Source organism: Microbacterium saperdae, from assembly GCF_006716345.1.
Lineage (GTDB): Bacteria > Actinomycetota > Actinomycetes > Actinomycetales > Microbacteriaceae > Microbacterium > Microbacterium saperdae.
On record NZ_VFOX01000001.1, the window covers coordinates 564,248 to 787,658 of the forward strand.

At 68.3% G+C, this 223,411-nt stretch carries 235 protein-coding genes, 6 tRNA genes, 1 other RNA gene and 2 pseudogenes (2 of these 244 cut by a window edge); 173 read left to right on the forward strand and 71 right to left on the reverse strand.

Going from position 1 to position 223,411, the window contains the following annotated elements; genetic code table 11:
* Both FB560_RS02565 and arfB read left to right on the forward strand, forming a co-directional pair.
* Window positions 1–36: the 3' end of an MFS transporter gene (locus FB560_RS02565; RefSeq protein WP_229673312.1), read on the forward strand. Its footprint begins 1,236 nt before the window's first position; only the last 36 of its 1,272 coding nucleotides appear in the window; the start codon falls outside the window, past its left edge; it ends in the stop codon at window positions 34–36.
* Window positions 37–79: 43 nt separating this feature from the next.
* Entirely contained in the window at window positions 80–520 is a 441-nt protein-coding gene (arfB, locus tag FB560_RS02570) for an alternative ribosome rescue aminoacyl-tRNA hydrolase ArfB (protein WP_141870930.1), read from the forward strand.
* Here arfB and FB560_RS02575 read toward each other — a convergent pair.
* Together FB560_RS02575 and FB560_RS02580 are read right to left on the reverse strand one after the other, a co-directional pair.
* Window positions 517–2,595: a bifunctional lysylphosphatidylglycerol flippase/synthetase MprF gene (locus tag FB560_RS02575; protein ID WP_141870931.1), complete on the reverse strand. Its 2,079-nt coding sequence runs from the start codon at window positions 2,593–2,595 to the stop codon at window positions 517–519. The two genes, arfB and FB560_RS02575, sit on opposite strands and share 4 nt — an antisense overlap.
* 4 nt (window positions 2,596–2,599) lie before the next feature.
* On the reverse strand, window positions 2,600–3,352 hold the full coding sequence (locus tag FB560_RS02580; RefSeq protein ID WP_141870932.1) for a hypothetical protein: 753 nt from the start codon (window positions 3,350–3,352) through the stop codon (window positions 2,600–2,602).
* Between the two features lie 123 nt (window positions 3,353–3,475).
* On the opposite strand from FB560_RS02580, the gene FB560_RS02585 reads away from it, so the two are divergent.
* Window positions 3,476–4,531, forward strand: coding sequence for a PQQ-dependent sugar dehydrogenase (locus FB560_RS02585; RefSeq protein WP_211349940.1), 1,056 nt, complete (start codon window positions 3,476–3,478; stop codon window positions 4,529–4,531).
* Window positions 4,532–4,549: 18 nt separating this feature from the next.
* Here FB560_RS02585 and FB560_RS02590 read toward each other — a convergent pair whose 3' ends face one another.
* The 3 genes from FB560_RS02590 to FB560_RS02600 form a co-directional block, all read right to left on the reverse strand.
* Window positions 4,550–5,356 (reverse strand): tyrosine-protein phosphatase, encoded by an 807-nt coding sequence (locus tag FB560_RS02590; protein ID WP_141870934.1) that lies wholly within the window; start codon window positions 5,354–5,356, stop codon window positions 4,550–4,552.
* Between the two features lie 104 nt (window positions 5,357–5,460).
* The gene (locus tag FB560_RS02595) at window positions 5,461–6,114 is read right to left on the reverse strand and encodes a DsbA family protein (protein ID WP_141870935.1); all 654 of its coding nucleotides are present in this window, start codon (window positions 6,112–6,114) and stop codon (window positions 5,461–5,463) included.
* A 73-nt stretch (window positions 6,115–6,187) separates the two neighbouring features.
* A complete protein-coding gene (locus FB560_RS02600; RefSeq protein ID WP_229673309.1) occupies window positions 6,188–6,613 on the reverse strand; it encodes a hypothetical protein in 426 nt (141 codons plus the stop codon).
* Window positions 6,614–6,694: 81 nt separating this feature from the next.
* Here FB560_RS02600 and FB560_RS02605 point away from each other — a divergent pair, with 81 nt between their 5' ends.
* The 3 genes from FB560_RS02605 to FB560_RS02615 are packed head-to-tail and all read left to right on the forward strand — an operon-like array spanning window position 6,695 to window position 9,599.
* Window positions 6,695–7,045, forward strand: a complete 351-nt coding sequence (locus FB560_RS02605; protein WP_141870936.1) for a PLD nuclease N-terminal domain-containing protein — start codon at window positions 6,695–6,697, stop codon at window positions 7,043–7,045.
* Window positions 7,042–8,709: a 2-succinyl-5-enolpyruvyl-6-hydroxy-3-cyclohexene-1-carboxylic-acid synthase gene (gene menD, locus FB560_RS02610; protein ID WP_141870937.1), complete on the forward strand. Its 1,668-nt coding sequence runs from the start codon at window positions 7,042–7,044 to the stop codon at window positions 8,707–8,709. Before FB560_RS02605 ends, menD begins: the two co-directional genes overlap by 4 nt.
* Before the next feature lie 44 nt (window positions 8,710–8,753).
* A complete protein-coding gene (locus FB560_RS02615; protein WP_141870938.1) occupies window positions 8,754–9,599 on the forward strand; it encodes a PPK2 family polyphosphate kinase in 846 nt (281 codons plus the stop codon).
* 103 nt (window positions 9,600–9,702) lie between these two features.
* Here the strand turns inward: FB560_RS02615 and FB560_RS02620 are convergent, their stop codons facing one another.
* Window positions 9,703–10,950: an isochorismate synthase gene (locus FB560_RS02620; protein WP_141870939.1), complete on the reverse strand. Its 1,248-nt coding sequence runs from the start codon at window positions 10,948–10,950 to the stop codon at window positions 9,703–9,705.
* Window positions 10,951–11,021: 71 nt separating this feature from the next.
* On the opposite strand from FB560_RS02620, the gene FB560_RS02625 reads away from it, so the two are divergent.
* From FB560_RS02625 to FB560_RS02645, 5 genes are all read left to right on the forward strand, one after another.
* The gene (locus FB560_RS02625; protein WP_141870940.1) at window positions 11,022–11,579 is read left to right on the forward strand and encodes a hypothetical protein; all 558 of its coding nucleotides are present in this window, start codon (window positions 11,022–11,024) and stop codon (window positions 11,577–11,579) included.
* A 17-nt stretch (window positions 11,580–11,596) separates the two neighbouring features.
* On the forward strand, window positions 11,597–12,316 hold the full coding sequence (locus FB560_RS02630; protein ID WP_141870941.1) for a class I SAM-dependent methyltransferase: 720 nt from the start codon (window positions 11,597–11,599) through the stop codon (window positions 12,314–12,316).
* Between the two features lie 45 nt (window positions 12,317–12,361).
* The gene (locus tag FB560_RS02635; protein ID WP_141870942.1) at window positions 12,362–13,423 is read left to right on the forward strand and encodes a polyprenyl synthetase family protein; all 1,062 of its coding nucleotides are present in this window, start codon (window positions 12,362–12,364) and stop codon (window positions 13,421–13,423) included.
* A gap of 60 nt (window positions 13,424–13,483) precedes the next feature.
* On the forward strand, window positions 13,484–14,857 hold the full coding sequence (locus FB560_RS02640) for an FAD-dependent oxidoreductase (RefSeq protein WP_141870943.1): 1,374 nt from the start codon (window positions 13,484–13,486) through the stop codon (window positions 14,855–14,857).
* A gap of 62 nt (window positions 14,858–14,919) precedes the next feature.
* On the forward strand, window positions 14,920–15,927 hold the full coding sequence (locus FB560_RS02645; protein WP_141870944.1) for an alpha/beta hydrolase: 1,008 nt from the start codon (window positions 14,920–14,922) through the stop codon (window positions 15,925–15,927).
* A 7-nt stretch (window positions 15,928–15,934) separates the two neighbouring features.
* Here FB560_RS02645 and FB560_RS02650 read toward each other — a convergent pair whose 3' ends face one another.
* Complete coding sequence (locus FB560_RS02650) at window positions 15,935–16,567, reverse strand: GntR family transcriptional regulator (protein WP_141870945.1); 633 nt, start codon at window positions 16,565–16,567, stop codon at window positions 15,935–15,937.
* 526 nt (window positions 16,568–17,093) lie between these two features.
* Here FB560_RS02650 and FB560_RS02655 point away from each other — a divergent pair.
* On the forward strand, window positions 17,094–17,714 hold the full coding sequence (locus tag FB560_RS02655) for a hypothetical protein (protein ID WP_141870946.1): 621 nt from the start codon (window positions 17,094–17,096) through the stop codon (window positions 17,712–17,714).
* A 33-nt stretch (window positions 17,715–17,747) separates the two neighbouring features.
* On the opposite strand, the gene FB560_RS02660 is transcribed toward FB560_RS02655, so the two are convergent.
* Window positions 17,748–18,275, reverse strand: a complete 528-nt coding sequence (locus tag FB560_RS02660; RefSeq protein WP_141870947.1) for a hypothetical protein — start codon at window positions 18,273–18,275, stop codon at window positions 17,748–17,750.
* 29 nt (window positions 18,276–18,304) lie between these two features.
* The gene (locus FB560_RS02665; RefSeq protein ID WP_141870948.1) at window positions 18,305–18,793 is read right to left on the reverse strand and encodes a YajQ family cyclic di-GMP-binding protein; all 489 of its coding nucleotides are present in this window, start codon (window positions 18,791–18,793) and stop codon (window positions 18,305–18,307) included.
* Between the two features lie 187 nt (window positions 18,794–18,980).
* On the opposite strand from FB560_RS02665, the gene FB560_RS02670 reads away from it, so the two are divergent.
* The 3 genes from FB560_RS02670 (at window position 18,981) to FB560_RS02680 (ending at window position 22,751) form a co-directional block, all read left to right on the forward strand.
* Window positions 18,981–20,189 (forward strand): sugar ABC transporter substrate-binding protein, encoded by a 1,209-nt coding sequence (locus tag FB560_RS02670; protein WP_141870949.1) that lies wholly within the window; start codon window positions 18,981–18,983, stop codon window positions 20,187–20,189.
* 70 nt (window positions 20,190–20,259) lie between these two features.
* Complete coding sequence (gene malF, locus FB560_RS02675) at window positions 20,260–21,864, forward strand: maltose ABC transporter permease MalF (protein WP_141870950.1); 1,605 nt, start codon at window positions 20,260–20,262, stop codon at window positions 21,862–21,864.
* Window positions 21,864–22,751, forward strand: coding sequence for a sugar ABC transporter permease (locus tag FB560_RS02680; protein WP_141870951.1), 888 nt, complete (start codon window positions 21,864–21,866; stop codon window positions 22,749–22,751). The genes malF and FB560_RS02680 overlap by 1 nt, the downstream gene beginning before the upstream one ends.
* 10 nt (window positions 22,752–22,761) lie before the next feature.
* Here FB560_RS02680 and FB560_RS02685 read toward each other — a convergent pair whose 3' ends face one another.
* Window positions 22,762–23,964, reverse strand: a complete 1,203-nt coding sequence (locus FB560_RS02685) for an ROK family transcriptional regulator (protein WP_141870952.1) — start codon at window positions 23,962–23,964, stop codon at window positions 22,762–22,764.
* Between the two features lie 276 nt (window positions 23,965–24,240).
* On the opposite strand from FB560_RS02685, the pseudogene FB560_RS21135 reads away from it, so the two are divergent.
* From FB560_RS21135 to rplQ, 44 genes and pseudogenes are all read left to right on the forward strand, one after another.
* Window positions 24,241–24,291: pseudogene (locus FB560_RS21135) on the forward strand (hypothetical protein); the annotation flags it as partial.
* A 22-nt stretch (window positions 24,292–24,313) separates the two neighbouring features.
* The gene (locus FB560_RS02690; protein ID WP_325058538.1) at window positions 24,314–24,922 is read left to right on the forward strand and encodes a chitosanase; all 609 of its coding nucleotides are present in this window, start codon (window positions 24,314–24,316) and stop codon (window positions 24,920–24,922) included.
* A 42-nt stretch (window positions 24,923–24,964) separates the two neighbouring features.
* Window positions 24,965–25,291, forward strand: a complete 327-nt coding sequence (locus FB560_RS02695) for a PadR family transcriptional regulator (RefSeq protein ID WP_170198028.1) — start codon at window positions 24,965–24,967, stop codon at window positions 25,289–25,291.
* A 2-nt stretch (window positions 25,292–25,293) separates the two neighbouring features.
* The gene (locus FB560_RS02700) at window positions 25,294–25,950 is read left to right on the forward strand and encodes an HAAS signaling domain-containing protein (RefSeq protein ID WP_141870953.1); all 657 of its coding nucleotides are present in this window, start codon (window positions 25,294–25,296) and stop codon (window positions 25,948–25,950) included.
* A gap of 69 nt (window positions 25,951–26,019) precedes the next feature.
* The gene (locus FB560_RS20640) at window positions 26,020–26,172 is read left to right on the forward strand and encodes a hypothetical protein (protein WP_170197990.1); all 153 of its coding nucleotides are present in this window, start codon (window positions 26,020–26,022) and stop codon (window positions 26,170–26,172) included.
* Between the two features lie 114 nt (window positions 26,173–26,286).
* Window positions 26,287–27,258 carry an ABC transporter gene (locus FB560_RS02705; protein ID WP_141870954.1) on the forward strand — a complete coding sequence of 324 codons (972 nt, stop codon included), beginning with the start codon at window positions 26,287–26,289 and terminating at the stop codon, window positions 27,256–27,258.
* Between the two features lie 125 nt (window positions 27,259–27,383).
* Entirely contained in the window at window positions 27,384–27,758 is a 375-nt protein-coding gene (locus tag FB560_RS02710) for a hypothetical protein (protein ID WP_229673307.1), read from the forward strand.
* 60 nt (window positions 27,759–27,818) lie between these two features.
* Window positions 27,819–28,466, forward strand: coding sequence for a spermidine/putrescine ABC transporter substrate-binding protein (locus tag FB560_RS02715; RefSeq protein ID WP_170198029.1), 648 nt, complete (start codon window positions 27,819–27,821; stop codon window positions 28,464–28,466).
* Between the two features lie 246 nt (window positions 28,467–28,712).
* Complete coding sequence (rpsL, locus tag FB560_RS02720; protein ID WP_017201609.1) at window positions 28,713–29,081, forward strand: 30S ribosomal protein S12; 369 nt, start codon at window positions 28,713–28,715, stop codon at window positions 29,079–29,081.
* 5 nt (window positions 29,082–29,086) lie between these two features.
* Window positions 29,087–29,557 (forward strand): 30S ribosomal protein S7, encoded by a 471-nt coding sequence (gene rpsG / locus FB560_RS02725; protein ID WP_017201608.1) that lies wholly within the window; start codon window positions 29,087–29,089, stop codon window positions 29,555–29,557.
* 84 nt (window positions 29,558–29,641) lie between these two features.
* The gene (fusA, locus tag FB560_RS02730; protein ID WP_141870956.1) at window positions 29,642–31,756 is read left to right on the forward strand and encodes an elongation factor G; all 2,115 of its coding nucleotides are present in this window, start codon (window positions 29,642–29,644) and stop codon (window positions 31,754–31,756) included.
* A 149-nt stretch (window positions 31,757–31,905) separates the two neighbouring features.
* Window positions 31,906–33,096: an elongation factor Tu gene (gene tuf, locus FB560_RS02735; protein ID WP_045278755.1), complete on the forward strand. Its 1,191-nt coding sequence runs from the start codon at window positions 31,906–31,908 to the stop codon at window positions 33,094–33,096.
* A 218-nt stretch (window positions 33,097–33,314) separates the two neighbouring features.
* A complete protein-coding gene (locus FB560_RS02740; RefSeq protein ID WP_141870957.1) occupies window positions 33,315–35,150 on the forward strand; it encodes a cell wall-binding repeat-containing protein in 1,836 nt (611 codons plus the stop codon).
* Window positions 35,151–35,259: 109 nt separating this feature from the next.
* On the forward strand, window positions 35,260–35,472 hold the full coding sequence (locus FB560_RS02745) for a hypothetical protein (RefSeq protein ID WP_141870958.1): 213 nt from the start codon (window positions 35,260–35,262) through the stop codon (window positions 35,470–35,472).
* 839 nt (window positions 35,473–36,311) lie between these two features.
* Window positions 36,312–36,620 (forward strand): 30S ribosomal protein S10, encoded by a 309-nt coding sequence (gene rpsJ / locus FB560_RS02750; RefSeq protein WP_030147986.1) that lies wholly within the window; start codon window positions 36,312–36,314, stop codon window positions 36,618–36,620.
* A gap of 8 nt (window positions 36,621–36,628) precedes the next feature.
* Window positions 36,629–37,288: a 50S ribosomal protein L3 gene (gene rplC, locus FB560_RS02755; protein ID WP_141870959.1), complete on the forward strand. Its 660-nt coding sequence runs from the start codon at window positions 36,629–36,631 to the stop codon at window positions 37,286–37,288.
* 2 nt (window positions 37,289–37,290) lie between these two features.
* On the forward strand, window positions 37,291–37,953 hold the full coding sequence (rplD, locus tag FB560_RS02760) for a 50S ribosomal protein L4 (protein WP_141870960.1): 663 nt from the start codon (window positions 37,291–37,293) through the stop codon (window positions 37,951–37,953).
* A complete protein-coding gene (rplW, locus tag FB560_RS02765) occupies window positions 37,950–38,273 on the forward strand; it encodes a 50S ribosomal protein L23 (RefSeq protein ID WP_017829206.1) in 324 nt (107 codons plus the stop codon). The genes rplD and rplW overlap by 4 nt, the downstream gene beginning before the upstream one ends.
* 20 nt (window positions 38,274–38,293) lie before the next feature.
* Entirely contained in the window at window positions 38,294–39,133 is an 840-nt protein-coding gene (gene rplB / locus FB560_RS02770) for a 50S ribosomal protein L2 (protein WP_141870961.1), read from the forward strand.
* A 12-nt stretch (window positions 39,134–39,145) separates the two neighbouring features.
* Entirely contained in the window at window positions 39,146–39,427 is a 282-nt protein-coding gene (gene rpsS / locus FB560_RS02775) for a 30S ribosomal protein S19 (RefSeq protein WP_045278750.1), read from the forward strand.
* A complete protein-coding gene (gene rplV / locus FB560_RS02780) occupies window positions 39,427–39,825 on the forward strand; it encodes a 50S ribosomal protein L22 (RefSeq protein WP_141870962.1) in 399 nt (132 codons plus the stop codon). Before rpsS ends, rplV begins: the two co-directional genes overlap by 1 nt.
* Window positions 39,825–40,580 (forward strand): 30S ribosomal protein S3, encoded by a 756-nt coding sequence (rpsC, locus tag FB560_RS02785; protein WP_017201587.1) that lies wholly within the window; start codon window positions 39,825–39,827, stop codon window positions 40,578–40,580. Before rplV ends, rpsC begins: the two co-directional genes overlap by 1 nt.
* Complete coding sequence (gene rplP, locus FB560_RS02790) at window positions 40,580–40,999, forward strand: 50S ribosomal protein L16 (RefSeq protein WP_136055200.1); 420 nt, start codon at window positions 40,580–40,582, stop codon at window positions 40,997–40,999. The genes rpsC and rplP overlap by 1 nt, the downstream gene beginning before the upstream one ends.
* A complete protein-coding gene (gene rpmC / locus FB560_RS20845) occupies window positions 40,999–41,316 on the forward strand; it encodes a 50S ribosomal protein L29 (protein WP_105526205.1) in 318 nt (105 codons plus the stop codon). Before rplP ends, rpmC begins: the two co-directional genes overlap by 1 nt.
* Window positions 41,316–41,633: a 30S ribosomal protein S17 gene (rpsQ, locus tag FB560_RS02800; RefSeq protein ID WP_141870963.1), complete on the forward strand. Its 318-nt coding sequence runs from the start codon at window positions 41,316–41,318 to the stop codon at window positions 41,631–41,633. The genes rpmC and rpsQ overlap by 1 nt, the downstream gene beginning before the upstream one ends.
* Window positions 41,630–41,998 carry a 50S ribosomal protein L14 gene (gene rplN, locus FB560_RS02805; RefSeq protein ID WP_017201583.1) on the forward strand — a complete coding sequence of 123 codons (369 nt, stop codon included), beginning with the start codon at window positions 41,630–41,632 and terminating at the stop codon, window positions 41,996–41,998. The genes rpsQ and rplN overlap by 4 nt, the downstream gene beginning before the upstream one ends.
* 2 nt (window positions 41,999–42,000) lie before the next feature.
* On the forward strand, window positions 42,001–42,360 hold the full coding sequence (gene rplX, locus FB560_RS02810; protein ID WP_141870964.1) for a 50S ribosomal protein L24: 360 nt from the start codon (window positions 42,001–42,003) through the stop codon (window positions 42,358–42,360).
* Complete coding sequence (rplE, locus tag FB560_RS02815; protein WP_141870965.1) at window positions 42,360–42,950, forward strand: 50S ribosomal protein L5; 591 nt, start codon at window positions 42,360–42,362, stop codon at window positions 42,948–42,950. Before rplX ends, rplE begins: the two co-directional genes overlap by 1 nt.
* A gap of 145 nt (window positions 42,951–43,095) precedes the next feature.
* Window positions 43,096–43,494 carry a 30S ribosomal protein S8 gene (gene rpsH / locus FB560_RS02820; protein ID WP_141870966.1) on the forward strand — a complete coding sequence of 133 codons (399 nt, stop codon included), beginning with the start codon at window positions 43,096–43,098 and terminating at the stop codon, window positions 43,492–43,494.
* A 6-nt stretch (window positions 43,495–43,500) separates the two neighbouring features.
* Window positions 43,501–44,037 (forward strand): 50S ribosomal protein L6, encoded by a 537-nt coding sequence (gene rplF / locus FB560_RS02825; RefSeq protein WP_141870967.1) that lies wholly within the window; start codon window positions 43,501–43,503, stop codon window positions 44,035–44,037.
* Between the two features lie 2 nt (window positions 44,038–44,039).
* Window positions 44,040–44,399, forward strand: coding sequence for a 50S ribosomal protein L18 (rplR, locus tag FB560_RS02830; protein WP_029260926.1), 360 nt, complete (start codon window positions 44,040–44,042; stop codon window positions 44,397–44,399).
* Entirely contained in the window at window positions 44,396–45,112 is a 717-nt protein-coding gene (rpsE, locus tag FB560_RS02835; protein WP_141870968.1) for a 30S ribosomal protein S5, read from the forward strand. Before rplR ends, rpsE begins: the two co-directional genes overlap by 4 nt.
* Window positions 45,112–45,297 (forward strand): 50S ribosomal protein L30, encoded by a 186-nt coding sequence (rpmD, locus tag FB560_RS02840; RefSeq protein ID WP_046013417.1) that lies wholly within the window; start codon window positions 45,112–45,114, stop codon window positions 45,295–45,297. Before rpsE ends, rpmD begins: the two co-directional genes overlap by 1 nt.
* Window positions 45,297–45,932, forward strand: a complete 636-nt coding sequence (gene rplO, locus FB560_RS02845) for a 50S ribosomal protein L15 (protein ID WP_141870969.1) — start codon at window positions 45,297–45,299, stop codon at window positions 45,930–45,932. Before rpmD ends, rplO begins: the two co-directional genes overlap by 1 nt.
* Before the next feature lie 129 nt (window positions 45,933–46,061).
* Window positions 46,062–47,384: a preprotein translocase subunit SecY gene (gene secY / locus FB560_RS02850; protein ID WP_141870970.1), complete on the forward strand. Its 1,323-nt coding sequence runs from the start codon at window positions 46,062–46,064 to the stop codon at window positions 47,382–47,384.
* Complete coding sequence (locus FB560_RS02855; protein WP_141870971.1) at window positions 47,381–47,977, forward strand: adenylate kinase; 597 nt, start codon at window positions 47,381–47,383, stop codon at window positions 47,975–47,977. The genes secY and FB560_RS02855 overlap by 4 nt, the downstream gene beginning before the upstream one ends.
* A gap of 11 nt (window positions 47,978–47,988) precedes the next feature.
* Window positions 47,989–48,837, forward strand: a complete 849-nt coding sequence (gene map / locus FB560_RS02860; protein WP_141870972.1) for a type I methionyl aminopeptidase — start codon at window positions 47,989–47,991, stop codon at window positions 48,835–48,837.
* A gap of 103 nt (window positions 48,838–48,940) precedes the next feature.
* Window positions 48,941–49,603, forward strand: a complete 663-nt coding sequence (locus FB560_RS02865; protein WP_141870973.1) for a DsbA family protein — start codon at window positions 48,941–48,943, stop codon at window positions 49,601–49,603.
* Between the two features lie 164 nt (window positions 49,604–49,767).
* A complete protein-coding gene (gene infA / locus FB560_RS02870) occupies window positions 49,768–49,989 on the forward strand; it encodes a translation initiation factor IF-1 (RefSeq protein WP_017201569.1) in 222 nt (73 codons plus the stop codon).
* A 65-nt stretch (window positions 49,990–50,054) separates the two neighbouring features.
* Window positions 50,055–50,171: a 50S ribosomal protein L36 gene (gene rpmJ, locus FB560_RS02875; protein WP_005050492.1), complete on the forward strand. Its 117-nt coding sequence runs from the start codon at window positions 50,055–50,057 to the stop codon at window positions 50,169–50,171.
* A 148-nt stretch (window positions 50,172–50,319) separates the two neighbouring features.
* Window positions 50,320–50,694, forward strand: a complete 375-nt coding sequence (gene rpsM / locus FB560_RS02880; protein ID WP_047524098.1) for a 30S ribosomal protein S13 — start codon at window positions 50,320–50,322, stop codon at window positions 50,692–50,694.
* A 32-nt stretch (window positions 50,695–50,726) separates the two neighbouring features.
* The gene (gene rpsK, locus FB560_RS02885) at window positions 50,727–51,125 is read left to right on the forward strand and encodes a 30S ribosomal protein S11 (protein ID WP_017829189.1); all 399 of its coding nucleotides are present in this window, start codon (window positions 50,727–50,729) and stop codon (window positions 51,123–51,125) included.
* Window positions 51,126–51,267: 142 nt separating this feature from the next.
* Entirely contained in the window at window positions 51,268–52,257 is a 990-nt protein-coding gene (locus FB560_RS02890) for a DNA-directed RNA polymerase subunit alpha (protein ID WP_141870974.1), read from the forward strand.
* Window positions 52,258–52,290: 33 nt separating this feature from the next.
* On the forward strand, window positions 52,291–52,809 hold the full coding sequence (gene rplQ / locus FB560_RS02895) for a 50S ribosomal protein L17 (protein WP_141870975.1): 519 nt from the start codon (window positions 52,291–52,293) through the stop codon (window positions 52,807–52,809).
* A gap of 76 nt (window positions 52,810–52,885) precedes the next feature.
* On the opposite strand, the gene FB560_RS02900 is transcribed toward rplQ, so the two are convergent.
* Window positions 52,886–54,460, reverse strand: a complete 1,575-nt coding sequence (locus FB560_RS02900) for an AMP-binding protein (protein ID WP_141870976.1) — start codon at window positions 54,458–54,460, stop codon at window positions 52,886–52,888.
* 420 nt (window positions 54,461–54,880) lie between these two features.
* Between FB560_RS02900 and FB560_RS02905 the strand changes: the two genes are divergently transcribed.
* Genes FB560_RS02905 through FB560_RS02925 form a run of 5 tightly spaced genes read left to right on the forward strand, consistent with a single transcriptional unit; the run spans window position 54,881 to window position 58,141 of the window.
* Entirely contained in the window at window positions 54,881–55,681 is an 801-nt protein-coding gene (locus FB560_RS02905; RefSeq protein ID WP_141870977.1) for a sulfite exporter TauE/SafE family protein, read from the forward strand.
* Window positions 55,682–55,722: 41 nt separating this feature from the next.
* Window positions 55,723–56,169, forward strand: coding sequence for an FAS1-like dehydratase domain-containing protein (locus FB560_RS02910; protein WP_141870978.1), 447 nt, complete (start codon window positions 55,723–55,725; stop codon window positions 56,167–56,169).
* Window positions 56,169–56,567 carry a MaoC/PaaZ C-terminal domain-containing protein gene (locus FB560_RS02915; RefSeq protein WP_188895268.1) on the forward strand — a complete coding sequence of 133 codons (399 nt, stop codon included), beginning with the start codon at window positions 56,169–56,171 and terminating at the stop codon, window positions 56,565–56,567. The genes FB560_RS02910 and FB560_RS02915 overlap by 1 nt, the downstream gene beginning before the upstream one ends.
* Window position 56,568: 1 nt before the next feature.
* On the forward strand, window positions 56,569–57,699 hold the full coding sequence (locus FB560_RS02920; RefSeq protein WP_141870980.1) for a UDP-N-acetylmuramate dehydrogenase: 1,131 nt from the start codon (window positions 56,569–56,571) through the stop codon (window positions 57,697–57,699).
* 40 nt (window positions 57,700–57,739) lie between these two features.
* Window positions 57,740–58,141: a VOC family protein gene (locus tag FB560_RS02925; protein ID WP_141870981.1), complete on the forward strand. Its 402-nt coding sequence runs from the start codon at window positions 57,740–57,742 to the stop codon at window positions 58,139–58,141.
* Between the two features lie 120 nt (window positions 58,142–58,261).
* On the opposite strand, the gene FB560_RS02930 is transcribed toward FB560_RS02925, so the two are convergent.
* Window positions 58,262–59,461: a pyridoxal phosphate-dependent aminotransferase gene (locus FB560_RS02930; protein WP_141870982.1), complete on the reverse strand. Its 1,200-nt coding sequence runs from the start codon at window positions 59,459–59,461 to the stop codon at window positions 58,262–58,264.
* 91 nt (window positions 59,462–59,552) lie between these two features.
* A complete protein-coding gene (gene ald / locus FB560_RS02935; RefSeq protein WP_141870983.1) occupies window positions 59,553–60,638 on the reverse strand; it encodes an alanine dehydrogenase in 1,086 nt (361 codons plus the stop codon).
* A 102-nt stretch (window positions 60,639–60,740) separates the two neighbouring features.
* On the opposite strand from ald, the gene FB560_RS02940 reads away from it, so the two are divergent.
* Together FB560_RS02940 and FB560_RS02945 are read left to right on the forward strand one after the other, a co-directional pair.
* Window positions 60,741–61,259, forward strand: a complete 519-nt coding sequence (locus FB560_RS02940) for an Lrp/AsnC family transcriptional regulator (protein ID WP_141870984.1) — start codon at window positions 60,741–60,743, stop codon at window positions 61,257–61,259.
* Between the two features lie 238 nt (window positions 61,260–61,497).
* Complete coding sequence (locus FB560_RS02945; protein ID WP_170198030.1) at window positions 61,498–62,574, forward strand: helix-turn-helix domain-containing protein; 1,077 nt, start codon at window positions 61,498–61,500, stop codon at window positions 62,572–62,574.
* A 253-nt stretch (window positions 62,575–62,827) separates the two neighbouring features.
* Here the strand turns inward: FB560_RS02945 and FB560_RS02950 are convergent, their stop codons facing one another.
* The 3 genes from FB560_RS02950 to aceA all read right to left on the reverse strand — a co-directional run bounded on the left by FB560_RS02950 (window position 62,828) and on the right by aceA (window position 66,393).
* The gene (locus FB560_RS02950) at window positions 62,828–63,262 is read right to left on the reverse strand and encodes a hypothetical protein (protein WP_141870986.1); all 435 of its coding nucleotides are present in this window, start codon (window positions 63,260–63,262) and stop codon (window positions 62,828–62,830) included.
* Between the two features lie 92 nt (window positions 63,263–63,354).
* On the reverse strand, window positions 63,355–65,010 hold the full coding sequence (aceB, locus tag FB560_RS02955; RefSeq protein WP_141870987.1) for a malate synthase A: 1,656 nt from the start codon (window positions 65,008–65,010) through the stop codon (window positions 63,355–63,357).
* A gap of 60 nt (window positions 65,011–65,070) precedes the next feature.
* Window positions 65,071–66,393: an isocitrate lyase gene (gene aceA / locus FB560_RS02960; RefSeq protein ID WP_141870988.1), complete on the reverse strand. Its 1,323-nt coding sequence runs from the start codon at window positions 66,391–66,393 to the stop codon at window positions 65,071–65,073.
* Between the two features lie 133 nt (window positions 66,394–66,526).
* On the opposite strand from aceA, the gene FB560_RS02965 reads away from it, so the two are divergent.
* The 6 genes from FB560_RS02965 (at window position 66,527) to FB560_RS02990 (ending at window position 73,207) form a co-directional block, all read left to right on the forward strand.
* Entirely contained in the window at window positions 66,527–67,981 is a 1,455-nt protein-coding gene (locus FB560_RS02965; RefSeq protein WP_141870989.1) for a helix-turn-helix domain-containing protein, read from the forward strand.
* 119 nt (window positions 67,982–68,100) lie between these two features.
* Complete coding sequence (locus FB560_RS02970) at window positions 68,101–69,201, forward strand: ABC transporter substrate-binding protein (RefSeq protein WP_141870990.1); 1,101 nt, start codon at window positions 68,101–68,103, stop codon at window positions 69,199–69,201.
* On the forward strand, window positions 69,201–69,998 hold the full coding sequence (locus FB560_RS02975; protein ID WP_141870991.1) for an ABC transporter ATP-binding protein: 798 nt from the start codon (window positions 69,201–69,203) through the stop codon (window positions 69,996–69,998). The genes FB560_RS02970 and FB560_RS02975 overlap by 1 nt, the downstream gene beginning before the upstream one ends.
* The gene (locus FB560_RS02980) at window positions 69,991–70,842 is read left to right on the forward strand and encodes an ABC transporter permease (protein ID WP_141870992.1); all 852 of its coding nucleotides are present in this window, start codon (window positions 69,991–69,993) and stop codon (window positions 70,840–70,842) included. The genes FB560_RS02975 and FB560_RS02980 overlap by 8 nt, the downstream gene beginning before the upstream one ends.
* Window positions 70,843–70,950: 108 nt before the next feature.
* Window positions 70,951–72,330, forward strand: coding sequence for an NtaA/DmoA family FMN-dependent monooxygenase (locus FB560_RS02985; RefSeq protein ID WP_141870993.1), 1,380 nt, complete (start codon window positions 70,951–70,953; stop codon window positions 72,328–72,330).
* Window positions 72,323–73,207 (forward strand): PfkB family carbohydrate kinase, encoded by an 885-nt coding sequence (locus FB560_RS02990; RefSeq protein WP_141870994.1) that lies wholly within the window; start codon window positions 72,323–72,325, stop codon window positions 73,205–73,207. The genes FB560_RS02985 and FB560_RS02990 overlap by 8 nt, the downstream gene beginning before the upstream one ends.
* A 24-nt stretch (window positions 73,208–73,231) precedes the next feature.
* On the opposite strand, the gene FB560_RS02995 is transcribed toward FB560_RS02990, so the two are convergent.
* The gene (locus FB560_RS02995; protein WP_141870995.1) at window positions 73,232–73,825 is read right to left on the reverse strand and encodes a PadR family transcriptional regulator; all 594 of its coding nucleotides are present in this window, start codon (window positions 73,823–73,825) and stop codon (window positions 73,232–73,234) included.
* Window positions 73,826–73,927: 102 nt separating this feature from the next.
* Here FB560_RS02995 and FB560_RS03000 point away from each other — a divergent pair, with 102 nt between their 5' ends.
* Window positions 73,928–74,440 carry a flavin reductase family protein gene (locus FB560_RS03000; protein ID WP_141870996.1) on the forward strand — a complete coding sequence of 171 codons (513 nt, stop codon included), beginning with the start codon at window positions 73,928–73,930 and terminating at the stop codon, window positions 74,438–74,440.
* Window positions 74,437–74,826, forward strand: a complete 390-nt coding sequence (locus FB560_RS03005; RefSeq protein ID WP_141870997.1) for a riboflavin kinase — start codon at window positions 74,437–74,439, stop codon at window positions 74,824–74,826. Before FB560_RS03000 ends, FB560_RS03005 begins: the two co-directional genes overlap by 4 nt.
* 9 nt (window positions 74,827–74,835) lie before the next feature.
* Here the strand turns inward: FB560_RS03005 and FB560_RS03010 are convergent, their stop codons facing one another.
* Window positions 74,836–76,344 (reverse strand): PucR family transcriptional regulator, encoded by a 1,509-nt coding sequence (locus tag FB560_RS03010; protein WP_141870998.1) that lies wholly within the window; start codon window positions 76,342–76,344, stop codon window positions 74,836–74,838.
* Between the two features lie 107 nt (window positions 76,345–76,451).
* Between FB560_RS03010 and gabT the strand changes: the two genes are divergently transcribed.
* The 7 genes from gabT to poxB all read left to right on the forward strand — a co-directional run bounded on the left by gabT (window position 76,452) and on the right by poxB (window position 86,540).
* Window positions 76,452–77,813, forward strand: coding sequence for a 4-aminobutyrate--2-oxoglutarate transaminase (gene gabT, locus FB560_RS03015; RefSeq protein ID WP_141870999.1), 1,362 nt, complete (start codon window positions 76,452–76,454; stop codon window positions 77,811–77,813).
* Between the two features lie 109 nt (window positions 77,814–77,922).
* Window positions 77,923–79,305 (forward strand): flavin monoamine oxidase family protein, encoded by a 1,383-nt coding sequence (locus FB560_RS03020; protein ID WP_141871000.1) that lies wholly within the window; start codon window positions 77,923–77,925, stop codon window positions 79,303–79,305.
* Entirely contained in the window at window positions 79,305–80,192 is an 888-nt protein-coding gene (locus FB560_RS03025; protein WP_141871001.1) for a universal stress protein, read from the forward strand. The genes FB560_RS03020 and FB560_RS03025 overlap by 1 nt, the downstream gene beginning before the upstream one ends.
* On the forward strand, window positions 80,192–81,754 hold the full coding sequence (locus tag FB560_RS03030) for an APC family permease (RefSeq protein WP_141871002.1): 1,563 nt from the start codon (window positions 80,192–80,194) through the stop codon (window positions 81,752–81,754). Before FB560_RS03025 ends, FB560_RS03030 begins: the two co-directional genes overlap by 1 nt.
* 27 nt (window positions 81,755–81,781) lie before the next feature.
* Complete coding sequence (locus FB560_RS03035; RefSeq protein WP_141871003.1) at window positions 81,782–83,257, forward strand: NAD-dependent succinate-semialdehyde dehydrogenase; 1,476 nt, start codon at window positions 81,782–81,784, stop codon at window positions 83,255–83,257.
* 23 nt (window positions 83,258–83,280) lie between these two features.
* Window positions 83,281–84,645, forward strand: coding sequence for an NAD-dependent succinate-semialdehyde dehydrogenase (locus tag FB560_RS03040; protein ID WP_141871004.1), 1,365 nt, complete (start codon window positions 83,281–83,283; stop codon window positions 84,643–84,645).
* 170 nt (window positions 84,646–84,815) lie between these two features.
* On the forward strand, window positions 84,816–86,540 hold the full coding sequence (poxB, locus tag FB560_RS03045) for a ubiquinone-dependent pyruvate dehydrogenase (RefSeq protein ID WP_141871005.1): 1,725 nt from the start codon (window positions 84,816–84,818) through the stop codon (window positions 86,538–86,540).
* 119 nt (window positions 86,541–86,659) lie between these two features.
* Here the strand turns inward: poxB and FB560_RS03050 are convergent, their stop codons facing one another.
* The gene (locus FB560_RS03050) at window positions 86,660–89,458 is read right to left on the reverse strand and encodes a tetratricopeptide repeat protein (RefSeq protein ID WP_141871006.1); all 2,799 of its coding nucleotides are present in this window, start codon (window positions 89,456–89,458) and stop codon (window positions 86,660–86,662) included.
* Between the two features lie 35 nt (window positions 89,459–89,493).
* Window positions 89,494–91,338, reverse strand: coding sequence for an HSP90 family protein (locus FB560_RS03055; protein WP_141871007.1), 1,845 nt, complete (start codon window positions 91,336–91,338; stop codon window positions 89,494–89,496).
* Between the two features lie 172 nt (window positions 91,339–91,510).
* Here FB560_RS03055 and FB560_RS03060 point away from each other — a divergent pair.
* The 9 genes from FB560_RS03060 (at window position 91,511) to FB560_RS03100 (ending at window position 97,235) form a co-directional block, all read left to right on the forward strand.
* Window positions 91,511–91,583 (forward strand) — tRNA-Trp (locus FB560_RS03060).
* Between the two features lie 40 nt (window positions 91,584–91,623).
* Window positions 91,624–91,896, forward strand: a complete 273-nt coding sequence (gene secE / locus FB560_RS03065) for a preprotein translocase subunit SecE (protein WP_141871008.1) — start codon at window positions 91,624–91,626, stop codon at window positions 91,894–91,896.
* 42 nt (window positions 91,897–91,938) lie between these two features.
* Window positions 91,939–92,976 carry a transcription termination/antitermination protein NusG gene (gene nusG, locus FB560_RS03070; RefSeq protein WP_141871009.1) on the forward strand — a complete coding sequence of 346 codons (1,038 nt, stop codon included), beginning with the start codon at window positions 91,939–91,941 and terminating at the stop codon, window positions 92,974–92,976.
* A gap of 284 nt (window positions 92,977–93,260) precedes the next feature.
* Window positions 93,261–93,692, forward strand: a complete 432-nt coding sequence (gene rplK, locus FB560_RS03075) for a 50S ribosomal protein L11 (RefSeq protein WP_091027467.1) — start codon at window positions 93,261–93,263, stop codon at window positions 93,690–93,692.
* An 11-nt stretch (window positions 93,693–93,703) separates the two neighbouring features.
* Window positions 93,704–94,393 carry a 50S ribosomal protein L1 gene (rplA, locus tag FB560_RS03080; protein WP_141871010.1) on the forward strand — a complete coding sequence of 230 codons (690 nt, stop codon included), beginning with the start codon at window positions 93,704–93,706 and terminating at the stop codon, window positions 94,391–94,393.
* Window positions 94,394–94,576: 183 nt separating this feature from the next.
* Complete coding sequence (locus tag FB560_RS03085; protein WP_141871011.1) at window positions 94,577–95,398, forward strand: amino acid ABC transporter substrate-binding protein; 822 nt, start codon at window positions 94,577–94,579, stop codon at window positions 95,396–95,398.
* A gap of 3 nt (window positions 95,399–95,401) precedes the next feature.
* The gene (locus tag FB560_RS03090; protein WP_141871012.1) at window positions 95,402–96,064 is read left to right on the forward strand and encodes an amino acid ABC transporter permease; all 663 of its coding nucleotides are present in this window, start codon (window positions 95,402–95,404) and stop codon (window positions 96,062–96,064) included.
* A complete protein-coding gene (locus FB560_RS03095) occupies window positions 96,051–96,833 on the forward strand; it encodes an amino acid ABC transporter ATP-binding protein (RefSeq protein WP_141871013.1) in 783 nt (260 codons plus the stop codon). The genes FB560_RS03090 and FB560_RS03095 overlap by 14 nt, the downstream gene beginning before the upstream one ends.
* 48 nt (window positions 96,834–96,881) lie before the next feature.
* The gene (locus tag FB560_RS03100; RefSeq protein ID WP_141871014.1) at window positions 96,882–97,235 is read left to right on the forward strand and encodes an iron chaperone; all 354 of its coding nucleotides are present in this window, start codon (window positions 96,882–96,884) and stop codon (window positions 97,233–97,235) included.
* A gap of 8 nt (window positions 97,236–97,243) precedes the next feature.
* On the opposite strand, the gene lysE is transcribed toward FB560_RS03100, so the two are convergent.
* Window positions 97,244–97,900: an L-lysine exporter gene (gene lysE, locus FB560_RS03105; RefSeq protein ID WP_141871015.1), complete on the reverse strand. Its 657-nt coding sequence runs from the start codon at window positions 97,898–97,900 to the stop codon at window positions 97,244–97,246.
* 70 nt (window positions 97,901–97,970) lie between these two features.
* Here lysE and FB560_RS03110 point away from each other — a divergent pair, with 70 nt between their 5' ends.
* Entirely contained in the window at window positions 97,971–98,855 is an 885-nt protein-coding gene (locus FB560_RS03110) for a LysR family transcriptional regulator ArgP (RefSeq protein ID WP_141871016.1), read from the forward strand.
* 17 nt (window positions 98,856–98,872) lie between these two features.
* Here FB560_RS03110 and FB560_RS03115 read toward each other — a convergent pair whose 3' ends face one another.
* A complete protein-coding gene (locus FB560_RS03115) occupies window positions 98,873–99,349 on the reverse strand; it encodes a MarR family winged helix-turn-helix transcriptional regulator (RefSeq protein ID WP_141871017.1) in 477 nt (158 codons plus the stop codon).
* A complete protein-coding gene (locus tag FB560_RS03120) occupies window positions 99,336–101,045 on the reverse strand; it encodes an MDR family MFS transporter (RefSeq protein ID WP_141871018.1) in 1,710 nt (569 codons plus the stop codon). Before FB560_RS03120 ends, FB560_RS03115 begins: the two co-directional genes overlap by 14 nt.
* Before the next feature lie 283 nt (window positions 101,046–101,328).
* Here FB560_RS03120 and FB560_RS03125 point away from each other — a divergent pair, with 283 nt between their 5' ends.
* The 5 genes from FB560_RS03125 to FB560_RS03145 are packed head-to-tail and all read left to right on the forward strand — an operon-like array spanning window position 101,329 to window position 104,445.
* The gene (locus FB560_RS03125; RefSeq protein WP_141871019.1) at window positions 101,329–101,958 is read left to right on the forward strand and encodes a SipW-dependent-type signal peptide-containing protein; all 630 of its coding nucleotides are present in this window, start codon (window positions 101,329–101,331) and stop codon (window positions 101,956–101,958) included.
* Window positions 101,959–101,965: 7 nt separating this feature from the next.
* Entirely contained in the window at window positions 101,966–102,589 is a 624-nt protein-coding gene (locus FB560_RS03130) for a SipW-dependent-type signal peptide-containing protein (RefSeq protein ID WP_141871020.1), read from the forward strand.
* Window positions 102,590–102,638: 49 nt separating this feature from the next.
* The gene (locus tag FB560_RS03135; RefSeq protein ID WP_229673305.1) at window positions 102,639–103,232 is read left to right on the forward strand and encodes a signal peptidase I; all 594 of its coding nucleotides are present in this window, start codon (window positions 102,639–102,641) and stop codon (window positions 103,230–103,232) included.
* Complete coding sequence (locus FB560_RS03140; protein ID WP_141871022.1) at window positions 103,229–103,873, forward strand: hypothetical protein; 645 nt, start codon at window positions 103,229–103,231, stop codon at window positions 103,871–103,873. Before FB560_RS03135 ends, FB560_RS03140 begins: the two co-directional genes overlap by 4 nt.
* Window positions 103,870–104,445 (forward strand): hypothetical protein, encoded by a 576-nt coding sequence (locus tag FB560_RS03145; RefSeq protein ID WP_141871023.1) that lies wholly within the window; start codon window positions 103,870–103,872, stop codon window positions 104,443–104,445. Before FB560_RS03140 ends, FB560_RS03145 begins: the two co-directional genes overlap by 4 nt.
* A 33-nt stretch (window positions 104,446–104,478) precedes the next feature.
* On the opposite strand, the gene FB560_RS03150 is transcribed toward FB560_RS03145, so the two are convergent.
* Window positions 104,479–105,171 carry a YqaJ viral recombinase family protein gene (locus FB560_RS03150; RefSeq protein ID WP_141871024.1) on the reverse strand — a complete coding sequence of 231 codons (693 nt, stop codon included), beginning with the start codon at window positions 105,169–105,171 and terminating at the stop codon, window positions 104,479–104,481.
* 300 nt (window positions 105,172–105,471) lie between these two features.
* Between FB560_RS03150 and FB560_RS03155 the strand changes: the two genes are divergently transcribed.
* The 3 genes from FB560_RS03155 (at window position 105,472) to rplL (ending at window position 107,739) form a co-directional block, all read left to right on the forward strand.
* Window positions 105,472–106,449 (forward strand): hypothetical protein, encoded by a 978-nt coding sequence (locus tag FB560_RS03155; protein ID WP_141871025.1) that lies wholly within the window; start codon window positions 105,472–105,474, stop codon window positions 106,447–106,449.
* A 375-nt stretch (window positions 106,450–106,824) separates the two neighbouring features.
* A complete protein-coding gene (rplJ, locus tag FB560_RS03160; RefSeq protein ID WP_141871026.1) occupies window positions 106,825–107,313 on the forward strand; it encodes a 50S ribosomal protein L10 in 489 nt (162 codons plus the stop codon).
* Between the two features lie 48 nt (window positions 107,314–107,361).
* Window positions 107,362–107,739, forward strand: coding sequence for a 50S ribosomal protein L7/L12 (gene rplL, locus FB560_RS03165; RefSeq protein WP_141871027.1), 378 nt, complete (start codon window positions 107,362–107,364; stop codon window positions 107,737–107,739).
* A gap of 108 nt (window positions 107,740–107,847) precedes the next feature.
* Here the strand turns inward: rplL and FB560_RS03170 are convergent, their stop codons facing one another.
* The gene (locus FB560_RS03170) at window positions 107,848–108,852 is read right to left on the reverse strand and encodes a LacI family DNA-binding transcriptional regulator (protein WP_141871028.1); all 1,005 of its coding nucleotides are present in this window, start codon (window positions 108,850–108,852) and stop codon (window positions 107,848–107,850) included.
* Between the two features lie 289 nt (window positions 108,853–109,141).
* Between FB560_RS03170 and FB560_RS03175 the strand changes: the two genes are divergently transcribed.
* From FB560_RS03175 to FB560_RS03210, 8 genes are all read left to right on the forward strand, one after another.
* The gene (locus FB560_RS03175) at window positions 109,142–110,461 is read left to right on the forward strand and encodes an ABC transporter substrate-binding protein (protein ID WP_141871029.1); all 1,320 of its coding nucleotides are present in this window, start codon (window positions 109,142–109,144) and stop codon (window positions 110,459–110,461) included.
* Window positions 110,462–110,565: 104 nt separating this feature from the next.
* Window positions 110,566–111,705, forward strand: coding sequence for a carbohydrate ABC transporter permease (locus tag FB560_RS03180; RefSeq protein WP_141871030.1), 1,140 nt, complete (start codon window positions 110,566–110,568; stop codon window positions 111,703–111,705).
* Complete coding sequence (locus tag FB560_RS03185; protein WP_141871031.1) at window positions 111,702–112,661, forward strand: carbohydrate ABC transporter permease; 960 nt, start codon at window positions 111,702–111,704, stop codon at window positions 112,659–112,661. The genes FB560_RS03180 and FB560_RS03185 overlap by 4 nt, the downstream gene beginning before the upstream one ends.
* A gap of 93 nt (window positions 112,662–112,754) precedes the next feature.
* Entirely contained in the window at window positions 112,755–114,131 is a 1,377-nt protein-coding gene (locus FB560_RS03190) for a cystathionine beta-synthase (RefSeq protein ID WP_141871032.1), read from the forward strand.
* 76 nt (window positions 114,132–114,207) lie between these two features.
* The gene (locus FB560_RS03195) at window positions 114,208–115,362 is read left to right on the forward strand and encodes a cystathionine gamma-synthase (protein ID WP_141871033.1); all 1,155 of its coding nucleotides are present in this window, start codon (window positions 114,208–114,210) and stop codon (window positions 115,360–115,362) included.
* A 172-nt stretch (window positions 115,363–115,534) separates the two neighbouring features.
* On the forward strand, window positions 115,535–116,920 hold the full coding sequence (locus FB560_RS03200; RefSeq protein ID WP_407662541.1) for a multidrug effflux MFS transporter: 1,386 nt from the start codon (window positions 115,535–115,537) through the stop codon (window positions 116,918–116,920).
* A 31-nt stretch (window positions 116,921–116,951) separates the two neighbouring features.
* Entirely contained in the window at window positions 116,952–117,581 is a 630-nt protein-coding gene (locus FB560_RS03205; RefSeq protein ID WP_229673303.1) for a phosphatase PAP2 family protein, read from the forward strand.
* A gap of 29 nt (window positions 117,582–117,610) precedes the next feature.
* On the forward strand, window positions 117,611–118,213 hold the full coding sequence (locus tag FB560_RS03210) for a GNAT family N-acetyltransferase (protein ID WP_141871034.1): 603 nt from the start codon (window positions 117,611–117,613) through the stop codon (window positions 118,211–118,213).
* 115 nt (window positions 118,214–118,328) lie between these two features.
* Here the strand turns inward: FB560_RS03210 and FB560_RS03215 are convergent.
* Window positions 118,329–118,413 (reverse strand) — tRNA-Ser (locus tag FB560_RS03215).
* An 81-nt stretch (window positions 118,414–118,494) separates the two neighbouring features.
* Window positions 118,495–118,857, reverse strand: coding sequence for a DUF4406 domain-containing protein (locus FB560_RS03220; RefSeq protein WP_141871035.1), 363 nt, complete (start codon window positions 118,855–118,857; stop codon window positions 118,495–118,497).
* A 56-nt stretch (window positions 118,858–118,913) separates the two neighbouring features.
* Here FB560_RS03220 and FB560_RS03225 point away from each other — a divergent pair, with 56 nt between their 5' ends.
* Together FB560_RS03225 and trhO are read left to right on the forward strand one after the other, a co-directional pair.
* The gene (locus tag FB560_RS03225) at window positions 118,914–119,657 is read left to right on the forward strand and encodes a DeoR/GlpR family DNA-binding transcription regulator (RefSeq protein WP_141871036.1); all 744 of its coding nucleotides are present in this window, start codon (window positions 118,914–118,916) and stop codon (window positions 119,655–119,657) included.
* Window positions 119,658–119,666: 9 nt separating this feature from the next.
* Window positions 119,667–120,560, forward strand: coding sequence for an oxygen-dependent tRNA uridine(34) hydroxylase TrhO (trhO, locus tag FB560_RS03230; RefSeq protein WP_141871037.1), 894 nt, complete (start codon window positions 119,667–119,669; stop codon window positions 120,558–120,560).
* A gap of 19 nt (window positions 120,561–120,579) precedes the next feature.
* On the opposite strand, the gene FB560_RS03235 is transcribed toward trhO, so the two are convergent.
* The 3 genes from FB560_RS03235 to FB560_RS03245 are packed head-to-tail and all read right to left on the reverse strand — an operon-like array spanning window position 120,580 to window position 125,012.
* The gene (locus FB560_RS03235; protein ID WP_229673302.1) at window positions 120,580–122,847 is read right to left on the reverse strand and encodes a transglutaminase TgpA family protein; all 2,268 of its coding nucleotides are present in this window, start codon (window positions 122,845–122,847) and stop codon (window positions 120,580–120,582) included.
* Window positions 122,834–124,024 (reverse strand): DUF58 domain-containing protein, encoded by a 1,191-nt coding sequence (locus FB560_RS03240; protein ID WP_141871039.1) that lies wholly within the window; start codon window positions 124,022–124,024, stop codon window positions 122,834–122,836. Before FB560_RS03240 ends, FB560_RS03235 begins: the two co-directional genes overlap by 14 nt.
* A gap of 10 nt (window positions 124,025–124,034) precedes the next feature.
* Entirely contained in the window at window positions 124,035–125,012 is a 978-nt protein-coding gene (locus FB560_RS03245; RefSeq protein WP_141871040.1) for an AAA family ATPase, read from the reverse strand.
* Between the two features lie 152 nt (window positions 125,013–125,164).
* On the opposite strand from FB560_RS03245, the gene ffs reads away from it, so the two are divergent.
* The 16 genes from ffs to FB560_RS03325 all read left to right on the forward strand — a co-directional run bounded on the left by ffs (window position 125,165) and on the right by FB560_RS03325 (window position 144,350).
* Window positions 125,165–125,261: signal recognition particle sRNA small type (ffs, locus tag FB560_RS03250), an RNA gene on the forward strand.
* Window positions 125,262–125,302: 41 nt separating this feature from the next.
* Window positions 125,303–125,917 carry a rhomboid family intramembrane serine protease gene (locus tag FB560_RS03255; RefSeq protein WP_229673300.1) on the forward strand — a complete coding sequence of 205 codons (615 nt, stop codon included), beginning with the start codon at window positions 125,303–125,305 and terminating at the stop codon, window positions 125,915–125,917.
* Window positions 125,914–126,576: a hypothetical protein gene (locus FB560_RS03260; RefSeq protein ID WP_141871041.1), complete on the forward strand. Its 663-nt coding sequence runs from the start codon at window positions 125,914–125,916 to the stop codon at window positions 126,574–126,576. The genes FB560_RS03255 and FB560_RS03260 overlap by 4 nt, the downstream gene beginning before the upstream one ends.
* 38 nt (window positions 126,577–126,614) lie before the next feature.
* Window positions 126,615–128,732, forward strand: coding sequence for a phosphate acetyltransferase (pta, locus tag FB560_RS03265; protein ID WP_141871042.1), 2,118 nt, complete (start codon window positions 126,615–126,617; stop codon window positions 128,730–128,732).
* Complete coding sequence (locus FB560_RS03270; protein ID WP_141871043.1) at window positions 128,729–129,949, forward strand: acetate/propionate family kinase; 1,221 nt, start codon at window positions 128,729–128,731, stop codon at window positions 129,947–129,949. The genes pta and FB560_RS03270 overlap by 4 nt, the downstream gene beginning before the upstream one ends.
* Before the next feature lie 104 nt (window positions 129,950–130,053).
* Window positions 130,054–130,812, forward strand: coding sequence for an HAD family hydrolase (locus FB560_RS03275; RefSeq protein ID WP_141871044.1), 759 nt, complete (start codon window positions 130,054–130,056; stop codon window positions 130,810–130,812).
* Window positions 130,809–133,319 carry a glycoside hydrolase family 65 protein gene (locus FB560_RS03280; RefSeq protein ID WP_141871045.1) on the forward strand — a complete coding sequence of 837 codons (2,511 nt, stop codon included), beginning with the start codon at window positions 130,809–130,811 and terminating at the stop codon, window positions 133,317–133,319. Before FB560_RS03275 ends, FB560_RS03280 begins: the two co-directional genes overlap by 4 nt.
* A gap of 53 nt (window positions 133,320–133,372) precedes the next feature.
* Window positions 133,373–135,748, forward strand: a complete 2,376-nt coding sequence (locus tag FB560_RS03285) for a DNA polymerase III subunit gamma and tau (RefSeq protein WP_141871046.1) — start codon at window positions 133,373–133,375, stop codon at window positions 135,746–135,748.
* Window positions 135,748–136,341 (forward strand): recombination mediator RecR, encoded by a 594-nt coding sequence (recR, locus tag FB560_RS03290; RefSeq protein WP_141871047.1) that lies wholly within the window; start codon window positions 135,748–135,750, stop codon window positions 136,339–136,341. The genes FB560_RS03285 and recR overlap by 1 nt, the downstream gene beginning before the upstream one ends.
* Before the next feature lie 34 nt (window positions 136,342–136,375).
* A complete protein-coding gene (locus FB560_RS03295; protein WP_141871048.1) occupies window positions 136,376–137,299 on the forward strand; it encodes a DMT family transporter in 924 nt (307 codons plus the stop codon).
* 102 nt (window positions 137,300–137,401) lie between these two features.
* A complete protein-coding gene (locus tag FB560_RS03300) occupies window positions 137,402–138,682 on the forward strand; it encodes an aspartate kinase (protein ID WP_141871049.1) in 1,281 nt (426 codons plus the stop codon).
* Between the two features lie 133 nt (window positions 138,683–138,815).
* Window positions 138,816–139,886, forward strand: a complete 1,071-nt coding sequence (locus tag FB560_RS03305) for an aspartate-semialdehyde dehydrogenase (protein ID WP_141871050.1) — start codon at window positions 138,816–138,818, stop codon at window positions 139,884–139,886.
* A 197-nt stretch (window positions 139,887–140,083) separates the two neighbouring features.
* Complete coding sequence (gene mqo / locus FB560_RS03310; protein ID WP_407662559.1) at window positions 140,084–141,511, forward strand: malate dehydrogenase (quinone); 1,428 nt, start codon at window positions 140,084–140,086, stop codon at window positions 141,509–141,511.
* A 6-nt stretch (window positions 141,512–141,517) separates the two neighbouring features.
* Window positions 141,518–142,171 (forward strand): thymidine kinase, encoded by a 654-nt coding sequence (locus FB560_RS03315; RefSeq protein ID WP_141871052.1) that lies wholly within the window; start codon window positions 141,518–141,520, stop codon window positions 142,169–142,171.
* 123 nt (window positions 142,172–142,294) lie between these two features.
* On the forward strand, window positions 142,295–143,020 hold the full coding sequence (locus tag FB560_RS03320) for a FadR/GntR family transcriptional regulator (RefSeq protein ID WP_141871053.1): 726 nt from the start codon (window positions 142,295–142,297) through the stop codon (window positions 143,018–143,020).
* Between the two features lie 70 nt (window positions 143,021–143,090).
* A complete protein-coding gene (locus tag FB560_RS03325) occupies window positions 143,091–144,350 on the forward strand; it encodes an alpha-hydroxy acid oxidase (protein ID WP_141871054.1) in 1,260 nt (419 codons plus the stop codon).
* Between the two features lie 37 nt (window positions 144,351–144,387).
* Here the strand turns inward: FB560_RS03325 and FB560_RS03330 are convergent, their stop codons facing one another.
* The 6 genes from FB560_RS03330 to FB560_RS03355 form a co-directional block, all read right to left on the reverse strand.
* Window positions 144,388–145,230, reverse strand: a complete 843-nt coding sequence (locus FB560_RS03330; protein WP_141871055.1) for a DUF1295 domain-containing protein — start codon at window positions 145,228–145,230, stop codon at window positions 144,388–144,390.
* Between the two features lie 38 nt (window positions 145,231–145,268).
* Complete coding sequence (locus tag FB560_RS03335; RefSeq protein ID WP_141871056.1) at window positions 145,269–146,024, reverse strand: HAD-IIB family hydrolase; 756 nt, start codon at window positions 146,022–146,024, stop codon at window positions 145,269–145,271.
* Entirely contained in the window at window positions 146,021–146,512 is a 492-nt protein-coding gene (locus FB560_RS03340) for a VanZ family protein (protein ID WP_141871057.1), read from the reverse strand. The genes FB560_RS03335 and FB560_RS03340 overlap by 4 nt, the downstream gene beginning before the upstream one ends.
* A gap of 66 nt (window positions 146,513–146,578) precedes the next feature.
* Window positions 146,579–146,655 (reverse strand) — tRNA-Pro (locus FB560_RS03345).
* A gap of 56 nt (window positions 146,656–146,711) precedes the next feature.
* On the reverse strand, window positions 146,712–147,653 hold the full coding sequence (locus FB560_RS03350) for a metallophosphoesterase (protein ID WP_229673298.1): 942 nt from the start codon (window positions 147,651–147,653) through the stop codon (window positions 146,712–146,714).
* Entirely contained in the window at window positions 147,647–150,220 is a 2,574-nt protein-coding gene (locus FB560_RS03355) for a transglycosylase domain-containing protein (RefSeq protein ID WP_229673296.1), read from the reverse strand. The genes FB560_RS03350 and FB560_RS03355 overlap by 7 nt, the downstream gene beginning before the upstream one ends.
* 89 nt (window positions 150,221–150,309) lie before the next feature.
* Between FB560_RS03355 and FB560_RS03360 the strand changes: the two genes are divergently transcribed.
* Both FB560_RS03360 and FB560_RS03365 read left to right on the forward strand, forming a co-directional pair.
* Window positions 150,310–150,534 (forward strand): hypothetical protein, encoded by a 225-nt coding sequence (locus FB560_RS03360; RefSeq protein ID WP_141871058.1) that lies wholly within the window; start codon window positions 150,310–150,312, stop codon window positions 150,532–150,534.
* A complete protein-coding gene (locus FB560_RS03365; RefSeq protein ID WP_141871059.1) occupies window positions 150,531–150,989 on the forward strand; it encodes a RidA family protein in 459 nt (152 codons plus the stop codon). Before FB560_RS03360 ends, FB560_RS03365 begins: the two co-directional genes overlap by 4 nt.
* A 63-nt stretch (window positions 150,990–151,052) precedes the next feature.
* Here the strand turns inward: FB560_RS03365 and acs are convergent, their stop codons facing one another.
* Window positions 151,053–153,020, reverse strand: coding sequence for an acetate--CoA ligase (gene acs / locus FB560_RS03370; protein WP_141871060.1), 1,968 nt, complete (start codon window positions 153,018–153,020; stop codon window positions 151,053–151,055).
* Between the two features lie 388 nt (window positions 153,021–153,408).
* On the opposite strand from acs, the gene FB560_RS03375 reads away from it, so the two are divergent.
* From FB560_RS03375 to FB560_RS03430, 12 genes are all read left to right on the forward strand, one after another.
* Window positions 153,409–154,422, forward strand: coding sequence for a TadA family conjugal transfer-associated ATPase (locus FB560_RS03375; RefSeq protein ID WP_141871061.1), 1,014 nt, complete (start codon window positions 153,409–153,411; stop codon window positions 154,420–154,422).
* Window positions 154,416–155,345, forward strand: coding sequence for a type II secretion system F family protein (locus tag FB560_RS03380; protein ID WP_229673295.1), 930 nt, complete (start codon window positions 154,416–154,418; stop codon window positions 155,343–155,345). The genes FB560_RS03375 and FB560_RS03380 overlap by 7 nt, the downstream gene beginning before the upstream one ends.
* Window positions 155,346–155,390: 45 nt before the next feature.
* Window positions 155,391–155,588, forward strand: a complete 198-nt coding sequence (locus FB560_RS03385) for a DUF4244 domain-containing protein (protein ID WP_141871062.1) — start codon at window positions 155,391–155,393, stop codon at window positions 155,586–155,588.
* Window positions 155,585–155,971, forward strand: a complete 387-nt coding sequence (locus FB560_RS03390) for a TadE family type IV pilus minor pilin (protein ID WP_229673294.1) — start codon at window positions 155,585–155,587, stop codon at window positions 155,969–155,971. Before FB560_RS03385 ends, FB560_RS03390 begins: the two co-directional genes overlap by 4 nt.
* Window positions 155,971–156,300 carry a helicase gene (locus FB560_RS03395; protein ID WP_141871063.1) on the forward strand — a complete coding sequence of 110 codons (330 nt, stop codon included), beginning with the start codon at window positions 155,971–155,973 and terminating at the stop codon, window positions 156,298–156,300. Before FB560_RS03390 ends, FB560_RS03395 begins: the two co-directional genes overlap by 1 nt.
* A gap of 99 nt (window positions 156,301–156,399) precedes the next feature.
* Entirely contained in the window at window positions 156,400–159,261 is a 2,862-nt protein-coding gene (topA, locus tag FB560_RS03400) for a type I DNA topoisomerase (RefSeq protein WP_141871064.1), read from the forward strand.
* A complete protein-coding gene (tmk, locus tag FB560_RS03405; protein ID WP_141871065.1) occupies window positions 159,258–159,893 on the forward strand; it encodes a dTMP kinase in 636 nt (211 codons plus the stop codon). Before topA ends, tmk begins: the two co-directional genes overlap by 4 nt.
* 69 nt (window positions 159,894–159,962) lie before the next feature.
* Entirely contained in the window at window positions 159,963–161,120 is a 1,158-nt protein-coding gene (locus FB560_RS03410) for a DNA polymerase III subunit delta' (protein WP_141871066.1), read from the forward strand.
* Complete coding sequence (locus FB560_RS03415) at window positions 161,117–162,673, forward strand: alpha/beta hydrolase (RefSeq protein ID WP_141871067.1); 1,557 nt, start codon at window positions 161,117–161,119, stop codon at window positions 162,671–162,673. Before FB560_RS03410 ends, FB560_RS03415 begins: the two co-directional genes overlap by 4 nt.
* Before the next feature lie 70 nt (window positions 162,674–162,743).
* Window positions 162,744–162,816 (forward strand) — tRNA-Thr (locus FB560_RS03420).
* A gap of 68 nt (window positions 162,817–162,884) precedes the next feature.
* The gene (locus FB560_RS03425; RefSeq protein WP_141871068.1) at window positions 162,885–163,466 is read left to right on the forward strand and encodes an isochorismatase family protein; all 582 of its coding nucleotides are present in this window, start codon (window positions 162,885–162,887) and stop codon (window positions 163,464–163,466) included.
* Window positions 163,463–163,996: a DUF1697 domain-containing protein gene (locus FB560_RS03430; protein ID WP_141871069.1), complete on the forward strand. Its 534-nt coding sequence runs from the start codon at window positions 163,463–163,465 to the stop codon at window positions 163,994–163,996. Before FB560_RS03425 ends, FB560_RS03430 begins: the two co-directional genes overlap by 4 nt.
* Here FB560_RS03430 and FB560_RS03435 read toward each other — a convergent pair.
* Window positions 163,993–164,226, reverse strand: coding sequence for a hypothetical protein (locus FB560_RS03435; RefSeq protein ID WP_141871070.1), 234 nt, complete (start codon window positions 164,224–164,226; stop codon window positions 163,993–163,995). The two genes, FB560_RS03430 and FB560_RS03435, sit on opposite strands and share 4 nt — an antisense overlap.
* A 25-nt stretch (window positions 164,227–164,251) precedes the next feature.
* Here FB560_RS03435 and FB560_RS03440 point away from each other — a divergent pair, with 25 nt between their 5' ends.
* Window positions 164,252–164,770: a CGNR zinc finger domain-containing protein gene (locus FB560_RS03440; protein WP_141871071.1), complete on the forward strand. Its 519-nt coding sequence runs from the start codon at window positions 164,252–164,254 to the stop codon at window positions 164,768–164,770.
* Between the two features lie 78 nt (window positions 164,771–164,848).
* Here the strand turns inward: FB560_RS03440 and FB560_RS03445 are convergent, their stop codons facing one another.
* The 3 genes from FB560_RS03445 to FB560_RS03455 form a co-directional block, all read right to left on the reverse strand.
* Window positions 164,849–165,394 (reverse strand): type 1 glutamine amidotransferase domain-containing protein, encoded by a 546-nt coding sequence (locus FB560_RS03445; protein ID WP_141871072.1) that lies wholly within the window; start codon window positions 165,392–165,394, stop codon window positions 164,849–164,851.
* Window positions 165,395–165,529: 135 nt separating this feature from the next.
* Window positions 165,530–165,602 (reverse strand) — tRNA-Lys (locus FB560_RS03450).
* A 156-nt stretch (window positions 165,603–165,758) separates the two neighbouring features.
* On the reverse strand, window positions 165,759–166,415 hold the full coding sequence (locus FB560_RS03455; RefSeq protein WP_141871073.1) for a fasciclin domain-containing protein: 657 nt from the start codon (window positions 166,413–166,415) through the stop codon (window positions 165,759–165,761).
* A 173-nt stretch (window positions 166,416–166,588) separates the two neighbouring features.
* Here FB560_RS03455 and FB560_RS03460 point away from each other — a divergent pair, with 173 nt between their 5' ends.
* From FB560_RS03460 to FB560_RS03480, 5 genes are all read left to right on the forward strand, one after another.
* Window positions 166,589–168,301 carry a cytochrome c biogenesis protein CcdA gene (locus FB560_RS03460; protein WP_141871074.1) on the forward strand — a complete coding sequence of 571 codons (1,713 nt, stop codon included), beginning with the start codon at window positions 166,589–166,591 and terminating at the stop codon, window positions 168,299–168,301.
* A gap of 32 nt (window positions 168,302–168,333) precedes the next feature.
* On the forward strand, window positions 168,334–168,933 hold the full coding sequence (gene sigK / locus FB560_RS03465) for an ECF RNA polymerase sigma factor SigK (protein ID WP_188895256.1): 600 nt from the start codon (window positions 168,334–168,336) through the stop codon (window positions 168,931–168,933).
* Complete coding sequence (locus FB560_RS03470) at window positions 168,930–169,730, forward strand: anti-sigma factor (RefSeq protein WP_141871075.1); 801 nt, start codon at window positions 168,930–168,932, stop codon at window positions 169,728–169,730. Before sigK ends, FB560_RS03470 begins: the two co-directional genes overlap by 4 nt.
* Before the next feature lie 29 nt (window positions 169,731–169,759).
* The gene (locus FB560_RS03475; protein WP_141871076.1) at window positions 169,760–170,389 is read left to right on the forward strand and encodes a DNA-directed RNA polymerase subunit beta; all 630 of its coding nucleotides are present in this window, start codon (window positions 169,760–169,762) and stop codon (window positions 170,387–170,389) included.
* Between the two features lie 171 nt (window positions 170,390–170,560).
* Complete coding sequence (locus FB560_RS03480) at window positions 170,561–171,445, forward strand: aminodeoxychorismate lyase (protein WP_141871077.1); 885 nt, start codon at window positions 170,561–170,563, stop codon at window positions 171,443–171,445.
* An 80-nt stretch (window positions 171,446–171,525) separates the two neighbouring features.
* Here FB560_RS03480 and FB560_RS20850 read toward each other — a convergent pair whose 3' ends face one another.
* The 9 genes and pseudogenes from FB560_RS20850 to FB560_RS03520 form a co-directional block, all read right to left on the reverse strand.
* A complete protein-coding gene (locus FB560_RS20850; RefSeq protein ID WP_229673293.1) occupies window positions 171,526–172,026 on the reverse strand; it encodes an endonuclease domain-containing protein in 501 nt (166 codons plus the stop codon).
* A gap of 219 nt (window positions 172,027–172,245) precedes the next feature.
* Window positions 172,246–172,389: pseudogene (locus FB560_RS21140) on the reverse strand (type IV toxin-antitoxin system AbiEi family antitoxin domain-containing protein); the annotation flags it as partial.
* A 249-nt stretch (window positions 172,390–172,638) separates the two neighbouring features.
* Window positions 172,639–173,418: a phosphate ABC transporter ATP-binding protein PstB gene (pstB, locus tag FB560_RS03490; RefSeq protein WP_141871079.1), complete on the reverse strand. Its 780-nt coding sequence runs from the start codon at window positions 173,416–173,418 to the stop codon at window positions 172,639–172,641.
* 30 nt (window positions 173,419–173,448) lie between these two features.
* Window positions 173,449–174,552 (reverse strand): phosphate ABC transporter permease PstA, encoded by a 1,104-nt coding sequence (pstA, locus tag FB560_RS03495; RefSeq protein ID WP_141871080.1) that lies wholly within the window; start codon window positions 174,550–174,552, stop codon window positions 173,449–173,451.
* 1 nt (window position 174,553) lies between these two features.
* Entirely contained in the window at window positions 174,554–175,504 is a 951-nt protein-coding gene (gene pstC, locus FB560_RS03500) for a phosphate ABC transporter permease subunit PstC (RefSeq protein ID WP_141871081.1), read from the reverse strand.
* A 90-nt stretch (window positions 175,505–175,594) separates the two neighbouring features.
* Window positions 175,595–176,701 carry a phosphate ABC transporter substrate-binding protein PstS gene (gene pstS, locus FB560_RS03505; protein ID WP_141871082.1) on the reverse strand — a complete coding sequence of 369 codons (1,107 nt, stop codon included), beginning with the start codon at window positions 176,699–176,701 and terminating at the stop codon, window positions 175,595–175,597.
* A gap of 202 nt (window positions 176,702–176,903) precedes the next feature.
* Window positions 176,904–177,881, reverse strand: a complete 978-nt coding sequence (locus tag FB560_RS03510; RefSeq protein WP_141871083.1) for an NUDIX hydrolase — start codon at window positions 177,879–177,881, stop codon at window positions 176,904–176,906.
* On the reverse strand, window positions 177,878–180,043 hold the full coding sequence (locus tag FB560_RS03515) for an RNA degradosome polyphosphate kinase (protein WP_141871084.1): 2,166 nt from the start codon (window positions 180,041–180,043) through the stop codon (window positions 177,878–177,880). Before FB560_RS03515 ends, FB560_RS03510 begins: the two co-directional genes overlap by 4 nt.
* A gap of 52 nt (window positions 180,044–180,095) precedes the next feature.
* Complete coding sequence (locus FB560_RS03520; RefSeq protein ID WP_141871085.1) at window positions 180,096–180,779, reverse strand: winged helix-turn-helix transcriptional regulator; 684 nt, start codon at window positions 180,777–180,779, stop codon at window positions 180,096–180,098.
* A gap of 73 nt (window positions 180,780–180,852) precedes the next feature.
* On the opposite strand from FB560_RS03520, the gene FB560_RS03525 reads away from it, so the two are divergent.
* The 3 genes from FB560_RS03525 to ygfZ all read left to right on the forward strand — a co-directional run bounded on the left by FB560_RS03525 (window position 180,853) and on the right by ygfZ (window position 183,049).
* On the forward strand, window positions 180,853–181,143 hold the full coding sequence (locus tag FB560_RS03525; RefSeq protein ID WP_141871086.1) for a hypothetical protein: 291 nt from the start codon (window positions 180,853–180,855) through the stop codon (window positions 181,141–181,143).
* Window positions 181,144–181,313: 170 nt separating this feature from the next.
* Window positions 181,314–181,916: an FABP family protein gene (locus tag FB560_RS03530; RefSeq protein ID WP_141871087.1), complete on the forward strand. Its 603-nt coding sequence runs from the start codon at window positions 181,314–181,316 to the stop codon at window positions 181,914–181,916.
* 2 nt (window positions 181,917–181,918) lie between these two features.
* Window positions 181,919–183,049 (forward strand): CAF17-like 4Fe-4S cluster assembly/insertion protein YgfZ, encoded by a 1,131-nt coding sequence (gene ygfZ / locus FB560_RS03535; RefSeq protein ID WP_141871088.1) that lies wholly within the window; start codon window positions 181,919–181,921, stop codon window positions 183,047–183,049.
* A 15-nt stretch (window positions 183,050–183,064) separates the two neighbouring features.
* On the opposite strand, the gene FB560_RS03540 is transcribed toward ygfZ, so the two are convergent.
* Window positions 183,065–183,889, reverse strand: a complete 825-nt coding sequence (locus tag FB560_RS03540; RefSeq protein ID WP_141871089.1) for a methyltransferase domain-containing protein — start codon at window positions 183,887–183,889, stop codon at window positions 183,065–183,067.
* A gap of 57 nt (window positions 183,890–183,946) precedes the next feature.
* Between FB560_RS03540 and FB560_RS03545 the strand changes: the two genes are divergently transcribed.
* A complete protein-coding gene (locus FB560_RS03545; protein ID WP_141871090.1) occupies window positions 183,947–184,696 on the forward strand; it encodes a phosphoglyceromutase in 750 nt (249 codons plus the stop codon).
* Window positions 184,697–184,809: 113 nt separating this feature from the next.
* Here the strand turns inward: FB560_RS03545 and phoU are convergent, their stop codons facing one another.
* Window positions 184,810–185,508, reverse strand: coding sequence for a phosphate signaling complex protein PhoU (gene phoU, locus FB560_RS03550; protein WP_141871091.1), 699 nt, complete (start codon window positions 185,506–185,508; stop codon window positions 184,810–184,812).
* Between the two features lie 218 nt (window positions 185,509–185,726).
* On the opposite strand from phoU, the gene FB560_RS03555 reads away from it, so the two are divergent.
* Both FB560_RS03555 and FB560_RS03560 read left to right on the forward strand, forming a co-directional pair.
* A complete protein-coding gene (locus FB560_RS03555; protein ID WP_141871092.1) occupies window positions 185,727–186,947 on the forward strand; it encodes a sensor histidine kinase in 1,221 nt (406 codons plus the stop codon).
* On the forward strand, window positions 186,944–187,627 hold the full coding sequence (locus tag FB560_RS03560) for a response regulator transcription factor (RefSeq protein ID WP_141871093.1): 684 nt from the start codon (window positions 186,944–186,946) through the stop codon (window positions 187,625–187,627). The genes FB560_RS03555 and FB560_RS03560 overlap by 4 nt, the downstream gene beginning before the upstream one ends.
* Window positions 187,628–187,703: 76 nt before the next feature.
* Here FB560_RS03560 and FB560_RS03565 read toward each other — a convergent pair whose 3' ends face one another.
* The gene (locus tag FB560_RS03565; protein WP_141871094.1) at window positions 187,704–188,174 is read right to left on the reverse strand and encodes a DNA modification methylase; all 471 of its coding nucleotides are present in this window, start codon (window positions 188,172–188,174) and stop codon (window positions 187,704–187,706) included.
* A 135-nt stretch (window positions 188,175–188,309) separates the two neighbouring features.
* Between FB560_RS03565 and FB560_RS03570 the strand changes: the two genes are divergently transcribed.
* From FB560_RS03570 to FB560_RS03590, 5 genes are all read left to right on the forward strand, one after another.
* A complete protein-coding gene (locus FB560_RS03570; protein WP_017201416.1) occupies window positions 188,310–188,792 on the forward strand; it encodes a CarD family transcriptional regulator in 483 nt (160 codons plus the stop codon).
* A gap of 111 nt (window positions 188,793–188,903) precedes the next feature.
* Window positions 188,904–190,124: a 2-C-methyl-D-erythritol 4-phosphate cytidylyltransferase gene (gene ispD / locus FB560_RS03575; RefSeq protein ID WP_407662560.1), complete on the forward strand. Its 1,221-nt coding sequence runs from the start codon at window positions 188,904–188,906 to the stop codon at window positions 190,122–190,124.
* A gap of 103 nt (window positions 190,125–190,227) precedes the next feature.
* Window positions 190,228–191,631 (forward strand): cysteine--tRNA ligase, encoded by a 1,404-nt coding sequence (gene cysS, locus FB560_RS03580; RefSeq protein ID WP_141871096.1) that lies wholly within the window; start codon window positions 190,228–190,230, stop codon window positions 191,629–191,631.
* Entirely contained in the window at window positions 191,624–192,628 is a 1,005-nt protein-coding gene (gene rlmB / locus FB560_RS03585) for a 23S rRNA (guanosine(2251)-2'-O)-methyltransferase RlmB (RefSeq protein WP_141871097.1), read from the forward strand. Before cysS ends, rlmB begins: the two co-directional genes overlap by 8 nt.
* 53 nt (window positions 192,629–192,681) lie before the next feature.
* On the forward strand, window positions 192,682–193,323 hold the full coding sequence (locus tag FB560_RS03590) for an NAD(P)-dependent oxidoreductase (protein WP_141871098.1): 642 nt from the start codon (window positions 192,682–192,684) through the stop codon (window positions 193,321–193,323).
* A 30-nt stretch (window positions 193,324–193,353) separates the two neighbouring features.
* On the opposite strand, the gene FB560_RS03595 is transcribed toward FB560_RS03590, so the two are convergent.
* Together FB560_RS03595 and FB560_RS03600 are read right to left on the reverse strand one after the other, a co-directional pair.
* Window positions 193,354–194,661 (reverse strand): DUF4032 domain-containing protein, encoded by a 1,308-nt coding sequence (locus FB560_RS03595; protein ID WP_141871099.1) that lies wholly within the window; start codon window positions 194,659–194,661, stop codon window positions 193,354–193,356.
* Between the two features lie 83 nt (window positions 194,662–194,744).
* Entirely contained in the window at window positions 194,745–195,848 is a 1,104-nt protein-coding gene (locus FB560_RS03600) for an ABC transporter ATP-binding protein (protein WP_141871100.1), read from the reverse strand.
* A gap of 228 nt (window positions 195,849–196,076) precedes the next feature.
* On the opposite strand from FB560_RS03600, the gene FB560_RS03605 reads away from it, so the two are divergent.
* The 5 genes from FB560_RS03605 to FB560_RS03625 all read left to right on the forward strand — a co-directional run bounded on the left by FB560_RS03605 (window position 196,077) and on the right by FB560_RS03625 (window position 198,710).
* Entirely contained in the window at window positions 196,077–197,033 is a 957-nt protein-coding gene (locus FB560_RS03605) for a DsbA family protein (RefSeq protein WP_141871101.1), read from the forward strand.
* A gap of 44 nt (window positions 197,034–197,077) precedes the next feature.
* A tRNA-Thr gene (locus tag FB560_RS03610) sits at window positions 197,078–197,150 on the forward strand.
* A 72-nt stretch (window positions 197,151–197,222) separates the two neighbouring features.
* The gene (locus FB560_RS03615) at window positions 197,223–197,495 is read left to right on the forward strand and encodes a hypothetical protein (protein WP_141871102.1); all 273 of its coding nucleotides are present in this window, start codon (window positions 197,223–197,225) and stop codon (window positions 197,493–197,495) included.
* Between the two features lie 10 nt (window positions 197,496–197,505).
* Window positions 197,506–197,694 (forward strand): hypothetical protein, encoded by a 189-nt coding sequence (locus tag FB560_RS03620; RefSeq protein WP_141871103.1) that lies wholly within the window; start codon window positions 197,506–197,508, stop codon window positions 197,692–197,694.
* Window positions 197,695–197,756: 62 nt separating this feature from the next.
* Window positions 197,757–198,710 (forward strand): aldo/keto reductase, encoded by a 954-nt coding sequence (locus FB560_RS03625; RefSeq protein ID WP_141871104.1) that lies wholly within the window; start codon window positions 197,757–197,759, stop codon window positions 198,708–198,710.
* A gap of 46 nt (window positions 198,711–198,756) precedes the next feature.
* Here FB560_RS03625 and FB560_RS03630 read toward each other — a convergent pair whose 3' ends face one another.
* The 5 genes from FB560_RS03630 to FB560_RS03650 all read right to left on the reverse strand — a co-directional run bounded on the left by FB560_RS03630 (window position 198,757) and on the right by FB560_RS03650 (window position 203,588).
* Window positions 198,757–199,752: a DUF4190 domain-containing protein gene (locus FB560_RS03630; RefSeq protein WP_141871105.1), complete on the reverse strand. Its 996-nt coding sequence runs from the start codon at window positions 199,750–199,752 to the stop codon at window positions 198,757–198,759.
* 171 nt (window positions 199,753–199,923) lie between these two features.
* Window positions 199,924–200,616, reverse strand: a complete 693-nt coding sequence (locus FB560_RS03635; RefSeq protein ID WP_141871106.1) for a response regulator — start codon at window positions 200,614–200,616, stop codon at window positions 199,924–199,926.
* On the reverse strand, window positions 200,613–201,857 hold the full coding sequence (locus FB560_RS03640) for a sensor histidine kinase (protein WP_141871107.1): 1,245 nt from the start codon (window positions 201,855–201,857) through the stop codon (window positions 200,613–200,615). The genes FB560_RS03635 and FB560_RS03640 overlap by 4 nt, the downstream gene beginning before the upstream one ends.
* Window positions 201,858–201,867: 10 nt before the next feature.
* Entirely contained in the window at window positions 201,868–202,680 is an 813-nt protein-coding gene (locus FB560_RS03645) for an ABC transporter permease subunit (RefSeq protein WP_141871108.1), read from the reverse strand.
* Complete coding sequence (locus FB560_RS03650; protein WP_141871109.1) at window positions 202,677–203,588, reverse strand: ABC transporter ATP-binding protein; 912 nt, start codon at window positions 203,586–203,588, stop codon at window positions 202,677–202,679. Before FB560_RS03650 ends, FB560_RS03645 begins: the two co-directional genes overlap by 4 nt.
* A 181-nt stretch (window positions 203,589–203,769) precedes the next feature.
* Here FB560_RS03650 and FB560_RS03655 point away from each other — a divergent pair, with 181 nt between their 5' ends.
* From FB560_RS03655 to FB560_RS03670, 4 genes are read left to right on the forward strand one after another with little or no spacing between them, the layout of a single operon-like run.
* Window positions 203,770–204,684, forward strand: a complete 915-nt coding sequence (locus FB560_RS03655) for an ABC transporter ATP-binding protein (RefSeq protein WP_141871110.1) — start codon at window positions 203,770–203,772, stop codon at window positions 204,682–204,684.
* A complete protein-coding gene (locus FB560_RS03660; RefSeq protein WP_141871111.1) occupies window positions 204,681–205,442 on the forward strand; it encodes an ABC transporter permease in 762 nt (253 codons plus the stop codon). The genes FB560_RS03655 and FB560_RS03660 overlap by 4 nt, the downstream gene beginning before the upstream one ends.
* A gap of 9 nt (window positions 205,443–205,451) precedes the next feature.
* Window positions 205,452–206,543 (forward strand): sensor histidine kinase, encoded by a 1,092-nt coding sequence (locus FB560_RS20855; RefSeq protein ID WP_141871112.1) that lies wholly within the window; start codon window positions 205,452–205,454, stop codon window positions 206,541–206,543.
* A complete protein-coding gene (locus tag FB560_RS03670) occupies window positions 206,540–207,154 on the forward strand; it encodes a response regulator transcription factor (protein WP_229673292.1) in 615 nt (204 codons plus the stop codon). Before FB560_RS20855 ends, FB560_RS03670 begins: the two co-directional genes overlap by 4 nt.
* A gap of 36 nt (window positions 207,155–207,190) precedes the next feature.
* Here FB560_RS03670 and FB560_RS03675 read toward each other — a convergent pair whose 3' ends face one another.
* Window positions 207,191–207,574 carry an MmcQ/YjbR family DNA-binding protein gene (locus FB560_RS03675; protein WP_141871114.1) on the reverse strand — a complete coding sequence of 128 codons (384 nt, stop codon included), beginning with the start codon at window positions 207,572–207,574 and terminating at the stop codon, window positions 207,191–207,193.
* 3 nt (window positions 207,575–207,577) lie between these two features.
* Complete coding sequence (locus tag FB560_RS03680; protein WP_141871115.1) at window positions 207,578–208,231, reverse strand: SOS response-associated peptidase family protein; 654 nt, start codon at window positions 208,229–208,231, stop codon at window positions 207,578–207,580.
* Window positions 208,232–208,304: 73 nt separating this feature from the next.
* Between FB560_RS03680 and FB560_RS03685 the strand changes: the two genes are divergently transcribed.
* Complete coding sequence (locus FB560_RS03685) at window positions 208,305–209,249, forward strand: DMT family transporter (protein WP_229673291.1); 945 nt, start codon at window positions 208,305–208,307, stop codon at window positions 209,247–209,249.
* 4 nt (window positions 209,250–209,253) lie between these two features.
* Here FB560_RS03685 and FB560_RS03690 read toward each other — a convergent pair whose 3' ends face one another.
* A complete protein-coding gene (locus tag FB560_RS03690) occupies window positions 209,254–209,805 on the reverse strand; it encodes a nitroreductase family protein (RefSeq protein WP_141871116.1) in 552 nt (183 codons plus the stop codon).
* The gene (gene msrB / locus FB560_RS03695) at window positions 209,802–210,206 is read right to left on the reverse strand and encodes a peptide-methionine (R)-S-oxide reductase MsrB (RefSeq protein ID WP_141871117.1); all 405 of its coding nucleotides are present in this window, start codon (window positions 210,204–210,206) and stop codon (window positions 209,802–209,804) included. Before msrB ends, FB560_RS03690 begins: the two co-directional genes overlap by 4 nt.
* 71 nt (window positions 210,207–210,277) lie before the next feature.
* On the opposite strand from msrB, the gene FB560_RS03700 reads away from it, so the two are divergent.
* From FB560_RS03700 to groL, 4 genes are all read left to right on the forward strand, one after another.
* Complete coding sequence (locus tag FB560_RS03700; protein WP_141871118.1) at window positions 210,278–211,270, forward strand: DUF2332 domain-containing protein; 993 nt, start codon at window positions 210,278–210,280, stop codon at window positions 211,268–211,270.
* Window positions 211,271–211,279: 9 nt separating this feature from the next.
* Window positions 211,280–211,537 carry a DUF3263 domain-containing protein gene (locus FB560_RS03705; RefSeq protein WP_141871119.1) on the forward strand — a complete coding sequence of 86 codons (258 nt, stop codon included), beginning with the start codon at window positions 211,280–211,282 and terminating at the stop codon, window positions 211,535–211,537.
* Window positions 211,538–211,605: 68 nt separating this feature from the next.
* Window positions 211,606–212,184 (forward strand): LytR C-terminal domain-containing protein, encoded by a 579-nt coding sequence (locus FB560_RS03710; RefSeq protein WP_229673289.1) that lies wholly within the window; start codon window positions 211,606–211,608, stop codon window positions 212,182–212,184.
* A gap of 124 nt (window positions 212,185–212,308) precedes the next feature.
* Entirely contained in the window at window positions 212,309–213,928 is a 1,620-nt protein-coding gene (gene groL / locus FB560_RS03715) for a chaperonin GroEL (RefSeq protein ID WP_141871120.1), read from the forward strand.
* A 117-nt stretch (window positions 213,929–214,045) separates the two neighbouring features.
* Here groL and FB560_RS03720 read toward each other — a convergent pair whose 3' ends face one another.
* The 6 genes from FB560_RS03720 to FB560_RS03745 form a co-directional block, all read right to left on the reverse strand.
* The gene (locus FB560_RS03720; protein ID WP_141871121.1) at window positions 214,046–214,333 is read right to left on the reverse strand and encodes a WXG100 family type VII secretion target; all 288 of its coding nucleotides are present in this window, start codon (window positions 214,331–214,333) and stop codon (window positions 214,046–214,048) included.
* Between the two features lie 127 nt (window positions 214,334–214,460).
* Window positions 214,461–216,149, reverse strand: a complete 1,689-nt coding sequence (locus FB560_RS03725; RefSeq protein ID WP_141871122.1) for a sensor histidine kinase — start codon at window positions 216,147–216,149, stop codon at window positions 214,461–214,463.
* 40 nt (window positions 216,150–216,189) lie between these two features.
* Window positions 216,190–216,882, reverse strand: a complete 693-nt coding sequence (locus tag FB560_RS03730) for a response regulator transcription factor (protein WP_141871123.1) — start codon at window positions 216,880–216,882, stop codon at window positions 216,190–216,192.
* An 86-nt stretch (window positions 216,883–216,968) separates the two neighbouring features.
* Window positions 216,969–218,609, reverse strand: a complete 1,641-nt coding sequence (locus FB560_RS03735; protein ID WP_141871124.1) for a DNA repair helicase XPB — start codon at window positions 218,607–218,609, stop codon at window positions 216,969–216,971.
* A gap of 37 nt (window positions 218,610–218,646) precedes the next feature.
* Window positions 218,647–220,356 (reverse strand): helicase-associated domain-containing protein, encoded by a 1,710-nt coding sequence (locus FB560_RS03740; protein WP_141871125.1) that lies wholly within the window; start codon window positions 220,354–220,356, stop codon window positions 218,647–218,649.
* 10 nt (window positions 220,357–220,366) lie between these two features.
* Window positions 220,367–220,642 (reverse strand): multidrug ABC transporter ATPase, encoded by a 276-nt coding sequence (locus FB560_RS03745; protein ID WP_141871126.1) that lies wholly within the window; start codon window positions 220,640–220,642, stop codon window positions 220,367–220,369.
* Window positions 220,643–220,758: 116 nt separating this feature from the next.
* Between FB560_RS03745 and FB560_RS03750 the strand changes: the two genes are divergently transcribed.
* Together FB560_RS03750 and FB560_RS03755 are read left to right on the forward strand one after the other, a co-directional pair.
* Window positions 220,759–221,139 (forward strand): cold-shock protein, encoded by a 381-nt coding sequence (locus FB560_RS03750; protein ID WP_141871127.1) that lies wholly within the window; start codon window positions 220,759–220,761, stop codon window positions 221,137–221,139.
* Window positions 221,123–221,722, forward strand: coding sequence for a DUF3027 domain-containing protein (locus tag FB560_RS03755; protein WP_141871128.1), 600 nt, complete (start codon window positions 221,123–221,125; stop codon window positions 221,720–221,722). Before FB560_RS03750 ends, FB560_RS03755 begins: the two co-directional genes overlap by 17 nt.
* Window positions 221,723–221,732: 10 nt before the next feature.
* On the opposite strand, the gene serC is transcribed toward FB560_RS03755, so the two are convergent.
* Window positions 221,733–222,845: a phosphoserine transaminase gene (gene serC, locus FB560_RS03760; RefSeq protein WP_141871129.1), complete on the reverse strand. Its 1,113-nt coding sequence runs from the start codon at window positions 222,843–222,845 to the stop codon at window positions 221,733–221,735.
* 100 nt (window positions 222,846–222,945) lie between these two features.
* Here serC and FB560_RS03765 point away from each other — a divergent pair, with 100 nt between their 5' ends.
* A protein-coding gene (locus tag FB560_RS03765) for a metal-dependent transcriptional regulator (RefSeq protein ID WP_141871130.1) crosses the window boundary here: on the forward strand, window positions 222,946–223,411 show its 5' portion. Its footprint extends 236 nt past the window's final position; only the first 466 of its 702 coding nucleotides appear in the window; it begins with the start codon at window positions 222,946–222,948; the stop codon falls past the right edge of the window.

A 223,411-nucleotide genomic window follows, 5' to 3' on the forward strand; every position in this document is an offset into this window, starting at 1 on the left:
GGGACACCTGCCGAGCAGGTGGAAGCCCTCGCCTGACGCCGCGGTCGCCCCGGGGCCGTGGGCGGAGGATGATGGATGCATGCCCTCCGCCCACCGCCCCGGTCTGCGCGTCTCGGCCGGGGTCACGATCCCCGAGTCCGAGCTGTCGTGGCGGTTCTCGCGGTCATCCGGCCCCGGCGGACAGGGGGTGAACACCGCCGACTCCCGCGTCGAACTCGTGTGGGATGCCGCCGCCTCGACCGTGCTGTCACCGGTGCAGCGCGAGCGACTGCGGGAACGCCTCGGCGGTCGCCTGGTCGACGGCGTCCTGACGATCGCCGCCTCCGAGCACCGCGCACAGCTCCGCAATCGCGATGCGGCGCGGGAGCGCCTTGCTGCGCTGGTCGCCGAGGCCCTGCGTCCGCCGGCACCGCCGCGCAGGCCCACGAAGCCGAGCCGTGGTTCGAAGGAGCGCCGGCTCAAGGCGAAGCAGCGACGCACCGACGTCAAGCAGCTGCGTCAGCGCCCCCGCGACTCCTAGTCCTTGTCGCCGCCGCGCACCAGCTCCAGCCCGGCACCGGCGAACTGCCGCAGCGTCGCATCCGGCAGGAACGCCCGTGTCAGGGCTCCGCCGATCCGGGTGAGGTCGCTCTCGTCGCGGAACAGCAGGTACATGGTCTCGTAGCGCGGGTGGAACTTCTGCTTGAACCGGTGCAGTGACCCGAAACCGTACACGGGCTCGAGGGCCTCGGCGAGCCGATCGCTCAGCGCGGCGATCACTCCGGCATCCGGCGGATAGTCGTGCGCGAGCGGGGCGCCCGACAGCGACATGATCGCGGCACCCTCCTCCGAGAACTGCTGCGCCGACGACCCGATCAGATACTCCATCACCGGACCGAAGCCGCCCTCGCGGCGCCGCATCAGATCGAGCGTCCAGCCCTGCACCGTGCCGCCCTCGCCGTACACCGGGAGCCAGGAGAGGAAGCCGTCGACGTCTCCGTTCGGCGCCAGGGCGAGCGCGAGCCGCACTTCCGGGTCTTCGGCTTCCTCCAGCGTGCCCAGCGTGAAGCGCATCTCGGGGAGGTCCTTGTCGCCGACCCAGGCCTCGGAGATCGCCCGCAGCTGCTGCTGCACACCCCACGATTCAGACTTCAACTGCGTCATCCGGAAGGTCATGTCCTCGCGACCCGCCTTGTTGAGCGAGGTGCGCACCGAGTTCCATCGCTTCCCGGTGAAGGTGAGGCCCGGCAGGTCGACGATCGTGTCGTCCGCGACCACGATGCTGCGCCAGGTCGGGGGCACCGCGGCGCGAGTGGCCTCGTCCGCGCTGAAGAAGCAGGGGACCAGGCCGGCGAGCTCGGCATCGCGGATGAACTCCTCGACGGCGGTGACCCGCAGCGGGGCGGGACCGATCGGATCGGCGAGCGCCAGTGCCACGCCGTTGCGCCGCTGATAGGCGACGATGCCCCCGTTGGTGCGCGCGTAGCTGTTGCCGTCCCACGTGGTCATCCACGACAGGGTGCCGCCGCCATGCGTGCGCAGCTCGGTCTTCACATCATCGATCGCGGGCGGCGGTTGGATGCCGAGCGTGGAGCGACGCTTGGCCCGGAACGCGCGGCGCACCCACACGAGGTAGACGAGCATGATCAGCCAGAGGAACCCGTTGGCGATCACGAGCTCGGTGTCGCCGTCCCAATGCACATCGAGCTCGGCCTGGCTGGTCAGGATGATGAGCGCCAGCACCAAAGCGGCGCTGAGCAGGTTGAACAGACCGAGCAGGATCGCGAGCACCCAGGCGAAGCGTCGTCCGCGACGCAGACCGTTCACCAGCACGAGGATCACGACGAGGTCGATCGCGAGATCGATGAATCCGCCGGAAGCGGGACTGGTCGGTCCGAACGGGCCGTCGGTCGCCATCAAGGTCGTGATGATCTCCACCGCCCCCAGCACGAGGATCGCCACCACGGCGATGAGCCTTTGCTCGCGCACGGTGGTGTGGCGCACGCGCAGCGACCGGTCGACGACCAGGATCAGCAGCACCGCGAGCAGGTGTTCGAGGTCGGCGACCTTGCCCCAGAACAGCATCGCGATGAAGACGAATCCGAGCAGGATCAGCCAGCCGCGCACCCGCCACGGCGGGCGGAAGAGGCCGACCGCTGCCGCGATGCAGGCCATGGTGCCGCCGGATGCTCCGACGTCGAGCGCCTGCGCCTGAGTCGTGGCCCATGCCCACGGGAACTGCGAGAGCGCGAGCAGCAGGAGCGCGGTGGCGAAGATCGCGAAGAGCTGACCGACCCAGTAGTAGGCGAGGGCCACGCGCGATCCGCGCCGGAACTCCAGATACGCCATGCCCCAGAAGCCGGTGATCGTGAAGACGTACACCCAGGGCTGGTTGACGAAGAACGTGCCGGTCAGCGGGGTCCACCACCTGCCCTCGGCGAGGTTCGGCAACCCGTACGCCACCGTGCGGAACAGCGCCGTGTCTTCGAACGGGGTCCACAGTCCGTGCCAGACCACGCCCACCACGAGGATCAGCAGCACCATCGACAGCGTCGCCGGGATGCGCTTCACCACGGAGAGCACGTGATTCGGCGTGTGCGTTCGCGCCTCGGTCATGCGCTCAGCGTAGCGAGGGCGGCGGAGGCGCGGGGGTGGCGCGGCGCGGTACGTAGTGCGCCCACGCCCAACGGAAACCGAACCCGCCGTATGTCATGAAGCCTGCGCAGCAGATCGCCCCGACGGCGATGCCGACCCCCACCGCCCAGGAGAAGGAACCGCCTCCGACGATCACCGCGGCACCGCACAGCAGACCGCTGACGCACGCGTTGACGACGATCAGCAGCATGACCGAGCTTCCGAGCAGGATGCTGACGCTGCGCGGTCGCAGGAACGAGTAGGTCCTCTTCATGCCCGCTTCATCGTCGAAGGGGGACGCCAGGAAGACGTCAGCGACCGCCGGATCGAGGTCGACGTACGCGCCGCGCAGGCGGTTCATCGCGACGACGTACATCATGTCCTCCTCCGACACGTTCATCACACGGATCTGGGTCATGACGCCGATCAGCGCGAGGAAGCCGAGGATCGCGAGCGACGCACCGCCGAACCACTCGCGGAAATCCGAGGCCTGCCCGAGGAGCCCGATCGTCACGAGTCCCGCCGAGACCAGCGTGAGGAAGATCGTGATGCGGGTGAGCACTTCGCTCTGCGCCGTGCTGCGGGCCGCGAGCAGTCCCCAGTGCTCGGTCGCCAGGATCTGCGCGCGTCGACCGAGCATCGCGTCCGACTCCGGCGTCGGACGGACGCTCGATCCCGCGGATTCCGGGCCCGTGGTCCTCTGCGGCGGAGGACTCTCGGGCAGCGAGCTCTCGCTCATAGCGACATTGTGCACCCGTATGTGCTCGGCCGACAGCGGCTTCTGCGTCGGAGCATCCCCTCTTCCCTCCCGCTGCTCTTCCCTCCCGCTGCCGTTCGGTGTGGGATGGAGGAGGAGGGACGCATGAAGATCAGACGGGGCGAGATGCTCGCGGTGATGACTGCCGCGATGCTGGTGCTCGCCGCGTGCACGCCGTCGCCCGGATCCGCTCCGGTCGGAACCGATCCCGAGCCGTCGCCCGAGGTCATCGCCGAAGAACTCGACGTGCCGTGGTCGATCGCGTTCCACGAGGGGATCGCGCTCGTGAGCGAACGCGACAGCGGACGTGTGGCGGAGCTCGGCGATGACGGCGCGGTCCGTGAGGTCGCCGTCATCGACGACGTGACCGCCGCCGGCGAGGGTGGGCTGCTCGGCCTCGCGGTGCTCGACGGCGACGTGTACACGTACTTCACCGCGGCCGACGGGAACCGCATCGAGCGCCGCGCGATCCTCGGCGCAGCCGGAGCGCTCGCACTAGGCCCTCCCACGACCGTGATCGACGGCATCCCGGCTGCCGGGAACCACAACGGCGGCCGCATCGCGTTCGGACCGGACGGCATGCTGTACGTCGCGGTCGGCGATGCGGGGGATCGCGACAGCGCGCAGGATCTCGATGCTCTCTCCGGCAAGATCCTCCGGCTGACCCCCGACGGCGCGGTGCCGGACGACAATCCGTTCGAGGGGTCGCCGGTGTACAGCTACGGCCACCGCAATCCGCAGGGCATCGCCTGGGATGACGAGGGGACGATGTACGCGAGCGAGTTCGGGCAGGACACCTGGGATGAGCTCAACGTGATCGAGGCGGGCGGCAACTACGGATGGCCGGTCGTCGAGGGCGTCGCGGACGACGGCGATCACATCGACCCCGTGCAGCAGTGGGCGCCGTCGGACGCCAGCCCCAGCGGCATCGCGGTGGTGGACGGCCGGATCGTGATCGCGAACCTGCGCGGGGAGCGGCTGCGGGTCGTGCCGCTCGATGACCTGGCGACGGCATCCGAATGGTTCCGTGGAGGGTACGGACGCCTGCGAGACGCGGTGGTCGCGCCTGACGGGTCGCTCTGGGTCCTCACGAACAACACCGACGGCCGCGGCGATCCGGCAGACGGCGACGACCGGATCCTGCGACTCGGCGTCGGCTGATCCGGGCGGAGGGAAGGGCTACTCGCCGCGCAGCGCCCGGCGCAGCTGGGTGACCTCGTCGGCGGTCAGGCCTCCGCTGCGCAGGTACGCGGCCGCATCACCGTGCTCGGTCTCGATCCAGTCGAGCGCGGCCTCGATGGCCGAGGCCGGCGATTCGGTCGCGAGCGTCTTCAGGCGGGGGGTGAGCGGCACGCCGATCGCGGTGATCAACCCGGTCAGCGCCTCTGCGAAACCGCGCGCGAGGTTCTCACCCGTCTGCGTGTAGTCCTCGACGATGACCTCGCGCGGCACGCCGGCGACCTGCAACAGCAGGGCCGCCGCGAGACCGGTGCGGTCCTTGCCGGCGGTGCAGTGGAAGAGCACTCCGGGCCGATCGGTGCCGGACGCGGTGATCACGGCACGAGCGAGCGTCGCGAACTGCGCGGCGCTGCCTCCGAGGATCGCGGTGTACAGATCCTCCAGCGTCGGCACCTGGTCGAGGACCTCGGCGAGCTGCGAGGCGGAGAGCGGGGTGCCGTCGGCGGCGGGCAGCAGCTTCTGCACCATCTCGTCCATGGCCCCGCCCTGCACCGACAGCGGGACGAACGTGACGCTGCCATCCGCCGGCAACCGATCGGCGGACCGGGATCGCTCGCCGTCCGTGCGCAGATCGATCACCGTACCGATCCGCAGATCGACCAGCGCCTGCAGGCCGTCGTCGGTCAGAGCGCCCAGCGCATCCGAGCGGAAGAGGATGCCGGAGGCCAGCGTCCCGCCATCCGACGTCGGCAATCCCGACAGCTCACGGGAGTTGTGCGTCACGGCCAGAACAGAGGTCAGATCCATCGTCGTCGGGTCCCTTCCACGGTGTGGCCCCAGCGTATCGGGGACATCGGGAGGGGGGACTAGCCCTGTCGGCTCCGTTCCTGGGGCCGACAGGGAGCCCGGCGTCAGCCGTTCACCGCCTTCTCGATCGCCTGCTCGAGGTCGTCCCACTCCTGCAGCACCACGGCTTCGCCGTCGATGAAGAACGACGGCGTGCTGCTCACGCCGAGTTTCTCGCCGTCGGCCTTGTCCGACTCGACGCGCTGCAGCGTGGCGGGGTCGGCGATCGCCGCATCGTAGGCATCCATGTCGAGTCCGAGGTCCTCGGCGAAGGCGCGGAACACCTCCGGCGTCTCCTCGGACCCCTCGCCCCACTGCGCCTGGGTCTCGAACAGCCGGTGGTACATGTCCTCGAAGCGGTCCTGCTGGGCTGCGGCCTCGGCGGCGAGTGCGGCCTGGGTCGAGTTGATGTGTCCGGGGAGCGGGAAGTACCGCACCACATAGGTGATATCGCCCGCGTAGGTCTCGCGCAGCTCCTCCACGATCGGGTAGAACGCGCCGCACGCCTCGCACTCGAAGTCGAGGAACTCGACGACCGTGACGGCATCCGCCCCGCCCTGGTCGAGCACGTGCGAGTCGGTGCGGACGGTCTGCAGCTTCTCTCCGGCTTGCGGCTCCGGCGCGGCAGCGCGCTGGTTGATGGCGAAGACGATGCCGACGATCAGCAGGACGATGGCGACGGCGATGGCGATCAGGGTCGCCTTGACAGAGGTTTTCATGGGGGTCTCCAGGTACAGGTGCAACGACAGGGGAAGGGCGCCGCGCGCGGCGGCTCGTTCGACGCGCTGTCGTTCAGGTGCGGGAGATGGAGAGCTGGATGAGGCTGAGAGCGGACGGGATCCGCTGCGGGCCGGCGCGCACGGGCGGTGCCGTCCGAGGTGTGCGCCCGACCGGCTCGGAGCTCCCGCCCGCGATCACGCGGCGCACCAGGAGCACCAGCGCGACGCCGCAGAGCACGGCGATCACGCAGAGAGCGGCATCCGACGACAGCACGTCCACTGCGGCGACCTCGTCATGGTGCTCGGCACCCGCTGCGGCAGCAGGAGCCGAGACGCCGGGTGCCAGGCAGAGGGCGGCATGCACGTCGGCATCGCCGCGGGAGGTCGACCAGGCACCCACGACGAGCAGCAGCGCGAGACCGAGAGCCGTGACGATCTTCGCCGGCAGCAGTTGCTCGGTCCGCGCTCGCTGCGGAAGGCGGGGCATCGAGGGCGGCATCTCCCGCGCAGTCTAGCAACGGCACTTCGGTGCGGAGCGGGAGGAGGACCCGGCTCCCGCCGACCCGCTTACACTGGAAGGGTGGCGAGACTACTGATCGTCGGCGGCTTCCTCGCCGCCGTGTTCTGGGTGTTCAGCATCGTCGACTGCGCTGTGCAGCCGGCGACGCGGCATCGTGGCGTGCGAAAGCCCGTGTGGCTGGCCATCGTGATCCTGATCCCGGTCATCGGCGGCATCCTCTGGTTCGTGATCGGACGCCGTCGTGCCAACGACCAGGGTGTCACCCGGACGCTCGCTCCCGATGATGACCCCGCATTCCTGCGCAGCATCAGCAAGACCGAGCAGGATGCGCGCATCCGTCGCCTCGAAGAGGAACTCGCCCGCCTGGACGACGAGACCGACGAAGGTCCGTCGCCGGAACCTCGCGCGTGACCTCGTCGCCCGCCTCCGATGCTGCGGCATCGCTGATCGCCGAGCTCATCGCGCACGGTGTGCGCGACCTCGTGCTCTCGCCGGGATCACGTTCTCAGGCGCTCGCGCTCGCCGCGGTCCGTCGCGCGGATGACGGCCTGCTGCGGGTCCACGTGCGCATCGATGAGCGCGTCGCCGGGTTCACCGCGCTCGGTATCGGGCGCGAGACCGGTGTCCCGGCCGCGGTGTTGTGCACCTCGGGCACGGCCGCGGCGAACCTCCTGCCCGCCGCCATGGAAGCCTTCCACTCCGGTGTCCCGCTCCTGCTGCTGACCGCCGACCGCCCTCCGGAGCTGCGCGGCGTCGGCGCGAACCAGGCCACCGTCCAACCGGGGATGTTCGCCTCCTGGGCGCGCGAAGAGATCGATGCACCGGTGCCCGTGGACGGCGCCGAGTGGTCGGGACTGGCGGCTCGCGCCGTCGCCGTCGCACTCGGCGCTGACGCGGCGCACGGCCATGCCGGAGTGGCCGGCCCCGTGCATCTCAATCTGCCGTCCCGTGAGCCGCTGTCGGGCGGCTCCTCCGCGATCGACGTGGCCCCCGGCATTGCCCCTGTCATCGCGACGGGCGACGCTCTCGTGCTGGAACGAGGGCCTCGCACGGTCGTGATCGCCGGTGCGGATGCCGGGACCCGGGCCGAGGAGATCGCCCACGCCGGAGCCTGGCCCCTGATCGCCGAGATCGTCAGCGGAGCGCGGTTCGGGCGCCAGATCGTGCACGGCTACCGCGGGCTCCTGCGCCGCGACGACCTCGGCGGGCGCATCGAGCGTGCCGTCGTGCTCGGGCATCCGACGCTCAGCCGAGAGGTCACGGCGCTGCTGTCCCGCCCGGATGTCGATGTCGTGGCGGTGCGGCGAGGCGGCGAGCAGCTCGACCTGAACCACCGCACCCGCGCGGCCGCGTCCGTGGCCGTCGCCGACGGCGCCCCCGACCGGGAGTGGCTCGGCGCCTGGCTCGAAGCATCGGCCGAGCTGGCCGTCGACCTCAGCGAATCCGCACCCGACCAGGACGGGCTCTCCTCCACGCACTTCGCGGCGCGACGCGAGGCCGTGCGGGCCGAGCTGGACGCGGTGCGCCGACCGCTCGACCGCGAGCTGCTCGTCGACTCCGTGTGGCGGGCCACCTGGCCGCACGACCGGCTGGTGTTCGGGTCCTCGCGGCTGGTGCGCGTGGCGGATGCGGTGCTCGGCGGCAAGAAGGTGCCGGTGCACGCGAACCGCGGTCTCGCGGGCATCGACGGCACGATCGCCACAGCCACCGGCATCGCGCTCGCGAGTCAGGCGGGCGGCGCCCCCGGCGTCACACGGGTGCTGCTCGGCGACCTCACGTTCCTGCACGACGTCGGCGCCCTGCTCCTGCCTCCGGACGAGACGGAACCGCGGCTGCAGGTCATCGTCGGCAACGACGGCGGCGGCACGATCTTCGATTCGCTCGAAGTCGCCGGATCCGCTCCGCCGGCCGATCTGGATCGCGCCTTCTACACGCCGCACACCGTGCGCCTCGAGCACCTCGCCCTCGCCTACGGCTGGGAGTATCAGCGGGTGACCACCCGCACGGCTCTCGACCAGGTGCTCACGACGCCCGTCGGCGGGCGTCAACTGATCGAGGTCCCGCTGCCGCGGTGAACGTCGCACGTGCGGAACCGCCCGAGAGTGGGCAGGATGAGCACATGATGAACGCACACCGCTGGGCAGACATCCTCCGCGTCGACGAAGGGTTCCGTCTCGCCGACGTCGACCCGGGAAGCACGCCAGGGTACGAGCACGGCAAGTCGCACGGTGCGCGTGACCTCGAGAAGGGGCTGGCGTCGCTGAACACCCTCCAGGAACGCCTGTTCGCCGAGAGTCGCGCGGGCATCGCGAAGGACGCGGTGCTCCTGGTCCTGCAGGCGATGGACTCGGCGGGCAAGGGCGGCATCGTGCGTCATGTCGTCGGCGGTGTCGATCCGCAGGGGGTGGCCCTCGCGGCGTTCAAGGCGCCGACCGCCGAGGAGCGGGAGCATGATTTCCTCTGGCGCATCGAGAAGCGCCTTCCGGAGCCGGGGTTCATCGGCGTCTTCGATCGATCGCACTACGAAGATGTGCTGATCGGCAGGGTCCGTGCCCTCGCCGACCCGTCGGAGATCGAGCGGCGCTATGACGCCATCAACGCGTTCGAGGCGCAGGTCGCGGCATCCGGCGTGCGCATCATCAAGGTCATGCTGCACATCTCGCCCGACGAGCAGAAGGCACGCCTGCGCGAACGCCTCGAGCGTCCGGACAAGCACTGGAAGTACAACCCCGGTGATGTCGACGAGCGTCTGCTCTGGCCGCAGTACATGGAGGCGTACCAGACCGTCTTCGACCGCACGTCGACCGACGAGGCGCCGTGGCACGTGATCCCGGCGAACAGCAAGTGGTACGCGCGGCTCGCCGTGCAGGAGCTGCTGCTCGCGGCGCTGGAGGACATCGATCCGCAGTGGCCGGTGGCGGAGTTCGACGTCGAGGCCGAGAAGAAGCGTCTCGAAGCGAGCTGAGCGTCGGGTGGCCTCCGTAACTCCGGAGAATCGCGCCGGATTCGGGCCGCACCTCTGACGACGCCGCGCGGGCGGCCCGGATCTCCGGAGTTGTGGAGCGGCCTCAGGCCAGCGCGTCGACCAGCGGGCGGAACTTCACCCGCGTCTCGAGCAGCTCGGATTCCGGATCGGAGCCCGCGACGATCCCTGCTCCCGCATAGGCGGTGACGTGGATGTCGTCGTCGCCTGCGTCGAACTGCGCGCACCGCAGAGCGATCGCCCACTCGCCGTTGCCCGCCGCGTCGACCCAGCCGACCGGTCCGGCGTAGCGACCCCGGTCGAAGGGCTCGAGTTCGCGGATCACGCCGATCGCGATCGTGGTCGGGGTCCCGGCGACCGCAGCGGTCGGATGCAGGGCACCGATCAGGTCGAGTGCCGATTCGCCCTCCGCGAGCTCGCCCTCGACATCGGTCGCGAGGTGGAACAGGTTCGGCAGCTTGAGCAGGAACGGCTGCTCGCTCGCGGCGAGGGCACGGGTGTGCGGGCGGAGCGAGGCGAGCACGCTCTGCACGGCGTACTGATGCTCGTCGAGGTCCTTCGTGCTGGAGGCCAGGGCCGCCGAGGCGGCGGTGTCGGCATCCGCGTCCGCGCCGCGTCCGACCGTGCCGGCGAGCACGCGTGCGGTCACGGTGCGGTTCTGCACGGTCACCAGAGTCTCGGGGCTCGCGCCGATGAGTCCGTCGACCGCGAAGGCCCAGGTGTCGGGGTAGCCGGTCGAGAGTGCGCGCACCAGCCTCCGCAGATCGGAACCGGCCGGGATGGTGCCGGTGAGGTCGCGCGCGAGCACGACCTTGCTCAGCTCGCCCTGCGCGATGCGCCCCAGCGCCTGACGCACCGAGTCCTGGTATCCCTGCGGGCTCTGCGCACCGGGACCTACTGTGCCGGCCCAGTGCGGGCCGTACGGCTGGTCTTCTGTGACGACCGGGGCGTCTGCATCCGCGACGCGGATGGTCGTGCGCCAGAACGTGTGGCCGTGCCGTCCGATGACCTGCGAGGGGATCACGAGCACGCTGTCGGAGGCGGACTTCTCGTCGAAGGCGAGTGCGCCGAACGCGACGAGGCCGGTGCCGGGCAGGGCGACCGGGTCGTCGATCCGCGCTCCGGATGCCAGGTAGCGCCAGGCTGTCGCGAGGGCGGAACTGCGTAACCCCGTCGAGCCGGCGGACGCGCGCAGCTCTCGCAGCGGCGCGCCTACCGCGACGATGCCGTCACCGCGTCGCAGCCACGCCAGCGGGCGTGCGGGGTCTGCGGCGGCCAGAAGATCCTCGACCGGATCGATCTCTCGGGTCTCGACGACCAGCGTGCTGCTCACCGCTCCAGCCTAAGACGCGGCGCTGGGCACGAGACGCCATCGCGCACAGCGCGTCGTCCTAGGGTGGGCGCATGAGTGACGCACGTCCCGCAGCAGGTGCCGAGATGATCTTCCAGTGGCGCAAGTGGGACGGCTCCCCGCACTGGCGGCACGAGTGCGTGTACCTCGGCGCCGACGAGTGGGGAGACTGGCTCGGGCAGCCCGTGGGGTGGCGCAGCGCGCGTCCCGGTGCGGCCTTCGTCGCGGCGGGGCCCAACGTCACACTCGTGTCGCCCGAGGGTGACTTCGCCCTCACCGTCAATCGTGATCATCCCCACGGCATGCGCATCTACATCGATCTGGGGTGGGAGGTGCGGTGGTCGGATGACCCGCTGCTCGCGACCGGCATCGACATGGACCTCGACGTCGTGCGGGTGGAGGGGGAGCGCGGCACCTGGGTCGATGATCGTGACGAGTGGGCGGAGCACAGCGCCCGCTACGGCTATCCCGCCGACGTGATGTCGCGGCTGGAGGCTCTCGCCCTCGACCTCGAGGATCGGGTCCGCCGGCAGGTCGCTCCCTTCGACGACGCGACCGCCGATATCTGGCTCGATCGACTCGAGGCTCTGCGGCTCGCCCCCAGGTCGTGACACCTACACTGGGTCAGGTGACCCCGAACGAGCCCAATCGTGCCGATCTCGGCAAGGACCCCGCCCGCGTCAGCGGCATGTTCGACCAGGTCGCGGCCGGGTACGACCGCACCAACACGGCCATGACCTTCGGCAACGACGCGTTGTGGCGCGCCGCGACCACCCGTGCCGTCGCCCCGAAGCCGGGGGAGCGCATCCTCGATCTGGGGGCGGGAACGGCCTCCTCCTCCGCATCGCTCGCCCGCAGCGGCGCCCAGGTCGTCGCCGCCGACTTCTCGCCGGGCATGCTCGCCGAGGGACAGCGCCGGCACGGGGCGATGCGCAACCTCTCGTTCGTCGAGGCGGACGCCACGAACCTGCCCTTCGGCGACGCCGAGTTCGACGCTGTCACGATGTCCTACGCCCTGCGCAACGTGAGCGACCCCCGCAAGGCGCTGCGCGAGCTGTTCCGCGTGACCAAGCCCGGCGGACGCCTCGTGATCAACGAGTTCTCGACCCCTCCCGGCACGCTCTTCCGCGGCGCCTACCGGTTCTACAACGCGAAGGTCCTGCCGCGGGTGGCCCGCGTCGCCGGCACGAACGGCGACGCGTACGATTATCTGAACGAGTCGATCCGCGACTGGCCCGACCAGAAGAAGCTGTCGGCATGGATCCGCGATGCAGGGTGGACCGACGTCGCGTACCGCAACCTCACGTTCGGCATCGTCGCCCTGCACCGGGCCCGTAAGCCGGAGTAGTCGCGTGGGCGTATCACCTCTGCGCGACGACGGTAGGCTGGGGTCGTGACTTCGAGCCGCGTAGCCCCGGGTTCGCGACTGGCGAGCCGTCTCGGTTTCAGCGACCGTGTCTTCATCGGTCCTGCCGCACGGCGAATCGCCCAGTCCATCGAAGACGGACTGGAGCTCGTCGAGACGGGGCTGGCGGAAGACGTCCGTGTCGCCGATCCGCTGGCCGACGCTGCCAGCCGCTACCTCTACGAGGCCGGCGGCAAGCGCATCCGACCGGTGCTCACGCTCCTCGCCGCCCAGCTCGGCGACGGCAACACCGAGGCCGTGATCGATGTCGCCAAGGCGCTGGAGATCACGCATCTCGGCTCGCTGTACCACGATGACGTCATGGACGGCGCCGACCGCCGTCGTGGTGTGCCCGCCGCGCATGCGGTGTGGGGCAACAACATCGCCATCCTGACGGGCGACATCCTGTTCTCGCGCGCGAGCCAGTTGATGTCGCGGCTCGGCGAGCGGGCGATCCGCCTGCAGGCCGACACCTTCGAGCGTCTGGTCCTCGGACAGATGCACGAGACCCTCGGGGCACAGCCGGACGACGACCCGATCGAGTTCTACATCCAGGTGCTGGCCGACAAGACCGGTTCCCTGATCGCCGCGGCCACCCAGGGCGGCGTGATCTTCTCGAACGCGCCGGCCGAGTACGAAGAGCCGCTGCGCGTGTACGGCGAGAAGATCGGGGTCGCGTTCCAGCTCCTCGACGACGTCATCGACCTGTCGGCCAAGCCCGAGGACACGGGCAAGGTGCCGGGGACGGACCTGCGCGCCGGCGTGCCGACCATGCCTTATCTGCTGCTGAAGGCCGAGCCCGATGCGGCATCGGTCGAGCTCGCGGCGCGCATCGACGACGGCGTCGCCCGCATCGCCGAGGGCGCCGATCCCGCGATCCTGGACGGGCCGCTCACGGAGCTGCGCGACCACACCGGCACGCAGAAGACGCTCGCGCTCGCGCACACCTGGACCCAGGATGCGATCGACGCGCTCGCCCCGCTTCCGCGCGGCACCGTGCGCGACGCGCTCACCCGTTTCGCAGAGACCCTCGTCGAACGCTCCAGCTGACCGCGGCGCGGCCTCCTCGGCTGCGCGCATCGGATGCGACGGCACACGAAAGGACCCCCTATGACCAAGCTCAGACTGGCCATCGTCGGAGCAGGGCCCGCCGGCATCTATGCCGCCGACATCCTGCTGAAGGCCGAGCGCAAGTTCGACGTCTCCATCGATCTCTTCGAGCAGCTCCCCGCGCCCTACGGTCTGGTCCGCTATGGCGTCGCCCCCGACCACCCCCGCATCAAGGGCATCATCACGGCACTGCGCGATGTGCTCGACCGTGGTGACATCCGTCTGTTCGGCAACGTCCGCTTCGGCGAGGACATCACCCTCGAGGATCTCAAGCGGCACTACAACGCGGTGATCTTCGCGACGGGTGCGATCCAGGACACCTCGCTCGACATCCCCGGCATCGACGCGGTCGCCTCCTACGGGGCAGCCGACTACGTGAGCTGGTTCGACGGCCACCCCGACGTGCCGCGCGAGTGGCCGCTGGATGCCGCCTCCGTCGCCGTGCTCGGCAACGGCAACGTCGCGCTCGACGTCGCCCGCATGCTCGCGAAGCATGCGGAGGATCTGCTCGTGACGGAGGTCCCGGCCAACGTCTACGAGGGGCTCAAGGCCAGCGAGGTCACCGACGTCCACGTGTTCGGCCGCCGCGGGCCGGCGCAGGTGAAGTTCACCCCGCTCGAGCTGCGTGAGCTCGGCGAGCTGCGTGATGTCGACATGGTCGTCTACGACGAGGACTTCGATTACGACGAGGCCTCGAAGGATGCCGTCGCGAGCAACAAGCAGGTCATGGTCATCGACCGTGTGCTGCAGTCGTGGCGCAAACGCGACTCGGTCAACAACGCGGGCGGCACGGCCTCGCGCCGACTGCACCTGCACTTCTGGGCACGTCCGGTCGAGGTCCGCAAGGATGATGCCGGTCGCGTCGCGGCACTCGTGTACGAGCGCACCCAGCCCGACGGTCAGGGTGGAGCCGTCGGCACCGGCGAGCTGCGCGAGGTGCCGATCCAGGCGCTGTACCGCGCGATCGGATACTTCGGTTCGCCGCTGCCCGACGTGCCGTTCGACAAGAAGCACGGCGTCATCCCGAACCGCGAGGGTCAGGTGCTCGCGAAGGACTCGAACCAGCAGGTTCCCGGCATCTACGCGACCGGCTGGATCAAGCGTGGCCCGGTCGGGCTCATCGGACACACCAAGTCCGACGCGATGGAGACCGTTCGTCACATCATCAACGACCAGGGCTCCTGGTGGCACCCGGAGGACCCCTCCGAAGAGGCGATCCCCGCTCTTCTGAAGGAGCGCGACGTCAGGTGGACCGACCTCGACGGCTGGCACCGACTCGATGAGCACGAGATCGCACTCGGTGCTCCCGAGGAGCGTGCGCGCGTCAAGGTCGTGCCGCGCGACGAGATGGTGCGCGTCTCCCGCGGCGAGTGAAGGACGCTCCCCGGCGGGCACCCTGTCCCCGCCGGCGGGGCTCCCTCGGCTAGCCTGGCGGCATGGCCGATTGGACTCCGGATGTGCTCGGCGACGAGTTCGAGCAGTTGACGCTCGACCTCGGTGAAGACGATCAGGGTCCGGTGGTCGCGACGCTCGTGCGGGCGTTGCCGAAGCCGCGCAGTTGGTGGGAGCGCCTCACCGACACCTCGCGTCCTCTCGAGAACGTCGACGTGCTGTACGTGCACGGCTGGTCGGACTACTTCTTCCAGAAGCGCTTGGCGCGTTTCTGGACGTCGCGTGGAGCGCGGTTCTTCGCGCTCGATCTGCGCAAGTACGGCCGCAGCCTGCGCGAGGGACAGACGCCGGGGTACATCACCGACCTGCGCACCTACGACGAAGACATCGCCGCTGCCCTCGACGGCATGGGGCGCGGTGACGATGGCGAGGCGTCGACGCGGAAGCTCGTGCTCCTCGGACACTCGACCGGCGGATTGACGTTGAGCCTCTGGGCCTCGCGACACCCGGAGGCGGCGGACGCCGTGATCCTCAACAGCCCGTGGCTCGAGTTCCAGTTCGCATCTGTGCGCTCGGCGATCGCGCCGATGGTCGAGCTGACGGCGCGGCTGCGCCCGCTCGAGGTCGCGCCCCAGGTGGACCTCGGCTTCTACACGCGGGCCCAGCAGGAGGTCGTCGACCCCGACGATCCGATGGAGGTCAACCTGGACTGGCGTCCGGTGCAGACCATGGCCGTGTATGCCGGATGGCTCAGTGCGATCCTGTCCGGGCACAACACGGTCGCGGCCGGTCTCTCGATCGCCGCGCCGGTGTGCGTGCTGCTCTCCGCGCGTTCGGCGACTCCGACCCGGTGGTCCGACGATCTCACGAGGGCGGACTCGGTGCTCGTGGTGGACGACATCGCCCGGGCGTCTCTCAAACTCGGGTCGACCGTGACCGTGGAACGCATCGACGGCGCGCTCCACGACATCTTCCTCTCGCGGCATGAGGCTCGTGAGGACGCCTATCGGCGACTCGATACCTGGACGACGGGATGGCGAGCGACGTGGTGAGCGCGGTTCACAGGTAGTACATCGCGCGGGCGAGGCGCTCCGCCTCGTCGGCGTCGCCACGCAGGACGGCCGCGCGGAAGCTCGCGTACGTCGTGTGCATGCGCTCCAGGTGTTCGCGAGGCACGCGCCAGTCACGGAGATTGCGGAACAGGGCGACTTCGACATCGTTCATCAGGGAGACGTGCTGTGCGTTGCCGCTGTGATCGCTCAGAAACGAGAACACCGCCCATCTGCTCTCGGTGGTCGCCTCATCGGCGTCCAGGGCGGCGTGCATGTCGTCGACGAGCTTCGCGAGGTGCGTGCGCTGGGTCGCCGTGATCCGTGGCACGCCCATCCGGGCCGAGATCCCCGCCTGGTAGCCCGCGAACACGCGGGTCTGGTCGACGATCTCCGCCGTCACGGTCGTGACCTCGGTGTATCTGCTGGGGTACATCATGACCAGGCCGAGGCGTTCGAGACGCTGCAACGCCTCGCGCACCGGCGTGCGCGACACGTGGAACTCCTCGGCGACATCGACGTCGCGGATCCGATGCTGCGGCGGCAGGACGCCGTCGATGATCTGCTGTCCGATGTGGTGGAAGACCTCGTCAGCCAGCAGCTGCTTGCTCTCACCGATGTTCTTGGATTCCGTGATGCTCATGGAACTGCCCCCAGTTTTGTCCTTCTGTTCCCGAGCGCCCCATGATTCTTCGCCCGGGAGGGCAACTACATCATGAAGTCGTGTGCAGTGCCAATACCCGGACGGTGGGACGCGCGGGCGTGCGTGACCGCTCTGTGGCCGGTGGGCGCATGATGCACCCGCCGGCCACAGACGACGCGATGGCATGCAACTGCCGAGTACCCGTTCCCCACAGGGTCTTCCTCGTGGTCATGAGAGCACGAGGACGATGTACGGCAGCGGCGCATGCGTCGTCGGCCGCCTCCGGTTGCGGCCTCATACATTCTTGGTGATCTCAACCCATATATCGATATGCAATTCGTCGGAGAGGCAGGGTTCCGCGCTTCCTGCGGCGGAGAACCCCCAGTTCTGGGGAGTTTGCCGCCCGGGACCGCGCGTGCCCTGGCCGTCATCCCGCCGCACCGCGGACGGTCGCGCTGCTAGGCTCATCGCGTTCCGAAGCGCCTTGCTTTCGGCTCCGCTGAGATCATGTCGTGAAGGATGTTCCGTGTCTGAAGAATCCCTCGTCCCCGCTGCCTCCTCCCGCTCGTCGCTGTCGCGTCGCACGGTGCTCAGCGCCGGTGCGTGGTCGATTCCCGTGGTCGCGGCCGCTGTCGCCGTGCCTCTGCACGCGGCCAGCGCCGCCGCCGGAGCGATCGACGCGAGCGGAGTGGTGTGGAACTTCCCCGACGCGACCGGAGCCAACACGAGCGGCAGCTCGGAGCTGGTGCTGACCGGTCAGGTCGCCTTCTCGACGCCCACCACGTCTGACACGGACGTCACGGCGACGTTCACCTGGCAGGGCACCGGTGCCAATGCCGGTTCCGATGGGATCTGGGTGTACAGCGGCGACAACGGTGGTCTCGACGGGTGGACATTCGTGCAGGGCGCTCCGGACAACGGACTGCACGCGATCGTCTCGTTCCAGACCTCCGTCGTCGCCGGCACTGCGCAGGTGCCCGTGGTCTCGCGTTACGACGGCCTCACGACGAAGGCGATCATGTACGGCGAAGAGACCCCGGTCGGTGGCAACGCCGAGTACGACGGCGTGTACACCATCCGCTTCTCCGCACCCGGCTACACCGACGGCGTCCTCACGGTTCCGTACACCCGGCCCCCGGTCGACTGACCGAAAGGCTGTCCGGATGCCGGTGGGAGGGGCTCACCGCAGGCCGTCTGCGCAGTTGCTCCCCGCGCGTGCTTCCTGCCACAGTTCGTATTCGGGCCCGTTCCCCGCGTCGACGGTCCACGGTGGAAACCTGACGTACCGATCCATCGCGAGGCTCCATGAAGCATCCGCCCGCGTCGAACGGGGGTCGCTCGCCGGCAACTCGTCCTGCGTCGTCCAGGATTCGGCGGGGTGGCTCCGGGCCCATTCGTAGATGAGTTGACCGGTCTGCGACCAGTCTCGTTCGTTCATGTCCTCGGCGATGTCGGCCGGCATCGGCACGCGCTTCGACGTGCGGAAGTCGTACGTGCAGGAGTACGTGTGCCCGTCGTCGCCGACATAGCTCAGGGAGATCGTCACGTCGGTGGTCAACCACGACCTCTGACCCATGAAGAACATGGCGACGAGAGCGACGATGACGACGAAGGCGGTCGCGGCGCCGGCGATCAGCCAGCGCCGGAGTCGACGCCCTCGTTCCGGTGGGGAGGGCGGGCGCGCCGTCTCAGCGCCCGACGAGCTCATGAGCGCTCTCCGCGTCGCGTGGAGCAGCTCTACCGGTAGTTGATGAACTGCAGGTCGACCTCGAGATCGGAGCCCTTGAGCAGGGCGATCACGGCCTGGAGGTCGTCGCGGCTCTTGGACTGCACGCGCAGCTCGTCGCCCTGGATCTGGCTCTTCACGCCCTTGGGGCCCTCATCGCGGATGATCTTGTTGATCTTCTTCGCGTTCTCCGAGGAGATGCCGTCCTTGATGGTCGAGACGATGCGGAATTCCTTGCCGCTGGCGAAGGGGTCTCCCGATTCGAGGCTCTTCAGCGAGATGCTGCGCTTGATGAGCTTCGACTGGAAGACGTCGAGCACGGCCTTGGCGCGCTCTTCGGAGTTGGCGATGATCAGGATCTGCTCGCCGCTCCATGCGATGGATGCCCCGGTGCCCTTGAAGTCGTAGCGCTGCTCGATCTCCTTGCGGGCCTGGTTGAGGGCGTTCTCCGCCTCCTGGTGGTCGACTTTCGAGACGATGTCAAAGGAACTGTCAGCCATACAGGCAGTGTACCGAGCCTGGCCGAGCGCCGCCCATGTGGAAACGCTTTCATACGCGCTCTTCGCCTCGATCCCCATCACAGCTTGATATCGAAGGCATCCTCCGTTGCGATTCGTGCCGATCTCGATGCATACTGTAAGCGCTTGCAGTATCGCAGGCCATCAGCACTGAGAGAGGCACACACCAATGAAGGTGAACAAGAGGGGCATCGTCGCCGCAGGCGCCATCGCCATCGTTTCCACTCTGTCGCTTGCCGGCTGCTCCACCGGGACCAGCGGCGACGACACCTCCGACAGCGGCAGCGCCAGCACGCTGACCGTCTGGGTCGACGCCGAGCGCGTGGACGCGCTGCAGGGCGCAGCCGACTCTTACAAGGACAAGACCGGCGTCAAGGTCGAGCTCGTCGGCAAGTCGGTCGACGACATGAAGGATGACTTCATCCAGCAGGTTCCGACCGGCAAGGGCCCCGACGTGGTCATGGGCGCGCATGACTGGTTGGGCGAGCTGTCGACCAACGGTGTCGTCGCGCCGATCGAGCTCGGGGACAGCGCCGAGGACTACCTGCCGGTCGCGCTCCAGGCCGCCACCTACGACGGCACGGTCTACATGCTCCCCTACGCCGTCGAGAACATCGCGATCCTGCGCAATGCCGACCTCGTCCCGGCCGCGCCCACGAGCTTCGACGACATGGTGTCGAAGGGCACGTTCGTGGTCGAGCAGGGCGCAGAGGGCAACCCGTACCACCTGTACCCGTTCCAGACCGCTTTCGGTGCCCCCGTCTTCGGCACCGACGAGTCCGGCAGCTACGACCCGACCGACCTCCAGCTGGGCAGCGAGGGCGGCTTCGCCTTCGCCGACTGGCTCGCCGCGCAGGGCGCAGCGGGCACGCTGAACACCGACATCGACGGCGAGATCGCCAAGCAGCAGTTCCTCGACGGCACCGCCGCATTCTGGCTGACCGGTCCGTGGAACGTCGGCGCCGCCGTGGACGCCGGCATCAACGTCGCGATCGATCCCGTCCCGAGCCCGACAGGTGAGACGGCGTCGCCGTTCGCCGGTGTGAAGGGCTTCTTCGTCAGCGCCGAATCCAAGAACAAGGTCGCCGCGAACGACTTCCTCGTGAACTACCTCGGCACCGAAGAAGTCCAGCTCGAGCTCTTCAAGGCCGGCAACGTCCTCCCGGCGCTCACCGCGGCAGCGGACTCCGCAGCATCCAACCCGATCATCGCCGGCTTCCAGGCCGTCGGTGCCGACGCGGTGCCGATGCCGGCGATCCCCGCGATGGGAGCGGTCTGGCAGTACTGGGGCGTGGCAGAGGCCGCGATCATCAACGGCGAGGACCCGACGGCGACGTGGCAGAAGCTCGTCGACGACGTGACCGCCGCGATCAAGTAACACCTCACGTACCGACCCTGCCGGGGCGGGCCATCCGCGCCCGCCCCGGCAGAACCTTGACGAGGACGAGATGACAGACACCGTCGAGCCCACGGCTCCTCCGACCAAGCGCCAGCGACAGGCCGCGAAGATCGCCGAAGCGGCATCCGGCCCGATCGGCTGGCTGCTGCTGAAGATCCTGCTGCTGGCCGTCGTCGACGCGATCGCGGTCTACGCGGCGTTCGTGCTGTACATGCACCAGGAGTGGCTGATCCTCGCCCTGGTGGTCGCGGTCACGGTCTTCGTCAACTACATCTACTTCTCCCGTCGGCGCGTGCCGGCGAAGTACCTCACGCCGGGCATCATCTTCCTGGTCGTGTTCCAGGTCTTCACCCTGCTGTACACGGGGTACATCGGCTTCACGAACTACGGCACCGGACACAACGGTTCCAAGGACCAGGCCATCTCCTCGTTGCTCGCGTCCTCGCAGGAGCGTGTCGAGGACTCCCCGACCTACCCGGTGACGGTCGTCGAGCAGTTCGGCACGTACGGACTTCTCGTGACCGACCCCGATTCCGGCGATGCGCTGCTGGGGACCGCGGAACAGCCGCTGCAGGAGGTCCAGGCCGAGTTCGAGGGTGGCAAGGCCGTATCGGTCGACGGCTGGACGACGCTTCCGCTCGCCACGGTGTTCACGCTCTCAGAGCAGCTCGAGAACCTCGCCGTGCCGTTCAGCGACGATCCCAACGACGGCAGCCTCCGCGCACCGGACGGCCAGAGCGGGTACCTGTACGTCTCGACGCTCGAGTTCGACGCGGACGCGGATACGATCACCGACACCCGCACCGGGACCGTCTACTCCGACACCGGTGCCGGAGCCTTCACCGCCGAGAACGGCGAGGAGCTCCTGCCCGGCTGGCAGGTCACGGTCGGCTTCGACAACTTCGTGCGCGCCGTGACGGACGCCTCGATCCGCGGACCGCTGATCTCGGTGACGATCTGGACGTTCGTGTTCGCGATCATCTCGGTCGCGACGACGTTCTTCCTCGGTCTGCTCCTGGCGCTGGTCTTCAACAACACGCGGATGCGGTTCCGCAACGGCTACCGCATCATCCTGATCCTTCCCTACGCGTTCCCCGCCTTCCTCTCCGCTCTGGTCTGGGCGGGGATGATGAACGAGAGCTTCGGCTTCATCAACCAGGTCATCTTCGGCGGAGCGGACATCCCGTGGTTGACGGACCCGACTCTCGCGAAGGTCTCGATCCTCATCGTGAACCTGTGGCTCGGCTTCCCCTACATGTTCCTGGTCTGCATGGGCGCCCTGCAGGGCATCCCGGAAGACGTGAACGAGGCGGCAGTGATGGACGGCGCGAATCCCTGGCAGGTGTTCCGACGCATCAAGCTGCCGCTGCTCCTGGTCACGGTCGCGCCTCTGCTGATCTCGTCGTTCGCGTTCAACTTCAACAACTTCAACCTGATCTACATGCTGACCAACGGAGGCCCGCGCTTCAGCGACGTGTCGATCCCCGTCGGACACACCGACATCCTGATCTCGATGGTCTACAAGGTGGCCTTCACGGGCCAGACGCGCGACTACGGTCTCGCCTCCGCGTTCACGATCCTGATCTTCATCGTGGTGGCGACGATCTCGATCATCAGCTTCCGCAAGACCAAGGCCCTCGAGGAGCTGAACTGATGAGCACCATCGACACCCCCGTGCGCCGGCGCAGCTTCGGAGCCTGGTTCGCCGACACCGGATGGCGCCACCTCGTCGCCGTCGTGGTGAGCGCGTTCGCGCTGTTCCCGCTGCTCTACGTGGTCTCGGCGTCGCTGAACCCGAAGGGCACGCTGACCGGATCGAACCAGCTGTTCTCGGCGATCGGCATCGACAGCTACGTGCGCATCCTCACGGATCCGCAGAACCCCTACCTCCGCTGGTTCGGGAACACCCTCCTGATCGCGCTGGTGACCGGGGCGGTGACCGTGTTCATCGGCGCCTGCGCCGCGTATGCGTTCTCGCGCATGCGTTTCGCCGGGCGTCGGGTGGGACTGGTCACGATCGTGGTCGTGCAGATGTTCCCGCAGCTCCTCGCCGTCGTCGCGATCTTCCTGCTGCTGTCGACGTTGGGGGACTGGTTCCCCGCGATCGGGCTGAACACGCACACCGGCCTGATCCTGGTCTACCTCGGTGGAGCGCTGGGCGTGAACACCTACCTGATGTACGGCTTCTTCAACACGATCCCGAAGGAGCTCGACGAGGCCGCCCGCATCGACGGCGCCGGCCACGCCCGCATCTTCTTCACGATCATCCTGCGCCTGGTCGCGCCGATCCTCGCGGTCGTCGGGCTGCTGTCGTTCATCGGCACGGTCAACGAGTACGTGATCGCGAGCGTCATCCTGATCGAGCCGGAGCAGCAGACGCTGGTCGTCGGCCTCACCAAGCTGGTCGCCAATCCGCGCTATGCGGACTGGTCGGCCTTCTCCGCGGGAGCGGTGATGGCGGCGATCCCGGTGATGATCCTGTTCCTGTTCCTGCAGAAGTACATCGTCGGCGGTCTCACCGCCGGGGCCACCAAGGGCTGATCCGCGACGGTCAGTCGGCGGTTCTCTGGCCGCCGCTGACCGTCTCGAGCACCTGGTCCTGCACTCGGCCCAGGGCGAGGCGGAGGCCGCCGTCGAGCACGGCGTTCTCCTCGAGCGCGGTGAGCAGCACCAACGGGCGCGCGACGACGGCCGCCCGCAATCCGGCCTCGACGCGGGAGCGGAGGCGCTCTCCTCCGGCCAGGGCGAGATCCCCCGCGAGCACGATGAGCTCGGGGTCGACGATCGCGATCACCGCGGTGAGGCCGAGCACCAGGCGCCGCGCGATCTCGTCCAACGCGCGATCAGCGCTGCCGTCGTCGGATGCGGCGGCGGCGCGCAGCGCATCGAGTGGGGTGGCCTGGTCGAACCCGTGCTCCGCGAGCACGCGGCCGAGGGCGGGACCTCCGGCCAGCGCCTGCATGCCGCCGGTTCCGAATCCGGGCGATTCCTGCGGCGTGGGGGTTCCCGGCACGGGCAGGTCGGCGATCTCGCCTGCTCCGCCGGTGAGTCCCCGGTGGACGCGTCCGCCGAACATCAGACCCATTCCGATGCCGTCGGAGATCCAGAGCACGGCCACGCTGTCGTGCTCGGCGGCGACGCCATGCGCACGCTCGGCGATCGCGGCGAGGTTCACGTCGTTCTCGATCTCGACCGGCAGCCGGAGCCGTTCCGTGAGTGCGGCGGTGAGGGCGTCGCCCTGCCATCCGGGCAGGTGGGCGGCGAAGCGAAGGCGGTCGGATGCGGGGTCGATGGCGCCCTGGACGCCGATCACGACCAGATGCAGTGCGGAGAGTGGCACGCCGGCCTGCGCGCAGGCGCCCGCGAGAGCGTCGTGCACTCCGTCGGCGGCCTCGACATCGTGCCCCTCCGGCGTGGACAGCACGTATTCGCCGACGCGAGTGCCGATCAGGTCCACGACCGCGGCGGCGATGCGCTCCGGCGTCACATCGATCGCGGCGGCATGGGCGGCGCTCGCGTTCACGCGGAACATCTCCGCTGCCCGTCCGACCGCGCCGTCATCGCGATTCCCGTCGCTCAGCACGAGCCCGTCCTCACGAAGCTGCGCGAGCAGGTGCGAGGCCGTCGGCTTCGAGACGAGGAGCCGAGCGGCGATGTCGGGGCGGCTCTGCGGGCCGTCGTCGAGCAGCAGCCGCAGCGTCGCTCGCGCGTTGATGGCGCGGACGACGCTGGTACCGGTCGGGGGAGTGGCCACGGGGTCCTCACGGTCAGGGGCGGTGCTCCGAATGCTACCGAAGCGGCGGGCCCCGGCAGCACCGGTATTGCCGCGTGGCGTCGCGTTGTCTAGAGTTTGTAAATGACCGTTCCAAACTTGTCTCCGGCCGGGGTTCGCCGTCGACGCCCCCTCGTCGTGCTGGTTCTCGTCGCGGTGGTGGTGGCAGCGTCGGCCGGGGCGGCCGTCTGGATCGCGATGCGTGGCGCGTCGGCGGTGACGGTGACGCTGCGTGATCCGGTGAAGCGCGAGATCGCGATGGAGCTCGTGGGGTCCGCCGAGAACTCGACGCTCGAATGGTACGAGCGCTACGACTACATCGAGGACATCGGTGACGGGCGCGGCTACACCGGGGGGGCTGGTGGGGTTCACCTCGGGAACGCACGACATGCTGATGCTGATCGAGCGCTACACCGACGAGGTGGCGGGGAATCCGCTCGCGGAGTTCCTCCCCGCGCTGCGTGCGGTGGACGGCACCGATTCTCACGAGGGTCTCGGCGACCCGTTCGTGCAGGCATGGATCGCGGCCGCCGCCCTCCCCGAGTTCCAGAAGGCGCAGCGTGACGAAGTCGATCGGCTGTACTTCGAGCCGGCCGTCTCCCTGGCGATCGCTGACGGGCTGGGGGCTCTCGGACAGTTCGCCTACTTCGATGCGATGGTCATGCACGGAGATTCCGGATTCGCCGACGTGCGTGCGCAGGCGCGGGAGGTGGAGGCCGCGCCCGCGAACGGGGGTGATGAGCGCGACTATCTCTCCGCGTTCCTCGACGCCCGCGTCGTCGAGATGAAGAAGGAGGAGGCGCATGAGGACACGAGCCGCGTCGACACCGCGCAACGCGTGTTCCTCGATGCAGGCAACCTCTCCCTCGACCCGCCTCTGCGGTGGTCGGTCTACGGGGACCCCTTCGAGATCCTGAGTGATCCGCCCGCGCATTGGTGAGCGTGGTGGCACTAGCGTGCCACGCATGCTACCTTGTGATGCATGACAGCTGACATCGGGGCGCAGATGCGCAAAGGGGTGGTCGAGTACTGCGTGCTCGGACTGCTCTCGCGCGAGCCGATGTACGGCTGGCAGCTGGCGGACGCACTCACGCATGCGGGGCTGATCGCCAGCATCGGCACGCTCTACCCTTTGCTGGGGAGGTTGAGGGACAACGGCTGGGTCAGCACGTTCGACCTGCCTTCGGAGAGCGGTCCGGTGCGCAAGTACTACCGGCTCACGGATGCCGGGATCGAGCAGCTCGCCCGATTCCGCGCACAGTGGGCCCCGTTCGCCCGTGTCGTCACGGGCATCGTCGGAGAGGGATGAGCATGACCGAGACCACTGCTGAGGATCTGCGCGAGGACTACCTCGCCCGACTCGACGAGGCCATGCGCGGACTGCCGCACGGCGTCGCCGCCGACATCCGCGGTGGCATCGCCGAGGAGCTGCACGGTCTGGACGCCTCCTCCACAGCCGCGAGGATCGCACAGCTGGGCGACCCGGTCGCGATCGCCCGTGAGGCGCAGGACGAGACCCCTGCGGGTCCGACCTTCGTCGTCGCCGCACCGGTTCCCGCGCCGGACGCGCCCCGCCGGCCGACCACCTCGACCCGTGGTTTCGCGATCACGGCGGCGCTGACGCTGAGTTTCGGCGGCATCGTCGTCCCCGTCGTGGGCTGGTTCGTGGGCGCAGTGCTGGTCGTGTTGAGCTCACTGTGGAAGACAGGGGAGAAGGTCGTCGCGATCGTCGTTCCCTTCAGCGTGTTCCTCCTCTCGGTCATCCTCATCACGACGATGCAGGGCTTCTCGTCGTCGGTCGAGAGCGGCAGCTCCTCGGGAACAGGAACCCCGCCGCAGGTCGCGAACCCCCTGCTCCCCGCCTGGTACGACTTCATCTGGTTCGGCGTGATCGCGCTCGGGCTCGTGCTCATCCCGGCTTCCGGGCTCTGGTTGCTCTGGCGACTGCGCGGCCGCGCAGCGCGCTGAGACGAGCACGCACGCGAGGGATCGGCGTTGCGCGCTCGCCTCGCGCGCTCGCCGTCATACGGTGGAGGCATGGCACGGGTCGCGGGACGCAATCTGGCGATGAGCTGGATCGCCGGTGTGTTCTGCACCGGCGTGATCCTTGCATTGCTGTGGCTTTCGATCCCGATGCTCCCTCTGCTCGCCGAGTTCGCCGGGACGGCGCTGCGCAACGCAGTGCCCTGACCGTCCCGACAGCTCGTGCGCAGGCCGTCTGGCGACACGACGGCACGCCTCCCTGAGCGCCCGCGCACCCGGCGGTACCCTCACAATGCAGACATCCGATGAGAGGCGCACCCCATGAGTGACCCCGACGTTCCCCAGCCCGAGAAGCCGGCAGACGTCGACGACGTCGTCGGCAGCGCGAACGCCGGTCTGGACGCTGCCGCCGCAGCGGGCGCCGACGTCCCCGGCGCCGTTCCGGAAACCGTCGAAGAGAAGGCCGTCGACCCCGACCTCGCCGCGTTCGAAGAGGCCGAGAGGTCCTACCCCGGAACTTTCGCGCCGCCGGCAGCCGCAGCAGCTCCGCCCGCAGTCGTCAGCACGGACACCGATGCGGACGCGACCGCGGTCTTCGCCGCTCCTGCCTCATACGCCGAGGAGCCGTCGGTGGCCGACACCGCCTATGCACCCGCATACGGCGCCGCCGAGACCCAGATCGTCCCCTCCGAGCCTCTGCTCGTCGCTGCGGCATCCCCGCAGCTCCCGCAGCCGATCTTCGTGCAGGCTCCCGAGCCGCCGCGCGATCGCGGCAACCGGGGCACGGCCGGTGCGATCGGCCTGCTCGCGACCCTCGTCTTCGCGGTGCTCTACCTCGGAACGACGCTGGGCCTCGGCGCCCTCGCCGGGGATGTGACCGGAGAGAACATCGGTCAGTCCGCGCTGGCGCCGCTCGCGACCTGGGGATACTGGACGCCTGTCGTCGTCTTCTTCATCGGCTTCTGGCTGCTGGGCGCGATCATCAATCGTGGCCGCTGGGGCCTGTGGGTCGTCTTCGGCATCATCGTGGGCGCCATCGCCTACGGCGGGCACATCCTCGGCCAGATCTTCGAGGCGGGGATCCTGACGCTCACCCCCTCCGCCGCATCCGAACTCGTCGGTGAGCAGCTGCTCGCACCTCTCGCGATCGCGGCCTTCATCTTCGCCCGTGAGCTCACCATCTGGTTCGGTGCCTGGGTCGCCCGCAGCGGTGCTCGCAAGACCGAGCTGAACGCCGAAGCGCAGCGCGAGTACGAGCGCACGCTCGAGGCCGGCCCGACGCTGGCGAGGTAATCACGAACGCCACCACGCCGAACCCCCGCGGACCTGAGTCCGCGGGGGTTTCGGCTGTCCTGGCACTGGTTCTCGCCACCACCGGATTCTTCGCGCTCGCGGTGTTCGGGCTCGGTGCCGTGAGCGTGGCGACCGACACCGACATCATCTCCGTCCCCGGCCTCGGTCAGGGACCGGGGGTCACCGGGATGCTGGTCTCCCTCCTCGTGTTCGCGCTCATGCTGGGGCTCACGCTGCGCCGGTCGCACCCCTCGTACGTCGCCGCTCTCGCGATCTCGCTGGCCACGGCTCTCGGTCATCTGGTCGGTGTCTGGGCGGCGGTCCTGATCGGCACGGGCGGTGTGGTCACGGCGACGGCCGTGGCCGGCGACCTGGTTCGCGGCGGGCCGAGCGCGGTGCTGGTCGTGGCCGCCGCGATCGCGGCCTGGTCGGGTATCGCGCTGCGGCGCACCCGATCCGCGCGGCCGCGCTGGCCCTGGGAACGCGAAGAAGAGGAGTGACGCCCCGCCGTCACCGCAGAAATCGGCGCATCGGCGGCGTCAGCGCCGTACGCTGTCGGTGTGGAGCGTTCATTGGAGGCGCAGGTCGACCAGGCCGTCGAGTCCTGGTTGCGCTGGGTGCCGCGCTGGGAGCCGGCCACCCACCGTGGTCGTGTCGCTCCGTGCCGCCGCTGCCTGGGTTCGCCCATCCTCTCCGCCGCGGGGATCGGTGCCGACGTCCCGCACGGTGTGCAGCATGGGCTCTCGACCAGGATCAAGACGATCGTGGATCATGCGGTCGCCGAGTACACCGCGCGGAACCTGCCCACGCTGCAGCGCGAACTCGATCAGCAGTCTGCGCGCAACCGCGCCCGTGCCTACCGCCCGAACGAGGACCTCGACCCCGAGTTCGACGGTCTGCCGCTGGACCCGGAACCCGTGGCCGGCGCACCGTTCCTCTTCACGATCGCGGGACTCGCGGACGACGCCTCTGCGGAGCTGCCTCCGCTGCCTCCGCTGTCCGATGAGGCCAAGGCCGCCCTGCGCCAGGAGGTCGGGCTCGCCGACGAGTACGCGAACATGGTGGGCCGCGAGGTCTGCGGGCTGCTGCTGCGACACCGGCTCGCGATCCAGGAGGCGATCTCGCAGCACGTCGAACCTCAGATCGAAGCCCTCCTGGCTGAGCTGACACAGTCGCTCGACTCGCCGTTCGACCCCGACCTGCCCTGACCCGTTCCCGCGAGGCGAAGGGGAGCGAACGGCAACGACTCCGCTCCCATTTGACCGTCACGTTACGCGCCATTACACTTGATCAGGTGTGTGCACGTCTTGACGTGTGCGCTGGGCGTCGGCACCTTGCCGGTCCGCCTCCACGGCATACCCACCACACCACAAAGCGCGTCGATTCCGGCGTGCCGGTGGGTCATGATGTGAAACCCATCACGCTGTCACCGTGCAGCACTATGAGGAGAGAACGTGCCAACCATTCAGCAGTTGGTTCGCAAGGGTCGCTCGCCCAAGGTCACCAAGACCAAGGCGCCCGCCCTGAAGTCGAACCCGCAGCAGGCCGGGGTCTGCACCCGCGTCTACACCACCACCCCGAAGAAGCCGAACTCGGCGATGCGCAAGGTCGCTCGTGTGAAGCTCCGCAACGGTACCGAGGTCACCGCGTACATCCCCGGTGAGGGCCACAACCTGCAGGAGCACTCGCTCGTGCTCGTCCGCGGCGGTCGTGTCAAGGACCTCCCCGGTGTGCGTTACAAGATCGTCCGTGGCGCCCTGGACACCCAGGCTGTCAAGAACCGTAAGCAGGCTCGTTCCCGCTACGGCGCGAAGAAGGGTTGAGTTAGATGCCTCGTAAGGGTCCCGCCCCTAAGCGCCCCGTCGTCAACGACCCGGTATACGGCGCTCCGATCGTCACCTCGCTGGTGAACAAGATCCTCGTCGACGGCAAGAAGTCGCTGGCCGAGTCGATCGTCTACGGCGCCCTCCGCGGCGTCGAGGCGAAGAACGGTCAGGATGCCGTCGCCACCCTCAAGAAGGCGCTCGACAACGTGCGCCCGACCCTCGAGGTCCGCAGCCGCCGCGTCGGTGGCTCGACCTACCAGGTTCCGGTCGAGGTCAAGCCGCACCGCGCGAACACCCTCGCGCTGCGCTGGCTCGTGAGCTACGCCAAGGGTCGTCGTGAGAAGACGATGACCGAGCGTCTCCAGAACGAGATCCTGGACGCGTCGAACGGCCTGGGTGCCGCGGTCAAGCGCCGTGAAGACACTCACAAGATGGCCGAGTCGAACCGCGCGTTCGCTCACTACCGCTGGTAAACAGCTTCGCCCGCTCCCGGCCACTCGCCGGGAGCGGGCACCCACTCTTTGCAGTACGACTGCTCGACAGATAAGGACACTCCTGTGGCACAAGACGTGCTCACCGACCTGAGCAAGGTCCGCAACATCGGCATCATGGCGCACATCGATGCCGGCAAGACCACGACGACCGAGCGCATCCTGTTCTACACGGGCGTCAACCACAAGCTCGGCGAGACGCACGATGGCGCCTCGACCACCGACTGGATGGAACAGGAGAAGGAGCGCGGCATCACGATCACGTCTGCCGCCGTGACCTGCTACTGGAACAAGAACCAGATCAACATCATCGACACCCCCGGTCACGTGGACTTCACGGTCGAGGTGGAGCGCTCGCTCCGCGTCCTCGACGGTGCTGTCGCCGTGTTCGACGGCAAGGAGGGCGTCGAGCCCCAGTCCGAGACCGTGTGGCGTCAGGCCGACAAGTACAACGTCCCCCGCATCTGCTTCGTCAACAAGATGGACAAGCTCGGCGCGGACTTCTACTTCACGGTCGACACGATCATCAACCGCCTCGGCGCCAAGCCGCTGGTCATCCAGCTGCCGATCGGTGCGGAGAACGACTTCCTCGGAGTGATCGACCTCGTCGAGATGCGTGCACTCGTCTGGGCCGGAGACTCCAAGGGTGACGTCACCATGGGTGCCTCCTACGAGGTCCAGGAGATCCCGGCCGACCTCAAGGAGAAGGCTGACGAGTACCGTCAGGCTCTCCTCGAGACCGTCGCCGAGACCGACGACGCCCTGCTCGAGAAGTTCTTCGGTGGCGAGGAGCTCACCGTCGCCGAGATCAAGGGTGCGATCCGCAAGCTGACCGTCGCCTCCGAGATCTACCCGGTGCTGTGCGGCTCCGCGTTCAAGAACCGCGGCGTCCAGCCGATGCTCGACGCGGTCGTCGACTACCTGCCGAACCCGCTCGACGTGGGTTCCATCGAGGCGCACGACCCCAAGGACTACGACACGATCATCGAGCGTCACCCCGACGCCAATGACCCGTTCGCGGCTCTTGCCTTCAAGGTCGCTGTGCACCCGTTCTTCGGTCGCCTGACCTACGTGCGCGTCTACTCGGGTCACCTCGAGTCCGGCTCGGCGGTCGTCAACTCGACCAAGGGCAAGAAGGAGCGCATCGGGAAGATCTTCCAGATGCACGCCAACAAGGAGATCCCGGTCCCCTCGGTCACCGCCGGCAACATCTACGCGGTCATCGGTCTGAAGGACACCACCACGGGTGACACCCTCACCGACCCCGCAGCGCCGGTCGTCCTCGAGTCGATGACGTTCCCGGAGCCGGTCATCGAGGTCGCCATCGAGCCGAAGACCAAGGCCGACCAGGAGAAGCTGGGTGTCGCCATCCAGAAGCTCGCTGAGGAGGACCCGACCTTCCGCACGGAGCTCAACCCCGAGACCGGTCAGACGACCATCAAGGGCATGGGCGAGCTGCACCTCGACATCCTCGTCGACCGCATGAAGCGCGAGTTCAACGTCGAGGCCAACGTCGGAAAGCCCCAGGTCGCGTACCGCGAGACGATCAAGAAGGCCGTCGAGAAGTACGACTACACCCACAAGAAGCAGACCGGTGGATCGGGTCAGTTCGCAAAGATCCAGTTCAACATCGAGCCTCTCGACCTGGACGGCGACAAGACCTACGAGTTCGTGAACGCCGTCACCGGTGGCCGCATCCCTCGTGAGTACATCGGATCGATCGACGCTGGTTTCCAGGACGGGATGAACGTCGGCGTGCTCGCCGGCTACCCGATCGTCGGCGTGAAGGCCACCATCGTCGATGGTGCCGCTCACGACGTCGACTCCTCGGAGATGGCGTTCAAGATCGCCGGATCGATGGGCTTCAAGGAAGCGCTTCGTCGGGCGAACCCCGTGCTCCTCGAGCCGCTGATGGCGGTCGAGGTGCGTACTCCTGAGGAGTACATGGGTGACGTCATCGGTGACCTGAACTCGCGTCGCGGTCAGATCCAGTCGATGGAGGACGCCGCAGGCGTCAAGGTCGTCCGTGCGCACGTCCCGCTGTCCGAGATGTTCGGATACATCGGCGACCTGCGCTCGAAGACCTCGGGTCGCGCCGTCTACTCGATGGAGTTCCACAGCTATGCTGAGGTTCCCCGCGCGGTGGCCGACGAGATCGTCCAGAAGAACCAGGGCGAGTAATCGTCTTTCTGAGAGCCGGGTTCCGGCCCGGCTCTCAGGTCCCCTACAACTTCACATTCCCTCTCTACTAAACTGAGATTCACACCCGTAGAGAACCGGTCGCAAACCAGTGCCCGGCAACCTCTACATGACGTCCTGAGGAGGACCCAGTGGCTAAGGCCAAGTTCGAGCGGACCAAGCCGCACGTCAACATCGGAACCATCGGTCACGTTGACCACGGCAAGACCACGCTCTCCGCAGCGATCTCGAAGGTGCTTGCTGACAAGTTCCCGTCTGACACCAACGTGCAGCGCGACTTCGCTTCCATCGACTCGGCGCCGGAAGAGCGCCAGCGTGGTATCACCATCAACATCTCGCACATCGAGTACGAGACCCCGAAGCGCCACTACGCGCACGTTGACGCCCCCGGCCACGCCGACTACGTCAAGAACATGATCACCGGTGCGGCTCAGATGGACGGCGCGATCCTCGTGGTCGCCGCCACCGACGGCCCCATGGCTCAGACGCGTGAGCACGTGCTGCTCGCCAAGCAGGTCGGCGTGCCGTACCTGCTGGTCGCGCTGAACAAGTCCGACATGGTCGACGACGAGGAGATCCTGGAGCTCGTCGAGCTCGAGGTCTCCGAGCTGCTCGCCTCGCAGGGCTTCGCTGAGGACGCTCCGGTCGTCCGCGTCTCCGCTCTCAAGGCCCTCGAGGGTGACGAGAAGTGGACGCAGTCGATCCTCGACCTCATGGAGGCCGTGGACAACAACGTTCCGGACCCCGTGCGCGACAAGGACAAGCCGTTCCTGATGCCCGTCGAGGACGTCTTCACGATCACCGGTCGTGGAACCGTCGTCACCGGCCGCGCCGAGCGTGGCACGCTGGCCATCAACTCCGAGGTCGAGATCGTCGGACTGCGTCCGACCGTCAAGACCACGGTCACGGGTATCGAGATGTTCCACAAGCAGCTCGACGAGGCATGGGCCGGCGAGAACTGCGGTCTCCTGCTCCGTGGCACGAAGCGTGAGGACGTCGAGCGCGGTCAGGTCATCGTCAAGCCGGGTTCGGTCACGCCGCACACCGACTTCGCGGGCACCGCGTACATCCTGTCCAAGGATGAGGGTGGGCGTCACAACCCGTTCTACACGAACTACCGCCCGCAGTTCTACTTCCGCACCACCGACGTCACCGGCGTCATCACGCTGCCTGAGGGCACCGAGATGGTCATGCCTGGTGACACCACCGACGTGACGGTCGAGCTGATCCAGCCGATCGCCATGGAGGAGGGCCTCGGCTTCGCCATCCGTGAGGGTGGACGCACCGTCGGCGCCGGTACGGTCACGAAGATCATCAAGTAAGCATCTGCTTTCTCGCAGTGGGGTCGGACCTTCGGGTCCGGCCCCACTGTCGTTAAGGCCCGGCTCCTCGTTGCGGCTCCCTCCCGCAGCCCGGCTACAGGATCTTCGTTTCTCCCGCGTACACGCAGTGTTGTGCGCTGACTGCGGTTACCCATAGGATCCGGGTGAACGCCGTCGGCGGTTCGTGGGGATGGGCTGTTTCACAAGGGGATCGATCTATGTCGGCATCAATCGGCGCGGATTCGCGCGCGCACGCACTCACCGTCCGGATCGGCGGGGTTCCCCGCGCCGCGATCGCCATCGGCGTCTCCCTGGTCATGATCGTCGCCATGCTGCTGGTGCCGCAGAGGGCCAGCGCGGCGACAGTCGCCGAATCCGAGCCCAACGACACGGTCGCGACGGCTGACGCCGTCGCTCTGGGTGACACGATCACCGGAACGACGCACGCCCAGACCCGGATCCACAGCACCGACCCCGATTTCTTCGCGTTCGACGTGCCCGCAGCGGGCAGGATCAACCTGGACTTCCGTTTCCCGGCAGTGCTGAGCACGAGCGAGGTCTACTCCCTGCGCGTGTACGCGGCCTCTGGAGATGTCCTCTACGCATGGAACATCCGCGGCACCGACACGACAGGAACCCAGCTCGCGGCGCAGAGCGCGTACATCCCCGCCGGGCGGACCTACGTGGAGGTCCGTGCCTGGGAGGACGGCGTGGCGGGAGGGAAGAGCTACACGCTCAGGCCCACCGTGACGACGGGCGTCGTCGAGACCGAGTTCAACGACACGATCGCCACCGCCGACGTCGTACCCCTCGGCACGGCCATCTCGGGCTCCATGTTGAGCCCGAAGATCACCACGAACACGGCCGACAACGACTACTTCGCGGTCGACATCGCCAAGGCCGGGCTGACCACGATCGATTTCCGTTTCCCTGCCGGCCTCGGTAGCGGCGACGCGTACAAGATGACGGTGCTCGACACGAACGGCGACCCGATCAAGACCCTCTACCTCGCCGGGCGCGACAGTGAAGGCGCGACGCTGAGGCAGACTCCGCTCGCCTTGAACGCCGGTCGCGTCTACATCGTGCTGAGGGCCTTCCCCGGTTCCGTCGCCTGGGGCAAGACCTACACGCTGAAGCTCTCGCAGACGGAGCGCCTGTCCGGCGCAGATCGCTACGAGACCTCCGCGAGCGTCAGCCGCGGATCGTTCAGTCCCGGTGTGCCGGTGGCGTACGTGGCCAGCGGAGCAGGTTTCGCCGACGCGCTGTCCGGCGCTCCCGTCGCCGGTCTGCAGAAGGGGCCGGTGCTGCTGTCGACCGCGTCGTCGATTCCCGCCGTCATCTCGAAGGAGCTCACGCGCCTGAAGCCCGCCCGAATCGTCGTGCTCGGTGGTACCGGGGTGATCTCCGCCTCGGTGCTGACTCAGCTCAAGACATTCACCACGGGTGCGGTCACGCGGCTCGCCGGCGATGACCGTTACGCGACGTCGGCGGCGATCAGCGCGTCGGCCTTCTCGGCGGGAGTCCCTGTCGCGTACATCGCTGCGGGAGCCGACTTCCCGGACGCACTGGCCGGAGCACCTCTCGGAACAGTGGCGAAGGCTCCGGTCCTGCTGACCGCTGCGGGCAAGCTTCCCCCGGCGATCGCGGCCGAGCTCACGCGTCTGAAACCGAAGAAGATCGTCATCCTCGGGACCACCGCCTCGATCGGCGCCGCAGTCGCGACGTCGCTGAAGGCATACACGGCGGGCGCTGTGACCCGCGTCGCGGGAGCGGATCGGTATGCCACCCCCGCGGCGATCAGCGCCTCGGTGTTCACCCCAGGAGTGCCCGTCGTCTATGTGGCGAACGGTGCCCAGTTCCCCGACGCTCTCTCCGGCGCGCCTGTCGCGGGTATGCAGCGCGGCCCGATCCTGCTGGTCACCGCCACGGCGATCCCGGCAGCGGTGGCGACGGAGCTCACGCGTCTCAAGCCGAAGCGGATCGTGATCCTCGGGGGAGCGGGCGCGGTGAACGACAAGATCCTCGGTGAGCTGGGACGCTACATCATCCGTTGACATCCGCCGTATCAATCGCGCGCGAGGGTTCCCTTCCGCACGGCGGACATGCACAATGAGGGTGATCGACCTGATCGGTCGGCAGCACACACCTCTGAAGGGGAAGCACATGGGTATCGAGGACGCCGTCAACAAGGGCAAGGATCTCTTCGAGCAGAACAAGGACAAGATCGCCGAGGCAGTCAAGAGCGAGCAGGCCGAGGACATCAGCGACAAGGTGCTCGACGGCGTCGCCGACTTCGCCAAGAAGATCGCGCCGGGTGCTGCCGACAAGATCGACGAGATCCGCGATGGTGCGGACAAGGCCGTCGGCAACGAATAGGCACGACCGAGCTTCACGGAGGCGGCGATCCACTGCGGTGGATCGCCGCCTCTGTGTTCTCGCAGGAGACTCGTTGGTTCGGAAGCTCGCATCCGTGATCCTGAACCCGTAGACTGTCCTGAGTCGCCTGGGGATCTTGCGACCTGGTACTTCGAAGGGGTTCGAAGCACCGAAGCTGCACGGCTGAGGCCGTGCTCACAACTGGGGAACTGATTTTGGGGATCATCGTGCGTTGCGCGCCGTCTGTGCGCCGCCGTTCCGCCCCGCTCGCGCGGCGGGTCCTCCGCCGCGCCCTCGAACGAGGATCCTGGCGTCCCTTCACGCCGGATTCCTCGCGTTCGGTGTGCCCCCTCGCACTGAACGCCCTCCCCAAGCGGGGCGAGGCATGGGGATGCCTCGCCCCGCTATCTTCCACGGTCTGACACCGTTCGCGACCCCCTTCTCGCGTCCCGATCCGGAGCGCGACACGCCCGGGTTTGCGCAAGTGAAATCAGGCATGGCAGAATAGACAGGTTCGACATTTCGGCGCGCTGTGCGTGTGCCGGATCACTACCAGGGCAGTGCATAGGCGGCGTCTCCTCCGGGAGGCTGCAGGGTTCTAGGCCGCGGGTAGCAGGACACAACCCCCGACACCTTCATGATGAGGGCTCCGCCATGTGCGGCAGACGTCGGCATCCCGGACGCCGAGAGGCGTGCGGGCTGACAGAAGAACAGTGGTGCAGCAGATCGACTCGCGAGAGCCGTTCGAGTGCCGAGGCGCGAACAGCGCCGACGTGCGTCCAATGCCCCTGGGTCACCCGGCCCAGGTCGGTAAGACGCTTAAAGAGAGTGAGCAGACAATGGCGGGACAGAAAATCCGCATTCGCCTGAAGTCGTATGACCACGAGGTCATCGACTCGTCGGCACGCAAGATCGTCGACACCGTGACCCGTGCGGGCGCGACCGTCGTCGGCCCCGTGCCGCTTCCGACCGAGAAGAACGTCGTGTGCGTCATCCGGTCGCCCCACAAGTACAAGGACAGCCGCGAGCACTTCGAGATGCGCACCCACAAGCGTCTGATCGACATCGTCGACCCGACGCCCAAGGCCGTCGACTCGCTGATGCGTCTCGACCTGCCTGCCGATGTCAACATCGAGATCAAGCTCTGAGGTTCGACATGGCTGACATCAACGCAAAGATTTCCAAGGGAATGCTGGGCACGAAGCTCGGTATGACCCAGGTGTGGAACGAGAGCGGCAAGCTCATCCCCGTCACCGTCATCGAACTCGCATCCAACGTGGTGACTCAGGTTCGTACCCCCGAGAAGGACGGCTACAACGCCGTGCAGATCGCGTACGGCCAGATCGACCCGCGCAAGGTGAACAAGCCCCTCACGGCTCACTTCGAGGCAGCCGGCGTCACGCCGCGTCGCCACGTGACCGAGATCCGCACCGCGGATGCTGCTGACTACTCACTCGGTCAGGAGCTCACGGTCGACGGCACGTTCGAAGCCGGTCAGCTCGTCGACGTCGTCGGCACGAGCAAGGGCAAGGGCTTCGCCGGTGTCATGAAGCGTCACAACTTCAAGGGCGTCTCGGCATCGCACGGTTCGCACCGCAACCACCGCAAGCCCGGCTCCATCGGCGCATCGTCGACCCCGAGCCGCGTCTTCAAGGGCATGCGCATGGCCGGCCGTATGGGTGGCGAGCGCGTGACCGTCCTCAACCTCACGGTGCACGCCATCGACATCGAGAAGGGTCTGCTGCTCGTCAAGGGCGCCGTCCCCGGTGCTCGTGGCCGCATCGTCTATGTCCGCAACGCAGTGAAGGGTGCCTGAACATGGCTGACTCCACTCTCGCGCTCGACGTCCTCAAGGCAGACGGCAAGAAGGCAAGCTCCATCGAGCTTCCCGCCGCGCTGTTCGACGCCAAGACGAACATCCCGCTCATCCACCAGGTCGTCGTCGCGCAGCTCGCGGCGGCTCGCCAGGGAACGCACTCGACCAAGCGTCGCGGTGAGGTCTCCGGTGCCGGCCGCAAGCCCTTCAAGCAGAAGGGCACGGGTAACGCCCGTCAGGGTTCCATCCGCGCGCCGCACATGACCGGTGGTGGAATCGTCCACGGCCCGAAGCCGCGTGACTACTCGCAGCGCACCCCGAAGAAGATGATCGCCGCCGCCCTCCTGGGTGCGCTCAGCGACCGCTTCCGTGGTGACCGCATCCACGCCATCGAGTCCTTCGGCATCAACGGTGCGCCTTCGACCAAGACCGCGGTGAACTTCCTCACCAACGTCGTCTCGTCGAAGAACGTCCTCGTGGTGATCGAGCGCAACGACGACGTGACGCTGAAGAGCATCCGCAACCTGTCGAACCTGCACGTGCTGACGTTCGACCAGCTCAACGCCTACGACGTGCTCGTCTCTGACGACATCGTCTTCACCCAGGCCGCGCTCGAGGGCTTCATCGCCTCCAAGTCCGGCGCCAACCAGGAGGTCTCCGCATGAGCGAGCAGGCATCTGTTCTCCAGACGGCCCTGAACAAGGACCCGCGCGACATCATCCTGAAGCCGGTCGTGTCCGAGAAGAGCTACGGTCTCATCGATGAAGGCAAGTACACCTTCCTCGTCGACCCGCGCGCTTCGAAGACCGAGATCAAGCTCGCCATCGAGAAGATCTTCGGCGTCAAGGTCGCTGGGGTCAACACCCTCAACCGCGTCGGCAAGGCTCGTCGCACCCGCTTCGGCACCGGCAAGCGCAAGGACACCAAGCGCGCCATCGTCACCCTGAAGTCGGGCACCATCGACATCTTCACGGCAATCGGCTGATCCGGGGGATAAGGACAATAATGGCTATTCGCAAGTACAAGCCCACGACCCCGGGCCGTCGCGGCTCGTCGGTGGCTGACTTCGCCGAGATCACTCGATCGACGCCGGAGAAGTCGCTGCTGCGCCCGCTCTCGAAGACCGGTGGTCGTAACAACCAGGGCCGCATCACGACCCGTCACATCGGTGGTGGCCACAAGCGCCAGTACCGTGTCATCGACTTCCGTCGCAATGACAAGGACGGCGTCAACGCCAAGGTCGCTCACATCGAGTACGACCCCAACCGCACCGCACGCATCGCGCTGCTGCACTACTTCGACGGCGAGAAGCGCTACATCATCGCGCCGAACAAGCTGAAGCAGGGCGACATCGTCGAGTCGGGCGCCGGGGCTGACATCAAGCCGGGCAACAACCTCCCGCTGAAGAACATCCCGACGGGTACCGTCATCCACGCGATCGAGCTCCGCCCCGGTGGCGGCGCGAAGATGGCACGTTCGGCCGGAGTCTCGGTCCGTCTCGTCGCCAAGGATGGCCCCTACGCCCAGCTGCGTCTGCCCTCCGGCGAGATCCGCAACGTCGATGCGCGCTGCCGCGCGACCATCGGCGAGGTCGGCAACGCCGAGCAGTCGAACATCAACTGGGGTAAGGCCGGCCGCATGCGCTGGAAGGGCGTCCGCCCGACCGTCCGTGGTGTCGCCATGAACCCGGTCGACCACCCGCACGGTGGTGGTGAGGGTAAGACCTCCGGTGGTCGTCACCCCGTCTCCCCCTGGGGCCAGGCTGAGGGTCGCACCCGTCACGCCAACAAGGAAAGCGACAAGTACATCGTGCGTCGTCGTAACGCCGGCAAGAAGCGTAAGTAGGAGTAAGAGAAGATGCCTCGCAGTCTTAAGAAGGGCCCCTTCGTCGACGAGCACCTGCTTCGCAAGGTGATCGGTCAGAACGAAAAGGGCACGAAGAACGTCATCAAGACCTGGTCTCGCCGGTCCATGATCATCCCGGCCATGCTGGGTCACACGATCGCGGTCCACGACGGTCGCAAGCACATCCCTGTGTTTGTGTCCGAGACCATGGTCGGTCACAAGCTGGGCGAGTTCGCGCCCACCCGCACCTTCCGCGGCCACGAGAAGGACGACAAGAAGGGGCGGCGCCGCTAATGGTCGAATCGATCGCACGCGTGCGACACATCCGCGTGACCCCTCAGAAGGCTCGTCGTGTCGTCGCGCTCATCAAGGGCAAGCAGGCCCAGGAGGCTCTGGCGATCCTGAAGTTCGCGCAGCAGAGCGCCAGTGAGCCGATCTACAAGCTTGTCGCGTCGGCCATGGCCAACGCGCAGGTCAAGGCAGATCGCGACGGCGAGTACCTCGACGAGCAGGACCTGTACGTGGCCAACGCGTACGTGGACGAGGGCACGACGCTCAAGCGTTTCCAGCCCCGTGCACAGGGTCGCGCTTTCCAGATCAAGAAGCGCACGAGCCACATCACGGTCGTGCTCTCGACGCCTGCGGCTGCTCCGGCTGCCACGGGTGACAGCAACAAGAAGGCGAGCAAGTAATGGGACAGAAGGTAAACCCGTACGGCTTCCGTCTCGGCATCACCACGGACCACGTGTCGCGTTGGTTCTCGGACTCGACGAAGCCGGGTCAGCGCTACGCCGACTACGTCGCCGAGGACATCAAGATCCGCAACCTGCTGAAGACGCAGCTCGACCGCGCCGGTGTCTCGAACATCGAGATCGAGCGCACCCGTGACCGCGTCCGCGTCGACATCCACACCGCCCGTCCGGGCATCGTGATCGGTCGCCGTGGTGCAGAGGCAGAGCGTATCCGTGGCGACCTCGAGAAGCTCTCGGGCAAGCAGATCCAGCTGAACATCCTCGAGGTCAAGAACCCCGAGGCTGACGCTCAGCTCGTCGCGCAGGGCATCGCCGAGCAGCTCTCTGCTCGTGTGGCGTTCCGTCGTGCGATGCGCAAGGGTCTCCAGGGCGCGCAGCGCGCTGGCGCCAAGGGCATCCGCATCCAGGTCTCCGGCCGCCTCGGCGGCGCCGAGATGAGCCGTTCGGAGTTCTACCGCGAGGGTCGTGTGCCGCTGCACACGCTGCGCGCGAACATCGACTACGGCTTCTACGAGGCGAAGACCACCTTCGGCCGCATCGGCGTGAAGGTCTGGATCTACAAGGGCGACCTCACCGCGAAGGAGCTCGCTCGCGAGCAGGCCAACGCACCGAAGGCCCGTCGCGACGACCGTGGTGGCGACCGCCGCCGCGCGCCGCGCAACGAGGCACCTGTTGCAGAAGGAGCGTCGGCATAATGCTCATCCCCCGTAAGGTCAAGTTCCGCAAGCAGCACCACCCCGGTCGTTCGGGTCAGGCTACTGGTGGCACGAAGGTCTCCTTCGGAGATTTCGGCATCCAGGCGCTCACGCCCGCTTACGTGACGAACCGTCAGATCGAGTCCGCTCGTATCGCCATGACGCGTCACATCAAGCGTGGCGGCAAGGTGTGGATCAACATCTACCCGGACCGTCCGCTCACGAAGAAGCCTGCTGAGACCCGCATGGGTTCCGGTAAGGGTTCGCCGGAGTGGTGGGTCGCCAACGTCAAGCCGGGTCGCGTCCTCTTCGAGGTCGCCGGCGTGAGCGAGGAACTCGCTCGCGAGGCACTGACCCGTGCCATTCACAAGCTGCCTCTCAAGGCACGCATCATCAAGCGCGAGGAGGGCGACGCGTAATGGCGATCGGCACCAAGGAGCTCGCTCCTACAGAGCTCGACACGTTCGAAGACCAGCGCCTCGTTGAGGAGCTGCGTAAGGCCAAGGAGGAGCTGTTCAACCTCCGTTTCCAGTCGGCCACCGGCCAGCTGGAGAGCCACGGCCGCATCCGCGCCGTCAAGCGCGACATCGCGCGTCTCTACACCGTGATCCGCGAACGCGAGCTGGGCATCCGTGCGACGCCCGCTCCGGTCGAGGTCCCGGCGAAGAAGGCGACCAAGTCGAAGGCGAAGAAGGCGGACTCCGCCGACGACGCCGTGAAGGAAGAGGCTGAGTGATGGCCACCAAGAAGGAAGCAGCCGTCGAGGTTGAGCACGCCGCTCACGACGTCCGCGATGTGGATGCCCGTGGGTACCGCAAGGCGCGTCGCGGCTACGTCGTCAGCGACAAGATGGACAAGACCATCGTGGTCGAGGTCGAGGACCGCGTGAAGCACCCGCTTTACGGCAAGGTCATCCGCCGCACCTCGAAGGTCAAGGCGCACGATGAGACGAACTCCGCCGGCATCGGCGACCTGGTCCTCATCAACGAGACCCGCCCGCTGAGCGCCACGAAGCGCTGGCGCCTGGTGGAGATTCTGGAGAAGGCCAAGTGATTCAGCAGGAATCCCGACTCAAGGTCGCCGACAACACCGGTGCCAAGGAGCTGCTCACCATCCGCGTGCTCGGTGGCTCCAAGCGCCGTTACGCCGGCCTGGGCGACACCATCGTCGCGACCGTCAAGGACGCGATCCCCGGTGGAAACGTCAAGAAGGGTGATGTCGTCAAGGCGGTCATCGTCCGCACCAAGAAGGAGGTCCGTCGTCCGGACGGCTCCTACATCAAGTTCGACGAGAACGCCGCAGTGATCCTGAAGAACGACGGGGAGCCCCGCGGCACCCGCATCTTCGGCCCGGTCGGTCGTGAGCTTCGTGACAAGAAGTTCATGAAGATCGTGTCGCTGGCGCCGGAGGTCATCTAATCATGGCGAAGATCAAGAAGGGTGACCTGGTTCAGGTCATCACCGGAGCCAAGCAGGAGCGCGGCGGAGATCGTGGCAAGCAGGGCAAGGTCCTCGAGATCCTGTCCGAGCGCAACCGCATCATCGTCGAGGGCGTGAACTACGTCACCAAGCACACGCGTGTCGGTCAGACGCAGCGTGGCACCAAGACGGGTGGCCTCGAGACTGTCGAGGCTCCCATCCACATCTCGAACGTCGCACTCGTCGACCCTTCGACCAAGAAGCCGACCAAGGTCGGCCACCGGGTCGAGGAGCAGGTGAAGGACGGCGTCAAGCGCAACGTCCGCGTGCGTTTCGCGAAGAAGTCAGGTAAGGACCTCTGATGGCAAGCACCGATGCCGCGGTGGCTGGCAAGATCCAGCCCCGCCTGAAGGCGAAGTACAACGCCGAGATCAAGAAGGCGATGCAGGAAGAGTTCGGCTACGCGAACGTCATGCAGATCCCCGGACTGGTCAAGGTCGTCGTGAACACCGGTGTCGGCGAGGCAGCTCGCGACAGCAAGGTGATCGATGGTGCGGTCGACGACCTCACCAAGATCACCGGCCAGAAGCCGATCGTCACCAAGGCTCGCAAGTCCATCGCGCAGTTCAAGCTGCGTGAGGGTCAGGCCATCGGCGCGCACGTCACCCTCCGTGGTGACCGCGCGTGGGAGTTCGTCGACCGCCTCGTCTCGCTCGCTCTGCCCCGTATCCGCGACTTCCGCGGTCTCTCGGGCAAGCAGTTCGACGGCAACGGCAACTACACCTTCGGTCTCCAGGAGCAGAGCGTGTTCCACGAGATCGATCAGGACCGCATCGACCGGGTTCGCGGCTTCGACATCACTGTCGTCACCACCGCGAAGACGGATGACGAGGGTCGGGCACTGCTCCGTCACCTCGGCTTCCCGTTCCGCTCGGAAGACGCACAGGCGTGATCCTTCGACAGGCTCAGGAACCCTCGGGTTTCTGAGCCTGTCGAATTCATCGCCAATGTGCACGTACAATTGAAGATTGCGTGCTCATCGCAGGCCGTCTGTCGTGTAACGGCAGCCGGAACCTCATGAACAAAGGAACAAAACCATGACAATGACAGACCCGGTCGCAGATCTGCTGACCCGTCTGCGTAACGCGAACTCGGCGCACCACGATTCCGTGACCCTGCCGTCGAGCAAGCTGAAGACGAACATCGCCGCCATCCTCCAGCAGGAGGGCTACATCGCCGGCTGGGAGACCTCTGACGCTCGCGTCGGAAAGAACCTGACGCTGACGCTGAAGTACGGCCCGAACCGTGAGCGGTCGATCGCAGGCATCAAGCGTGTCTCGAAGCCCGGCCTCCGCGTCTACGCGAAGTCCACGGAGCTCCCCACGGTCCTCGGCGGCCTCGGCGTGGCCATCCTGTCCACCTCCTCCGGTCTCCTCACCGACCGTCAGGCAGAGCAGAAGGGCGTGGGCGGAGAAGTTCTCGCCTACGTGTGGTAATTCGAAATGTCGCGTATTGGACGACTTCCCATCGACGTGCCTGCGGGCGTCACCGTTTCGGTCGACGGCCGTGAGGTCGCGGTGAAGGGCCCCAAGGGTGAACTCACCCTCACGGTGGCCAGCCCCATCGAGGTCGCGGTCGAGGAGAACCAGGTTCTGGTCTCCCGTCCCGACGACGAGCGCGCGTCCCGGTCGCTTCACGGCCTGACCCGCACGCTCATCAACAACAACATCATCGGCGTGACCCAGGGCTACACCAAGGGTCTCGAGGTCGTCGGAACCGGTTACCGCGTCGCTCAGAAGGGCAGCTCGGTCGAGTTCGCCCTCGGCTTCTCGCACCCGGTCCTGATCGACCCGCCCGCCGGGATCACGCTCACGGTCGAGGGCAACAACAAGCTCACCGTCAGCGGAATCGACAAGCAGGCTGTCGGCGAGGCAGCTGCCAACATCCGCAAGATCCGCAAGCCCGAGCCGTACAAGGGCAAGGGTGTGCGCTACGCCGGCGAGAACGTGCGTCGCAAGGCCGGAAAGAGTGGTAAGTAACCATGGCTCTCAAGTCAAAGTCTGACGCCCGCGCGCGTCGTCACGCCCGCCTTCGCAAGAAGGTCGTCGGCACCGAGGTGCGTCCGCGCCTCGTCGTCAACCGCTCGGCTCGCCACGTCTTCGTGCAGCTCGTCGACGACAGCAAGGGTCACACCGTGGCGTCGGCTTCGACGCTCGAGACCGACCTGCGCTCGCTCGAGGGTGACAAGACCGCCAAGGCCCGCAAGGTCGGCGAGCTTCTCGCCGAGCGCGCGAAGGCTGCCGGCGTTTCCGAGGCAGTGTTCGACCGTGGTGGCAACCGCTACGCCGGTCGTGTCGCAGCCATCGCCGATGGCGCCCGTGAAGGGGGGCTGGCACTGTGAGTGACAACAAGGAGAACGAAGTGACCGAAACGGCTGCTGCCGCTCCTGAGACGGCCGCGGTCGTCTCTGAGACGGCCGCCGGTACGACCCAGGCCGAGCCTGCTCGTGAAGGCCGCCGTGGCGGCGGTCGCGATCGCAACCAGGGCGGCGGACGTGACCGCAACTCGCGCGACCGTGGCGACAACCAGTTCCTCGAGCGTGTGGTCACCATCAACCGCGTCTCGAAGGTCGTGAAGGGTGGACGTCGCTTCAGCTTCACCGCCCTCGTGGTCGTCGGTGACGGCAACGGTCTGGTCGGTGTCGGCTACGGCAAGGCTCGTGAGGTTCCCCTCGCGATCTCGAAGGGTGTCGAAGAGGCCAAGCGCAACTTCTTCCGCGTTCCGCGCGTCGGCAGCACCATCCCGCACCCGGTGCAGGGTGAAGCAGCCGCCGGTGTGGTTCTGCTGCGTCCGGCCGCGGGTGGTACCGGTGTTATCGCCGGTGGTCCCGTCCGCGCCGTGCTCGAGTGCGCCGGTATCCACGACGTCCTGTCGAAGTCCCTCGGCTCGTCGAACACGATCAACATCGTGCACGCGACCGTCGCTGCCCTGAAGCAGCTCGAGGAGCCCCGTGCGGTCGCCGCACGTCGTGGCCTCGAGTTCGACCAGGTGGCTCCGGCGCGTCTCGTCCGTGCGGAGGCCGAGGCCATCGCCGCACAGAAGGTAGGTGCCTGATGGCTTCGCGCCTCAAGGTCACGCAGGTCAAGTCCAAGGTGAGTGAGAAGCAGAACCAGCGTGACACGCTGCGCAGCCTCGGTCTCAAGCGAATCGGCGACAGCACCGTTCGCCCCGACGACGCGCAGACGCGCGGTTACGTCAAGACCGTCGCCCACCTCGTCAAGGTTGAGGAGATCGACTAATGGCTGAGAAGAACGACGCCGTCGAGGCCGAGAAGGCCCCGAAGAAGGCTGCCGCTCCCAAGGCTGCCGCCGAGAAGAAGCCCGCAGCGAAGAAGGCACCGGCCAAGGCCGCCGCCTCCGACGCCAAGGCTGACGCTCCGGCCAAGAAGCCCGCTGCCAAGAAGGCTGCGCCGAAGAAGGATGCTCCGGCATCCCGCCCCGGCGTGCTGAAGGTGCACCACCTGCGTCCGGTTCCCGGATCCAACACCGCGAAGACCCGTGTCGGTCGCGGTGAGGGCTCCAAGGGTAAGACCGCTGGTCGTGGTACCAAGGGCACCAAGGCTCGCAACACCGTTCGCGTCGGCTTCGAGGGTGGGCAGATGCCTCTGCACATGCGCACCCCGAAGCTGCGCGGGTTCAAGAACCCGTTCCGCGTGGAGTACCAGGTCGTGAACCTGGAGAAGCTCGCGGAGCTGTACCCGAAGGGTGGCGACGTCACCATCAGCGACCTCGTCGCCAAGGGTGCCGTTCGCAAGAACGAGAAGGTCAAGGTTCTCGGAAACGGCGACATCGCCGTGAAGCTCACTGTTTCGGTCGACAAGGTCTCGGGTTCTGCCGAGCAGAAGATCGTGGCCGCGGGCGGATCCGTCAAGTAACCACTACGCAAGAGGGGCCGGAGATTCTCCGGCCCCTCTTGTGGTTAGTCTCTCCGGCTCGTCCGGGTAGGTTACCCTGGTCTTTCAGCCGCCCTTCGGGATTCGGCAACCCTTTCAGGAGGAACGTCCTTGTTTAGCGCCATCGCGCGGATCTTCCGCACGCCCGACCTGCGTCGGAAGATCGGTTTCACTCTGGCGATCGTCGCCATCTACCGGCTCGGCTCCAACGTCCCGGCTCCGTTCGTGCATTTCCCGAACGTCGAGGAGTGCCTCGCGGAGAACGCGGGCACCGACGGACTGCTCGGTCTGGTCAACCTCTTCTCCGGCGGTGCGCTCCTGCAGCTGTCGATCTTCGCGCTCGGCGTCATGCCGTACATCACTGCGACGATCATCACGCAGCTCCTGCGCGTCGTCATCCCGCACTTCGAGGCGCTGCACAAGGAAGGACAGGCCGGTCAGGCCCGTCTGACCCAGTACACGCGGTACCTCACGATCGCGCTGGCGCTGCTGCAGTCGACCACGCTGATCACGGTCGCCCGCAGCGGCCAGCTCTTCGGCACGACCGATGTGGCCGCCTGCCAGAACCTGCTCACGAACGACGTGTGGTGGGCGCAGCTGCTCATCATCATGGCGATGACAGCCGGCACCGGACTCATCATGTGGTTCGCGGAGCTCGTCACCGAGCGCGGCATCGGCAACGGCATGTCCCTCCTGATCTTCACCTCGATCTCCGCCACCTTCCCCGGCGCGATGTGGATGATCTGGGAGAGCAAGGGCTTCGAGGTCTTCCTGCTCGTGCTCCTGGTCGGCATCATCGTGATGGGCCTCGTCGTCTTCGTCGAGCAGTCCCAGCGCCGTATCCCCGTGCAGTACGCCAAGCGGATGGTCGGACGCCGCACGTATGGCGGAACCAACACCTACATCCCGATCAAGGTGAACATGGCGGGTGTGATCCCCGTGATCTTCGCCTCGTCGCTGCTGTACATCCCGGCACTGATCGCCCAGTTCAACACCCCGCAGGACGGCTCCACGCCGCCGGCATGGGTCTCCTGGATCAGCGCCAACTTCACCACGGGCAACCACCCGGTCTACATGGCCGTGTACTTCCTGCTCATCATCGGCTTCACGTACTTCTACGTCGCGATCACGTTCAACCCGGTCGAGGTCGCCGACAACATGAAGAAGTACGGCGGCTTCATCCCGGGCATCCGTGCCGGACGCCCGACCGCTGAGTACCTCGACTACGTGCTCACGCGCATCACGCTCCCCGGTTCCATCTACCTGGGTCTCATCGCGCTGATTCCGCTCATCGCTCTCGCCACCGTCGGTGCCAACCAGAACTTCCCGTTCGGCGGCGCCTCGATCCTGATCATCGTGGGTGTGGGTCTCGAGACGGTCAAGCAGATCGACGCGCAGCTGCAGCAGCGCCACTACGAAGGGCTTCTTCGATGACAGCATCCGCACGCCTCCTGATCGTCGGCCCCCAGGGCTCCGGCAAGGGCACGCAGGGTGTGCGCATCGCCGAGTCGTACGGCATCCCCGTGGTGTCGACCGGAGACATCTTCCGCGCGAACATCAAGGAGGGGACGCCCCTCGGCCAGCAGGTCACGGCGATCCTCGACAAGGGCGACCTGGTGCCGGACGAGCTGACCAGCGAGATCGTGCGCGACCGCCTGTCACAGGAGGATGCCGCGAACGGCTTCCTGCTCGACGGATACCCGCGCAACACGGCGCAGGTGGCGCACCTCGAGGCGTTCCTGGCCGAGCGCGGCGAGGCTCTCGACGCCGTGATCCTGCTCGATGTTCCTCGGGAGGAGAGCCTGGCCCGCCTCACGCTGCGCGCGACGGAGCAGGGCCGTTCGGATGACACTCCTGAGGCCATCGGCCACCGGCTCGACATCTACGAGCGCGAGACCGCTCCGATCATCGAGGTCTACGGCGCCAAGGGCATCGTCGACCGCATCGACGGCGTCGGCTCGCTGGAGGAGATCACCTCCCGCGTCTTCGCAGCGCTGACCGCTCGCGGTCTGCGTCTCGCGGCCTGAGTCGGCCGACGATGTTCCGCCGGTCGATCTACAAGACCCCGGCTCAGCTGAGAGCCATGGTCGAGCCCGGTCTCATCACCGCGGCGGCCCTGGACGCTGTGCGCCCGCTCATCCGCCCCGGTGTCACGACCCTCGAGCTCGATGAGGCGGCGAACCGCGTGATCATCGAGCGGGGAGGGGAGTCCAACTTCCAGCTCGTGCGCGGCTACCAGCACACCATCTGCGTGTCGGTGAACGCGCAGGTCGTGCACGGGATCCCTGGCGAGCTGGTGCTGCAGGCCGGGGACATCGTGTCCGTCGACTGCGGCGCGCAGTTCGAGGGCTGGAACGGCGACAGTGCCGTGACGTTCGTGGTGCCCGACCCGGAGCGCCCGGAGCTCGTGGCCCGCCGCGAGGAGCTCTCGCGCGTCACCGAGGGCTCCCTGTGGGCTGGCGTGGCCGCGATGGCCACCGCTTCCCACATCGGTGAGATCGGCACGGCCATCCAGGCGTACATCGAGGCTCAGGGGCCGTCGGCCGTGTCGGGGGAGACCTACGGCATCCTCCGCGAGTATGTCGGTCACGGCATCGGACGCAAGATGCACGAGGCGCCGAGCGTCTTCAACTACCGCACGCCGGATCCGGGCCCCGAGATCAAGGCCGGCCTCGTCCTGGCGATCGAGCCGATGGTGACCGCAGGTGGCGAGGCGACCTACATCGAAGAGGACGACTGGACCGTCACGACCGTCGACGGTACCGATGGCTCGCACTGGGAGCACAGTGTCGCGCGCCATGAGGGTGGCATCTGGGTGCTGACCGCCGCAGACGGTGGTGCTGCCGGACTCGAGCCGTTCGGCATCGTTCCGGTTCCCGTGCCCTGATCCGTTCTGCGTCCCTCACACGAACTGCATAGGGTGATACGGCAAAATCAAAAGGTACATGCGCCTGCATGATGTGCGGCGATACCGAGAGAAACGGAACACAATGGCAGCGGCGAAGAGCAACACCAACTGGTTCGCGATCGGCGTCTCCGCCGCCGTGGTCGTGGTGCTGGTGGTCCTTGGTGGACTCGTGGTGTTCCTGAACAACCAGGCCACTGCTCCCGGTGTCGCGCCCGTCAGCGACTCGATCAACGAGGAGACCGGTGCGATCAGCTTCGGAACGGGAGAAGACCAGGTCGACACGTTCGTCGACTTCATGTGCCCGATCTGCGGTCAGTTCGAGGACAGCTACGGCGAGCAGCTGCAGGCCGCGGCCGCCGATGACAAGATCACGCTGAACATCCACCCCGTCTCGATCCTCGACCGCTATTCGCAGGGAACCGAGTTCTCGACTCGCGCGGCCAACGCGATGTACTGCGTCGCCGCCGAGGCGCCGGAATCGAGCATCGACTTCTTCAACCTCCTGTTCGAGAACCGCCCGGAGGAGAACTCCGCGGGCCTGACCGACGCCGAGCTCTCCGCGCTGGCTGAGCAGGTCGGCGCCGGTGCCGCCGCGGACTGCATCGCCGACGGCACTTACAAGGACTTCGTAGGCGACCAGACGAAGGCTCACGACATCAAGGGCACACCGACCGTGGAGGTCAACGGCAAGCGCCTCGACCTGCAGGCCGGCGAGATCACCGTGATGGAGAAGCTGCTCGGTTGATCCGAGGGTTTTCCGCCCCCGGCTCTCAAGTTGCCGGATGGCTCCGGAGCGTCTAACATAGATCTTTGGTGCTTTGTGCCTAGATTCGGCGTGTCCGGCGGCGCAGCACCACAATCCAATCACCCACCGCAGATCGACCGGTCTGCAGAAGCGTCAGCGAGGCTATGGCTAAGAAAGACGGTGTCATCGAGATCGAGGGCGTGATCTCCGAAGCACTGCCCAACGCGATGTTCCGCGTTGAGCTCAGCAACGGACACAAGGTCCTGGCAACGATCTCCGGCAAGATGCGGCAGAACTACATCCGCATCATCCCCGAGGACCGCGTGGTCGTGGAGCTCAGCCCCTACGACCTCACCCGCGGCCGTATCGTCTACCGCTACCGCTAGCCGGTCGAGAAGTAACGGCCTGCCTCGGTATCGGGGCGGTACGAAGACAGCGAACAGGAAACATCATGAAGGTCAACCCCAGCGTCAAGCCCATCTGCGATCACTGCAAGGTGATCCGCCGTCACGGCCGCGTCATGGTGATCTGCAAGAGCAACCCGCGTCACAAGCAGCGCCAGGGCTAAGCACCTGCGCTGTGCGGCACCGCTCGCGCACATCTCATAACTGAATACACATACGGCAGGATCAGAACCCGCGGAAGCGGGGGACACCTCGGGCGGAGGCCCGGGCACCGATCCTGTTCCACACCTCCACAACACCCAGGAGAACCGCATGGCACGTCTTGCCGGCGTTGACATCCCGCGCGATAAGCGCGTGGTGATCGCCCTTACCTACATCTACGGCGTCGGCCGTACCCGCTCGGTCGAGATCCTCAAGGCAACGGAGATCGACGAGAGCATCCGCGTGAAGGACCTCAGCGATGACCAGCTGATCGCCCTCCGCGACTACATCGAAGGCAACTACAAGGTGGAGGGTGACCTGCGCCGCGAGGTCGCCGCAGACATCCGCCGCAAGGTCGAGATCGGCTCCTACGAGGGCATCCGCCACCGTCGTGGTCTCCCGGTCCGTGGTCAGCGCACCAAGACCAACGCCCGTACCCGCAAGGGCCCGAAGCGCACCGTCGCAGGCAAGAAGAAGGCCCGCTAAGCAGCGGCCCCAGGGACTAGGAGAACACTTTCATGGCTGCACCCAAGGCCGCCGCGCGCAAGCCGCGCCGCAAGGAAAAGAAGAACATCGCGCTGGGCCAGGCCCACATCAAGTCGACGTTCAACAACACGATCGTCTCGATTACCGACCCGTCCGGCGCTGTCATCGCCTGGGCATCGTCGGGTGGCGTGGGCTTCAAGGGCTCCCGCAAGTCGACCCCGTACGCCGCCGGTATGGCTGCCGAGTCCGCCGCCCGTCAGGCTGCGGAGCACGGCGTCAAGAAGGTCGACGTCCTCGTGAAGGGTCCGGGCTCCGGCCGCGAGACCGCGATCCGTTCGCTCCAGGCCGCTGGCCTCGAGGTGGGCTCGATCCAGGACGTCACCCCGCAGGCGCACAACGGTTGCCGCCCGCCGAAGCGTCGCCGCGTCTGATCCGGCTGGTTGAGCCGCTCGTGCCTTCGACACACTGAAGCGCCGAGCGGCTCTCCGCCCGCGTGCGGGCATCGACTTCCACAACTCAAGACCTCACCCACCACATGTCATATAGCGGGCATGTGATCGAAAGGAACACAGAGTGCTTATTGCACAGCGTCCCACACTGACCGAGGAAAAGATCGTCGAGAACCGTAGCCGGTTCATCATCGAGCCTCTGGAGCCCGGCTTCGGTTACACGATCGGCAACGCGCTGCGCCGCAGCCTGCTGTCGTCGATCCCCGGCGCCGCAGTCACCAGCGTTCGCATCGACGGTGTGCTGCACGAGTTCAGCACCATCCCCGGCGTGAAGGAGGATGTCACCGAGATCATCCTCAACATCAAGCAGCTCGTCGTCTCCTCGGAGCGCGACGAGCCGATCACGGCGTACCTGCGTAAGACCGGTGCGGGCGAAGTGACCGCCGCCGACATCTCGGCTCCGGCCGGTGTCGAGGTCCACAACCCCGAGCTCGTCATCGCGACGCTGAACGACACCGCGAAGTTCGAGCTCGAGCTGACGATCGAGCGTGGCCGTGGCTACGTCTCGGCGACGCAGAACCGCAACGAGTACGCCGAGGCCGGCCAGGTGCCGATCGACTCGATCTACTCGCCCGTCCTGAAGGTCAGCTACCGCGTCGAGGCGACTCGTGCCGGTGAGCGTACCGACTTCGACAAGCTCGTCCTCGATGTCGAGACCAAGTCGTCGATCAGCCCCCGCGACGCCGTCGCTTCGGCTGCGAAGACGCTGACCGAGCTGTTCGGTCTCGCTCGCGAGCTGAACGTCGAGGCCGAGGGCATCGAGATCGGCCCGGCGCCGGTGGAGGCAGTGAACTCCAGCGAGCTGTCGATGCCGATCGAGGACCTCGACCTGTCGGTCCGCTCGTACAACTGCCTGAAGCGTGAGGGCATCAACACCGTTTCTGAGCTCGTCGCCCTGTCGGAGACGCAGCTCATGAACATCCGCAATTTCGGCCAGAAGTCGGTCGACGAGGTGCGCGACAAGCTCATCTCGCTCGGTCTGTCGCTCAAGGATTCGGTGCCCGGTTTCGACGGCGCCCACTTCTACGGCGGCAGCGAAGACGAGTCCTTCTGATACCCGACCTTTCTGACCAGGAGCTAGACGATTATGCCCAAGCCCACTAAGGGTCCCCGCCTCGGAGGCGGCCCCGCACACGAGCGCCTCATGCTTGCGAACCTCGCAGCGGCGCTCTACACCCACAAGTCGATCAAGACGACCGAGACGAAGGCCAAGCGCCTCCGTCCGCTCGCTGAGCGTCTGATCACCTTCGCCAAGCGTGGCGACCTGCACGCGCGTCGTCGCGTGCTCGCCGTCATCGGCGACAAGAGCGTCGTGCACACGCTCTTCGCCGAGATCGCTCCGCTCGTCGCGGACCGCGAGGGTGGCTACACCCGTATCACCAAGGTCGGGAACCGCAAGGGCGACAACGCCCCCATGGCCGTGATCGAGCTCGTCCTCGAGCCCGTGAACCCGAAGCCGAAGTCGGCCAAGAAGACCGCTGCCAAGGCTGAGAAGCCGGCTGAGGTCGTCGAGGAGGCTCCCGTCGAGGAGGCTCCCGAGGCTGCCGCAGAGGAGGCTCCCGCTGAGGAGACCACCGAGGCTCCCGCCGAGGAGAAGTCCGAGTAATCACTCGGTTTCACGACGAAGCCCGCTGCCCCTTCCCGGGGTGGCGGGCTTCGTCGTTTCCGGCGTCCTGGGCCGATCAGCGGGCGCGCAGGTCCTTGCGCAGGATCTTGCCGGAGCTGGACTTCGGGATGGCGTCGATGAACTCGACCTGGCGCACCTTCTCGTGCGGGGCCACGCGGCCCGCGACGTGCGCGATCACGGCATCCGCGTCGAGCTCCGCGCCCTGCTGCACGACGACGAAGGCCTTCGGCACCTCTTGGCCGTCTTCGTCGAGTGCGCCGATCACGGCGGCATCCGCGATCGACGGATGCTCCAGCAGCACCGCCTCCAGCACGGCCGGTGCGACCTGGTAGCCCTTGTACTTGATCAGTTCCTTGAGCCGGTCGACGATGCGGAAGATGCCGTCGTGCGTGACCGTGGCGACGTCGCCGGTGTGCAGCCAGCCGTCGGCGTCGAGCATCTCGGTCGTGGCATCCGGACGGTTCAAGTACCCGTTCATCACCTGCGGACCGCGGATGAGGAGCTCACCGGGCTCGCTCGAGCCTTCCGCGGGCACGTCGACGTCTGCGCCGGTCTCGGCGTCCAGCAGGCGCGCTTCCGTGCCGGCGAGGAGCAGTCCGACGGAGGAGCGGTCGATGTCGTCGCGGTCGTAGGGGATCGCGTGGGTCACCGGGCTCGTCTCGGTCATGCCGTACCCCTGGCAGACCGTGCACCCCAGGCGCGCGGCGACGGCCGAGGCGAGAGCGCCGTCCAGCGGTGCCGCGCCGGAGAAGATCACCTTGATCGCCGAGAGATCGTACTGATCGACGAGCGGATGCTTCGCGAGGGCCACGGCGATCGGCGGGGCGATGAACACCCAGCTCGTGCGATGGTCGGCGACCACGCGCAGGAACTCCACGAGGTCGAACTTCGGCATGGTCACGAGCGCAGCGCGCTGCCGGAGCGCGAAGTTGAGCAGCACCGTCATGCCGTAGATGTGGAAGAACGGCAGGACGGCGAGCACCCGGTCGTCGTCGCCGAGCGAGATCGTGGAGCGGCACTGCGTGACGTTCGCGACCAGGTTGCGGTGGGTCAGCATCACGCCCTTGGGGCGACCGGTCGTGCCGGAGGAGTAGGGGAGCACGGCGAGATGCGTCGCGGGGTCGAAGGAGATCTCGGGGGCCGTGCGGCCTTCACCGAGCAACGCGGGCAGGGAAGGGTGTCCCTCGGCGCCGTCGAGCACGATCAGATGGTCGGCGTCGATACCGACCTGTGCGGCCGCGGCCAGCGCGCCGGGGAGCAGGGGAGAGACGGTGACCAGCCACTCGGCACCGGCATCGGTGAGCTGGTTCGCGATCTCCTCGGCAGTGTAGAGGGAGTTGATGGTGGTCGCGGTCGCGCCGGCCCGCAGGATGCCGTGGAAGACCGTGGCGAACGCGGGGATGTTCGGGCACAGGACGCCGATGCGGGTGCCGACGCCGACACCCCGTGCCGCGAGAGCGCCGGCGAACAGGCCGATCTGCCCGACGAGCTGGCGATAGGTCGTGGTCGCGCCGCTCATGCCGTCGATCAGTGCGACGGAGTCCAGCCGTGCGTCGTCGAGGTCGCCGAACAGGAAGTCGTACACGGAGACGTCAGGGATCTCCAGGTCGGGGAACGTGCTGCGAACCATCAGATCTCCTTCGATCCGGTCGATGCCGGCATCATCGCCGGTGTTGCGATCCAGTCTCGCATAAGATGGCACTGCGTCCCAGGGGTTCGCGGATCACGGCCTCGCGTGTTCGGACGCCGCGGCGATCCCCGCAACTGGGGGATCGCGCCGAGGAGACGTGACGCGTGGGGGCGGTTGTGTTCTCCTGGGAGCGAGAGGCGCGCACATCTCCCCTTCCCCACAGTGCGCAGCCCCTCGTGAACTGATCGCGGATGTCGCGTGGGTCCCACTGCGCGACGATGCACAGGCACACCGGAAGACCCGGTCACGGCTCCCCCCGCGATCGGGTCTTCTGCTCGTCGCGGACGTCCGGCGAGGCGGAGGGGCGGGAGTAGGCTGGTCGCGGTGCGGCCGTCGTGCGTCGCGGGGGAGGAACACAGCGTGAACGACGTCGCGGCGGAGCTGCATCGAGGGCCGCGGGCATACGCCGCCTTCATCGGAATCGGCCTCCTCGCCGGATTGCTCTCCGGACTCTTCGGCGTCGGTGGCGGCACGGTCATCGTGCCGTTGCTCGTGCTGCTGCTCCAGTTCGACCAGCGCCTCGCGGCCGGTACCTCGCTCGCCGCGATCGTGCCCACGGCCAGCGTCGGAGTGATCTCCTATGCCGTCTCGGGGTCCGTGGCCTGGATCCCCGCGCTCATCCTGGCGGCCGGGGCCGTGGTCGGCGCGCAGATCGGTACGCGGCTTCTCCCGCGCATCTCGCAGACGGCCCTGCGCTGGGGCTTCGTCGGCTTCCTGGTGCTCGTCATCGTCACGCTCTTCCTCGTGATCCCTTCGCGTGATGCGACCTTCGATCTGACTCTGCTCTCCGGGCTCGCACTGGTGGGTGTGGGCCTCGGCACCGGCGTCCTCGCCGGTCTCATCGGTGTCGGCGGCGGCGTGATCGTGGTTCCCGTCCTGATGCTGGCGTTCGGCACGAGCGACCTGGTGGCCAAGGGCACCTCGCTGCTCATGATGATCCCCACCGCGGTCTCCGGCACGATCGGCAACCTGCGCACCCGCAACGTCGACCTGCGGGCGGCCGTGCTCATCGGCGTCTCCGCATGCACCACGACCGCACTCGGCGCATGGATCGCGACCCTGATCGACCCGACGGCCGGGAACATTCTCTTCGCGGCATATCTCGTGGTGATCGCCGTCCAGATGGCGCTGAAAGCCATTCGCGGCCGTCGCAAGGCGTGAGCGCGGAACCGCCCGACCGCCATGCTCGGTAGGATCGAGGGGTGGCAGTGAACACAGATCTGATCGGCCGGGAGTTCCCGCCGACCGCCCCGTACCTCGTCGGCCGGGAGAAGGTGCGCGAGTTCGCTCGCGCCGTCTTCGCCGATGCTCCTCAGCACACCGACGACGAGGCCGCTCGCGCAGCCGGCTATGCCGACGTCGTCGCGCCGCCGACCTTCGCGATGGTCATCCAGGACCTCACGCTGCAGCAGCTCCTCGCGCTGCCGGATTCCGGCATCGTCCTGGCACGCACGATCCACGCCGAGCAGCGATTCACCTACTCGCGTCCGATCGTGGCCGGCGACGAACTCGTCGGGCAGCTGCGCGTCACCGGCATCCGCACGATGGCGGGAAACGCGCTGATCACGAGCGAAGCCGAGATCACCGATGTCGACGGCGCCCACGTGGTGACCGCGACCAGCGTGCTGCTGGTCGGAGAGGGCGAATGATGTCGTATTCCGTCGGAGACGTCCTCGCGGAGCGCACCGTGCACCTGACTCGCGAGTCGCTCGTGCGTTACGCCGGAGCATCCGGGGACTTCAACCCCATCCACTACCGTGACGACATCGCGGCCTCCGTAGGGCTGCCGGGCGTTCTCGCGCACGGCATGCTCACGATGGGGATCGCCTCGTCGGTGCTCCTCTCCGCTCTCGAGCCCGACGTTCGCATCCTCGACTACGGGGTGCGTTTCACCAAGCCCGTCGTGGTCGACCCCGTGGACGGCGCTGATGTGCACATCACCGCCACCGTCGGGGCCGTCGACGACGATGCCGCGCGCGTCGACCTGAAGGTCACGTTCGGCGAGGCCACCGTGCTCGTCAAGGCGCAGCTGCGCATCGCGGCCTGACATGCGAGAGATCGATCCGATCCGCCTCGCCGACCTCACGACGCTCCGTACGGGGGCAGCCCCGGAGCGGATGCAGGAGGCGACGACGACCTCAGGACTCATCGAGGCCCTGCGCGACACCTGGGCGCGCGGAGACGAATGGTTCGTGCTGGGCGGCGGATCCAACCTCTTCGTCGGCGATGAGCCTTTCGAGGGGACGGTCATCCGCGTCCTCACGACCGGGATCGAAGAACTCCCTTCGCCTCATGCCGGTCGCATCCGTCTGCGGGCGCAGGCCGGACACGGCTGGGACGACCTCGTCGCGTATGCCGTGGAGCATGGCTATGCGGGGCTGGAGGCCATGTCGGGCATCCCCGGCACGGTCGGTGCAGCTCCGGTGCAGAACATCGGCGCCTACGGCCAGGAGGTCCAGGAGACGCTCGTCGAGGTCGAACTGATCGACGAGGGAACGGGTGAGATCTCCACCGTTCCCGCCGCGGCGCTGGGACTCGGCTTCCGTACCTCGGTGCTCAAGCATCACTACGGCAGCGTGCCGCAGCGCCGCGCCGTCATCCTGTCGGTGACCGTCGACCTGGTCGTGACGCCGGAGCGCATCGTGCGCGGAGAGCAGCTGCGCCGCGCGCTCGGCCTCGACGGCGATGCCCCGGTGTCGTTGACCTGGGTGCGGGAGCGCATCCTCGCGACGCGGGCGTCCAAGGGGATGCTGCTCGACGAGAACGATCCCGACACGCACGGCGTCGGCTCCTTCTTCCAGAACGCGATCGTGCCGGAGTCCGTGGCCCGCGCGCTGCCACCGGAGTGCCCGCGGTGGCCCGTCGCGCCGGACCTCGACGCGGTCACGGTGATCCCGCTCGCGAGCTACGACGGTCTGGTACCCGCTCCTCGACGCGGTCCCACCGATGTCAAGGTGAGCGCTGCCTGGCTCATCGAACAGGCCGGTATCCGCAAGGGGTTCAAGCTTCCGCGCTCGCGCGCCTCGGTCTCGACCAAGCACGCCCTCGCCCTCACGAACCGTGGGGGAGCCAACGCGGCAGAGGTCGCCGAGCTGGCGCGCTTCATCCAGAGCCGGGTGCACGCGGAGTTCGGCCTGGTGCTCCAGCCCGAACCGGTGCTGGTCGGCGTCGACCTCTGACCGTCGGACGCCTGTCCTCGACCGGGGCTACACTCGCCGCATGAGCGGACTGATCCCCTACCTCCTGTTCCCTGGCAATGCCGCCGAGGCGATGCGGTACTACCAGTCCGTGTTCGGCGGCGTGCTGCAGCTGTTCGACTACGACCAGCTCGACAGGCATGACGGTCCGAGCGATGCGATCGGGCACGCGATGCTGCAGGGCACGGTCGAGCTGTCGGGCGCGGATGCCGGGATCGACGATGACGCGGTGCAGATGAACGGGATGTTCCTGTCGCTCCTCGGCACGGCCGATGCGTCGACCCTCACGGGGTGGTTCGCAGATCTCTCGGTCGGCGGTCGCGTCATCGACCCGCTGCAGCGACGCGCCTGGGGCGACTGGGACGGAACGCTCGTCGACCGCTACGGCATCCGCTGGCTGATCGGGTATCACCCGGAGGAGTGAGCCGCACCGCCGCGGCGTCGAGATTCCCTCACCACGACAAGACCCCCTCCTGCACACGTCGGCAGGAGGGGGTCTCGGCGTCACGGCGGGGTCTCGGCGTGGTCTCCGAGCCCGAGCACCTCAGGAGAACAGGCGCTGCAGGCGCTGCACGCCGGCGAGGAGGGCCTCGTCGCCGAGGGCGTACGACATGCGGATGTAGCCGCTGGGGCCGAATGCCTCACCCGGGACGACAGCGACCTCCGCCTGTTCCAGGATCAGGTCGGCCAGCTCCAGCGAGGTCGTCGGGGTCACGCCGCCCCAGGTGCGGCCGAGCAGGCCCTGCACATCGGGGTACACGTAGAACGCGCCGAGCGGGTTGGGCACGACCAGCCCTTCGATCTTCGACAGCTCCGAGACGATGAGGCGGCGTCGGCGGTCGAAGGCCTCGCGCATCTGCTCCGCCTCTGTCTGAGGGCCGTTGAGCGCGGCGATCGCAGCCTTCTGGGCGACGTTGTTCACGTTGCTCGAGAGGTGCGACTGCAGATTGCCGGCGATCTTGATCGCATCGGCCGGTCCCACCATCCAGCCCACGCGCCATCCGGTCATGGCGTAGGTCTTCGCGACACCGTTGACCAGGATCGTCTGGCCGGCGACGGCGGGCACGGCCTCGACGATCGAGGTCGCCTTGACGCCCTCGTAGGTGAGGTTCTGGTAGATCTCGTCGCTGATGATCCAGATGCCGTGCTCGAGTGCCCACTCGCCGATGGCCGCCGTCTCTTCCGCGGTGTACACCGAGCCGGTCGGGTTCGAGGGGGACACGAACACGAGCACAGTGGTGCGTGCGGTCCGGGCGGCTTCGAGCTGCTCGACCGTCACCTTGTAGTCCTGGTCGGCGCCGGCGAAGACCTCGACGGGGATGCCGTCGGCGAGACGGATCGCCTCGGGATACGTGGTCCAGTACGGCGCCGGGAGCAGCACCTCGTCGCCCGGGTTCACCACGGCCTGGAACGCCTGGTAGACGGACTGCTTGCCGCCGTTGGTCACGATGACTTGGCTCGGGGCGACCTCGAGGCCGGAGTCGCGCAGGGTCTTGGCGGCGACCGCCTCGCGCAGCGCCGGGAGCCCTGCGGCGGGGGTGTACCGGTAGTTCGCGGGGTCGGCGAGAGCCTCGGCTGCGGCATCCACGATGAACTGCGGCGTCGCGAAGTCGGGCTCGCCGGCGGCATAGGAGATGATGTCCTTGCCTTCCGCCTTGAGGGCCTTCGCCTTGGCGTCGACCTTGAGGGTCGCAGACTCGGCGATCGCGGACAGTTTGCGGGAGAGGGGAGCGCGTTCAGTCACGGTTACGAGCGTACTCGGGTCGCCCGCACCGGCGAGGGGCGAGTCGTCATGAAGATCCTGTGTTCTTTCGGTTTCGGGTCGGCTGACGGCCTCAGAGACCGTGCGCCTGCGCGACCGCGTCCAGGACGATGCGGCCGCCCTGCACGTTCAGGCCCTTCGCCAACGCGGCATCCTCGGCGGCGGCCCGCTCCCAGCCCTTGCCGGCGATCGCCGAGACATAGGGGAGGGTCGCGTTGGTCAGTGCGCGGGTCGCGGTCTCGGGGACGGCTCCCGGCATGTTCGCGACGCAGTAGTAGATCGAATCGTGCACCGGGAAAGTGGGAGCGTCGTGCGTGGTCGGGCGCGAACCCTCGAAGCACCCGCCCTGGTCGATCGCGATGTCGACCAGCACCGAGCCGGGCTTCATGGTCGCGACCATGTCGTCGGTGACGAGCTTGGGGGCGGCCGCTCCGGGGATGAGCACGGATCCGATCACCAGGTCGGCGGTCGCGAGCTCCTCCGCGATGTCGTAGCGGCTGGACGCACGGGTCTCCAGTGCGCCGCCGTAGCGGTGCTCGAGTTCGCGCAGGCGCGGCAGCGAGATGTCGATCACGGTGACCTTGGAGCCGAGGCCGAGCGCATTGGCGGCGGCGTGCTCACCGGCGACACCGCCGCCGATCACGACGGTCTTGGCCCGCGGGGTTCCGGCGATGCCGCCGAGCAGGGTGCCGCGGCCGCCGTTGGAGCGCAGCAGGGCGTAGGACCCCATGGTCACGGACAGCCGCCCGGCGATCTCGCTCATCGGCACCAGCAACGGCAGACTGCGGTCCGGCAGCTGCACCGTCTCGTAGGCCACCGCGGTCGTCCCGGCGCCCACGAGAGCCGAGGTCAGCGCGCGATCGGCGGCGAGATGCAGGTACGTGAAGAGGGTGAGGTCGGGCCGCAGGAAGCCGTACTCCTGGGCGATCGGCTCCTTCACCTTGATGAGCAGGTCGGCATCGCCCCAGACCTCGGCGGCGGATCCGAGGATCTCGGCACCGGCCGCGCGGTAGGCGTCATCCGAGATGCTCGACCCGAGTCCCGCGCCCGACTGCACGAGCACACGGTGCCCTTCATGCACCAGGCGGTCGGTGCCGGCGGGCGTCAGTGCGACGCGGTTCTCGTTGTTCTTGACCTCAGTGGGTACGCCGATCTTCATCGATCCTCCAAGTGTGGGCGCGGATGAACACAGAATCGCAGAAACGGCGGCTTCTCAACAGATTTCTTTCATAACCTTCGGCAGATGAGGGAATCCTGAATAATGCTTCGTATGGAACAGTCAGATGCGGCAGCTTCACCGAACAGTCTTCGGGCGCCGGCCCTCGACGCGATCGATGCGCAGATCGTACGCCTGCTCGGTGCGGACGGCAGGATGACCAACGCCGAGCTCGCCGGCACGCTCGGCGTCGCGCCGTCCACGGCGCACGCGCGCCTGCGCTCGCTGATCGAGCGAGGGGTCATCACCGGCTTCCACGCGAGCGTCGACGAGCGGATGCTGGGCGCAGGGCTGCAGGCGATCATCGGGGTGAGCCTGCGACCGAGCGCCCGGCGCGAGAGCATCGTCGCGTTCGCGGACCGGGTGCGGGCTCTCCCGCAGGTGATCCAGGTGTTCTTCCTCGGAGGAGAGGATGACTTCCTGCTGCATATCGCCGTAGCCGACTCATCGCAGATGCGCGAGTTCGTGCTCGAGCATCTCTCGGCACAGAGCAGCGTCGCCTCGACGCGGACCAGCATCGTCTTCGACTACCACCGCAACTCGATCGCGGCCACCTTCAGCTAGTCCGCGCCGGGCGGTCCGGGGCTCCGATGGCCCGGTCGGGATGGGGCTGCGGAGTGCGCCGTATCGTATATTGCACGCGCAGGAAGCGGCTCGTTAGTGTGTGTCCGGGGATGGGGTGCGCGCGTCGCGGATGCGGCGCGTGCCTGACAGGCGGGACCGCGATGGTGCAATCTCTGGGGAATTCCGACGTGCTCGGCGCGCGCGCGTCACAGCGCTCCGCCGCGGCCGAGCGTCGCGCATGACGGCGATCACCGCCGGACAGGCTGCCGCCTGGGTGCACCGCCTGTCGGGCGCTCCCGGACGCGACGGAGGAGGCGACGACCGTGACCGCCGGCCGCCCGACTGGTACAGCTCCGCGGTCATCCGGCTCGACGGGCCCCTCGGCATGATGCAGCTGTCGAACTTCGGCACCATGTCCGCCGCAGATCCGCTCGCCTTCGAGGCCGCGCTGCTGCGGCGCTCCATTGGCGCGACGATGCTGTTCAGCACCCTCGAGACCGCGCACACCGTCACCTACGATCGTGGCGCTCCGCAGGATGAGGACATCATCATCGTCGGGCTCTCGAACTTCGGAGGGCAGCGACTGCACACCGCGCAGGGCATCCACCACCTGAGCGTCGGTCGCATGGGCTTCATGTCGAGCGTGGGGCACTCCGCCGTGGAGCATCTCAGCGTGAGCGAGACGACCGGCGTCGTGGTCCCGGTCGCAGCGGTCCCCGGATACCGGCACGTGCTGGCCGCAGGTGCCGGCCTGTTCCCGGACACCCCGCTGACGCGGGCGGCAGGGGTGGCGGTGGGTCGCATGCTCTACGAGTGGGTGCAGGATCCCGATCAGGGAGCGGGAGCGCTCGCCGGAGCGGAGGTGACGCTGGTGGCGCTCGTGCGAGGGCTGTTCCGCCAGTTCCCGGGCGACGGCGAGACCGATCGTGTCAGTCGGATCAGAGGGGAGGCGGCACAGATCATCGAACGCCGGCACCGCGAGGCGGACTTCGGGATCGATCAGCTCGCCGCCGAGCTGCACATGAGTCGTCGCCAGCTGTTCCGGTTCTTCGCCGGGGCGGACGAGAGCCTCTCGGCGCAGTTGCTGCGTCGACGGCTCACGACCGCGCGGGAGGAGCTCCTCGTGCTCCCGGCGCAGGAGCTCGCGGTGGTGGCGAGGCGGGCGGGATTCGTCGACGCGGCGGCTCTGCGCGCGCAGTTCTCGCGACACGTGGGCGGCAGTCCCAGCGCCTTCCGCCTCGCGGCGCGCTCCCAACCAGTGCAGCTCGCCGAGGCGATGCTGCTGCGCGACGAGCAGACCGATTCCGCACGGTGAGCGACGCGGTGATCTGCGACACGAGAACGCGCAAACGGTGCCAGGTGAGGGATTCCGTGCCCGGTTTCCGCGCACGGGGTGACAGACCTCTCCTGGCTCTTTCCGCGCCGGTGGGGCGTGCCTACGCTGAAGCTGCCCGAGCCCCCAGCCGGGCCTGACGGCAGGCTCCTGCGAGCCGCGGCTGCTTCCCGGCACCCCGTCACGACTTCCGGGTGCGGTTCGGCGCCCCGCCCGGAAGCTCGGGGCCCTCGCCTCAGGAGCCGAAGGACGCCGGCAGTGCACAGTAGTCCGCCGTGCGACGGCTGGGATGCGCGGGGTCGGTCATGTCGACGAGGGCGGAGGCCACGCTGTGCGGCGGTTCGTCTCCCGCGAGCTGCCACAGGGTGAAGTTCCACATGCCGCGGGCGGTCGGACCGAGCAGGGCGGCGGGGCCGGAGACGATCAGCACGCGGTCGGCCTTCGGGCCGTTCCGGAAGGGTGCGACGACGTCAGCGCGCAGCATCCGCTCGTCACCGTCCTCACTGTGCGTGCGTTCGACCTCGTGACCGGCCTCGACGAGTGCCGTACCCAGCAGGTCGGCGGCGGCGCGGGAACGCTCGGCGTCCTCGCCCACCACGGCGAGCAGACGTCGTCCTGCGGGGTAGAGGTGGAGGAACTCCTCGGCGATGCCGTTCCAGACGTCGGTCATGGATCCAGGCTACGCCCGCGGGAACACGGTGGCGCGGACACACGGAGCCCCTCGCCCGCGGGGGAACGGGCGAGGGGCTCCGCGGCGGCGACTCAGGCCTCGTCGACCAGGAATCGGCTGTAGGCGCCGAGCGTCAGGAACGTCGGGAACTCCTCCTGCAGGGCGACCTCGCGGAAGATCTCGGCGGCATCCTCGAATCGGTCTCCCGCGCTGCGCGTCGCCTGGGCGAGCACCTGGGTGATCAGTCCTTCGACGTACTCGGCCGTGATGGGCGTCCCCTCCTGGGTGCTGCGATCCTGGTGGATCCACTGCCACACCTGCGAGCGGCTGATCTCGGCCGTCGCGGCATCCTCCATCAGGTTGTCGATCGCCACGGCGCCGAGCCCGCGCAGCCACGCTTCGAGGTAGCGGATCGCGACGGACACGTTGTCGCGCACGCCCTGTGCGGTGATCGGGCGCCCGATGTGCAGATCGAGCAGGTCGCGCGCCTCCACGTGCACGTCGTCGCGCTGACGATCGACCTGGTTCGGGCGGTCGCCCAGCACGGCGTCGAATTCGGCCAGCGCCGTCGGGATCAGGTCGGGGTGGGCCACCCAGGTGCCGTCGAACCCGTCGCCGGCCTCGCGGTTCTTGTCGGCCGCGACCTTCTCGATCGCACGCGCCGTCGCCTCGGGATCACGCCGGTTCGGGATCGACGCGCTCATGCCGCCGATCGCGAAGGCGCCCCGCTTGTGGCAGGTCTGCACGAGCAGCTCGGTGTACGCCCGCATGAACGGCACCGTCATCGTCACCTCGCTGCGGTCGGGGAGCACGAAGCGTGCGCCGCGGCCGCGGTAGTTCTTGATGATCGAGAAGATGTAGTCCCAGCGCCCGGCGTTGAGCCCGGCGCAGTGATCGCGCAGCTCGAACAGGATCTCGTCCATCTCGAACGCGGCGGGAAGCGTCTCGATCAGCACGGTCGCGCGGATGGTGCCGTGCGGGATGCCGATGTACTCCTCGCTGAACGAGAAGACGTCATCCCACAGCTTCGCCTCCTCGCTCGACTCGATCTTGGCGATGTAGAAGTACGGGCCGCGACCGTTGTCGATCAGAGACTGCGCGTTGTGCAGGAAGTAGAGGCCGAAGTCGACCAGTGAACCGGAGGCCGAGGTGCGGCGCCCGGCCCGGTCGACGAAAGAGATGTGCTTCTCGGGCAGGTGCCAGCCGCGAGGGCGCATCACGATCGTGGGGGTGCGCTCCGCCGTGACGCGGTACTCCTTGCCCTCCGGAGACGTGAAGGACAGCTCTCCACGGATCGCATCGCGCAGCGAGAGCTGACCCTCGATCACGTTCTTCCAGGTGGGGCTCGTGGCATCCTCCTGGTCGGCGAGCCAGACGCGTGCGCCGGAGTTCAGCGCGTTGATCGTCATCTTCGGGTCGGTGGGGCCGGTGATCTCCACGCGGCGGTCCTCGAGACCGGGCCCGGCGCCGGCGACCTGCCACTCGGCATCCTCTCGGATGTGCGCGGTGTCCTCGCGGAAACGGGGGTCATGGCCGTTGCCGATCTCGAAGCGACGGCGCATGCGGTCGGCGAGCCGATCGTGGCGGCGCGAAGCGAAACGGTGGTGCAGCTCGGTGAGGAAGGCGATCGCCTCCGGCGTGAGGATCTCGTCGTAGCGGTCGCGCAGGGGGCCGGTGACCTCGATCGCCGGACCCTGCTGGGTCGTCTGGATCGGAGCCGTGGTCGGGGGAGCGGTGGGAGTGGTCATGATCGTGAGTCCTTTCGAAGGGGGTCCCTCGTCTGCGGTGCCGACAGGGGCGAGGGCGAATCAGTGGAACTGCGCGGCTTCGGTGGAGCCGGCGAGGGCGAGGGTCGCGCTGTCGGGGTTGAGCGCGGTGGAGATGACGTCGAAGTAGCCGGTGCCCGCCTCGCGCTGGTGCTTGGTGGCGGTGTAGCCGTCGGCCTCGGCGGCGAACTCGGCTTCCTGCAGCTCGACGTAGGCGCTCATGGCGCGATCGGCGTAGCCGCGGGCGAGGTCGAACATGGAGTAGTTCAGGGCGTGGAATCCGGCCAGCGTGATGAACTGGAACTTGTAGCCCAGGTCGGCCAGCTCCTGCTGGAACGTCGCGATCTCGGCGTCCGACAGGTGCTTCTTCCAGTTGAAGCTCGGCGAGCAGTTGTAGGCCAGGAGCTTGCCGGGGAACTGTGCGTGGATGGCTGCGGCGAAGGAACGGGCGAGCTCGATGTCGGGCTCTCCCGTCTCGACCCAGAGCAGATCGGCGTAGGGGGCGAAGGCGAGGCCGCGGCTGATGACCGATTCGATACCGGGCTGGATGCGGTAGAAGCCCTCGGTCGTGCGCTCGCCGGTGGTGAACGCCTGGTCGCGCTCGTCGACGTCGCTGGTGAGCAGGTCGGCGGCGAGGGCGTCCGTGCGGGCGATGATGACGGTCGGCACGCCGGCGACGTCCGCGGCGAGACGGGCCGCGTTCAGGGTGCGGATGTGCTGCTGGGTGGGCACGAGCACCTTGCCGCCGAGGTGGCCGCACTTCTTCTCGCTCGCGAGCTGGTCCTCCCAGTGGATGCCGGCGGCTCCCGACTGGATGAGGGACTGCGCGAGTTCGTAGGCGTTCAGCGGTCCGCCGAAGCCGGCCTCGGCGTCGGCGACGATCGGTGCGAGCCAGTCCTGGGTGGTCTCGCCCTCGGCGTGCTCGAGCTGGTCCTGGCGGATCAGCGCGTTGTTGATGCGGCGTACGACGGCCGGCACCGAGTTCGCGGGGTAGAGCGACTGGTCGGGGTATGTCTGGCCGGCGAGGTTGCCGTCGGCCGCGACCTGCCATCCCGACAGGTAGATCGCCTTGAGGCCGGCCCGGACCTGCTGCACGGCCTGGCCTCCGGTGTACGCGCCGAGTGCACGGACGTAGTCCTCGGTGTGCAGGAGGTTCCACAGGTTCTCGGCGCCGCGGTGGGCGAGCGTCGACTCCTCACGGACCGAACCACGGATGCGGATGACGTCCTCGGCCGAGTAGGTGCGCTCGACGCCGTCCCACCGAGGGTCGGTGTCCCAGATCTCCTGGAGCTCCGCGGCGGTCTGGACCTGGTCTCCGGCGCGCAGACCGGCGGGACGGGGCTGGGGGTGAGAGGTGTGCGTCATGGTGTCTCCTCGGTGGATCCGGCTGCGGTGCCGGAGTGGCGTGGTTCCACTGTGTGTGAAGTTCCGGCATCCAGATGACCGAATCCGGGGAGAAGTTCTGCTGAATTTCTGTTTCTGTGACAGAATCACCGCCATGAACACCATCGACGCGGCAGAAGAGACCGACGCTCTCACGATCGGGCGCCGCATCCGGCAGCTCCGGACGGCCAGGGGGATGACGCTCGAGGAGCTCGCGTCTGCTGTCGATCGCGCGCCGAGTCAGATGTCGATGATCGAGACCGGCAAGCGCGAGCCGAAGCTCACGCAGCTGCAGGCGATCGCGCGTGCCCTCGGCGTGACGATCGATGCGCTGCTGGAGGGGGAACCGTTGGATGAGCGCAGCGCCGTGGAGATCGCCCTCGAACGCGCGATGAAGGGGCAGACGTTCCAGGCGCTCGGCATCGAGCCGTTCCGCATCGCCAAGAGCCTGCCCACGGATGCGCTGAAGGCGCTGCTGGCCCTGCACGGAGAGATCGATCGCCTCAAGGACGAACGGGCCGCCACCCCCGAGGAGGCTCGGCGGGCGAACGTCGAGCTGCGCCACCTGATGCGCCGGCAGGACAACCACTTCGCCGATCTCGAGACCACGGCATCGGAGATCCTCACGGCGGTCGGACATTCGGGCGGACCGCTGACCCAGCGCGCGGCATCCGAGATCGCCGCCTACCTGGGATTCACCCTGCACTACGCCCCCGATCTGCCGCAGACCACGCGCAGTGTCGCCGACCTGGCGAACGGGCGGCTGTACCTGTCGAGCCAGGTGCAGGCCAAGGGCGACGCGCGCACGGCCGTGCTGCAGGCGCTGTCGAGCCGCATGCTCGGGCACTCCGAGCCGCGCAGCTACGCGGAGTTCCTGCGCCAGCGGGTCGAGACGAACTATCTCACCGGCGCGCTGCTGATCCCCGAGGCCCATGTCGTGCCGGCGCTGAAGGAGGCCAAGGCGCGGCGGGCGATCTCGATCGAAGACCTGCGTGACGCCTACTCGGTCTCCTACGAGACCGCAGCGCATCGGTTCACCAACCTCGCGACCAGGCACCTCGACATCCCGGTGCACTTCCTCAAGGTGCACGAGTCGGGCACGATCACGAAGGCGTACGAGAACGACGACGTGAACTTCCCCACGGACCGTCTGGGTGCGATCGAGGGGCAGATGTGCTGCCGCAAGTGGACCAGCCGTGTCGTGTTCGATGAGGACGACCGCTTCAACCCGTACTACCAGTACACCGACACCGGCAACGGCACGTACTGGTGCACCGCGCGCGTGGAGGCCTCGAGCGAAGGTCTGCACTCCCTCAGCGTGGGGGTGCGCTTCGATGACACGAAGTGGTTCGTGGGGCGGGACACCCCCAACCGCGGAGTCTCGAAGCACTCGGTCGAGGTGTGCTGCCGTCGTGCACCGGCCGAGCTCGAGGAGCGGTGGCGCGAGCACTCCTGGCCGAACGTGAAGACCCCGCGCACGCTGCTCGCGACCCTGCCGACCGGTGCGTTCCCCGGCGTGGACACGACCGATGTCTACGAGTTCCTGGAGGCGCACGCTCCGCAGTCCTGACGTCGACCTGTCGTCCCGTCGCCGCATTTCGTCAAAAAGTAGTTTGTTGTTGCTTAGTCAATCTTGACTATGTTACTTTCAACGAGCCATCAACGACGAACGGCCGAGAAGGGACCCCCATGGCTACTTCCTCTGCGGAAACCCGATTCCGCATCACTGCCACCCTGACGTGCGTTCTCGCTGCCACGCTGACGCTCGGAGCCTGCTCCGCGCAACCAGCCGGCAGCGATACCGCCCCCACGGATGCAGCATCCGACACCTGCCAGCGCAATCAGGATGCCGGCAAGATCACCTACATCTCCGGCTACGGCTACTCCGCCAGCGCCGGACAGCTCGATGTGTTCCTCGCCGAGGAGCTGGGCTACTTCGACGAGCTCTGCCTCGACGTCGAGATCAACGCATCGGGCGCGAACGGCCAGCAGCTCGTGGCCTCGGGTCAGGCGCAGTTCACCGCGCTGGGCTCGGCATCCGATGTGATGCTCGCGGCGGCGAACAGCAAGAACCTCACCGCGGTCGCCACCTACGGCACCACCCCGCCGTTCTCCATCTTCGGCAACGAGAAGCTGAAGAGCCTCAAGGGCCTCGAGGGCGGATCTCTCGGCTACTTCATCAACCTCACCCCGATCGCCTCCGCCATGCTCGACGAGGCCGGAGTCGACGTCTCGAAGGTCGAGATGGTGAAGATGACGAACTACGACCCGACCGTGGTCGTGCGCGAGCAGGTCGACGCGATCGTCGGCTACGCCTCCAACCAGCCGCAGTCGCTCAAGGCGCAGGATCTGCCGTTCAGCGAGTTCCTCCCGGCCGACCTCGGCGTGGAGGGCACGTACAACGTGATGGAGGTCAACTCCCGCTTCCTCGACGAGCACCGCGAGGTCGCCGCCGACTTCATGCGCGCGAGCTTGAAGGCGCTGCAGTACTGCCTCGACGAATCCGACGCCTGCATCGACACGCTCGCGCAGCTCGCGGAGGACAACAATCAGGGCGCGGCCTTCCCGCGCGACCAGCTCGCCCGCACGTGGGAGGTGGAATCCGCCTGGGTCCGCGAGAGCGCCGGAGGCAACCCCGGAGTGCAGACCGCCGAGATGTGGGAGCCCGAGTACGCCCTCGTCGAGAAGTACGGCGACGTCAAGGACCTCCCCGCGATCGAGGACATGATGGACGCCGATCTGGTCGCCGACCTGTACGACGGCGACGCGCTGATCTGGCCGGCGAAGTGATGTCGGCCGCACAGGGCGCCGGCGTCGAGGTCCGGAACGTCACCAAGACGTTCGGTGTCGACGGTGCACGGGTGACCGTGCTCGACGATGTGAGCCTGACGATCGGCATGGGTGAGTTCGTGTCGGTGATCGGACCGAGCGGATGCGGCAAGTCGACCCTGCTCAAGGTCGTCGCCGGACTCATCGACGCCGATTCGGGCAGCGTGACGATCGACGGCGAGAGCGTCGCCGCGGCGTCGAGGGACAAGAAGATCGGCCTGGTGCCGCAATCTCCTGCCCTCCTCCCGTGGAAGACGGTGCAGGAGAACGTCGAACTGCCCGTGCGGCTGAACCGCAGGGCGAACGGGGGCCGCGCCCTGCGCGATCCCCAGGAGCTGCTGTCGACTTTCGGGCTCGGCCAGGCGATGAAGAAGTACCCGGGGCAGCTGTCCGGCGGTATGCAGCAGCGTGCCGCGATCGCCAGGGCATTCGTGTTCGATCCGGCCATCATGCTGATGGACGAGCCGTTCTCGGCGCTGGACGAGATGAACCGCGATCTGCAGCGGATCGCGCTGCTGGAGTTCTGGCAGTCGAACCGCAAGGCGGTCATGTTCGTCACCCACTCGGTGCCGGAGGCGATCATGCTCTCGGACCGCATCGTCGTGATGGCCGCCCACCCCGGGCGCATCGCGGCGGTGATCGATGTGAACCTGCCGCGGCCGCGTACCGAGCAGGCGTACGCGACAGACGAGTTCCGCGAACTGGAAGCAGTCGTGCGCACCACCCTGCGCGCGCAGACGGAGAAGGCCCATGTCTGAGATGACGATCCGCGACACGACGGCGACCCTCGCCACCGCGCGACTGCGTGCGGGTGCGCGACGCGGCGGGATCCCGCCGTGGTTGCGCTGGGGCTCCTGGGTCCCGACCCTGATCACCTTCGTGATCGCCGCGACGCTGTGGCAGGTCGTGGCCTGGACCAACCCGTACGTGCTCCCGACGTTGGAGGCGATCGGCGGCAGCCTGGTCGACGATGCCGGCATGTACTGGTCGAACTTCCTGGTCACGCTGCTCGAGGTCGTGGTCGGCGCCTCCGCCGGCATCCTCGCCGGCTTCGTGCTCGCGGTCGTCATGGCGGAGTTCCAGATCATCGAGCGCGCGGTGATGCCGCTGGTCATCATCGTGATGGTGACGCCGATCGTGGCGATCGCCCCTGCACTCGTCGTGGCGTTCGGCTTCGGCATGGTACCGAAGTTCATCGTCACCGGTCTCGTGGTGTTCTTCCCGATGCTCGTGAACTCCCTGGCGGGACTCCGCGATGTCGACCAGCGCGCGCTCGACGTGTTCAAGACGCTGCACGCCTCGCGCTGGGAGATCTTCCGCGAGCTGCGCTTCCCCGGCAGCATGCCGTACGTCTTCGCGGGTCTCCGCATCGCGCTGCCGCTGGCCGTCGTCGGCGCCGCGGTCGCGGAGTTCGTGGCGGCCGGACAGCAGGCCGGACTCGGCTCGCTCGTGACGACCTCGGCCGCACAGGCCAACCTCCCCGTCACGTGGGCCAGCATCGCCCTGCTGTGCCTGCTCGGCGTGCTCCTGATCATCCTCCTCGCGATCGTGCGCAAGCGCGTGCTGTGGTGGAGCGACGGCGAGGTCACGGCGAAGGGCTGACGAACCCCTGTATCCCGGGGCGGGAACCCCCGCCCGCCCCGGGGTTCCTCCGGCGCGCCCTGCGCCCGTGGAAGACGACAAGATCCACCCACAAGGAAGGCACCGCACATGACCGATCAGAACAGCGTCAAGCAGCTGCGTCTCGGCCTCTTCGAGAACGCCCAGGCGAACGACTCCGGCACCGCGACCTGGCGTCACCCCGACAACAAGCGGTACCTCTTCGACAAGTTCGAGTACTGGCGCGACACCGCCCGCATGGTCGAGGACGCCGGTTTCGACTTCCTCTTCCTCGCGGACGCCTGGGGCTGGGCCGACGTCGCCGGCGAACGCCCCGACATCTGCTCGGTCGAGGGTCTGGATCTGCCACGCCTCGACCCCGCGATCATCCTCGGCGCGCTGATCCCCGAGACCAGCCGCCTCGGTCTGGTCGCGACCGGATCGACCCTGCTCGAGCCGCCGTACGCGTTCGCGCGTCGGATGGCGACCCTCGACATCCTCTCCGGCGGACGCATCGGCTGGAACGTCGTGACCACGGGGACGGCCGACACCGCGGTGCAGGGGTTCGGAGTCCCCATGGTGGGTCACGACGAGCGCTACCTCATGGCCGACGACTTCATGCAGGTCGTCTACAAGCTGTGGGAGCAGGCCTGGGAGGAGGGGGCGCTCGAACGGGACAAGTCCGGGCGCTTCGCGGATCCGTCCAAGGTGCACCGCATCGCCCACGACGGACCGTACTTCCGCTCCCACGGGTACGGCAACACCTCGCGCTCGCCGCAGGGTACCCCGGTGCTCTTCCAGGCCGGAGCGTCACCCGCGGGCCGCGAATTCGGTGGCAAGCACGGCGAGGCGATCTTCGTGGGCAGCGGCTCGGTGGAGCAGCTGCGTGCGCACTCGACCGCGATCCGCGAAGAGGCCGTGAAGAACGGTCGTGCCGCGTCCGACGTCAAGATCATGTCGGCGTTCGCCGCGATCGTCGGCAGCACGGAGGAGGAGGCGCAGCGCAAGTACGCTGAGGTCTCCGACGCGCAGAACCCCGACGTCACGGTCGCCTCCTACGCCTGGTTCACCGGGCTCGACCTGTCGGCGTACGCACCGAGCACCCCGATGGCCGAGCTGAGCACCGAGCTGTCGCAGACGCAGGTCGCCCGTTTCGCCGACAAGACGGTCGGCGACGTGCTCGGCGACTGGCACGCGCACGGTGTCGGCGCCCGGCCGATCGTCGGCACCCCCGAGCAGGTGGCGGACCGGATGATCGAGCTCGCCGATGGCGCCGACCTCGACGGATTCCTGTTCGCCCCCGTCATCCCGCCGGCATCCACGGTCGACTTCATCGAGCACGTGCTGCCGATCCTCAAGCAGCGCGGCGCGATCGTCGACCCGCCGGCCGAGCCGCAGAGCCTTCGGGAGCGGCTGATGGGCACTCCGACCCCGGCGCTGGCCGACACCCACACCGGATCGCAGTACCGCCGGACGATGTCGCGTGTCTGACACCCTCTCGGGCGTCGCCGTGGTGGGGAGCGCGAACCTCGACCTCGTCGTCGAGGTCTCGCGCCCTCCCCACGTCGGCGAGACCCTGCTCGGGCATGCGGGTGGCCGCTACGCCGGAGGCAAGGGTCTCAATCAGGCGGTCGCCGCCGCACGCAGCGGCGCTCCCACCCGGTTCTGCGCCGTGGTCGGTCAGGATGAGGCGGGCGACGAGCTCCAGCGCACGCTGACGGATGCCGGTGTCGCCGGAGTGCTGCGGCGCACCGAGGCCGCGCCCACCGGGATCGCCCACGTGCTGGCGTTGGACGACGGCGACAACAGCATCATCGTCGCCGCCGGAGCGAACGCCGAGCTCGGCGCCCGTGATGCCGTCGACGGTGTCGCGGGCGCCGCGGTCGTGCTGGCGCAGCTGGAGGTGCCGGTTCCCAGCGTCGCTGCGGCCCTGCGTGCCGCACGGGAGTGGGGCGCGCTCACGCTGCTGAATGCGGCACCGGCCGCGGCCGCGGCCCTGGACCTGCTTCCCGACGTCGACATCCTCATCGTGAACGAGACGGAGTGCGCGGAGCTCGGCGGTGTCGAACGCCTGCACGCGGCCGGCGCCGCGCAGATCGTACTGACCCGCGGAGCCGGGGGAGTGACCCTGCACCGCATCGGCGCTGAGCCGCTGTATGTCACGGCGTTCCGCATCGATCCTGTCGACACGACGGGCGCCGGCGATGCCTTCTGCGGGGCGTTCGCCGCGGCGCTCGCCGGCGGGGACGACATCGGCGATGCGCTCGATCGCGCCTGCGCGGCCGGTGCGATCGTCGCGCAGCATCGCGGCGCCAACACCGCAGCGCTCAGCGCTGCGGCGATCACGGAGCTGGTCGCGACGCGCTGACCGGGTGACCGGCGGACCCCATGCCTACTCGGACGATGCGGCGGTTTCCGCGACCGCCTCGCCGGCGAACACGTACTCGCCGTCGCGGAGGCGCCCGAGCAGGTCGAGCAGCCACTGCTTCTCGGCCGTGAGGCGTGCGGTGGAGAGGTCGAAGATCTCGCGGACGTACTTCGGCGTGGTCTCGGAGCGCAGCGTGTCCTGCACATCGAACCCGTTCTGGCTGATGATCGCGTCGCTCTTGATGAGGCGGTGCTCGAGGCCGGCGATCACCTCCTGACGGCTCAGCACGAACATGAACGAGGCCACCGTCATGATGGCCTGCGTGTCGAAGGCGGCGACGTTCCAGAGGTTCTCGCGCAGCATCCGCTGCAATTCGACCTCTCCCGCCGGCGTGATGCTGTAGGTCGTGCGGGCCGGGCGCTTGCCCTCTGTCTCGGTGCCGCTCTCGGCGATATAGCCGTCGACCTCGAGCGCGCGCAGGGCGTTGTAGATGGACCCGGGCTGGATGTGCGCCCACTCGTCGACGTGCCACGTCATCAGCTCGCGGCGGAGGAAGTACCCGTGCACGGGCTGGAACTGCTTCACGGCGCCGAGGACGACGAGGCGGGTGGTCGACATGCCCTCATGCTAACGGCTGGTGTCCTAAGTCGTGGTTGTTTGCATGGTCAAACTTGCCTATGATCAGAACTAGTCAAAGTTGACTAACGAAAGGATGCAGAAATGACGACTGCCGCGACTGAGACCCTGCCCAGGGATCGTGCCCTCCGCCGTGCCTTCTCGGTGTACCCGACCGGTGTCGTCGCCCTCGCCGCCGAGGTCGACGGGCGAGCGGTGGGGATGGCTGTCAACTCCTTCACCTCGATCTCGCTCGAGCCCGCGCTCGTGGCGATCAGCGCCGCGCGCACCTCGAAGACCTGGCCGGTCCTGCGTGCCGTGCCCGAACTGGGCATGAGCGTGCTCGCCGCGCATCACGAACCGCTCAGTCGACTGCTCTCCTCGCGGGAGGACGACCGCTTCGGCACCCACGGCTGGCACCGCAGCGAGCACGGCGCAGTGCTCGTGCAGGACGCGGCACTGTGGCTCACCTGCCGCCTGCACAGCACCTTCGACGGCGGAGACCATGAGGTCGCGCTCTACGAGATCGTCGACATCACGGTGTTCGACGACGTCGAGCCGTTGGTCTTCCAGCAGAGTCGCTACCGCGCGATCGCGGCATCCGAACTTCCGGGGTGAACGCTCCGGTTCCGCGGGTGCTGCGCGGCGAGGTCGTGCCCGGCGACGGTCGCGGCCGCGTCCTGGGCTTTCCGACCGCGAACCTCCGGTGCGGGGACAGCCCGTTGCCGGAGGACGGGATCTACGCCGCGTGGGTGCGGATCGACGATGAGCTGCCCGCCTATCGCGGCACGGTGAGCGTCGGCACGAACCCCACATTCGCCGGTGAGCGCGAGCGTCGTGTCGAGGTGCACCTGCACGCGGTCGACGTCGACCTGTACGGGCGCGCTCTCGAGGTGGAGCTCGTCGCCTATCTGCGTCCGACGCTCTGCTTCGCCGACGCGGATGCGCTCATCGCGCAGTCGGCGCTCGACGTCGCTGACAGCGATGCTGCTCTCGGGCGCTGACGACGACGGTCACTCCCTGGCGGTCTGCAGCAGAGTCCACAGCTCGGCTCGGGCGGGGAACGTCGACAGGTCCGTGCCGAGCAGGCCCCCGGCCTGGGCGATCCGGGCGCGGAGCGTGTGTCGGTGCACGCCGAGCACGGCAGCGGCGGACTCCGCGCGGGCGTCGTGTTCCAGCCAGCACCGCAGCGACCATTCGAGCTCGGCACCGGTGCGGGCATCGTGCTCACGCAGCGGAGCGAGGCGCGACTCGGCGACGAGGCGTGCCTCGTCGGTCGCGAGTGCGGTGAGGATGCTCGACCCCACCGTGTCGGAGTACCGGGCGACCCCGTGCGTGCCGTGCTGTCGAAGCACCGTGAGGGCCTGCGCATGCGCTCGGGCGAACGAGTCGTACGCGTCGGGGTCGGAGACGCCGATGCGCACGCCGAAGCGCGCGGCCACCTCGTCGAGCAGGGCGTCGTCGTCGGCGGAGAGGCACATCGTGACGCCGTCTTCGGATTCGGCGAGGAACACCGAGGTGCCGTGCTCAGCGCGATGCCGTTCCCACCACTCCGCCATCGGGCCGGCCGGAGCATCCGAGGCGACCGCCACGACCACCGGAGCGGGAGGCAGGCTGCCCAGCACCCGTCTGGCGAGGGTGGGGTCGTCGGTGAGCAACGACGCGAGCAGCTGCGTGTGCAGGCGTCGTCGACTGCGGGCGAGTTGCTCGCTCTGTTCCATCGCCAGCCCGGCCATCGCGATCACCGAGGTCACGACGGAGCGTGCCTCCTGATCGAGCGCGTCGATCGCGAGCGCGATCACTCCGCGCAGGTGTCCTCCGCGCCCGATCGTGAACAGCATGAAGGTGTGGTCGTCGATCGTGAGCGACTGGCCCGCTTCGAGTCCGCGGGTCAGGATCTCCATCACGCGCTCACCGAGCCTCTCGCGCACGTCCTGCGCGACTGCGTCCCGGGGGTGGGCGAGGGCGAGAGCTCCGGCGGCGTCGAACATCCCGACCCAGGCGTCGAGGCGGCGCCCGAGCTCGTCCAGGGTCGCGTCGAGCCCGCGGGGGCGGAGAGCAGCGAGCGCGAGGCCGCGTTGGGTGTCGAGGGCCCAGGAGCGGCGGGCATACGCCTGTGCAGCGATCGCCTCGGAGTGTGCGCGCGCCACGGCGATGAACGGCGTGCGGTAGGGGACCTCGAACAGGGGCAGGCCGTGCGAGACGCAGGCGGTCAGGAGCTCCTCGGGGATGCCGGCGCGATGCACCTCCGTGCCGAAGCCGAGACCGAGGACTCCGCGGTCGATCAGGCGGCTCACGTAGAGATCGGCCGTACCGGCTTCATCGAACTGCGTGCCCGTGGTGAGCAGGACGAGGTCCTCCGCCAGGAAGGGCGTGGGATCGGCGAGGTCGGAGCTGTGCACCCACCGCAGGGGGCGGTCGAGTGCGTCGAAGGCGAGCGAGTCATCGGGGGAGACCAGGTGCAGTCCCAGGTCGCGGCGCGACAGCAGGGCTCGCAGGGTCGGCTGATCCGGAATGGCCATGCGTCCTCCGTCACGGCGGCAACGATGTACAGCTCGTACATCAAGATATCCAGATTGTACAAGGCGGCGAATGCGGCTGGTCCCGAGGCCGCCGTACGCTCGCGAACATGGCACTCCTCGACACCGCAGCTGTTGCAGTTCCCCTCGGCGGACCCGAGCTCCCCCAGGAGCGTCGTCTGGTCACTGAACTTCCCGGGCCGCGCTCGGCCGAGATCCTGGCGCGCAAGGCGGATGCCGTCGCTGCCGGCGTCGGCCACACCGTGCCGGTCGCTACCGTCGCCGCCGGCGGCGGAGTCGTCGTCGACGCGGACGGGAACTCGCTCATCGACCTCGGATCCGGCATCGCCGTGACCACGGTGGGCAACGCGCACCCCAAGGTCGCTGCTGCCGTCGCCGCACAGGCCGCGCAGTTCACGCACACCTGTTTCATGATCTCGCCCTACGAGTCGTACATCGAGGTCGCCGAGGCTCTGAACCGCGTCACCCCCGGCGACTTCGCCAAGAAGAGCGCGCTGTTCAACTCGGGCGCAGAGGCCGTCGAGAACGCGATCAAGATCGCCCGCAAGTACACCGGCCGGCAGGCGGTCGTCGCGTTCGACCACGGCTACCACGGCCGCACGAACCTGACCATGGCCCTCACCGCCAAGTCGATGCCGTACAAGAGCGGATTCGGACCGTTCGCCCCCGAGGTGTACCGCGCGCCGATGTCGTACCCGTTCCGCGATGGACTCGAGGGCAACGAGGCCGCGGCTCGCGTCATCCTGCAGCTCGAGAAGCAGATCGGTGCCGACAACCTGGCCGCCGTCATCATCGAGCCGATCCAGGGCGAGGGAGGCTTCATCGTCCCGGCTGACGGCTTCCTGCCCGCGATCGTCGAGTGGTGCCGTGCGAACGGCGTCGTCTTCATCGCCGACGAGGTCCAGACCGGTTTCGCCCGCACGGGCCACATGTTCGCGAGCGAGATCTTCGGCATCGAGCCCGACCTGATCACCACGGCCAAGGGCATCGCCGGTGGGCTGCCGCTCGCCGCCGTCACCGGTCGCTCCGAGATCATGGACGCCTCGCACGCCGGCGGTCTCGGCGGCACCTACGGCGGAAACCCGATCGCCTGCGCCGCAGCGCTCGCCGCGATCGACGTCTTCGAGAACGACGGAGTGATCGAGCGCGCCCGCGAGATCGGCGCGATCCTCACCGAGCGTCTCACCGCGATCCAGCAGAACGACCCGCGCGTCGGCGACGTCCGCGGCCACGGTGCGATGATCGCGGCCGAGTTCGTCGACCCGGAGACCAACGCCCCCGACGCCGCACTCACCGCGGCCGTCGCAAAGGCGTGCATCGCCCAGGGCGTCATCGTCCTCACCTGCGGCACCTACGGCAACGTCATCCGCTTCCTTCCCCCGCTCGCGATCGGCGACGATCTGCTCAACGAGGGAATCGACGTCGTCGCCGCAGCACTCGCCGCGGCCTAGGAGTAGCTTGAGGTCGCGCTCCCGCGCGGCCTCCATCCCACGTCCGGTCGCGACCCCAATCGGGGGATTTCGGGTCGCGACCGGCATTTTCCCAACGAAGGAGTTGCAGATGGCTGAGATCACACGCGACGTGCTCATCGTCGGCGCCGGAGCCGCAGGGCTCACGGCGGCGAACGACCTGCGGAAGGCCGGCCTCTCGGTCGCCGTCCTCGAGGCGAGGGACCGGGTCGGAGGACGGCTGTGGACCGACGTCATCGACGGCGCCATGCTCGAGATCGGCGGACAGTGGGTCTCGCCCGATCAGGATGCGCTGATCGACACGGTCGAGGAGCTGGGGCTGGAGACCTTCAGCCGCTACCGCGAAGGCGACAGCGTCTACGTCGGACCCGACGGCCAGAGCCACCGTTTCACGGGCGAGATGTTCCCCGTCTCCGCCGAGACCGAGCGTGTGATCGCCGAGATCACGGATCGGCTCGACGCGATGGTCGCCGAGATCGACCCGGACCGGCCCTGGGAGCACCCGAACGCCGCCGAGTGGGACTCCGTCACCTGGGACGCCTGGCTGCGTGCCCAGACCGATGACGACGAAGCCGTGCGCAACCTCGCGTTCGCCACCGGATCCGCGATGCTCACCAAGCCGACGCACGCGTTCTCGCTGCTGCAGTCGCTGCTGATGGCTGCGTCCGCCGGCTCCTACTCGCACCTGGTCGATGCGGACTTCATCCTCGACAAGCGCGTCGTCGGCGGACTCCAGCAGGTGCCGATCCTGCTCGCCGAGCGCCTGGGCGACGACGTCTTCCTCAACCAGCCGGTGCGCAGCCTCGAATGGGGCGCCAACGGCGTCACCGCCACGACGGACGACCTCACGGTCAGCGCCCGCTTCGCGATCCTCGCGCACGCGCCCGTGCTGTACGACCGGATCTCGTTCGTCCCGCCGCTGCCGCGACGTCAGCACCAGCTGCACCAGCACCTGTCGATGGGCTTCGTCATCAAGGTGCACGCCGTCTACGACCGTCCCTTCTGGCGTGAACAGGGCCTGAGCGGCACCGCCTTCAGCCCGTACGAGCTCTCGCACGAGGCGTACGACAACACCAATCACGGCGACGAGCGCGGCACCCTGGTCGGCTTCGTCTCCGACCGGAACGCGGACGGCGTCTTCGAGCTCTCCGCGGAGGAGCGCAAGGAGCGCATCCTCGAGTCCCTGTCGCACTACTACGGCCCCGAGGCCAAGAACCCGGTCGTCTACTACGAGAGCGACTGGGGCAGCGAGGAGTGGACCCGCGGCGCCTACGCGGCGAGCTTCGACATGGGTGGTCTGCACCGGTACGGCGCCGACCTGCGCACCCCCGTCGGACCTATCAGCTTCGCCTGCAGCGACATGGCCGGCGCCGGCTACCAGCACGTCGACGGCGCGATCCGCATGGGGCGTCTGGTCGCCTCGCAGATCGTGGATTCGAGCCGTTCCACCAGCGAAGCGGCTGAGAGCAACTGATGTCAGGGGCCATCGTCGTCGGCTACACGGCGACGGACGCGGGCGCGGATGCCGCAGCACTCGGCGCCCGGCTGGCTCGCAGCATCGGGGCGAGGCTGCACCTGGTCCTGGTGCTCCCTGCCGAGGGAACACGCAGCCCCGCTGTCGTGCCCCCGGAGCGCGCCTACGAGGAGCACATCCGCGCCCAGGCGAAGAAGTGGGTCGAAGACGCGATCGTCCGTCTGCCGCAGGCGATCACGCGCACCGGGCACGTCCGCATCGCGGAGTCCTTCGCCGAGGGCCTCATCTCTGCCGGCGAGGAGTTCGGTGCCCGCCTGATCGTGGTGGGCGCGGCCGGTGGCGGGCTGTTCGGCCGTCACCGCCTCGGCAGCGTGGCCTCTGAGCTGCTGCACTCCTCGACCATCCCGGTCGCTCTCGCACCGGCGGGCACGGCAGGTCAGGATGACCACGTCATCCCACGGGTCACGGTCGCCGTCGGCACGCGCCCCGGCGCTGAGAACCTGCTCGACGAGGCGGCATCGATCGCGACGGAGAGCGGTGTCGGACTGCGACTCGTCTCGCTGGTGCCATTCGATGTGCCCCCGGGGCTCGACACGGGCGCGATCCGCCTGGCCGGAAGCACGCACGCGCACGAGGTGCTGGCCGTCGCCAAGGAACTGCTGCCCCTCGACCTGGGCGCCGTGGTCGAGGAGGCACCCGGCGACACCGTCGAGGACGCCGTCGCGAACCTCTCCTGGCTTCCCGGCGAGGTCGTCCTCGTCGGATCGAGCAGACTGGCGCAGCCGCGTCGACTGTTCCTGGGCTCCACGGCAGCGAAGATGCTGCACGAACTGCCCGTCCCGATGATCGTCGTCCCGCGCACCCGCGCCGAAGCAGGAGTCCGCTGATGAGCAGCACCGAACGGGCGACGGAGCCCGAGGCAGTCACCACAGGCATCTCCCGCAAGGGTCTCAGCGTCGGAACCGTGGGCGTGCTGGGTGCACTGGTGATGGGCATCTCGTGCATCGCACCGGCATACACCTTCACCGCCGGCATCGGTGGTGCGGTGGGCGCTGTCGGATTCCAGGTGCCGGCCATCCTGCTGCTCGGATTCATCCCGATGCTGCTCGTCGCCTTCGGGTACCGAGAACTCAACAAGGCGATGCCCGACTCGGGCACCAGCTTCACCTGGGCGACCAGGGCCTTCGGCCCCTACGTCGGCTGGATGGCCGGCTGGGGTCTGATCGTGGCGACGATCCTGGTGCTGTCCAACCTCGCCGGCATCGCCGTGGACTTCCTGTTCCTGTTGATCTCGCAGATCTCCGGCAACGAGGCCATCGCCGAGATCACCCGCAACCCGTTCGTGAACGTGGCGGTGTGCCTGGTCTTCGTCGCGCTCGCCGCCTGGGTGTCCTTCCGCGACGTCTCGACCTCGCAGAAGCTGCAGTACGGCCTCGTGGCATTCCAGATCCTGATCCTCGTGCTGTTCTCCGTGATGGCGATCGTCCAGACCGTCCAGGGCGGCGCCTTCGACCCGCACATGCCGGAGCTCGCGTGGTTCAATCCCTTCGCGATCGAGGGCGGCCTGTCCGTGGTCGTGATGGGGCTGTCGGCCTCGGTCTTCATGTTCTGGGGCTGGGACGTGACCCTCACGATGAACGAGGAGGCCAAGGACCCCGAGCGCACGCCCGGACGCGCGGCCATGCTGACGGTGTTCTCGATCATCGCGATCTACCTGCTGCTCACGGTCAGCAGCCTGATGTACTCCGGAATCGGAGACGAAGGTCTCGGGCTCCTGAACGAGGACATCGGCGGCAACGTGTTCTTCGCCCTGTCCGGTCCGGTGATGGGTGGTCTGGCGTTCCTGCTCTCGCTGGCGGTGCTCACCTCGTCGGCATCGTCGCTGCAGTCGACGTTCATCTCACCGGCCAGAACCCTGCTGGCGATGGGGCACTACGGCGCCGTTCCCCGACGATTCGCCGGTGTCAGCCCGCGATTCTTCACGCCCGGATTCGCGACGATCGCCTCAGCCGTGGTCGCCGGTGGCTTCTACGCCGTGATGCGCTTCCTCAGCGAGGATGCACTGTGGGACACCATCCTCGCGCTGGGGATGATGATCTGCTTCTACTACGGCATCACCGCGCTGTCGTGCGTCTGGTACTTCCGCCACCAGTGGTTCGACTCGGGCAAGGACTTCTTCTTCAAGTTCGCCAGCCCTCTCGTCGGCGGAATCATCCTGCTGGTGCTCTTCGTGATCACCGCGATCGACAGTCTCGCGCCCGACTTCGGGTCGATCGCCATCGGCGCCGACGCGAACGGCGAGGGCGGCATCGGCATCGTGTTCTTCATCGGCGTCGGTCTGCTCGTCTTCGGCGCCGTCCTGATGCTCGTCCAGAGAATCGTCAACCCCGCCTTCTTCCGTGGCAAGACGCTGAGCATGGACGCCCCGCCCAGCAACCGCCGCCGCTGACCCCCACTCCCCACAGAAAGAGAACCCATGAGCACTCAGATCGCACCGGCCGAGCAGGCGCTGCTCGACAGCATCCCCACCGGCCTCTTCATCGGAGGCGCATGGACGGATGGCGAGACCGGCGGCACCTTCGATGTGAAGGACCCCGCGACGGGTGAGGTGATCCGCACGATCGCGGATGCGACGCCGGGCGACGGCATCCGCGCCCTCGACGCGGCCGTGGCCGCACAGGACTCGTGGGCGGCCACCGCGCCGCGCACGCGGAGCGACATCCTGCGCCGCGCGTTCGACCTCGTGCAGGCGCGCAAGGAGGACCTGGCGCTGCTGATGACGCTCGAGATGGGCAAGCCGCTCGCCGAGGCGCGCGGTGAGGTCGGCTACGGTGGCGAGTTCCTCCGCTGGTTCAGCGAGGAGGCCGTGCGCATCAACGGTCGCTACGGGCTCAACCCCGAAGGCACGGGCCACATGGTCGTGTCGCAGCGCCCGGTCGGACCGTCGTTCTTCGTCACTCCGTGGAACTTCCCGTTCGCGATGGCCACGCGCAAGATCGCGCCCGCCCTGGCGGCCGGCTGCACCGTGGTGATCAAGCCCCCGGCCCTCACGCCGCTCACGACCATGTTCTTCGTGTCGCTGCTGGAGGAGGCGGGTCTTCCCGCCGGTGTGGTCAACGTCGTGCAGACCTCGCGTTCGAGCGCTCTGTCGGCACCGATCATCGCCGACTCGCGTCTGCGCAAGCTCTCGTTCACCGGCTCGACCGAGGTGGGCCGCAAGCTCATCGCGCAGGCCGCCGAGGGCGTGCTGCGGGTGTCGATGGAGCTCGGCGGCAACGCCCCGTTCGTGGTGTTCGACGACGCCGATCTCGACAAGGCCGTGGAGGGCGCGCTGGCCGCGAAGTTCCGCAACATCGGTCAGGCGTGCACGGCGGCCAACCGCTTCATCGTGCACAAGGACATCGCGGGCGAGTTCGCCAAGCGCATCACCGAGCGCGTCGACGCCATGAAGATCGGTCGCGGCACCGAGGACGGCGTGTCGATCGGACCGCTCATCGACGATGACGCCGTGGCGAAGGCTGGAGAGCTCGTCGACGAGGCTGTGGGTCGGGGCGCCACGCTGCTCGCCGGAGGCAAGGCGCTCGACGGCGTCGGCAGCTTCTACGAGCCGACCGTGCTCACCGACGTGGTCGCCGGCAGCGCGATCCTCCGCGAGGAGATCTTCGGGCCGGTGCTCGCGATCGCGACCTTCGAGACCGAGGAAGAGGCCGTGCGCCTGGCCAACGACACCGAGTACGGCCTGGTGTCGTACGTGTTCACGGAGAGCCTGCAGCGCGGCCAGCGCATGATCGACGCGCTCGAGACCGGCATGATGGGTCTCAACGTGGGCGTCGTGTCGAACGCGGCAGCACCCTTCGGCGGCGTCAAGCAGTCCGGCGTCGGACGCGAGGGCGGCTTCGAAGGCATCCACGAGTACCTGTCCACCAAGTACACGCTGATCCCGGTCTCCTGACCGGCCCGCCGAGAGGACAAGACATGACCGACTACGCCGTCATCAACCCCGCCACCGGAGAGACGCTGGCGTCCTTCGACACCTTCACGGACGCGCAGATCGAGGAGGCCGTCGCGGCCGCCGACGAGGCCCACCGCGAATGGTCGCGCTCGTCGACCGTGGCCGAGCGCGCCGCGCTCCTGCGCCGCGCCGCCGAGCTGCACCGCGAACGTCGAGAAGCTCTCGCCGACGTGTTCGTGCGCGAGATGGGCAAGCCGCGCGAAGCGGCGCTGGGCGAGGTCGACTTCGCCGCCGACATCGCCGACTACTACGCCGACCAGGCGGAGGCGATCATGGCCGACCAGCCGATCGCGATCCTCGGAGACGGCACGGCGATCATCCGTCGTTCCTCGCTGGGGCCGCTCGTCGGCATCATGCCGTGGAACTTCCCGGCCTACCAGATCGTGCGCTTCGCAGCCCCGAACCTCATCGTCGGCAACACGATCCTGCTCAAGCCCGCCCCGCAGTGCCCCGAGTCGTCGACCGCCCTCGAGGCGATCTACCACGATGCCGGGTTCCCGAAGGGCGCGTACCAGAACGTGCTGGCGACCAACGATCAGATCGCGACGATGATCGCGGATCCTCGTGTGCAGGGTGTCTCGCTCACCGGTTCCGAACGTGCGGGAGCGGCCGTCGCCGAGATCGCCGGTCGCCACCTCAAGAAGGTCGCGCTCGAGCTCGGCGGTTCCGACCCGTTCATCCTGCTGTCCACGGATGACCTCGATGCCACGGTGCAGGCCGGCGTCGACGCACGCCTGGACAACAACGGCCAGGCCTGCAACGGCGCCAAGCGCTTCATCATCGTCGACGGTCTCTACGACTCCTTCGTCGAGAAGTTCACGGCGGCGATGGCGTCCGTCGAGGCGACCGACCCGACGCTCGACGACACCGTGCTCGGACCTGTGGCCTCGGAGACCGCGGCCGAGAACCTGCAGAAGCAGATCGATCAGGCCGTCGAGCAGGGAGCAACCCTTCTGACCGGAGGTACCCGCGACGGTGCGTTCTTCGCGCCCACCGTTCTCGCGGATGTCACACCCGAGATGAACGTCTACCGCGAGGAGCTCTTCGGCCCGGCAGCGGTCGTCTACCGCGTCGCGGACGAGGCGGCTGCGGTCGCGCTCGCGAACGACACGTCGTTCGGCCTCGGCTCCTACGTCTTCACGACGGATGCCGAGCAGGCCGAGCGCGTGGCCGACAAGATCGAGGCGGGCATGGTCTACGTCAACCTCGTGCTGGCCGACAGCCCCGAGCTGCCCTTCGGCGGCGTGAAGCGCAGCGGTACGTCGCGCGAGCTCGGACACCTGGCCGCAGACGAGTTCGTGAACCGGAAGCTCATCCGTATCGGCTGAGTTCGCGCTTCTCTCACCACAGGGGTGGATGCCACGCGGCATCCACCCCTGTGGTGCGTCCGCCGCACGATCTCGGAGTTCTGCCGCATCTCGGAAGGCCGCGCCCGCGCGGATCCGAAGTGCCGCAGAACTCCGAAGCCTCGCGACCCGGCCGGGCGTAGGGTCGAAGCATGGCCAATGTCGCTGAGAACATCGTCAAGACTCTGCACGCCAACGGGATCGACCGTGTCTACGGCCTTCCCGGTGATTCGCTCAACGGGTTCACGGATGCCCTCCGCAAGGACGGCACGATCCGCTGGGTCCATGTGCGGCATGAGGAGGCAGCGGCCTTCGCCGCCGCTGCGGATGCCGCCACCACGGGTGAACTCGCGGTCGTTGCCGGCTCCTGCGGCCCCGGAAACCTGCATCTCATCAACGGCCTGTACGACGCGAACCGCTCGCGCGTGCCGGTGCTCGCGATCGCGGCGCACATCCCGACCACGGAGATCGGCACCGGGTACTTCCAGGAGACGCACCCGCAGGAGCTCTTCCGTGAGTGCAGCGTCTACGTGGAGTACGTCGCCGACCCGAAGCAGATGCCCCGTCTGCTCGAGATCGCGATGCGTGCGGCCATCGAGCAGCGCGGGGTCGCCGTCCTCGTGATCCCCGGTGACGTGGCGCTGGCCGAGATCGCCGACGATCGTGCGGTCGTGATCGAGCGCGCGCGTCCGGTGATCGTGCCCAGCGGACCCGAGCTCGAGCAGGCGGCGACGCTGCTGAACGCGGCCAAGAAGGTCACGATCCTCGCCGGCGCCGGAGTCGAAGGGGCGCACGATGAGGTCCTCGCGCTGGCCGACCGGCTGGGCGCACCGATCGTCCACGCGCTCCGCGGCAAGGAGTTCATCGAGTACGACAACCCCTTCGACGTCGGGATGACGGGGCTGCTCGGCTTCGCCTCGGGGTACCGGGCGATGGAGGCTGCGGATGCGCTGCTGGTGCTGGGCAGCGACTTCCCCTACGAGCAGTTCTACCCGGATCACGCCACGACCATCCAGGTCGACATCCGCGGCTCTCAGCTCGGCAAGCGGCATCCGCTGGATCTCGGGCTGGTCGGAGACGTCCGCGCGACCGCCGAGGCGCTGCTGCCCCGCCTGGCCGAGAGGGCGGACCGCTCGCACCTCGACGACTCCACCGCCCACTACCGCAAGACCAGGGCGAAACTCGACGACCTCGCGGTGCCGACGAAGGCAGGTCGTCCGATCCACCCGCAGTACCTCGCGCGGCTGTTGAACGAGCAGGCGGCGGATGACGCGATCTTCACGGCCGATGTCGGTTCGCCCACGGTCTGGGCGGCGCGTTACCTGAAGATGAGTGAGCACCGGCGCCTGGTCGGCTCGTTCAACCACGGCTCGATGGCGAACGCGCTGCTGCACGGCATCGGCGCGCAGGTCGCGCATCCGGATCGCCAGGTGGTCGCCCTCGCCGGTGACGGCGGACTGGCGATGATGCTCGGCGAGCTCATCACCCTGACGCAGAACGATCTGCCCGTGAAGACGATCGTGGTGAACAACTCCTCGCTCAACTTCGTCGAGCTGGAGATGAAGGCCGCCGGATTCGTCACGTACGGCACCGATCTGAAGAACCCGAGCTTCGCCGCGATCGCCGAGGCCATGGGCATCTTCGCGCGTCGCGTCGAGCGCAGCGAGGATCTGGCGGATGCCGTCCGCGAGGTGCTCGCGCACGACGGCCCCGCCCTGCTCGACGTGGTCACCGAACGGCAGGAGCTGTCGATGCCGCCGGCGATCGAGGCTGCGCAGGTGAAGGGCTTCGCGCTCTACGCCATCCGCACCGTCATGTCGGGCCGCGGCGACGAGCTGCTCGACCTCGCCCGCGCGAACTGGCGTCAGCTGTTCTGACGCTGCGGCGCCGCATCCGCGGGTCCTGAGCGAGCGCCCTTCGTCTCGCTGCGCTCGCTCAGGGTGCGACCTCCGCTCCCTGAGCGACGAGCGCAGCGAGGAGACGAAGGGCGCCGCGCTCAGCTCTCGATGAGTGCGCGCACCTCTGCGGCCTCGCCATGGCGCCCGAGCGCCTCGAGCGTGTTGCCGAGCTCCAACCCGGCGACCTGGCGCAGGGGAGGGTGCTCCGCGCCGTGTTCCAGCGCGCTGCGGTACACGGCCACCGCGTCGCCGGCTCGTTCGTTGCCGGCGAGCAGCCGGGCGGCGAACAGCTCCGAACCGCCGGCTGCCCCGGTGTCGCCGATCTCCGCGAACGCGTCAGCAGCGGTGAGCGCGGCGGCGACCGCTTCGTCGATGCGCCCGATCTCGGCCAGTGCTCGGCCGCGGGAGTCGGTGACGTCGGCGAGGAGCCACTGCGCGTCGTGCTCCTGCGCGAGCGCGGTGACCTCATCGAACAGAGCGAAGGCCCGGTCGTCCTGCCGTCCGCCGTACACCTGACCGAGGTTGTGCAGCACCTCGACCAGAGCGCCGGTGGCGTCCGGCGCGCGGCGCACGATCTCGGCGGCCGACTCCAGCAGGGCGAGGGCGTCGTCGTTCTCGTCGAACCGGGCGAGGATCTTGGCCTGCTCGGTCATCGACACGGCTTGATCGGCGTGCTCCTCGGCTTCGCCGTAGAGGGTCGCCGCGTAGCCGAATGCGCCCACGGCCTGGCCGTACTCGCCTGCGCCGGTCAGTGCACGAGCCAGCATCGAGGCGGTCATGGCGCGGGAGGCGGCGGGCACCTCGGCCTGCTCCTCCTGCTCGAGCACCGTGCCGAACAGCTCGGCGGCCTCCTCGGTGTCCCCCACGGCGAGCATGGCGCGCGCCAGCCGGAAGTTCGCTCCGGCGAGGTCGCCGCCCTCCTGCGCGACCAGTCGAGCGGTCACCCGGTACCGAGCGAGGGACTTCTCCGGCTGCCCTGCGTCCTCCCAGAGCGCGCCGGCGAGCAGGTGGGCCGCGGCGAGGGCCTGCGTGGCTCCGAGTCCGGCGAGCAGGCGGCAGGCCTCATCGGCATCCGTCGCGCCTTCCACGTAGGCGTCCGAGCCGCCGCGCACCCGGGCGCGGGTCTGCAGGGCTTGCGCGCGGTGGCCGATGCTGAGGTCGTCCTGCGCCAGGAAGCGATCGAGCAGCGACGAGGCCGATTCGATGTCGCCCTTGCTCAGCACGGCGTGGATCGCGACGAGCGTCGTCGTGTTCGACAGCCGCGTGTCCTCAGCTTCGGCGAAGGCCCGCGCGGCGTGCTCCGCCAGGTCCAGCGCCGCATCCGCCTCGTCGGACTGCAGGTGCAGCGACGCACGGCTGATCGCGAGGTCGCCACGCGACCAGGCGGGCAGCGATGCGGCATCGGCCAAGGCGTCCTCGAGATCCGCGGTGGTCTCCGGAGTGTTGAGTCCGAACGTCGCGAGGCCCAGACGCTCCTCGAGCGCGGCCTGCACGTCCTTCCCGGCGTCGCGCAGCGCGGCCACGCGCTCGGGGAGCAGTGCGGCGGCCTCTGCGGCACGGTCGAGGGCGACCAGGATGCCGATGCGCATGGACAGCAGCTGCGCGCGCTTGTACGGGTCCTCCACGCCGCTCGCACGGGGCAGGGCCTCGAGCGTCTCGTGCTCGGCGCCGTACTGTGCGAGTTCCATCGCGCGGTCGAACCAGCCGTCGGCGTCGACCGGGCTCGCGGCCGCCGGTGCTGCCACGAACGCGTCGGAGCGGATCGGCACGTCGTACTGCTCGTCGGCCAGCGCGCGCATCCGTCCGAGGCTCTGCGCGTGACCATCGGTGCCGTCGCGCCGGTCGAACTCCGCACCGATGCGGTCTGCCGTGGCCCAGGCCGTCGCCGCGAGCTCCTGCGCCGTCCAGGCGCCGTCGTGCGGGCCGAAGAACGGCTCCAGGGCGGGGGCGTCTGCGCCGCGCACCGGAGTGCCGCCGTGGCCCGCTGCGGTGACGCGGTCGAGGGCGAACGCGAAAGCCGCCAGTGCGGCGAAATGCGCATCGACGTTGAGGCCGTCGTGTGCGAGCCAGGAGATGTGCCGCTCGACCAGCGACAGCGCGCGCGCCTCGTTGCCGGTCAGCGCCGCGAACACGATGTTGTTGGCGACGATGCGGAGGTTGTCGGGGTTGTCCTTGGCGAGGCGGTAGCTGCGCAGGTGCGCGGTCTTCGCCTCTTCGCCGCGGCCGGCGCGCAGGTAGGGGATCAGCACACGCGACAGGGCGTGCTCCGGCTCCTCTCCACAGGAGAAGCCGCCCTCGATCATCTCCTCGACCAGGCGGATGGCGTCGGCGTCCCGCTCCGTCTCGGCGAAGAAGCCCGCGAACTGGCTGCGTCCGCACGCGTCGCAGTGGCTGTGCTCGTCGCGCGGGGTGGCCTCGAGCTGCACGCGCAGCGCCTCGGCATCCGCGATCCGTCCGGCATCCCAGGCATCCTCGAAACGGGCCGTCAGCACACCGCTGAGGCCGAGGCCGGCCGTGCGGTAGTGGGATTCCATGTCGTCGAGCACGGCGACGATCTGCTCCTGCGAGAACGCGGGGGAGGAGCGCAGCGAAGAGGCCATCCACTTGAACTGCCACATCAGATCGGCGCCGCCGTAGTCGAGGTCGCTCGGGAAGCGCTGCGGGTCGGCGTCGTGATGTGCGAGGCACCACGCGAAGGAGTTCAGCATGACGTCGGTCGCGCCGTTCATGTTCGCCGAGGCGGTCTGCCGCATGCGCGCCTCGTACTCGAGACGCTCATCGCCGATCTCCTGGGCCAGGGCGACGGCCTCGGAGACGAGCGCCTGCTCGGCAGGACCCCACGGGGTACGGTCGATCTCTTCGAGCAGCTGCTGGAAACGCTTCTTCGGACGTGCCATGGACGGGTCCCTTCGATGGGTCGGTACGTGAGGGTTCAGCGGGCCTCGTCGAACGGGATGGTGTCCCCTTCGAGGCCGGCCGAGAGCGAGACGAGATCGCTGAGCGCGGTGGTCATCAGACCGCGGTCGGCATCGGTGAGCGGATGGTGCCCCGCGAGCAGCGCCTGGATGTACAGCAGCTGCACGGTGCGGGCGAACACGGCGTCGTCCTGCACGCGCACGAGTGCCCGTACGACCCGGTTGCTCCAGTTCAGGCAGAGGCGCGCGCGCAGGTCGTCGTCGCGGCCCAGCGAACGGCTCTGATCGATCTTGTCGAGCACACCGCCCCAGAGCGCGCCGGTGATGCCCTTGGTGCGGGTGCGATCGATGGCCCGCAGCACCTCGGGATCGGCGACGTAGAGGGCGGAGAGCTCGGGTCGGTCGATCGAGCGCACCACGACAGAGCACTCGGCGGCCGCGAGCACCGCGCCGGCACGGGCTTCCAGAGCGACGGCGGCGTCACGGTCGTCGAGTGGCGGAGGGTCGAGGCGGTCGAGCTCGCCCGTGACGTCGACCTGCTCGATCGTGACGTTCGGGTACAGCTCCGGCAGCATCCGCACCAGGTCGGCGTCGAACAGGTATCCGCCGTTGACGAGAACCTCGGACGACGGCGAGATGCCGGCCACCTGGCGGAACTCGTCGACGGACGCGGCGTACCGCACGTGCGGGTAGCGCTCGACGAGGTCGCCGATGCGGATCGTGCCGTGCGTGGTCTCCAGCGTCAGCCAGCGCGTGATGAACTGCGCGAGTTCCGGGTCGTGGCGCACGAGCGACTTGAGCCCGACCTCGTGGATCGCCACGAACTGCGCCAGACGGTGCGGTTCGCGCAGGCCGAGCTCGAGCACCCACCGTCGGATGCCGGCGCCGAGCTGCTCGCGCACCCGCTCCAGCGCGGCGTCCTCCACCAGCGACTCCCTGCTGGCGGTGGGGGCGAGCCCGGTCGAGTCGACCACGGCGCGCACGAAGAAGGCCCAGTCGGGCAGCACGTCGTCGACGCGCTCCGAGAGCAGCATCCGCCCGAGGTACATGCGCGTCGCCTGCCGTGCGCCGGGTGGAGGGGCGTAGGGGAGCACGTACGCCAGCCCGCGCGTGCCGGTGGCCGGCTCGCTGAGCTCGATGACGTCGAGCGGACCGGCGCCGAGCAGAGTGCGTCCGTAGGCCACCGCCGCCTCGATGTCGTCCGCCACGTCGAGGAACGGAGGGGTGCGGGTGACCTCGATGTCGTCGCCGGGGGCGTCGATCGTGACGCGGACGGGCAGGAACTCGCCGAAGGTCGTCGCGAGCTCGTGCACCGCCGCAGGTCGGAGCAGCTCGTCGGCGTCGAAGCGGGGGACGAGGTGCACGCTGGTCCCGATCGGCAGCTCCTCGTCGATCTCGGAGACCTGGAAGGTGCCGTCGGAGCTGCCCGTCCATTCGACGGAGGCACCGCCGCGCGCGCTGCGGGAGCGGATGACGATCGTGTCGGCGACCATGAAGCAGCTCAACAGCCCGATACCGAACTGGCCGAGGTAGTCGCTGCGGGGGAGATCGAAGATGTCGCGCTTGGAGCTGCGGCCCACTGTCGCCAGCAGATCGGCCACTTCGGACGCGGTGAGACCGACGCCGTCGTCGCGCAGCACGAACTCGCCGTTCTCTGCGGTCAGCGGAGTGATCCGGATGCGCCCGCCCCCGCCATCGACCTCGCGACGGGCGGTGATGGCGTCACGCGCGTTCTGCAGGAGCTCCCGCAGGTACACGCGAGGGCTGGAGTAGATGTGCCTGCTGAGCAGGTCGACGACCCCGCGCAGATCCACCTGGAACTGCTGTACTTCAGCGCTCACCGGCGCTCCCTCCTGATGCATCCGCTCGCCGAGCCTAACAACAACACGCGCGCAGGCCTCGGTTCGGTTGCAGCGGACGGATGCCGTACACTGATGTGGCAGTTGTTTTCTGCATTCTTTCGCCATGCCTGGGATCCTCGGTCCCGGAATCGGTGGCAGAGTGGAGAGGACACCCCGAGGCCAGACGGTCTCTAGGGCGGTAGCTCAATTGGCAGAGCAGCGGTCTCCAAAACCGCAGGTTGCAGGTTCGATTCCTGTCCGCCCTGCGCGTCAGCGCAACGCTGACACACGAAAGGTACATTCAGGATGGATCAGGACGAACCGCGCGGCGAGGTCGTCGCGGCTGGCGCCACCCGCGAGAAGAAGGGCAACCCCTTCTCCCGGTTCTTCGGGGGCATCGCCCTGTTCATCCGCCAGGTCATCTCCGAGCTCCGCAAGGTCGTCACCCCGACTCGCAAGGAGCTGTTCAAGTTCACCGGGGTGGTGCTCGTCTTCGTTCTGATCGTGATGGGCATCGTCTACGGCTTGGACACTCTGTTCGCATTCGTGACGCACTGGGTTTTCGGAATCCCCGGCTGATGATGCCCGCGGCTCGCGCCGCAGCTATGGAGAAGAAAAAACGTGTCTGAACGATATTCCGACGACGCCGACTGGGCGACCGCGGCTGAGCAGTCCAGCGAGGAAGACGAGGCCCAGGAGGGCAACGTCCTCGCCGCTGAGGAACTCTCCGTCACCTCGGCAGAGCACGTCGCCCTGCACATCGAGGATGTGGACGGCGAAGAAGAAGACACTGACACCGATGACGACATCGTCGTCGAAGACCCGGAGGCGGACGCGATCGTGAACGACGCTCTCAACCTGGACGAAGCGGCCGAGTCTGAGGCTGCCGCTGAGGTCCTGAACGATGCTGTGGCCGAAGAGACGGCTGACCAGGAGGCCGCTGCGGCCGACGAGGTCACCCCGTACGACGGTCCCGACCTCGGTGCTGATGACGTGCAGGGCGACGAGGACTCCTCGGACGACGAGGACGCGGAGGAGGACCCGTACGAGGCCTTCCGCATGGACCTCCGCATGCTCCCGGGCAAGTGGTACGTCATTCACTCCTACGCCGGTTTCGAGCGCAAGGTCAAGGCGAACATCGAGCAGCGCAAGTCGACGCTCGAGGTCGAGGACGAGATCTACCAGATCGAGGTCCCGATGGAGGACGTCGTCGAGATCAAGAACGGCCAGCGCAAGATGGTGACTCGCGTGCGCATCCCGGGCTACGTGCTCGTGCGTATGGAGCTCACGGAAGACACCTGGTCCGTCGTGCGTCACACCCCCGGCGTCACCGGCTTCGTGGGCAACGCCCACAACCCGACGCCGCTCCGCTTCGAAGAGGCCTTCAACATGCTGAAGTCCCTCGTCGAGGTCAAGGACCTCCCGACCGCGAAGAACATCGCGTCGAAGGGCGGCCTGGCTGTGGCCCGTCCGCTCCCGGCCGAGGTCGACTTCGAGGTCGGCGAGACCATCACGATCAAGGAAGGCTCGTTCGCGGGTCTGCCCGGTTCGATCAGCGAGATCAAGCCCGAGAGCGGCAAGCTCACCGTGCTCGTCTCCCTGTTCGAGCGCGAGACCCCGGTCGAGCTGTCGTTCGACCAGGTCACCAAGATGGTCTGACACACGCTTCACGAGAACGGCCGTCCCTTTCGGGGCGGCCGTTCTCGCGTTCGGTCCCTTTCTCGCGAGGGGGCAGAACGCGCCGCAGCACGTCGCGCGGATGCGGCTTGTCCTGGCTCCTCAGGTCGGGGGGCGATGCCGCGTTCGTGGCGCACGGCAGGATCAGGTAGACTTACGTGGATTGTGTGCCGCTTCGGCGTGCGCAGAGACGACCACGGTCCGGAGATGCCGGATCTGTGGGAGAAGCGGATGCTCCGGCATCCGATTCGATGAAAGGAAAGAGAATGGCACCGAAGAAGAAGGTGACCGGCCTGATCAAGCTTCAGATCAACGCCGGTGCAGCCAACCCGGCGCCGCCGATCGGCCCCGCGCTCGGTCAGCATGGCGTCAACATCATGGAGTTCTGCAAGGCGTACAACGCCGCGACCGAGTCGCAGCGCGGCAACGTCATCCCCGTCGAGATCACCGTCTACGAGGACCGCAGCTTCACGTTCGTCCTGAAGACCCCGCCGGCTGCGGAGCTCATCAAGAAGGCCGCAGGCGTGCCCAAGGGCTCTGCGACCCCGCACACGGTCAAGGTCGCGAAGATCACCAAGGACCAGGTCCGTCAGATCGCCGAGACCAAGCAGGCCGACCTGAACGCGAACGACATCGAGGCCGCCTCGAAGATCATCGCCGGCACCGCCCGTTCCATGGGCATCACGGTCGAGGGCTGAGGAGAATAATCATGGCTACGAAGTCCAAGGCTTACAAGGCTGCCGTCGAGAAGATCGAGGCAGACCGTTTCTACACTCCCGCTGAGGCTGTCGCCCTGGCGAAGGAGACCGGCTCGGCGAAGTTCGACTCGACCGTCGAGGTCGCGCTGAAGCTCGCCGTCGATCCCCGCAAGGCAGACCAGATGGTGCGCGGCACCGTCATCCTGCCCCACGGAACCGGCAAGACCGCCCGCGTCATCGTGTTCGCCACCGGCCCCGCGGCCGAGGCAGCGATCGCCGCAGGTGCCGATGAGGTCGGCGGCGCCGAGCTCATCGAGAAGGTCGCCGCAGGCTGGACCGCGTTCGACGCGGCCGTCTCCACCCCTGAGCTCATGGGCCAGGTCGGTCGTCTCGGAAAGGTCCTGGGTCCGCGTGGCCTGATGCCGAACCCGAAGACCGGCACCGTGACTCCGAACACGGCCAAGGCCGTCGAGGAGATCAAGGGCGGAAAGATCGAGTTCCGCGTCGACAAGCACGCCAACGTGCACTTCGTCGTGGGCAAGGCCTCCTTCACCACCGAGCAGCTGAACGAGAACATCGACGCCGCTCTCGAGGAGATCGTCCGCCTCAAGCCGTCGAGCTCCAAGGGCCGCTACATCCAGAAGGGTGCGGTGTCGACCACGTTCGGCCCCGGCATCCCGCTGGACGTCAACGCCATCTGAGTCTGACTCTCTGAAGTGCCCCCGGGTCCGCCCGGGGGCACTTCTGCATTCACGGTGAGCCGGATGCTGAAACTCGGCGTCATGCGATGCGCGCTCGGGGCCGGGCACGCATACTGTGAGTGAGTTCCTTTGACACCGCGCGCCACAGCACTCGCGCACACTGCACCCCAGGAGGGTTCGCCCATGTCTCGTCGTCTCATCGCCGTCACGGCTCTCGTCCTCACCGCTGCGGCTCTCACCGCCTGCAGCGGCACCAGCGCCCCGGCGGAATCCGGCGCGAGCGATAACAGCTCCGCCTCCTCGGACTTCGGGCTCGTCACGGACGGCACGCTGACGGTCGCGACCGAGGGCACGTACCGTCCCTTCAGCTTCCACGACGACGGCGGCAGCGGTGAGCTGACCGGCTACGACGTCGAGATCATCCAGGCGGTCGCCGACAAGCTCGACCTCGAGGTCAAGTTCGAAGAGACCCAGTGGGACGCGATCTTCGCCGGCCTCGACGCCGGACGGTTCGACGTGATCGCGAACCAGGTCACCATCAACGACGAGCGCGAAGCGGCGTACCTGTTCAGCGCGCCCTACACGGTGTCGCCCGGCGTGATCGTGGTCGCGGATGGCGACGACTCGATCAGCTCGTTCGCCGACCTCGACGGCAAGACCACCGCGCAGTCGCTGACCAGCAACTGGAACGACCTCGCCGTGGAGTCCGGCGCGAAGGTCGAGGGTGTCGAGGGATGGGCGCAGGCTGTGACGCTGCTGCGTCAGGGCCGCGTCGATGCGACGATCAACGACAAGCTCACCTTCCTCGACTACGAGAAGACCGATGGTCCGACGGGGCTGAAGATCGCCGCCGAGACGGAGGATGCCGGCAAGCAGGCGTTCGTGTTCACGAAGGACAAGAAGAGCCTGGTCGAAGCCGTCGACGCCGCTCTCGAGGAGCTGCGTGCGGATGGCACCCTGGCCGAGATCAGTGACAAGTACTTCGGCGCGGACGTCACCGAGTAGCCGATGTCACCCTGGGAGCTCTTCCTCGCCTCGATCGGACCGATCGCCCTCGGCGGGTTGATCGGTACCATCCCGTTGGCTCTGAGCTCGTTCGCGCTGGGGCTGGTGATCGCGCTGGGTGTCGCGCTCATGCGCATCTCGACGCGCTCCGTCGTCTCGGGCATCGCACGTGTCTACATCTCGATCATCCGGGGGACGCCGCTGCTGGTGCAGCTGTTCGTGATCTTCTACGGGCTCCCCTCCATCGGGGTCACGATCGATCCGTGGCCGTGCGCGATCATCGCGTTCTCGCTGAACGTGGGCGGATACGCGGCCGAGGTCATCCGCGCCGCGATCATCTCGGTGCCGCAGGGCCAGTGGGAGGCCGCCTACACGGTCGGCATGGGCCGCACGCGGACGCTCACCCGCGTCATCCTGCCCCAGGCCGCGCGGGTCTCGGTGCCGCCCCTGTCGAACACCTTCATCTCGCTCGTGAAGGACACGTCGCTGGCGTCGCTGATCCTGGTCACCGAGCTGTTCAAGGTGTCGCAGCAGATCGCGGCGTCGACGTATCAGTTCATGGTCGTCTACCTGACGGCGGCGCTGGTGTACTGGGTGTTCTGCCTGGTGCTGTCGACCGGTCAGAGCTTCTTGGAGAGGAGGCTGGACAGCCGTGTCGCGAACTAGCCCCGCAGAACCCCTGCTCACCGCCCGCGGACTGCGCAAGAGCTTCGGCTCGAACGAGGTGCTGCGCGGCATCGATCTGACGCTGCACCGCGGCGAGGTCGTCGTCCTCATCGGTCCCAGCGGTTCAGGGAAGACGACGGTGCTCCGCTCGCTCAACGGCCTGGAGACGCCGGATGCGGGTCGGATCTCCGTGGACGGAGGTCCGGAGATCGACTTCGCGACGCGCCCGTCGCCGAAGGAGCGCTTCGCCCTGCGCGACCGCTCGGCCATGGTCTTCCAGCATCACAACCTGTTCCCGCACTTCACGGTGCTGGAGAACGTGATCGAGGGGCCGTGGCGCGTCCAAGGACGGCCGAAGGAGGAGGTCGTCGTCGAAGCGCGGGCGCTGCTCGAACGCGTCGGTCTCAGCGACAAGGCGGACGCACGTCCGCACCAGCTCTCCGGCGGGCAGCAACAGCGCGTCGGCATCGTCCGGGCGCTCGCGCTCAAGCCGGACCTGCTGCTGTTCGATGAGCCGACCAGTGCGCTCGACCCCGAGCTCGTGGGCGATGTGCTCGTCGTCATCAAGGAGCTGGCCGACGAGGGCTGGACCATGGCCGTCGTCACGCACGAGCTGAGCTTCGCCCGCGAGGCCGCCGATCACGTGCTGTTCATGGACGGCGGTGTGGTGGTCGAGCAGGGAACGCCGGAGCAGGTCTTCACGGCACCGCAGCACGAGCGCACGCAGCGCTTCCTCACCCGAATCCTCCGACCGCTCGACGGGATTTAGACGGCGCCGTCGCTGGCAGGCATCCCGCCGAGGTGGCAGGATGCCGGGATGGGCAGCATCGACGAGTACGTGGCCGAGCTCGAGCCGGCGGACCGTGACAGCATCCACCGTGTGTACGCGGTCGCGAGCGCGCTGGCGCCCGAGGCGGAGCAGGGCAGGGGGTACGGGATGCCGGCCCTCGTCTACCGGGGCAAACCGCTGCTCTCGGTGATGCGCGCCAAGAAGCACATCGGCGTCTACCCGTTCAGCCCCGCCGCCGTCGCGGAGGTCGCCGGCATCCTGGCTGATCATCCGGCGATCGGTCTCGACAAGGGCACGATCCGCTTCCAGCCGGAGCATCCTCTGCCTGAAGCCGCGATCGAGGCACTGGTCCGTGCCCGCATGGCGCAGATCGACGGCTGACGGAGCTCTCAGGCGTTCAGGACCGGAAGCACCAGGCTCACCGCGATCGCGATCATCACGACGGCGATCACGGCGTCGAGGATGCGCCACGACAGCGGCGTGCGCAACCAGCGACCGAGGTAGCGCGCGCCGAAGCCGAGCGCGGTGAACCACAGGATGCTCGCGGTCACCGCTCCGGCGGCGAACAGCCAACGCTCCTCGCCGTGGGTCGCGGCGATCGAGCCGAGCATCAGCACCGTGTCGAGGTACACGTGCGGGTTGAGCCAGGTGAGGGCGAGGACGGTGAGGATCACCGGCGCCAGGGGAGTGCGGGTGCGGGTGAGCGTGGTGCCCGGCCCCTGTGCGACAGGCTCCTCCTCGCTGTCGACCTGCAGAGCTTCTCCGGTGCCTCTCCACGCGCGACGAGCGGCCAGGAGTCCGTACACGAGCAGGAACGCCGCGCCCGCCCAGCGCGCGACCACCACGAGCCAGGGGGCGGCGGAGATCACGTAGCCGAGTCCGGCGACGCCGGCGATGATCAGCACCGCATCGGATACCGCGCAGATGATGACCACGGCGAGCACATGCTCGCGACGGATGCCCTGTCGGAGCACGAAGACGTTCTGGGCGCCGATGGCGACGATCAGGGAGAGGCCCAGGCCGAGGCCTGCGAGAACGGAGAGCATGTCTTCAGAGTAGGAACAGCCGATCATCAACACCAGCGAGGATTCCTACCGAACCATTAGCATCGCTAATGTGAGGATCGATCCGGAACTGGCCGCCACCGTCGCGGCCGTCGCTGACGAAGGCACGCTCGATGCGGCCTCCCGGCTGCTGCGCATCACGCCGTCGGCGGTGAGTCAGCGGCTCAAGACACTCGAGCAGCAGCTCGGACGCATCCTCATCGTGCGCAGCAAGCCGGCGCGGCTGACGGAAGCGGGAGAGGCGGTCGTGCGGCTGGCCCGCCAGATCGCGCTCCTCGAGCATGACGCCCTCTCCGGGGTGGGGCTGGATGACGAGAGCGGCGCGCGGCGTATCACCGTGCCGCTCGCGGTGAACGCCGATTCGATGGCGACCTGGTTCCTCGCACCATTGGCCCGGCTGTCTGCGCGGCACGACATCGACTTCGACCTGCACCGCGACGATCAGAACTTCACCGCGCGGCTGCTCGAGTCCGGCACCGTGATGGCGGCGGTGACGAGTGAGAGCGTGCCGGTCGCCGGATGCTCGGTCACCGCTCTCGGCGTGCTCGAGTACGAAGCGGTCGCCGCGCCCGCCTTCGCAGACCGCTGGTTCCCGCACGGCGCGACGGCGGAGGCTCTGGCGCAGGCACCCTTCGTCGATTTCGATCGGCGAGACACGCTGCAGCACGAGTGGCTGCGCGAGCGAGGGGTGCCGCATCAGGGGGTGCCGCGCCACTATGTTCCGGCGTCGCACGACTACGCGCTCGCGGTCGAGCTCGGGCTCGGCTGGGGCATGCTGCCGTTCCCGCAGGGCTCCGCCGGTCTCGTGAGGCTCGGGGGCCCGGCGGTGCGGACCGCGCTGTACTGGCAGCAGTGGAACCTGCGCTCCGCCCTGCTCGACACCATCGCTGCCGAGGTGGCCGCCGAGGCGCGCAAGGTCCTGCGCTCGGTGCCCTGAGCGCGGCGCGCCGCGGTCTAGGCGCCGGGCGTGACGCCGGAGGCGAGCGCGTGAAGCAGTCGGGTGAGGTTGCCGATGTCAGTGAGATCCCAGTCGTGGAGGGTGCTCATCAGCATCCCCTCCTGCGGAGCGCGCGCCGCGGCGAGACGCTCGGTCCCGAGGGGCGTCAACCGCAGCAGCGAGGAGCGGCCGTCGCTCGGGTCGGGTGATCTCTCGATCAGCGTGAGCTCCTCCAACTCGCGGACCGTGCGGCTGACCTGGCCCTTGTCCATCAGCATCCGCTCCGCGAGCGCCGAGGCGGTCACCTGCTCGCATCGCGCGATCGTCGTGAGCGCCTTGTAGGCGCCGGGGAGCATGCCGGGGCTCACCCGATTGGCGTTCTCCAGGATGAGCCGGCGAAAGTGGGTGATCAGCTCACCGAACTCCGCCTCGAGGGCGCGGACCGCAGCGGCCCGCGCCTCGGGGGATTCGGAGGTGTGATCAGCGGCGGTCATCGTTCGAACCCGTGACCACGTTGACCGTTCCGGTCGGCGCCCCGGAGAGGGCCGTGGCGTCGGCGATCGCGACATCGGCCGCCTCGTCGACCGGGCTCCCGGTCGGTGCCGTGTCGGATGCGGCGCCCGCGGCATCCGCCTGCGCGCGCTCGCTCGTGGTCATGGTCGTGAGCGGACGGTTCGGCAGGAACAGGATCGCGATCAGGCTGATCACCGCGAGCGGGATGCCGATCAGGAACGCATGCGAGATCGCCTGGGCGTAGAAGTCCTCGATGATGGACCGCACAGGCTCGGGCAGCAGGCGGACCTCGGGGATCGTCCCGCTGGAGAGCTGGGCGGCGACATCCGCGCCCTTGGCGCCGAGTTCCGCGATCGCCGCGCCGATGCGCTCTTTGCCGTCGGAGAACAGGGTCGTGAGCGAGTTCGCCAGCACGGCGCCCATGGCTGAGACGCCGATGGTGCCGCCGAGGCTGCGGAAGAAGGTGACTCCCGAGCTCGCGACGCCCATCTCGCTCGGCTTCGCGACGTTCTGCACGATGAGGACGAGGTTCTGCATCGTCATGCCGACGCCGGCGCCGGTGAGGAACATGTAGAGCGAGACCAGCACGAAGTCGGTGTCGTAGTGCAGGGTCGACAGCAGCGCGGAGCCGGCGATCAGCAGCACGGAGCCGAGGATCAGGTAGCCCTTCCACTTGCCGAAACGGGTCACCAGCTGGCCGACCACCATCGAGGAGATCAGCAGCCCGGCCATCATCGGGAGCGTCATGAGACCGGCCTCGGTCGGCGAGGCGCCGCGGGACAGCTGCATGTACTGCGCGAGGTAGACCGAGGTGCCGAACATCGCGACGCCGATGGAGATCGAGGCGATCACCGAGAGCGTGAAGGTGCGACCGCGGAACAGCGAGAGCGGGATGAGCGGCTCGCGCACCTTGATCTCGACGATGATGAAGACGATCGTCGCGACGACCGCGCCACCGACCATGAGGATGGTCTCGATGCCCCACCAGTCGAAGGTCGAACCCGCGTTCGTGATCCAGATGAGCAGCAGTGAGACGGCGGTCGAGAGCAGCACGATCCCGGCGTAGTCGATCGACGCCTTGCGGGTGCGCTCGGTGCTGATGTGCAGGGTCTTCTGCAGGATGATGAGCGCGGCGATCGCGAACGGCAGCGCCACGAAGAAGTTCCAGCGCCAGTTCGCGGCATCCGTGATCCATCCGCCCAGCAGGGGGCCGCCGACCGTGGCGACGGCCATCACGGCGCCGAACAGGCCCATGTAGCGGCCACGTTCGCGGGGGCTGATGATGTCGGCCATGATGACCTGGCTCAGGGCGGCGAGACCGCCACCGCCGATGCCCTGGATGGCGCGGAACGCGATCAGGGTGTTCGTGTCCTGCGCGAAGCCGGCGGCCGCGGTGGCCCCGACGAAGATCACGATCGCGAGCTGGATGAGCAGCTTCCGATTGAACAGATCGGCGAGCTTGCCCCAGATCGGCGTGGAGATCGCCGTGGTGAGGAGGGTGGCCGTGATGACCCAGGTGTAGGCGGCCTGGTCGCCGCCCAGGTCATGCACGATGACCGGCATCGAGGTCGACACGACCGTCGTGGCGATCATCGAGACGAACATGCCGAGCAGAAGTCCGGTGAGGGCTTCGAGCACCTGGCGATGCGTCATCTTGACGGGGGAGTCCGTGGTCATGCGGGACCTTTCGTGTGAGTCGCGGAGTGTGGCGGCGACAGCTCTGGCGCGCACAAGATAGTTGAACTTCGTCAACTATACGTATCTGGTTGATGTACGTCAACTATCTCCGTGATGAGGTTGTGATCGCCTGCGCGCAATGAGTGCCCTTCCTGCGCGGAATCGCCTTGTCGTCTGGGATTTGTCTGGTGAGTATTGAGTACGGCTGTACACGCAGGTCTCTGAGGGGCGACCATTCCCAGGCGTTTCGCACGGTCGATGGATTCCTGAGGGGGAATTGACCATGGTCAAGAAGCAGAATCAGCGCAAGGTGCTCGCGGTGCTCGCAGGTGGCCTCGTTCTCGGAGTCGGCGTCGCCGCCGTGCTCGCCGCGTGGAACGACTCCGAATTCGCGACGGGGACGTTCACCGCCGGCACGTTCAACCTCGAGGGATCGAGTACCGGCAACGCGGGCTACAGCGATCACAACGTGGATGACGGCGACACCGCCGCCACCCTCGCCTTCACGCTTCCGACCGGTGTGGTCGACAGCATGTCACCAGGCGATTCCGTCTACGCCGGCTTCTGGGTGCGTCTCGCGGCGGGAACGACCACCGGAGCCGATCTCGTCGCCGATGGAACGACCGCTGATGCGGCGGCCGGCTCCAACTCCGAATACCTGTCTTACTCGATCTACCAGCTCGCGCCCGGCGCGACCTGCAACGCCGCATCCGCGATCGGCACGCCGATCGCAACCGGCGCGACGCTCGATGCGCAGACCGGCACGACGACCGTCGCGCTGCTCGAAGGGGCAGATACGACGACCGCCGGAGCAGCCGTGCAGCTGTGCTTCGTGGTGACTGCGGATGCCGCCCTGGAACAGGGTCTCGCGACGACGGCGACGTGGAAGTTCACGGCGACCTCGACGAACTGAGCGCATCATGAACACCCGCCGAAGCGTGCGGGAGGCGAAGCGCAACCGCTCCCGCCGCATACGAGCCGTCCTCGCGGGCGGTCTCGTGCTCGGCATAGGCGCGAGTGCGACCCTCGCGGCCTGGAACGACTCCGAGTACGGCTCAGCGACCTTCACCGCCGGTCGCTTCGACATCGTGGGCGCGGCCGACGGCACGACCTTCACCAGTCACGCGACCACGGGAACGGCCGCGGCGCTGACGTTCGCCGCCACCCCGTCGTTGATGATCCCCGGGGCGACGACCTATGCGCTTTTCAGCGTGAAGACCGCGAGCCCCTCGGTGGCGGGCACCCTGCAATGGAACGCGGTGTCGCCGGCGACGACCGGGCTCGCCGTGTTCCTGCGATACGGGGTGCGGACGATCGCCGGCACCGCGTGCAACTCCGGCACCTACGCGGCAGGGACCTCGGTGGTTCCCGATCTCTCCACCCTGGCCACGAACGGCACTGTGACGCAGGCCGTGTCGGCCAACGGCGGATCGACCGTGAACTACTGCATCGCGGTGACGCTCCAGCCTGCGGCGGACAACACGGTGCAGGGCGCGAGCACCACGCTCACCTGGCAGGTGCTCGGTACGGTGCCGGCGCCGTGAGTGTGACGGACCAGAGCGACGGGGCGGAGGGAACGAGATGGCGGCGCCGGTGACGAGACGGAGTCTGCGGGTGCAGTCCGACCCGTCCGACGCGCCCGACGCCGCCGCGAAGGCTCGGCGCGGCGGACCCGGTCGCCTGATCGCGGACGTGCTGCTCTGGATCGCGGCCGTGGGTGGGGTGATCTGCATCGTGCTGGTGGTGCTCGCCCTCACCGCGCAGATCACTCTGATCATGTTCCGCACCGGATCGATGTCGCCCACGATCACCGCGGGTTCTGTCGCCGTCGTGCAGCGCGTTCCAGCGGCCGACATCGCGATCGGCGACGTCGTGACGGTCGACCGGGTGGACGAGCTCCCGATCACTCACCGCGTCACGTCCGTGGAACCCGGCGCGTCCGCCGATGAGCGCATCATCACGATGCGTGGCGACGCCAACACGGAGGCGGATCCGTTCCCGTACACCGTGACGTCGGTGCGCATCGTGCTCTTCTCGATTCCCGGCATCGCGACGCTGATCGTCGGGATGGGCAACCCGTACGTGCTCGGCGTGCTCACGCTCGCCGCGACGGCACTGGTCGTCTGGGCGTTCTGGCCGCGGGCCGATCGATCCGAGTCGCGCCGCAGAAGCGACGGCATCCCATGATCCGCGGCCGGTCTCTCGCCGTGCTCTCCGCGCTCGTCGTGGGGAGTGCGTTGTTCCTGCCGACCGCGGCGTGGGCGGCGCCCACCACGCAGGTGATCCAGGGCGACGTCCTCCGTCTGGTGTCGGTGGCCGACTGGGATGCGGCATCCCGCCTGCTGCCCGGCGAACCGGTGCAGTGGGACGTCGCGATCAGTGCAGATGCCCCCGACCCCGGGAGCGTCCGCATCGCGGTCAGCGCCCGCGGAGACGCGCCTGTGGTCATCGATGCCGCGCTCTGCATGCGGGAGTGGGAGGTCGGCGGCTGTCCCGGCGGTGCGACCGCGCTGCGCACAGCATGGAGCATCCCCCGCGACGGCGCCGAGATCGCGCTCGCGGAGATCGCCGACACCGAGGTCGCCCACCTGCGACTCGCCATCACCCTGGACACGGACGACGAAGGCGGCTCCACCGACATCCGCGTGCATGCGCAGGGTGCGGGGGAGTCGGCCGTGGTCGGGCCGGACGGCGGGCTCGCGACGACGGGGCTGTCGCCCATCGTGCCGTTGGCGTGCGGTGCCGGGGCGCTGCTGGTCGCCACCGGTGCCGTGTTGATCCTCGATCATCGGCGGCGCGCGGCGCGGGACAAGGAGGACGCCCGATGAGGGGCGGGGCAGGTCGGCGGTTACTCGCCGGTGCGGCGGGGCTGGCGCTGCTGCTCGGCGTCATCGCGGCACCGCCCGTGCAGGACACCGAGGCGACCTTCACCGACGAGGAGTACGCCGCGGCGACGGTCACCGCGCTCGCGCTGCTGCCACCGGCTGTCGAGCCGCTACCGGGCGGACTGACCTGTCCGAACCCGCTGAGCACGCTGCTGGGTGGCACGGCGTTGACCATCAAGTGGCGCTGGCCCACCACGCCGACCGGCTATCCGGCCACGACCGCCCTCAACGTCTACCTCACCTCGGCGGCCGATGGCTCAGGAGGATCGATCGTGGCTCCGGGGACGGCGACCGCGGGGGTGTACACCACCGCGGTGAGCAAGGGTGTGCTCGACGGACTCCTGGGCGGTCTGGGGTTCCTGCTCGGCGGGGGACAGTACGTCATCTACTTCGGCACGTCGTGGGTCACCGCGGGAGGCCTGACCTGGAGATCGCCGACCAAGGTGAAGATCACGGTCACCTACGCGTCGATCCTCGCCGGTGGTGCGACGACGTGCACATTCGCCGCGGCCTAGCGGCTGCTGCGGCGGCTCTGCGGGTGAGGGGGCTCAGTCGGCGAGGGCCAGGGCGCGGAACGCATCGCGCTCGCGCAGGTGCTCGCGCCGACTCGCAGCCGCGGCAGCGGTGGCATCCGCGATCCGCGCCGGGATCTGCTGCCCGGTGGTGCGGCGGTAGAGCTCGTCGATGAGATCGGTCGCGAGGCCGACCAGCTTCGCGATCTCCTTGTCGTCGCGGTCGATCCACACGCAGCGCGGCTCGTCGTGGATGGGCGCGAAGTCGACGTGCTCCTCCCAGACGAAGAGCGTGCGCTCGGCGCCGAGCACGTGCTGCTGCCACCAGATCTGGCGGAGGTACGTGCGGGGGATTCCGCGGAACGCCTTGTTCGTCGTCTTGATCTCGGCGAGCTTGACCCGGCCGTCGGCGTCGACGGCGATGCCGTCAGGGGTCGCGAGGTGACGGTGCTCGACCTCGGCCCGGAACAGCGCGGAGGAGGGGAGGATGCCGTGGGTCGCGGCGACCCAGGCGGCGATCTCGGGCTCGCGGCGCCGACCGTGGTCGGTGTAGGCATTGCCGCCGAACCGTGGGCCTCCGCCGAGCTTGGCGTCGGCCGCGCGTGCGATCGATCGCTCACTCGTGAGTCCGGCGACGTCGGTCGCGGTGATGCCGCGGGACCGTGCTCGCAGCCACGCCACCCGGTCGCGGGAGTCCGCGACGATGCGTGCGGCGAGGTCCTGGTTCACTCCTCGACCCTAACCCCGTCGTCCGACGTCGTTCCCCGTACACGCCGCCTTCCCTGCATCCCGCCTGCGCACGCGCGCATCCATCCGCACCCCACTTCCCCGTTCCTCGCCCAGACCCATCGCACCTGCCCAGGCCCATCGCCGGCGACGTCGCGCACGATGGGTTCCGGCGCGGCCAGTGGGTCTGGGCGAGGCGGCCGCGTGTGCACTCATACTGCACGACATGCGTTTCGGATCCGTTGCCCACCGGACGGAGATCTGTCTGCGCGAGTGACCGGCAGGTGTGGTCAGGATGGTCGGATGCCGAGAGCCATCACGATCGAGAATGCGAAGCGGATGCTCCGTTCGCGGACTCAGCTGCGCGAGTCCGGATCGACAGATCGCGAGGTCATGGACGCGGTCGCGTCGGGTGAGCTGATCCGGATCCGGCGCGGCTGGTACGTCCACGCCGCGGCGTGGCAAGGCCTCTGGAACGAGGGGCGGCATCTTCTGGCGGTCGTCGCCGTGCACCGCGACGCGTCCTACGCGGCGCCACCGTTCTGCTTCGAGTCGGCGGCTGTCATCCACGGGCTGCCGCTCTATCGTTCGGTGCCGGCTGTGGTGCACACGCTCGTCGGAGACACCAGCCACAGCCGAGCTCGAGCGGGCGTCGCGCGCCACGCATTGCGTATCGCGCCCGACGACGTGGTCGAGGTGAATGGCCTGCGGTGCACTTCCGTGGAGCGAACCGTCCTCGACCTCGCGCAGCGGATGACGTCCGAGGCTGCAGTCGCGAGCGCAGATGCGGCGCTGCGTCGCTTCGCCGTGCATGAGCAGCATCACGATGAAGGGCGTGCGGCCGCGTGGCGCGACATGCTGCTCGAGCGAGCTGCGGGTATATCCACTCGCGGCATCCGTCGCGCTCGGCGTGTGGTGGCTTTCGCCGACGGCAGGGCTCAGTTGCCGGGAGAGAGCGTGAGTCGATTGCAACTGCACCGCCTCGGCTTCACGGGTCTCGGGCTGCAGACTCACGTGGTCGGGCCTGACGGCGAGGACTACTGGACGGACTTCGCATTTCCGAAGGCGCGCGTGTTCGGCGAGTTCGACGGGCTCGGAAAGTACCTCGACGACGAGATGCGTGGCGCGCGTTCGATGGACGAGATCCTCCTGGCAGAGAAGCGCAGGGAGGACGCGATTCGTGGTGTCACCGGCTGGCGCATCGTGCGGTGGGAATCGTCGCACATCGTCTCCGCAGAACGGCTCGGGGCACGTCTGGCATCCTTCGGCATCCGCCCGTGACTCCAGACCCACCGTTTCTGTCGAGACCCATCAGCGAACTCGTCGGCGCCGATGGGTCTCGACGCGTGTGATGGGCTTCGGTGGAGGCAGGGACCGGTAGGGGCTTCAGAGGCACGGGTAAGAGCAGAGGATGCTGCGCGCGGACGCGGATTTGGGGGACGGGAGCGGGTGGGGTACTCTGGTCACAACCGAAGACCGCTGGTCATCGTCGTGCGCGCAAGTGCACGGAGATTGAAACTCTGCATTGCAGGGGCCCGCGCAGGTGTCACGATCTTCTGAAGCTCCGTGCGCTTGCGCCGGAGCTTTTTCTTTTGCAGGCGGTCGGGGTTGGTGCCTCACCACCGTGGGGCGCCTCGTACACACCAAGGAGTGACCATGGCGCAGAAGGATGCATCGGTTGCCGAGCTCACGAAGTCATTCGAGAACTCGTCCGCCGTTCTGCTGACCGAGTACCGCGGTCTGACGGTTGCCCAGCTCAAGGAGCTGCGCAACAGCATCCGTCAGGACGCTGAGTACGCCGTGGTGAAGAACACGCTGACCAAGATCGCCGCCAACAAGGCCGGCATCACTGCGCTGGATGACGACCTCAAGGGTCCGTCTGCCGTCGCTTTCGTGCACGGTGACTTCGTCGCCACTGCCAAGGCTCTTCGTGACTTCGCCAAGGCCAACCCGCTTCTCGTGATCAAGGCCGGCATCTTCGAGGGCAACGCCCTCTCTGCCGACGAGGTCAACAAGTACGCCGCGCTCGAGAGCCGTGAGGTTCTGCTGGCGAAGGCTGCGGGCATGATGAAGGCGACGATGGGCAAGGCTGCGGCCACCATCGATGCTCTTCGCGAAAAGCTGGAGACCGCAGAGGCCGCGTAAGCGACCTGCGATCTCGTCTACTAACCCCATCTATCTAGGAGATACATCATGGCTAAGCTCACCACTGAGGAGCTGCTCGAGCAGTTCGCCGGCCTGACCCTCGTCGAGCTCAACGACTTCGTCAAGGCGTTCGAGGAGAAGTTCGAGGTCACCGCTGCTGCCCCCGTCGCCGTTGCCGGCGCAGGCGGAGGCGCTGCGGAAGAGGTCGAGGAGAAGGACTCCTTCGACGTCGTCCTCGAGGCTGCTGGAGACAAGAAGATCCAGGTCATCAAGACGGTCCGCGAGCTCACCTCGCTCGGCCTCGGCGAGGCCAAGGCTGTCGTCGACGGTGCCCCGAAGGCTGTGCTCGAGGGTGCAACCAAGGAAGCCGCCGAGAAGGCCAAGGCTGCTCTCGAAGAGGCAGGCGCCACGGTTACCCTCAAGTAATCGTCTCCGGGTCGACGCGTCCAGCGCATCGATCCGGCGTCTCATCGCTTCACCGAAGGCCCCGGGTTCGCCCGGGGCCTTCGTGCGTATCCGGCGCCGTGCCCGCGATCAGCGCGGTGGGGCGGTGGAACTGCGCACCACGAGAGCGGATGCCGCCGCGACGTGCTCGAGCGGAGCATCCGGCTCCTTCATCCGCAGCGTCAGCAGACGCACCGCCTCGTGACCCTGTTCGCGCGGGGATTGTCCGATCGTCGTCAGAGCGAACATCTCGGCATGCTCGTGATCGTCGATGCCGACCACGCTGAGCTCGGTCGGCACCGCGATCCCGAGGCGTCTGGCGGCGATCACCGCCCCGATCGCGGCCTCGTCGCACACGCCGACGATCGCGGTCGGTCGCCGTCGACGGTCGCCCAGCAGTCCCGCCGCTGCGGTGTATCCGCCCGGCATGGTCGGGGTGGCACCGGCGACCCGTGCGTGCGCCGAGAGGCCCGCGGCGTGCAGGGCTCCGTGGTAGCCGTCGAGTCGGCGCGCATCGCCGAAGCTCAGCTCCCCGGAATCCGTCGAGCCGCCGACGAAGGCGATGTCCCTGTGTCCGAGTTCGATGAGGTGCTCGGTGGCGATGCGCGCGGCCGCAGTGTCGTCGATCGAGATCGAGCTGGATCCCGCGCTGTAGGGTCCGACGCTCACCAGCGGTCGGCCGGTGCGCTGCAGTTTCTCGAGCTCTCGGGCGCTCGGCTGGATGCCGACCGCGATGATGCCGTCGAAGCGTCGGCGGGGGAGCACGCTCTCGAACAGCCGCTCGCGGGTCTCCGATCCCTCTGGCACGCCATACAGCGAGAGGTCGTAGTCCAGCGCGAACAGCGACTCCTGGATCCCGGCGAGCAGCTCGGCGAAGAACCACCGATCGACGGGCGGCATGATGATGCCGACCGTCTGGGTGCGTCCGGTGGCGAGGCTGGTGGCTGAGGAGTGGGCGACGTACGCGAGCGCGTCCGCGGCATTCACCACGCGCAGACGGGTCTCCTCCGACACGTAGCCGCGCCCGCTGAGCGCACGGCTCGCCGTCGCCTTCGACACGCCTGCTCGCGCGGCGACGTCCGCGATCGTGCTCATCGGTCCTCCTTGACCAGGCGACGCCTGCGCGTCGAGCAAGGCGCCGAAGGCGGCTCGCGGATGTCATGGTAGCCGTTCCAGGCTCCGAAAGGAACCGGTTCCACATGTTTGGCGCGGGAGCGCTCCCATCCGGAGGGCCGCGATCCCTCGAAAGGTTGCGAGCTTGTGATACTTCCCCATTGTGCGCGGGTGTGGAAGGCAAGTAGGTTTACCTGGAATCGGTTCCCGAACGACGCCGGGGGTGGCGTCTGACGAGGTAGGGACCGTGAACTCGAAGAGGAGAATTCACATGGGTCTTTCGCAGCGTTCCAGGCGGCTCGCGCCGCTCGCTCTGCTGGGGGTCGCGGGTATCGCGATCGCAGGGTGCGGGGCTCCCGGCGGCGCACCTTCGGGCGGCGGCAGCGGTGGCGGTGACGACAAGACGGTCACCATCTACGGCACGATCGTCGACGATGAGGCGAAGCTCCTCCAGCAGTCGTGGGCCGACTTCGAGGAGGAGAACGGCATCGACATCAAGTACGAGGGCAGCCAGGACTTCGAGACGCAGCTCGGTACTCGCGCACAGGGTGGAAACCCGCCGGACATCGCGATCTTCCCGCAGCCCGGTCTGTTCGCCGACTACGCATCGCGTGACCTGCTGAAGCCCGCTCCCGAGGCCGTGAAGAAGAACGCGGAAGAGGGATGGACCCAGGGCTGGGTCGACTTCGGCACCTATGACGGCACCTTCTACGGCGCACCGCTCATGGCGAGCGTCAAGGGCTGGGTCTGGTACTCGCCGACCAAGTTCAAGGAGTGGGGCGTCGAGGAGCCCACGAGCTGGGAAGAACTGCTGACCCTCACGAAGACGATTCAGGAGAAGAGCGGCAAGGCTCCGTGGTGCGCCGGCTTCGAGTCGGGCGTCGCGACGGGCTGGCCGGGTACGGACTGGATCGAGGACCTCGTGCTGCGCAACGCCGGCGCCGATGTCTACGACCAGTGGGTCAAGAACGAGATCCCGTTCACCGACCCGCAGATCAAGGAGGCGTTCGACGCCACGGGTGAGCTCCTGCTCAACCCGGCCTACGTCAACGCCGGCTTCGGTGATGTCCGCTCCATCAACTCGACCGCGTTCGGTGACGTGGCCCCGGCTCTGGCCAAGGGCGACTGCGCACTGACGCACCAGGCATCTTTCCTCTCGGGCTTCTTCCCCGAGGGCACCAACATCGCCGAGGACGGCGACGTGTGGGCGTTCCTGCTCCCGAGCAAGAGCCCCGACGAGACGTTCATCACCGGTGGTGGCGAGATCGTCGGCGCATTCAGCGACTCCGAGGCGACCCAGAAGGTTCTGGAGTACCTCTCCAGCCCCGAGTGGGCTGACAGCCGTCTGGCACTCGGTGGCGTGACCTCCGCGAACAAGGGCGTCGACATCGACGCCGTCGAGAACCCGATCCTGCAGGAGTCGATCAAGCTCCTCCAGGACGACTCGGTGACGTTCCGCTTCGACGGTTCCGACCAGATGCCCGGTGCTGTCGGCTCCGGCACCTTCTGGAAGGGAATGGTCGCCTGGATCAACGGGACCTCGACAGACGAGGTCCTCACTCAGATCCAGACCGGTTGGCCCTCCAGCTGATCCGATGAGGAGGGCCGCCCCCACGGGGCGGCCCTCCTTCTCACACCCGGACCGTGCATCGTGGCACGGTCCGCTGATCAGTTCCGTCTCATGAAGGGGATTCCGTGAACGCGACTCTGTTCTTCCAATGGATCGGGGCACTGCCACCGATCCTGCAGGCCGTCGCCGTGGTCATCGCATTCGCGGTGGTCGTGGTGATCATCCTGCTCCTCGTCGATATCGCTCCGCGAAGGGGCGCGCTCTACACCTGGGTGCGGCTGGCCATGTGCCTGCTCATCCCGCTCGCCGTGATGTGGTTCTTCAACTCCTATTACTGGGCGATGGGAGTCGCCGTCCTCGTCGGCGCACTGTTCTTCTTCCTCGACTATCGTTCCCGCGATGGTGCGGGATATCTGATCCAGCTCGTCGCCTTCATGGCTCCGGCGATGCTCCTGCTCCTGGCCGGTCTCATCCTCCCGTCGATCCAGACCGTCTACGCGTCGTTCTGGAACTCGACCGGCAGCGACTTCGTCGGCCTGTCCAACTATCTCTGGATCTTCACGCAGTCGGACGGCGTCACCTCCGTGATCAACACGATCGTGTGGGTCCTGCTCGTGCCCACGCTCTCCACGATCATCGGACTCGCCTACGCGGTGTTCATCGACAAGACCCGCGGCGAGAAGGTCTACAAGCTGTTGGTCTTCATGCCGATGGCGATCTCGTTCGTGGGGGCGAGCATCATCTGGCGGTTCGTGTACGCCTACCGCGGCCCCGAGTTCGAGCAGATCGGTCTGCTCAACCAGATCCTGGTCTGGTTCGGGGGAGAGCCGCAGCAGTTCCTGCTGAACGGGCCGTGGAACAACCTGGCCCTCATCGTCGTGCTGATCTGGGTGCAGACCGGTTTCGCGATGGTCGTGCTCTCGGCCTCCATCAAGGGAGTGCCGCAGGAACTGCTCGAGGCGGCGGAGCTCGACGGCGCCAACGCCTGGGAACGCTTCCGGTCGGTGACGATCCCCTCGATCCGTCCGGCGCTCATCGTCGTGCTCACCACGATCTCGATCGCCTCTCTGAAGGTGTTCGACATCGTGCGAACCATGACGGGTGGAAACTACGGCACCTCGGTTCTCGCGAACGAGATGTACACGCAGTTCTCCAAGTTCGAGGCGGGACGCAGCGCTGCGCTCTCCGTCATCCTGTTCATCCTGGTGCTGCCGATCGTCATCTACAACGCACGCCAGATCAAGAAGCAGCGGGAGATCCGATGACCGACACCGTGAAGTCCGAAGTCGGCACGTCCACCCGAGCGCTCACGACCGGCGGACGGCTCGATGCCTCCGCGGGCCGCGTCCGCAAGCGTCTGAGTCGCCCATGGGCCACCGTGGCCGCGATCGTCATCGCGGTCGTCTGGACCGTCCCGACGCTCGGGCTCTTCATCTCGTCGTTCCGCGACAGGGATGCGATCGATTCCAGCGGCTGGTGGACGTTCTTCGCCAACCCGCAGGTGACCCTGGACAACTACGTGGCCGTGCTGCAGTCCGGCACCACGCAGCTGACCATCCTGGAATCGTTCTTCAACTCGATCGTGATCACGATCCCCGCCACGCTCATCCCGCTGATGATCGCGGCGATGGCGGCGTACGCGTTCTCCTGGATCGAGTTCAAGGGACGCAACGCGCTGTTCATCTTCGTGTTCGCGCTGCAGATCGTGCCGATCCAGATGGCATTGGTACCGCTGCTGTCGTCGTTCTCGCGCGGCATCAATCTGTTCGGGCTGCAGGTGACGTTGGGGCTCGACGTCGCGGGCGGCTATGCGCAGGTCTGGTTCGCCCACACGATGTTCGCGTTGCCGCTGGCGATCTACCTGCTGCACAACTTCATGTCGGAGATCCCTGGCGAGATCATCGAGGCCGCGCGCGTCGACGGTGCCTCCCGCGGGCAGATCTTCTTCCGGGTCGTACTGCCGCTGACGATGCCCGCGATCGCCTCGGTGGCGATCTTCCAGTTCCTCTGGGTCTGGAACGACCTGCTCGTGGCGCTGGTGTTCGCGGACGGCGCTGCCTCTCCGATCACGAAGGTGCTCGCCGAGATCACCGGTCGCGGCGAGGGATGGTACCTGCTCACGGCAGGCGCCTTCGTGTCGATCCTCGTGCCGTTGATCGTGTTCTTCTCGCTCCAGCGGTACTTCGTCCGCGGCCTGCTGGCCGGGTCGACGAAGGGCTGATCGGTCGTCGGCCGCACAGGCCTTCGCACACGGATGCCGTGACCGGGCGCAACACAGCCCCGGTCACGGCATTCGCGCACGTACCCTGAGAGCATGAAGTACGCAGACTCCATCGTCGACCTCGTCGGCGACACGCCCCTCGTGAAGCTCCACCGCGTCACCGAGGGCGTCGCCTGCACGGTGCTCGTGAAGCTGGAGTACCTGAACCCCGGGGGCTCCGCGAAGGACCGCATCGCCTCGCGCATCATCGATGCGGCTGAGGCCTCCGGCCAGCTGAAGCCCGGGGGCACGATCGTCGAACCGACCAGCGGAAACACCGGCGTCGGTCTCGCGCTCGTCGCGCAGCAGCGCGGGTACAAATGCGTCTTCGTGGTGCCGGACAAGGTCGCCGAGGACAAGAACGACGTGCTGCGGGCCTACGGCGCCGAGGTCGTCGTGACACCCACATCCGTTCCGGCCGACAGCCCGGAGTCGTACTACAGCGTCAGCGACCGGTTGGCGCGCGAGATCCCCGGTGCCTTCAAGCCGAATCAGTACGAGAACCCGAACGGGCCCCGCAGCCACTACGAGACCACGGGTCCGGAGATCTGGCGCGACACCGACGGCCAGGTGACGCACTTCGTCGCCGGCGTCGGTACCGGCGGCACGATCACCGGCACAGGCCGCTACCTGCGCGAGGTGTCGGATGACCGGGTGCGCATCGTCGGCATCGACCCCGAAGGCAGCGTCTACAGCGGGGGCACGGGACGGCCGTACCTGGTCGAAGGAGTCGGAGAGGACATCTGGCCCGGCACGTACGACCCGAGCGTCCCGCACGAGATCGTCGCGGTCGGGGATGCCGAGTCCTTCGCGATGACCCGGCGCCTGGCGCGGGAGGAGGGCATCCTCGTCGGCGGTTCCAGCGGCATGGCCGTGGTCGGGGCGCTGCGCATCGCACGGGATCTTCCCGCCGATGCCGTGATGGTGGTGCTGCTGCCGGACGGTGGGCGCGGGTACCTCAGCAAGATCTTCAACGACGGATGGATGCGCTCCTACGGCTTCAGCGACGTCGAGGAGGGCGAGACCGTGGCCGACGTGGTCGCGGCCCGCACGGCTCGCCAGGGCGAGGGGATCCCTGATCTCGTGCATGCCCATCCCACCGACACGGTGCTGGAGGTCATCGGGATGATGACCGAGTACGACGTATCGCAGCTCGTGGTGCTCAGCGCCGAGCCTCCGGTCATGATGGGCGAGGTGGTCGGCACGGTCGACGAGAAGGGTCTGCTCGACCTGCTCTTCCGCGGCGAGGCGAAGCCGACCGATGCCGTCGGCTCGCACACGGGGGAGAGGCTGCCGCTGATCGGCATCCATGCGCCGATCGCCCAGGCGCGCGCCGCACTCGCCGACGTCGATGCGCTGCTGGTGACCGAGGGCGGAAAGCCGCACACGGTGCTCACCCGTCAGGATCTGCTCGCGTACCTGTCCCGCTGAGGGGCCCGCCGAGCGGAACGGACGCGCGGCGTAACAGGACCGCGGGCGGCACCGGACCCGGTCGTAGGCTGGGAAGATGTCCGACCACGCTTTCGCCACCCGAGCCATCCACGCGGGCCAAGCCCCCGACCCCACGACCGGCGCGATCATCCCGCCGATCTATCAGGCCTCCACACATGTGCAGGACGGCATCGGAGGGTTCCGCGAGGGCTACGAGTACAACCGTGCGGGCAACCCCACGCGCTCCTCGCTGGAGACGCAGTTGGCCGCGCTCGAGGGTGGCGCGAGCGCACTCTCCTTCGCGTCCGGCCTCGCCGCGGAGGATGCGCTGCTGCGCGGCATCCTGAAGCCCGGCGACCACGTGCTGCTCGGCAACGACGCGTACGGCGGCACCTACCGTCTGCTCACCAAGGTGCTGGCGCCGTGGGGAGTCGAGACGACCACGGTGGAACTCGCCGACCTCGACGCCATCCGCGCGGCGATCCGTCCGCAGACCAAGATCGTCTGGCTCGAGACGCCCAGCAACCCGCTACTCAAGGTCGTCGACATCGCGGTCGTCGCGGAGGTCGCTCACGCGGCCGGCGCGATCGTCGTCGTCGACAACACCTTCGCCTCGCCGGCGTTGCAGCAGCCCCTCGCCCTGGGTGCCGACCTGGTCGTGCACTCGACCACCAAGTACCTCGGCGGTCACTCCGATGTGCTCGGCGGCGCCGTCGTGTTCGGCGATGACCGCTTCTTCGATCAGGTGAAGTTCCAGCAGTTCGCGGTGGGTGCCGTGTCGGCACCGCTCGACGCCTGGCTCACCACGCGCGGCATCAAGACGCTGGCCGTGCGCGTGCGCCAGCACTCCGAGAACGCGCAGGCGATCGCGGAGTGGGCGGCAACGCGGCCGGAGTTCGCGCAGGTCTTCTACCCGGGTCTGGCCTCGCACCCCGGGCACGAGATCGCCGCGAAGCAGATGAGCGGATTCGGCGGGATGCTCTCGCTCGGTCTGGCCGCCGGTGCGGACGCCGCCCGGGCGTTCGCGGAGTCCACAGAACTGTTCCAGCTCGCCGAGTCGCTCGGTGGAGTGGAGTCGCTCATCGGCTACCCGCCGGACATGACGCACGCTTCGGTGCGCGGCACCGAGCTCGCCGTGCCGGAGAACATCGTTCGCCTGTCCGTCGGCATCGAGGATGTCTCGGACCTGATCGCCGACCTCGAGCAGGGCCTCGCGCGCTCCTCCCGCTGAATCCACTCCTTTCCGCCGGCGCGCGGACGGAGATCGAGAACGCGCCTTCTCATCGCGAGGAGGCGCGTTTCTCGATTTCGCAGGGAGCGGTGGTGCCGGGCGGCGGTAACATGGGGGATTCCCAGGTCGAATCGATTCGACCTCGCCCCCCTCGAAACTCGGAAGGACCTCCGTGTCCGACGCCCCCCGCACCGACTCCCTGCCGACGGTTCCCCAGCCGGAGCGCACGCCCACGGGCAGCATCCCCACGACGACCGGCAGCACCCGCACGTCGACCGCGACGGGGGCCATCCGCACTCTCGGATCCAACCCGGCGACGGCGCCGATCATGCTGCACCCCGGAGACTCGATCCCGAATCGGCGACGGATCCTCTACATCCTGCTCCTCGGTGCGCTCACGGCGCTGGGTCCGTTCACGATCGACCTCTACCTCCCGGCCTTCCCGGTGCTGGAGGAGGACTTCCAGACGACGGCCGCGGCGATCCAGCTCACCCTGACCGGAACGATGATCGGATTCGCGATCGGTCAGCTCGTGGTCGGGCCGCTCAGCGACAAGGTGGGACGCCGCATCCCGCTGATCGTCGTCACGGCGGTGCACGTGCTGGCCAGCGTCGGAGCCGCATTCGCGCCGTCGCTCGAACTGCTCAGCGTCGCCCGCGTCCTCATGGGCATGGGCGCCGCCGCCGGAGGCGTCGTGGCGATGGCGATCGTGCGCGACCTGTTCGGCGGACGTCGGCTCGTGGTCATGCTCTCCCGCCTCGCCCTGGTGTCGGGTGTGGCGCCGGTCGTCGCGCCGCTGATCGGGTCGTGGTTGCTCACCCTCATGCCGTGGCGAGGGATCTTCGTGGTGCTCGCCGCCTACGGCGTGCTGATGCTGCTCTCGACGATCCTGTTCATCCCCGAGACGCTGCCTGTGGCCCGGCGACAGGAGCGCGGCGGGTCGACCGTGCTGCAGCGCTACCGCTCGGTGCTCTCGGACCGGGTCTTCATCGGTGTGCTGATCATCGGCGGCATGACGTTCTCCGGGTTGTTCTCGTACCTGTCGGCCTCGCCCTTCCTCTTCCAGCAGACGCACGGGCTGGACGCCCAGCAGTACGGGCTGCTGTTCGCCGTCAACTCGCTCGGCGTGGTGCTCGGCGTGCAGACGGCCTCGCGCCTGGCCGCACGCTTCGGGCCGCAGTGGGTCATGGCGTACTCGACATCTGTACTGCTGATCGCCGGCGTCGCGATCGTCGTCGCCGACCAGCTCGGCCTGGGCCTGTGGGGCACGGTCGTGCCGTTGTTCGTGTTCATGACCGCATGCGGATTCACCTTCCCGAACGTGCAGGTGCTCGCGCTCGACCGCCATGGGAAGGCGGCCGGCACTGCGGCGTCCATCCTCGGTGCGACGAACTTCGGTGTCGCCGGGCTCATCTCGCCGGTGGTCGGCTGGATCTCGAAGGACGCCGGAATCACCGCCACGACCATGGCCTCCGTCATGGTCGGGTGCTCGGTGATCGGCATCCTCTCGCTCTGGCTGATCGTGCGTCCGCGCACCGTGGGGATGCTCACTCCCTGAGTCCACAGGTGTCTTCCGCCAGAATGGGACGATGAACAGATCGACGATGCTCTGGTGGGGCCTGGGATGCGTGGCGCTGGCCGCCGCCCTGGGCGCGGCGGTCGTCTTCGGTCTCGCCGAACCTCCGGGGTTCGACGTGTGGTGGAACACCACGATCGCCGCGAACCGTGCTGACTGGATGCTCGCGTTCGCGTACCTGACCAACGAGATCGGCGGCGGGTGGATCGCGATCTTCGTGGTGCCGCTGCTCGTGATCGTCGCGCTCCTGCTCGCCCGCCGCTGGCGCGCCGCCGTGTTCGCCGCGCTGTGCTTCGCCGCCAGCGCCGGTGCCGTGCAGCTGCTCAAGCAGCTCTTCGGTCGCGCGCGCCCGGAGGACATGCTGGTCGCCAGCGACTTCGGCTCGTTCCCCTCAGGGCACACCGCGAACGCGGCGACGATCGCGCTGGTCCTCTGGTTGGTGTTCCCGCGCGTCTGGATCGCCATCGCCGGAGCGGTCTGGATCCTCGTGATGGCGCTGTCGCGCACCGTGCTCTCGGTGCACTGGGCGACCGACACGCTGGGCGGAGCCCTGGTCGGTGCCGGCGTGGTCCTCCTGCTCGGAGCGTGGCTGCTGCCGTGGGTGCAGCAGCGCGGGGAGAGCGTCGAGCCGGCGATAGGCTGAGGTTTCCGACCCCTCCTGAGGAGCCTGCTGTGTCACGCATCCGTCCGTACCGTCCCGCCGACCGCGACGCCCTGTACGAGGTGTGCGTGAAGACGGCGGATGCCGGGGGAGACGCGACCGGGCTCTTCTCCGACGACCGCCTCTGGGGCGACCTCTTCGCGGTGCCCTATGCGCAGCGGCATCCGGATCTGGCGTGGGTGGTCGAGTCCGACGACGAACGCGTGATCGGCTACATCGTCGCCACGGACGACACCGACGCCTTCGAGCAGTGGTTCCGTGACGAGTGGTGGCCGGCATTCCACGAGCGCTTCCCGCAGCCCACCGATCCGGCCACGCGTGAGGAGCGGATGCTCGCCTACGCGTACGGTCGCGGTCCCGGCAAGGAGCCGAACGCGAGCGTGTACCCCGCGCACCTCCACATCGATCTGCTGCCCGAGACGCAGGGGCAGGGCCTCGGGCGTCGACTGATCGAGACGCTCTTCGCCGAGCTGACCCGACGCGGTGTCGCCGGGCTGCACCTGGGCATGGACCCGAACAACACCGGTGCCGCCGCGTTCTACGAGCGCCTGGGCATGCTGCCGCTGCCGACGGCGCCCGGTGGACAGAGCTTCGGCGTGCGCTTCGCGGACTGAGCGACCCCCGGTCACACAGGGGAAAGGTCTCGCTGCGCTCGCTCCTCCCCGAATCCCCCAGTGCTCGATAAAGACGAGAAGGGCCCCGCTGGCGCGGGGCCCTTCTTGTCTTCGGCGGTGACGGCGGGATTCGAACCCGCGGTTGCTTGCACAACACACGCTTTCCAAGCGTGCTCCTTCGGCCGCTCGGACACGTCACCAAGGAACAACCTGTTCATCTTATCCGATGGTTCGGGGGTCCCGTGACCGACCGCGGTCGCCGCCGCCTCGGGCGAGCCGCGTCAGGCGCTCGCCGCGGGGATCTCGTCGATCGAGAAGTACACGGGAAGACCGCGATCGCGGGCGATCGCGACGTCGTTGTCCGCGCCGGCGGAGGCGCCGGGAAGACGCAGCACGCCGTCGCAATGCTGCAGCAGTCGGGCGGCGACGTCGTACATCACGTCTCCTTCGACGGTCTCCGCCGGGTCGAGGCCGCGGAGCACGGGGAGGGCGACCCATTCGCCGATCATCGGGATGTGGCCGAGGCGGTGGAGTGGTGCCGCCGCTTCTTCGAGACGTGCGAGGTTGCGCGCGATGGCGGCCGGGTCGCCGTCGGTGCCGGAGCGGTACGGGCCGGCGATCAGGATCAGGAGTGGCTTGTTCATGTCAGAGACTGTAGCGTTAACCGTGCAAGAACGTGAAACAACAGGAAGAAGCTTGAATGCTCAGTGCGCAGCGCAAGGATCATCTGCTCGAACTCCTCGCACGGGACGGCCGTGTGGTGGCCAAAGACGTCGCCGCTGACCTCTTGGTGTCGGAGGACTCCATCCGCCGGGATCTTCGGGAACTCGCCGACTCCGGTCTGTGCGTGCGGGTCTACGGTGGGGCGCTCCCCGTGCCGGCCGCCGAGGCCCCCGTCGCGCAGCGCGGCGCCGTCGCGACGGACAGTAAAGAGCGAGTGGCCCGGGCCGCCGTCGCGCTGATCCGTCCGGGGGCCACGATCATCCTCGATGCGGGCACGACGACGCTGGCGATGGCGCGGATGCTGCCGGACGATCCGACGCTCACGGTGATCACCCCGAGCCCCGCAGTGGCCGTGGCGGTCGCCGAGAACTCCGCAGCACGCGTGCTGATCGTCGGCGGGGAACTGAGCAGGCACTCTCTCGTCGCCGGTGGGGCGCTGGCGCTGGAGGCGATCGGACGCCTCGGTGCGGACGTCTTCTTCCTCGGCGTGACCGGGATCGACCCGGACCACGGACTCACCACGGGCGTCCTCGATGATGCCGTGGTCAAGAGGGCCCTCGCCGCGCGGAGTGCCGACGTCTACGTGCTCGGCAGCGCGGAGAAGATCGGTGCCGCCTCCCGCTTCCCCGTCATCGGGTTCGACGCGGTCGCCGGCATCATCACGGATCCGGAGGACTCATCGCCCCTCGCGCGGAGATGGCGGGAGGCGTCCTCGACGTAGGATCCCTAGGTGGCAACACCTAAGATCGTCCTCTTCTACGCCTTCACCCCTCTCGCGGATCCGGAGGCCATCCGGCTCTGGCAGCGTGATCTCGGCGAAGCTCTCGGCCTGCGCGGGCGCCTCCTCATCTCGAAGGACGGTGTGAACGGCACCCTCGGCGGTGACCTGCCCGCGCTGAAGAAGTGGGCGCGCTCATTCCGGTCCTATGGGCCGTTCGCCGACGCCGACATCAAGTGGAGCGAGGGCACGGGCGTCGATGCCGAGGGGCGGAGCCTGGACTTCCCCAAGCTCAGCGTCAAGGTGCGCGACGAGATCGTGTCGTTCGGCGCGCCGGGGGAGCTCCGCGTCGATGAGCACGGCGTCGTGGGCGGAGGCACCCGGCTCAGCCCGGAGGACCTGCACGCGCTGATGGAGGAACGCGGTGACGATGTGGTGTTCTTCGACGGCCGCAACTCCTTGGAGGCGCAGATCGGTCGCTTCCGCGGAGCGGTCGTGCCCGATACCGAGACCACCCGTGACTTCGTGCGGCTGCTCGACTCCGGAGCGTACGACGAGCTCAAGGGCAAGCCGGTCGTGACCTACTGCACCGGCGGCATCCGCTGCGAGGTGCTGTCGAGCCTGATGACCGTTCGGGGGTTCGGCGAGGTGTACCAGCTGGAGGGCGGCATCGTCCGGTACGGCGAGCGGTACGGCGACGACGGCTACTGGGACGGGTCGCTCTACGTGTTCGACAAGCGCGGATCGGTGGACTTCTCCGACCACGCAGCCGTGATCGGAGAATGCGTCGGATGCGGGGCCGCGACCAAGCGCACCGCGAACTGCCCCGACCTGAGCTGCCGCGTGCAGTCCGTGGTGTGCGAGGAGTGCGACGCGGTGTACTGCGCGGAGCACGCCGCCGCCTGACACGGAGCGCTGAGCGCGGTCAGACCACGGTCGCCGCGTCGACGTCGCGCGTGGCGAACAGCGACCGCGGCACCAGCAGCGCCTTCGTTCGGGTGAACCGATCGCTGCGCGCGTGCATCGACCCGAGCACGCTGCGCAGCGGGCCCGCGAGGTCTTCGGCCGCCGCTCCGGAGCGGGCGTAGTTCGCCTGCTCGACCGCGTCCGTCAGAGCGCGCATCTCGGTCGCATCGACTCCGCACTCCCGAACCAGCGCCGATCCACGCGCGCGGGGGGTGTCGGCATCCGACACCGGCAAGCGGAGGTCGATCATGGTGTCGCGCAGTTCTGCCCAGGCTGCTCCCGCATCGCCGTGCCGCGCGCGCCGCAGTCTCAGCCCGCGCTCGGCGCCGCGCACGAGGGCGGGCAGGAGCAGCAGTACGAGAGCCCCGGCGACCGTCAGCACGACCGGCATCGCGTCCAGGCGGCGCAGCGCTCCGTTCGAGGAACTGCTGTCGCCGGTGTCACCCCGGTCGACCTCCGGGCCGGTGGTCTGCTCGGCCTGCGGGGCGGTCGTCGGCGCGGGGGTCGAAGGGCCGTTCGTGCCCGTGCCCTCGGTCGCGGCGGCGGTGAAGGCGGTCGGTACGCCGAGCGAGGCGGTGGGCTCGAAGGGAACCCAGCCGACGCCGGGGAACAGCACCTCGGGCCACGAGTGCAGTTGATCGCTCTCCACCGAGAAGATCGACTCCTCGCCGCGCTTCTCGTCGGTGAGTGAGCCGGGGAGGTATCCGACCACGATCCGGACCTGCATGTCGAGGCTCTGCGCCATCAGGGCGAAGGCGCCGGCGAAGTGCACGCAGTACCCTGAACGCTCTTCGAGGAACCGGGCGACGGCGTCGGCTCCGGTGCCGTCGAATCCCTCTTCGACCGGCGTCTCCAGCGAATAGGTGAAGGAATTGCGGAACCACGTCTGCAGAGCCACCAGGCGGTCATAGTCGGTCGTCGCGTCCGCGGTGACCTCGGAGGCGAGTTCGCCGATCACCGACGGCAGCTCGACCGGGTCCTCACTGTCGTCGACCAGGGGAGGGGCGGCGTCGATCGCGCGGATCTGCTCCAGGGTCGGCGAGACGCGCGTGGACGCCACGGTGTAGTCGTTGCCGACCGCATCGGCGTTACGCGACACGAGCGTGCGGTTCTCCGGCATCACGCGCCAGGTGTTGGCGAGGCCCTGCACGCCGGTCGCGGGGTACGGCAGGGGCAACCAGGAGCTCGACATCCGCAGCACGCGGATCGAGGTCGTCGTGTCCGTCGTCGCGATCTCCTCACCCCACTCCGGCTCGCCGAAGCCTTCGCTCTGCGCGTTGAGGTCTCCCCGGTCGGGCTGCCAGATCCGTCCGTTGAACTGCGACAGCGTGGTCAGGCGCAGATAGGGCGCGACATCGTTCTTGGTGGCAACCGTCAGAACCTCGACGGGGTTCGGCTGGCGCAGGTCGTCGCCGAGCCGGAGGGAGGCATCGACCGTGATGCCGGCTCCCGTGCCGGCGAGGCTCGCCGAGACGGGGAGCCCGGGCGCGATCACGATCGTCACCGCCAACGCCGCGACCCCGACGCCCGCGGCGAGCGAGGTCGAGGATCGGCGCGGAGCGAGCGGATGACGGCGTGCGGTGAAGCGCAGCAGCACGAGGGCGAGGATGCCGAGGAGCACGAACCACACGATGTTCGTGTCGCCGAGCGTCACGATCATCGGCACAGACCCGAGCACTCCCGTGAGCACGATCGCGAGGATCGCCGATCGGTGGGAGACGAGGTGGTCGAGGAGGATCGCCACCAGAGCGAAGCCCGCTCCCAGCACGGCTGCCAGTCCCGCGGTGGCCTCGAGCGGGGCCGAGCCGAACGCGATCTCCTCCCAGGCCGCTGCCGCGAGCGTGCGGAACACGGCGAACGTCGTGGGCGTGGGGACGATTCCGAGGAACGCGGAGTCACCGGCGATCAGCCGGGTGAGAACCGCGACGGCGACGGCGAGCTGCACGGCGAACGTCGTCAGATCGCGCAGCCATTCGCGGCGTCGACGCGTCCAGGTGCGCATGAGCGCTCCGGTCGCAGCGGTCATGACGATCACGGCGAGCACGGTGAACGACCAGGCCCCCGGCTCGATGACCGACGTGTACGGCCACATCGCGACGAGTCCGGCCACTGCGGCGAGGATCGCCGGGGCCACCACGCCGTTCGCGTCCTCGTGCTCGCGATGCCAGGTGGGCGTCGCGCGTGCCGGCGTCGTGCGTCCGGTCCGGCCGGCCTCAGCGCGGAACATCGCCGACTCCGATCCGCGCGGGCAGAGCATCTTCCCACGCCTCCGCGACGTCGCTGCCGAGGGTGGTCACCGTCCAGCCGTGCTGCGCGGCCGCGGCGCTCGCGCCGGCGAGCGGATCCGTGCTGAACAGCAGTGCGGCGGCGGCGCCGGAGGGGCGGAGCAGCGCAGCATCCTCCTCATCGAGGCGTCCCGTGATGTACACGAGTGGTCCGGGCGGTGTGCCGCCGATCAGTGTGGTCAGATCGCGGGACTCCCCGCGCGGCGACACCATGGCCAGGGCGACCAGCAGCCCGTCACGGTCGTCCTCGTGTCCGCGCAGCGTGCCGAGGGAGAGGCCGGCGCTGTCGATCACGTCGACGCCGTAGCCCTCCCCGGCCAGATGGATCGCGGAGGAGGCGCAGAGGGAGACGGCCGCTTCGAAGGCGGCATCCGCCTCCTCACCGGTGTTGTCCCACCGGGCGCTGCTGCGATCGAGCACCACGAGGGCGTCCGGGCTGGATTCCTCCTCCTCCTGCCGCACCATCAGCTGACCGCGATGCGCCGTGGCACGCCAGTGGATGCGGCGCATCGAGTCACCGGGGATGTAGCGCCGGGGCGAGAGGTTGTCGCTACCCTGGCCCAGACGGCTCGAGGAGGTCTGGGCCGTTCCGCCGGCGGCGCCCACCTTGACGCTGAGCGGGGCCAACGCGATGACCTCGGGGACGACCGTCACCGTGCGGTGCTCGCCGAACGACTGCTCACGCTGGGCCAGACCGAAGGGGTCGACCGTGCGCAGCATGAGCGGGCCGATCGGCCAGACGCCGCGTCGGATGCCGGTGATCAGATAGCTGAGCTGCCCGGACTCCGGCGGATACTCGCCGCTGGAGTCGCCGGATACGGCATCCGGCAGCACGTCGTGCCAGAGTCCGTGCGGGACGCGGATGGAGCGGAGGGTGAAGCGCAGGGTGACCCTGGACGTCTCGGAGACCGTCAGCAGATCCGTCGAGACCTGCCGGGAGACGGTGCCGGTGCGACGCGGCGCACGCACCACGATCAGCGAGAACCCGGTCACGAGGGCCAGCAGCACGCCGATGTAGATCAGGATCGGCGCGCCCACCAGATTCGCGCCGATGATGCAGCCCAGTGCAGCGACCAGCGCACCCGCCCCGCGGATGGTCAGTGCTCGACGGCGTCGCATGGCGGCTCGATCAGGAGCGGGTGGCGACGGGAACCCGCACGCGCTCGACGATCTGGGTCAGTGCGGCTTCGACCGGCTGCGCGCCGGCGCGATGAGCTCCGCGTGCGGGCAGCAGGCGATGTGCGAACACCGGGATCAGCAGAGCCGTCAGGTCATCGGGGATGACGTAGTCGCGGCCGTCGAGGGCCGCCCACACCTTGGCGGCCCTGACGAGCTGCAGCGTGGCACGCGGGCTCGCGCCCAGGTGGAGGTTGGGGTCAGAGCGGGTGGCCTGCGCCAAGGCGACCGCGTACTCCTCGAGCGCGGGTGCGACGTGGACGGACCGCCCCCAGGCGATGAGGTGGGCGATCGAGGTCGCATCCGCGACGGGAGCCACCGCGCTGAGAGGATTCACGACGTCGCGCTGGCGCAGCATGAGAGCCTCGGCGGCGGCATCCGGGTATCCCATCGAGATGCGCATCATGAAGCGGTCCCGCTGCGCCTCGGGGAGTGCGTACGTTCCCTCCATCTCCAGCGGGTTCTGCGTCGCGACGACCAGGAAAGGGTCGGGGAGCATGTGGGTGGAGCCGTCGACCGTGACCTGGCCCTCCTCCATCGCCTCCAGGAGCGCGGACTGGGTCTTGGGCGAGGAGCGGTTGATCTCATCGGCGATCACGATGTGCGCGAACACGGCGCCGCGCTTGAACTCGAACTCGCGGTCGACCGGGTTGTACACCGAGACGCCGGTGACGTCGCCGGGCAGCAGGTCGGGGGTGAACTGGATGCGGCGCACGGTGGCATCCACGCTGGCGGCGAGAGCGCGGGCGAGCATCGTCTTGCCGACGCCGGGCACGTCCTCGATCAGCAGGTGGCCTTCGGCGAGCAGGCAGACCAGTGCGCTGCGGACGGCATCCGGCTTTCCGTCGATCACCTGGCCCACCGAGCCGAGGATCGCGGAGGTCTGCGCCGCGAACTGCTCGGCCGTGATCAGGGGGGAGTTGTCGGGCATGCGTTCCCTCTCGCGTGAGGCGCTTCTGTGCGCGTTATTCGATCGTAACCCGATGGGGAGGTGGCTGCTCTGGCAGGTTGCCCTGAGCCTGGTGGTCCGCGGAGCGCTACCGCCGGTGTCGGAGCATCGGGCGACATCGGGTTAGGATGGTTGACGGCTCTCCGCGTGGCGGCATCCAGGCCAATTCCCCCAGGGCGGAAACGCAGCAAGGGTAACCGGGCTCTGCTGGGTGCGCGGAGGGTCACTTTCTTTTTCAGCGTCCTCCGGGGCGGCACTGCGAGGATCGTGACGTGACCAGCCCCGCCGATTCCCCGCGCTCCACCGCTCTGAGCCGATTCGCCTCGCCGGTCATCCTGCTCGCTCTGATGTGGATCATCCAACTGGCCGATGCGATCCTGCGCGGCTCGTTCTCCGGATTCGGCCTGCGCTCCTGGGACCTCGCCGGTCTCGGCGGCATCGTCGCCGCTCCGCTGCTGCACGCGAGCTGGAGCCATCTGCTGGCCAACTCCCTGCCCTTCCTGGCGCTCGGCTGCCTGGTCGCGGTCGAGGGCGCTCGCCGCTTCTGGACCGTCACCGCGGTCGTCGCCGTCATCGGCGGTCTCGGCACCTGGGTGTTCAACGCCCCCGGCACGCTCACGGTCGGCGCCTCCGGGCTCGTGTTCGGGTACTTCGGCTACATCGTGATGCGGGTGTTCGCGCCGGCGCGGGTCGCCCACCGCATCCTGTACGCGGTGGTCGCCCTCATCGTGATCGCGCTCTACGGCGGATCCATGCTCGCCGGCGTCGTCGGCGTCAGCGAGGGCATCTCGTGGCAGGCGCACCTGTTCGGTGCGATCGGGGGAGGCATCGCCGCCTTGGCGGGCCGGCGTGCGGACCGGCCGGCGCTGCGGGACCGCACCGGATGAGCGCCCAGCGCGCGAAACGACGCGCGCGGCCGAGGAAGCGCGCCAAGAAGCGCAAGCCGGGGGTGCGCGCTCGCGCCGCTATCCGGCTGCGCCGACGGAGGATGCTGCGCCGCGTCCTGATCTCGACCGCCGTGGTCGCGGCGGTCGTCGGCCTCGCGGTGCTGGTCCCGCTCAGCATCGCGCACGACCCCGTCGTCGTGTGCGCGGACGATCCCGGCACCTTCCCCGAGGCGGGGATCGCGGGATGGCAGGGGGAGCAGCTGGAGAACGCCGCCACGATCATGACCACGGCGTCCGGTCTGGGACTCGGGCGCGAGGGGCAGATCCTGGGCGTCATGACGGCGATGGGCGAGAGCAGCCTGCGCAACATCGACTACGGCGACTGGGAGACCAGAGGATTCACCAACCCCGACGGCACCCGCACCAGCAGCATCGGGCTGTTCCAGCAGCAGGACTGGTGGGGGAGCGTGGAGCAGCGGATGGATCCGGCGACCTCGGCGACGCTCTTCTTCACCCGGCTGGTGCGGCTGCCCGACTGGCAGCAGATGGAGCCGTCGCACGCGATCCATCGGGTGCAGATCAACACCGACCGCGACTACTACTCCCGCTATGAGGCCGACGCCACCGCCGTGGTCGACGGCCTCTCCCACGGTTGCTGACCGGCGCGCCGTCGGCGCGACCCGCCTAAGCTGAGGGGGTGGCGCGGAGCATCTACATCACCTCGGCCGAAGGTCATACCGGCAAGTCCACGATCGCGCTCGGAGTGCTCGATGCCCTGATGCGCGTCAGCCCCCGAGTCGGGGTGTTCCGCCCGATCGCCCGCTCGGTCGCCGACCGCGATGAGATCCTCGAGCTGCTGCTCGCGCATGACGGGGTGCACCTCGACTACGAGGACTGCATCGGCGTCACCTACGACGATGTGCGCCACGATCCGGAGGCCGCGCTGTCGACGATCGTCTCGCGCTTCAAGGCCGTCGAGGCGCAGTGCGACGCGGTCGTGATCATCGGCAGCGACTACACGGATGTCGCCAGTCCGGCCGAGCTCGGCTTCAACGCCCGCATCGCCGCCAATCTCGGCGCCCCGGTGCTGCTGGTGCTCAGCGGCCGCGACCAGCAGCGTCAGGCCGAGCAGCTCGGCACCACCACGGCTCGCGTCCCCGGAGCCGTCGGCCAGATCGCGGCCCTCGCCCTGGCCGAGCTCGACGAGGAACGCGCAGAGCTCTTCGCCGTCATCGTCAACCGTGCCGATCCCGCAGCGCTGCCCGACATCATCGCCGCGGTGCACGGCATCCGTCCCCAGAAGGAGACGCCTGTGTGGGCGATCCCCGAGGACCGCACACTGGTGGCCCCATCGATCCGCGGCATCCTGTCGGCCGTCGACGGGCGCCTGATCAAGGGTGACGCGGACCGGCTCGGACGCGAGGCCTTGACGATCGTGGTGGCGGGCATGTCGATGGTGAACGTGCTGCCGCGGCTCACCGAGGAAGCGGTCGTGGTGATCCCGGCAGACCGCACCGAAGTCCTGCTGGCGACGCTGCTCGCCGACGCGTCCGGCACCTTCCCCCGTGTGGCCGGCATCATCCTGAACGGACCGTTCCCGCTGCCCGAGCCCATCGTGCGTCTGCTCGACGGCTTCGCGTCCACCGTGCCGATCATCGCGACCGACCTCGGCACCTACGACACCGCCGTGCGGGTGATGGGCGCCCGCGGGCGCATCTCCCCGGATTCGCGAGGGCGCTACGACCGTGCGCTCGGCCTCTTCCAGACGCATGTCGACTACACCTCGTTGACCACGCAGCTCGGACTCGCGGAATCCCGGGTCGTGACACCGCTGATGTTCGAGTACGGGCTGATCGAGCGCGCACGGGCCGACCGACGTCGCATCGTGCTCCCCGAGGGCGACGACGACCGCATCCTGCGCGCTGCGGCGACCCTGATCGCGCGTGAGGTCGCGGATCTGACGATCCTCGGCGACGAGGCGGCCGTGCGTGCCCGTGCGATCGAGCTGGGCGTCGACATCTCGGGGGCTCAGGTCATCAGCCCGACTGACCCCGCACTCGTGCAGCGCTTCGCCGAGGAGTACGCCCGACTGCGCGCCCACAAGGGCATCACGGTCTCGCAGGCGGCCGACACCGTGACGGACGTGTCGTACTTCGGGACGATGATGGTGCACCTGGGCCTCGCCGACGGCATGGTCTCCGGTGCGGCGCACACGACGGCGCACACGATCCGGCCGTCCTTCGAGATCATCAAGACCAAGCCGGGTGTGAACGTCGTCTCGAGCGTGTTCCTGATGGCGCTCGCCGACCGCGTGCTCGTCTACGGCGACTGCGCCGTGATCCCGGATCCGACGAGCGTGCAGCTCGCCGACATCGCGGTCTCCTCGGCGGCCACCGCACGCCAGTTCGGGATCGAGCCGCGGGTGGCGATGCTGTCGTACTCGACGGGGGAGTCCGGTTCCGGCGCCGACGTCGACAAGGTGCGAGAGGCCACCGCCCTCGTGCGCGAGCGGGCACCGGAGCTGCCGGTCGAAGGCCCCATCCAGTACGACGCGGCGGCGGACGCCGCCGTGGCGAAGGCGAAGCTGCCGGACTCCGCGGTCGCCGGGCGCGCGACCGTGTTCGTGTTCCCCGACCTCAACACCGGGAACAACACGTACAAGGCCGTGCAGCGCTCGGCGGGGGCCGTGGCGATCGGTCCGGTGCTGCAGGGCCTGAACAAGCCGATCAACGACCTCTCGCGCGGAGCGCTGGTCGACGACATCGTGAACACCGTCGCGATCACCGCGATCCAGGCCCAGGGAGGGGCGGCATGAGCGCGATCCTCGTGATCAACAGCGGGTCCTCGTCGCTGAAGTACAGCCTGATCGACATCGAGCGCGAGAACGAGCTGGCGAGCGGTCTCATCGAGCGCATCGGTCAGCCCGTCAGTCCCGTCGCGCACACGGTGCGACCGGAGACCGACGGGGATGCCGTGCCGACCATGCTCGACGCGACCTACAGCGACGAGCGCGAGATCGCCGACCATCACGCCGCATTCGCGGTCATGCTCGAGCAGTTCGCCGAGCACGGGCCCTCGCTCGCCACGCATCCGCCCGTCGCCGTGGGCCACCGGGTGGTGCACGGCGGAGCGCGCTTCTTCGCCCCGACGCTGATCGATGCCGATGTGGAGCGTCAGATCGAGGAGCTCTCGGTGCTCGCGCCGCTGCACAATCCGGCGAATCTCTCCGGCATCCTCGCGGCGAAGGCCGTCTTCCGCGGAGTTCCGCACGTCGCGGTCTTCGACACCGCGTTCCATCAGACCCTTCCTGCGGCCGCGTACACGTACGCGATCGACAGTCGGCTGGCGAAGGACCACCGGGTGCGCCGGTACGGCTTCCACGGCACGAGCCACCAGTTCGTGAGCGAGTCGGCGGCCGCGTACCTCGGTCGGGACCTCGCCTCCCTGCGGCAGATCGTGTTCCACCTCGGCAACGGCGCATCGGCCACCGCGATCGACGGCGGACGCTCGGTCGAGACCTCCATGGGGCTCACTCCGCTGGAGGGGCTCGTGATGGGCACGCGCTCCGGCGACCTGGATCCCGCCGCGCTCGTGCATCTCTCGCGTCGCGCCGGACTGTCCATCAACGACCTCGATGCGCTGCTCAACACCCGCAGCGGACTGCAGGGCCTGGCGGGCCGCAGCGACATGCGCGACATCCTCGCCGGCGTCGATGCGGGGGAGGAGGCGGCAACACTCGCCTTCGACGTCTACGTCCATCGCCTGCGCGGCTATGCCGGTGCCTACATCGCCCAGCTCGGCGGCGTCGACGTCATCTCGTTCACCGCCGGCGTCGGTGAGAACGCGGCGCGGGTGCGCGCGGCTGCCCTGGCGACGCTCGGATTCGCCGGGGTCGAGATCGATCCTGCGCGCAATGAGGCGAGGGAGCGCGGCATCCGTCGGATCAGCACGGATGCCTCCGCCGTGACCGTGCTCGTGGTGCCGACGAACGAAGAGCTGCAGATCGCCAGGCAGACCGCGGAGCTGCTCTGAACAACCGCTCATCCGAGGGGTTACCCCCGACGGCACTCGGCAACTACGCTGGCACAGTGGCACGGAGAGGTGCCGACCTTTCGCCCCTTCTCCTGGAGGCTCCTGTGCCCGAAGCCCTTCCCGATCTGCTCGCCGCGGACGGCGTGCTGTTCGACCTCGACGGCGTGCTCACGCCGACCGCCGAGGTGCACATGCGCGCCTGGAAGGTCGTGTTCGACCAGGTGTTCGCGCAGTGGGGGATCACCCCCGCCTACTCGGATGCCGACTACTACGACTATGTCGACGGCAAGAAGCGCTACGACGGCGTGGCCAGCCTGCTGCACAGCCGCAACGTGGAGGTCCCCTGGGGTGACGTCGACGACGCCCCGGAGGCCGAGACGATCTGCGGCATCGGCAACCGCAAGAACGCGGCGTTCGCCGCGTCTCTGCGCGCGGAGGGCATCGCGCCGTATCCGGGCTCGCTCGCCGTCGTGCAGGCCCTGCACACCGCGGGAGTGCCGCTCGGCGTGGTGTCGAGCTCGAAGAACGCCGAAGAGGTGCTCGGCGCAGCCGATCTCCGCTCCTACTTCCGCGTGGTCGTCGACGGCGTCGTCGCCGAGCGCGAGAACCTCGCGTCCAAGCCCGCTGCCGACATGTTCCGCGCCGGTGCGGTGAACCTCGGCGTGGACCCGTCCCGCAGCATCGCGGTGGAGGATGCCACGTCGGGCGTCGCCTCGGCCGCCGCAGCCGGTTTCGCCGACGTCATCGGCGTCGACCGCGGCGCCGGTGCCGATGCCCTGCGCGCCGCCGGTGCCACGGTCGTCGTGGACGACCTCTCCCGCTTCCTCCCGCTCACCCCGAACCACACCACGGAGACCGCATGATCGACCGCGACCGCTTCCCCGTCGACCCGTGGCGTCTCGTCGAGACGCGCTACTCGGAGGAGGGTGTCGGCGAGACGCTGTTCTCCGTCGGGAACGGCTACCTCGGCCTGCGCGGCAACCACATCGAGGGCCGCGGTGCGCACGAGCACGGCACGTTCATCAACGGACTGCACGAGACCTGGCCGATCCGTCACGCCGAGCAGGCGTACGGCTTCGCCGAGGTCGGCCAGACCATCGTCAATGCGCCGGACGCGAAGGTCATGCGCGTGTACGTGGACGACGAGCCGATCTCGTTCGATGTGGCCGATGTGCGCGAGTACCGCCGCACGCTCGACATGCGCACGGGTGTGCTCGAGCGCATCGTGGTGTGGGAGACGCCGTCCGGGAAGCGCGTGCGCATCCGCGATGAGCGCATCGTGAGCTTCGAGGAGCGCCACCTCGCGGTGCTCCGCCTCGAAGTGGTCGTCGAGAACTCCGACGCCCCCGTCACGATCAGCTGCCAGCTGCTGAACCGTCAGGACGGGGCGGGCGTCTACGCCGGCACCCCCGTCGCGGCGAAGAAGCCGGCAGGGTTCGACCCGCGCAAGGCGGAGAAGATCGCTGACCGCGTGCTGGAGCCGGCAGAGCACTGGCAGGACGGCCTGCGTTCGGCGCTGTCGTACCACGTCGCGGATTCCGGGATGACGGTGGCCGTCGTGGCCGACCACATCATCGAGACCGAGAACGAGTACAACGCGCGCACCCTGATCGAGGCCGACATCGCCAAGAACGTGTTCCGCGTGCAGGCGAAGGCCGGGGTCCCGATCAATGTCACGAAGCTCGTGAGCTATCACACGTCACGCGGTGTGCCGCCGCGGGAGCTCGTCGACCGCTGCCGCCGTTCGCTCGACCGCGTGATCGTCGAGGGCGTCGAGACGCAGTTCCAGCGTCAGCAGGAGTGGCTCGCCGCGTTCTGGGAGCGCAGCGACGTGCAGATCGGCGGACGCGACGACCTGCAGCAGGCCACCCGCTGGTGCCTGTTCCAGCTCGCTCAGGCATCGGCCCGCGCCGACGGCACCGGAGTGCCGGCGAAGGGCGTGTCCGGCTCGGGCTACAGCGGCCACTACTTCTGGGACACCGAGATCTACGTCCTCCCGTTCCTGACCTACACGTCGCCGCAGTGGGCGCGCAACGCGCTGCGCGCCCGCGTGCACATGCTGCCGGCCGCGCGCCGTCGCGCCGCACAGCTCAACGAGGCCGGCGCCCTGTTCCCGTGGCGCACGATCAACGGCGAGGAGGCCTCGGCGTACTACGCCGCCGGCACCGCGCAGTACCACATCAACGCCGACGTCAGCTTCGCGCTCGGCAAGTACGTGCGCGCCACGGGCGACGAGGAGTTCCTGCGCCGGGAAGGTGCGGATGTCGCGGTCGAGACCGCGCGGCTGTGGGCGACGCTGGGCTTCTGGCGCAGCTCGCGACTGGTCGAGGAGGTCGGTGCGGATGACGGCATCCAGACCTTCCACATCCACGGCGTGACCGGGCCGGACGAGTACACGACGGTCGTGAACGACAACCTCTACACGAACGTCATGGCGCGCTACAACCTGCGCTACGCCAGCCGCATCGTGCGCGAGATCGCCGAGAGCTACCCCGAGGACTACGCCCTGCTGGTCGAACGCACGGGGCTCGGCGAGGGCGAGGCCGAAGCGTGGGAGCGCGCGGCCGAGGCCATGTTCATCCCGTACAGCGAGGCCCTCGGCATCCACCCGCAGGACTCGCTGTTCCTCGAGCGCGAGGTCTGGGACCTGGCGCACACGCCCGACTCGCAGCGCCCGCTGCTGCTGCACTTCCACCCCCTCGTGATCTACCGCTTCCAGGTCCTGAAGCAGGCGGATGTCGTGCTCGCACTGTTCCTGCAGGGCAACCACTTCTCGCCGGAGGAGAAGCGCGCCGACTTCGACTACTACGACCCGCTGACCACCGGCGACTCGACGCTGTCGGCCGTGGTGCAGTCGATCCTCGCGGCCGAGGTCGGCTACCAGGACCTCGCGCTGGAGTACTTCTCTCAGTCGCTGTTCGTCGACCTGCACGACCTCCACCACAACGCGGCGGACGGCGTGCACGTGGCCTCGGCCGGTGGCGTGTGGACGGCGCTGGTGTGCGGCTTCGGAGGCATGCGCGACTACGCCGGCGAGCTCAGCTTCGACCCGCGGCTTCCGGCCGGATGGCCTTCGCTGTCGTACCCGCTGCAGTGGCAGGGATCCGCGGTGCAGGTGACGATCACGAAGGACGAGCTGCGGGTGCAGGTGCGCTCGGGCGATCCGGTGCCGTTCACGGTGCGTGATGAGGCGTACATCGCCACGGTCGACGCCGAGGTCGTGGTGCCGCTCGCCGACCAGGGACCGCTGATCCCCGGACGCCCGACGCTGCGGCAGTTCGCGGATGCCCGTCGCGAGGACGGCACTCGTCTGTCGGCCTCCGTCCCCGTGATCACGACCGCGATCCCGGTGATCGAGCCCATCGACTGAGAGGTGCAGGCAGGAGCCCGCCGAACGTCCGTGGCACGCCGTAGGCTGTTGAGGTGACCACAGCCCTCTACCGCCGCTACCGCCCCGAGACGTTCGGCGAGATGATCGGGCAGTCCCAGGTGACCGATCCCCTGATGACGGCGCTGCGCGGCGATCGCGTCGGTCATGCCTATCTCTTCTCCGGACCGCGCGGATGCGGCAAGACGACCTCCGCCCGTATCCTCGCGCGCTGCCTGAACTGCGCGGAGGGTCCGACCGATGTCCCTTGCGGCACCTGCCCGAGCTGTGTGGAGCTCTCCCGTGCAGGCGGCGGATCGCTCGACGTGGTCGAGATCGACGCCGCGAGCCACAACGGCGTCGACGACGCCCGTGACCTGCGCGAGCGCGCGACCTTCGCCCCGAGCCGCGACCGGTACAAGATCTTCATCCTCGATGAGGCGCACATGGTCACCCCGCAGGGGTTCAACGCGCTGCTCAAGCTCGTCGAGGAGCCGCCGGAGCACGTGAAGTTCATCTTCGCGACCACCGAGCCCGAGAAGGTGCTCGGCACCATCCGCTCGCGCACGCACCACTACCCGTTCCGACTCGTGCCACCTGCGGCGATGCTCGAGTACGTCGAGAAGCTCTGCACCGAAGAGGGCGTCCTGGTGGAGCAGGGCGTGCTGCCGCTCGTCGTCCGAGCCGGTGGTGGCTCCCCGCGTGACACGCTGTCGCTGCTCGACCAGCTGATCGCCGGCTCCGACGCACCCGCAGGTTCTCCCACGGTCACGGTCGGCTATGCCCGTGCCGTCGCGCTTCTCGGCTACACCCACGGTGCTCTGCTGGATGAGATCGTCGACGCGCTCGCCGCGGCGGACGCGGCTGCGGCCTTCCCCGCGATCGATCGCGTGGTGCAGACCGGCCAGGATCCGCGTCGCTTCGTCGACGATCTGCTGGAGCGTCTGCGCGACCTCATCGTGATCGCGGCCGTCGGAAGCGGTGCCTCCGCGGTTCTCCGCGGCATCGCCGACGATGAGCTCGAGCGCATGCGCGGTCAGGCGCTGGGCTTCGGGGCCGCACGTCTGTCGCGCACCGCCGACGTCGTCAGCGCCGCACTCGACGACATGTCGGGGGCGACGTCGCCGCGTCTGCACCTCGAACTGATGGTCGCGCGCGTCCTCGCCGCGGCGACGGACGCGGCGGCACCGGCCGTCACCTCGGCGCCGGCGGCCGCGCCCGTCGCACGCGCCACGGCGGCCGGTGTGCCGCAGGCCCAGTCGGCACCTCCGGCCGCTGTCGCTCAGGCGACGCCGGCTCCTGCCCCGGCGGCTCCCGCGGCCCAGGCGGCCCAGGCGGCCCAGGCGGCGGAAGCTCCGGTGCCGACGACGGCTCAGGCGCCGTCGGTCGCCACTGCCGACGAGGCGCCGACCGCTCCCGCATCGGTGGATGTCGACGCGCCGGCGCCTGTCACCACGCCGACCGGGCCGGTCACGTTCGCCCGTATCACGGCGGTGTGGCCCGCGGTCCTCACCCGACTCGAGACGATCAGCCGTTCGTCATGGCTGGTCGTCACCGCCGTGCAGCCGCTGGCCTACGACACGGACAGCGAGGTGCTCACCCTCGGGTTCGCCAGTCAGCACGACGTCGGCAAGTTCAAGGGCACCACGCCCGGCGCCGGCACCTCCGACCACCTCCGCACGGCGATCGAGCAGGAGCTCGGCGTGCGGGTGAAGTATCTGCCGGCACCGCTGCCCGCACCGGGGACATCTGGCGTCTCCGGAGGATCTGCAGCGACGTCGGACTCGCCTCCCCAGAACTTATCCGCGTCGAAGGACTCAGCCCCGTCGAAGGATTCGACTCCGTCAAGGGATTCGGCCCCGTCGGCCGCGAAGTCCTCGGCTCCCGCTCCCTCACGTCCGCAGTCGCACGGTGCCTCCGCGCCCGCGGTCACGGAGTGGGCTGTCGCTCCGATCCCCGCGGGCGAGCCGGGAGGGGTGCCGCTCAGCGCTCCCCAGGCGCCGCTGCCGGTCGACGAAGAGCCTGAAGAGGTCGAAGCAGCGGCATCCGCTCCGACGCCGCCGACCGACGGCGTCGTCGACAGGGGAGAGCCGCCTCTTCCGGGCGACGACGACGTGCCGTATTTCGACGACGAGCCGCCGTACGACCCCTCGTACGAGCCGGCGCCGTCCCCGGGTCAGGGAGTGTCTGGGCGCGGTGCATCGTCCGCGCCGGTCCCGTCCGCCCAGGCGCCCGTTCAGGGCCCCGCCTCGAACGCGGCGGCGCGAGTGGCCGCCCCGCCGGCACCCCGTTCCGCACCCGCTCCGACCGTCACCGAGCGCACGCCCACCGTGGGAGGCGTGCAGCGCTACGGGGAGGCCGTGATCCGCCAGGTGCTCGGCGCGACATTCGTGCGCGAAGAGCCCTATGAGCCCCCGACGAGGTTCGCCTGATGTACGACGGCATCGTTCAGGAACTGATCGACGAGTTCGGCCGCCTTCCGGGGATCGGCCCGAAGTCCGCGCAGCGCATCGCGTTCCATATTCTGCAGACACCGACCTTCGACGTCGCGCGCCTCTCGGAGCTGCTCCGCGACATCCGCGACCGCGTGAAGTTCTGCGACGTGTGCGGCAACGTGTCCGAGCAGGACCGCTGCGCGATCTGCCGTGACCCGCGGCGCAACCAGACGCTCATCTGCGTCGTGGAAGACGCCAAGGACGTCTCGGCGATCGAGCGCACCCGAGAGTTCCGCGGGCTGTATCACGTGCTCGGGGGCGCCATCAGTCCGATCGCCGGCGTCGGTCCCGACGACCTGCGCATCACCCAGCTGATGACGCGTCTCGCCGACGGCACGGTGCAGGAGGTCATCCTCGCGACCAACCCGAACCTCGAGGGAGAGGCGACCGCCAGCTATCTGAGCCGCCTTCTCACGACCATGCAGATCACGGTCTCGCGTCTCGCATCCGGGCTTCCTGTGGGCGGCGATCTGGAGTACGCCGACGAGGTCACCCTGGGGCGTGCCTTCGAGGGCCGGCGAGTCCTGTGACCGGTGCCGTCTCCTCTCCGCGCGTGGTGAGGCGGTGAACGCGGGCGGCGGGTTCTCCCGCCGCGGATGGCTGCTGTTCGGCGCCATGGCGCTGTTGTGGGGTGTGCCCTACCTCTTCATCAGCATCGCGGTCGAGTCGATCTCGCCCGCGGCCATCGTGGCGGGCCGCACCCTCATCGCGGCTGTGCTGCTCCTGCCGTTCGCGATCCGCAGCGGAGCTCTGCGCGCCGCGTGGAAGCTCTGGCCCTGGGTTCTCGCGTTCGGGGCCGTCGAGATGGCGGGACCGTTCCTGCTGCTCGGGCACGCCGAGATGACGCTCCCCTCCGGGATGACGGGGCTGCTCGTCGCCACCGTCCCGCTGTTCGCCGCACTGATCGCGCTGGGCGGTGGGGATCGCGGCGTGCTGAAGCCCTCGCGGGCGATCGGTCTGCTCGTCGGCTTCCTCGGCGTCGCGATCGTGGTCGCCGGTCCCGGCCTCTTCGGCGGACAGGTGAGTCTGCTCGCGGCCGGCGAGGTGCTGCTCGTCGCGATCCTCTACGCGACCGCGCCCTTCATCGTCGCGCGCAAGCTCGGCGATGTGCCCTCGCTGGGCACGATCACCCTGTCGCTGCTGATGATCGGTGTGTTCTACCTGCCCATCGGCGCGTTGACACAGCACGAGGTCCCGACGCTGCCCTCGCTCTTCGCGCTGCTGGCGCTCGCCGTCATCTGCACCGCGGTGGCCTTCCTCGCGTTCTTCGCGCTCATCCGCGAGGTCGGACCGGTGCGTGCTCCGCTGTTCACCTACGTCAATCCGGTCGTGGCGATCCTGCTCGGGGCGCTCGTGCTCGCCGAGCCCCTCACGCCCGGTCTGCTCGTCGGGTTCCCCCTCATCATCGCCGGGTGCTGGTTCGCCGCGACGGGCGGACGGCTGCGGCCACCGCCCCCGGTGTCCGTTCCGCTTCCGCCTGCTCCGTAGGTCGAGCGGAGCCTCCCCTCGGTCGTCACATGCGCACCGGGGCATATGGGCCGATCGTAGAATGAGCGTGGGCGGATCCGCCCGACATCCCAGGGAGTGATCGTGGCCCTCATCGTGCAGAAGTACGGCGGCTCGTCCGTCGCCAACGCAGAGAGCATCAAGCGCGTCGCGAAGCGCATCGTCGACACCCGTCGTGCCGGCCATGACGTGGTCGTCGCCGTCAGCGCGATGGGCGACACGACGGATGAGCTTCTCGACCTCGCGAACGAGGTCGCGCCGATCCCGGCGCCGCGTGAGCTCGACATGCTGCTCTCCAGCGGTGAGCGCATCTCGATGGCGCTGCTGGCGATGGCCATCCACTCGATGGGCTTCGAAGCGCGCTCCTTCACCGGCAGCCAGGCCGGCATGATCACGGACTCGCAGCACGGTGCCGCACGCATCGTCGATGTGACGCCGGTGCGTCTGCGCGAGGCCCTCGACGAGGGCGCGATCGTCATCGTCGCCGGTTTCCAGGGGTTCAACCGCGACACCCGCGACATCACCACGCTCGGCCGTGGCGGCTCGGACACGACCGCGGTGGCTCTGGCTGCGGCGCTCGACGCCGACGTCTGCGAGATCTACAGCGACGTCGACGGCATCTTCACGGCCGATCCCCGCGTGATCCCGCGGGCGCAGAAGCTCGATCACATCTCGAGCGAGGAGATGTTGGAGCTTGCCGCCAACGGCGCGAAAGTGCTCTACATCCGCGCCGTCGAGTACGCACGCCGTCACGGCGTTCTCATTCACGCCCGGTCGACGTTCTCGTCGTCCGAGGGTACGTACGTTCTGGGCGAGGGCATGAAGAACCCGCGCGAAGCCGAGGGAGCAGACATGGAAGAACCGATCGTCGCGGGCGTCGCCACCGACTTCAGCCAGGCCAAGATCACCGTCGCGGGTGTTCCCGACGTCCCGGGCAAGGCGGCCGAGATCTTCAAGATCGTCGCCAAGTCCGGCGCCAACGTCGACATGATCGTGCAGAACGTGTCGGCCACCGGACGCACCGACATCTCGTTCACCGTGCCGAAGGCCGACGCCGCCGCCGCGCTCAAGGCCCTCGCGGGGGAGCAGAGCGAGGTCGGTTTCCAGAACCTCGTGCACGACGACCAGATCGGCAAGCTCTCCGTGGTGGGCGCGGGCATGCGCACCCACTCCGGTGTCTCGGCGGTGCTGTTCGAGGCGCTGTCCGCCGGCGGCATCAACATCGAGATGATCTCGACCTCCGAGATCCGCATCTCGGTGGTGCTGCGCGGAGACGACCTCGCCGAGGCCGCTCGCACCGTGCACACCGCGTACGGTCTGGACGGCGAGTCCGACGCCACCATCCACGCCGGCACCGGTCGCTGACTCCGGGCGGCCCCTCCTCCGCGGGTCGCGATAGACTCGCCGGAACCCTGACATCGGCGCCAGGCGCGGCATCCGCATCCCGACGCCGCGCCTTCCGCCTCGTACGCCGCACTGCACGACGCCAAGGAACATCATGACCCGCATCTCCGACTCAGGACTCTCCGTCGCCATCGTTGGCGCCACCGGCCAGGTGGGCACCGTGATGCGCGAGATTCTCGCCGAGAGGTCGTTCCCGATCCGGGAGCTGCGCCTGTTCTCCTCGTCGCGTTCCGCGGGCACGGCGATCGAGTACGGGGGAGCGACGGTCATCGTCGAGGACGTCGAGACGGCGGATGCCGCGGGCATCGACATCGCTCTCTTCTCGGCCGGCGCCACCGCGAGCCGGGCCTACGCGCCCCGTTTCGCCGAGGCCGGAGCCGTCGTCGTCGACAACTCCAGTGCCTGGCGCAACGACCCCGAGGTTCCGCTCGTGGTCAGCGAGGTCAACCCCCACGCGATCGACGATCGCCCCAAGGGCATCATCGCGAACCCGAACTGCACGACCATGGCCGCGATGCCGGTGCTCAAGGTACTCGACGCCGAGGCCGGACTCGAGCGCCTGATCGTCTCGACCTACCAGGCCGTCTCCGGCTCCGGCCTCGCCGGCGCGCAGGAGCTCCTGGGCCAGGTCGAGGGCGTCCTCGCTCAGGGCGACACGCTGCGCCTGGTGCACGACGGCTCGTCCGTCGACTTCCCGCAGCCCGAGAAGTACATCGCGCCGATCGCCTTCGACGTCATCCCGTTCGCCGGCAACCTGGTCGACGACGGGCAGAACGAGACCGACGAGGAGAAGAAGCTCCGCAACGAGAGCCGCAAGATCCTCGAGCTGCCGGCGCTCCGCGTGGCCGGCACCTGCGTGCGCGTCCCCGTCTTCACCGGACACTCGCTGTCGATCAACGTCGAGTTCGCTCGCGACATCACCCCCGAGCGGGCCCGCGAAGTCCTCTCCGTGGCACCGGGCGTGGTCGTCGAAGAGGTTCCCACCCCGCTGTATGCCGCGGGCAAGGACCCGAGCTACGTGGGCCGCATCCGTGCCGATCAGTCCGCCCCCGAGGGTAAGGGGATCGTGCTGTTCATCAGCAACGACAACCTGCGCAAGGGTGCCGCGCTGAACGCAGTGCAGATCGCCGAGGTCCTCGCGGAGCGACTGAGCGTCTCCGCCTGATCTGCCGAACGGCCGCACCTTGTGCGGCCGTTCGCACGTTCTGCGGCCGTGATCCGGCTATCGGGCCGCAGAGCTGCTATCCGTCGGTCGGGATCCACACCGCAGGAAGCCGCCGGATGGTTCGGGGCGCCGCGCCTCCGAACTAGACTGTTCTGGTGACCGAAACCGTCGATGTCGTCCTGATCGGTGGTGGCATCATGAGCGCCACCCTGGGTACTCTGCTGCATGAATTGCAGCCGGAGTGGAAGATCGTCGCCTTCGAGCGACTCTCCGAGGTGGCTCAGGAGAGCTCCAACCCCTGGAACAACGCGGGTACCGGCCACGCCGCACTGTGCGAGCTGAACTACATGCCGCAGGGTGACGGACCGCTGGACCCGGCCAAAGCCGTCTCGATCAACGAGCAGTTCCAGCAGAGCCGCCAGTTCTGGTCCTCCCTCGTCGACAGGGGTGTGCTCGACGCGCCCTCGACGTTCATCAACGCGACGCCGCACATGACGTTCGTGCGCGGTGAGAAGGATGTCGCGTACCTCAAGGCCCGCTACGAGGTGCTCAAGGAGCAGCCGCTGTTCGCCGGCATCGAGTACAGCGAGGACTCCCGCGTCATCAACAAGTGGGCCCCGCTGCTGATGCAGCAGCGCCGCAAGGGCGAGCCCTTCGCGGCGACGCGCGTACCCGCGGGCACCGACGTCGACTTCGGCGCGCTCACGCATCAGCTCTTCGACCACCTCACCGAGTCGGGCGTCACGCTGCGCACGAATCACGAGGTGCGCAACCTGAAGAAGCAGAAGGACGGCACCTGGCTCGTCAAGTACCGCAACCGCATCGGCGGTACGCCCAACGAGATCAAGGCGCGCTTCGTCTTCGTCGGTGCCGGCGGCTGGGCGCTCAAGCTGCTCCAGAACTCCGGGATCCCCGAGATCAAGGGGTACGGCGTCTTCCCGATCGGCGGACAGTTCCTCAAGACCACGAATCCGCAGGTCGTCGCTCAGCACAAGGCGAAGGTCTACTCGCAGGCGTCCGTCGGCGCGCCCCCCATGTCGGTGCCCCACCTCGACACGCGTGTGGTCGACGGCGAGGCGTCGCTCATGTTCGGCCCGTTCGCGACGTTCAGCCCGAAGTTCCTGAAGAACGGTTCGATGCTCGACATCGTCTCGCAGGTGCGGACGCACAACCTGCTGCCGATGCTGCAGGTGGCCGTCAAGAACCCCGACCTGATCACGTACCTGATCGGCGAGCTGCTGAAGAACCACGCGAAGAAGGTCGACAGTCTGCGCACCTTCATGCCCACCGCGAAGGACGAGGACTGGACGCTCATCGACGCCGGTCAGCGCGCGCAGGTGATGAAGAAGGATCCCGAGAAGGGCGGAGTGCTGCAGTTCGGCACCGAGGTCGTCGCCGCATCCGACGGATCGATCGCCGGACTCCTGGGTGCATCGCCCGGTGCATCCACCGCGGTCCCGATCATGCTGAGCCTGCTGAAGTCCTGCTTCCCCGAGGAGTACCCCGGCTGGGAGGCGGAGCTGCGGGCGCTGATCCCCACGTTCGGCGAGCAGCTGAACAAGGACGCCGCCCTCGCGGAGGAGTCGACGACGGCGACCGCCGCCACTCTCGGCATCAACGTCTGAGAGACCGTGGCCAAGCTCTACTTCCGCTACGGCGCGATGAACTCGGGCAAGTCCACCGCACTGCTCCAGGCCGCCTACAACTACGAGGAGCGCGGGCAGCATGTGCTGCTCGCCAAGCCCGCGATCGACACCAAGGGTGCGGGCGAGATCGCGAGCCGCCTCGGCGTCACCCGCGCGGTGGACTTCCTGATCGCGCCGGATGACGATGCCCGCGCCCTGTTCGCGCGCAACCGTGAGCGGGCCCGACGCTCGGCGGAAGACGAGCTGCTGCCCAGCGGGCCCGTGGACGTGGCGTGTCTGCTGGTGGACGAGGCGCAGTTCCTCACCCCCGAGCAGGTCGACGACCTGTTCCGGATCGCCGTCGAGGACGGCATCCCCGTGATGGCGTACGGCATCCGCAACGACTTCCGCACGCACGCGTTCCCCGGCTCGGCCCGGCTGCTGGCGATCGCGCACTCGCTGGAGGAGCTCAAGACCATCTGCCGTTGCGGCCGCAAGGCGGTCTTCAACGGGCGCGTGATCGGCGGACGGTTCGTCTTCGACGGTGACCAGGTCGCGATCGACGAGGGAGCCGACGGCTCCGCGGCTCCCGAGCTGACGACCTACGAGTCGCTCTGCGGCACCTGTTATCTCGAGGAGTCCGGCGGACGCCTGGGCTGAGCCCGCCGTCCCCTCTCTCCCCATCAGGCCCTGCGATGCGGCGGCGGGGGAGGTGCTTCCGCACGCGGTGTTTGCGTGGTCTGACCACACGCGATACTCTGTGGTCTGACCACAGGAGGCCAGATGGCGGAGCAGCCCGCGCGTGCATGGCGACTCGTTCTCGAGCGCATCGAGAGCGACCTCCTCGACGGTCGACTCGGCCCCGGCGACCGCCTGGCCTCGGAGCGGGACCTCGCCACCGATCTCGGCGTCGGTCGCTCGAGCGTCCGCGAGGCGTTCCGCGTGCTCGAGGTCATGGGGCTGATCCGCACGGCCACCGGCTCGGGCCCGCAGTCCGGGGCGATCGTGATCGCGACGCCCACCGGCGGCATGTCGGCTCTCCTGCGCCTCCAGGTCGCCGCGCAGGGCTTCCCGCTGCAGGACGTGGTCGAGACCCGGCTCGTGCTGGAGGATGCCGTGGTCGCCGCACTCGCCGCGGCTGACGAACGCGACACGACGCGCGCACACCGGCTGCTCGAGGCGATGGAGGAGCCCGACCTGACGCCGGGGGAGTTCCTGGCGCTCGACGCGCAACTGCACCTCTCGCTCGCGGAGTCCAGCGGCAACGCGGTCATCGCGGCGATGATGGCGGGGTTGCGCTCTTCCATCGAGTCCTACGTGCAGGCGGGCGCCGCGTCGATCCCGGACTGGTCCGCCATGGCATCCCGACTGCGCGGCGAACACCGGGCGCTGATCGCCGCCATCGATGCGGGGGAGGCAGACGTGGCGCGCACTCTCGTGCACACCCACATCACCGGCTACTACGAGCACGCCCTGGGCTCCCGCACGCACGGAGCCCGCACGCACTGAGCCCGACCCCGAACACTCCCTGAGCCCGTCTCAGGGCCCGCTACCGAGAACCACGACTGAGAGGAACACCATGGTCCAGCGCCAGGTTCCCAATCCCGCAGAACTCCTCGATCTGATGAAGTTCAAGAAGCCCGAGCTGAACGGGCGCAAGCGTCGCCTGGACGGTGCGCTCACGATCGACGATCTGCGCACGATCGCCCAGCGCCGCACGCCCAAGGCGGCGTTCGACTACACGGATGGCGCGGCCGAGGGCGAGCTCTCGCTGACGCGCGCGCGGCAGGCGTTCCAGGACGTCGAGTTCCACCCCGGCATCCTCCGCCCGGCACCCGATGTCGACACGAGCGTCGACATCCTGGGTGGCCCGTCCGCCCTGCCGTTCGGCATCGCGCCGACCGGCTTCACGCGTCTGATGCAGACCGAGGGCGAGGTCGCCGGTGCAGGAGCCGCGGCGGCCGCCGGCATCCCCTTCACCCTCTCCACCCTGGGCACCACCTCGATCGAGGGCGTCAAGGCGGCCAACCCGGCCGGACGCAACTGGTTCCAGCTGTACGTGATGCGCGACCGCGAGATCTCCTACGAGCTCACGCGTCGCGCCGCCGCTGCCGGATTCGACACGCTCCAGTTCACGGTCGACACCCCGGTCGCCGGCGCCCGCCTGCGCGACAAGCGCAACGGCTTCAGCATCCCGCCGCAGCTGACTCTGGGGACCATCATCAACGCGATCCCGCGTCCGTGGTGGTGGTTCGACTTCCTCACCACCCCGAAGCTCGAGTTCGCCTCGCTCAGCACCACGGGCGGCACGGTCGGCGAGCTGCTCGACGCCGCGATGGACCCGACCATCAGTTACGACGACCTCGCCGTCATCCGCGACATCTGGCCAGGCAAGCTCGTCATCAAGGGTGTGCAGAACGTCGAGGACTCGGTGCGCCTGCGCGATGCCGGCGTCGATGGCATCGTGCTGTCGAACCACGGCGGACGTCAGCTCGACCGTGCGCCGATCCCGTTCCACCTGCTGCCCGAGGTGCGCCGGGCCGTCGGAGACGACTTCACCGTGATGGTCGACACCGGAATCATGAACGGTGCCGACATCGTCGCCGCTGTCGCGCTCGGGGCCGACTTCACGCTCATCGGCCGCGCCTACCTCTACGGGCTGATGGCCGGCGGACGGCAGGGCGTCGATCGCACGATCGCCATCCTGCGCAGCGAGATCGAGCGCACGATGCGACTGCTCGGGGTGGCGTCTCTCGCCGAGCTCGAGCCTTCGCACGTGACCCAGCTCACGCGCCTGGTGCCGGTGTCACGCGCCGCGACCGAGGTGAACGCCCGCTGACACCTCCGGGCGCCCGCGCCGGCTGCTCCGCCCGGTCTCAGGACTGTGGAGCGGTCGCGCGGGCGCGCGGGGGCCAGGGGACGAGCATCGACGTGGTCCGGCGGTAGTCCGCGTAGGCAGGGTACTTCGACGCCGTGATCGACTCGGTGAAGATCGTCGAGCCGATGAACAGGCCTGTCAGCAGCACGGCGCCCACGATGCTCCCGTTCAGCGCGCCCCCGACCAGTCCGCCGCCCGAGACGACGGCCGCGGTCGCCCCGATCGCGTAGCAGGCCCACCACTGCGCCTGCTCGAAGAAGAAGTTGGGGTGGCGGCTGAAGCGGAACAGCCCCGTGGTCGCGAATCCAGGGGAGAGCGTCCCGCCGGCGCGCTTCTTGCGCTGATGGAAGGCCCACTGCTGCTGGTCGGCGACGGTCTCGCCCGCCAGGAATGCCAGGAACACGAGCGCGAACACGATGTCCCACGCCGTGAGACCGGACGGATGCTGTGCCGCAACAGCGGCGGGCAGCGTGATGAGCACGAGCAGGGTCATCTGGTAGCCGATGATGAAGAGCACGTTGAAGATCTGGAACTGCCACGGCCGCATCCGTGCCCGCAGGATCGCCCACCGATAGTCCTCCACGCCGGAGTAGCCTCCCTTGCGCGCGAAGTTGAACGTCAGACGCGCCCCCCAGGCGGTGGCGAGGACGCCCATCAGCACGACGCGGGCCGAGCCGTCTCCGTGGGCGAAGGCGCCGGCGACGAAGATCCACACGTAGACGACGGGGACGATCGACCACGCACGATCCACCCAGGAGGTGTCGCGGGTGATCAGCGAGAGCGCCCAGCATCCGATGCTGGCGATCGCGGCGACGATGATGACGATCAGCAGGGCATCCATGACGCCATCCTAGGGCCCCACTGCGACGGAGGGCCGCCTCAGAGCGTCTTGAGCAGCGCGTCGAGCTTGTCGGCGGTGTCTTCCCAGCCCTCGACGGCCACGGAGGGAACCCCGATCGCGAGTACCGGGTAGTCGTTCCCGCCCTCATCCAGCCGATCGCCGTAGAACAGCATCGAGGTGAGCGGGATGCCGGTGCGCACGGCGAGCTCTCGCATGCCGAACGCCTTGTCGATTCCCGCCTGGGTGATGTCGATCGAGGTCGACCCTCCGGAGCGGACTTCGAGGCCGGGGAGTCGTGCGGCGACCGCGTCGCGCAGGGAGGCGCGCTTGGAACCGGTGGGATCCCAGGCGTGCTTCGCATCGCGGGGCGCGCGCTGTCCGAGCGCGGAGAAGGTGATCTGCGAGCCGCGGTCCTCGAGGATGTCGCCCCAGGGCTCGGACTCCCAGAGTCCGAGGCGCTCCGCCTCCTCCTGCAGCGCCGTCAGTGCGGCAGCTTTCTGCTCGTCGCCGAGATCGTGCGCGTACACGGGGGAGAACTCGACCCCGTCGTGGCGGAGGTAGCGGGTACCGCAGGTGGGCAGCAGGTGCAGCCGCGCGAGGTCGGAGGCGTTCGCGTCGCCCAGGTGTGCGATCACCTGGGTGCGGAACTGCGTCTCGTTGCCGCCGGAGATGATGGCGACGTCGACCGAGCGCAGCAGCGCCCGCAACAGAGTCGCGATGCGCGGGTCGATCGCGCCCTTGGACGGGGCGAGGGTGTCATCGAGGTCGAAGGCGACGAGAGCAGGCGTGGTCATGATGCTTCCAGGGTAGGAGATGGATGCTGTGCGGCGCGCGGCGCGGACGGCCGTGGAGCGAACAGCAGGGTGCAGGCGAGGGCGAGGGCGACTCCGGCCGTCGCGCCCGCGGAGTTCGCCACGAGGTCGCTGAGGGTCGCGGCACGGTGGGGGAGCGCCACCCGCTGGGCGATCTCGATGGCGGCGGAGATCGCAGGACCCACGAGCAACGCCAGCGGCCAGATCGTGCGCGGCATGAACAAGAACGCCAGGATGCCCACCGGGACGAACACGAGCACGTTCGCGATGATCTCGAGTCGGGTGAAGTCGAGCGAGGACCAGCCCATCCGGTGGGCGGCGCCCAGCACCAGATCGAGATAGTTGGGCATCGACTTCTCGACCCGCGCGGGCGTGAGCGTCAGGATCGCGAGTCCCGCGAAGAAGGGGATCCCGAGGGCCAGCGCCCAGCCGCGCGTGCGGCGCAGAGGAGCGGGGAGCATCGGGCTCATGCCTTCCCTTTCATGGCGTTCCCGGTACAGAGAAGGCCGCCCCTGAGGGCGGCCTTCCGGTGTCACTGGTCGGGGTGACAGGATTTGAACCTGCGACCTCTTCGTCCCGAACGAAGCGCGCTACCAAGCTGCGCCACACCCCGTTTGCAACCCTCCGAGTCTACAGGGAAAACCTCGCAGCACCGAATCGAGGGGCGGATCAGCTCCGCGCCGTCAGCGTCAGCAGCGTCGCCTCGGGGCGGCACGCGAAGCGCACGGGGGCGTAGATCGAGTGCCCGCATCCGGCGCTGACGTTCAGGGGAACCGTGCGGTCGCCGTGCGACCAGGTGCTCAGCCCCTTGGCCTGCTTCAGGGGGATATCGCAATTCGCGACGATCGCGCCGAATCCGGGGATGCAGACCTGTCCTCCGTGCGTATGACCGGCGAAGACGGCATCGGCGCCGAGATCCGTGAATCTGTTCAGCACGCGCTGATACGGAGCGTGCGTGACCCCCACGACCGAGGTCCCGGCGTCACGGGGTCCGAGCGCGGCGATGGCCTCAGGGAGCACCTCCAGCTCGTCCCACTCGCGATGCGCGTCGTTCACGCCGAACAGGTCGAGCGTGTTCCCGCCGACGGTGAGGCGCGTGGCGGCGTTGTTCAGGCCGGTCCAGCCGAGCTCCTCCGTGAAGAAGCGATCCATCGCGTCGGTGTCGAGGAAGGTGGGTTCGCGGTGCCGCTTCGACGGTCCCGAGAAGTAGCGCAGCGGATTGCGGGGCGCGGGGCCGTTGACGTCATTGGAGCCGTGCACGAAGACTCCGGGGATGCCGGCGAACGGTTCGAATGCGCGGCGGATACCGGTGAGGCCGTCCTCGTGACCGAGATTGTCTCCGGTGTTCACGATCAGATCGGGCTGCAGCTGCGCGAGGGAGGCCAACCAGTCCTGCTTGCGGTGCTGCCAGGGAGCCATGTGCGCATCAGACAGGTGCAGCACCCGCAAGGGTGTCGAACCCGGGGCGAGGGCGGGGGCCGTCACCTCGCGCACCGTGAACAGGTACCGCTCGATGCCGATGCCCCAGACCGCGGCAGCGACGCCCGCGGCCCCCACCGCGCCGAGCGCGATGAGGGCCGGGTGAGCGGGCGACCGAGTCGGCCTCAGCACGACACCGAGATCTTGGTGGACTTGTTCGCCGCCGCGTTCGCGGCCGGGTTGGTGCTGGCCACCTTGGCCCCTGGCGCCGTGCACGCGTCTGCGAAGTCGACGGAAGCGAATCCGGCGCCGACCAGCGCGGCACCCGCCGCGGTCGGATCCTGCCCCGTCACATCAGGGACCGTCGCCCCCTGACCGTTGCTCGGTGAGATCGTGACGGTTCCTCCGCCGGCGGTCTGGCCGGACGGATCCTGAGCCACGACGATGTTCGTCGCCTTGTCGCTGTCGACCGCAGCACCGACCGAGACGGAGAAGCCCGCGGCCCGCAGTTCCGAGGTGGCCTCGTCGATCGTCTTGCCGACGACATTCGGAACGTTGGTGAGCACCCGACGGGTCAGGTTCCTGTCCGCCTGTGGGAAGGCGGCACCGGGGTAGGCCGCGTTCGCCGCTGCCTGGGCCGCCTTCGCCAGCGGATACCGCATCTCGTTGAGCCTGTATCCGGTGTCGGCCCACACGTTGAAGATGTTGGACTGGCCGCCATCCGATCGTCCGGCCCAGACCGCCGTGGCGACCCTCGTGCTCGATTCGATCATCATCGTCGACCAGCGGTCGTGCGTTCCGGTCTTGCCGATCAGCGGAGTCCCATCGAACGGGTTGGCCTGTGTTCCGGTTCCGCCATTGACCATGACGCCCTGCAGAGCGTACGCGGCCGTCGCAGCCACCTCCTTGGAGATCACCCCATCGGTGCACGAGGAGGCGGGAAGCTCCCGATCTTCGCCGTCGGGGCCGACCACACGGTCGATCGCACGGGGAGTGCAGTACTTGCCACCGCTCGCGACCGTCGCGTACGCGTTCGCCATCGCGATCGGCGAGATGTTCTTCGGTCCGAGCACGTCGTAGGGGACGTTCTCCTTCGTCGTCTTGTCGCCGTTCGCCAGTGTGACGCCCATGCGATCCGCGACCTTGTTGATCTCGCAGATGTCGAGCTTCGAGGCCATGGCGAAGAATCCGCTGTTGAGCGAGTTCCTGGTGAAGTTCATGACCGAGTCGGTGGAACCGCCGCCACCGCCGAAGTTGCCGATCTCCTTCGTGTTGGCCACCATCGGTCCTCCGCCTTCACACGCGGCGGACGTGAACTTCATGTTCGTCTGGACACGCCCATTGAGCACCTCGTTCACCGAGTGCCCCTTCTCGAGCCAGTCGATGAGGGTGAACAGCTTGTATGTGGATCCCACCTGGAATCCGCCGGAGTCGCCGTGGGTCTTGTCGCCCGCGAACACCAGTGAGGAATACGCCTGATCGCCGGTCACCGTCTCGGAGAAGATGGTGTTCTGCGTGATGGAGAGGATGCGTCCTGTGCCGACCTCGATCGACACTCCCGCCGCGCCGAAGGCCTTGTTGTCGAAGTTCGCCGGAACGACCTCCGCCATCTTCTCGGCCGCCGGGTTCTGGATGCGGTAATCGAGCGAGGTGTAGATCTTCAGACCGCCGCGACGGAGCAGCTCGCGCCGCTCGGGCGCGGTTTCGCCGAAAGCCTCGTCGTTCTCGATGATGGACTTCACGTACTGGCAGAAGTACCCGTTGCGACCGGCCGCAGCGCAGCCCTGGGTGGGCTGTTTGATGGCGGGCGTGATTTCGGAGGCGTCGGCCTCGTCGTACTGCGCCTGGGTGATCTTGCCGTTCGCGAGCATCCGACCCAGCACGTAGTGACGGCGGTCCTTGGTGTCGGCGTAGCCGTCCTCGGAACCGTTGTGGGCGACGCCGTCCTTGGTCGTGTACGTGCCGCCGACCATGTCGATGCGGTATGTGTTCGGGTTCTGCACGATGCCCGCGAGGGTCGCCGCCTGAGCAACCGTCAGCTTGTCGGACGTCGTCGAGAAGTAATAGCGGGACGCGGCCTCGATGCCGTAGACCGTGCCGCCGAAGTTGGCGATGTTGAGGTAGCCGAGAAGGATGTCGTTCTTCGAGTAGTCCTTCTCGATCTGGATCGCGTAGCGCATCTCCTGCAGCTTGCGCTCGATGCCGTCCGTGCCCTTCGCCTGGGTCGCGTTCTCCCAGCAGGCCCGCAGTTCTTCGGAATAGGTCTCGGAGGCCGTGTCGACCTCCTGCTCGCACTCCTGGATCAGCACGTTCTTCACGAACTGCTGGCTGATCGTCGAGGCGCCGCGGGACGAGGTGCCCTTGAGGTTGTCGATGACGGCGCTGACCGTCGCGCCGAGGTTGACACCTCCGTGGCTGTAGAAGTTCTTGTCCTCGCTGGAGAGGATCGCGTCGTACAGCACCGGAGAGACCTGCTCGTACGTCACCGGCACGCGGTTCTGCTCGTAGAACGAAGCGAGCGCGACGGGCTTGTTGTCAGGATCCATCGCGTAGATCGTCGACTGCTCCATCGGCGTGATCGGGTTCAGCTTCTCGGGGAGCTTGTCGAACAGCGTGAGGGCCTGGGTTCCGGCGACGCCCGTCATCGCGAGGACGGGGGTCACGCTGGCTGCGACGAGGAGACCGGCGACGGCGCTGAGACCGACGACCCCGAGGAGGCCGCCGAGCACGCCGTTCACCGTGCGATTCTTTTGAGGCATACGCTGATCGTAGGGGAGTTCCCTGAATACCGGCTTTGACGAGCGCACGCCCCGATTCGGTGCGGTGACGCCGAATCGATAGGAGTGCCATGACCACGTGGGAGTACGTCACCACGCCGCTGCTGATCCACAACACGGCGGCCATCCTCAACAACTGGGGCAAGCAGGGCTGGGAGCTCGTGCAGGTCGTCCAGGGTCCTGAGGGCGGCCTCGTCGCCTACTTCAAGCGCCCGGTCACGCAGGACGGCTCGAACAACTCGGGCCTCGCCGCTGCGGCCGAAGCCGCCCGCCAGTTCGAGGGGGGCGCAGCATGACCGTCAGCGCTCGTCTGGCCGAGCTCGGCATCGAGCTCCCTGCTGTCGCGGCTCCCGTCGCGGCCTACGTGCCCGCCGTCAGCCACGGTGGCCTGGTCTACACGTCGGGACAGCTGCCTTTCACGGACGGCGCTCTGCCCGCGACCGGCAAGGTCGGTGCGGCCGTCTCGGCGGATGACGCGAAGGCGTACGCCCGCACGTGTGCGCTGAACGCGCTCGCGGCGGCCGCAGACGTCGCCGGCGGTGTCGATCGGATCGCCGGTGTGCTGCGCCTCGGTGGTTTCGTCGCCTCCGCGACGGAGTTCTCCGGTCAGCCGGGCGTCATCAACGGCGCCAGCGAGGTGCTCGGCGAGATCTTCGGCGATTCCGGTCGTCACGCCCGCGCGGCGGTCGGTGTCGCGGTGCTCCCGTTGGACAGCCCGGTCGAGGTCGACGTCGTCTTCATCCTCGCCTGACCGCACCCCGTACACAGCGAACGGCCCCTTCCGCTTTCGGAGGGGGCCGTTCGCTGTGTCGCTCTACTTGACCTGGGCGGAGATGATGCTCATCACTGCCGTGTCGGCGAGAGTGGTGGTGTCGCCGACCTCCCGGCCCTCGGCCACGTCGCGCAGCAGGCGGCGCATGATCTTGCCCGAGCGGGTCTTGGGCAGCTCACCGACGATGTAGACGTCGCGCGGACGAGCGATCGCTCCGATCTGCTCGCCGACCCAGAGGCGCAGCAGCTGGGCGAGACCGGCGGGGTCGTGCTCGGCGAGGTAGCTCTCCTTCACGATCACGAAGGCCACGACGGCCTGACCCGTGGTCTCGTCGGAGGCGCCGACCACGGCGGCCTCTGCCGTCGCCTCGTGCGCGACCAGCGAAGACTCGATCTCGGCCGTCGACAGGCGGTGACCCGAGACGTTCATGACGTCGTCCACGCGTCCGAGGAGCCAGAGGTCGCCATCTTCATCCAGGCGCGCGCCGTCGCCGGCGAAGTAGTACCCCTGGTCCTCGAACTTCTCCCAATAGGTCTCCTTGTAGCGCTCGGGGTCGCCCCAGATGCCGCGCAGCATGCTCGGCCACGGCTCGGTGATGACGAGGAGCCCGCCGTTGCCGTTGCCGACCTCGGCTCCCTGCTCGTCGACCACGTCGATCGAGATGCCGGGCAGGGGGACCTGCGCCGATCCGGGCTTGGTCGCCGTCACGCCGGGGAGGGCGGAGACCATGATGGCGCCGGTCTCCGTCTGCCACCAGGTGTCGACGATCGGGGCCTTGTTGCCGCCGATCACCTCGCGGTACCACATCCATGCCTCGGGGTTGATGGGTTCGCCCACCGATCCGAGCAGCCGCAGCGACGACAGGTCGAACTTCTGCGGGACCGCGCGGCCGATCTTCATGAACGAGCGGATGGCGGTCGGCGCCGTGTAGAAGATCGAGACCTTGTACTTCTCGATGATCTCCCACCAGCGGCCGGGGTGCGGAGAATCCGGTGTTCCTTCGTAGAGCACCTGCGTCGCGCCGTTCGCGAGGGGACCGTACGCCACGTAGGAGTGGCCGGTGACCCAGCCGATGTCGGCGGTGCACCAGAAGACGTCGGTCTCGGGGTGCAGGTCGAACACGTACTTGTGCGAGTACGCGGCCTGGGTGAGGTAGCCGCCGGACGTGTGCAGGATGCCCTTGGGCTTCCCCGTGGTGCCCGAGGTGTAGAGGATGTACAACGGGTTCTCGGACGGGAACGCCTGCGCGGTGTGCTCGGCGGATGCCGCGGGAACAGCCTCGTGCCACCAGACGTCGCGGCCTTCCACCCAGTCGACGTCGTTGCCGCCGCGCTGCACGACCAGCACGTGCTCGACGGTCTGCTGCTCGCCGTCGCCTCGGTCGCTGAGAGCCTGGTCGACAGCGGGCTTGAGCGCCGAGACTCGGCCCTTGCGGTAGCCGCCGTCGGCCGTGATGACGACCTTGGCGCCGGCGTCGTCGATGCGGGCGCGCAGGCTGTCCGCGCTGAAGCCACCGAAGACGACGGAGTGGATGGCGCCGAGGCGGGCCACCGCGAGCATCGAGGCGATGGCCTCGGGGATCATCGGCAGATAGATCGCCACGCGGTCGCCGTGTCCGACGCCGAGGTCGGTCAGCACGTTCGCGACGCGCTTGACCTCGTCGGTCAGTTCGGCGTAGGTGATCGTGCGGGAGTCGCCGGGTTCGCCCTCCCAGTGCAGCGCCACGCGGTCGCCGTTACCTGCTTCGACGTGGCGGTCGAGGCAGTTGTACGCCACGTTCAGCTCTCCGTCGTCGAACCATTTCGCGAAGGGCGGCGCCGACCAGTCGAGCACCCGCGTGAAGGGCTTGTGCCAGTGCAGCAGCTCGCGCGACTGCTCTCCCCAGAAGGCTTCGCGGTCGGCGGCGGCACGTTCGTACAGCTCCGGAGAGGAGATGGTCTGGGCCACGAAATCCTCGGACGGCGGGAACTTGCGCGTCTCGTCGAGAAGGTGGTCGATCTGGCTGCTCATCAGCAGGCGCTCCTTTGCGTCAGGGCATGGTCGTGAGAGGGCACGATCAAGTCAGGGCGAATCTAGTCCCGCCTTTCGACATCGCATACTGCCGAAAGTAGGTAGTACCGCGGGTTTTGTCAGGACGGTCGCCTTGCGTACACTCGACGTCAGCCGAATACTCATTCCGGCCTTGGCGTGCCCCGATTCCCCCGATCGTGGAACGCCGTGGGCGGCATCTCATTCCCCCCGTGAGGTGCCGCCCTTCTCTGTATCCGCAGCCGTCGTTCTCGGTGGGGCGACACCGAAGTGCTCGAACCCTTCTACACCGTGAGCGGGTTCTGGCGGTTCCTCACAGGCCGCGCGATCCCGGCACTGCGGTGGGGGCGCCGGCTCCTAGCGTCGGGGCATGGCCGATTCCTTCGTCATCCAGCCCCGCCGCGGCGGCGGCGCGTCCGCCGCAGATCCGCTCTCGTCCGCCGCTCCGCTCCATGTCGACGCGGCTTTCGGGCCGCTGGCCGAGCACTGCGCCGATGACACGGTCACCGACATCTTCGTGAACGGGGCACGCGGCCTCTTCGTCGACAGGGGGCAGGGCGCAGAGCCGGTCGCGGACTGGAGCGCATCGGAGCGCGAAGTGCGTGATCTCGCCGTGGCACTCGTCGGACTCGGCGGACGACACCTCGACGACCAGGCGGCGTGCGTCGACGTGCGACTGGCCTCCGGCATCCGGGTGCACGCCGTCCTGGCGCCCATCGCCACGGCAGGCACGGCATTGTCGATACGGGTCCCGCGCGTGCACGCCGCCGACCTCGATGCGCTCGCCGCCAGGGGAACAGTCGATGAACGGCAGCAGCGATGGTTGCGAGGACTCGTCGAGAGCAGAGCCAACGTCCTCATCACCGGAGGTACGGGCACGGGCAAGACCACGCTGCTCTCTGCGTTGCTCTCGGAGGCTCCGCCCGCAGAGCGCATCGTGACGATCGAGGATGTCGCCGAGCTCCGTCCGCGACACCCGCATCATGTGGCGCTCGAGGCGAGGCAGGCGAATCTGGAGGGCGCGGGGGAGATCAGCCTGGCCCGGCTCGTGAGGGAGTCGCTGCGCATGCGCCCGGATCGGCTGATCGTGGGCGAATGCCGAGGAGAAGAGGTGCGCGAACTCCTCAGCGCACTCAACACCGGGCACGACGGGGGAGCGGGCACGCTCCATGCGAGTGGTCTCCGCGACGTGCCCGCGCGACTCGAAGCGCTCGGAGCCCTGGCGGGGATGGACGCCACAGCGCTCGCGCGTCAGGTCGTCAGCGCGTTCACGATCGTGCTGCATCTCGAACGGGCGCCCGACGGCGTGCGGCGTATCGCGCAGGCGGGCGTCTTCGAGATGAGCGGCGACCGCCTGGGCATCGAGGAGGTGCGGCCGTGGTGATCCGCGTCCAGCGCGCCTCGTCGGCGCCACGGGAAGACACGAGTGCCGTGGACGCGGCGACGTCGGTGCAGACGCTCGCCGTCCTCCTGCAGGCGGGTGCCGTCCCCGCCGCGGCCTGGAGACACCTCGCCGACACGGGCGACACGCACGCGCAGGCCGTGGTCGCGCGGCTCGATGCCGGCGTGCCGCTGCTCGAGGCGATCGAGGCCGAAGGAGGCGCATGGATCGACCTCGCCGCAGCCTGGGAGATCGCCACGACCGTCGGCGCACCACTCGCAGAAGTGCTGCGCATCATCGCGGAGACCGTACGGGATGCCGCCTCCGCCGCCGATGATGTGCGCATCGCTCTCGCCGAACCCGCGGGGACGGCACGCCTGCTGCTGTGGATGCCGTTGGCCGGGCTTCTCCTGGGATTCGCGCTCGGGTTCGACACCGTGGGGGTCGTCATGCGCAACCCGCTGGCCGCGGCCTGCGTGCTGGTCGGTCTCGGCCTGGTCGGTGTCGCGCGGGTGTGGACCCGTCGGCTGCTGAGAAGTGCCCGACCGGGCCCGGGAACGCCGGGAATGCGTGCCGAGCTGGTGGCGATCGCGGTCTCCGGCGGAGCCTCGGTCGAACGGGCCCTGCACCTCGTGGCGACGAGTTCCCTCTCCGAGCACGAGCACGAGCACGAGCACGAGCAGTCACACCGGATCAGCGCAGTCCTCGATCTCTCCCGCGCCGCCGGTGTCCCTGCCGCAGAACTGCTGCGTGCCTCGGCCGCGCAGGAGCGGCACGCCGCACGGGTGCAGGGGCGGATTCGTGCGGCGCGCCTCTCGTCCCGATTGCTCCTCCCGCTCGGCGTGTGCACCCTGCCCGCCTTCCTCCTGCTCGGGGTCGCGCCGCTGCTGCTCAGCGTGCTCGGCTCGACGCCGATCCCGCTGTGAACCACCACCGGATGCATCCGCATCCTCAGAGAAAGAAGGAACACCATGACTGCTCTTCCGAGATTGGATCAGCGACGGGCTGCGACGCTGTTCGGCGACGACACCGGTGCTGCGACGGCCGAGTACGCCATCACGACGATGGCCGCCGTTGCGTTCGCCGGGCTGCTGGTCGTCATCATGCGTTCGGACGAGGTGCGGGGGATCCTCACCGATCTCGTCCGCCGGGCCCTCACCGTGTCGTGACCGGCCCGACGGGGCGCTACGGCCGGCGGCGGCAGGGCGAGACGGCACGCGACACAGTGGAGCGTGGCTCGGTCGCCGCCGAGCTCGCAGTGGCCCTCCCCGCTGTGGTGCTCACTCTCGCGCTCGGCGTCGGAGCTCTCGGCGCGGCGGCCAGACAGGTCGCCCTGCAGGACGCGTCGGCCGACGCGGCGCGAGTGCTCGGGCGCGGTGAGAGCATGGCCGCAGCGGAACGGATCGTCAGCGGCGCCGTACCCGGCGCGGGGCTCTCCTCATCGCGTGGCGACGATCTGGTCTGCGTGACGACGAGAGTCGAGGCCGAGATCGGTGGACTGATCCGACTCTCGTTGAGAGCCAGGAGCTGCGCGCTCGACGGAGGAGGCTGATGGCGGGGTCGGCGGTCGCTGCCGGCCTACTGGGCGTGGTCGGCGCTCTCGCGCTCGGCCTCGCCGTCGTGGGCGGAGCCGCTGTCACCGCGCAACGCGCCGCCGGCGCGGCCGACGCGGCTGCGCTCGCCGCAGCTGACGCGGCCACCGGTGCGGTGGTGGTCGACGACGAGCCGTGCGCAGTCGCTGCACGAGTGGCTGCGGCGGCCGGTGCGGCAGTGACGCGGTGCACGATCACGGGCTTCGTGGCGACCGTGGAGGTGCAGGCGGCGTACGCTGGACTCGCTGCCGTCTCCCGAGCCCGCGCTGGGCCACCCGAGGTGAACTGACGGCTGCGCGAAGCACCGATCCCGCGAACAAGCAGGCGCTGACTGTGAACAACCCCACACAGTGGTGTGTATGGTGTGCTTCGAAGAAAGGACGCACCCTTGGCTGAAGGCAAGAAGCTCGTCATCGTCGAGTCCCCGACGAAGATGCGGTCTATTCAGGGATACCTCGGCGACGGCTATGAGGTGCTCAGCTCGGTCGGCCACATCCGCGACCTCGCCGACAAGAAGGACATTCCGGCTGCCGACAAGCAGGCATACGGAAAGTACTCGATCGACATCGACAACGGCTTCGATCCGTACTACGTCGTGTCCGATCGCAAGACGAAGACCGTCGCCGAGCTCAAGCGTGCGCTCAAGACCGCCGACGAGCTCCTGCTCGCCACTGATGAGGACCGCGAAGGCGAGGCGATCGCCTGGCACCTGCTCGAGACGCTGAAGCCGAAGGTCCCGGTCAAGCGCATGGTCTTCCATGAGATCACCAAGGACGCGATCCAGGCGGCGATCGGCAACACCCGCGAGCTCGACCACGACCTCGTCGATGCGCAGGAGACCCGTCGGATCCTCGACCGTCTCTATGGCTGGGACGTGTCGCCGGTCCTCTGGTACAAGGTCAAGACCGGCATCTCGGCCGGACGCGTGCAGTCCGCGGCGACGCGACTCATCGTCGACCGCGAGCGCGAGCGCATGGCGTTCACGTCCGCCGAGTACTGGGACGTCGACGCGGCGGCCGCAGCTTCCGGCACGTCCTTCAAGATCCGCCTCGTCCGGGTCGACGGCGGACAGCTCGCGCGTGGCACCGACTTCGACGACAGCGGAAAGCTCAAGAAGGCCGTCGTCATCCTCGACGAGGCCAAGGCCACCGCGCTCGCGCAGGCGGTCGACGCCGTGGGTGCAGGAACCGTCACGAAGGTCGAGGCCAAGCCGGGCACCCGCAGCCCCTACGCCCCCTTCACGACCTCGACGATGCAGCAGGAGGCCGGTCGCAAGCTCTCGATGGGAGCCAAGCAGGCGATGGGCGTCGCCCAGCGTCTGTACGAAAAGGGTTACATCACCTATATGCGTACGGACTCGACGTCACTGAGCACCCAGGCCGTGCAGGCTGCCCGGAGCCAGGCGGTCGCGCTGTACGGCGATGCCGCCGTGCCGCTGAAGCCGCGCGTGTACAAGTCGAAGAGCAAGAACGCCCAGGAGGCACACGAGGCCATCCGCCCCTCGGGCGACAACTTCCGCACGCCCGCATCGCTCTCCTCCGAGCTCGATCGTGACGAGCAGCGTCTCTACGACCTCATCTGGAAGCGCACCGTCGCCAGCCAGATGTCCGACGCGAAGTACGAGACGACCACGGTCACGATCGCCGTCGATGCTGCCGGGCAGAAGGCCGAGTTCACGGCGTCCGGCACGGTCTACACGTTCAAGGGCTTCCTGGAGGCCTATGAAGAGGGCCGTGACGAGAAGCGCGGCGACGCGGATGCCGCCGAGAACCAGTCGCTTCCCGCCGTCGCCGTCGGCGACGAGCTCTCCATCGAGGAGGCGGAGGCCAAGGGCCACCGCACGACGCCGAAGCCGCGCTACACCGAGGCATCGCTCGTGAAGGTGCTCGAGGAGAAGGGCATCGGACGCCCATCGACGTTCGCCTCGATCCCCGAGACGATCCTCGACCGCGGGTACGCGGTCAAGCGCGGACAGGCACTCGTGCCGACGTGGCTCGCCTTCAGCGTGGTGCGTCTGCTCGAAGAGCACTTCGCCGACCTCGTGGACTACGACTTCACGGCCGCACTCGAAGACGACCTCGACACGATCGCCCGCGGGGAGCAGAACCGTGTCGAATGGCTGAAGTCCTTCTACTTCGGTTCGGACTCGCACGTCGGTCTGCGCCAGGTGGTCGACAACCTCGGCGAGATCGACGCGCGCGCCCTCAACTCGACGCCCATCACCGACACGGCGACCCTGCGATTCGGCAAATACGGTCCGTACCTCGAGGTATCGGACCCCGAGAACCCCGAGGCCAAGCCGCGCATCGTCAACGTCCCGGAAGACCTCGCGCCGGACGAGCTCACCTCGGCCAAGGCGCAGGAACTCATCGATGCACCGGTCGCGGGCGACCGTGTCCTGGGTGAGAACCCCGAAAACGGCAAGATCGTCGTCGTGAAGGATGGCCGATTCGGCCCCTACGTGCAGGAGAACGACCCGGTGTCCGAAGACGCCGCGGTCGACGAGAGCACAGGAGAGGTCGTCGAGGCACCCAAGCCCAAGCGCGGCGCGAAGAAGGAGACGGCACCCAAGCCGCGTACAGCGTCGCTGTTCCGCTCGATGTCGGTCGACACGCTCGAACTCGACACCGCACTGCAGCTGCTGAGCCTGCCCCGCGTCGTCGGAGCCGACCCCGAGTCGGGCGAGGAGATCACGGCGCAGAACGGCCGCTTCGGGCCGTACCTGAAGAAGGGCACCGACTCGCGTTCGCTCGAGAGCGAATCGCAGATCTTCGATGTGACGTTGGAGCAGGCGCTCGAGATCTACGCGCAGCCGAAGTACGGTGCCCGTCGTGCATCGAGCGCGCTCGCCGAGTTCGACGCGGATCCCGTCAGCGGCAAGCCGATCCGTATCCGCGACGGTCGCTTCGGCGCCTACGTGACCGACGGCGAGACGAACGTGACCATCCCGCGCGGGCAGAAGGTCGAGGACATCACGTTCGAGATCGCCGTGCAGATGCTCGCGGACAAGCGTGCCAAGGGCCCTGCACCCAAGCGCGGCGCGGCCAAGAAGGCACCTGCGAAGAAGGCGCCCGCGAAGAAGACTCCTGCGAAGAAGCCGGCGGCGAAGAAGACCACGGCGGCGAAGGCTCCGGCCGATGCGGCCAAATCTGCGGCGCGGTCCGCGGCGGCGAAGAAGGCTGCGGCGACGCGGGCGGCCAACGCGGCCAAGCGTGAGGCGGAGACTGCAGGCGCGAAGGCGGACTCGTGACCTCAGGTCCCGGTGCGTGGATCACGCTCGAAGGCGGCGACGGCTCGGGCAAGACCACGCAGTCGAACCTGCTGGCGGGGTGGTTGACGGACGAGGGTCACACGGTCGTGCGCACGCGTGAGCCGGGCGGGTCCGAGGTCGGTCAGCTGATCCGGGACATCGTGCTGCACCACCGTGGCGACATCGCGCCCCGTGCGGAAGCCCTGCTGTACGCGGCCGATCGTGCGCACCACGTCGCCACGGTCGTGCGCCCGGCATTGGCCCGCGGCGAGGTCGTGCTCCAGGACCGCTATCTCGACTCCTCCGTCGCGTATCAGGGGGCCGGTCGTGTGCTCGATGCCACCGAGATCCGCAACCTGTCACTCTGGGCAGCGGAGGGCGCGCTGCCCGATCTCACGGTCCTCCTCGACCTGGACCCGACGACGGCCCGCACACGACTGGACTCCGCTGACAAGCCGTTCGACCGGCTGGAGGCCGAGAAGGCCGAGTTCCACGGACGCGTCCGCGACGCCTACCTCGCGCTCGCGGACGCCGAGCCGGAGCGGTTCCTGGTGCTCGATGCCGCGGCATCCACGCAGGAGATCGCCGCGCTCGTGCGAGCCAGGGTCGCGGCTCTGCTCGCGCCCCGCTGAGACCGGAGTCCCCGCAGAATCCACAGGCTCCACGCCGCGAGCGTCGGTGCTCCCGTCTAGGCTGAGTGCATGCCCCACACCGTCGCGCTTCCGTTCCCGTGGGGCGATGTCTGGGGACAGGACGCGGCGGTAGAGACGCTGCGCGGAGCGGCATCCGATCCGGCGGCGCTGTCACATGCCTGGTTGATCACGGGCCCTCCCGGTTCCGGCCGCTCGACCCTCGCCTACGCCTTCGCCGCCGCGCTGGTGGCCGATCGCCCCGACGACGAGGCGGCGATGCGCCAGGTGCTCGCCGGCACGCATCCCGATGTCACGGCGCTGCGCACCGACAAGGTGATCATCACGATCGCCGAAGCCCGCGCGCTCGTGGAACGCTCCTACTTCGCCCCCTCGGCCGGTCGCTACCGGGTGATCGTCGTGGAAGACGCCGATCGCATGGTCGAGCGCACATCGAACGTGCTGCTGAAGGCGCTCGAGGAGCCGCCGGAGAACACGGTGTGGATCCTGTGCGCGCCGAGCGAGGCCGATCTGCTCCCCACGATCCGTTCGCGCGTGCGTTCGCTGCGGCTGCGCGAACCCGATGTCGCGGATGTGGCTCGGCTGATCACCCTGCGCACGGGCGTCGACGAAGCCGTCGCCGAGCAGGCCGCGCGGCATGCGCAGCGCCATATCGGCATGGCGCAGCGGCTGGCCACCGATGAGGGTGCGCGCCGTCGTCGCGATGAGACACTGCGCTCCGTGATCGGGGTGCGTGGGGTCGGGGACGCCGTCGAGGTGGCTGGACGCATCATCCAAGCGGCCACCGAAGACGCGAAGTCGCTCACAGCGGAGAGAGATGCGCAGGAGCGCGCATCTCTGCTGCGCATGGTCGGCATCGCCGAAGGACAGGCCGTCCCCCCGGCGCTGCGCTCGCAGCTCTCGGCGCTCGAAGACGATCAGAAGAAGCGCGCGACGCGAAGTCTGCGTGACGGCATCGACCGCGTGCTCACCGATCTGCAGTCGATGTTCCGCGACGTCGTGATGCTGCAGTTCGGGCAGGGCGATGAGCTGATCAACCGCGAGCTGCTGCCCGAGCTCAGCGCGCTCGCTGCGGCCTGGCCCGAGACCCGTACTCTTGTCGTACTTGACCACCTTGCCGAGACGCGGCAGTCGCTGGAGCGCAACGTCGCCCCGCTGCTGGCCCTGGAGAGCTTGCTCGTGACCATCACGAGCGGGAGGACACCGTGAAAACCAGACCGACTTCCCGCTTCCGCCGCGCCGCCGCGATCATCGCCGGGCTCGCCGCGGCATCCGTCGCCCTCTCCGGGTGTCTGTACGCCATGATCCCCGAGCAGACGGAACCGAAGCCCTCGGCGACCAACGCCCCCGACACCGACGGCGTCGCAGAGGATCTGCTGCCGTACTACTCGCAGACGTTGACCTGGACCGAGTGCGGCACCGGGTTCGACTGCACCGACGTCACGGCACCGCTCGACTGGGAGAATCCCGCAGCGGGTGAGATCACGCTCTCGGTGGTCCGCCACCAAGCGGAGAGCACGGCGATCGGCTCGCTGCTGACGAACCCGGGCGGACCGGGCGCGAGCGGTGTCGACCTCATCCTCAACAGCCTCGACTTCGCGGTCGGTGCCGACCTGATCGAGAACTACGACGTCATCGGCTTCGACCCGCGCGGCGTCGGCTCCTCGACGGCCGTGACCTGCTTCGACGCCGCTGAGATGGACGACTACCTCTACGGCATCCCGAGCGCGGCTCGCGGGACGGCGGAGTGGGAGGCCGAACTGCTCGACTCGCACAAGGCGTTCGCAGACGCGTGCGAAGCCAACAGCGACGGCATCCTGCCTTTCATCACGACGATCAACGCGGCCCGCGACATGGATCTCATCCGCGCGGTGCTGGGCGACAAGCAGCTCAACTACCTGGGGTACTCGTACGGGACGTTCCTCGGCGCGACCTACGCCCAGCTGTACCCGGAGAAGGCGGGTCGTCTGGTGCTCGACGGCGCCATCGATCCCGCAGTTCCGGGTCTCGAGGTCGGCGCGACCCAGGCTCTCGGGTTCGAGTCCGCGCTGCGCGCCTACATGCAGGACTGTCTCGATTCGGGCGAGTGCCCGTTCAACGGCACGGTCGACCAGGCGATGGCGGACCTCGGCGCACTCCTCGCGAGTGCCGACCGCGCGCCGCTGAAGAACGGCGACGGTCGTCTGATGGGGGCGGACTCGATGATGACCGGCATCATCGCCGCACTGTATTCGCAGGACAGCTGGGGCTACCTCACCCAGGGCCTCGAAGAGGCATTGCAGGGCGATCCGACCACGATGTTCCTGCTCGCGGACTTCTACAACGGCCGAGAGGGCGGGACCTACATCGACAACTCCTCGGAGGCGTTCCGTGCGTACAACTGCATGGACTATCCGGTAGAGGACGACCCCGATGCGGAAGCGGCGACCAAGGCGAAGATCGCTGCGGGCGCGCCGACGATCGCCCCGTACTGGGACGGTCCGGATTCCTGCGCGGTGTGGCCGTACCCGCCCACCGGCACGCGCGGCGAGATCGCTGCCGAAGGTGCGGGCCCGATCCTCGTCGTCGGAACCACGAACGATCCGGCGACCCCTTACGAGTGGTCGGAGTCGCTCGCCGACCAGCTCGAGGAAGGCGTCCTCATCACTCGCGTCGGCGAAGGCCACACCGGCTACAACAAGGGCAACGTCTGCGTCGATGACGCGGTCGAGGCGTTCCTGCTCGACGATGTGGTGCCGGAAGACGGGTTGCGTTGCGAGTGACGCGGCCTCGATTCGCGAGTGGGAGCGAGAAAGGGTAATATCGGTGATCGCGCCGGTTCGTCCGTCGCACGCCGCTTTAGCTCAGTCGGCAGAGCATTTCACTCGTAATGAAAAGGTCGTCAGTTCGATTCTGACAAGCGGCTCCGACAGGCCCCGTGATGCGAAGAACATCACGGGGCCTTTCCCGTTCCCCACGGCGTACGCTCGAATCATGAGCAGAGCGCTTCTCATCGTCGACGTCCAGAACGACTTCACCGAGGGCGGTGCGCTGGCGGTCGCCGGCGGTGATGCCGTGGCCTCCGCCGTCTCCACCTACCTCTCCGCGCATGCGGGGGACTACGGGGTGATCGTCGCCTCGCGCGACTGGCATGACGCCGAGGGGGACAACGGCGGCCACTTCGCCGATACTCCGGATTTCGTCGACACCTGGCCCGTGCATTGCGTGGCAGGAACCGACGGTGCCGAGTACGACCCGCTGCTCGAGACCTCCGCTGTGACGCATCACGTGCGCAAGGGCCAAGGGGTTCCCGCGTACTCGATGTTCGAGGGCGTCACCGACGCGGACGAGACGGTGGGTGCGGTGCTGACGGCATCCGGCGTGCTCGACGTCGACATCGTGGGCATCGCGACGGATCACTGCGTACGGGCGACGGCGCTGGACGCCGTGGCGCACGGCGTGCGCGTGCGGATCCTCACCGACCTGATCGCCGGGGTCGGCGTCGCGTCGAGCGAGGCGGCACTCGCCGAGCTCGCACATGCGGGGGCAGAGCTGATCGAGAGCGCGCAGGCGTGAGTCGCAGCGTCCTGCTGCTACGTGCCGTGAACGTGAGCGGACGCAACCGCGTCCCGATGGCGGAGTTGCGCGCGGCGTTGACGGCAGCGGGTGCGGTCGAGGACGTGTCGACCTACATCGCAAGCGGCAACATCATCTGCGCGCATCCGGATGACCCCGTGGCTGCCTGCGAACGCGTGCGCACGCTGATCGCCGCGGAGTTCGGGGTGGATACCCCGGTCATCCTGCGTACGCACGATCAGCTGGTGTCGACGCTCGCGGCGCATCCGTTCGTCGACCCCGTCGAGAAGATGCTGCACGCGATGTTCCTCGAGGGTCCGCCCGCGGACGGTGCGATCGACGCGCTGCAGGATCGGCTGGTGCCGGGGGAGGAGATCGCGCTCGTGGGCGATGACCTCTGGATCAACTACGGCGAGGGCGGAGTGCACTCCACCAAGCTCACCAAGGCCGTGCTCGATCGCGCGCTCGGGGTGGCCGGGACGGCACGGAACCTGCGGACGGTGCGCACGCTCGCCGAGCTGACCGCCTAGGGAGTCGCTGCCGCATTCGCGGCCGTCTCGCCGATCGCCCTGCTGAGTCCCACAGGCGGCTGCTGTGGATGTCCCTGAAGGTCCAGACGACGGATTCCGCAGTCGGCACAGCGGACGTAGAGCAGCGTTCCGTCGCTCGTGCGGTGTCGCGACTCGACGAGCCAGACGTGCTCGTGTGCGGCCGTCGGTGAAGGGATGCGGGGGATCGGGAGCGTGTGCAACGAGGTCATGTATCCAGCGTGATGTAATGGCCTTATGCATCTCAACCCTTACGGCGAGTATGCGGTGCTGCTGGCGGCATCCCTCGCCAACGACTGGCCGGAAGACCGTGCCGCGATCGAGCAGCGCACACTCGACATGGGCATGACGATGACCTTCCCTCCGGCGTCGGATGATCATGAGCGCATCCGCGCGGTGATCGACGACTGGCTCGCGATCGTCGACGAACCCGATCACGACGCCCGCGCCGTGCTGCTGAACGCGCAGCTCGCCGAGGCGGCGGCCTACCCTCGACTCACGAACCACGACGGCGAAGGCTGGCACCTGCACTACCGCGACGACGTGCCGTCCCTGCCGTTCGTGCTGCGGGCGATCATCAACCTCGGCACCTCGCTGCATCTGGTGACGCGCGGGATGAGTCGACTCGCGCGCTGTGAGGCGTCACCCTGCACCAACGTCGTGGCCGATGTGACGCGCAACGGCCGTCAGCGCTTCTGCTCCGTGCGCTGCGCCAACCGCGCGGCTGTGCGGCGGCACCGGGCGCGCGGCATCTGAGCTGAACCTCGTCCGGTCGCAGAAATGGCCCCTCCTCGGCGGAGGAGAGGCCATTCGTGCGACCGGAGCCAGGCTCAGTCAGGCGGTCTGTCCTGCGTGCTCGCCCTCGGCGATCTCCTCGACGACCTTCGCGTTGAACGCGGGCAGGTCGTCGGGGGTGCGGCTGGAGACGAGGCCTTGATCGACCACGACCTCTTCGTCGACCCACGTGGCACCGGCATTGCGGAGATCTGTCTTCAAGCTGGGGTAGCTCGTGAGCGTGCGTCCGTCGACGACATCGGCTTCGATCAGGATCCATGCCCCGTGGCAGATCACGCCGACGGGCTTGTGTTGCGCGAAGAACGCGCGGGCCAGGTCGATCGACGGCTGGTCCATGCGCAGGTGATCGGCGTTGACGACGCCGCCCGGAAGCACGAGGGCTTCGAAGTCGTCGGCCGTTGCATCCGCTGATCTCAGATCGACGGACTGCGCGTGGCCGTTCTTGCCGGTGATCTCCGCACCGTCAGGGGCGATGAGCGTGGCGCTGGCGCCGGCGGCGGTCACCGCCTCCCACGGGCTGGTGAGCTCGCTGTCTTCGAATCCGTCTGTCGCGAGGAATGCCACGCGGCTACGCAGAGTCGTCATCATCCGTCCTTCCGTTGAGAGAGACGTCCCCTGGCCGGGGACGTCTCGACTCTCGCGCAGAGTGGGTGCGCAATGAAGGGGGTTGGCGACGCCGGAGCGGGATGCTACGACGTGCCGTACAGGGATGAAACGCGGTGGGCCCCGTGGGGCTCGAACCCACGACCCGCGGATTAAAAGTCCGATGCTCTGCCAACTGAGCTAGAGGCCCGCGTCTTCCAGTCTAGGGCGCACAGAAGGGGCGTCGGTGAACAGCATCACCGACGCCCCTTCTCGCCCTCTCGCGGGCCTCCCCACCTGTGAGAGGTCGAGATGTCGGGGTCCCTTCCCGACAAAGCCCGCCGGGGTCCCTTCCCGGCAGTCCGGCTCAGCTGGCCGGGGGCATCAGAACCGTGTCGATCAGGTACACGGTCGCGTTGGCGGTCTGGACTCCACCGCAGATGACGTTGGCGTCGTTGACCATGAGCTCGTCTCCGCTGCCGGTGACCTCGAGGTCAGCGCCCTGCACGGTCGCGTGGGTGCCCACGATGTCGGCCGGCTCGATCTGGCCGGGGACCACGTGGTACGTCAGGATCGAGCTCAGCGTGGCGCTGTCGGTCTTGAGAGCGTCGATGGTGGCGGGGTCGATCTTCGCGAAGGCGTCATCGACCGGTGCGAAGACGGTGAACTCGCTGCCGTTGAGCGTGTCGACGAGGTCGACGTCGGGGTTGAGCTGACCGCTGACCGCTGCGACGAGCGTCTTCAGAAGCGGGTTGTTGGAGGCGGCGACCGCAACCGGGTCCGCTGCCATGCCGGCGACCGATCCTGCGCCGTCCGGCACTGCCTCGGCGTATGCCGCGCATCCGGGGCCGACCAGGTTCGCGGCCGGGTCCATGGTCTCGGGCGTGGACTCCGAGGTCTCGGGGGCCGTCGGCTCCGACGACTCGTCCGTGGTGGTGCTGCCCATCGAACATGCGGAGAGCAGGAATGCGCTCGCCAGCGTGAGGGTGAGGGCTGCGGTGACCTTCTTCTTGGTGCTGAACATCTCGAGCTCCTTCAAACTGAGCCACGGCCTCTCCGTGGCGTCGAGTTGTGTTCGGAGCCCCTCGGTGAACGGATGGGAGAAAATGGAAAATAGATGAGAAACCCCGTAACTGCGGGGAAAGCAATCCGAATTCACCGCAGGTGCGAACAGTTCCCGACAGAAGTGGGGACCTCATGGACCTGATCATCATCGGCCTGCTCGGCGGGCTCATCACCGGTATCTCGCCGTGCATCCTGCCCGTGCTGCCCGTGATCTTCCTCACGGGAGGTGCCCAGTCCGCGAAGTTCGAGGATGAGGTCGTCCCCGCACGACGCAGCCGCCCCTACTTCGTGATCGCGGGACTGGTGCTGAGCTTCACGCTGGTCACGCTCGGCGGTTCGCTTCTCCTCGGGCTGCTGAACCTGCCGCAGGACATCATCCGCTGGGTCGGCATCGCGGTGCTGATCATCATCGGCGTCGGACTCATCGTCCCGCGGTTCGAGCGCATCCTCGAACGGCCGTTCCAGAAGTTCGGTCAGCGCGAGGTCAAGAACCGCGGGCGCGGCTTCGGCGTCGGCCTGGCTCTCGGGGCGGTGTTCGTGCCCTGCGCCGGCCCCGTGCTCGCCGCCATCATCGTCGCCGGGTCGACGGGACAGATCGGGATCGGCACCGTTCTCCTCACCGTCTCCTTCGCGATCGGCGTCGCCGTACCGCTGCTCGTCTTCGCCCTGGCCGGACGCAGCGTCGTGGAGCGCATCCGCGCGTTCCGCTCCAAGGAGCGCGTGCTGCGCATCGCCGCGGGTGTCGCGATGATCGCCCTCGCCGTCGGTCTGGTCTTCAACGTGCCGCAGGCGCTGCAGCGGCTGCTGCCCGACTACACCGCAGGGCTGCAGGAGCAGATCGCCGGGTCCGAGCAGGTGAAGGATGCACTCGAACTGGGCGGACTCGTCAACGACGAGAACAAGGACCTGGACAAGTGCACGAACGGCGCAGAAGAACTCGAGTCCTGCGGCACCGCGCCTTCCCTCAAGGGGATCGAGCGGTGGCTGAACACCCCGGGCGGGGAAGCGATCGACCTCGACGACCTCCGTGGACAGGTCGTGCTGATCGACTTCTGGGCGTACTCGTGCCTCAACTGCCAGCGCTCCATCCCGCATGTGGTGGCGTGGGACGAGGCGTACGGAGAGCTTGGGCTGCAGGTGATCGGCATCCACTCCCCGGAGTACGCCTTCGAGAAGGATGCCGGAAACGTGGCGGCAGGCATCGAGGACTTCGGCATCGAGTACCCGGTCGCCCTCGACAACACCTTGTCGACGTGGACCAACTACCGCAACCGCTACTGGCCGGCCCATTACCTGATCGACGCTGAGGGGACGGTTCGTCACATCTCCTTCGGCGAGGGCAACTACGCCGCGACAGAGGCGATGATCCGTGAACTCCTCCAGGACGCCGACTCCGATGTGACGCTCCCGGCGGCCACCGATGTCGCGGACGACACCCCCGACGTCGGCTCGACCACCAGGGAGACGTTCCTCGGATCCTCGAAGGATGTGAACTACGGCGGAGGCGGCGACTACCGCGCCGGAGCCGGTGACTACGTCTTCCCGAAGGATCAGGCGGACGACTCGTTCGCGCTCGACGGCCGATGGGACGTGGAGACGCAGTACGCGACGCCCTCCGGTGACACCGGGAAGATCCGCCTGGAGTACCACGCGGCGGAAGTGCGCGTGGTCCTCGCCGGCTCGGGGGAGATCCGGGTGACGCACGAGGACGGCTCGACGGGGACGATCACGGTCGACGGGACACCGCGCTCGTACGGGCTGGTGGACCGGGATGCCATCGACGAGGGGACGATCACGCTCGAAGTCCCCTCCGGAATCGAGACCTATTCGTTCACCTTCGGGTGATCCGCTGCACGAGAACAGAGAGGGGATGCGGCATGCTTGTAGAGATGGTCATCGATGGAATGGACGTCCCGGAAGACGGGACCGCGAGCGACGCCGCAGCCGAGCTGCTGCTGCGCATCGCCGACGGTGATCAGGCTGCGTTCGCAGCGCTCTACGACATGCTCTCCTCGCGGGCGTTCGGCCTCATCCTGCGTGTCCTCGTCAACCGCTCGCAGAGCGAAGAGGTGCTGCAGGAGGTTTTCCTCGAGATCTGGCAATCCGCTTCCCGGTTCGCTCCGAACAGAGGTCAAGGACGAACATGGGTGATGACAATTGCACATCGTCGGGCCGTGGATCGGGTGCGTGCATCGCAGTCGAGCACGGACCGTGATGTACGGGCAGGGCTGAGAGACATCGGCGTGGCGCACGACAGTGTCGCCGAGCAGGTGGAACTGGGCATCGAGGGCGAGAAGGTCGTCGGAGCTCTCTCCACTCTTCCCGACGTACAGCGTGAGGCGATCGTCCTCGCGTATTACGGCGGTTACAGTCAGAACGAGATCTCGGCGCTCGTGGGAGCGCCGCTGGGGACGATCAAGACACGGATGCGAGACGGGCTCACCCGTCTCCGCGCAGCTATGGGGGTGACGGCATGAACGAGAAGGACTTCGCAGAACTCGCGGCAGGTGCCGCCCTGCATGCGCTGTCGCCTGCCGACGAGAGTCTGTTCCATGACACGCTCGCGGCGCATCCGGAATGGGCCGATCTCGTGGATGACGATGTCGAGACCGTCGCGTCGCTCGAAGCCGTCGCGGCACCGGAGTTCCCGCCGCTGGACCTGCGGGCCACGCTGCTGGCTCAGATCGCGTCGACACCGCAGATCGGTCGGGATGATCATGACGAAATCGCCGAGCACCCGTCGAAGTCATCGGGCTCTCGCGAGGCGTCATCCGCTGCCCCGGTCGCGGAGCCGCAGGAGCGGGTGACCGCGCCGCGTCGATGGGTGCGATCGATCTTCGCGCTCGCCGCATGCCTCGCACTCGTCGTCGGCGTCGGAATCGGCGCCGCGGCACTCAACGGCTACCTGAACCGCCCCGCTGCGGTCGTCGCGCTGGAGCAGATCCAGTCGTCGAGTGACGCGGAGCAGGCGACGGTGACGCTCGACGACGGCGGCACGGCGACCGCGCACTGGTCGGCCTCCGCAGGAGCAGCCGTGCTCGTCACCGACGGTGTCCCCGCCGCGGCGGAGGGGGAGAGCTACGAACTCTGGTTCGTACGCGGAGAGACCCCCATCTCGGCCGGAGTGTTCGATGTCGAGGGAGGAACCGCCACGGCAGCCCTCTCCGGAGACATGCACGCGGGCGACATCATCGCCGTCACGGTCGAGCAGGCGGGCGGGTCCCCGACGGGGAAGCCGACCTCCGACCCGTTCATCGTGATCCCCACGGCCTGAGGCGCTTCGAACGCGGGTAGCCTGGTTCGATGCCCGAGCAGCACCACCGCCCCGTGCGGCGACCGTCCAGCGCCTTCGACAACATCGTCGGCGCGCACGACCCCGCCGAGGAGACGCGCGTCGCCCACGCCACGGCATCCGCGCTGCTCACCCGGGTGCGTGCGGACGAGAGCGGCGTGAGTGCCGACCGTCTGGTGGCGTTCACCTCCGAGCACGGGATCGACGAGATCGCGGAGCTGTGGTCGAAGGCCGCACCGCGGACGCTTCCGGGGGCGCTGTGGCGTCTGTACCTGCTGCAGCTGGCGATCCATGGCGATCCGGAGACGTCGGCGCTGCTGTACGAGCGCGGGCGCGTCGAGCTGCCCTCGGTCGATGCCGCGATCGCCGGAGCTCCTGTGCCGGCGAACCCGGACGAGCTCGTCGCACTCATCGACACGATCCTCCGCGGGGCGTTCCGCGGCGACTTCGCCGTCGCTCTCGAACGGGCTGCGGCGTTCTGTCGGATCCAGGCGTCGGGAGCCACGCACCTGGCAGACGACTACGAGTCGACGGAACCGGGGCGTGCCTCCGAGCTCACGACCAGGGCGCTGCGCCTGAGCAGCTACGCGCAGGATCTGTCTGCGGCATCCACGCTGTGGCGCTCAGGAACGCTGAGCTGACACGACGCGTCCGCGCGGAATCGCAGGGGGCATAAAAGACCGGGCCGCAAAAACGCCTCTCGGCGGAAGGCCGCTCGCAGCGGCAAAAAATGGAGCCCGGGGTTATGCGGCCCGGCCACTCCATTGTAACGCGGACGCACGGTGGCTATTCCCGACCTCTAGGCTCGGAGCATGAACCGGCGCTTCGCATTGATGATCGATCCCGTCGCCGCGGATGAGGTCCGCGACGACTACTCCGACACCTTCACCACCGTGGATGCCGCGGCGCCAGCTCTCAGCGTGGGCGAGCTGAGCACCCAGCGCGGCGACGGCGTCTTCGAGTCGATCGGCGTGGTCGACGGGCACGCGCAGGAGGTGGTGCCGCACCTGGAACGGCTGGCGCATTCCGCCCGTCTCTGCGACCTGCCGGTGCCGAACGCGGACCAGTGGCATCAGGCGATCGAACAGGCCGCTGCGCAGTGCGGAGACGGCGAGGCGGTCATCAAACTCATCCTCAGCCGGGGAGTGGAGCACGGCCCGACTCCGACGGCGTGGGTCACGGCGGCTCCCGCTGCCGACTTCCGTGATGTGCGCGAGAACGGCATCCGCGTGGTGACGCTCGACCGCGGTTACGACCTCGGGGCGGCGGAGCGGGCGCCGTGGTTGCTCCTCGGCGCGAAGACCCTGTCGTACGCGGTGAACATGGCCGCGTTGCGAGAGGCGCATCGGCGCGGGGCGGATGACGCGATCTTCCTGTCGAGCGACGGGTTCGTGCTGGAAGCGCCCACGGCCTCGCTCATCCTGCGCGTCGGCGACCGGTTCGTGACGCCGGCCCCGAACGGCGGCATCCTGCACGGCACCACGCAGCTCAGCATGTACGACCACCTCACCGCACGCGGCTTCGAGGTCGGATACGACCGCATCCCGGCATCCGATCTCGCCCGAGCGGACGCCGCGTGGCTGGTCTCAAGCGTGCGTCTCGCCGCCCCGATCACCGCGATCGACGGCGTTGATGTCGCGGTCGATCACCCCCTCACGGCCGAGCTGAACGCCTACCTCCTGTCGCCCCGCGACTGAGCCTGCACGGGGGCACGAACCAAAACAGAGACCTTCCGTCTCCGGACCGGAGAGTCGTGCCTCGACGCGCCTCACGAAGGTCACATGGCCTCTGTTTTCTCAACCGTGAGGTGTGCCTCGCGGCGGATCATGCTGACGATAGCGCTCTGCACGAGTGGCCAGTCGTCGACGACGAGTGCGTACGTGAAGCGCAATGTGGTGTATCCCGACGCCGCGGCGATCGCGTCCCGTCGGAGGTCCTTCTGCCTCTCTCGCTCGCGTTCGTGGTTCGCGCGCCCGTCTGCTTCGATGATCAGTCGGGCACCGATGACGAAATCGACCTCTCCCACGCCGTCGACGGGCACCTGCGAGCGGACCGTGATCCCGATGCGGTGCAGACGAAGCCGGATCAACGACTCCAGGCCGCTGTCTGCATCCGCGCGGGCGAACGACACGAGCCAACGGAGCGAGATGGGCAGATGCCGCTGCAGCCACCGCCCACCGGCGGGGGAGAGGAGCGACAGGCGAAGCGCTGACTCGAGAGTCGCGAAGAACGCGTCCTCTCCGCAGCACGTCGCCATCTGCAGAAGTGCGTTGGCCACAGGTGCCGGCTGGCCCACAGTGACGTGTCCGGCATCCCAATGCACGACGCACTCCGCACAGGCCGATCGCGGAGTTCCGGCGGTGCCCATCCACACGTGATGGCCAGAGGGAAGCTCGAGTACCCACAAGCCCCAGGCGGCGGCAGCTTCTGCGCAGGCGATCGTTCCGCCCCGCGACGCGGCATGCTGCATCGGAGGAGGAGTGTCGGGAAGTGCGTACACGCCCTGTCGTGGCCTCAGGATCTCGCCGGCACGAACCGCCCTTGCCAATTCAGTGGTGGTCACTCCGCGCGCTCGAAGCTCGGATGTTCGGGCCATACGCCCGATCACGCGCAGGGCAGTTTCGGCGTGAACGAACGACATGGGTCGAGCATGGGCGTCCCCGGATCACCACTTCATCCGCGTAGCCATGTTCGGTGGAGCGCGCGCAACATCCACCAGCCGTGCAGGAACAGTGATGCCTCACAAACCCCAGACGATTGCCCCCCACCTTCGGCGCGTTGCGCCGTGCCGCGCCGCGCGTGAGACAGACGCTCTGGGTTTTGTCACGGCATACACAGAAGGGGCTCGGATGCCGCAGCACCCGAGCCCCTTCCGATCACGAACCCGTGATCATCCGAAGCGGCCGGAGACGTAGTCCTCGGTCGCCTGCACGGACGGGGTGGTGAAGATCGAGGTCGTGTTGTCGTACTCGATGAGCTTGCCGGGCTTGCCGGTGCCCGCGATGTTGAAGAACGCGGTCTTGTCGGAGACGCGGCTGGCCTGCTGCATGTTGTGCGTCACGATGACGATCGTGTACTCGGTCTTGAGCTCGCCGATCAGCTCCTCGATCGCGTAGGTCGAGATCGGGTCGAGGGCCGAGCACGGCTCGTCCATCAGCAGCACATCAGGGGAGACGGCGATCGCGCGGGCGATGCACAGACGCTGCTGCTGTCCGCCGGACAGGCCGGAGCCGGGCTTCTCGAGACGGTCCTTGACCTCGTTCCAGAGGTTGGCGCCCTGCAGGGACTTCTCGACCAGCGCGTCGGCGTCGGACTTCGAGATGCGCTTGTTGTTCAGCTTCACCCCGGCGAGCACGTTCTCGCGGATCGACATCGTGGGGAACGGGTTCGGACGCTGGAACACCATGCCGACCTGACGACGCACCGTCACCGGGTCGACGGAAGCGCCGTAGAGGTCATCTCCGTCGAGCAGCACCTGGCCCTCGACGCGCGCGCCGGGGATGACCTCGTGCATGCGGTTCAGCGTGCGCAGGAAGGTCGACTTGCCGCATCCGGACGGGCCGATGAACGCGGTGACGCTGCGGGGTTCGATGTTGAGGGACACGCCCTCCACAGCGAGGAAGTCGCTGTAGTAGACGTTCAGGTCGTTGACTTCAATGCTCTTGGACACGGCAGTTTCCTTGCTTGTCGGGTCTGCGGCTCAGCGGCCGGTCTTGGGTGCGAAGATCTTCGCGACGAGGCGCGCGACCAGGTTGAGCACCATGACGATGATGATGAGGGTCAATGCGGCCGCCCAGGCGCGTTCCACATACGCCTCAGCGGGGATGCCCTGGTAGGCGTACTGCGAGTAGGTGAACACCGGGAGCGTCTGCATGCGGCCGCTGAACAGGTTGTAGTTCATGGCGTCGGTGAAGCCTGCCGTGAGCAGCAGCGGCGCGGTCTCGCCGATCACGCGGGAGATGGCGAGCATGACACCGGTGGTGATACCGGCGATGGACGTCGGCAGCACGACCTTGACGATCGTGAGCCACTTCGGCACTCCCAGGGCGTAGGAGGCCTCGCGCAGCTCGTTCGGAACCAGGCGGAGCATCTCCTCGCTCGAGCGCACGACCACCGGGATCATGAGCACGGCCAACGCGACGGAACCGGCGATACCCATCCGCACACCCGGTCCGAAGATCAGGGCGAACAGCGCGTAGGCGAACAGACCGGCGACGATCGAGGGGATACCCGTCATCACGTCCACCAGGAAGGTGATGATGCGCGCCATCCGGCCGTTCTTGCCGTATTCGACGAGGTAGACCGCCGTCATCAGACCGATCGGGATCGAGATGACGGCCGCGGCGAGAGTGACCAGCAGCGTTCCGATGATGGCGTGGAGGGCGCCGCCGCCCTCGCCCAGCACACCCCGCATCGACGAGGAGAAGAACAGTCCGTCGAAGCGCGCGAGGCCCGTGGTGACCACGGTCACGGCGACCGAGATCAGCGGCACCATCGCGATCGCGAAGGCGACCGTGACCACACCGGTGACGAGCCGATCGAGCGCCTTGCGTGCGCCCTCGATGATGCGCGACAGGACGTAGATCAGGACCAGGTAGATGACGGCGCCGAGGATGACGGTGCCGGCGATGTTGAAGTCGGATCCGGAGGCCAGGGCCTGGATCGCGAACGGAGTGGCACCGACGACGAACGAGAGTCCGAGGAGGGCCCACGGCGACCAGCGGGGGAGATGACCCGAGCTGAGGGAGGCCGTCGAGCGGGAGACGGCGACGGCTCGCGCGGATTCGGGGGCGGTCAGGGTCATGTCAGTTCGCTCCCGAGAATTCCTTGCGGCGGTTCACGAACCAGCGTGCGAGAGCGTTCACCGCGAACGTCACGACGAACAGGATCAGACCGGTCGCGATGAGGATGTTGATGTTGATCTGGTACGCCTCGGGGAACGTCAGTGCGATGTTCGCCGCGATCGTGGACGGGTTCGTGGAGGTGAGCAGTTCGAAGGTGACGGCCTTGCTGACGGACAGCACCATGGCGACGGCCATCGTCTCTCCGAGGGCGCGGCCGAGCCCGAGCATGGAAGCGGAGACGATGCCGGAGCGACCGAAGGGCAGCACCGCCATCCGGACCATCTCCCAGCGCGTGGCGCCGAGGGCCAGGGCCGCTTCCTCATGCAGGACCGGGGTCTGCAGGAAGATCTCGCGGCAGATGGCGGTGATGATCGGGACGACCATGACCGCGAGCACCATGGCGGCCGTGAGGATCGTGCGGCCGGTCGGGGAGACGACACCGCCGAAGAAGGGGATCCAGCCGGCGTTCGCGTTCAACCAGGCGTAGATCGGCTGCACGGCCGGCGCCAGGACCAGGATGCCCCAGAGGCCGAAGACCACCGAGGGCACGGCGGCCAGCAGGTCCACGACGTAGCCGAGGCCCTGAGCGAGCCGGCGCGGGGCGTAGTGCGTGATGAACAGGGCGACGCCGAGCGAGAGTGGCACAGCCAGGAGAAGGGCGAGGAAGGCCGCCCACACCGTGCCGAACAGCAGCGGGCCGACGTAGTCCCAGAAGTTGGTCTTGAGGAGCGAGGCGTCTTCGGCGGTCGCGGCGAAGGCCGGGATCGACTGCACGATGAGGAAGATCGCGACCGCGGCCAGCGTGATCATGATCATGGATCCGGCGGCGACCGCCGTGCCGGAGAACCAGATGTCGCCGGCGCGCTTCTTCGCGACGATGCGCGTCGGCGCCGGCACAGTCGTGGCTGTCATGGGAGCTGCTTCCTGCTCAGTGGAGATCGGGTGTCTGACGCGAGCAGACGGTCTCCGGGATGCCGCAGCATCCCGGAGACCGTCACATGATCACTTGATGAGGTCGATCGCAGCCTGCGCCTGCGTGCGCAGGTCGTCCGAGATCGGGGCGCTGCCGGCGTTGGATGCCGCAGCGTCCTGGCCCTCGGCGCTGATCGCGGTGGTGAAGAACGCCTTGGTCAGGGCCGCGACGTTCTCGTCCTCGTACTCGGCGCAGCCGATGAGGTAGCTGACGAGGAGCACCGGGTAGGCGCCGTCTGCGGTGGTGGTGCGGTCGATCGCGAAGGCGAGGTCACCGGCGGTGCGGCCCTCCTCGATCTTCGAGGCGTCGAGCGTCGCGGCGGCGCCCTCGGCCGAGTGCGGCACGAAGTTGTCGCCGACCTTGACGTTGACGGCCGAGAAGTCGGCTGCCTGCGAGGAGTCGATGTAGCCGATGAGGCCCTGTCCGCCCTTGACGGCGTTCGCGACACCCGAGGTCTTCTCCGCGGACTCGCCGGCGAGGTCGGCCGGCCACTCCTCGACGCTGCCTGCGGTCCAGACGTCGCCCGCGGTCTGCGCGAGGTAGTCGGTGAAGTTGCCCGTGGTGCCCGACTTGTCGGAGCGGTGGACGGGCGTGATCGCCAGGTCGGGAAGCGTGGCGTCGGGGTTGTCGGCGGCGATGGCCGGGTCGTTCCAGTTGGTGATCTTGCCCGCGAAGATCGACGCGATGGTCTTGGCGTCGAGGTTCAGCTCGTCCACGCCGTCCAGCGAGAAGACGATGGCGATCGGGGAGATGTACGCCGGGATCTCGACGATGTCGGAGCCGTCGACGCACGCGCCGAAGCCGCCGGCCGCGATCTCATCGGTCTTGAAGGCACGGTCGGAACCGGCGAAGTTCACAGCGCCCTGCTGGAACGACTCACGGCCGCCGCCGGAGCCCTGCGGGTCGTACTCGATCTGCGCGTCGGGGTTGGTCTTCTGGAACTCGGCGGTCCATGCCTGGATGGCGACCTGCTGCGAGGAGGCGCCCGCACCGACCAGCGAGCCGCTGATGGCAGGAACGTCGGACGTGGGAGCGTCTGTGGAACCGGTGGTGCCTTCGTTCGCGGCACAGCCGGCGAGAGCGAGGGCGGCGACGGCGCCGATGGCGCCGATGCGAGCGATTCGGGAGATCTTCACTGTGGATCCGTTCGATCGTGGATGGGTTGAGGCCCGGTGCAGGGCACACAGTGACGCTATGTGCGGCGGTTAACGAGACTCTCCCGCACAGGTGAACGGCAGGTGAACGACGGGCGACTCTCTGGGGTGCCCCGCTGTCACCCGTTGGGTCGCCGGAATCCGTCGACACCGCCATGCAGAGGGTCGACGGGGACTCGGGGAGTCAGACCTTCGGGACGTGGGTCTCGATCGCGATGATGCCGGAGCCGGGGTTGGTCGCCGAGAGGTGCACGACCGAGAACGCGGCCGGCTCGAGGTCCGATGCGCTGCTGAGGTAGGAGCCCTGGATGGTCCCGGTCGCCAACGAGATCTCGGAGAGGAGTCCGGGGAGCACCGGTCCGTGGCTGCACAGCAGGGCGGGCTTGCCTGCGCGCACGCGGCGCCCGACGACCGCGCGGAGGTCGTCGGTCCCGTCCTCCCAGGCGTCCTGACTGATCTTCTCCGTCAGCACGGGCTTGCGTCCCAGCGCCTTCGCGAGCGGCGCGATGGTGCGCACGCACCTCTCGGCATCGCTGGTGATGATCTTGCGCACGCCGAACGCGCGGAGCGGCCCGACGATCGACTTCGCCTGGTTGCGACCGCGCTCGGTGAGCGGGCGGGAGGCATCAGAGCCGTTCCACTCCGACCGCGGCAGCGCCTTCGCGTGCCGCAATGCGATCACCGGGAACGTACGCAGCACGCCGTCGTCGACGAGCGTGGAGAAGAAGTCGAGGATCTCCAGGTCCACCGGGTAGCTGAGGCGGGTGCGGGCCTTCTTGAGGCTCACCCATTCGATCGCCGCGATCTCACGATTCGGCACGAAGGCCGAGGCGCGGATCGCATCCTCCGTCGCCTCCGCCGCCCAGTAGTGCACGACCTTCTGCTTGCGGGACGCCATCACGTAGCGGCTCACGCCCACGGGCACGCCGAGCGAGACCCGGATGCCGGTCTCCTCGTGCACCTCGCGCACCGCGGTCTCGGCGAGCATCTCGCCGGGGTCGACCTTGCCCTTGGGCAGGGTGACATCGCGGTACTTCGTGCGATGGATCAGCAGGATGCGCAGCTTGCCGTCGACCAGACGCCAGACGACGGCGCCGGCGGCGTACACCGCCTTGTCCGTCCACTTCGCGCGGGGCGCTTCCTGCGTCTGTCGAAGTGTCATCGCACCGCCCGTGCGCGGCGGCGCCGCTGGATCAACCCCATGGTCTTATCCTGCAGGTCGATCAGGGGCTTGCCGTCGGCATCCACGGCGTGGCGCTCCCATACGCCGCCGGCACCGAGGTGCCAGGACGTCGTCCCGGGGTCCATCGCGAGGTCGAAGAACGCGAGCAGTTCCTTGAGGTGAGCGGGATCGGTGACCCGCACCAGCGCCTCGACGCGGCGGTCGAGGTTGCGATGCATCATGTCGGCGCTGCCGATGTACACCTGCGGATCCCCATCGTTCTCGAACGCGAAGATGCGGGAGTGCTCCAGGTAGCGGCCGAGGATGCTGCGCACGGTGATGTTGTCGCTGACACCCTCCAGGTCGGTGCGCAGACTGCAGATGCCGCGCACCCACACCTCCACCTTCACCCCGGCGACGCTCGCGCGGTACAGGGAGTCGATGATCTCCTCATCGACCATCGAGTTCACCTTGATGCGGATGTGTGCGGGTTTGCCGGCTTCCGCGTTCTTGCGCTCCGCGTCGATCTGGCGGACCAGGCCCTTGCGCAGGTGGAGAGGCGCGACGAGCAGACGCTTGAACTTCTTCTCGATCGCGTAGCCGCTGAGCTCGTTGAACAGGCGGGTCAGGTCCTTGCCGACCTGCGCGTCCGCGGTGAACAGGCCGAAGTCCTCGTAGATACGGCTGGTCTTCGGGTTGTAGTTGCCGGTGCCCACGTGCGAGTAGTGGCGCAGCATCCCGTCTTCCTCGCGGATGACGAGCGCCAGCTTGCAGTGCGTCTTGAGGCCGACCAGGCCGTAGACCACGTGCACGCCCGCCTTCTCGAGCTTGCGTGCCCAGACGATGTTGTTCGCCTCGTCGAACCGCGCCTTGACCTCCACCAGCGCCAGCACCTGCTTGCCCGCCTCGGCCGCATCGATCAGGGCCTGCACGATCGGGCTGTCGCCGGAGGTGCGGTAGAGGGTCTGCTTGATCGCCAGCACATGCGGGTCGCGGGCGGCCTGCTCCAGGAACGCCTGCACGCTGGTCGTGAACGACTCGTAGGGGTGGTGCACGAGGACGTCCGCCTTGCGGATGGCCTTGAACATGTCGGCGCGGGTGTTGCTGTCGCCGGGCTGGAAGGCCACGGCGGTGGTCGGCAGATGCGGCGGATAGCGCAGATCGGGGCGATCGATGCGCGACAGCCCGAACAGCCCCCGCAGGTCGAGCGGGCCGGGGAGGCGGTAGACCTCCTGGTCGGTGATGTCGAGCTCCTTCACGAGCAGCTCGAGCGTCACCGCATCCATGTCGTCCGTGATCTCGAGGCGGATCGGCGGGCCGAACCGTCGGCGCAGCAGCTCGGCCTCGAGCGCCTGGATGAGGTTCTCGCTCTCGTCCTCCTCGATCGCGACGTCCTCGTTGCGGGTCAGGCGGAACGCGTGGTGGTCGAGCACCTCCATGCCGGGGAAGAGGTCTCCGAGGTGGTTCGCGATCAGCTCTTCCAGGCTCAGGTAGCGCGTGATCTCGCTGGTGCCGGGCACCTCGACGAAGCGCGGGAGCATCGGCGGCACCTTGAGGCGCGCGAACTCCTGGCGGCCGGTGCGGGCGTTGCGGATGCGGATCGCGAGGTTCAGCGACAGTCCCGAGATGTACGGGAACGGGTGGGCGGGGTCGACCGCCAGGGGCATCAGCACGGGGAAGACCTGGAGCTGGAAGTACTCCGACAGCGCAGCCCGCTCGGATTCGGTGAGCTCCGACCAGGCTGTCATCTCGATACCGGCGTCTGCCAGCGCGGGGCGCACCTGCGATGTCCACGCCTCGGCGTGACGCAGCTGCAGCGCGTGCGCCTCTCGCGAGATGTCGGCGAGAGCGTCGACGGGGGAGCGGCCGATGTTCGTGGGCACGGCGAGGCCGGTCATGATGCGGCGCTTGAGGCCCGCGACCCTGACCATGAAGAACTCGTCGAGGTTGCTCGCGAAGATAGCCAGGAAGTTCGCGCGCTCCAGTTCCGGCAGGGACGCGTCCTCGGCGAGCTCCAGCACGCGCTGGTTGAACGCGAGCCAGCTCAGCTCGCGATCGAAGTAGCGGTGGTCGGGCAGCAGGGCGTCGGGCGACTCATTCGCGTCGAAGTCGTCGTCTTCGGCGTCGCCGAGTCCAGCGTCGGCGAGTGCGGGATCGATCATGGGGTACATCTAAGCACCGGGAAGTGACGCGCGCGTGAACGGAGCCGTTCCGTTACCCCGCAGCGACGACCGATTCCTCGTCGTACACGTTGAAGCGGTAGCCCACGTTGCGCACGGTGCCGATGATCTGCTCCTGGTCGCCGAGCTTCGCGCGCAGGCGCCGCACGTGCACGTCGACCGTCCTGGTGCCGCCGAAGTAGTCGTAGCCCCAGACCTCGCTCAGCAGCTGCTCGCGGGTGAAGACGCGGGACGGGTGCGTGGCGAGGAAGTGCAGCAGCTGGAATTCCTTGTAGGTGAGGTCGAGCGGCTTGCCGCGCAGCTTCGCGGAGTACGACTGCTCATCGATCGTGACTCCCGAGGCCTGCACGCGCGTCGGCTCAGCGACCTCGTCGCGTCGTGCGAGGGCGAGGCGCACGCGGGCATCCGTCTCGGCCGGTCCGGCGGTGGACAGCAGGACGTCGTCGATCTCCCAGTCCCCGGAGAGGGCGCTCATGCCGCCTTCCGTGACCACGAGGAGCAGGGGAGCATCCTGTCCGGCGACGCGCAACAGGCGGCACAGCGACTTCGCTCCGACCAGATCGTGCCGTCCGTCGACGATCACGAGGTCGTACTCCGGAGCGCTCACCAGTTGCGCCGGTTCGGCGGGGATCTGGCGCACGCGGTGGCTGAGCAGCTCGAGCGCAGGGAGCACCTGCTCTGATGCGGGAGCGTTCGTCAGAACCAGGACCTGGGCCACACGCACTCCTCACCGGCACCGGGTTGACGCCGTGCCGCCATGATACCGGGAGCGGATGCGCAACAATGGAGTCATGTCGGAACCAGCTCTCGCACCGCGTAACGCTCTCATCGGCGTGGTCGGGGTGTGGATCGCGGCCTTCCTCGCGGCCGTCGCGATCGGGATCTTCGTCTCTGAGGAGTGGCGCGTGTCCTGGATGCTGGTCGCGTTCGGAGGAATCGTGCTCCTCTCCTTCGCCGTGCAGCTCTGGTACGGACGCACGCAGGGATTCATCTTCCGAGTGGCGGGCAGCGTCACCGGGGCGCTCATCCTGATGGGCCTGATCTCGGTGGGTTTCGGGCTCGCGGCGCTCATCCCCGCCTGACATCGCCGCTCCGCTGACATCAGCGCCGGAGAGCGGTAATGTGGAGATCATGGACCTCATCGCGCTCGAATTCTTCTTCATCGGCCTGTTGGGCCTGGCGAGCCTCGCGATCGTCTTCGTCTCAGCCGTGGTTCTGCGCAACCTCTTCCGCGGCCAGCGCTGATCGCATCGTGCTCGAACTCCCGACCGACCTCCCCGCCGACCTCGTCCCGCTCTCGTGGCTGATCGGCGTGTGGGAGGGCACAGGCGTCATCGACTTCCCGGTCGGCGACGACCGACTGCAGGGTGAGTTCGCGCACCGGGTGAGCTTCAGCCATGACGGCGGCTCGTTCCTGAACTACTCCAGCACTGCCACGCTCCTCGGCGAAGACGGCGAGCAGTCGCTGCCACTGGTCTCCGAGATCGGCTTCTGGCGTCTCTCTCGTCCCGCCGGCGATGCCGACGCAGGTCCTGCGCTGCTTCCGCCGCGTGCCGAGGCCGCTGCGCGCACGGTCGACGACGTGGAAGAACTGCGTGGTGACAACGGCTCCTTCCCGATCGAGGTCTCGCTCGCGCATTCGGACGGGATGCTGGAGCTGTACCTGGGGGAGATCAAGGGGCCGCGCATCGACATCGCCTCGGATGCGATCGTGCGTGGTGCCGGCGGGAAGGACTACGGCGCCGCCACCCGGCTCTACGGTCTCGTCGACGGTCATCTGCTGTGGGCGTGGGACATCGCCGCCCTGGGAACTCCGCTGCGCTCACACGCGTCCGCACGCCTGGCGAAGGTCTGAACATGAGCGCCTTCTCCGGCATCCGCGGCGCCGTCTCCGACGACGCGGGCATCTCGCACTTCGGAGATCCGTTCCGGGAGCAGCGCCGCCTCGCCGCCGGCCGTGCGATCGCGCCCCTCGACGACCGCGCCGTGATCGAGGTCGCCGGCCCGGAGCGACTGAGCTGGCTCGACTCCATCACCTCGCAGTCGGTCGGACGGCTCGCCCCCGGCGAGAGCACCGAACTTCTCGTGCTGGATCCGCAGGGGCGCGTGGAGCACGCCGCCGGCGTGGTCGACGACGGGTCATCGACCTGGTTGATCGCCGACGCCGGTGACGCCGACGCCTTGGCCGCTTGGCTCACGCGCATGAAGTTCCGCACCCAGGCGACCGTCGAACGGCGCGACGACCTGACGCTGGTCGGATTCGTCGACGGGGCCTCGGCGGCAGCGACGGTCGTGGCGGCCGCGCTCACATCGCAGGGCGCTCCGCTCATCTGGGCGGATCCGTGGCAGCACGTCACGGCCGGTGGCCACCAGTACGCCGAGATCTCCGAGCACCCGGGTGCGGCTCTGGCCTGGCGGGTCGGCATCCTCACGAACGACGCCGCCGCCGCGCTCGCCGCGTCGCTCGACCCGGAGGCGGCAGCAGGACTGCTCGCCGCCGAAGCGCTGCGGGTCGCCGCCTGGCGTCCGCGGTGGGCCGCCGAGGTCGATGAGCGGTCGTTGCCCCACGAATCCGACTGGCTCCGCAGCGCCGTGCACTTGAACAAGGGCTGCTACCGGGGCCAGGAGACGGTCGCCAAGGTCCATAACCTGGGCCATCCCCCGCGTCGGCTCGCCGCGCTGCAGCTCGACGGCAGCGACGCCGTGCTGCCGCCGGCCGGATCGCCCGTGTTCGCGGGCGACGACGAGGTCGGGCACATCACCTCCGCTGCGCGTCACCACGAAGACGGTCCGATCGCGCTGGCCATCCTGTCTCGCCGCACACCGGTGGGGGACCTGACGGTGCGGGCAGACGGTATCGACATCGCCGCGGCACAACAGGTCATCGTGCCCGCAGACGCCGGTGCCACCGCCGACATCCCTCGGCTCACGCGCCTCTCGCGCCGCCCGGAGGCACCCGACCCGCGCAGCACGAGCGGCGGCCGCTGACCCGTCGCCGCGGAGTCAGGGGAGGGGCGCCACCGCTTCCCACGGCAGCGTGAGCTCACCCAGGCGCCAGCGCGTGCGGCCGCCGAGAATCGGCCAGCCCTGTGCGCGCAACGCCGTGGCTGCGGCGAGGAAGCGTTGTGTCGCCCCGAACGTCGACAGCGAGGCTGCGCGATCCCACTCGCGATCCAGGTCGATGAGGAGAGCGTGGATGCGCTCGCCGGCGACGTTGCGGTGGATCAGCGCCTTCGGCAGGCGCTCGGCGACGATGCTCGGCTGGGCGAGTTCGGCGAGCCGCAGCGACAGCGTGAAGCGCACCGGAATGCCGTCCGGGCGTACATCGACCCAGCTGGACACGCGACCGATCTCGTCGCACGTGCCTTCGATGAGGAGGCCGTTCGGCGCCAGACGTGCGGCGACGGTCCGCCAGGCATCCGCGACGTCTGCCTCGTCGTACTGGCGCAGCACGTTCATGGCGCGGATGACGGCTGCCCGTCGACCGTCCGGCAGCGGGACCTCGAAGCCGCCGCGGGCGAAGGAGACGGGGAGGTCGGATGCGAACGGCGTGCGGCCGGCGCGGACCTCGTCTAGCTGCGCGCTCGCGGTGGCGACGCGCGCGGGGTCGATCTCGAGTCCACGCACCTCGGCATCCGACCGGACGGCGCGCAGTCGCGTCGCCAGTTCGAACGCCGTGACGCCGCTCGCGCCGTAGCCGAGATCGATCACCAGCGGGTCGGCGGCGCGTCGGAACGCCTCGCTCGCGGCGATCCACCGATCGTTGCGCCGCAGCCGGTTGGTCCCGGTCGTACCGCGGGTGGGACGACCCAGGGGAGATGACGCCATGCGTCAATCCTTCCAGCACGCGCGCGAGCGCGGGACCGCCCCGGATAAACTGACGGCATGACTGCGACGCGCACCCTCATCCTGCTCCGCCACGGCCGGAGCGAGTGGAACGAACTGAACCTCTTCACCGGCTGGGTGGATGTCCGCCTCAACGAGCAGGGCAGGAACGAGGCCCGTCGTGGTGGTGAACTGCTGGCCGAGGCCGGCATCCTGCCCGACGTGCTGCACACCTCGCTGCTCAGCCGGGCCATCCAGACCGCGAACATCGCGCTCGACGCGGCCGACCGGCTGTGGATCCCCGTCACGCGTTCCTGGCGTCTGAACGAGCGCCACTACGGCGCCCTGCAGGGCAAGGACAAGGCGCAGACGCTCGAGGAGTTCGGTCCGGAGCAGTTCCAGCTGTGGCGTCGCTCGTTCGACGTGCCGCCGCCCCTGCTCGACGACGAGAGCGAGTTCAGCCAGGTCGGCGACGTCCGCTACGCCGACATCGACGGCGAAGTGCCGCGCACCGAGTCTCTCAAGCTGGTCATCGACCGGCTCCTGCCCTACTGGGACAGCGCGATCGTCCCCGACCTCGAAGCCGGCAAGACGGTGCTCGTCACGGCCCACGGCAACTCGCTGCGTGGACTCGTGAAGCACCTCGAGGGCATCAGCGACGACGACATCGCCGAGCTGAACATCCCCACCGGCATCCCGCTGGTCTACGAGCTGGATGAGAACAACGTGCCCACGGGCCCCGGCCGCTACCTCGACCCGGAGGCCGCCGCCGCCGGTGCCGCCGCGGTCGCCGCGCAGGGCAAGAAGTAGGGGGCGTCGGCGGCGCCGACACCCCCGTTCATCAACGAAGCCCCTCCTGATCCGCGTGGATCAGGAGGGGCTTCGTCGTGCAGAGAGGGCCTTGGCGGCGGGCTCAGGCGTGCTCAGGCGTGCCCGAGCTCCTGCTGCTGCTCGACGGCGAGGGCGATGTCCTCCTCGTCGACCTGCCAGTCGCCGGTCGCGAGGTACACGACCTTCTTGGCGACGGCGACCGCGTGGTCGGCGAAACGCTCGTGGTAGCGGCTGGCGAGGGTCGCGTCGACCGTCGCGGTCGCCTCGCCCTTCCAGTTGTCGCTGAGCACCTTGTCGAAGACGTTCACGTGCAGTTCGTCGACGTCGTCATCGGAGTTGCGGATGGCGTCGGCAAGACGCAGATCCTGCGTGCGCAGCAGTTCGCTGAGCGTGCGGGCGATCTCGACGTCCAGCTCACCCATGCGCTTGAAGGTGCCCTTGAGGCCCTTCGGGATGGCGCGCTCGGGGAAGCGGAGACGCGCCAGCTGCGCGATGTGCTCGGACATGTCCCCCATGCGCTCGAGGGAGGCACTCACCCGGAGGGCGCTGACGACGATGCGCAGATCACGGGCGACCGGCTGCTGGCGGGCGAGGATCTCGATGGCCTGCTCGTCGAGGGCGACAGCCAGCTCGTCGATTTTCGCGTCGTCGGCGATCACCTCTTCGGCCAGTGCGACATCGCTCGTGGCGAAGGCGCGGGTGGCCTTGTCGATCGAGACCGTGACGAGGTCGGCGATCTCCACGAGGCGGTTCTGCAGGTCCTCGAGGGACTGGTGGAAGACTTCGCGCATGTTGGGGCGCAACCTTTCATTGGAATCTCGACTGTGTGTCAGCGCGAGACGGCGGGTCGTCCGCACGAGAGCAGGTCTGCACTCCCGCACAGGCCCGATGCGATTGTGTGCTCCGAAGGTTAACGAACGGTGCCCAGCACGTGAATAGTACTTCTCTCCTTGCCGCAGGGGCGGGGGAACCCGCCGGAGCGCGGGTGAACGCACTCTACGCTGGAGTCATGACCCTGCCGCAGATCGCGCTGATCGCACTCGCCATCGGCGTGCTGATCGGGGTCGGGCTCTCGCTGCTGATCGTCTGGGCCTACCGAGCGCGGGCGAAGGTCGAGCTGGAGACGTCGACGATCGTGCCCGACGGCATGACCGATGTCCTCGACAGCATGGACGATGCCGCGTGCGTCGTCGACTCCTCCGGACTAGTCCTGGCCGGATCGCACGCCGCGACGCGCTTCGGCATCGAGGTGGGCGCGACGCTCGAGAACCCGGAGCTGCGCCAGCTCGTGCGCAGCGTGAGGGCGGTGGGCGGAACGAAGACCGAGACTCTGCGCATCACGCGCGGAGGGCTCAGCCTCGACCCTCGCCTCGTCTCGGCGCGCGCCAGCGTGATCGGCGCGCGGATGGCGCTCGTCATCATCCGCGACATCACCGAGCAGGAACGCCTCGATCAGATGCGCCGCGACTTCGTCGCGAACACGAGCCACGAGCTCAAGACGCCGGTCGGTGCGGTGAGCCTGCTCGCCGAGGCCATCGAATCCGCTGCGGATGATCCTGCCCAGGTGCGGATCTTCGCTGCCCGCATCTCTGCGGAGGCCGGGCGTCTCGGCCAGCTCACCGGACGAATCATGAGTCTGTCGCGCCTGCAGGCCGACGACGGGCTCACCGACGTGGACCCCGTGTCGATCGACGAGGTGATCGCGGCATCCATCGAAGCCCACGTCGTCCAGGCCGATTCCGCGGGCGTCGACCTCACCCGCGGCGGTGATCGCGGCGCCTGGGTGCGCGGCGACGCACAGATCCTGATCGAAGCGATCGGCAACCTCGTGGCCAACGCGATCGTGTACTCCCCGCGCGGGTCCCGCGTCGGCGTCGGGGTGAAGGCGGATGGCGGTGTCGTCGAGATCGCGGTCTCCGATCAGGGCATCGGCATCTCCGAGTCCGATCGCGAGCGCATCTTCGAACGGTTCTACCGCGCCGACGAGGCGCGCTCCCGCCGTACCGGCGGCACGGGACTCGGCCTCTCGATCGTCAAGCACGCCACCCAGCGCCACGGCGGCGAGGTGCGGCTCTGGTCGCGGCCCGGCCGCGGATCCACCTTCACGGTCCGCCTCCCGCAGATCGACGCCCCGCCGATCGAGGACACGGGCAAGAAGCGAAAGAAGAAACGCGCGCGCAAAGCGGAGAAGTCCGCCGGTGCGCGCGTCCGAAAGGGAGAGAAAGCATGACCCGCATCCTTCTCGTCGAAGACGAGCCCGACCTCGCCGACCCGCTGGCGTATCTGCTGCGGCGTGAAGGATACGAGGTCGAGATCGCCGAAGACGGCCCGGGGGCGCTCACGGCGTTCCGGGAGCGCGGCGCCGACATCGTGCTGCTCGACCTGATGCTGCCGGGGATGCCGGGCACCGAGGTGTGCCGGCAGATCCGATCGACGTCCGCTGTGCCGATCATCATGCTCACGGCCAAGGACTCCGAAGTCGACATCGTCGTGGGGCTCGAACTCGGAGCGGACGACTACATCACCAAGCCGTACTCGTCCCGCGAGCTGCTCGCCCGGATGCGGGCCGTGCTGCGACGTGTCGTGCAGGCCGACAGCGAGCTCGACGAGCGGGTGCTGGACGGCGGACGGGTGTCGCTCGACATCGACCGCCACACGGTCTCGGTCGCCGGAGCGGTGATCAACATGCCGCTGAAGGAGTTCGAGCTCCTCGAGGTGCTGATGCGCAACTCCGGTCGCGTGCTGACCCGGGGCCAGCTGATCGACCGGGTGTGGGGGAGCGACTACTTCGGCGACACCAAGACGCTCGACGTGCACATCAAGCGCATCCGCTCGCGCATCGAGGAGAACCCCGGCGAGCCGGTCATGCTCGTCACCGTGCGCGGGTTGGGGTACCGGTTCGAGGGCTGAGACCCCGGCAGACTGACGGCTGAGGCCGGGCACCCCACGGGATGCCCGGCCTCAGCCGTTGTGGTCCTGTGCCGGATCAGTCTCCGGAGGGGACCAGATCGGCGTAGTAGGGCAGCGAACCGTCGAGCACGGGAACCTGCGTCTTGACTCCGATGGAGTCGCCGGACTGGAAGTGCATCTCGATCGTGGCGCCGGGCTTCGTGTTCAGGTCGACGATGCGCAGCGGCTCGGCATCTGCGCCGAAGCTCACGCGGTCGCCTGCGGGGACGGTCACGGTGAAGTCGTTCCCCTCGACGGCGATCGTCAGCGTCGCCCTCTCCTGGGTCGGGTTGACGACGGCACCGATGAAGTTCCCGACCGAGCCGTCCTCGTTCGCGACGATGAACGCGTTGCGCACCGCGAGAGGGCCGTCTTCGTCCGAGATGTTCACGCCGTCAGATCCGGAGTACTCGATCTTCGTCGACTGCGGCGTGATGAACGTGCAGCCGGTCGCGCCGAGAAGAACGAGGGCGCTGATGGCGGCAGACGCAACAAGGCGCGATTTCACGGGTCCTCCTGAGGTCCGACGGGGTATCGGCATCCATTCTACGGGTATGCGCGGGAGGCTTCGAAGACGTGGGGGCGCGAACCTTAGCGCATCTTCCCTGTGGTATCCTTGAGGTTGCCGAAAGGACACGTTTTTATGCTTTTTGAGGTTGGCGAAACAGTCGTCTATCCGCACCATGGCGCCGCGACCATCATTGAGGTCAAGGAGCGCATCATCAAGGGTGAGGCGAAGAAGTACCTGAAGCTCAACGTCACCCAGGGTGACCTGATCATCGAGGTTCCCGCCGAGAATGTCGACCTGGTCGGCGTTCGCGACGTGATCGGCAAGGAGGGCCTCGACCACGTGTTCGAGGTGCTGCGTGCACCATTCACGGAGGAGCCCACCAACTGGTCGCGCCGTTACAAGGCGAACCTTGAGAAGCTCGCCTCCGGTGATGTCATCAAGGTCAGCGAGGTCGTCCGCGACCTGTGGCGTCGTGATCAGGACCGCGGTCTCTCCGCGGGAGAGAAGCGGATGCTGGCCAAGGCGCGCCAGATCCTCATCTCCGAGCTCGCGCTCGCTGAGAAGACCGACGAGGACAAGGCGGGCGCTCTGCTCGACGAGGTCCTCGCGTCCTGAATCTGTCGTCGGCCCCCTGTCGTGATGAATGACGGGCCGTGACGAAGGGGCGGATGCTGCGGCGTCCGCCCCTTCGTCGTATCCACCAGACGGTAGCGTGAGTGTGTGACCATGCTCCCTGTTCCGGACACCGCGATCATCGTCGTCGCCGCCGGCTCCGGCACCCGCCTGGATGCCGGTGCGCCCAAGGCCCTCGTCGGCATCGACAGCCGGTCGATACTGCGGCACGCTCTCGACGGTGTCTTCGCCGCTGCACCTGCTCAGGTGATCGTCGTGGCTCCCGCCGGCTTCGAAGGCGATGCCGAGACCGAGGCTCGCGAGGCTGCCGGAGACCGTATCGACCTCGTGCGCGTCGTGACCGGCGGAGCGACCCGCCAGCAGTCCGTCTCGGCAGGGCTCGCCGCGCTGTGGGGTGATGTCACCACCGTCCTGGTGCACGATGCCGCTCGCGCGCTCACGCCCCCGGCGCAGATCGACGCGGTCATCGCCGCCGTCACCGACTCGGTGGGCGTGATCCCTGCTCTGCCCGTGGTCGACACGCTGAAGCGGGTCGACGGCGGCGCCGTGGTCGGCGCGGTCGACCGGTCAGAGCTCGCGGCCGCGCAGACTCCGCAGGGATTCCCGCGGGCGCTCCTCGAATCGGCATATGCCGCGGCGCGGGCATCGGGTGTCGAATACACGGATGATGCGGCGCTGTTCGCAGCCGCCGGTCACGTCGTGCGCCACATCGACGGCTCGGCCCGCGCTTTCAAGATCACGACTCCGTCCGACCTCGAGCGTGCCCGGCACCTGCTGGCCGAGACGGGCGAGGTGCACTCCTCTCCGACCCGTGCCGCGCGCTCAGGACTGCCGCGGGTCGGCCTCGGCACCGACGTGCACGCCTTCGGCGGCGAGGGGAACCTCTGGTTGGCCGGCCTCGAATGGCCCGGGGAGCCGCCGCTGTCCGGGCACTCCGACGGCGATGCGGTCGCGCATGCCATCGTCGACGCGCTGCTCGGTGCCGCGGGGCTCGGCGATATCGGCGAGCACTTCGGCACCGCGCATCCGGAGTACGCGGGAGCGCACGCCGAGGTGTTCCTGGCGCGCACCCGGCAGCTGCTCGCGGAGGCGGGCTTCGTGATCGGCAACGTGTCGGCGCAGTTCCAGGGCAATCGTCCACGGTTCAGCGCACGACGTGCCGAGGCGGAGCAGGCTCTGTCCGCGGCACTCGGGGGCGCTCCGGTCTCGCTCACGGCCACCACGACGGACGGGCTCGGATTCCCCGGTCGCGGCGAAGGGATCTCCGTCACCGCGATCGCCATGGTGGTGCCCGACGATTCGCGGAGGGCATGACGGATCGCGGAGCTTTTCCCCCGATCCGTCCGCGAAACGTCACAAGGTCCGCGATTCGTCGCCTGACGGCTGCCGCTCAGCCGTCCCCCAGTAAGCTTGAGCGGTGACACTCCGCCTCCACGACACCCGCGCGCAGCAACTGCGCGACTTCGTGCCGCTCGACCCCGAGAACGTCACCATGTACGTCTGCGGTCCGACCGTGCAGTCGGGTCCGCACATCGGCCACGTCCGGGCCGCGCTGAGCTTCGATCTGCTGCGCCGCTGGCTGGAGTACCGTTTCGGTCGCGTCACCTTCGTCCGCAACGTGACCGACATCGACGACAAGGTGCTCGCGAACGCCACAGCGACCGAGCCGTGGTGGGCGCTCGCGTACCGGATCGAGCAGGAGTTCACCGCGGCGTATGCCGGCATCGGCATCCTTCCGCCCACCTACGAGCCCCGTGCGACGGCGTCGATCCCGCAGATGCAGGAGCTGATCGGCACGCTCATCGAGCGCGGCCACGCCTACCCGGCGCCGGATGGATCGGGTGACGTGTACTTCGATGTGCGCTCCTGGAACGAGTACGGCGCGCTGACCCACCAGTCGGTCGACGCCATGGAGGCCGCAGAGGATGCGGACCCCCGGGGCAAGCGGAACCCGCAGGACTTCGCCCTCTGGAAGGGCGCGAAGACGGACGAACCCGCCGACGCGACCTGGTCGTCTCCCTGGGGCGCCGGTCGTCCCGGCTGGCACATCGAATGCTCCGCGATGGCGAAGCGCTACCTCAGCGGCGAGTTCGACATCCACGGGGGAGGGCTCGACCTGCGCTTCCCGCACCACGAGAACGAACTCGCGCAGTCGACCGCGGCCGGCGACGGGTTCGCGCAGTACTGGGTGCACAACGGGCTCGTGACCGTGAACGGCCAGAAGATGTCGAAGTCGCTCGGCAACTTCACGCTCGCCGTCGACGTGCTCTCGCTGCGGGATCCCCTCGTGGTGCGCTACGCCCTCGCCGCCGCGCACTACCGGTCCAGCCTCGACCTGACCGAGTCGTCGTGGGACGAGGCGGATGCCGCGCTCGGCCGCATCGGAACTTTCATCGCGCGCGTGCGCCGCACCGTTCCCGGAGCGCCGCAGGAGCAGGGCTTCGGCGTGGTTCCCGAGGCGTTCGCCGCCGCGATGGATGACGACCTCGGCGTGCCGCAGGCGCTCGCCGTCGTGCACGAGACCGTGCGTCGCGGCAATTCGGCGATCGACGCCGGTGATCAGGAACAGGCATGGGCTGCGTTCGTCGAGGTGGACGCGATGGTGCGTCTACTCGGCTTCAGCGAGCTCATGAGCAGCGGCGGGGACCTCGCCGAACACAGGACCCTGGACGCTCTCGTCCAGACGATGATCGGCCAGCGCGCGCACGCGCGAGCCGACAAGGACTGGGCGACCGCCGATCGGATCCGCGATGCCATCGCGACGGCCGGCATCGTCCTCGAAGACACCGCAGACGGAACTCATTGGAGTATTGATGGTTAAGCCAGGGCGCCCCGGCGCAAGCAACGGCAAGAAGAAGGGCCCGCTCAAGGGCACCGGCGGACTCGGACGCAAGGCGCTCGAAGGCCGCGGGCCCACCCCCAAGGCGGAGGACCGCGCCTGGCACCCCGCAGGCAAGCGCAAGGCTGCGGCCGAGCGCTACGCCGCGTCGGGCGGCAAGGGTCGCCCCGGTGGCAGCCGCCCCGGCTCCGGCGGCGGATCGGACCGTGCCCCCAAGGCCAAGTCGGGCGATGACACCGAGAACGTCACGGGTCGGAACTCGGTGCTCGAAGCACTGCGCGCGAAGATCCCCGCGACGGCCTTCTACATCGCGCAGCGCGTCGAGATGGACGACCGCGTGAAGGAGATGCTCTCGATCGCCACGCATCGCGGTATCCCCGTGATGGAGGTCACGCGTCCTGAGCTCGACCGCATGGCCGGCTTCGACGGAGTGCACCAGGGCGTCGCGATCAAGGTGCCGCCGTACGAGTACGCGCACCCGCAGGACCTGCTCGAGAAGGTCATCGACCGCGGCGACGTGCCGTTGTTCGTGGCGCTCGACGGCATCACCGACCCTCGCAACCTCGGCGCGATCATCCGCTCGACAGCGGCATTCGGCGGCCACGGCATCATCCTGCCGCAGCGTCGCTCGGCCGGAGTGAACTCCGCCGCCTGGAAGACCAGTGCCGGCGCCGTCGCACGGACCCCTGTGGCTCTGGCGACCAACCTCACCACGCAGCTCAAGGAGTTCAAGAAGCAGGGCGTGTTCGTGCTCGGCCTCGACGGCGACGGCGATGTCTCGCTGCCGGCGCTCCAGCTGGCTGACCGCCCGGTCGTGATCGTGGTCGGTTCCGAGGGCAAGGGACTGTCCCGTCTGGTCGCCGAGACCTGCGACCAGATCGTCTCGATCCCGATCTCTGCGGCCACCGAGTCGTTGAACGCCGGTATCGCGACCTCCGTCGCGCTGTATCAGGTCGCGACGCTCCGCGCCGCGAAGTAACACCACCGCACGGCACTTCTGAACCGCTGCACGTCTGAACAGGGGAGAACCGCATGGCTCGCATCGTCGTCCTCGGAGGAACCGGCTACGCCGGCCGCCACATCGTCTCCGAGGCGGTGTCGCGCGGCCATGGGATGATCGCCCTCTCGCGCTCCGAACCGAAGGATCCTGTCGCCGGGGCCGCCTACCTGCAGGGCTCGGCGCTGGATCTCGATTCCCTCGCGCCGGCGTTCGAGGGTGCGGATGCCGTCGTCTCCGCGTTGTCGCCCCGTGGAGACATGGAGAACAGCGTGCTGGAGGCGCTCGGCAACCTCGCTTCCCGGCTCACCGGTACCGAGACGCGTCTCGGTGTGATCGGCGGTGCCGGCGGCAGCCTCGTCGCCCCGGGCGGCCCCCGGCTGTTCGATCAGAACTTCCCCGAGGAGTACAAGCACGAGGCGCAGGTCGGCATCGACTCGCTCGCTCTGCTCGAGGACACGGATGCCGGTCTCGACTGGTTCTTCGTGCACCCGGCCGAGGTGTTCGGTCCGTGGGCCGAGGGAGAGCGCACAGGGCACTACCGCGATGGCGGCGATGTGCTCGTGCGTGACGACGAGGGCAAGTCGTACATCTCGGGCGCGGACTTCGCGGTCGCGGTCGTCGATGAGATCGAGCAGGGCAACCACCACCGCGAGCGGTTCACCGTCGGATACTGACCCGCAGGGTCGCTGAGCCTTTGGACGGGCTCAGACGAGGTCGCGCCAGTCGACCTCGTCTTCGTCCTCATCGGCGACCGGTGTCGCGCCCGTGATCACCGGCAGGCTCATGGTCTCGGTCGGCGGGCCCATGATGGTGGCCTCGTCGCGACGATGGCGCAGCACCTCGTTGATGTAGCTCGTGAGCACCTCTGCGAGGGGCACGGAGCGCCCGTGCGCCTGTGAGAGGTACCAGCGGTGCTCCAGCACCTGGTGGAAGACCTCCGCGGGCTCCAGCTTGGCGCGAAGCTCGTAGGGGATGGCCCGGACCACCGGCTCGAAGACACGCGTCAGCCACTCGTGGGCGTACATCTCCTCGTCGGCCCACTGCTTGGTCGAGCGCGCACGGAACTCGTCGAGGTCGTTCAGCAGCCGTCGCGCCTGGTTCTCCTCGACATCCAGTCCCGTCAGACGGATGAGGCGTCGCTGGTGATGGCCGGCATCCACGACCTTGGGCTGGATCTCGACGACCGTGCCGTCTGCCGTGGTCGACATCGACATCTCGTCGATGTCGAATCCGAGCGCGTTGAGGCGCTCGACCCGCTCGGTGATCCGCCAGGTCTCGGCGGACGAGAACGACTCCTGAGCGGTGAGCTCGGCCCAGAGAGAGCGGTACGACGACACGATGCCGTCGGCGATCGCGATCGCGTCGACGCCGTGCTCCAGTCGCCCGCCGGCGGCGAGATCCATGATCTCCCCGGCGATGTTCGTGCGGGCGAGGTCGAGGTCGTAGGCACGCTGCCCGTCCGTCAGCCCCTCCTCGTGCAGCTCGCCGGTCTCGGCATCCACGAGGTAGGCGGCGAACGCGCCCGCGTCACGTCGGAACAGCGTGTTCGACAGCGAGACGTCACCCCAGTAGAAGCCGACGTTGTGCAGGCGCACGAGCAACAGGGCGAGGGCGTCGACGAGCCGGTTGGCGGTGTCCGGGCGCAGCACGCGGGTGAACAGTGCGCGATAGGGCATCGAGAAGCGCAGGTGGGAGGTGACCAGAGCAGCGGGGAGCGCTTCGCCGTCGGCATCCGTGCGGCCGGCGATCACCGCGACACGGTCGACGCAGGGGACGTCGAGGCGGGCCAAATTTCCGAGCATGTCGTACTCGCGCTGCGCCATCTCGGCTGTGGTCTCCTTCACGGCGATCACGCGACCGGAGAGATCGGCGAACCGCACCAGGTGACGCGAGAGGCCTTTGGGCAGCGACACGATGTGTTCGGACGGCCACTTCGCGAGCGTCGTGGACCAGGGGAGGGAGAGCAGCCCGGGGTCGATCTTGCTGGCGGTGATCCGCAGCGAATCCTGCATGGTGCTCCCGGAGAGATGAGTGGGCGAAAAAGAGACGCGGCGCAGGTGACCGAAGTCAGCCTGCGCCGCGTCTGTGGTGCCGATCAGGCGGAGACGACCGGCTTGTCGTTCAGGCGTGCACCGGACTCGATGTCGAACGCGTGCACGTGGCCCGGGTTCGCAGCGAGCGTGACCGTCTCGCCGGCGTTCGGGTGGCTGCGGCCGTCGACACGGGCGACGATGTCGCTGCGCTTTCCGTTGAGCTCGGTGTGACCGTAGAGGTAACCGTCGGCGCCGAGCTCCTCGACGAGGTCGACGACGACCGCGAGGCCCTTGCCGTCGGCCGGTCCGACCGTGATGTCCTCAGGACGCACGCCGACCGTGACCTGGCTGCCGTTCGCGCGGCCGACCGTGTCGCGGTCGAGCGGGACGACCTCGGTGCCGAACTGCACGCCACCGTCGGTGAGGTCGGCGGGGAACAGGTTCATGGCGGGCGAGCCGATGAAGCCGGCGACGAACACGTTGTTCGGCTTCTCGTACAGGTCGCGCGGCGATCCGACCTGCTGGAGCAGACCGTCCTTGAGGACCGCGATGCGGTCGCCCATGGTCAGAGCCTCGGTCTGGTCGTGGGTCACGTAGACCGTGGTGACGCCGAGACGACGCTGCAGCGACGCGATCTGCGTGCGGGTCTGGACGCGGAGCTTGGCGTCGAGGTTCGACAGCGGCTCGTCCATGAGGAACACCTGCGGCTGACGCACGATCGCGCGGCCCATGGCGACGCGCTGACGCTGACCACCCGAGAGGGCCTTCGGCTTGCGGGTCAGGTAGGGCTCGAGGTCGAGGAGCTTGGCGGCCTCGAGGACGCGAGCGGCACGCTCCTCCTTGCCGACACCGGCGATCTTGAGCGCGAAGCCCATGTTCTCGGCGACGGTCATGTGCGGGTACAGCGCGTAGTTCTGGAAGACCATCGCGATGTCGCGATCCTTCGGGGGGACGTCGGTGACGTCGCGGTCGCCGATGAGGATGCGGCCGGCGTTGACCTCTTCGAGACCGGCGAGCATGCGGAGCGACGTGGACTTACCGCAACCGGAAGGACCGACGAGGACGAGGAATTCGCCATCTCCGACCTCGAGGTTCAGCTTGTCGACTGCCGGGCGGGTTCCGCCGGGGTACAGACGGGTGGCGTCATCGAAAGTGACAGATGCCATGGTGTTTCTCCTTCACCGGCAGGTACGTGCCGGACGATCCGTTGTGATGGAAGCGGCGGATTGACCCGCCGTGACCCGACTCTGGGTCGGAATCAGTATGACATGAACAGCGGCACCTGGGTATTTCTCAGCCTCACTGGTTAACATCGAACACGGCCGCTTGATGCGGCGATCGTCGTCGCAGCGATGATCGGGGCCACCCTGCCCCCCTGAGACTCAAGAGGAACGATGTCGAGCGACGAAACGCCGAACGTCCCCACACCTCGCAATTCTCGCGAGGCTGTGCGGGAGAAGGCACAGCAGGTCCACGCCCAGCAGTCCAGGGCGCGTCTCATGCGACGGATCATCATCGGCGCGATCGCGGTCGTCGCCGTGGGCGCCATCGGCACCGCTGTGACCCTGGCGGTCTCGGCTCAGGTGTCGAAGCCGCAGCTCTCGCCGACCGGTATGGACGGCGACGGCGTGATCGTCACCGACCTCGTTCCGAGCGCGACGACCGGCGACACTCTCGAGACCCCGACTCCGGACCCCTCGGATGCCGGCACGGAGGAGACCCCCACCCCGGAGCCCACCGCCTCCGAGCGCGTCGACATCCACATCTACGTCGATTACCTCTCGCCGGACGCCGGTGAGTTCGAGCGCGCGAACGCGCGCCAGCTCGCGAGCTGGATCAACGAAGGCGCCGTGACCGTCAGCTACCACCCGGTCGCACTGCTCACCGCCAGCTCCAACGGCACCAAGTACTCCCTGCGGGCTGCGGCCGCCGCCGCGTGCGTCGCGACGCACTCGCCGGACCAGTTCTACGCGTTCAACCACGACCTCCTCGACGACCAGCCGAAGGTCGGCAGCGACGGGCTGTCCGACGTCGAACTGGCGGATGTCGCCGGCGCGGTCGGCGTCGACAACACCAAGGCCGTGCGCTCCTGCATCGAGGATGCGGACTTCGTGACCTGGGCCAAGGAGGCCACGACGCGTGCTCTCGACGGCCCGCTCGCCGGCTCCGAGGACCTGGTGCTCACCTCTGCTCCGATGATCGTCGCGAATGGTGAGGCCTATGTCGGAGCGCTCGACGACCCGGCCGAGTTCTCCCAGTTCGTGCTGACGGTGGCGAGCGACGCGTACTACCAGACGGCGACGCCGACGCCCGCGCCCAGTGCGACGCCGACCGAGACTCCCGCGAAGTAGGAGTTTCGAGCAGGCCCGCCACCATCGCTAAGCTGGTGGCACCCGCCGACTTGGCGCAATTGGTAGCGCACCGTACTTGTAATACGGGGGTTACGGGTTCGAGTCCCGTAGTCGGCTCTCACGTTCTCTCCGCGACAGGCTCCGTCATCAGTGGCACCATCCGAAGAGGAAGCCTCTTAGGCTGGGATCATGCTCGCTGCTCTGATCCGTCCTGTTGAATCGCGCACGGCGACCGTCGAGGGGATCGAGATCCCGGAGCTCCGCGCGGAGCTCATGACGCAGGTTCCCGAGGGGTGGGACATGGTCTCCGCTCATGTCGAGATGAAGCCGGGCGGCGTCCGTATCGTCGAGGGCAAGTTCGAGCGTCGCGATGGAGTGACGGAGATCCAGGCCGATGACATGGCCGCACTCGAAGCGAAGGTGCCGGAGGGCTGGCAGATGCTCTCGCTGTGGAAGCTCTAGTCTCGAATCCATGTCTGTCGAATACCTTGCGTCCGCCGTATCGGGGATGTGGCTGACCGTCGCGATCCTCGCCGGCGGGTATGCCCGAACACGCAACCGATCCGCGTGGGCATGGTTCCTGCTGACCGCCGTCTTCGGTCCGATCGCCGCATTCCTGCTCGTCGTCTGGCCGCCCGTCGTGCGCGCTCCTCGCGCTTAGGGATCACCTGCAACACGCCGTCATCCGGGAATGCCGCTCCGCGGCTCCCCGTTGTCACGATCATGACTCGTATCGGAACCAGTGATCTTGACGTCTTCCCGCTCTCCCTCGGAGGCAACGTGTTCGGTTGGACGGCCGACCGCGACGCCTCCTTCGCCGTCCTCGACGCCTTCGTGGCCGGCGGCGGCGATTTCGTCGACACCGCCGACTCGTACAGCGCGTGGGTGCCGGGGAACTCCGGTGGCGAGAGCGAGACGATCATCGGAGAGTGGCTCGCATCCCGCAAGCCGGAGAACGTCGTCGTCGCGACCAAGGTGAGCCAGCACCCGGAGTTCCGCGGCCTTGCCGGAGCGAACGTGCGCAAGGCGGCCGAAGCCTCGCTCGCACGACTGGGCGTCGACGCGATCGACCTGTACTACGCGCACTTCGACGACGAGACGGTTCCGCTGGAAGAGACCGTCGCGGCCTTCGGACAGCTCGTGACCGACGGACTCGTGCGACATGTCGCCGTGTCGAACTACTCGGCCGAGCGCATCCGCGAGTGGATCGAGATCGCGCAGCGCACCGGGGTCGCGCTGCCGGTCGCGGTGCAGCCCCACTACAACCTCGTGCACCGCAACGAGGTCGAGGAGACCATCATCCCGGTGGCGGAGGAGTTCGGACTCGGTCTCGTGCCCTACTACTCGCTGGCCAGCGGATTCCTGACCGGCAAGTACCGCTCCACGGATGCCGAGGGCCAGTCGTCGCCCCGCGCGCAGGGCGCCGCCAAGTACGCGACGGACGCCGGCCTCCGGATCATCGACACGCTGGAGGAGATCGGCGAGGCTCACGGCGCCTCCATCGCCGCCACATCGCTGGCCTGGCTCCGCGCGCAGCCCACTGTCGCCGCGCCGATCGCGAGCGCGCGCACCGTGGGGCAGGTGCCGGATCTGCTCGCCGGCGCGCGGCTCGAGCTGACGGCCGACGAGGTGCAGGTGCTGAACCGCATCTCGGAGTGGACTCCCGCTCAGGCGTAAGGAGAAGTACGGGATGGGCCCGGCATCGCGCCGGGCCCATCACCACTCAACCCACCTTCGCGCCGGCGACGCTGAACGTGACGCCCGCGCTGAGCACCCGGAGCCGGTCGACGGTCTCCTGGATGTCGAAGTCCGGACCGCCGCCGGAGATCTGGAACTCGCCTCCTGAGATGACCCCGCGTACGACCGGGGCGCTGAGCACCCCGTTGGCGTCGACGATGGCGATCTGACCCCCATCTGCCTGCGCGGCGAGCTGTCCGGTCCATTCCTCGAACTCCGACGCCGCATCCGAGGTCAGAGTGACAGCCAGGATGTCGCCCGACTGCGTCACCTCGGCGATGTCGGAGCCCGGCACACGCGGTCCCTCGGCGAAGACGTACTGCGTGGCATCTGCGTCATCGCACACCACCGTGAGCTCGTTCCACCGGGCGCTGCCGAACGGCAGGTCCGTGCACGATGGAGTCATCTCGTCGTACCCCTCGACCTGCCCGCCGCTTCCGGGGACGACCGCGAAGACCTGCGAGAAGCCGTTCGCGGGCGGCGCGGAGAGCGACTGTCCGAACTGGGTGATGAGCGCATCCGTCGTGTCCTCATCGAACGAGACGACGAGCGAATCCCCCTCTGTGGCGGTGACCGCCAGCACGTCCATGCCCGCCTGCGTCGCGTGCCGTTCGACGACGCCCTGCGCGGCGGCCAAGGTCTCGGCATCCAGATCGCCCTCGGCAGTCAGCTCCAACACGACCGACTTCGCGGAGTCGGGCACGGGAATCTCGACGGCCTCTCCGGAGGGGGATTCCTGGGTGAAGAGCGTCAGGCCTCCCCAGACGATCAGGGCGATCACGACGGTCCAGATCACGCTGAGGACGGTGCCGACGGCCACGGCGACGGTGGCGATCGCCGTCGGGCTGCCGACCCGCTTCGCCTGCACGCGCGCCACGATGCCGAGCACCAACCCGACCACGGGGATCAGCACCGCCAGGAAGAGGGAGACGATGGACAGCCCGCTCGTGCGCTGTTCGGTGCCAGGGCGCTGGTAACTCATGCGGTCTCCGTCCCGTCCGCCGCCGAATGATCCACCGCAGTGCCGCGGTCTCCCTGTTCCTGGCTCGTCACTGCGGCCCCCTCCGGTCATTGCAGCGTGCTGATGCAGGCTAGCCGACGAAGGCACCCCGGCCGGAGACGATGACCGCGGGTCGATGACTCCGGTGATCGACTACGCCTCCGAGGGCAGCGGTCCAGCGTCGTCGACCAGCCCCAGGCGATGCGCGAGGATGACGGCGTGGATGCGGTCGCGCGCGCCGAGCTTCGCCAGCACCCGGCCCACGTGGGTCTTCACGGTCGACTCGCTCACGTACAGACTCTGCGCGATCTCGGAGTTCGTGAGGCCTCGGCCGATCGCCAGGAAGACGTCGCGTTCGCGATCGGTGAGCTCCGCCGCGACATCCGGATGCGAGGGGGACTCCGAGGACGGAAGCAGCGGTGTCACATGCTCGAGCAGCATGCGGGTGATCCGGGGAGACAGAGCCGCGTCGCCCCGGTGCACCGCCCGCAGCGCGGAGAGCATCTCGTGGCGCTGCACGTCCTTCAACAGGAAACCGCTGGCCCCGGCGCGGATCGCTCCGAAGGCGTACTCGTCGAGGTCGAAGGTCGTCAGGACCAGCACGCGGGTCTGCGGATGCTCGCGGACGATCGCCTCGGTGGCGGCGATGCCGTCCAGCCCCGGCATCCGGATGTCCATCAGCACCAGGTCGGGGCGCAGAGCCGCGGCCTGGGCGATGGCCTCACGACCGTCTGCGGCCTCACCGATGACGACGATGTCGTCCTCGGCTTCGAGGACCATCCGGAAACCGAGGCGGATGAGCTGCTGGTCGTCGACGAGAAGTACGCGGATCGGTTCGGTCGTCATGGTCTCTCCACCATCTCATCGGTCGGGATCTCGGCATGGAGCACCCATCGTCCCCCCTCGGACGGGCCGTATGTGATGATCCCGTTCACGTGTGCGACACGCTCCGAGAGTCCGCGCAGCCCGAACCCGGGGGACTCGGTCGCTACGGCCGCGCCGTCGTTGGTCACATCCACGGTCACACAGCCTGTCTCATAGACGAGCCGCACGACGATGGATGTCAGGGCGGGCGCGTGGCGCATCGCGTTCGTGACGCCCTCCTGCACGATCCGCGAGGCGGCATGTGCGACAGCCAGCGGCAGGTCCGCCGTTCCCGTCACGGTGAGCGACACGGGGTAACCCGCACGCTGCGCGGTCGCGACGGTGTCGTGCGGTGAGGGCGCTTCCAGCGGGGTGAGGGGCAGCGAGTCGTCGTCTGCGCGGAGCACGCCGAGCATCGATCGCATCTCGGTGAGGGCGCTACGCGCCGTCTCGGCGGAGGCCGTCGATGCCGCGCGTGCCTGGGTCGGGTCGGAGGTCGCGGCGGCCCCCTCCGATAGAGCGACGATCACCGTGAGCGAGTGCGACACGATGTCGTGCATCTCTCTGGCGATGCGGGCGCGCTCGGCGGCTGCGGCGAGCTGCGCCTGCTGATCGCGCTCGATCAACAGCTGTCGTGACCGGTCGATCACCGCGGCCAGATACCGCTTGCGGCCGCCGACGTTGACCCCGATCAGGGTGCCGATCAGTCCGAGCACGAGTGAGCTGACGACGGAGTTCGCGGCGATCTGCAAACTGATCACACCGGCGAGGGTGAGGAGCCCGGCGAAGGCGGCGAGACTGGCCAGCGCGATCGCGAAACCCTTCCACGCGAAGGCAGTCGATCGATACACGGCGAGGGCGTAGCAGGTGGCGAGGACGAGGGGCGTGCCGACCGGCATGTCGATGAACAGGAAGGCGGCCTCGACGGTGAAGGACGCCAGGAAGGGGACGAGTGGTGCTCGTCGACGCCAGAACAGCGTCACGCACGCGCCGACGACGGCGAGGGGGAGCAGCACCGACATGACCACCGAGATCGGTGCGGGAAGGTCAGGGTTGATCCGCATGGCGGGCGTGAGCGACAGGAACAGGCACACGAGCGCGATCAGCACGTCCGCGACGCGCGGATGCCGGGCCCAGAAGCGACGGAATACCCCGGGGGGACGCGGAAGCCGCAGCTCCTCGTCCTCCCGGACCGAGGTGCTGCGGCTTCGCGTTCTGCTCACCTGGCTGACTTTACGCGTCGCGCGTGCGCAGCACGGCCCAGGCGGCGAGCAGGGTGCCCACAGCCCAGCATCCGAGTGTCAGGTAGCCGGTGGGGCCGTCGACGATGCTGCCATCGCTGGGCAGGATGATGCTCTGCGCGGCCGAGGCCGGCAGGTAGGCCGCCACATCGGTGACCCACTTCCAGCTCTCTCCGGCGAAGGAGAAGAAGTTCGTCATGATCGGCAGCACGAACAGCAGTCCGACGGTCGCGGCGATCGCTCCCGCACCGGAGCGCAGGATGAAGCCGAAGGCGACGCCGATGATGGCGAAGACAGCCATCGTGAACGACGCCACGATGATCGGCAGGAACGACGCGGAGGCATCCGACCAGTCGATGCTCTGATCGCGGGCGGAGACCACCAGCGACACCGCGAGCGCGGCGCCGAAGAAGATCACGAGCGAGGACACGAACATGAACACGGCGAGCACCAGGGCCTTGGCCGTGAGAACGGAACCGCGTACCGGGTTGGCTGCGAGCGTGGAGCGGATCATGCCGGTCGAATACTCGCCGGTGACGGCGATCGCGCCGAGGATGCCCGCGAGGAGCATCGTGAACTGGATCGGCGAGACGACCGCCTGGATCGGCTCGAATCCTGGCATGTCGACGGCCTGGGCGATCAGGACCGCGATACCGACGGTGAGCAGCGCGGTGATGCCGATCGACCACCAGGTGGATCGGACCGTGGCCAGTTTGATCCACTCGCTGCGCACGGCGCGGAAGAAGGTCAGGCGCTGTGCGGAGTCGACGCGGACGCGCGTGGGAGGCAGGGCCTGGGTGGTCATGAGATCTCCTTGGTCCGGTACTCGACGGAGTCGCCCGTGAGTGCGAGATACGCATCTTCGAGGGAACCCGTGGTCGGGGTGAGTTCGTGCAACGGGATGCCGCGGTCGGCGGCGAGGTCTCCGATGCGTGCGGCAGGAAGTCCCACGATGTCGAGGAGATCCGGGGCGGTGCTCACGATCTCCACATCGGGGCCTCCGACGGCGGCGGCGAGGTCGGCCGTGCGGGGCGTGCGCACACGCACGGTGTTGCGAGTCCATGCGCGCACGAGCTCGTCGAGCGGCGCATCCGCCAGCACCTGGCCGCGGCCCATCACGATCACGTGATCGGCCGTCTGCGCCATCTCGCTCATGAGGTGGCTGGACAGGAGGACCGTGCGGCCCTCCGAGGCGGCATGACGCACGAACTGACGCACCCAGCGCACACCCTCGGGGTCGAGGCCGTTGACCGGCTCGTCGAGGATCAGCGTGTGCGGATCGCCGAGCAGGGCCGATGCGATGCCGAGGCGCTGGCCCATGCCGAGCGAGAACTTGCCTGCGCGCTTGCGGGCCACCGAGGTGATCCCCGCGAGTTCGATGACCTCATCCACGCGTGATGCCGGGATGCCGTGTGTCGCTGCCATGGCGCGGAGGTGGTTGCGGGCGGTGCGACCGGTGTGCACGGCCTTGGCGTCGAGCAGCACGCCGACCTCGCTGAGCGGAGCGCGCAGCTTGCGGTACTCCTGCCCGCCGACGGTCGCGCGGCCCGACGTCGGCCGGTCGAGGCCCACGATCATCCGCATGGTGGTGGACTTTCCGGCGCCGTTCGGCCCGAGGAATCCGGTGACCGTTCCCGGCTGGATCGTGAACGACACGTCCTGGACGGCTGTCTTGTCTCCAAACCTCTTCGTGAGGCCCTCTGCTGTGATCATGTGAACCACGCTACGGAGCGGGACGGCGTCGGCGCGTCCTCCCGGGGTACCGTTCCGTGCGCCGGGGCGTCATCCTGTCGACGGACCCGGGGGACCGGTCGACCAGGACATGACGGATGTCATTCCCACGGTGTGACATCCGCCTCCGGCGCCGGTCGCGAGGGCGCGGTTGGCTGGACGTATGAGCCAACCCGCCCCCGCCGTCGAGCTGTCCGGCATCGTCCGCAGGTTCGGACATGGCCCGAACCGTGTCGTCGCCGTCGACCGTGTCGACCTGTGCATCGAACGGGGAGAGGTCGTCGCGCTGCTCGGTCCGAACGGTGCGGGGAAGACCACCACGGTCGACGTGCTGCTGGGCCTCTCCGAACCCGACGAGGGCACAGCGCGGGTGCTGGGAACGGATCCGCGTCATGCGGTCGCCGTGGGGCGTCTGGCTGCGGTGCTTCAGACGGGTGGTCTGCTCTCCGACCTCACCGTGCGCGAGACCATTTCGGTCGTGGCGGGTCTGCACGGCGTGAGCAGTCGGATCGCCGAGGTGATCGAGCGCGCCGACCTCGGTGCGATCGCACGCCGCCGGGTCGGGAAGTGCTCGGGTGGCGAGAAGCAGCGTGTGAAGTTCGCGATCGCGCTGCTGCCGGATCCGGACGTGCTGGTCCTCGACGAGCCGACGGCGGGGATGGATGTCACGGCGCGTCGCCGGTTCTGGGAGGCGATGCGCGCGGACGCCGACGCCGGACGCACGATCCTCTTCGCCACGCACTACCTCGAGGAGGCTGAGCAGTTCGCCCGACGCACGGTCGTCATGAACCACGGGCGGGTCGTCGCCGACGGCGCCACCGCGCGTCTGCGCGCCTCGCTCGGCGGACGCACCGTCTCGGCGACGGTGCCACTCTCGGACATCACGGAGCTCGTCGAGGAGCTCCGTACGGACCCGGCGGTCGGAGAGGTGTCCGCGGATGCCGATCGGCTCACGGTCCGCACCGCGGCGTCCGATGTCCTTGCCGGGCGTCTCCTGTCTCTCGGAGCGACCGATCTGGAGATCATCGCACCGACTCTCGAATCCGCATTCACCTCACTCACGGAGGACCGGTCATGACCACGCTCGTCGCCCCCGCGTTGTATCGCACGGAGCTCGTGCGCCAGATCCGCAACCCGTACACGCTCGCGTTCACCCTCGCGATGCCCGTCGCCATGTATCTGCTGTTCGGTGCGAGCATGTCGTACGCCACGCAGAGCGTCGGTCACGCGAACGTCTCGTTCTACGTCATGGTCTCGATGGGGGCGTTCGGCACGGCGACCGCGATGAGCTCGCTCTGCTCTCTCGCGGCGTCCGAGGTCGGCCAGGGCTGGGGGAGGCAGCTCGCTCTCACCCCGCTGACGACCTTGGGGTATGCGGTGACGAAGGTGCTCGCCGCGGTATCGTTCGCCGCGCTCGCCGTGGTGTTCGTCTATGCGGCGGGGATCGCCACCGGTGCCGAGGCGGAGGACGCGTGGCGCTGGTTCGCCGCAGCCGGTATCACGCTCGGCCTCGGTCTCATCTTCGGCCTGTTCGGGCTCGGCGTCGGCCTGGCCTTCAATTCGGATTCCGCTGCCGCGCTCGCCTCGATCTCGATCACGTTCTTCGGGTTCTTCGGCAATGTCTTCATCCCGCTCAGCGGTGCGATGCTCGACATCGCGAAGTGGACTCCCATGTACGGCTACGTCGCCCTCGTGCGGTGGCCGGCCACCGACGGGACGCTCGTCGCCGGTGGTGCGGATCCGCTGTGGGCCGTGCTCCTGAACGTCGCCGTCTGGGCGATCCTGTTCGCGGCACTCGTGCGGCTCGGCGTACTGCGCTCTCGTCGGCGTCGTTAGGCTGAGCGGATGACGACCGAGCAGCCGGGGGGCGACGCGCACACAGGCCCCTGGGAGCGCTGGGGATGGCTGATGGCCGTCGTCTGGATGGTGTTCCTGGTGTACCCCGTCCTGTCGCTGCGGGGATCGGATGCCGCGCTCGGCTGGGTCGTGCTCGGCTGGACGGCTCTGATCACGTTCGCCGTCGTCTACGTCATCGGGTTCGTGGTCGGGATGCGGTCCGCCTGGGGCACGCCGCGTCCTCTCGTGCGCACGCTGTTCTGGGTGCAGATCGTGTGCGCCATCGCGACGATCCCGGCGATCGAGACGCAGGCGCTCAGCTTCCTCCCGTACTTGATGTCGTACGCCAGCTACGGGCTGCGCGGCATGTGGCACTGGGTGACGACCATCAGCGGCATCACACTGGCCGCCGGCGTTGTTCTGTTCAGCGGGCAGCTGGAGGGGCATCTTCAGCTGCTGGTCGTGGTGGTGCTGATCGCCGTCGTGAACACGGTCAACACGTGGCTGATCAGTCGGTCGGTTGACGCGGACAAAGTGCGCATGGAGCTCGCCACCAGCGACGAACGTGCGTCGATCGCCCGTGACGTGCACGACCTGCTCGGACACACGCTGACCGCCGTGAAGCTGAAGGCGGAACTCGCCGAGCGACTGGTCGACGTCGATCCGGAGCGGGCGAAGGCCGAGCTCGCACAGATCGTGCACCTCACGGGCGAGGCGATCGCCGGAGTGCGCAGCACCGTCACCGGCATCCGCGGTGCCGCGCTGTCGGATCAGCTCCAGGCCAGCACCACCGCCCTGGAATCGGCAGGCCTGCAGGTGCGGATCGAGGGCGACCCGACCGCGCTGTCTCCCGCTCAGTCGCTGCCAGCGGGATGGATCGTGCGGGAATCGACCACGAACATCCTCCGGCACGCCAGAGCGCAGCACGTCCGCATCACGATGGCGCCGGGCGAGGTCACGATCGAAGACGACGGGCGCGGTGCGCGGGGACCTGCCGGCAGCGGTCTCCGAGGGATGTCGGAGCGGGCGGCCGCTGCGGGTGGCGTTCTGGTCGTGGAAGAGGCGTCGCACGGCGGCACGAGAGTGAGGGTGACCTGGTGACCGATCCGATCCGGCTGCTGCTCGTCGATGATCAGGCGCTGGTGCGCGGCGCCATGGGGGCGCTGCTCGAACTCGAGGACGATCTCACGGTCGTCGCCGAGGCCGGTGACGGCGCGCAGGCAGCGGAGCGTGCGCGCGAGGTGGGCCCCGACGTGTGCCTCATGGACATCCAGATGCCCGGAGTCGACGGGATCGCCGCGACACGTCTCGTGCGTGAGGTGAGCCCCGCGACCAGGGTGCTCGTCGTGACGACATTCGCCCGGCCGGGTTATCTGCGGCAGGCGTTGGATGCGGGCGCGAGCGGCTTCATCGCCAAGGACACTCCCGCCACCGATCTCGCGCATGCCGTGCGCCGCGTGCATCAGGGGCTGCGCGTGGTCGATCCGGCTCTCGCGGAGGCCTCGCTCTTCGAAGGGGCGAATCCGCTGAGTGAACGTGAGCAGCAGGTTCTCCGGTTGTCGGCCGATGGGAGGGCCATCTCCCGGATCGCGGCGGAGGTGTTCCTGTCTGCGGGGACGGTGCGCAACCATCTGTCATCCGCGATCGGGAAGACCGGCACGGAGAACCGGGCGCAGGCGGCGCGGACGGCGCGGGACAAAGGCTGGATCTGAGCCGTTGCCCGTCGGCGTCGATGCGGAGCGACGAGGTCAGTCTCCCCGCTGCCCGAACAGGGCGGGATCGACGGGGCGTTGTGCGCGCGGCAGCTTCTCGACCACCAGCAGATAGGACTCGGTGACGAGCTCGGTCACGAGGCCCTCTTCGAGGGACGGACCCGGGTTCAGCGTGATCCAGTGCTTCTTGTTCATGTGATATCCGGGGACGATGTCGGCGAACGTCTCACGCAGCGCGACCGCGTCGTCGGGATGCGACTTCAGCGTGACGCGCCCGGTGCCGTCGACCGGCAACAACAGGAACACGCGACCTCGCACTTTGTAGACGTCCCACTCCGGGCCGAAGGGGTTCTCGCGCGCGGAACCGGGCAGCTCCTCCGCCCTCGCTGCGGCGACCGAGGTCAGCTCATTCGAGTCCATGCGTCAGAACAGCCGATCCTCGTTCTTGTCGTCGCCCCGCGGTATCGCGGCGACACGATCATCGAGGCTCGCGGCGGCGAGGAGGGCCTCATCGATCACGTCGCGGCCGCCTTCGGCGGTCAACCAGTCCTGCGCGAAGGTGGTCGGGATCAGAACCGGCATGCGGTCGTGCACTCCGGTGAGATGCGCAGGCGCCGGCCGCATGATGATCGAGTAGCAGGTGAACCAGGTGCCGTCACTCGTCTTGCCGCGCTGGGTCACGGCCGCCATGCCGAACAGCGCGCCGTCGTCGACGAGGAACTGGTGCCACTGGCGAGACGGCTTCTGCATCTCGTACCAGCTGGTGGCGGGAACGATCGCCCGGGAGCGCAGGCTGCCCGGTCGCTCCTGCAGGCGCTCGGAGCGTGTGTTGATCGAGGGGAACTTCGCCGGTTCGCCACCGACCAGGAAGCCCCACCACGCGGGCTCGAGCGTCGGAGCCTCTTCGGGCCGCACGACGATCGGGTTCAGGTTGCGCAGGTTCTTGCCGGTCGGACGTACGGTCTCACCCGCGTTCTCCTGCGCCCACAGCCGAAGGCCCTCGAGCACGGACTCATCGGCCGCGGCGAGGAGCTCCGCATCGGAGAAACGGGGATCGAGTCCATAGCTCGCGCACATGCCGTCAGCGTAGCCCCGGGCGCCGACATCCCGTGAGCGCGGGGCCTCGCCGCCGCTCGGGTAGGGTCGACAGGTGACCCAGACCCGCGCGCTCCCCGCTCCGGTCGCACTCGGGGGAGCGGTCGCGATCGGCATGATGACGGCCATCCAGGCCCGGATCAACGGCGTCCTCGGAGTCCGTCTCGACGACGGCATCGTCGCGGGTTTCGTGTCGTTCAGCGTGGGCTTGCTCGCCCTCGTCGTCGTGGTCGCCGCGCTGCCCTCCGGTCGTCGCGGTGTCGGACGACTGTGGCGCGGAGTGCGCTCACGCACGATCCCGGTATGGATGCTGCTGGGCGGCGCCTGCGGCGCACTCACCGTCTCGACGCAGGGGCTCACCGCGGGTGTGCTCGGGGTCTCCCTCTTCACGGTCGGGGTGGTCGCGGGACAGACGCTGCACGGACTGGTCCTGGATCGGATCGGCTTCGGTCCGGCCGGAGTGGTCGCCGTCACCCCGGGACGCGTGCTCGGCGGTCTGCTCGCGCTCGCCGCGGTCGGCATCTCGCTCAGCGGAGACGTGCTGGCCACGGCGCCGCTGTGGATGCTGTTGCTGCCGTTCGCGGCCGGCGTCGGGATCGCCTGGCAGGCCGCGACCAACGGTCGTCTCGCGCAGCGGGTGCAGTCCCCGATCATCGCGACGCTCATGAGCTTCATCGCCGGGACCATCGTGCTGCTGCTCGCGGCAGGAGTGAGCATCGCCCTGCGCGGCACTCCGAACCCACTCCCGACGGAACCCTGGCTGTATCTCGGCGGCTTCCTCGGCTTCGCCTACATCCTGCTGGGTGCGTTCATCGTCGGCCAGACCGGTGTGCTGCTGATGGGACTCGGATCCGTGCTCGGGCAGCTGACGACCTCGGTCGTGATCGATCTGCTCTGGCCCCCGGCATCCGGGCCCGCCCCCTGGCAGATCATCGGGATGGTGGTCGTGGCCGCTGCCTCCGTCGCCGTGGCGCTGCCCCGTCGTCGCCGCAGGGCGTGAGGGGCTACTTCTTCTTCTTCGCCTTCGGCATCCGGCTGACGAGTTTGCGGGCATCGACGGCCTTGCGTCGTCCCGGCTTCTTGCCCGCAGGCTTGCCGCCGACGTAGAGCCAGCCGAGGAGCTCCTCGTTCTTGTCGAGCCCGTGCGCCTTCGCCACGGCCTTCGCCCGCGTGTAGTGCCCCGTCCGCCAGAGCACGCCCCATCCGGCGTCGTCGAGCAGCAGGCTCAGCATGTGCGCGACGCCGGACGCGACCGCCTCCTGCTCCCACCGCGGCACCTTGTCGCTCTTGCGGTAGCTGGCCACCACCGCGATGAGCAGCGGCGCGCGCAGCGGCTTGGTCGACGGCGACTTGTCTCCCTGTGCCTTCGAGATCGCGGCACCGAGGAGGTCGCGGTCGGATCCGCGCAGCTCGATCAGGCGCCACGGGCGCAGCGACGAGTGATCGGCGACCCTTCCCGCGGCGGCGACCAGGGTGAGCAGCTCCTCATGCGAGGGTGCGGTGTCGTCGACCTTCGACCAGGACTGACGGGCGCGGACGGCGTCGAGCGCGGTCACGACGCTTCAGGGGTGAAGTTCAGCGCGATCGAGTTCATGCAGTAGCGGTCGCCGGTGGGCGTGCCGAAGCCGTCGGGGAAGACATGGCCGAGATGCGAACCGCAGTTGGCGCAGCGCACCTCGGTGCGCACCATGCCCAGGGTCGTGTCCTCGATGAGCTGCACGGCCTCCGGGCGGATCGACTCGTAGAAGCTCGGCCATCCGCATCCGGAATCGAACTTGGTGCCGCTCTGGAAGAGCTCGGCACCGCAGGCGCCGCACGTGTAGAGGCCGGCGCGGCCCTCGTCGAGCAGTTCGCCGGTCCAGGCGCGCTCGGTCGCCGCCTGGCGCAGCACGGCGTACTGCTCCGCGCCGAGTTCCTCGCGCCATTCGTCTTCGGTCTTGTCCACGCTGTAGGCCATGCGTCCTCCTGGGTCCCCTCCATTCTCCCTCCTCCGACGGGCGAACGGCCGCCTCGGGCGACAATGGGCGTATGACGGATGCCGTGCAGCTGCGATACTCCCGCTTCGCCACGGAGGAGGCCCCCGGCCGGAGTGCCCTGTACGAGGAATGGGCGCAGGGCGTCGCCGTGGATGCGGAGATCCGGGCGGTGCTCGCGCGCATCCCGGAGAACCGGCGTCAGCCCCCACTGGTGTTCGCGGTGACCCGCCTGCTCGGCGCGCCGCTCGAGGGATTCCCGGTGTGGCGCGAGTTCGTGCTCCTCCATGCGGATGACATCGTCGCCGAGTGCCTGGTCCGCTCGTTGCAGACGAATGAGCCGCTGCGGCTCGCGGCCCTGCTGCCTGCGCTGTCGGAGGTCGACGGGCCCATCGCCCTTCTCGAGCTCGGAGCCGCGGCCGGGCTGTGCCTGTACCCCGATCGGTACTCCTATCGCTTCGTGGGCGAGGACGGTCGGGTGCGGGCGGCTCTCGACCCGTCGTCGGGGGAGTCCTCCGTGATCCTCACCAGTCAGGTCACCGGGCCCCTGCCGCCCGTGCGGATGCCGGACGTGGTCTGGCGCGCGGGCATCGACCTCGCACCTCTGGACGTCGCGGTGGAGCGCGACCGCCGTTGGCTGCGCGGACTCGTCTGGCCGGGAGAGGCAGGGCGTGAGGAGCGCATCGAGGCCGCCGTGACCATCGCCGCCGCAGAACCGCCGCTGCTCGTCGCCGGCGATGCGTTGGACCGGCTGGACGCGCTCGCCGCGCGGGCGCCCCGCGACGCCACGCTCGTGATCACCAGTCCCGGGGTGCTCGTGCACATCCCGCGTGCGCACCGCACGGCGGTGGTCGAGCGGGTGAGGGAGCTGCCCGCCCGGTGGATCACGATCGACCCTCCCGGCCTGCTCGACATCTGGACACCCGCCGTCGATCCCGAGACCTGGCCGGGGTTCGTCGTCGCGCTCGACGGGCAGGTGCGTGCCGCGGCGGATCCGCTCGGCCGATGGTGGGAGTGGCGCGGCGCTTCCGCAGCGGAGGGGCCATAACCTGGAGCCATGCTCGGAGACCTCACGGAGCGCGATCGCGCTGTCCTCCATCTGGAGGCGGCCTGGCCGCGTCACAGCGGGGCGAAGGAAGAGATCATCCGCGCCCAGCTCGGCATGAGCGCTGCCCGCTACTACCAGGTCCTCGGGCGTCTGGTGGAGTCCGAGGCGGCACTCGAGTACGACCCGATGCTCGTTCGTCGTCTTCGACGGCTCCGGGACTCCCGTGCCTCCCATCGCGCCATGCGCACCCCCGGCTTCGTGGGCTGAGAGTGCTTCTCGCGCGTATCTGAGGATGCGGATGCGGATTGCCAGACGTGTGCCGATAGCATCGAGGGGTGTCAAAGCCCACCCGCGATCGCTTCGATGACGTCCCTCGCACCTCCGGCCGCGTCGGGGCGCACCGCGCAGAAGCCCCCGGGATGAACGGCTGGGTGGTGCTCCTGTGGTCCTTCGTCGCCGCCCTCGTGCTGATCATCGCCGGTATCTTCGGATCGCTCGTGGTCATGGGGCGCATCGACATCTTCCCCGAATCCGCCCCGAGCGCCGTGCCGACCCCGCAGGAGACCGGAGTGGTCGACACCGCCTTCTCGGTCATGATCCTCAACGCGACGCCCGACGAGGGCCTCGACGAGCAGATGCGCGACCTCCTGATCAACAAAGGCTGGGCGGCCGGCACGGTCTACGCGAGCGACAGCGACAGCACCGACTTCGCGACGACGACCGTCTATTACGTCGAGGATGACGATGAGCTCGCGGCCATCGGTCTGGCGAACCTGATCGGCGGCGCTGACGTGGAGCAGAGCGATGTCTACGCCGGTCTCAACCGCACGGACGGGGAGCAGCTCACCGTCGTGATCGGCCTCGACCGCTCCGCCTCGCCTCCGGCGACGCCTGCCGACGATCCCGCCTCCTGACACACGACCGGCACCCGGCTCCGGCGGCTTGCACTCGGAGGGGTCGAGTGCCAGAATGGCGTTAGCACTCTCACACTCTGAGTGCTAAACCCAACGTCTACGTCCAGGAGGGACGAAAAAACTCATGGCAAAGATCATTGCTTTCGATGAGGAGGCCCGCCGCGGCCTCGAGCGCGGCCTCAACATCCTCGCCGACGCGGTCAAGGTGACCCTCGGCCCGCGCGGCCGCAACGTCGTGCTCGAGAAGAAGTGGGGCGCCCCCACGATCACGAACGACGGTGTCTCCATCGCCAAGGAGATCGAGCTCGACGACCCGTACGAGAAGATCGGTGCGGAGCTCGTCAAGGAGGTCGCCAAGAAGACTGACGACGTCGCCGGTGACGGCACCACGACCGCGACGGTCCTGGCTCAGGCGCTCGTCCGCGAAGGCCTGCGCAACGTCGCAGCCGGCGCCGACCCGATCTCGCTGAAGCGCGGCATCGAGAAGGCTGTCGCCGCGATCACCGAGGAGCTGCTCGCCAGCGCCAAGGAGATCGACTCCAAGGAGCAGATCGCCGCGACCGCGTCCATCTCCGCCGCTGACCCCGCGATCGGCGAGCTCATCGCCGAGGCGATCGACAAGGTCGGCAAGGAGGGTGTGGTCACCGTCGAGGAGTCCCAGACCTTCGGCACCGAGCTCGAGCTCACCGAGGGCATGCGGTTCGACAAGGGCTACCTGAACCCGTACTTCGTCACGGACCCCGACCGTCAGGAAGCCGTCTTCGAGGACGCCTACATCCTGATCGCGAACCAGAAGATCTCCAACATCAAGGACCTTCTGCCCATCGTCGACAAGGTGATCCAGGACGGCAAGGAGCTCGTCATCATCGCCGAGGACGTCGAGGGCGAGGCTCTCGCGACGCTCGTGCTCAACAAGCTCAAGGGCATCTTCAAGTCGGTCGCCGTCAAGGCTCCCGGCTTCGGCGACCGCCGCAAGGCGCAGCTGCAGGACATCGCGATCCTCACCGGTGGTCAGGTCATCACCGAAGAGGTCGGCCTGAAGCTCGAGAACGCCACGCTCGACCTGCTGGGTCGTGCCCGCAAGGTCATCGTCACCAAGGACGAGACCACGATCGTCGAGGGCGCCGGCGAGGCCGACCAGATCGACGGTCGCGTCACGCAGATCCGTCGTGAGATCGAGAACACCGACAGCGACTACGACCGCGAGAAGCTGCAGGAGCGCCTGGCGAAGCTCGCCGGTGGCGTCGCCGTCATCAAGGCCGGCGCTGCGACCGAGGTCGAGCTCAAGGAGCGCAAGCACCGCATCGAGGACGCCGTACGCAACGCGAAGGCAGCCGTCGAGGAGGGCATCGTCCCCGGTGGTGGTGTCGCGCTCATCCAGTCGGGTACGAAGGCTCTCGACGCCCTCAACCTCACGGGTGACGAGGCGACCGGCGCGAACATCGTGCGCGTCGCGATCGAGGCTCCCCTCAAGCAGATCGCGCTGAACGCCGGTCTCGAGCCGGGTGTCGTCGCGAACAAGGTCTCCGAGCTTCCTTCGGGCCAGGGTCTGAACGCAGCCACGGGCGAGTACGTCGACATGTTCGCCGCCGGCATCATCGACCCCGCCAAGGTGACCCGGTCGGCGCTGCAGAACGCAGCTTCGATCGCGGCTCTCTTCCTCACGACCGAGGTCGTCGTCGCCGACAAGCCCGAGAAGGCTGCGGCTCCGATGGGTGACCCGTCTGGTGGCATGGACTTCTGATCCCTCGACGGGCTCACGCCCTTCGACCGGCTCAGGGACTGCCACACAGAGTTCGCTGAACAGAAACGCCCCGGCTTCGGCCGGGGCGTTTCTGCGTGGTGCGGGGAGACGGCCGCCTCAGCGGAACAGGCTCGCGGAGTACTGATCGGCATCCGCGTACTGCGTGGCGGCAGAGCCAAGGGCCGTGCCGATCGACTCGAGCGCCTGTTCGACATGCAGCTGTGCGCCTCGCCACTGTTCCGCACAGCTCTGGAAGGCGTTCGATGCGCTGCCGACCCACGAGGACTGCAGCTGCGTCAGCTGAGCCGTGAGCGCCGCGGACTCGCTCTGCAGACGCTCCATGGTGGCGCGGGCCGCTCCGTGCGCGGCGTGGACGGCTTCGGTGTCGACGGTGAAGACGGACATGGGAACTCCTTCGTTGGTGGAGTTCCGAGGCTAAGAGGGCGGCGGCGTACGCCGACGGCCAGGACGCGCCTGCTCCCGGGGCCTGTGCAGAACGGCACGAAGCCCTGGGCGGTGCAGGGAGCGCGGCTCAGAGGTCGAGACGCTCGAGAGGCTGCGTCTCTTCGAGCAGATGCGCGGGAGTCTCCCGTGAGGGGGCAAGGGGGAGTGTGACGGTGAACGTCGCGCCCCCACCGGGCGTCTCGGAGACGGCGACCGAACCGTGCAGCGCCTTGAGGATCGACGACACGATCGCCAGGCCGAGCCCCGATCCGCCGGTCTCCCGTGCGCGGGACGTGTCCGCCCGCCAGAACCGCTCGAAGATCTGCTCGCGGATCTGAGGAGGAATGCCCTCGCCGTGGTCGACGATGGCGATGCTCCCGGTGCCGCGCGCGCGATCGGAGTCGACCACGATCTCGATCGGGCTGTCTTCTGCCGAGAACCGCCGTGCGTTGCCGAGCAGGTTGGTCACCACCTGACGGACCTTGTTCTCCTCACCCCACACGATCGGCGGGGTGCGCACCGGGGTGTCCGGGGCCTCCGAGAAGTCGAATGCGGGTGTGGGCTCCTCCGGCGTCGTGCGGGGCCGGCGTCGCAGACGCGAGAGCGCGGCGCGAGAGAGGCCGCGCGGTGCCGGCTGTTCCGGTTCCTGCTTCGGAATGCTCCGAGTGGGCGCCGTGACGCTCTCGATCGTGAGATCGATCATGGTCACGGTGCGACTGGGAGCCGCCGCGCGCACGTCGAGGGCGGCGTCGCGGGCGATCGGACGCAGGTCGAGCGCGACGATCTCGGGTTCGCGCTCCTCATCGAGTCGGGCCAGCGCGAGCAGGTCCTCGACCAGCACCCCCATCCGGATCGCTTCCTTCTCGATGCGCTCCATCGCCCGGGCGGTGTCCTCCTCGCCCTTGATCGCGCCCATGCGATAGAGCTCGGCGTAGCCGCGCACGCTGACCAGCGGAGTGCGCAGCTCATGGCTGGCATCGCCGATGAAGCGTCGCATGTGCTGCACGGTGCGATCGCGTTGGGCGAGCGAGCCGTCGACGCGGTCGAGCATGGTGTTGATGGCGGAGTTCAGGCGGCCGACCTCGGTCGTGGGCTCCAGATCCGTCAGGCGCTGGCTGAAGTCCCCGGCGGCGATGGACATCGCGGTCGACTCCACCTGCCCCAGGCGACGGAAGGTCAGCGTCACCAGGAAACGCGTGAGGAGGGCGGCGATGAAGATCGTGATGAAGGCGATCGTGATGTAGATGCTGAAGTACTGCCCGATGATCCGGTCCGCCGGTGCGAGCGGGACCGCCACGACCTGAGTGCGCAGTGCGCCACCCTCTGAGGGCAGGACGGCGACCGACGAGCTGAACAGCGCACCGTCCTCGCCGACCAGCGGCATCACGGTGTCCTCGCTGCTCTTCGCCTCCGCGAGCGGGAACTCCTGCCGGAACTCCGGCGCCTCCGCGGAGGAGTTCCCCGCGGTCGCCTGCAGCACCCCTTCTGCGTCGTAGATCGCGACGAAGAAGTCGCGTGGCTGCTCGTCTTTGCGGGTGTAGACGGGATCCCCGTCTACCGGGGTGGTGTCGAAGTAGCGATTGACGAGGTCGCTCGACACCAGCGCGGGCAGCTGCGACTCCACGTTCGCGACCAGAGCCGTTCGCAGGATCGGAACGGTCCCGAGACCCGCGATCAGCAGCCCCAGCGCGAGCACGCCGACCGTGACTCCGGTGACCTTCGCGCGAAGGCTGATGCGCCGCCACCAGCTGGTGACCGCATCCGGCTTGTGCGCCATGCGGTCCTCCCGGTTCGGCGTCGTGCGGTGCAGGCGGCGGTCAGGCCGACTTGCCGACCTTCAGCATGTAGCCGAAACCGCGCTTGGTCTGGATGAGCGACTCCTCGGTGTGCGGGTCGATCTTGCGGCGCAGGTACGAGATGTAGCTCTCGACGATGCCGGCGTCGCCGTTGAAGTCGTACTCCCACACGTGGTCGAGGATCTGCGCCTTCGACAGCACCCGGTTCGGGTTCAGCATCAGATAGCGCAGCAGCTTGAACTCCGTCGGGCTCAGCTCGATCGGCTCCTTGCCGACATGCACGTCGTGTGTGTCCTGGTCCATCGCCAGCTCGCCGGCGCGGATGATGGATTCCTCGTCAGCCTGCATCGTGCGGCGGAGGATCGCCTGGGCCCTCGCGACGATCTCGTCGAGACTGAACGGCTTGGTGACGTAGTCGTCGCCGCCGGCGTTCAGTCCCTCGATCTTGTCCTCGGTACCGTCCTTGGCGGTGAGGAAGAGGATCGGGGCCGTGAACCCGGCCCCGCGGAGACGCTTGGTGACGCTGAACCCGTTCATGTCGGGCAGCATCACATCGAGGATGATGAGGTCCGGCTCCTCCTCCAGGACGGCGGAGATGGTCGCAGCGCCGTTGGCGACCGTCTTCACCTGGAACCCGGCGAAGCTGAGACCGGTCGAGAGCAGGTCACGGATGTTGGGTTCGTCGTCGACGACCAGGATGCGCGCAGCAGTCATGACCCCATTATGGTGACTTCGTCGATGCGCAGGCTGATTATCTGTCGGAGCGGCGTCGAAGCGGTGCGATGACGCCCCGTCCGGGATCAGGCGGCCAGGGCGTCGGCGTCGAGGATCGTGTAGCTGTATCCCTGCTCCGCGAGGAACCGCTGACGGTTCTGCGCGTAGTCCTGATCGATCGTGTCGCGGGCGATCAGCGTGTAGAAGCTGGCGGTGTGCCCTGACTGCTTCGGGCGCAGCAGACGGCCGAGACGCTGCGCCTCCTCCTGGCGGGAACCGAACGAGCCGGATACCTGGATCGCCACGGATGCCTCGGGCAGGTCGATCGAGAAGTTCGCGACCTTCGACACCACCAGCAGCGAGATCTCGCCCTCGCGGAACTGGCGGTACAGCGCCTCGCGCTCATCCACCGGGGTGGCCCCGGTGATCTGCGGCGCGTTCAACGCCTGCGACAGCGTCTCGAGCTGGTCGAGGTACTGTCCGATCACCAGGATCCGCTCGTCCGGATGCTTCGCGATGAGCTCCTTGACCGTGTCGATCTTCGCCGGTGCGGATGCCGCGAGCCGGTACCGCTCGTCGTCCGTCGCGGCGGCGTACTCCAGCCTGTCGTCCGGCGGGAGGTCGACACGTACCTCGTAGCAGGCGGCGGGGGAGATGAACCCCTGTGCCTCGATCTGCTTCCACGGGGCGTCGAACCGCTTGGGGCCGATCAGGCTGAACACATCGCCTTCCCGTCCGTCCTCGCGCACCAGCGTGGCGGTCAGGCCGATGCGTCGGCGTGCCTGGAGGTCTGCCGTGAGCTTGAACACGGGTGCCGGGAGGAGGTGCACCTCGTCGTACACGATCAGGCCCCAGTCGAGCGCGTCGAGCAGGGCGAGGTGGGCGTACTCGCCCTTCCGCTTCGCCGTGAGGATCTGGTAGGTCGCGATCGTGACCGGCTTGACCTCTTTGGCCTGTCCGGAGTACTCGCCGATCTCCTCGGGCGTCAGGCTCGTGCGCTTGAGGAGCTCGTCGCGCCACTGGCGTGCCGACACGGTGTTCGTCACCAGGATCAGCGTGGTCGTCTTGGTGGCGGCCATGGCGCCGGCGCCGACGATCGTCTTGCCGGCGCCGCAGGGGAGCACGACCACTCCGGAGCCGTCCTTCGAGAAGGCATCGACGGCGTCCTGCTGGTAGGGGCGGATGTGCCAGCCGTCTTCGGCGAGGTCGATCTCGTGCGGGGTGCCGGGGGTGTATCCGGCGAGGTCCTCTGCCGGCCAGCCGATCTTGAGCAGTTCCTGCTTGATCTGCCCGCGTGCCCACGCGTCGACCACGAAGGTCGTCGGCGAGGGGTGGCCGATCAGGAGGGGCTGGATGCGCTTGTTGTTCGCGACCTGGGTCAGCACGGCGGGGTCGGAGGAGCGCAGGATCAGCGTCCCCTCGTCGTCGCGTTCGATCACCAGACGGCCGTAGCGGTTCACGGTCTCCCGCAGGTCGACGGCGACCGACGGAGGGACGGGGAAGCGGGACCAGCGGTCGAGCGTCTCGAGCATGTCTTCGGCGGTGTGGCCGGCGGCGCGGGCGTTCCACAGTCCCAGACGGGTGATCCGATAGGTGTGGATGTGCTCGGGCGCGCGTTCCAGCTCGGCGAAGATCGCCAGCTCGTGACGAGCGCTCTCCGCATCGGCGTGCGCGACTTCGAGCAGTACGGTGCGATCGCTCTGGACGATCAGGGGGCCATCAGACATAGCTGTCCAGTTTACCGCGCGCAGAGAGGCGGGGGCGCTACGAGGCGACCACGCTGGCCGCGCGGATGCTCGAGACGGGCAGTGTGCGCTCGACGTCGGCCGCGCGGTCCCGTCCCCGCAGGCGGCCTCCGCCGAGACCGGTCGCTTCGAGCAGCAGCTCCCGTGTCGAGCCGTCCGGCATTCCGACGGTCACTCGCAGCACCGCTCTGGCGCGCACGGCGGCCTCGAGCTCGCGGTCGAGCCACGCCGCATCGGCGTCAGGTCCCTGCTGAGAGCGCAGGCGCTGGATCAAGGGCAGGAGATCGGGCTGCGGCGTCACGGCGGTGCCCGTCGGCGCGGCCGGGTGCCGCTCGCGGATGAGCGCGGCACCGTCCGAGCCGACGAGTGTGGCCGGGTAGCGGGCGTCGGTGAGAGCCCAGTAGACGGTGTCGCGGCCCACGCGCGTCGTCAGCGAGTCGACGTGTTTCGTCAATGCCAGAGGGCGGAGTCCCTGATCGATCGCCATCGCCTCGATCAGATGAGGATCGGTGCTCTCGATGCGGGTGCGTCCGGTCTCGTCGTCGGTGGACACCCGCACCAGTCCGTGCCGCTGCGCGGTCTGGGCGACCAGATAGCTCAGGGGTTGGGGGATGCCGGTGAGAGAGATCTCGGCCAGGAAGTCCAGGATCGACTCCGCGCTCTCGCCCGCGCCGAACGCGCGGGCGATCGACTCGGTCGTGAACCGGTACGACGAGGCCTGCGCGGCCGACTCGCGGGCGGCCATCGTGCGGAGCCGAACGTCGAGCGGGGGCGCGAGAGGTCCCGGTGCGATCGCGGTGAGGTCGTTCTGGAGGAAGATCTTGTCGACTTCGGCCGGCAGCAGCCGCGCGAGTTCGGTCGCGTCGGCAGACTGTCCGCGCCGTAGAGGGATCGACCAGACCGGCTCCGCGCCGCCCTCGGCGATGACGCCGAGCAGAGTCGCAGCCTGCAGCAGTGCGCGGCTGCGCTCCGGCCACGAAGGATCCCATGGATGCGCCTGCGGCCAATCCGCGGGAGAGATCCATCCGCCGTCCGTCGATCGCACGCCGCGCGGCAGTGCATCCCGGAACGCCGTCGCGAGGACGCTCCAGCGGTCGGGGGCCGAGGAGCGGAGCCAGTCCTCCGCCGCGGTGCTGGTGCGCAGGCGACGTTCGTCGATGACAGCCAGGCGAGCGTCGACGGCGATCGCGAGGAGCGCGTCGATGACGTCGATCGGGAGACCGCTCTCGCTCAGCTGGCGCTTCTCGCCGGCGCTGACGCCACCTCCGGCGAGCAGGGCGAACGGGGAGTCCCGCGCGACGAGCAGCAGGTCGGCCAGGATCGACACGGTCGTGAAGGCGCGCTCTGCGGCGTGCGCGGCCAGGTCGGCCGGAGCTGTCGGCGCGGAGGTCGTGGTCGTCTCCGGCGGTGCGGTGCGGCCGCTGAGCGCGGCGATCACGGGCGCCGGGGGAGTGCCGTCCGGACGGAGCAGCGCGAGCGCGGTCAGGGCGGCGCGTTCCTCTCCCGCGTCTTCGCCGGCCGCCGCGCGCAGCAGAGCCGCCGCCTCGGGCCCCGTGAGCGTGGGAAGCACCTTCGTCAGCGACGCGGGGTCGAGCAGCGTCTCGGCGGCGTCGAAGAAGTCGTGCCAGCCGACATCCGCACGCACGCGACGTTCCGCGAAGAGGTGCAGAAGCTCTGCATCGCTCGCCGCGGCCAGCCAATCGGCCAGAGGACGTGCGTGCGCGGTCATGCCGAAGTCCTCAGGACCGCGATGCCGCGCGCCCTTTTCGGATGAAGCTCATCACCAGGAGCACGATGATCATGATGAATGCCGCCGGCAGACCGTAGAACGGGATCGCGGCGACCACCGGCCAGACGCCCCCGCCGAACGCGGCCTGGTCCATGCCCAGCGCCGTGCCGATGATGATCGCGAAGAAGCAGATCACGGATGCGGCGGCGATTCCGAGCGCGCCGAATGCCAGGAAGCGATCCAGGCGCCGGATGGAAAGCTCCGGTTCGGAATTCTGTGCACTCATCTCTCTCACCCTACTCTCACCAGGACCTTCGAGTTCCCCTGTCTCCGACCGGTAGGCTGGAGGTGGACGCGTGTGAGCGCGCCTTCTTTTCCGCACCGACTCAGCGAGGTTCTCCCATGCCCACCGGCAAGGTCAGGTTCTACGACGAAGACAAAGGCTTCGGCTTCATCGCCAGCGATGACGGCCAGGATGTCTTCCTGCACGCTTCCGCCATGCCCACCGGCACGGCTGTGAAGGCGGGCGCTCGCGTCGAGTTCGGTGTGGCCGACGGCAAGCGCGGTCTTCAGGCGCTCTCGGTCCGCGTCCTCGAAGCGCCGCCGAGCCTCGCGAAGGCCAAGCGGAAGTCCGCCGACGACATGGCGATCATCGTCGAGGATCTCGTGAAGCTCCTCGACAGCATCGGCGGGGACCTGCGGCGTGGCCGCTACCCGTCATCGAGCCACGGCCGCAAGATCGCGGCCGTCCTACGCAAGGTCGCCGATGACCTCGAAGCCTGACGCCGACGCGCGTCTCCTCGACGCCCATGATCTCGCCCTGCAGGCACTGCGCGAGATCACCCCTGCGGCGACCGTCGGCCCTGCAGCGGGCTATCTGCAGGAAGACGACGGCTCCGTGTCGTTGCGCTTCGAGAACAGGCTGCCCGGTTACCCCGGCTGGTACTGGACGGTGACCGTCGCGCGCGTCGAGGATGAGGATCCGACCGTGCTCGAGGTCGAGCTCCTCCCCGGAGACGGCGCACTTCTCGCTCCGGAATGGGTGCCGTGGGTCGAACGTCTCGCCGAGTACCGCTCGCACCAGGCCGAGCTCGCCGAGCAGGCGGCTGCGGCAGCGGGTGCGGAAGGCGCCTCCGACGACATCGATGCCGACTCCGAGCTCGACGAGGATGACCTCGACGAAGACGACGAGCTGGATGAGGATGACGACCACGAGGCCGACATCCTGCATGCCGGTGACCTCGACGGCGTCGACATCGACGAGCTCGACGAGGCGACCGACGACGAGGTGTCCGACGAGGAAGAAGAAGACGACGTCGACGCCGACGAGGATGTCGACGCCGACGAGGTCGACGAGGAGGAGTGACCCCCGACGCTCAGGCGCCGAGGTTCTCCAGCACGTAGTCGAGCGAACGCGTGAGCTGACGCACGTCATCCGGCTCGATCGAGACGAACGTGGCGACCCGCAACTGGTTGCGTCCGAGCTTCCGGTAGGGCTCCGTGTCGACGATGCCGTTGGCGCGGAGCGTCTTGGCGATCGCGGCCGCGTCGATGCTCTCGTCGAAGTCGATCGTGACGACCACGGGGGAGCGGTGCGTCGCATCCGTGACGAACGGGGTGGCGATCGCCGAGGCCTCTGCCCAGTCGTACAGCACGGAGGATGACTCCGCGGTGCGGGCACCAGCCCAGCTGAGGCCTCCGTTGTCGAGGATCCAGCGCAGCTGGCTGTCGAGCAGGTGCAGGGTGGTCAGCGCCGGTGTGTTCAAGGTCTGGTTGAGCCGCGAGTTGTCCACCGCGTTCTTCAGGCTCAGGAACTCGGGGATGTAGCGGTCGGAGGCGGCGATGCGCTCGATGCGCTCGATCGCCGCGGGCGACGCGACGGCGAACCACAGCCCGCCGTCCGAGCCGAGGTTCTTCTGCGGTGCGAAGTAGTACACGTCGGCCTGGGTCGCATCGAAGTCGATGCCGCCGGCGGCGCTGGTCGCGTCGATCACGGTCAGGGCGCCGTCGGCCGCGATGCGCTCGATCGGCGCCGCGACGCCGGTGGAGGTCTCGTTGTGAGGCCAGGCGTACACGTCGACACCCTCGACCACCTCGGCGGACGTGCGGGATCCGGGCTCCGCCTTGCGCACGTCGGGCGCTTCGAGCCACGGGGCGGCTGCGGCACCGGCGAACTTCCCGCCGAACTCTCCGAAGACGAGGTTCTGGCTGCGGCGCTCGATGAGACCGAATGCGGCGGCATCCCAGAACGCGGTCGACCCGCCGTTGCCGACCAGGATCTCGTACCCCTCGGGGATGCGGAACAGGGAGGCGAGCTGCTCGCGCACGCTGCCCACGAGGTTCTTCACCGGGGCCTGGCGGTGGGAGGTGCCCAGGAGCGTGGCCCCCGACGCGAGGAGTGCGTCGAGCTGCGCGGGGCGCACCTTCGACGGACCACAGCCGAAACGGCCGTCGACGGGCAGGAGGTCACGCGGAATCTCGATCGCCATGGGTCGATTCTAGGGGGCGCGGATGAGACTCGATCACCGGGGCGAGGCCGATGTCCCCGCGGGAATGTAGGCTTGCCTAAGAACCTCGGAGGGCCTGCACATGACGGATCTGATCGACACCACGGAGATGTACCTCCGCACCATCCTCGAGCTCGAGGAGGAGAACATCGTGCCGCTGCGTGCGCGCATCTCCGAGCGCCTCGGTCACTCGGGCCCGACCGTCTCGCAGACCGTCGGCCGCATGGAACGCGACGGGCTCGTCGTCGTCTCCGAGGACCGCACGCTCGAACTCACGGACTCCGGGCGCCGCAAGGCGGTCAACGTCATGCGCAAGCATCGTCTCGCGGAGCGTCTGCTGTCCGACGTGATCGGACTCGATTGGGCGTTCGTGCACGAAGAGGCCTGCCGCTGGGAGCACGTCATGAGCGAGCAGGTCGAGCGCCGGCTCGTCGAGCTCCTCGGCCACCCCACGGAATCGCCGTACGGCAACCCGATCCCCGGCCTCGACCAGCTCGGCGATCTGCCGGCCCGCACCTTCGACGAGGGCGTGATCGGTCTGGTCCAGA

Coding starts and splice junctions, on each gene's coding strand:
- FB560_RS03360 (WP_141871058.1), top strand. CDS start 150,310: ATGACCACGTGGGAGTACGTCACCACGCCGCTGCTGATCCACAACACG.
- FB560_RS03515 (WP_141871084.1), bottom strand. CDS start 180,043: ATGATCGATCCCGCACTCGCCGACGCTGGACTCGGCGACGCCGAAGAC.
- FB560_RS03375 (WP_141871061.1), top strand. CDS start 153,409: ATGGCCGATTCCTTCGTCATCCAGCCCCGCCGCGGCGGCGGCGCGTCC.
- FB560_RS20640 (WP_170197990.1), top strand. CDS start 26,020: ATGGCACGGGTCGCGGGACGCAATCTGGCGATGAGCTGGATCGCCGGT.
- rplF (WP_141870967.1), top strand. CDS start 43,501: ATGTCGCGTATTGGACGACTTCCCATCGACGTGCCTGCGGGCGTCACC.
- FB560_RS03235 (WP_229673302.1), bottom strand. CDS start 122,847: ATGTTCCGCGCTGAGGCCGGCCGGACCGGACGCACGACGCCGGCACGC.
- rpsH (WP_141870966.1), top strand. CDS start 43,096: ATGACAATGACAGACCCGGTCGCAGATCTGCTGACCCGTCTGCGTAAC.
- rplQ (WP_141870975.1), top strand. CDS start 52,291: ATGCCCAAGCCCACTAAGGGTCCCCGCCTCGGAGGCGGCCCCGCACAC.
- FB560_RS02865 (WP_141870973.1), top strand. CDS start 48,941: ATGGCAGCGGCGAAGAGCAACACCAACTGGTTCGCGATCGGCGTCTCC.
- FB560_RS03590 (WP_141871098.1), top strand. CDS start 192,682: ATGGCTCGCATCGTCGTCCTCGGAGGAACCGGCTACGCCGGCCGCCAC.
- FB560_RS03600 (WP_141871100.1), bottom strand. CDS start 195,848: ATGGCATCTGTCACTTTCGATGACGCCACCCGTCTGTACCCCGGCGGA.
- FB560_RS02900 (WP_141870976.1), bottom strand. CDS start 54,460: ATGGTTCGCAGCACGTTCCCCGACCTGGAGATCCCTGACGTCTCCGTG.
- FB560_RS02695 (WP_170198028.1), top strand. CDS start 24,965: ATGACAGCTGACATCGGGGCGCAGATGCGCAAAGGGGTGGTCGAGTAC.
- FB560_RS02590 (WP_141870934.1), bottom strand. CDS start 5,356: ATGGATCTGACCTCTGTTCTGGCCGTGACGCACAACTCCCGTGAGCTG.
- FB560_RS03655 (WP_141871110.1), top strand. CDS start 203,770: ATGAGCCAACCCGCCCCCGCCGTCGAGCTGTCCGGCATCGTCCGCAGG.
- FB560_RS02615 (WP_141870938.1), top strand. CDS start 8,754: ATGATGAACGCACACCGCTGGGCAGACATCCTCCGCGTCGACGAAGGG.
- FB560_RS02985 (WP_141870993.1), top strand. CDS start 70,951: ATGACCGATCAGAACAGCGTCAAGCAGCTGCGTCTCGGCCTCTTCGAG.
- FB560_RS03190 (WP_141871032.1), top strand. CDS start 112,755: ATGAAGTACGCAGACTCCATCGTCGACCTCGTCGGCGACACGCCCCTC.
- mqo (WP_407662559.1), top strand. CDS start 140,084: ATGAGCGCCACCCTGGGTACTCTGCTGCATGAATTGCAGCCGGAGTGG.
- FB560_RS03645 (WP_141871108.1), bottom strand. CDS start 202,680: ATGACCACCCAGGCCCTGCCTCCCACGCGCGTCCGCGTCGACTCCGCA.
- pstA (WP_141871080.1), bottom strand. CDS start 174,552: ATGACCCTGACCGCCCCCGAATCCGCGCGAGCCGTCGCCGTCTCCCGC.
- FB560_RS03140 (WP_141871022.1), top strand. CDS start 103,229: ATGATCCGCGGCCGGTCTCTCGCCGTGCTCTCCGCGCTCGTCGTGGGG.
- FB560_RS03025 (WP_141871001.1), top strand. CDS start 79,305: ATGTCAGGGGCCATCGTCGTCGGCTACACGGCGACGGACGCGGGCGCG.
- lysE (WP_141871015.1), bottom strand. CDS start 97,900: ATGCTCTCCGTTCTCGCAGGCCTCGGCCTGGGCCTCTCCCTGATCGTC.
- gabT (WP_141870999.1), top strand. CDS start 76,452: ATGGCACTCCTCGACACCGCAGCTGTTGCAGTTCCCCTCGGCGGACCC.
- malF (WP_141870950.1), top strand. CDS start 20,260: ATGACAGACACCGTCGAGCCCACGGCTCCTCCGACCAAGCGCCAGCGA.
- rplV (WP_141870962.1), top strand. CDS start 39,427: ATGGTCGAATCGATCGCACGCGTGCGACACATCCGCGTGACCCCTCAG.
- rpsK (WP_017829189.1), top strand. CDS start 50,727: ATGGCTGCACCCAAGGCCGCCGCGCGCAAGCCGCGCCGCAAGGAAAAG.
- FB560_RS02965 (WP_141870989.1), top strand. CDS start 66,527: ATGAACACCATCGACGCGGCAGAAGAGACCGACGCTCTCACGATCGGG.
- FB560_RS02705 (WP_141870954.1), top strand. CDS start 26,287: ATGAGTGACCCCGACGTTCCCCAGCCCGAGAAGCCGGCAGACGTCGAC.
- FB560_RS02920 (WP_141870980.1), top strand. CDS start 56,569: ATGCGAGAGATCGATCCGATCCGCCTCGCCGACCTCACGACGCTCCGT.
- FB560_RS02700 (WP_141870953.1), top strand. CDS start 25,294: ATGACCGAGACCACTGCTGAGGATCTGCGCGAGGACTACCTCGCCCGA.
- FB560_RS03185 (WP_141871031.1), top strand. CDS start 111,702: ATGACCGACACCGTGAAGTCCGAAGTCGGCACGTCCACCCGAGCGCTC.
- FB560_RS03085 (WP_141871011.1), top strand. CDS start 94,577: ATGTCTCGTCGTCTCATCGCCGTCACGGCTCTCGTCCTCACCGCTGCG.
- FB560_RS03540 (WP_141871089.1), bottom strand. CDS start 183,889: ATGGCGTCATCTCCCCTGGGTCGTCCCACCCGCGGTACGACCGGGACC.
- FB560_RS02745 (WP_141870958.1), top strand. CDS start 35,260: ATGGGTATCGAGGACGCCGTCAACAAGGGCAAGGATCTCTTCGAGCAG.
- FB560_RS03435 (WP_141871070.1), bottom strand. CDS start 164,226: ATGACCTCGTTGCACACGCTCCCGATCCCCCGCATCCCTTCACCGACG.
- rpsJ (WP_030147986.1), top strand. CDS start 36,312: ATGGCGGGACAGAAAATCCGCATTCGCCTGAAGTCGTATGACCACGAG.
- FB560_RS03595 (WP_141871099.1), bottom strand. CDS start 194,661: ATGCAGGATTCGCTGCGGATCACCGCCAGCAAGATCGACCCCGGGCTG.
- rplR (WP_029260926.1), top strand. CDS start 44,040: ATGGCTCTCAAGTCAAAGTCTGACGCCCGCGCGCGTCGTCACGCCCGC.
- FB560_RS03480 (WP_141871077.1), top strand. CDS start 170,561: ATGAACCGGCGCTTCGCATTGATGATCGATCCCGTCGCCGCGGATGAG.
- FB560_RS03145 (WP_141871023.1), top strand. CDS start 103,870: ATGAGGGGCGGGGCAGGTCGGCGGTTACTCGCCGGTGCGGCGGGGCTG.
- recR (WP_141871047.1), top strand. CDS start 135,748: ATGTACGACGGCATCGTTCAGGAACTGATCGACGAGTTCGGCCGCCTT.
- ald (WP_141870983.1), bottom strand. CDS start 60,638: ATGAAGATCGGCGTACCCACTGAGGTCAAGAACAACGAGAACCGCGTC.
- FB560_RS02970 (WP_141870990.1), top strand. CDS start 68,101: ATGGCTACTTCCTCTGCGGAAACCCGATTCCGCATCACTGCCACCCTG.
- FB560_RS03305 (WP_141871050.1), top strand. CDS start 138,816: ATGACCCGCATCTCCGACTCAGGACTCTCCGTCGCCATCGTTGGCGCC.
- FB560_RS02665 (WP_141870948.1), bottom strand. CDS start 18,793: ATGGCTGACAGTTCCTTTGACATCGTCTCGAAAGTCGACCACCAGGAG.
- FB560_RS02660 (WP_141870947.1), bottom strand. CDS start 18,275: ATGAGCTCGTCGGGCGCTGAGACGGCGCGCCCGCCCTCCCCACCGGAA.
- FB560_RS03260 (WP_141871041.1), top strand. CDS start 125,914: ATGAGCGCCCAGCGCGCGAAACGACGCGCGCGGCCGAGGAAGCGCGCC.
- aceA (WP_141870988.1), bottom strand. CDS start 66,393: ATGACGCACACCTCTCACCCCCAGCCCCGTCCCGCCGGTCTGCGCGCC.
- FB560_RS02580 (WP_141870932.1), bottom strand. CDS start 3,352: ATGAGCGAGAGCTCGCTGCCCGAGAGTCCTCCGCCGCAGAGGACCACG.
- arfB (WP_141870930.1), top strand. CDS start 80: ATGCCCTCCGCCCACCGCCCCGGTCTGCGCGTCTCGGCCGGGGTCACG.
- rpsS (WP_045278750.1), top strand. CDS start 39,146: ATGCCTCGCAGTCTTAAGAAGGGCCCCTTCGTCGACGAGCACCTGCTT.
- FB560_RS03175 (WP_141871029.1), top strand. CDS start 109,142: ATGGGTCTTTCGCAGCGTTCCAGGCGGCTCGCGCCGCTCGCTCTGCTG.
- FB560_RS03425 (WP_141871068.1), top strand. CDS start 162,885: ATGAGCAGAGCGCTTCTCATCGTCGACGTCCAGAACGACTTCACCGAG.
- FB560_RS02575 (WP_141870931.1), bottom strand. CDS start 2,595: ATGACCGAGGCGCGAACGCACACGCCGAATCACGTGCTCTCCGTGGTG.
- FB560_RS02600 (WP_229673309.1), bottom strand. CDS start 6,613: ATGCCGCCCTCGATGCCCCGCCTTCCGCAGCGAGCGCGGACCGAGCAA.
- FB560_RS03675 (WP_141871114.1), bottom strand. CDS start 207,574: ATGGACTCGAATGAGCTGACCTCGGTCGCCGCAGCGAGGGCGGAGGAG.
- FB560_RS03055 (WP_141871007.1), bottom strand. CDS start 91,338: ATGCATCAGGAGGGAGCGCCGGTGAGCGCTGAAGTACAGCAGTTCCAG.
- pstC (WP_141871081.1), bottom strand. CDS start 175,504: ATGACAGCCACGACTGTGCCGGCGCCGACGCGCATCGTCGCGAAGAAG.
- FB560_RS02940 (WP_141870984.1), top strand. CDS start 60,741: ATGCTTCGTATGGAACAGTCAGATGCGGCAGCTTCACCGAACAGTCTT.
- FB560_RS03545 (WP_141871090.1), top strand. CDS start 183,947: ATGACTGCGACGCGCACCCTCATCCTGCTCCGCCACGGCCGGAGCGAG.
- rplE (WP_141870965.1), top strand. CDS start 42,360: ATGGCAAGCACCGATGCCGCGGTGGCTGGCAAGATCCAGCCCCGCCTG.
- rpsC (WP_017201587.1), top strand. CDS start 39,825: ATGGGACAGAAGGTAAACCCGTACGGCTTCCGTCTCGGCATCACCACG.
- FB560_RS03625 (WP_141871104.1), top strand. CDS start 197,757: ATGACTCGTATCGGAACCAGTGATCTTGACGTCTTCCCGCTCTCCCTC.
- rpsG (WP_017201608.1), top strand. CDS start 29,087: ATGCCTCGTAAGGGTCCCGCCCCTAAGCGCCCCGTCGTCAACGACCCG.
- rplD (WP_141870960.1), top strand. CDS start 37,291: ATGGCTGACTCCACTCTCGCGCTCGACGTCCTCAAGGCAGACGGCAAG.
- FB560_RS03720 (WP_141871121.1), bottom strand. CDS start 214,333: ATGTCCGTCTTCACCGTCGACACCGAAGCCGTCCACGCCGCGCACGGA.
- FB560_RS03030 (WP_141871002.1), top strand. CDS start 80,192: ATGAGCAGCACCGAACGGGCGACGGAGCCCGAGGCAGTCACCACAGGC.
- rplL (WP_141871027.1), top strand. CDS start 107,362: ATGGCTAAGCTCACCACTGAGGAGCTGCTCGAGCAGTTCGCCGGCCTG.
- FB560_RS02945 (WP_170198030.1), top strand. CDS start 61,498: ATGACGGCGATCACCGCCGGACAGGCTGCCGCCTGGGTGCACCGCCTG.
- ygfZ (WP_141871088.1), top strand. CDS start 181,919: ATGAGCGCCTTCTCCGGCATCCGCGGCGCCGTCTCCGACGACGCGGGC.
- FB560_RS03750 (WP_141871127.1), top strand. CDS start 220,759: ATGCCCACCGGCAAGGTCAGGTTCTACGACGAAGACAAAGGCTTCGGC.
- FB560_RS03010 (WP_141870998.1), bottom strand. CDS start 76,344: ATGGCCATTCCGGATCAGCCGACCCTGCGAGCCCTGCTGTCGCGCCGC.
- rplK (WP_091027467.1), top strand. CDS start 93,261: ATGGCACCGAAGAAGAAGGTGACCGGCCTGATCAAGCTTCAGATCAAC.
- rpmD (WP_046013417.1), top strand. CDS start 45,112: ATGGCTTCGCGCCTCAAGGTCACGCAGGTCAAGTCCAAGGTGAGTGAG.
- FB560_RS02975 (WP_141870991.1), top strand. CDS start 69,201: ATGTCGGCCGCACAGGGCGCCGGCGTCGAGGTCCGGAACGTCACCAAG.
- FB560_RS02645 (WP_141870944.1), top strand. CDS start 14,920: ATGGCCGATTGGACTCCGGATGTGCTCGGCGACGAGTTCGAGCAGTTG.
- FB560_RS03445 (WP_141871072.1), bottom strand. CDS start 165,394: ATGACGACTCTGCGTAGCCGCGTGGCATTCCTCGCGACAGACGGATTC.
- groL (WP_141871120.1), top strand. CDS start 212,309: ATGGCAAAGATCATTGCTTTCGATGAGGAGGCCCGCCGCGGCCTCGAG.
- FB560_RS03050 (WP_141871006.1), bottom strand. CDS start 89,458: ATGGCACGTCCGAAGAAGCGTTTCCAGCAGCTGCTCGAAGAGATCGAC.
- FB560_RS03270 (WP_141871043.1), top strand. CDS start 128,729: ATGAGCGCGATCCTCGTGATCAACAGCGGGTCCTCGTCGCTGAAGTAC.
- rpmC (WP_105526205.1), top strand. CDS start 40,999: ATGGCGATCGGCACCAAGGAGCTCGCTCCTACAGAGCTCGACACGTTC.
- FB560_RS03615 (WP_141871102.1), top strand. CDS start 197,223: ATGCTCGCTGCTCTGATCCGTCCTGTTGAATCGCGCACGGCGACCGTC.
- FB560_RS03090 (WP_141871012.1), top strand. CDS start 95,402: ATGTCACCCTGGGAGCTCTTCCTCGCCTCGATCGGACCGATCGCCCTC.
- FB560_RS03460 (WP_141871074.1), top strand. CDS start 166,589: ATGGACCTGATCATCATCGGCCTGCTCGGCGGGCTCATCACCGGTATC.
- rpsM (WP_047524098.1), top strand. CDS start 50,320: ATGGCACGTCTTGCCGGCGTTGACATCCCGCGCGATAAGCGCGTGGTG.
- FB560_RS03320 (WP_141871053.1), top strand. CDS start 142,295: ATGGCGGAGCAGCCCGCGCGTGCATGGCGACTCGTTCTCGAGCGCATC.
- FB560_RS03100 (WP_141871014.1), top strand. CDS start 96,882: ATGGGCAGCATCGACGAGTACGTGGCCGAGCTCGAGCCGGCGGACCGT.
- map (WP_141870972.1), top strand. CDS start 47,989: ATGTTCCGCCGGTCGATCTACAAGACCCCGGCTCAGCTGAGAGCCATG.
- FB560_RS03455 (WP_141871073.1), bottom strand. CDS start 166,415: ATGTTCAGCACCAAGAAGAAGGTCACCGCAGCCCTCACCCTCACGCTG.
- serC (WP_141871129.1), bottom strand. CDS start 222,845: ATGGCGATCGAGATTCCGCGTGACCTCCTGCCCGTCGACGGCCGTTTC.
- phoU (WP_141871091.1), bottom strand. CDS start 185,508: ATGCGCGAAGTCTTCCACCAGTCCCTCGAGGACCTGCAGAACCGCCTC.
- rplX (WP_141870964.1), top strand. CDS start 42,001: ATGGCGAAGATCAAGAAGGGTGACCTGGTTCAGGTCATCACCGGAGCC.
- acs (WP_141871060.1), bottom strand. CDS start 153,020: ATGAGCAGCCAGATCGACCACCTTCTCGACGAGACGCGCAAGTTCCCG.
- FB560_RS03620 (WP_141871103.1), top strand. CDS start 197,506: ATGTCTGTCGAATACCTTGCGTCCGCCGTATCGGGGATGTGGCTGACC.
- FB560_RS02980 (WP_141870992.1), top strand. CDS start 69,991: ATGTCTGAGATGACGATCCGCGACACGACGGCGACCCTCGCCACCGCG.
- rplJ (WP_141871026.1), top strand. CDS start 106,825: ATGGCGCAGAAGGATGCATCGGTTGCCGAGCTCACGAAGTCATTCGAG.
- FB560_RS03470 (WP_141871075.1), top strand. CDS start 168,930: ATGAACGAGAAGGACTTCGCAGAACTCGCGGCAGGTGCCGCCCTGCAT.
- FB560_RS03245 (WP_141871040.1), bottom strand. CDS start 125,012: ATGCCCGACAACTCCCCCCTGATCACGGCCGAGCAGTTCGCGGCGCAG.
- FB560_RS20855 (WP_141871112.1), top strand. CDS start 205,452: ATGACGACCGAGCAGCCGGGGGGCGACGCGCACACAGGCCCCTGGGAG.
- FB560_RS03020 (WP_141871000.1), top strand. CDS start 77,923: ATGGCTGAGATCACACGCGACGTGCTCATCGTCGGCGCCGGAGCCGCA.
- FB560_RS03605 (WP_141871101.1), top strand. CDS start 196,077: ATGTCGAGCGACGAAACGCCGAACGTCCCCACACCTCGCAATTCTCGC.
- FB560_RS03355 (WP_229673296.1), bottom strand. CDS start 150,220: ATGCCTCAAAAGAATCGCACGGTGAACGGCGTGCTCGGCGGCCTCCTC.
- ispD (WP_407662560.1), top strand. CDS start 188,904: ATGCTCCCTGTTCCGGACACCGCGATCATCGTCGTCGCCGCCGGCTCC.
- FB560_RS03440 (WP_141871071.1), top strand. CDS start 164,252: ATGCATCTCAACCCTTACGGCGAGTATGCGGTGCTGCTGGCGGCATCC.
- FB560_RS03475 (WP_141871076.1), top strand. CDS start 169,760: ATGCCCGAGCAGCACCACCGCCCCGTGCGGCGACCGTCCAGCGCCTTC.
- sigK (WP_188895256.1), top strand. CDS start 168,334: ATGCTTGTAGAGATGGTCATCGATGGAATGGACGTCCCGGAAGACGGG.
- FB560_RS03385 (WP_141871062.1), top strand. CDS start 155,391: ATGACTGCTCTTCCGAGATTGGATCAGCGACGGGCTGCGACGCTGTTC.
- FB560_RS03525 (WP_141871086.1), top strand. CDS start 180,853: ATGTCGGAACCAGCTCTCGCACCGCGTAACGCTCTCATCGGCGTGGTC.
- rplB (WP_141870961.1), top strand. CDS start 38,294: ATGGCTATTCGCAAGTACAAGCCCACGACCCCGGGCCGTCGCGGCTCG.
- FB560_RS03035 (WP_141871003.1), top strand. CDS start 81,782: ATGAGCACTCAGATCGCACCGGCCGAGCAGGCGCTGCTCGACAGCATC.
- FB560_RS02915 (WP_188895268.1), top strand. CDS start 56,169: ATGTCGTATTCCGTCGGAGACGTCCTCGCGGAGCGCACCGTGCACCTG.
- FB560_RS03755 (WP_141871128.1), top strand. CDS start 221,123: ATGACCTCGAAGCCTGACGCCGACGCGCGTCTCCTCGACGCCCATGAT.
- FB560_RS03170 (WP_141871028.1), bottom strand. CDS start 108,852: ATGAGCACGATCGCGGACGTCGCCGCGCGAGCAGGCGTGTCGAAGGCG.
- FB560_RS03040 (WP_141871004.1), top strand. CDS start 83,281: ATGACCGACTACGCCGTCATCAACCCCGCCACCGGAGAGACGCTGGCG.
- rplC (WP_141870959.1), top strand. CDS start 36,629: ATGGCTGACATCAACGCAAAGATTTCCAAGGGAATGCTGGGCACGAAG.
- FB560_RS03730 (WP_141871123.1), bottom strand. CDS start 216,882: ATGACTGCTGCGCGCATCCTGGTCGTCGACGACGAACCCAACATCCGT.
- rpmJ (WP_005050492.1), top strand. CDS start 50,055: ATGAAGGTCAACCCCAGCGTCAAGCCCATCTGCGATCACTGCAAGGTG.
- FB560_RS03555 (WP_141871092.1), top strand. CDS start 185,727: ATGACCCTGCCGCAGATCGCGCTGATCGCACTCGCCATCGGCGTGCTG.
- FB560_RS02925 (WP_141870981.1), top strand. CDS start 57,740: ATGAGCGGACTGATCCCCTACCTCCTGTTCCCTGGCAATGCCGCCGAG.
- FB560_RS03705 (WP_141871119.1), top strand. CDS start 211,280: ATGCTCGGAGACCTCACGGAGCGCGATCGCGCTGTCCTCCATCTGGAG.
- FB560_RS02670 (WP_141870949.1), top strand. CDS start 18,981: ATGAAGGTGAACAAGAGGGGCATCGTCGCCGCAGGCGCCATCGCCATC.
- FB560_RS02855 (WP_141870971.1), top strand. CDS start 47,381: ATGACAGCATCCGCACGCCTCCTGATCGTCGGCCCCCAGGGCTCCGGC.
- FB560_RS03195 (WP_141871033.1), top strand. CDS start 114,208: ATGTCCGACCACGCTTTCGCCACCCGAGCCATCCACGCGGGCCAAGCC.
- FB560_RS03330 (WP_141871055.1), bottom strand. CDS start 145,230: ATGGATGCCCTGCTGATCGTCATCATCGTCGCCGCGATCGCCAGCATC.
- FB560_RS02950 (WP_141870986.1), bottom strand. CDS start 63,262: ATGACCGACGTCTGGAACGGCATCGCCGAGGAGTTCCTCCACCTCTAC.
- FB560_RS03700 (WP_141871118.1), top strand. CDS start 210,278: ATGACGGATGCCGTGCAGCTGCGATACTCCCGCTTCGCCACGGAGGAG.
- FB560_RS02740 (WP_141870957.1), top strand. CDS start 33,315: ATGTCGGCATCAATCGGCGCGGATTCGCGCGCGCACGCACTCACCGTC.
- FB560_RS03630 (WP_141871105.1), bottom strand. CDS start 199,752: ATGAGTTACCAGCGCCCTGGCACCGAACAGCGCACGAGCGGGCTGTCC.
- FB560_RS02995 (WP_141870995.1), bottom strand. CDS start 73,825: ATGTCGACCACCCGCCTCGTCGTCCTCGGCGCCGTGAAGCAGTTCCAG.
- FB560_RS03660 (WP_141871111.1), top strand. CDS start 204,681: ATGACCACGCTCGTCGCCCCCGCGTTGTATCGCACGGAGCTCGTGCGC.
- FB560_RS02585 (WP_211349940.1), top strand. CDS start 3,476: ATGAAGATCAGACGGGGCGAGATGCTCGCGGTGATGACTGCCGCGATG.
- FB560_RS03680 (WP_141871115.1), bottom strand. CDS start 208,231: ATGTGCGCGAGCTATGGACTCGATCCCCGTTTCTCCGATGCGGAGCTC.
- poxB (WP_141871005.1), top strand. CDS start 84,816: ATGGCCAATGTCGCTGAGAACATCGTCAAGACTCTGCACGCCAACGGG.
- infA (WP_017201569.1), top strand. CDS start 49,768: ATGGCTAAGAAAGACGGTGTCATCGAGATCGAGGGCGTGATCTCCGAA.
- FB560_RS03125 (WP_141871019.1), top strand. CDS start 101,329: ATGGTCAAGAAGCAGAATCAGCGCAAGGTGCTCGCGGTGCTCGCAGGT.
- FB560_RS03410 (WP_141871066.1), top strand. CDS start 159,963: ATGCCCCACACCGTCGCGCTTCCGTTCCCGTGGGGCGATGTCTGGGGA.
- rplP (WP_136055200.1), top strand. CDS start 40,580: ATGCTCATCCCCCGTAAGGTCAAGTTCCGCAAGCAGCACCACCCCGGT.
- FB560_RS03225 (WP_141871036.1), top strand. CDS start 118,914: ATGCTCAGTGCGCAGCGCAAGGATCATCTGCTCGAACTCCTCGCACGG.
- FB560_RS03395 (WP_141871063.1), top strand. CDS start 155,971: ATGGCGGGGTCGGCGGTCGCTGCCGGCCTACTGGGCGTGGTCGGCGCT.
- FB560_RS02640 (WP_141870943.1), top strand. CDS start 13,484: ATGACCAAGCTCAGACTGGCCATCGTCGGAGCAGGGCCCGCCGGCATC.
- secE (WP_141871008.1), top strand. CDS start 91,624: ATGGATCAGGACGAACCGCGCGGCGAGGTCGTCGCGGCTGGCGCCACC.
- FB560_RS02625 (WP_141870940.1), top strand. CDS start 11,022: ATGAGTGACGCACGTCCCGCAGCAGGTGCCGAGATGATCTTCCAGTGG.
- FB560_RS03510 (WP_141871083.1), bottom strand. CDS start 177,881: ATGACACTTCGACAGACGCAGGAAGCGCCCCGCGCGAAGTGGACGGAC.
- rlmB (WP_141871097.1), top strand. CDS start 191,624: ATGGTTAAGCCAGGGCGCCCCGGCGCAAGCAACGGCAAGAAGAAGGGC.
- FB560_RS03115 (WP_141871017.1), bottom strand. CDS start 99,349: ATGACCGCCGCTGATCACACCTCCGAATCCCCCGAGGCGCGGGCCGCT.
- FB560_RS03650 (WP_141871109.1), bottom strand. CDS start 203,588: ATGATCACAGCAGAGGGCCTCACGAAGAGGTTTGGAGACAAGACAGCC.
- rplA (WP_141871010.1), top strand. CDS start 93,704: ATGGCTACGAAGTCCAAGGCTTACAAGGCTGCCGTCGAGAAGATCGAG.
- FB560_RS02595 (WP_141870935.1), bottom strand. CDS start 6,114: ATGAAAACCTCTGTCAAGGCGACCCTGATCGCCATCGCCGTCGCCATC.
- FB560_RS03740 (WP_141871125.1), bottom strand. CDS start 220,356: ATGACCGCGCACGCACGTCCTCTGGCCGATTGGCTGGCCGCGGCGAGC.
- FB560_RS03560 (WP_141871093.1), top strand. CDS start 186,944: ATGACCCGCATCCTTCTCGTCGAAGACGAGCCCGACCTCGCCGACCCG.
- FB560_RS03635 (WP_141871106.1), bottom strand. CDS start 200,616: ATGACGACCGAACCGATCCGCGTACTTCTCGTCGACGACCAGCAGCTC.
- rplW (WP_017829206.1), top strand. CDS start 37,950: ATGAGCGAGCAGGCATCTGTTCTCCAGACGGCCCTGAACAAGGACCCG.
- FB560_RS02650 (WP_141870945.1), bottom strand. CDS start 16,567: ATGAGCATCACGGAATCCAAGAACATCGGTGAGAGCAAGCAGCTGCTG.
- FB560_RS03335 (WP_141871056.1), bottom strand. CDS start 146,024: ATGACCACGCCTGCTCTCGTCGCCTTCGACCTCGATGACACCCTCGCC.
- FB560_RS03120 (WP_141871018.1), bottom strand. CDS start 101,045: ATGACCACGGACTCCCCCGTCAAGATGACGCATCGCCAGGTGCTCGAA.
- FB560_RS03340 (WP_141871057.1), bottom strand. CDS start 146,512: ATGAGCCCGATGCTCCCCGCTCCTCTGCGCCGCACGCGCGGCTGGGCG.
- rpsQ (WP_141870963.1), top strand. CDS start 41,316: ATGGCCACCAAGAAGGAAGCAGCCGTCGAGGTTGAGCACGCCGCTCAC.
- FB560_RS03725 (WP_141871122.1), bottom strand. CDS start 216,149: ATGGCGCACAAGCCGGATGCGGTCACCAGCTGGTGGCGGCGCATCAGC.
- FB560_RS03220 (WP_141871035.1), bottom strand. CDS start 118,857: ATGAACAAGCCACTCCTGATCCTGATCGCCGGCCCGTACCGCTCCGGC.
- FB560_RS03240 (WP_141871039.1), bottom strand. CDS start 124,024: ATGCGACGCCGTCGAGCACTGACCATCCGCGGGGCGGGTGCGCTGGTC.
- FB560_RS03280 (WP_141871045.1), top strand. CDS start 130,809: ATGATCGACCGCGACCGCTTCCCCGTCGACCCGTGGCGTCTCGTCGAG.
- FB560_RS03205 (WP_229673303.1), top strand. CDS start 116,952: ATGAACAGATCGACGATGCTCTGGTGGGGCCTGGGATGCGTGGCGCTG.
- FB560_RS03000 (WP_141870996.1), top strand. CDS start 73,928: ATGACGACTGCCGCGACTGAGACCCTGCCCAGGGATCGTGCCCTCCGC.
- FB560_RS03365 (WP_141871059.1), top strand. CDS start 150,531: ATGACCGTCAGCGCTCGTCTGGCCGAGCTCGGCATCGAGCTCCCTGCT.
- rplO (WP_141870969.1), top strand. CDS start 45,297: ATGGCTGAGAAGAACGACGCCGTCGAGGCCGAGAAGGCCCCGAAGAAG.
- aceB (WP_141870987.1), bottom strand. CDS start 65,010: ATGACCACTCCCACCGCTCCCCCGACCACGGCTCCGATCCAGACGACC.
- FB560_RS03155 (WP_141871025.1), top strand. CDS start 105,472: ATGCCGAGAGCCATCACGATCGAGAATGCGAAGCGGATGCTCCGTTCG.
- FB560_RS02680 (WP_141870951.1), top strand. CDS start 21,864: ATGAGCACCATCGACACCCCCGTGCGCCGGCGCAGCTTCGGAGCCTGG.
- FB560_RS03745 (WP_141871126.1), bottom strand. CDS start 220,642: ATGAGTGCACAGAATTCCGAACCGGAGCTTTCCATCCGGCGCCTGGAT.
- FB560_RS03325 (WP_141871054.1), top strand. CDS start 143,091: ATGGTCCAGCGCCAGGTTCCCAATCCCGCAGAACTCCTCGATCTGATG.
- FB560_RS03570 (WP_017201416.1), top strand. CDS start 188,310: ATGCTTTTTGAGGTTGGCGAAACAGTCGTCTATCCGCACCATGGCGCC.
- FB560_RS03130 (WP_141871020.1), top strand. CDS start 101,966: ATGAACACCCGCCGAAGCGTGCGGGAGGCGAAGCGCAACCGCTCCCGC.
- FB560_RS03735 (WP_141871124.1), bottom strand. CDS start 218,609: ATGTCTGATGGCCCCCTGATCGTCCAGAGCGATCGCACCGTACTGCTC.
- msrB (WP_141871117.1), bottom strand. CDS start 210,206: ATGGCCTACAGCGTGGACAAGACCGAAGACGAATGGCGCGAGGAACTC.